188 protein-coding genes and 23 pseudogenes (1 of these 211 cut by a window edge) are annotated in these 230,686 nt (G+C 55.0%); 104 read left to right on the forward strand and 107 right to left on the reverse strand.

Annotation, left to right across the window (positions count from 1 at the left end):
• A partial coding sequence (locus ASB65_RS22775) for a transposase (protein WP_245301400.1) occupies positions 1–198 on the reverse strand: 198 nt, incomplete at its 3' end.
• A gap of 100 nt (positions 199–298) precedes the next feature.
• On the opposite strand from ASB65_RS22775, the gene tnpA (ASB65_RS27720) reads away from it, so the two are divergent.
• From tnpA (ASB65_RS27720) to ASB65_RS22790, 4 genes and pseudogenes are all read left to right on the forward strand, one after another.
• Positions 299–706 carry an IS66-like element accessory protein TnpA gene (tnpA, locus tag ASB65_RS27720; RefSeq protein WP_081088465.1) on the forward strand — a complete coding sequence of 136 codons (408 nt, stop codon included), beginning with the start codon at positions 299–301 and terminating at the stop codon, positions 704–706.
• Entirely contained in the window at positions 703–1,050 is a 348-nt protein-coding gene (tnpB, locus tag ASB65_RS22780) for an IS66 family insertion sequence element accessory protein TnpB (RefSeq protein ID WP_040132297.1), read from the forward strand. The genes tnpA (ASB65_RS27720) and tnpB (ASB65_RS22780) overlap by 4 nt, the downstream gene beginning before the upstream one ends.
• A gap of 45 nt (positions 1,051–1,095) precedes the next feature.
• The gene (locus tag ASB65_RS22785) at positions 1,096–2,751 is read left to right on the forward strand and encodes an IS66-like element IS66 family transposase (protein WP_046205714.1); all 1,656 of its coding nucleotides are present in this window, start codon (positions 1,096–1,098) and stop codon (positions 2,749–2,751) included.
• Positions 2,752–2,778: 27 nt separating this feature from the next.
• Positions 2,779–3,078, forward strand: a pseudogene (locus ASB65_RS22790) (transposase domain-containing protein); the annotation flags it as partial.
• Positions 3,079–3,133: 55 nt separating this feature from the next.
• On the opposite strand, the gene ASB65_RS28365 reads toward ASB65_RS22790, so the two are convergent.
• From ASB65_RS28365 to ASB65_RS22905, 26 genes and pseudogenes are all read right to left on the reverse strand, one after another.
• Positions 3,134–3,517 (reverse strand): hypothetical protein, encoded by a 384-nt coding sequence (locus ASB65_RS28365; RefSeq protein WP_153463909.1) that lies wholly within the window; start codon positions 3,515–3,517, stop codon positions 3,134–3,136.
• A gap of 58 nt (positions 3,518–3,575) precedes the next feature.
• Positions 3,576–4,379 (reverse strand): response regulator, encoded by an 804-nt coding sequence (locus ASB65_RS22800; protein WP_032488325.1) that lies wholly within the window; start codon positions 4,377–4,379, stop codon positions 3,576–3,578.
• A gap of 131 nt (positions 4,380–4,510) precedes the next feature.
• On the reverse strand, positions 4,511–5,542 hold the full coding sequence (gene virB11 / locus ASB65_RS22805; RefSeq protein WP_010892497.1) for a P-type DNA transfer ATPase VirB11: 1,032 nt from the start codon (positions 5,540–5,542) through the stop codon (positions 4,511–4,513).
• Positions 5,543–5,581: 39 nt separating this feature from the next.
• Positions 5,582–6,715, reverse strand: coding sequence for a type IV secretion system protein VirB10 (virB10, locus tag ASB65_RS22810; protein WP_010892496.1), 1,134 nt, complete (start codon positions 6,713–6,715; stop codon positions 5,582–5,584).
• Positions 6,712–7,593 carry a P-type conjugative transfer protein VirB9 gene (virB9, locus tag ASB65_RS22815; protein ID WP_010892495.1) on the reverse strand — a complete coding sequence of 294 codons (882 nt, stop codon included), beginning with the start codon at positions 7,591–7,593 and terminating at the stop codon, positions 6,712–6,714. The genes virB10 and virB9 overlap by 4 nt, the downstream gene beginning before the upstream one ends.
• The gene (locus tag ASB65_RS22820) at positions 7,590–8,303 is read right to left on the reverse strand and encodes a type IV secretion system protein VirB8 (protein ID WP_032489857.1); all 714 of its coding nucleotides are present in this window, start codon (positions 8,301–8,303) and stop codon (positions 7,590–7,592) included. The genes virB9 and ASB65_RS22820 overlap by 4 nt, the downstream gene beginning before the upstream one ends.
• Positions 8,290–8,469: a type IV secretion system lipoprotein VirB7 gene (locus ASB65_RS27725; RefSeq protein WP_414896165.1), complete on the reverse strand. Its 180-nt coding sequence runs from the start codon at positions 8,467–8,469 to the stop codon at positions 8,290–8,292. The genes ASB65_RS22820 and ASB65_RS27725 overlap by 14 nt, the downstream gene beginning before the upstream one ends.
• A 21-nt stretch (positions 8,470–8,490) precedes the next feature.
• Entirely contained in the window at positions 8,491–9,378 is an 888-nt protein-coding gene (locus ASB65_RS22825; protein WP_010892492.1) for a type IV secretion system protein, read from the reverse strand.
• Positions 9,379–9,474: 96 nt separating this feature from the next.
• Positions 9,475–10,137 (reverse strand): pilin minor subunit VirB5, encoded by a 663-nt coding sequence (gene virB5 / locus ASB65_RS22830; protein ID WP_010892491.1) that lies wholly within the window; start codon positions 10,135–10,137, stop codon positions 9,475–9,477.
• Between the two features lie 14 nt (positions 10,138–10,151).
• Positions 10,152–12,521, reverse strand: a complete 2,370-nt coding sequence (locus ASB65_RS22835; RefSeq protein ID WP_010892490.1) for a VirB4 family type IV secretion/conjugal transfer ATPase — start codon at positions 12,519–12,521, stop codon at positions 10,152–10,154.
• Entirely contained in the window at positions 12,521–12,847 is a 327-nt protein-coding gene (locus ASB65_RS22840) for a type IV secretion system protein VirB3 (RefSeq protein WP_010892489.1), read from the reverse strand. The genes ASB65_RS22835 and ASB65_RS22840 overlap by 1 nt, the downstream gene beginning before the upstream one ends.
• Complete coding sequence (virB2, locus tag ASB65_RS22845; RefSeq protein WP_010892488.1) at positions 12,847–13,212, reverse strand: pilin major subunit VirB2; 366 nt, start codon at positions 13,210–13,212, stop codon at positions 12,847–12,849. Before virB2 ends, ASB65_RS22840 begins: the two co-directional genes overlap by 1 nt.
• Before the next feature lie 14 nt (positions 13,213–13,226).
• A complete protein-coding gene (locus tag ASB65_RS22850; RefSeq protein ID WP_010892487.1) occupies positions 13,227–13,946 on the reverse strand; it encodes a type IV secretion system lytic transglycosylase VirB1 in 720 nt (239 codons plus the stop codon).
• A 376-nt stretch (positions 13,947–14,322) separates the two neighbouring features.
• Positions 14,323–15,087, reverse strand: a pseudogene (locus ASB65_RS27730) (IS5 family transposase).
• A gap of 561 nt (positions 15,088–15,648) precedes the next feature.
• A complete protein-coding gene (locus ASB65_RS22855) occupies positions 15,649–16,416 on the reverse strand; it encodes an AcvB/VirJ family lysyl-phosphatidylglycerol hydrolase (RefSeq protein WP_010892486.1) in 768 nt (255 codons plus the stop codon).
• Between the two features lie 578 nt (positions 16,417–16,994).
• Entirely contained in the window at positions 16,995–19,484 is a 2,490-nt protein-coding gene (locus tag ASB65_RS22860) for a two-component system VirA-like sensor kinase (protein ID WP_010892485.1), read from the reverse strand.
• Positions 19,485–19,837: 353 nt separating this feature from the next.
• Positions 19,838–20,008: pseudogene (locus tag ASB65_RS29005) on the reverse strand (IS66 family transposase); the annotation flags it as partial.
• A 790-nt stretch (positions 20,009–20,798) separates the two neighbouring features.
• A complete protein-coding gene (locus tag ASB65_RS22865) occupies positions 20,799–21,236 on the reverse strand; it encodes a VirK family protein (protein ID WP_010892484.1) in 438 nt (145 codons plus the stop codon).
• 271 nt (positions 21,237–21,507) lie between these two features.
• Positions 21,508–22,683 (reverse strand): cytochrome P450, encoded by a 1,176-nt coding sequence (locus ASB65_RS22870; protein ID WP_040132288.1) that lies wholly within the window; start codon positions 22,681–22,683, stop codon positions 21,508–21,510.
• Positions 22,684–22,751: 68 nt separating this feature from the next.
• A complete protein-coding gene (locus ASB65_RS22875; RefSeq protein WP_010892482.1) occupies positions 22,752–24,020 on the reverse strand; it encodes a cytochrome P450 in 1,269 nt (422 codons plus the stop codon).
• 227 nt (positions 24,021–24,247) lie between these two features.
• Positions 24,248–25,857: pseudogene (locus ASB65_RS22880) on the reverse strand (IS66-like element IS692 family transposase).
• A gap of 41 nt (positions 25,858–25,898) precedes the next feature.
• Positions 25,899–26,252: an IS66 family insertion sequence element accessory protein TnpB gene (gene tnpB / locus ASB65_RS22885; RefSeq protein WP_010892481.1), complete on the reverse strand. Its 354-nt coding sequence runs from the start codon at positions 26,250–26,252 to the stop codon at positions 25,899–25,901.
• Positions 26,236–26,715, reverse strand: coding sequence for an IS66-like element accessory protein TnpA (gene tnpA, locus ASB65_RS22890; RefSeq protein ID WP_010892480.1), 480 nt, complete (start codon positions 26,713–26,715; stop codon positions 26,236–26,238). Before tnpA (ASB65_RS22890) ends, tnpB (ASB65_RS22885) begins: the two co-directional genes overlap by 17 nt.
• Positions 26,716–26,955: 240 nt before the next feature.
• Entirely contained in the window at positions 26,956–28,821 is a 1,866-nt protein-coding gene (locus tag ASB65_RS22895) for a zeta toxin family protein (protein WP_040132285.1), read from the reverse strand.
• Positions 28,811–29,155 (reverse strand): hypothetical protein, encoded by a 345-nt coding sequence (locus ASB65_RS22900; RefSeq protein WP_040132284.1) that lies wholly within the window; start codon positions 29,153–29,155, stop codon positions 28,811–28,813. The genes ASB65_RS22895 and ASB65_RS22900 overlap by 11 nt, the downstream gene beginning before the upstream one ends.
• A gap of 557 nt (positions 29,156–29,712) precedes the next feature.
• Positions 29,713–30,135: a hypothetical protein gene (locus ASB65_RS22905; protein WP_040132282.1), complete on the reverse strand. Its 423-nt coding sequence runs from the start codon at positions 30,133–30,135 to the stop codon at positions 29,713–29,715.
• A gap of 731 nt (positions 30,136–30,866) precedes the next feature.
• Here ASB65_RS22905 and ASB65_RS22910 point away from each other — a divergent pair.
• From ASB65_RS22910 to ASB65_RS22945, 8 genes are all read left to right on the forward strand, one after another.
• Entirely contained in the window at positions 30,867–31,712 is an 846-nt protein-coding gene (locus ASB65_RS22910) for a type IV toxin-antitoxin system AbiEi family antitoxin domain-containing protein (RefSeq protein WP_040132280.1), read from the forward strand.
• Entirely contained in the window at positions 31,702–32,637 is a 936-nt protein-coding gene (locus tag ASB65_RS22915) for a nucleotidyl transferase AbiEii/AbiGii toxin family protein (protein WP_010892473.1), read from the forward strand. The genes ASB65_RS22910 and ASB65_RS22915 overlap by 11 nt, the downstream gene beginning before the upstream one ends.
• Positions 32,638–32,852: 215 nt before the next feature.
• Positions 32,853–33,491: a hypothetical protein gene (locus tag ASB65_RS22920; protein WP_010892472.1), complete on the forward strand. Its 639-nt coding sequence runs from the start codon at positions 32,853–32,855 to the stop codon at positions 33,489–33,491.
• Positions 33,492–33,499: 8 nt separating this feature from the next.
• Positions 33,500–35,836, forward strand: a complete 2,337-nt coding sequence (locus tag ASB65_RS22925) for a type I restriction endonuclease (protein ID WP_040132279.1) — start codon at positions 33,500–33,502, stop codon at positions 35,834–35,836.
• Positions 35,833–36,633, forward strand: coding sequence for a TIGR02391 family protein (locus tag ASB65_RS22930; RefSeq protein WP_040132276.1), 801 nt, complete (start codon positions 35,833–35,835; stop codon positions 36,631–36,633). Before ASB65_RS22925 ends, ASB65_RS22930 begins: the two co-directional genes overlap by 4 nt.
• 214 nt (positions 36,634–36,847) lie before the next feature.
• Entirely contained in the window at positions 36,848–38,014 is a 1,167-nt protein-coding gene (locus ASB65_RS22935) for an ABC-three component system protein (protein WP_010892467.1), read from the forward strand.
• The gene (locus tag ASB65_RS22940) at positions 38,011–38,517 is read left to right on the forward strand and encodes a three component ABC system middle component (protein ID WP_010892466.1); all 507 of its coding nucleotides are present in this window, start codon (positions 38,011–38,013) and stop codon (positions 38,515–38,517) included. Before ASB65_RS22935 ends, ASB65_RS22940 begins: the two co-directional genes overlap by 4 nt.
• Complete coding sequence (locus ASB65_RS22945) at positions 38,517–40,496, forward strand: DUF3732 domain-containing protein (RefSeq protein WP_040132274.1); 1,980 nt, start codon at positions 38,517–38,519, stop codon at positions 40,494–40,496. Before ASB65_RS22940 ends, ASB65_RS22945 begins: the two co-directional genes overlap by 1 nt.
• Positions 40,497–40,576: 80 nt before the next feature.
• On the opposite strand, the gene ASB65_RS22950 is transcribed toward ASB65_RS22945, so the two are convergent.
• The 8 genes from ASB65_RS22950 to ASB65_RS22985 form a co-directional block, all read right to left on the reverse strand.
• Entirely contained in the window at positions 40,577–41,914 is a 1,338-nt protein-coding gene (locus ASB65_RS22950; protein WP_010892464.1) for a hypothetical protein, read from the reverse strand.
• A complete protein-coding gene (locus ASB65_RS22955) occupies positions 41,911–43,026 on the reverse strand; it encodes a toll/interleukin-1 receptor domain-containing protein (RefSeq protein ID WP_010892463.1) in 1,116 nt (371 codons plus the stop codon). Before ASB65_RS22955 ends, ASB65_RS22950 begins: the two co-directional genes overlap by 4 nt.
• Positions 43,027–43,202: 176 nt before the next feature.
• Complete coding sequence (locus ASB65_RS22960) at positions 43,203–43,787, reverse strand: trypsin-like peptidase domain-containing protein (protein WP_040132272.1); 585 nt, start codon at positions 43,785–43,787, stop codon at positions 43,203–43,205.
• Positions 43,788–43,876: 89 nt separating this feature from the next.
• Positions 43,877–44,671 (reverse strand): hypothetical protein, encoded by a 795-nt coding sequence (locus ASB65_RS22965; protein WP_139322530.1) that lies wholly within the window; start codon positions 44,669–44,671, stop codon positions 43,877–43,879.
• A gap of 190 nt (positions 44,672–44,861) precedes the next feature.
• Positions 44,862–46,004 (reverse strand): PIN domain-containing protein, encoded by a 1,143-nt coding sequence (locus ASB65_RS22970; protein WP_010892460.1) that lies wholly within the window; start codon positions 46,002–46,004, stop codon positions 44,862–44,864.
• 124 nt (positions 46,005–46,128) lie between these two features.
• Complete coding sequence (locus ASB65_RS22975) at positions 46,129–48,231, reverse strand: ATP-binding protein (RefSeq protein WP_051489785.1); 2,103 nt, start codon at positions 48,229–48,231, stop codon at positions 46,129–46,131.
• A gap of 89 nt (positions 48,232–48,320) precedes the next feature.
• A complete protein-coding gene (scpB, locus tag ASB65_RS22980) occupies positions 48,321–49,001 on the reverse strand; it encodes an SMC-Scp complex subunit ScpB (protein ID WP_010892458.1) in 681 nt (226 codons plus the stop codon).
• 2 nt (positions 49,002–49,003) lie between these two features.
• Complete coding sequence (locus tag ASB65_RS22985; protein WP_060725475.1) at positions 49,004–49,957, reverse strand: DUF1403 family protein; 954 nt, start codon at positions 49,955–49,957, stop codon at positions 49,004–49,006.
• Between the two features lie 234 nt (positions 49,958–50,191).
• Between ASB65_RS22985 and ASB65_RS22990 the strand changes: the two genes are divergently transcribed.
• The 6 genes and pseudogenes from ASB65_RS22990 (at position 50,192) to ASB65_RS23010 (ending at position 54,058) form a co-directional block, all read left to right on the forward strand.
• Positions 50,192–50,446 carry a type II toxin-antitoxin system Phd/YefM family antitoxin gene (locus ASB65_RS22990; protein WP_040132270.1) on the forward strand — a complete coding sequence of 85 codons (255 nt, stop codon included), beginning with the start codon at positions 50,192–50,194 and terminating at the stop codon, positions 50,444–50,446.
• Positions 50,446–50,847 carry a type II toxin-antitoxin system VapC family toxin gene (locus tag ASB65_RS22995; protein WP_010892456.1) on the forward strand — a complete coding sequence of 134 codons (402 nt, stop codon included), beginning with the start codon at positions 50,446–50,448 and terminating at the stop codon, positions 50,845–50,847. The genes ASB65_RS22990 and ASB65_RS22995 overlap by 1 nt, the downstream gene beginning before the upstream one ends.
• A 46-nt stretch (positions 50,848–50,893) precedes the next feature.
• On the forward strand, positions 50,894–51,931 hold the full coding sequence (locus ASB65_RS23000) for a site-specific integrase (RefSeq protein ID WP_060725530.1): 1,038 nt from the start codon (positions 50,894–50,896) through the stop codon (positions 51,929–51,931).
• Positions 51,932–52,081: 150 nt separating this feature from the next.
• Positions 52,082–52,357, forward strand: a pseudogene (locus ASB65_RS29010) (EAL domain-containing protein); the annotation flags it as partial.
• A gap of 431 nt (positions 52,358–52,788) precedes the next feature.
• A pseudogene (locus ASB65_RS29015) lies at positions 52,789–53,099 on the forward strand (integrase); the annotation flags it as partial.
• Positions 53,090–54,058, forward strand: a pseudogene (locus tag ASB65_RS23010) (recombinase family protein). The pseudogenes ASB65_RS29015 and ASB65_RS23010, both read left to right, overlap by 10 nt.
• On the opposite strand, the gene repC reads toward ASB65_RS23010, so the two are convergent.
• The 3 genes from repC to repA all read right to left on the reverse strand — a co-directional run bounded on the left by repC (position 53,999) and on the right by repA (position 57,982).
• On the reverse strand, positions 53,999–55,318 hold the full coding sequence (gene repC, locus ASB65_RS23015; RefSeq protein ID WP_010892452.1) for a plasmid replication protein RepC: 1,320 nt from the start codon (positions 55,316–55,318) through the stop codon (positions 53,999–54,001). The pseudogene ASB65_RS23010 and the gene repC overlap by 60 nt on opposite strands.
• A 206-nt stretch (positions 55,319–55,524) precedes the next feature.
• A complete protein-coding gene (gene repB / locus ASB65_RS23020; protein ID WP_040132353.1) occupies positions 55,525–56,535 on the reverse strand; it encodes a plasmid partitioning protein RepB in 1,011 nt (336 codons plus the stop codon).
• A 229-nt stretch (positions 56,536–56,764) separates the two neighbouring features.
• Entirely contained in the window at positions 56,765–57,982 is a 1,218-nt protein-coding gene (gene repA, locus ASB65_RS23025) for a plasmid partitioning protein RepA (protein WP_010892450.1), read from the reverse strand.
• A gap of 360 nt (positions 57,983–58,342) precedes the next feature.
• Between repA and ASB65_RS23030 the strand changes: the two genes are divergently transcribed.
• The 12 genes from ASB65_RS23030 to trbI are packed head-to-tail and all read left to right on the forward strand — an operon-like array spanning position 58,343 to position 68,629.
• Positions 58,343–58,981, forward strand: a complete 639-nt coding sequence (locus ASB65_RS23030) for an acyl-homoserine-lactone synthase (RefSeq protein ID WP_040132351.1) — start codon at positions 58,343–58,345, stop codon at positions 58,979–58,981.
• The gene (gene trbB, locus ASB65_RS23035) at positions 58,978–59,949 is read left to right on the forward strand and encodes a P-type conjugative transfer ATPase TrbB (protein ID WP_060725476.1); all 972 of its coding nucleotides are present in this window, start codon (positions 58,978–58,980) and stop codon (positions 59,947–59,949) included. Before ASB65_RS23030 ends, trbB begins: the two co-directional genes overlap by 4 nt.
• The gene (gene trbC / locus ASB65_RS23040; protein ID WP_060725477.1) at positions 59,939–60,343 is read left to right on the forward strand and encodes a conjugal transfer pilin TrbC; all 405 of its coding nucleotides are present in this window, start codon (positions 59,939–59,941) and stop codon (positions 60,341–60,343) included. The genes trbB and trbC overlap by 11 nt, the downstream gene beginning before the upstream one ends.
• Positions 60,336–60,635: a conjugal transfer protein TrbD gene (locus tag ASB65_RS23045; protein WP_010892446.1), complete on the forward strand. Its 300-nt coding sequence runs from the start codon at positions 60,336–60,338 to the stop codon at positions 60,633–60,635. Before trbC ends, ASB65_RS23045 begins: the two co-directional genes overlap by 8 nt.
• Positions 60,636–60,645: 10 nt before the next feature.
• The gene (locus ASB65_RS23050) at positions 60,646–63,108 is read left to right on the forward strand and encodes a conjugal transfer protein TrbE (protein WP_040132267.1); all 2,463 of its coding nucleotides are present in this window, start codon (positions 60,646–60,648) and stop codon (positions 63,106–63,108) included.
• Positions 63,080–63,889 (forward strand): P-type conjugative transfer protein TrbJ, encoded by an 810-nt coding sequence (gene trbJ / locus ASB65_RS23055; protein ID WP_010892444.1) that lies wholly within the window; start codon positions 63,080–63,082, stop codon positions 63,887–63,889. The genes ASB65_RS23050 and trbJ overlap by 29 nt, the downstream gene beginning before the upstream one ends.
• Complete coding sequence (gene trbK, locus ASB65_RS23060) at positions 63,886–64,113, forward strand: entry exclusion protein TrbK (RefSeq protein WP_010892443.1); 228 nt, start codon at positions 63,886–63,888, stop codon at positions 64,111–64,113. Before trbJ ends, trbK begins: the two co-directional genes overlap by 4 nt.
• The gene (gene trbL, locus ASB65_RS23065) at positions 64,107–65,294 is read left to right on the forward strand and encodes a P-type conjugative transfer protein TrbL (RefSeq protein ID WP_010892442.1); all 1,188 of its coding nucleotides are present in this window, start codon (positions 64,107–64,109) and stop codon (positions 65,292–65,294) included. The genes trbK and trbL overlap by 7 nt, the downstream gene beginning before the upstream one ends.
• 14 nt (positions 65,295–65,308) lie before the next feature.
• Complete coding sequence (locus ASB65_RS23070; protein ID WP_010892441.1) at positions 65,309–65,971, forward strand: conjugal transfer protein TrbF; 663 nt, start codon at positions 65,309–65,311, stop codon at positions 65,969–65,971.
• A gap of 16 nt (positions 65,972–65,987) precedes the next feature.
• Positions 65,988–66,842, forward strand: coding sequence for a P-type conjugative transfer protein TrbG (trbG, locus tag ASB65_RS23075; RefSeq protein WP_040132265.1), 855 nt, complete (start codon positions 65,988–65,990; stop codon positions 66,840–66,842).
• Positions 66,842–67,318, forward strand: coding sequence for a conjugal transfer protein TrbH (trbH, locus tag ASB65_RS23080; protein WP_060725531.1), 477 nt, complete (start codon positions 66,842–66,844; stop codon positions 67,316–67,318). The genes trbG and trbH overlap by 1 nt, the downstream gene beginning before the upstream one ends.
• Positions 67,319–67,327: 9 nt before the next feature.
• Entirely contained in the window at positions 67,328–68,629 is a 1,302-nt protein-coding gene (gene trbI, locus ASB65_RS23085; protein WP_060725478.1) for an IncP-type conjugal transfer protein TrbI, read from the forward strand.
• Positions 68,630–68,861: 232 nt separating this feature from the next.
• Here the strand turns inward: trbI and ASB65_RS23090 are convergent, their stop codons facing one another.
• The 4 genes from ASB65_RS23090 to ASB65_RS23105 form a co-directional block, all read right to left on the reverse strand.
• On the reverse strand, positions 68,862–70,430 hold the full coding sequence (locus tag ASB65_RS23090) for an ABC transporter substrate-binding protein (protein WP_010892437.1): 1,569 nt from the start codon (positions 70,428–70,430) through the stop codon (positions 68,862–68,864).
• A gap of 115 nt (positions 70,431–70,545) precedes the next feature.
• Positions 70,546–72,312 (reverse strand): ABC transporter ATP-binding protein, encoded by a 1,767-nt coding sequence (locus tag ASB65_RS23095; RefSeq protein ID WP_010892436.1) that lies wholly within the window; start codon positions 72,310–72,312, stop codon positions 70,546–70,548.
• Complete coding sequence (locus ASB65_RS23100) at positions 72,312–73,133, reverse strand: ABC transporter permease (RefSeq protein WP_374189981.1); 822 nt, start codon at positions 73,131–73,133, stop codon at positions 72,312–72,314. Before ASB65_RS23100 ends, ASB65_RS23095 begins: the two co-directional genes overlap by 1 nt.
• Positions 73,134–73,189: 56 nt before the next feature.
• The gene (locus ASB65_RS23105) at positions 73,190–74,131 is read right to left on the reverse strand and encodes an ABC transporter permease (RefSeq protein WP_010892434.1); all 942 of its coding nucleotides are present in this window, start codon (positions 74,129–74,131) and stop codon (positions 73,190–73,192) included.
• Positions 74,132–74,520: 389 nt separating this feature from the next.
• On the opposite strand from ASB65_RS23105, the gene ASB65_RS23110 reads away from it, so the two are divergent.
• The 3 genes and pseudogenes from ASB65_RS23110 to ASB65_RS29020 all read left to right on the forward strand — a co-directional run.
• Positions 74,521–74,943 (forward strand): RidA family protein, encoded by a 423-nt coding sequence (locus tag ASB65_RS23110; RefSeq protein ID WP_010892433.1) that lies wholly within the window; start codon positions 74,521–74,523, stop codon positions 74,941–74,943.
• Between the two features lie 83 nt (positions 74,944–75,026).
• Complete coding sequence (locus ASB65_RS23115; RefSeq protein ID WP_051489787.1) at positions 75,027–75,887, forward strand: DeoR/GlpR family DNA-binding transcription regulator; 861 nt, start codon at positions 75,027–75,029, stop codon at positions 75,885–75,887.
• A gap of 201 nt (positions 75,888–76,088) precedes the next feature.
• Positions 76,089–76,226 (forward strand): annotated as a pseudogene (locus tag ASB65_RS29020) (AGE family epimerase/isomerase); the annotation flags it as partial.
• 364 nt (positions 76,227–76,590) lie between these two features.
• On the opposite strand, the gene ASB65_RS28370 reads toward ASB65_RS29020, so the two are convergent.
• The 5 genes from ASB65_RS28370 to ASB65_RS23140 all read right to left on the reverse strand — a co-directional run bounded on the left by ASB65_RS28370 (position 76,591) and on the right by ASB65_RS23140 (position 82,647).
• Positions 76,591–77,175 carry a hypothetical protein gene (locus tag ASB65_RS28370; protein ID WP_010892431.1) on the reverse strand — a complete coding sequence of 195 codons (585 nt, stop codon included), beginning with the start codon at positions 77,173–77,175 and terminating at the stop codon, positions 76,591–76,593.
• Between the two features lie 206 nt (positions 77,176–77,381).
• Positions 77,382–79,034, reverse strand: coding sequence for a hydantoinase B/oxoprolinase family protein (locus tag ASB65_RS23125; RefSeq protein ID WP_010892430.1), 1,653 nt, complete (start codon positions 79,032–79,034; stop codon positions 77,382–77,384).
• Entirely contained in the window at positions 79,031–81,085 is a 2,055-nt protein-coding gene (locus tag ASB65_RS23130) for a hydantoinase/oxoprolinase family protein (protein ID WP_010892429.1), read from the reverse strand. Before ASB65_RS23130 ends, ASB65_RS23125 begins: the two co-directional genes overlap by 4 nt.
• 40 nt (positions 81,086–81,125) lie before the next feature.
• Complete coding sequence (locus ASB65_RS23135; RefSeq protein ID WP_010892428.1) at positions 81,126–82,439, reverse strand: NAD(P)/FAD-dependent oxidoreductase; 1,314 nt, start codon at positions 82,437–82,439, stop codon at positions 81,126–81,128.
• Between the two features lies 1 nt (position 82,440).
• Complete coding sequence (locus tag ASB65_RS23140) at positions 82,441–82,647, reverse strand: hypothetical protein (protein WP_040132263.1); 207 nt, start codon at positions 82,645–82,647, stop codon at positions 82,441–82,443.
• 274 nt (positions 82,648–82,921) lie between these two features.
• On the opposite strand from ASB65_RS23140, the gene ASB65_RS23145 reads away from it, so the two are divergent.
• Genes ASB65_RS23145 through ASB65_RS23160 form a run of 4 tightly spaced genes read left to right on the forward strand, consistent with a single transcriptional unit; the run spans position 82,922 to position 87,982 of the window.
• Positions 82,922–84,631 (forward strand): ABC transporter ATP-binding protein, encoded by a 1,710-nt coding sequence (locus ASB65_RS23145; RefSeq protein WP_010892427.1) that lies wholly within the window; start codon positions 82,922–82,924, stop codon positions 84,629–84,631.
• Entirely contained in the window at positions 84,631–85,602 is a 972-nt protein-coding gene (locus tag ASB65_RS23150; protein WP_010892426.1) for an ABC transporter permease, read from the forward strand. Before ASB65_RS23145 ends, ASB65_RS23150 begins: the two co-directional genes overlap by 1 nt.
• The gene (locus tag ASB65_RS23155; protein WP_010892425.1) at positions 85,599–86,426 is read left to right on the forward strand and encodes an ABC transporter permease; all 828 of its coding nucleotides are present in this window, start codon (positions 85,599–85,601) and stop codon (positions 86,424–86,426) included. The genes ASB65_RS23150 and ASB65_RS23155 overlap by 4 nt, the downstream gene beginning before the upstream one ends.
• Positions 86,427–86,470: 44 nt before the next feature.
• Complete coding sequence (locus tag ASB65_RS23160; RefSeq protein WP_233282727.1) at positions 86,471–87,982, forward strand: ABC transporter substrate-binding protein; 1,512 nt, start codon at positions 86,471–86,473, stop codon at positions 87,980–87,982.
• A gap of 92 nt (positions 87,983–88,074) precedes the next feature.
• On the opposite strand, the gene ASB65_RS23165 is transcribed toward ASB65_RS23160, so the two are convergent.
• The 6 genes from ASB65_RS23165 to ASB65_RS23190 form a co-directional block, all read right to left on the reverse strand.
• Positions 88,075–88,851, reverse strand: coding sequence for an SDR family NAD(P)-dependent oxidoreductase (locus ASB65_RS23165; RefSeq protein ID WP_010892423.1), 777 nt, complete (start codon positions 88,849–88,851; stop codon positions 88,075–88,077).
• A gap of 54 nt (positions 88,852–88,905) precedes the next feature.
• Entirely contained in the window at positions 88,906–90,072 is a 1,167-nt protein-coding gene (locus ASB65_RS23170) for a LacI family DNA-binding transcriptional regulator (RefSeq protein WP_051489783.1), read from the reverse strand.
• Between the two features lie 116 nt (positions 90,073–90,188).
• Complete coding sequence (locus ASB65_RS23175; protein WP_040132261.1) at positions 90,189–91,253, reverse strand: aldo/keto reductase; 1,065 nt, start codon at positions 91,251–91,253, stop codon at positions 90,189–90,191.
• A gap of 23 nt (positions 91,254–91,276) precedes the next feature.
• Positions 91,277–93,097: a phosphogluconate dehydratase gene (gene edd, locus ASB65_RS23180; protein WP_040132259.1), complete on the reverse strand. Its 1,821-nt coding sequence runs from the start codon at positions 93,095–93,097 to the stop codon at positions 91,277–91,279.
• A gap of 26 nt (positions 93,098–93,123) precedes the next feature.
• Positions 93,124–93,870: an SDR family oxidoreductase gene (locus ASB65_RS23185; RefSeq protein ID WP_046205712.1), complete on the reverse strand. Its 747-nt coding sequence runs from the start codon at positions 93,868–93,870 to the stop codon at positions 93,124–93,126.
• Positions 93,871–94,127: 257 nt separating this feature from the next.
• Positions 94,128–95,177 carry a LacI family DNA-binding transcriptional regulator gene (locus tag ASB65_RS23190; RefSeq protein ID WP_060725480.1) on the reverse strand — a complete coding sequence of 350 codons (1,050 nt, stop codon included), beginning with the start codon at positions 95,175–95,177 and terminating at the stop codon, positions 94,128–94,130.
• Positions 95,178–95,357: 180 nt separating this feature from the next.
• Between ASB65_RS23190 and ASB65_RS23195 the strand changes: the two genes are divergently transcribed.
• From ASB65_RS23195 to ASB65_RS23255, 13 genes and pseudogenes are all read left to right on the forward strand, one after another.
• The gene (locus ASB65_RS23195; RefSeq protein WP_040132255.1) at positions 95,358–96,380 is read left to right on the forward strand and encodes an SIS domain-containing protein; all 1,023 of its coding nucleotides are present in this window, start codon (positions 95,358–95,360) and stop codon (positions 96,378–96,380) included.
• Positions 96,381–96,389: 9 nt separating this feature from the next.
• Positions 96,390–97,208, forward strand: a complete 819-nt coding sequence (locus tag ASB65_RS23200) for a fructoselysine 6-kinase (RefSeq protein ID WP_010892416.1) — start codon at positions 96,390–96,392, stop codon at positions 97,206–97,208.
• A 48-nt stretch (positions 97,209–97,256) separates the two neighbouring features.
• Positions 97,257–98,465 (forward strand): M24 family metallopeptidase, encoded by a 1,209-nt coding sequence (locus ASB65_RS23205; RefSeq protein WP_010892415.1) that lies wholly within the window; start codon positions 97,257–97,259, stop codon positions 98,463–98,465.
• On the forward strand, positions 98,465–99,544 hold the full coding sequence (locus ASB65_RS23210; protein WP_010892414.1) for an ABC transporter ATP-binding protein: 1,080 nt from the start codon (positions 98,465–98,467) through the stop codon (positions 99,542–99,544). Before ASB65_RS23205 ends, ASB65_RS23210 begins: the two co-directional genes overlap by 1 nt.
• 57 nt (positions 99,545–99,601) lie before the next feature.
• Positions 99,602–100,630: an ABC transporter substrate-binding protein gene (locus ASB65_RS23215; protein ID WP_040132253.1), complete on the forward strand. Its 1,029-nt coding sequence runs from the start codon at positions 99,602–99,604 to the stop codon at positions 100,628–100,630.
• 26 nt (positions 100,631–100,656) lie between these two features.
• Positions 100,657–102,438 carry an ABC transporter permease subunit gene (locus tag ASB65_RS23220; protein ID WP_040132252.1) on the forward strand — a complete coding sequence of 594 codons (1,782 nt, stop codon included), beginning with the start codon at positions 100,657–100,659 and terminating at the stop codon, positions 102,436–102,438.
• Between the two features lie 777 nt (positions 102,439–103,215).
• Positions 103,216–105,234 (forward strand): methyl-accepting chemotaxis protein, encoded by a 2,019-nt coding sequence (locus ASB65_RS23225; RefSeq protein ID WP_410118220.1) that lies wholly within the window; start codon positions 103,216–103,218, stop codon positions 105,232–105,234.
• A gap of 27 nt (positions 105,235–105,261) precedes the next feature.
• The gene (locus ASB65_RS23230) at positions 105,262–106,395 is read left to right on the forward strand and encodes an ABC transporter substrate-binding protein (RefSeq protein WP_051489781.1); all 1,134 of its coding nucleotides are present in this window, start codon (positions 105,262–105,264) and stop codon (positions 106,393–106,395) included.
• 52 nt (positions 106,396–106,447) lie between these two features.
• Positions 106,448–107,632 (forward strand): polyamine ABC transporter ATP-binding protein, encoded by a 1,185-nt coding sequence (gene potA, locus ASB65_RS23235; RefSeq protein ID WP_010892408.1) that lies wholly within the window; start codon positions 106,448–106,450, stop codon positions 107,630–107,632.
• A 4-nt stretch (positions 107,633–107,636) separates the two neighbouring features.
• Complete coding sequence (locus tag ASB65_RS23240; RefSeq protein WP_010892407.1) at positions 107,637–108,521, forward strand: ABC transporter permease; 885 nt, start codon at positions 107,637–107,639, stop codon at positions 108,519–108,521.
• On the forward strand, positions 108,518–109,339 hold the full coding sequence (locus tag ASB65_RS23245) for an ABC transporter permease (RefSeq protein ID WP_010892406.1): 822 nt from the start codon (positions 108,518–108,520) through the stop codon (positions 109,337–109,339). The genes ASB65_RS23240 and ASB65_RS23245 overlap by 4 nt, the downstream gene beginning before the upstream one ends.
• Positions 109,340–109,468: 129 nt before the next feature.
• Positions 109,469–110,172 (forward strand): annotated as a pseudogene (gene traR, locus ASB65_RS23250) (autoinducer-binding transcriptional regulator TraR).
• A gap of 12 nt (positions 110,173–110,184) precedes the next feature.
• A pseudogene (locus ASB65_RS23255) lies at positions 110,185–110,781 on the forward strand (methyl-accepting chemotaxis protein); the annotation flags it as partial.
• A gap of 145 nt (positions 110,782–110,926) precedes the next feature.
• On the opposite strand, the gene occR reads toward ASB65_RS23255, so the two are convergent.
• A complete protein-coding gene (occR, locus tag ASB65_RS23260; protein WP_010892403.1) occupies positions 110,927–111,823 on the reverse strand; it encodes an otopine catabolism/uptake operon transcriptional regulator OccR in 897 nt (298 codons plus the stop codon).
• A gap of 149 nt (positions 111,824–111,972) precedes the next feature.
• Between occR and occQ the strand changes: the two genes are divergently transcribed.
• From occQ to traR (ASB65_RS23335), 15 genes are all read left to right on the forward strand, one after another.
• The gene (gene occQ, locus ASB65_RS23265) at positions 111,973–112,686 is read left to right on the forward strand and encodes an octopine ABC transporter permease OccQ (RefSeq protein ID WP_010892402.1); all 714 of its coding nucleotides are present in this window, start codon (positions 111,973–111,975) and stop codon (positions 112,684–112,686) included.
• Positions 112,686–113,423, forward strand: a complete 738-nt coding sequence (gene occM / locus ASB65_RS23270; protein WP_010892401.1) for an octopine ABC transporter permease OccM — start codon at positions 112,686–112,688, stop codon at positions 113,421–113,423. Before occQ ends, occM begins: the two co-directional genes overlap by 1 nt.
• Positions 113,416–114,204, forward strand: coding sequence for an octopine ABC transporter ATP-binding protein OccP (gene occP / locus ASB65_RS23275; RefSeq protein ID WP_010892400.1), 789 nt, complete (start codon positions 113,416–113,418; stop codon positions 114,202–114,204). The genes occM and occP overlap by 8 nt, the downstream gene beginning before the upstream one ends.
• Before the next feature lie 55 nt (positions 114,205–114,259).
• The gene (gene occT / locus ASB65_RS23280) at positions 114,260–115,090 is read left to right on the forward strand and encodes an octopine ABC transporter substrate-binding protein OccT (RefSeq protein ID WP_010892399.1); all 831 of its coding nucleotides are present in this window, start codon (positions 114,260–114,262) and stop codon (positions 115,088–115,090) included.
• A gap of 72 nt (positions 115,091–115,162) precedes the next feature.
• Positions 115,163–116,278, forward strand: a complete 1,116-nt coding sequence (gene ooxB, locus ASB65_RS23285; protein WP_010892398.1) for an opine oxidase subunit OoxB — start codon at positions 115,163–115,165, stop codon at positions 116,276–116,278.
• Positions 116,259–116,582, forward strand: a complete 324-nt coding sequence (locus ASB65_RS23290; protein WP_040132246.1) for a (2Fe-2S)-binding protein — start codon at positions 116,259–116,261, stop codon at positions 116,580–116,582. The genes ooxB and ASB65_RS23290 overlap by 20 nt, the downstream gene beginning before the upstream one ends.
• On the forward strand, positions 116,579–118,087 hold the full coding sequence (ooxA, locus tag ASB65_RS23295) for an opine oxidase subunit OoxA (RefSeq protein WP_060725481.1): 1,509 nt from the start codon (positions 116,579–116,581) through the stop codon (positions 118,085–118,087). The genes ASB65_RS23290 and ooxA overlap by 4 nt, the downstream gene beginning before the upstream one ends.
• Positions 118,084–118,428, forward strand: coding sequence for a RidA family protein (locus ASB65_RS23300; protein WP_040132245.1), 345 nt, complete (start codon positions 118,084–118,086; stop codon positions 118,426–118,428). The genes ooxA and ASB65_RS23300 overlap by 4 nt, the downstream gene beginning before the upstream one ends.
• A 292-nt stretch (positions 118,429–118,720) precedes the next feature.
• The gene (ocd, locus tag ASB65_RS23305; protein WP_010892396.1) at positions 118,721–119,791 is read left to right on the forward strand and encodes an ornithine cyclodeaminase; all 1,071 of its coding nucleotides are present in this window, start codon (positions 118,721–118,723) and stop codon (positions 119,789–119,791) included.
• Between the two features lie 330 nt (positions 119,792–120,121).
• Complete coding sequence (locus tag ASB65_RS23310; protein ID WP_040132242.1) at positions 120,122–121,066, forward strand: homocysteine S-methyltransferase family protein; 945 nt, start codon at positions 120,122–120,124, stop codon at positions 121,064–121,066.
• 113 nt (positions 121,067–121,179) lie between these two features.
• Positions 121,180–122,649 (forward strand): ABC transporter substrate-binding protein, encoded by a 1,470-nt coding sequence (locus ASB65_RS23315; protein WP_198927596.1) that lies wholly within the window; start codon positions 121,180–121,182, stop codon positions 122,647–122,649.
• A 53-nt stretch (positions 122,650–122,702) separates the two neighbouring features.
• Positions 122,703–123,707 carry an ABC transporter permease gene (locus ASB65_RS23320; protein WP_032491617.1) on the forward strand — a complete coding sequence of 335 codons (1,005 nt, stop codon included), beginning with the start codon at positions 122,703–122,705 and terminating at the stop codon, positions 123,705–123,707.
• Entirely contained in the window at positions 123,704–124,519 is an 816-nt protein-coding gene (locus ASB65_RS23325; RefSeq protein ID WP_032491616.1) for an ABC transporter permease, read from the forward strand. Before ASB65_RS23320 ends, ASB65_RS23325 begins: the two co-directional genes overlap by 4 nt.
• Positions 124,516–126,099 carry an ABC transporter ATP-binding protein gene (locus ASB65_RS23330; protein WP_060725482.1) on the forward strand — a complete coding sequence of 528 codons (1,584 nt, stop codon included), beginning with the start codon at positions 124,516–124,518 and terminating at the stop codon, positions 126,097–126,099. Before ASB65_RS23325 ends, ASB65_RS23330 begins: the two co-directional genes overlap by 4 nt.
• Positions 126,100–126,137: 38 nt before the next feature.
• Entirely contained in the window at positions 126,138–126,842 is a 705-nt protein-coding gene (gene traR, locus ASB65_RS23335; RefSeq protein ID WP_010892389.1) for an autoinducer-binding transcriptional regulator TraR, read from the forward strand.
• Between the two features lie 478 nt (positions 126,843–127,320).
• On the opposite strand, the gene ASB65_RS23340 is transcribed toward traR (ASB65_RS23335), so the two are convergent.
• The 7 genes from ASB65_RS23340 to traA form a co-directional block, all read right to left on the reverse strand.
• A complete protein-coding gene (locus ASB65_RS23340) occupies positions 127,321–127,629 on the reverse strand; it encodes a transcriptional repressor TraM (RefSeq protein ID WP_040132240.1) in 309 nt (102 codons plus the stop codon).
• A gap of 337 nt (positions 127,630–127,966) precedes the next feature.
• On the reverse strand, positions 127,967–128,299 hold the full coding sequence (locus tag ASB65_RS23345) for a ProQ/FinO family protein (protein ID WP_051489779.1): 333 nt from the start codon (positions 128,297–128,299) through the stop codon (positions 127,967–127,969).
• 134 nt (positions 128,300–128,433) lie between these two features.
• Entirely contained in the window at positions 128,434–128,613 is a 180-nt protein-coding gene (locus ASB65_RS23350; protein WP_040132238.1) for a hypothetical protein, read from the reverse strand.
• 161 nt (positions 128,614–128,774) lie between these two features.
• Positions 128,775–129,404, reverse strand: a complete 630-nt coding sequence (locus ASB65_RS23355) for a TraH family protein (RefSeq protein ID WP_010892386.1) — start codon at positions 129,402–129,404, stop codon at positions 128,775–128,777.
• Between the two features lie 16 nt (positions 129,405–129,420).
• A complete protein-coding gene (locus ASB65_RS23360) occupies positions 129,421–130,716 on the reverse strand; it encodes a conjugal transfer protein TraB (RefSeq protein WP_080864000.1) in 1,296 nt (431 codons plus the stop codon).
• A complete protein-coding gene (gene traF, locus ASB65_RS23365; protein ID WP_032491612.1) occupies positions 130,637–131,167 on the reverse strand; it encodes a conjugative transfer signal peptidase TraF in 531 nt (176 codons plus the stop codon). Before traF (ASB65_RS23365) ends, ASB65_RS23360 begins: the two co-directional genes overlap by 80 nt.
• Positions 131,164–134,466, reverse strand: a complete 3,303-nt coding sequence (gene traA, locus ASB65_RS23370; RefSeq protein ID WP_060725483.1) for a Ti-type conjugative transfer relaxase TraA — start codon at positions 134,464–134,466, stop codon at positions 131,164–131,166. Before traA ends, traF (ASB65_RS23365) begins: the two co-directional genes overlap by 4 nt.
• A gap of 253 nt (positions 134,467–134,719) precedes the next feature.
• Here traA and traC point away from each other — a divergent pair, with 253 nt between their 5' ends.
• The 6 genes from traC (at position 134,720) to ASB65_RS23400 (ending at position 138,550) form a co-directional block, all read left to right on the forward strand.
• Positions 134,720–135,016 carry a conjugal transfer protein TraC gene (gene traC, locus ASB65_RS23375; protein WP_010892382.1) on the forward strand — a complete coding sequence of 99 codons (297 nt, stop codon included), beginning with the start codon at positions 134,720–134,722 and terminating at the stop codon, positions 135,014–135,016.
• 4 nt (positions 135,017–135,020) lie between these two features.
• Positions 135,021–135,236, forward strand: a complete 216-nt coding sequence (gene traD, locus ASB65_RS23380) for a type IV conjugative transfer system coupling protein TraD (protein ID WP_040132235.1) — start codon at positions 135,021–135,023, stop codon at positions 135,234–135,236.
• Positions 135,223–137,145 (forward strand): Ti-type conjugative transfer system protein TraG, encoded by a 1,923-nt coding sequence (gene traG / locus ASB65_RS23385; RefSeq protein WP_010892380.1) that lies wholly within the window; start codon positions 135,223–135,225, stop codon positions 137,143–137,145. Before traD ends, traG begins: the two co-directional genes overlap by 14 nt.
• A complete protein-coding gene (locus ASB65_RS23390) occupies positions 137,142–137,600 on the forward strand; it encodes a thermonuclease family protein (protein ID WP_046205709.1) in 459 nt (152 codons plus the stop codon). The genes traG and ASB65_RS23390 overlap by 4 nt, the downstream gene beginning before the upstream one ends.
• Positions 137,601–137,876: 276 nt before the next feature.
• Positions 137,877–138,134 carry a WGR domain-containing protein gene (locus ASB65_RS23395; RefSeq protein ID WP_010892378.1) on the forward strand — a complete coding sequence of 86 codons (258 nt, stop codon included), beginning with the start codon at positions 137,877–137,879 and terminating at the stop codon, positions 138,132–138,134.
• A gap of 137 nt (positions 138,135–138,271) precedes the next feature.
• Entirely contained in the window at positions 138,272–138,550 is a 279-nt protein-coding gene (locus ASB65_RS23400; RefSeq protein WP_010892377.1) for an HU family DNA-binding protein, read from the forward strand.
• A gap of 39 nt (positions 138,551–138,589) precedes the next feature.
• Here ASB65_RS23400 and ASB65_RS28775 read toward each other — a convergent pair whose 3' ends face one another.
• Together ASB65_RS28775 and ASB65_RS29165 are read right to left on the reverse strand one after the other, a co-directional pair.
• A complete protein-coding gene (locus ASB65_RS28775; protein ID WP_162993593.1) occupies positions 138,590–138,760 on the reverse strand; it encodes a hypothetical protein in 171 nt (56 codons plus the stop codon).
• 317 nt (positions 138,761–139,077) lie between these two features.
• Positions 139,078–139,197, reverse strand: a pseudogene (locus tag ASB65_RS29165) (DUF736 family protein); the annotation flags it as partial.
• 81 nt (positions 139,198–139,278) lie between these two features.
• Between ASB65_RS29165 and ASB65_RS23405 the strand changes: the two are divergent.
• The 3 genes from ASB65_RS23405 (at position 139,279) to ASB65_RS23420 (ending at position 144,004) form a co-directional block, all read left to right on the forward strand.
• Positions 139,279–140,127, forward strand: coding sequence for a hypothetical protein (locus tag ASB65_RS23405; RefSeq protein WP_010892375.1), 849 nt, complete (start codon positions 139,279–139,281; stop codon positions 140,125–140,127).
• Positions 140,128–140,202: 75 nt separating this feature from the next.
• Complete coding sequence (locus tag ASB65_RS23410) at positions 140,203–141,606, forward strand: HEPN domain-containing protein (RefSeq protein WP_010892374.1); 1,404 nt, start codon at positions 140,203–140,205, stop codon at positions 141,604–141,606.
• A gap of 1,210 nt (positions 141,607–142,816) precedes the next feature.
• Positions 142,817–144,004 (forward strand): M24 family metallopeptidase, encoded by a 1,188-nt coding sequence (locus ASB65_RS23420; RefSeq protein WP_080864006.1) that lies wholly within the window; start codon positions 142,817–142,819, stop codon positions 144,002–144,004.
• 293 nt (positions 144,005–144,297) lie between these two features.
• Here ASB65_RS23420 and ASB65_RS23425 read toward each other — a convergent pair whose 3' ends face one another.
• Positions 144,298–145,590, reverse strand: a complete 1,293-nt coding sequence (locus ASB65_RS23425; protein WP_010892372.1) for an SDR family NAD(P)-dependent oxidoreductase — start codon at positions 145,588–145,590, stop codon at positions 144,298–144,300.
• A 483-nt stretch (positions 145,591–146,073) separates the two neighbouring features.
• On the opposite strand from ASB65_RS23425, the gene ASB65_RS23430 reads away from it, so the two are divergent.
• On the forward strand, positions 146,074–147,156 hold the full coding sequence (locus ASB65_RS23430; RefSeq protein WP_040132232.1) for an SIS domain-containing protein: 1,083 nt from the start codon (positions 146,074–146,076) through the stop codon (positions 147,154–147,156).
• Positions 147,157–147,657: 501 nt separating this feature from the next.
• On the opposite strand, the gene ASB65_RS29250 is transcribed toward ASB65_RS23430, so the two are convergent.
• The 3 genes and pseudogenes from ASB65_RS29250 to ASB65_RS23440 all read right to left on the reverse strand — a co-directional run.
• A complete protein-coding gene (locus ASB65_RS29250) occupies positions 147,658–148,353 on the reverse strand; it encodes a RolB family protein (RefSeq protein ID WP_010892370.1) in 696 nt (231 codons plus the stop codon).
• A gap of 741 nt (positions 148,354–149,094) precedes the next feature.
• Complete coding sequence (locus ASB65_RS23435) at positions 149,095–149,508, reverse strand: hypothetical protein (protein ID WP_010892369.1); 414 nt, start codon at positions 149,506–149,508, stop codon at positions 149,095–149,097.
• A 1,126-nt stretch (positions 149,509–150,634) separates the two neighbouring features.
• Positions 150,635–151,119, reverse strand: a pseudogene (locus tag ASB65_RS23440) (IS3 family transposase); the annotation flags it as partial.
• Positions 151,120–151,155: 36 nt separating this feature from the next.
• Here ASB65_RS23440 and ASB65_RS29255 point away from each other — a divergent pair.
• The 4 genes and pseudogenes from ASB65_RS29255 (at position 151,156) to ASB65_RS23455 (ending at position 155,151) form a co-directional block, all read left to right on the forward strand.
• A complete protein-coding gene (locus ASB65_RS29255) occupies positions 151,156–151,260 on the forward strand; it encodes a hypothetical protein (protein ID WP_158006585.1) in 105 nt (34 codons plus the stop codon).
• Positions 151,238–151,639: pseudogene (locus ASB65_RS23445) on the forward strand (IS66 family transposase); the annotation flags it as partial. The gene ASB65_RS29255 and the pseudogene ASB65_RS23445, both read left to right, overlap by 23 nt.
• A 933-nt stretch (positions 151,640–152,572) precedes the next feature.
• Positions 152,573–153,649, forward strand: a complete 1,077-nt coding sequence (gene ocs / locus ASB65_RS23450) for a lysopine/octopine dehydrogenase (protein WP_010892368.1) — start codon at positions 152,573–152,575, stop codon at positions 153,647–153,649.
• An 878-nt stretch (positions 153,650–154,527) separates the two neighbouring features.
• Positions 154,528–155,151: a RolB family protein gene (locus ASB65_RS23455; protein WP_010892367.1), complete on the forward strand. Its 624-nt coding sequence runs from the start codon at positions 154,528–154,530 to the stop codon at positions 155,149–155,151.
• Positions 155,152–155,635: 484 nt separating this feature from the next.
• On the opposite strand, the gene ASB65_RS23460 is transcribed toward ASB65_RS23455, so the two are convergent.
• The 3 genes from ASB65_RS23460 to iaaM all read right to left on the reverse strand — a co-directional run bounded on the left by ASB65_RS23460 (position 155,636) and on the right by iaaM (position 160,346).
• Positions 155,636–156,202: a RolB family protein gene (locus ASB65_RS23460; RefSeq protein ID WP_233285024.1), complete on the reverse strand. Its 567-nt coding sequence runs from the start codon at positions 156,200–156,202 to the stop codon at positions 155,636–155,638.
• A gap of 510 nt (positions 156,203–156,712) precedes the next feature.
• Positions 156,713–157,435, reverse strand: a complete 723-nt coding sequence (gene ipt, locus ASB65_RS23465; protein WP_010892365.1) for an adenylate dimethylallyltransferase Ipt — start codon at positions 157,433–157,435, stop codon at positions 156,713–156,715.
• 694 nt (positions 157,436–158,129) lie between these two features.
• A complete protein-coding gene (iaaM, locus tag ASB65_RS23470; RefSeq protein WP_162163087.1) occupies positions 158,130–160,346 on the reverse strand; it encodes a tryptophan 2-monooxygenase in 2,217 nt (738 codons plus the stop codon).
• Between the two features lie 396 nt (positions 160,347–160,742).
• On the opposite strand from iaaM, the gene iaaH reads away from it, so the two are divergent.
• Complete coding sequence (iaaH, locus tag ASB65_RS23475; protein WP_010892363.1) at positions 160,743–162,146, forward strand: indoleacetamide hydrolase; 1,404 nt, start codon at positions 160,743–160,745, stop codon at positions 162,144–162,146.
• A 1,719-nt stretch (positions 162,147–163,865) separates the two neighbouring features.
• On the opposite strand, the gene ASB65_RS23480 is transcribed toward iaaH, so the two are convergent.
• Complete coding sequence (locus tag ASB65_RS23480; RefSeq protein WP_046205707.1) at positions 163,866–164,546, reverse strand: RolB family protein; 681 nt, start codon at positions 164,544–164,546, stop codon at positions 163,866–163,868.
• A gap of 897 nt (positions 164,547–165,443) precedes the next feature.
• Between ASB65_RS23480 and istA the strand changes: the two are divergent.
• Positions 165,444–166,028 (forward strand): annotated as a pseudogene (gene istA, locus ASB65_RS23485) (IS21 family transposase); the annotation flags it as partial.
• A gap of 232 nt (positions 166,029–166,260) precedes the next feature.
• On the opposite strand, the pseudogene ASB65_RS23490 reads toward istA, so the two are convergent.
• Positions 166,261–167,232: pseudogene (locus ASB65_RS23490) on the reverse strand (IS110-like element ISAtu1 family transposase).
• 121 nt (positions 167,233–167,353) lie between these two features.
• On the opposite strand from ASB65_RS23490, the pseudogene ASB65_RS23495 reads away from it, so the two are divergent.
• The 4 pseudogenes from ASB65_RS23495 to ASB65_RS23510 form a co-directional block, all read left to right on the forward strand.
• Positions 167,354–168,292 (forward strand): annotated as a pseudogene (locus ASB65_RS23495) (Mu transposase domain-containing protein); the annotation flags it as partial.
• Positions 168,282–169,083, forward strand: a pseudogene (gene istB / locus ASB65_RS23500) (IS21-like element helper ATPase IstB). The pseudogenes ASB65_RS23495 and istB, both read left to right, overlap by 11 nt.
• A 124-nt stretch (positions 169,084–169,207) precedes the next feature.
• Positions 169,208–169,405, forward strand: a pseudogene (locus tag ASB65_RS23505) (transposase); the annotation flags it as partial.
• A 228-nt stretch (positions 169,406–169,633) separates the two neighbouring features.
• Positions 169,634–170,579: pseudogene (locus tag ASB65_RS23510) on the forward strand (IS110 family transposase).
• Between the two features lie 83 nt (positions 170,580–170,662).
• Here ASB65_RS23510 and tsaA read toward each other — a convergent pair.
• The 17 genes and pseudogenes from tsaA to virD1 form a co-directional block, all read right to left on the reverse strand.
• The gene (tsaA, locus tag ASB65_RS27765) at positions 170,663–171,190 is read right to left on the reverse strand and encodes a tRNA (N6-threonylcarbamoyladenosine(37)-N6)-methyltransferase TrmO (protein ID WP_010892516.1); all 528 of its coding nucleotides are present in this window, start codon (positions 171,188–171,190) and stop codon (positions 170,663–170,665) included.
• Positions 171,191–171,854: 664 nt separating this feature from the next.
• Positions 171,855–172,487 carry an HAD family hydrolase gene (locus ASB65_RS23520; RefSeq protein WP_010892515.1) on the reverse strand — a complete coding sequence of 211 codons (633 nt, stop codon included), beginning with the start codon at positions 172,485–172,487 and terminating at the stop codon, positions 171,855–171,857.
• 1,582 nt (positions 172,488–174,069) lie between these two features.
• Entirely contained in the window at positions 174,070–174,678 is a 609-nt protein-coding gene (locus ASB65_RS23535; RefSeq protein WP_010892512.1) for a protein VirF, read from the reverse strand.
• Between the two features lie 518 nt (positions 174,679–175,196).
• On the reverse strand, positions 175,197–175,727 hold the full coding sequence (gene traF / locus ASB65_RS23545; protein ID WP_060725485.1) for a conjugative transfer signal peptidase TraF: 531 nt from the start codon (positions 175,725–175,727) through the stop codon (positions 175,197–175,199).
• Positions 175,724–177,183: pseudogene (locus ASB65_RS29170) on the reverse strand (BID domain-containing protein). The gene traF (ASB65_RS23545) and the pseudogene ASB65_RS29170 overlap by 4 nt, the downstream one beginning before the upstream one ends.
• Positions 177,184–177,414: 231 nt before the next feature.
• The gene (locus ASB65_RS23560; RefSeq protein WP_198927595.1) at positions 177,415–177,915 is read right to left on the reverse strand and encodes an amino acid transporter; all 501 of its coding nucleotides are present in this window, start codon (positions 177,913–177,915) and stop codon (positions 177,415–177,417) included.
• A gap of 322 nt (positions 177,916–178,237) precedes the next feature.
• Positions 178,238–178,540, reverse strand: coding sequence for a cold-shock protein (locus tag ASB65_RS23565; RefSeq protein ID WP_010892510.1), 303 nt, complete (start codon positions 178,538–178,540; stop codon positions 178,238–178,240).
• Positions 178,541–178,553: 13 nt separating this feature from the next.
• Positions 178,554–178,973, reverse strand: a complete 420-nt coding sequence (locus ASB65_RS23570) for a hypothetical protein (protein WP_040132303.1) — start codon at positions 178,971–178,973, stop codon at positions 178,554–178,556.
• Complete coding sequence (locus ASB65_RS23575; protein WP_010892509.1) at positions 178,970–179,278, reverse strand: integration host factor subunit beta; 309 nt, start codon at positions 179,276–179,278, stop codon at positions 178,970–178,972. The genes ASB65_RS23570 and ASB65_RS23575 overlap by 4 nt, the downstream gene beginning before the upstream one ends.
• A gap of 169 nt (positions 179,279–179,447) precedes the next feature.
• Positions 179,448–179,606: a hypothetical protein gene (locus tag ASB65_RS28400; protein ID WP_153463892.1), complete on the reverse strand. Its 159-nt coding sequence runs from the start codon at positions 179,604–179,606 to the stop codon at positions 179,448–179,450.
• A gap of 283 nt (positions 179,607–179,889) precedes the next feature.
• The gene (locus tag ASB65_RS23580; RefSeq protein WP_010892508.1) at positions 179,890–181,908 is read right to left on the reverse strand and encodes a hypothetical protein; all 2,019 of its coding nucleotides are present in this window, start codon (positions 181,906–181,908) and stop codon (positions 179,890–179,892) included.
• A 65-nt stretch (positions 181,909–181,973) separates the two neighbouring features.
• A complete protein-coding gene (locus tag ASB65_RS23585; RefSeq protein WP_010892507.1) occupies positions 181,974–183,575 on the reverse strand; it encodes a type IV secretion system single-stranded DNA binding effector VirE2 in 1,602 nt (533 codons plus the stop codon).
• Positions 183,576–183,579: 4 nt separating this feature from the next.
• On the reverse strand, positions 183,580–183,777 hold the full coding sequence (virE1, locus tag ASB65_RS23590) for a type IV secretion system effector chaperone VirE1 (protein WP_010892506.1): 198 nt from the start codon (positions 183,775–183,777) through the stop codon (positions 183,580–183,582).
• Between the two features lie 452 nt (positions 183,778–184,229).
• The gene (locus tag ASB65_RS23595; RefSeq protein WP_010892505.1) at positions 184,230–186,731 is read right to left on the reverse strand and encodes a hypothetical protein; all 2,502 of its coding nucleotides are present in this window, start codon (positions 186,729–186,731) and stop codon (positions 184,230–184,232) included.
• A gap of 91 nt (positions 186,732–186,822) precedes the next feature.
• Positions 186,823–188,793: a type IV secretion system ATPase VirD4 gene (gene virD4 / locus ASB65_RS23600; RefSeq protein ID WP_010892504.1), complete on the reverse strand. Its 1,971-nt coding sequence runs from the start codon at positions 188,791–188,793 to the stop codon at positions 186,823–186,825.
• A gap of 653 nt (positions 188,794–189,446) precedes the next feature.
• The gene (locus tag ASB65_RS23605) at positions 189,447–190,721 is read right to left on the reverse strand and encodes a T-DNA border endonuclease VirD2 (protein WP_010892502.1); all 1,275 of its coding nucleotides are present in this window, start codon (positions 190,719–190,721) and stop codon (positions 189,447–189,449) included.
• Positions 190,722–190,754: 33 nt separating this feature from the next.
• Positions 190,755–191,198, reverse strand: coding sequence for a T-DNA border endonuclease subunit VirD1 (gene virD1, locus ASB65_RS23610; RefSeq protein WP_010892501.1), 444 nt, complete (start codon positions 191,196–191,198; stop codon positions 190,755–190,757).
• 268 nt (positions 191,199–191,466) lie between these two features.
• Here virD1 and ASB65_RS23615 point away from each other — a divergent pair, with 268 nt between their 5' ends.
• The 8 genes and pseudogenes from ASB65_RS23615 (at position 191,467) to ASB65_RS23650 (ending at position 197,014) form a co-directional block, all read left to right on the forward strand.
• Positions 191,467–192,162 (forward strand): conjugal transfer ATPase VirC1, encoded by a 696-nt coding sequence (locus ASB65_RS23615; RefSeq protein WP_010892500.1) that lies wholly within the window; start codon positions 191,467–191,469, stop codon positions 192,160–192,162.
• Positions 192,163–192,164: 2 nt separating this feature from the next.
• Complete coding sequence (locus ASB65_RS23620) at positions 192,165–192,773, forward strand: conjugal transfer protein VirC2 (protein WP_010892499.1); 609 nt, start codon at positions 192,165–192,167, stop codon at positions 192,771–192,773.
• A 125-nt stretch (positions 192,774–192,898) separates the two neighbouring features.
• Entirely contained in the window at positions 192,899–193,291 is a 393-nt protein-coding gene (locus tag ASB65_RS28405) for a transposase (protein WP_060725486.1), read from the forward strand.
• A gap of 26 nt (positions 193,292–193,317) precedes the next feature.
• Complete coding sequence (gene tnpB, locus ASB65_RS28410) at positions 193,318–193,566, forward strand: IS66 family insertion sequence element accessory protein TnpB (RefSeq protein ID WP_172690849.1); 249 nt, start codon at positions 193,318–193,320, stop codon at positions 193,564–193,566.
• Positions 193,554–194,486, forward strand: a pseudogene (tnpC, locus tag ASB65_RS23635) (IS66 family transposase); the annotation flags it as partial. The gene tnpB (ASB65_RS28410) and the pseudogene tnpC, both read left to right, overlap by 13 nt.
• A gap of 75 nt (positions 194,487–194,561) precedes the next feature.
• On the forward strand, positions 194,562–194,969 hold the full coding sequence (tnpA, locus tag ASB65_RS23640; protein WP_040132299.1) for an IS66-like element accessory protein TnpA: 408 nt from the start codon (positions 194,562–194,564) through the stop codon (positions 194,967–194,969).
• A complete protein-coding gene (gene tnpB, locus ASB65_RS23645; RefSeq protein ID WP_040132297.1) occupies positions 194,966–195,313 on the forward strand; it encodes an IS66 family insertion sequence element accessory protein TnpB in 348 nt (115 codons plus the stop codon). Before tnpA (ASB65_RS23640) ends, tnpB (ASB65_RS23645) begins: the two co-directional genes overlap by 4 nt.
• A gap of 45 nt (positions 195,314–195,358) precedes the next feature.
• Positions 195,359–197,014, forward strand: a complete 1,656-nt coding sequence (locus ASB65_RS23650) for an IS66-like element IS66 family transposase (protein ID WP_060725487.1) — start codon at positions 195,359–195,361, stop codon at positions 197,012–197,014.
• A 437-nt stretch (positions 197,015–197,451) separates the two neighbouring features.
• Here ASB65_RS23650 and ASB65_RS23655 read toward each other — a convergent pair whose 3' ends face one another.
• The 8 genes from ASB65_RS23655 to ASB65_RS23690 form a co-directional block, all read right to left on the reverse strand.
• Positions 197,452–198,672, reverse strand: a complete 1,221-nt coding sequence (locus ASB65_RS23655; RefSeq protein WP_060725488.1) for a glycosyltransferase family 4 protein — start codon at positions 198,670–198,672, stop codon at positions 197,452–197,454.
• 160 nt (positions 198,673–198,832) lie between these two features.
• Entirely contained in the window at positions 198,833–200,266 is a 1,434-nt protein-coding gene (locus ASB65_RS23660) for a mannose-1-phosphate guanylyltransferase/mannose-6-phosphate isomerase (protein ID WP_060725489.1), read from the reverse strand.
• Positions 200,267–200,397: 131 nt separating this feature from the next.
• Positions 200,398–200,778 (reverse strand): hypothetical protein, encoded by a 381-nt coding sequence (locus ASB65_RS23665; RefSeq protein ID WP_060725490.1) that lies wholly within the window; start codon positions 200,776–200,778, stop codon positions 200,398–200,400.
• Entirely contained in the window at positions 200,775–202,316 is a 1,542-nt protein-coding gene (locus tag ASB65_RS23670) for an NTP transferase domain-containing protein (protein ID WP_080868640.1), read from the reverse strand. The genes ASB65_RS23665 and ASB65_RS23670 overlap by 4 nt, the downstream gene beginning before the upstream one ends.
• Positions 202,317–202,318: 2 nt before the next feature.
• Complete coding sequence (locus ASB65_RS23675; RefSeq protein ID WP_060725492.1) at positions 202,319–203,275, reverse strand: SIS domain-containing protein; 957 nt, start codon at positions 203,273–203,275, stop codon at positions 202,319–202,321.
• 3 nt (positions 203,276–203,278) lie between these two features.
• The gene (locus ASB65_RS23680) at positions 203,279–204,535 is read right to left on the reverse strand and encodes a glycosyltransferase (RefSeq protein ID WP_080868639.1); all 1,257 of its coding nucleotides are present in this window, start codon (positions 204,533–204,535) and stop codon (positions 203,279–203,281) included.
• Between the two features lie 87 nt (positions 204,536–204,622).
• A complete protein-coding gene (locus tag ASB65_RS23685; RefSeq protein ID WP_060725494.1) occupies positions 204,623–205,627 on the reverse strand; it encodes a TylF/MycF/NovP-related O-methyltransferase in 1,005 nt (334 codons plus the stop codon).
• The gene (locus ASB65_RS23690) at positions 205,624–206,556 is read right to left on the reverse strand and encodes a hypothetical protein (RefSeq protein WP_060725495.1); all 933 of its coding nucleotides are present in this window, start codon (positions 206,554–206,556) and stop codon (positions 205,624–205,626) included. The genes ASB65_RS23685 and ASB65_RS23690 overlap by 4 nt, the downstream gene beginning before the upstream one ends.
• 1,369 nt (positions 206,557–207,925) lie before the next feature.
• On the opposite strand from ASB65_RS23690, the gene gmd reads away from it, so the two are divergent.
• Both gmd and fcl read left to right on the forward strand, forming a co-directional pair.
• Positions 207,926–209,044 (forward strand): GDP-mannose 4,6-dehydratase, encoded by a 1,119-nt coding sequence (gene gmd / locus ASB65_RS23700; RefSeq protein WP_060725497.1) that lies wholly within the window; start codon positions 207,926–207,928, stop codon positions 209,042–209,044.
• Positions 209,045–209,051: 7 nt separating this feature from the next.
• A complete protein-coding gene (gene fcl, locus ASB65_RS23705) occupies positions 209,052–210,008 on the forward strand; it encodes a GDP-L-fucose synthase (protein WP_060725498.1) in 957 nt (318 codons plus the stop codon).
• Between the two features lie 262 nt (positions 210,009–210,270).
• On the opposite strand, the gene ASB65_RS23710 is transcribed toward fcl, so the two are convergent.
• A complete protein-coding gene (locus ASB65_RS23710) occupies positions 210,271–211,551 on the reverse strand; it encodes a glycosyltransferase family 4 protein (RefSeq protein ID WP_060725499.1) in 1,281 nt (426 codons plus the stop codon).
• Positions 211,552–211,962: 411 nt separating this feature from the next.
• Here ASB65_RS23710 and ASB65_RS23715 point away from each other — a divergent pair, with 411 nt between their 5' ends.
• A complete protein-coding gene (locus tag ASB65_RS23715) occupies positions 211,963–213,726 on the forward strand; it encodes an ABC transporter ATP-binding protein (RefSeq protein WP_060725532.1) in 1,764 nt (587 codons plus the stop codon).
• A gap of 103 nt (positions 213,727–213,829) precedes the next feature.
• Here ASB65_RS23715 and ASB65_RS23720 read toward each other — a convergent pair whose 3' ends face one another.
• Positions 213,830–215,014 (reverse strand): AGE family epimerase/isomerase, encoded by a 1,185-nt coding sequence (locus ASB65_RS23720; RefSeq protein WP_060725500.1) that lies wholly within the window; start codon positions 215,012–215,014, stop codon positions 213,830–213,832.
• 192 nt (positions 215,015–215,206) lie between these two features.
• On the opposite strand from ASB65_RS23720, the gene ASB65_RS23725 reads away from it, so the two are divergent.
• Positions 215,207–215,992: a hypothetical protein gene (locus tag ASB65_RS23725; protein ID WP_060725501.1), complete on the forward strand. Its 786-nt coding sequence runs from the start codon at positions 215,207–215,209 to the stop codon at positions 215,990–215,992.
• 79 nt (positions 215,993–216,071) lie between these two features.
• Here the strand turns inward: ASB65_RS23725 and ASB65_RS23730 are convergent, their stop codons facing one another.
• Positions 216,072–216,977 (reverse strand): LysR family transcriptional regulator, encoded by a 906-nt coding sequence (locus ASB65_RS23730; protein ID WP_060725502.1) that lies wholly within the window; start codon positions 216,975–216,977, stop codon positions 216,072–216,074.
• Between the two features lie 184 nt (positions 216,978–217,161).
• On the opposite strand from ASB65_RS23730, the gene ASB65_RS23735 reads away from it, so the two are divergent.
• Positions 217,162–218,193 (forward strand): aldo/keto reductase, encoded by a 1,032-nt coding sequence (locus ASB65_RS23735; RefSeq protein ID WP_060725533.1) that lies wholly within the window; start codon positions 217,162–217,164, stop codon positions 218,191–218,193.
• A 70-nt stretch (positions 218,194–218,263) separates the two neighbouring features.
• On the opposite strand, the gene ASB65_RS23740 is transcribed toward ASB65_RS23735, so the two are convergent.
• On the reverse strand, positions 218,264–219,214 hold the full coding sequence (locus ASB65_RS23740; RefSeq protein WP_060725503.1) for a bile acid:sodium symporter family protein: 951 nt from the start codon (positions 219,212–219,214) through the stop codon (positions 218,264–218,266).
• Positions 219,215–219,457: 243 nt separating this feature from the next.
• Positions 219,458–219,718, reverse strand: a pseudogene (locus ASB65_RS23745) (type IV secretory system conjugative DNA transfer family protein); the annotation flags it as partial.
• Between the two features lie 16 nt (positions 219,719–219,734).
• Here ASB65_RS23745 and ASB65_RS23750 point away from each other — a divergent pair.
• The 4 genes from ASB65_RS23750 (at position 219,735) to ASB65_RS23765 (ending at position 222,833) form a co-directional block, all read left to right on the forward strand.
• Positions 219,735–221,024 (forward strand): autotransporter outer membrane beta-barrel domain-containing protein, encoded by a 1,290-nt coding sequence (locus ASB65_RS23750; RefSeq protein ID WP_236734556.1) that lies wholly within the window; start codon positions 219,735–219,737, stop codon positions 221,022–221,024.
• Positions 221,025–221,218: 194 nt separating this feature from the next.
• A complete protein-coding gene (locus tag ASB65_RS23755) occupies positions 221,219–221,818 on the forward strand; it encodes a superoxide dismutase (protein WP_060725506.1) in 600 nt (199 codons plus the stop codon).
• A 104-nt stretch (positions 221,819–221,922) separates the two neighbouring features.
• Positions 221,923–222,258, forward strand: coding sequence for a ferredoxin FdxA (gene fdxA, locus ASB65_RS23760; RefSeq protein ID WP_060725507.1), 336 nt, complete (start codon positions 221,923–221,925; stop codon positions 222,256–222,258).
• 11 nt (positions 222,259–222,269) lie between these two features.
• Positions 222,270–222,833, forward strand: a complete 564-nt coding sequence (locus ASB65_RS23765) for a flavin reductase family protein (RefSeq protein WP_060725508.1) — start codon at positions 222,270–222,272, stop codon at positions 222,831–222,833.
• Between the two features lie 184 nt (positions 222,834–223,017).
• Here the strand turns inward: ASB65_RS23765 and ASB65_RS23770 are convergent, their stop codons facing one another.
• The 4 genes from ASB65_RS23770 to ASB65_RS23785 form a co-directional block, all read right to left on the reverse strand.
• The gene (locus ASB65_RS23770; protein WP_060725509.1) at positions 223,018–223,974 is read right to left on the reverse strand and encodes a hypothetical protein; all 957 of its coding nucleotides are present in this window, start codon (positions 223,972–223,974) and stop codon (positions 223,018–223,020) included.
• An 81-nt stretch (positions 223,975–224,055) separates the two neighbouring features.
• Positions 224,056–225,741: an ABC transporter permease gene (locus ASB65_RS23775; protein WP_060725510.1), complete on the reverse strand. Its 1,686-nt coding sequence runs from the start codon at positions 225,739–225,741 to the stop codon at positions 224,056–224,058.
• On the reverse strand, positions 225,738–226,823 hold the full coding sequence (locus ASB65_RS23780) for an ABC transporter ATP-binding protein (protein WP_060725511.1): 1,086 nt from the start codon (positions 226,821–226,823) through the stop codon (positions 225,738–225,740). Before ASB65_RS23780 ends, ASB65_RS23775 begins: the two co-directional genes overlap by 4 nt.
• Positions 226,824–226,939: 116 nt before the next feature.
• A complete protein-coding gene (locus tag ASB65_RS23785) occupies positions 226,940–227,932 on the reverse strand; it encodes an ABC transporter substrate-binding protein (RefSeq protein WP_060725512.1) in 993 nt (330 codons plus the stop codon).
• A 291-nt stretch (positions 227,933–228,223) separates the two neighbouring features.
• Here ASB65_RS23785 and ASB65_RS23790 point away from each other — a divergent pair, with 291 nt between their 5' ends.
• A complete protein-coding gene (locus ASB65_RS23790) occupies positions 228,224–229,357 on the forward strand; it encodes an ROK family transcriptional regulator (protein WP_060725513.1) in 1,134 nt (377 codons plus the stop codon).
• A 131-nt stretch (positions 229,358–229,488) separates the two neighbouring features.
• Positions 229,489–229,992 (forward strand): annotated as a pseudogene (locus ASB65_RS23795) (flavin reductase family protein).
• Positions 229,993–230,027: 35 nt separating this feature from the next.
• Here ASB65_RS23795 and ASB65_RS23800 read toward each other — a convergent pair.
• A protein-coding gene (locus ASB65_RS23800) for an AraC family transcriptional regulator (protein WP_080868699.1) crosses the window boundary here: on the reverse strand, positions 230,028–230,686 show its 3' portion. Its footprint extends 271 nt past the window's final position; only the last 659 of its 930 coding nucleotides appear in the window; its start codon lies beyond the right edge, outside the window — the gene reads right to left on this strand; it ends in the stop codon at positions 230,028–230,030.

The raw sequence follows: 230,686 nt of genomic DNA on the forward strand, positions 1-230,686 counted from the left end.
AGACTCATCACTGCCCAACAGTTCTCTACGCCAGCGGTAGAGTTGAGACGGCAAAATCCCGATCTGCCGCGCCACTGCCGACATGTTTACACCGGGCTGACATGCCTGCTCAACCGCTGTGGCCTTGAATTCGTCGGACCAGAACCGCCGCAACTGTCGCGGCGACCCGTCAAGGCGATCGGGCACCGCCTCGATCATTCGCATCAACCCAAGGCTAGCCGTAAGCCCACGGTGAAGGCCGTCTTGCGATGACGGCCTGCTGACTGCCAGTCCTAGTGGTAACACCAGGAGTAGTCATATGGCGAAGCATCCAATTGAGGTGATCACGTCTGTGGAGCGCCGTCGGCGTTGGTCACGCGAAGATAAAGAGCGGCTCGTCGCTGCGTGCTTTGAGCCAGACGCGGTCATCTCGGAGATTGCCCGCGCGGCCGGCATCCATGTCAGCCAGTTGTTCCGTTGGCGCAAAGAGCTTTGTCGGATCGAGGAGCCAAGATCTGACACTGCGGCTTTGGTGCCGGTAATCGTGTCCGAGGCCGCTTCGACAGTCTCCCCCGCTCAGCCGGAACCACCCACCAAATGCCATCCTCGTCGGAAGCGCAGTGATGTAACAATCGAACTAGGTCGGGGCCGACGCGTCCGCGTGGAAAGCGACATCGCCACGGACGCGCTTGGCCGGATTCTCGATTGCGTGCTGGGGCTGCGATGATCCCGGTTCCTGTTGGCGTGAAGGTCTGGCTGGCGACGGGCCATACCGATATGCGCAAAGGCTTCCCCGGTCTGTCGTTGATGGTGCAGGAGGCGCTGAAGCGCGACCCGATGTGCGGTCACCTGTTCGTATTCCGCGGCCGAGGCGGTGGCCTGATCAAGGTGATCTGGCATGACGGCCAGGGAGCTTGCCTGTTCACGAAGAAGCTTGAGCGAGGACGCTTCATCTGGCCGTCAGCGGCCGATCGCACGGTGGTGATCACGCCTGCGCAGCTCGGTTATCTGCTGGAGGGCATCGACTGGCGGATGCCGCAAAAGACCTGGCGGCCGACGTCGGCCGGATGAGCAAAAACACTGGAATGATGGGGTCAAATATGATTCCATCCTGTCATGAGCGACGCGACCGAAGAGCTTCCGGACGACCTTGCCAGTGCCCTCGCATTGCTGGCCCAGGAACGCGCTCGACGTGTTGCAGCCGAAGCAGAAGCGGCAACCGCCAAGGCAGAAGCCGCCAGTGCAAAGGCACTCGTATCGCATTCCGAAGCGCTGATCGCTCGGCTGAAGGTGGAGATCGACAAGGTCCGCCGTGAACTCTACGGCAGCCGGTCCGAGCGTAAGGCGCGGCTCCTGGAGCAGATGGAACTGCAACTCGAGGAATTGGAAGCGGACGCCGGTGAAGATGAACTGGCCGCGGAGATCGCAGCCAAAGCTTCAACCGTCAAAGCCTTCGAGCGCAGGCGTCCGTCACGCAAGCCCTTTCCCGAACATCTGCCACGCGAGCGCATCGTCATCGCCGCTCCCGCCAATTGCGCCTGCTGCGGATCGGCCAAATTGTCGAAGCTTGGCGAGGACATCACCGAGACCCTGGAGGTCATCCCGCGCCAGTGGAAGGTCATCCAGACGGTACGGGAGAAGTTTACCTGTCGCGAGTGCGAGAAGATCACGCAGCCACCAGCACCCTTCCATGTAACGCCACGCGGCTTTGCCGGGCCAAACCTGCTGGCGATGATCCTGTTCGAGAAGTTCGCCCAGCACCAGCCGCTCAATCGTCAGAGCGAACGCTATGCTCGCGAGGGCGTCGACCTTAGTTTATCGACGCTTGCAGATCAGGTCGGAGCTTGCGCCGCGACGTTGAAGCCACTTCATTCTCTGATCGAAGCGCATGTCCTTTCTGCCGAACGTCTGCACGGCGACGACACGACCGTGCCAATCCTGGCCAAGGGAAAGACAGATACGGGCCGCATTTGGACCTATGTCCGGGATGATCGGCCGTTCGGAGGCCTCTCACCGCCGGCAGCCCTTTACTATGCCTCGCGCGATCGACGGCAGGAGCATCCGGAACGCCACCTGAAGACCTTCACCGGTATTCTGCAGGCGGACGCCTATGGCGGCTACAATCCGCTGTTCAAGGGTGATCGCGATCCAAATCCGCTAAGACAGGCGTTTTGTTGGGCACACGCGCGTCGCAAGTTCTTCGTGCTCGCAGACATTAATGCGAACGCCAAGCGCGGAAAGAACGCCGCGCCGATCTCGCCTATGGCGCTCGAAGCTGTCAAACGGATCGACGGCCTGTTCGATATCGAGCGGGAGATCAACGGGCTTACGGCCGATCAACGCCTGGAACGTCGCCGCAAGGAAAGCCTGCCGCTCGTCGACAGTCTGCAGGTCTGGCTTCAAACCGAGCGTGCAAAACTGTCGCGCAGTTCTCCGGTCGCCGAGGCGATCGATTACATGCTCAAGCGTTGGGATGGCTTCACATCATTCCTGGAGGATGGCCGGATTTGCCTCACGAACAACGCCGCGGAGCGAGCCCTGCGAGGCTTCGCACTCGGTAGGAAGTCCTGGCTCTTCGCCGGATCAGACCGCGGCGCGGATCGTGCAGCCTTCATGGCCACGTTGATCATGACGGCAAAGCTCAACGACATCGATCCGCAGGCGTGGCTGGCCGACGTTCTTGCCCGCATCGCCGACACGCCGATTATCAGGCTGGAGCAGTTGCTTCCGTGGAATTGGACGCCGCCGACCGTCAACGCTCAAGCTGCCTGACCTGTGGCCTTCACCGGAGGCTTACGGGATGGCCTGAAGCTCTTCCTGAGCGACGGTCGCGTCGAGATCGATAGCAACAGTGTCGAGTGCACCATTCGGCCGATTGCCCTCAATCGCAAGAATGCACTCTTTGCCGGACACGATGCCGGGGCCGAGAACTGGGCGACCATTGCCTCGCTTGTCGAGACCTGCAAACTCAATGCCGTCGATCCGCTGGCCTATCTGACAGCGACGCTCACCGCCATCGTCAACGGTCACAAGCAGAGTCGCGTCGATGAGCTTTTGCCGTGGAATTATCCGTGCATGGCAAGCAACTGCCGCACGTAGTAGCCCCTGCGTCCGACCGCCTCTTTCGGAAGGATGGTTCGTGAAGTAAAACACTTCAATGAAAAACGAACCCGTCCACGAAATCTGGCTCGATCCCGAGCCAGACGATCAACTGCTCCCCGGCCTTTGTCTTGCTGGCCCAATGGGAGACGGCTTCAGAGCGCTCTTTAATAAGGGAGCTGTTAAGGCTGGCGAGATAACTGGGCATAGCCATTTCGATGTCATGACGAAATACTGGAAGCTGCAGGGCTGGGGCGAGCACCAGACGGAGCACCGCCAGGATCACGAGCCATATCCTGACGAATGGGTTCTCGTCCAACGCCCCTTTATCGACAGTATGTGAATTTGCAGTGTGGCCGCGATCAACGCACACTGGCCTTGGGTCTGAAGGGTGATCTTCAAAACGAACCCCCGTCTTGGTGGTCAGTGTGATGGGCACATCGCTTACTCCTCAGTCACCCTTTGAGCCAGATAATTAAGAGGCAAATGCAATTGGCTCAGGCTGCCATCGTCCCCCCGTGCGAAACCTGCACGTCCGCGTCAAAGAAATAACCGGCACCTCTTGCTGTTTTTATCAGTTGAGGGCTTGACGGATCCGCCTCAAGTTTGCGGCGCAGCCTCAAAATGAGAACATCTATACTCCTGTCATAAACCTCCTCGTCGCGTACTCGACTGGCAATGAGAAGTTGCTCGCGCGATAGAACGTCGCGGGGTTTCTCTAAAAACGCGAGGAGAAGATTGAACTCACCTGCCGTAAGTTTCACCTCACCGCCAGCTTCGGACATCAAGCGACGTTGCCTGAGATTAAGTGTCCAGTCAGTAAAACAAAAAGACCGTCGGTCTTTGGAGCGGACAACGTTGGGGCGCACGCGCAAGGCAACCCGAATGCGTGCTAGAAACTCTCTGATACTGAACGGCTTAGCGATAAAATCACTTGCTCCTAGCTCGAGTGCAACAACTTTATCCGTCTCCTCAAGGCGGTCGCCACTGATAATTATGATTGGAATATCAGACTTTGCCGCCAGATTACGAACGATCTCGAGCCCATCTTCACGACCTAAATTTAGATCAACAACCACGACATCGACCGTCGCGGAAGAGAGTACTCTTGTGAACTGGGTGCTGTCGGCTACCGCGGTCACTTTGAAGGCGTGGATCGTAAGGTATTCAATAATAAGATGCCGCATAGCGACGTCGTCATCGACAAGAAGAACGTGTTTCAACGGCTCACCTTTCAATCTAAAATCTGAACCCTTGTTCACAGCGCTTGAGAAATTTTCACGTGAAGGATGTACAATCATCTCCAGCTAAATGGGCAGTTCGTCAGAATTGCGGCTGACCGCGGATGACAAAAATGCGAACCAAGTATTTCAATTTTATGACAAAAATTCTCAATCGTTGTTACAAGTGAAACGCTTCGAGGTTACAGCTACTATTGATTTAGGAGATCGCCTATGGTCTCGCCCCGGCGTCGTGCGTCCGCCGCGAGCCAGATCTCGCCTACTTCATAAACGTCCTCATAGGCACGGAATGGAATAATAACATCGATCGCCGTAGAGAGCATGTCAATCAGTGTGCGATCTTCCAAGCTAGCACCTTGGACGCTACTTTTCACAAGGGAAAACAGCTTCTTGAATCCTTGGATGGGATTCGCGCCGTGTATTGTTGAAATCGATCCCGGATGTCCCGAGACGACTTCACTCAGATAAGCCCATGCTGCATCGTCGCGCATCTCGCCCAGCAATATCCGGTCCGGTCGCATACGTAGACTTGCTTGGAGCAAGTGCTCGGCGCTCACGGCACCCAGCCCAGCACCGTTCTTTGAGTAGAGTAGTCTAACATGATTATCATGTGGAATGACGAGTTCGAGCGTATCTTCTATGGTGATTAGCCTTTCCTGGGGTGGGATGGCGCTGATCAAGGTCTTGCTCATTGTTGTCTTGCCGCTTCCGGTAGGGCCACATAGCAACATCGTCAGTCGGCTGACGACGCATGCGTGCAGAAACGCTTCCAAATCCCCGTTGTCAAAATGCTGAAGGATAGCTTCATCATCCTGATTTTGGCGTTTCCTTCGTGTCTGCCACTGGTTCCACCTCGAAGCATCATAACGGGAGGAGACTTCTTTAAGACCAGAAACACGGGAGCTTGGCCGTCGAATGGTCAAGCTGACGGTGCCCGAGGGAACGGTCGGCGGCAGACAGATTTGTAGCCGTTCACCACCAGGAAGTTCAGTGGCGCAGAGGGGGTTACGTGGTCCGACATCCTGCTTTCTCAGCGCGCCCGCTAAAATAGCGATATCTTCAAGATCATCATAAGAGACGGGTAAAGGCATCTTGGTAAAAATGCCGGCTTGGCGCACAAATGCCTCTCCAGGTCGATTGATCGCAATTTCTTCAGTCTTCGGGTCATCGAGCCATTCCAAAATCGGCTTCAGAAGAAAGCGTAGTTGCGGATCCACTTCCATTTACAATGTATCCTATCTCTAAGCGGAAATTTGAATTCATTAAGAGCGGCGGTTCCTCCCCCGCGCGGCGCCGCCAGTCAGGCGGAGCTGGTAAACACCAAAGAAATCGAGGTCCCGTGCCACGAAAATGGAAACCGTGTCACCCTGATTCTTCTTCAGGGTTGGCGGTATGTTGATGGTCGCCTTAAGGGCTGTCTCAGTTGTTTGTTCACCGTTATTTTGAAAGCTGTTGAAGCTCATCCCGCCACCCGAGCTGCCAGCGTAGGTGCTAGCTGCCTGGAAGGCGCCTTGAACAGCACTCAAGAGCATGGCTCCGCTAAAACGCTGCCAGAAGTGGCTGTCGACCGAGCCCGGCAATCCTGGGCGACCGAGTTCGTCCGCGCTTGGCGATGTTAACGAGATCATCGCATGGTCAGGGGTCTCGGCGCGATCCCACAACACAAAAACGCGCTCATCTCCCTGTTGCAAGCCACGCTGTATTTCGCCAACAACGGTGGTGCCACGATCAAGAAGCACGATATTGTTCGTTGTTCCACGAATATCCTGAGGCAAGACACACTTTACATAGCCTGCCAAATTTGTGTCGATTGCGGTTTGCAGGATGCACGGAATTATTGTCCCTTGCGTTACCATAAAATCGGGGTGCGGCAAGAGCGTGGCCCTGCTGGGCTGCAGCTCGGTGGGTTTCATACGTATCGACAAATCGTTCTCGCCGGACACTTCGCCATTCGGCAAGGAGTTGTCGTCACGCTTGTCTTCTTGTCTTCGGCCCATGTCGCCCTGACTGGCGCGCTTGCTGACCCCTTGATCGCCACTGCTATATGCAAAAATCGGTGTTTCTTCCGGCCGTGGCTCATGCCGCTCCGGCTCGCCCCTTGGCGGTTGAGGAACAGTAGGCTGAACAGCCTCTTGAACCGCTGGAGTATCCGGCGGCACCTCAATCGGAGCTGGATGAAATGGCTTAGTGTTTGCTGCGATCAAAGTTGACGGCGATGCGTTGTCATTCACCTTCTTTTGACGCCCACCTAGCCAAATGAGGCTTAACGATAACGCGAGAACGACACCTCCGACGATCAATTTCTGAGACCCCGAAAGACGCCGGCGATGTTTGTCGGAGACCAGGGATCCAGATGCATCAACCTCATGTGCCGCTTGCTGACTATCGTTATTCATCCCTTTGCCCCCTTCAGGACGCGTTTCACATCGGGCCTCACGGTGCCCGTTTGCGGCCTTTGGCCAACGGGATCGTAAGCGGCATTCCAGATACATAGTACTGTGTGGCCATCCCTCAGACGCCAACCTCGTGAAACCGAAGAAATCTCGACGTCGCTCCCTTTGACTGAATAGTTGGCGACAGCTTCCTTGCCGTCAGGATTGATGGTGTAGATGGAGGGTATGCGTACATTGCCCGGAAAGTGGAATACCGTCGTAAATCCGTTGTCGAAGACTTCGAGTGGCAACAGCGAACGATCGCCTTGGGCGACGTAGTGCCAATTACTGTCCGTCGCACCAAGGGCTGTGACAGGCTGATCCAATAAATCCTCAGCTTTCCGTTGATATTGTGCTTCCGCGTGCAGTCTGTCCACAACAGCCCTCTGTTGTGCCTCCCTTCGCCGAGCCGCCGCATCGTCGGCGGGGTAGGCGAATTGGACGCTGTAATAGAGATCGGGCTGCTCTTTATCGAGGTGTGACAGCGTCTTGGAACTTATACTGAAAACATAACGGCGCATCCCGGAGTCGCTTGCGGTTAGCACGATTACTGGCTGAGGCGTGAGGACCTGGCTTGCCTTGAAGAATAGATAATTTCCCCGCGGTAGGGCTGCTAGATCTTTGCTATTTGAAACGGCAACCGATGTCACCGTTTCGTTCGTGGCGAATGTGACGACCAAAGTAGCTCCAACCGCCGTCGAGAGGCGCACGACTTGATCGGGATTGTAAGCCAAATAACGCATGCGTGGATCTAGCTTGCCGGCCATTGGAGTGTCTTCAGCCTCCGCACCAGTCGCAGCGGCAAATAAACATGCTAAAATGAAAAGTGCTTTTCTCGTCATGGTGCGCCCTGGCCTACGTTTGAAACGGTATCTTCCGAGGTCTGATAGGAGGTGACAACCAGACCTGCCGGGTTGGTCAATCTCAATCTGCCGGGCAAGCTGGTCACCTTTTCGTAGCGAACTGTCGCGGTCCACGTACTCACCACAGGCATTTTGCCGTCAACGACGAGGGTCCTTTTATAGCGAATTTGCTGCGTGCTTGGAGTTACATCATTTGAAGCGATGTGCTCGACCTCCACCCTGCCGCGTTTGCCAAGAATGACTTGAGGCGAACTGGGATTGGGATAGTTGAAGAATTGCTGGTAATCCTGGCGCACTGTTGGGGCACTGAAGTTCGATACTAGGTCGTAGGCGTACTGAGCGGTATCGGCATCATAACTCTCACGCAGGCGAACGTACTCCCACAATGAAGCGTTAACGACGGCCTCCTCTTGAGTTGCAGGCAATCGCGAGATAGACACCTCGCTGTCAACGGTGCCGTCCGGCCGTATCCATAGATATACGGGCACAAGCCTGCTCAACGGCACCATGGTAGCTATAGCGAACGCTTGAGCAACATTCCCCAAAATCGCGATAGCCGCGACAGCTGCAATGATTTTGGAGAGACGTCGCGCCGATTTCGCTCGCGCGGTTTGAAAGGCTTCTACTTCCTTATAGTGCTCGGCCAGGCTTTCGCGCGCCACTAGCATGGCATATTCAGGCCCCGTCATAGCGTCCACCCGAATTGCGGAGCTGAAGATCTGACGGAGTAGGCTGCCATCGCCCCACATTCAGCGGGAAAATCGGGCCTTTGCAGCTCGCTATTGTGTCATTTGTCTGGCAGCCGCTCAAAGCGACAACTAGGCACAGCAGGCAATATTTCATAGAATTCTCCATTGAGGCGAATTTTTGCGCGACCTAGCCCCGTTCAACCTGAGCGAAGCGACGGTACAAGCTGCTGGCAGATTGGGTTGCGCCGCTCCAGTAACTGCCTCCAATGTTGCCGGCGATTGCCGGCAAAGCGACAATGAGCGCATCCCCTGTCAGAAAAAACATATCGAGTTCGTAAAGACCAATGATCTTGGCCGCGGTCGTACCGGCAAAGGTGATTACACCAAGCATGAGGGTGAGCGCAGTCGCTTCGGTTAGGATGACGATCGTTGCCACGAGGTTTAAGAGGAGAAGCAAGAGACCGTAGGTGATAAGTTGCCCGATCCACTTCGCTGCGATGTCCCGCGTGCGATCAAAAATATATCCGACAAGAATCAGAGGCCCGATCGCGAGAAGCACTTTCGTGAGAATTCCAACGGCGTCGTAGACTCCGAAGGCAGACCAGAGCGTGCCGTAAAGGACCCACTGTGCCCCTTGGAAAGCAAGGATGTCCTGGTCGTTCATCGGACCGATTTCGGATGCGATTTTCTGAAAAACGGCCTGGGTCACGGCGAAAATTGTATCCAACTGTGCCGGAACAGTCTGCAGAGGCAAGCCTGTTACACTAAACTGCTGAACAAAGATTGGGACCGTCTTTTCGAAGATGGAAACCACATAGTCTTGGTAGTTAGCCTGCCCAACAATTAGAGCAACAACGATGGTGACCGTGATCACCCGAGTGATACCGCTGCGGGTATCGACTTCGCCGCGTATGACTAAAATACCCTGAACAATAATCCAAAGAGTGACACAGGCGATCAATGGCGCACTCACCGCCTCCTGGATAGTCTCAAGCATCGAGTCCAAGCCTGTCGTGAAGGCTACATCGAAGATCGTATGAATGGCCGTAAACGGCGCCGGAATCGTGAAATTCATCGATTGGACCTGAACTTGGCTGGCTTGTCGCAGAATGTCGGATACAATGAGCTCGCATTCGGTGAGGATATGGGCGGATGAACAAATCGCCCAGCCTTAGGGGAGGGCACCAAAGATGACAGCGGTCTTCTGATGCTCCTTACGTTGAGCGGCCGCCTCTTCCGCCTCGTGAAGGCCGGCCTGCGCGGTAGCCATCGTTAATAGGTTTGTCGCCTGTACGTTTTGAATCATTGCGTCATGGATCTGCTTGAGAAGCAAACCATTGGTCACGGTTGCCTGCATGATATTGCGAGATCGGGAAAGCTGTGCAGACGTATCAGCATTCGCCGTCAAGCGTTTGTCCATCGTTTCCAGGTTGTCAGCCGCAATGCCAGCGCTGTTTGCGGAACCGGTGATCTGCGATCGCAACAGATCCGCTTCAGCGTCGCTACCCACGACGGCACGATCTGTATCGCTGGTGATCGCACGTGCCGTGGTCGACATTGGCATTCGCGGCGAAAACATTTCATTGTCTAGGTCCTTCGTTGAAGGATACTGATTTTTCTGGTTGAGCGAAGTCAGTAGTCCAGTAACGCCGTAGGCCGACGTCAACATCGTAACCATCGCTATAGTCTGAGTGAGATTCTCCGCAGTCGCGAGCGCCGTCGCGAGCGTCTCAGCCTCCGTTGCCGGGTCGCTAACAACAAACTGCGCCCGCGCGGGCTGAATATATAGAAAGCTGCAGGTCAAAACCGTTGCAATAAGTTGCGTCGTCTTCATCGTTTCCTACCTTATCAATCTTCTGCCTCGTGGTGACGGGCCATGAATTCGCTGAGCCAGCCAGATGAGTTGCCTTCTTGTGCCTCGCGTAGTCGAGCTGCAAAGCGCACCGTGTTGGCACGCCCCGAAAGTACGGCGACATATTCACGCATATCCCGCAGATCAAATTCGCAGATGACGCTTCCACTTTCTCGTTTAAGAAGAAACTTACGGCTGCCGACCGTCATGTCTTCACGGATCGCCTGAAATTCCTTTTCGGTGCATTTCAGTCCATCGATATAAGCTGATCGATCTGCGGTTGGTGATGGATAGAAAATCTTCGTCATACATTGCGCAACCAAGCTGGCTCCTAGTGGCGATTCCAGAACATGCTCTGGTTGCTGCGTTGCCAGTATTAGCATCCCGTTGTTTTTTCGAACGGTCAGGAGGAATTTGTCGACGACGGCCGAAAATTTAGGGTTTAACAAATAGGCGCGAAACTCATCGCAGCTCATCACAAAACGGCGGCCGTCGATCATGGCGCCAATCCGATGCAGGAGATATGCTGCAGCGGGAGCGCATACTTCCTCGTATTCGAGAAGATGCGTCATGTCGAAGCCGGTAATCGACGGATCTAACTTTACTTCGTCAACTTCGCCGTCAAATGCCCAACCAAGCGCATGGCCCCGGCACCAGCGTTGGAGCCGCGCTCCTGCGCCTTCGGCAGGGCCATGCAACAAAAATTCACGTAACCCCGCGATTGAACGCATTTGTGGATCAAACGAGAGCTGACGATGGATACCCCGGACCAGACGGCGGTTCTCTTCTGGAGAAATCCCACCCCGACCATCACTCTCTATGAGAGCCACGATCCATTCGCGCAGAAAATCGTGTGAGGCTGCTGTGTTTTCTAGGCCACGCAACGGCGCCAACCCGCTGGGTGTGCCTCTGCGAAGTGCCAAATATGTTCCTCCTGTGGCGCGAACCAGCAATTCGCCACCCCGGTCCTTGTCGAAGAACACGACCGTACCTGCACGGTCGACCATGCTCTGTTCGAGCATGGCTAAAACAAACATCATGAGCGTTGTCTTACCCCTCCCGATAGGCCCGAATATTGCCGTCATGCCAACATCGTGCTCATGCGGGATATAGTCGAAAGGCGTTCCGCCATTGGTACGAAATCGGGCAATCGCGGTGCCCCAGTGGCCTGAGCTGGCGCCCTCTGGAAAGTTTTCGAAAGAGACAAACCCCGCGAAATTGCGTGAAGTGATTGCGCCAGGGCGTGTGCGCCACTTAAAATTCCCCGGCAATTGGGACCAATAGGCTGCTTCCATACCAATACCTTCTTGGACAACCACGGCACCTGCATCCGCCATTCGTGTCCGAGCCCGCGCGCCCCTGTCCCCAAGACTGTTGAGATCGTCTGCATAGACGCAAAGGCTCAAATGATGTGAGCCCATAACGAATTCGTTGCTCGCAAGTGCGTCCTCAGCCTCGGATAATTTGCCGATTTGAGTCACGGCTTTATCACCGGAACTCAGCATCTGGCTCGATTTGAGACTAAGTTTCGCGTGCGCTTGAGGGCGAGTCAGGAACGAAAAACTCTGCGTGAGAACAAGTGGAAAATCGAGGGATAGTAGCGCGTTGAGCATGCCCGGTCGCGTTTTTGCAGGGTATTCGCGAAACGAATAGATGGATCCAACGTAACTGTCTTTTGGCGTTCTGATTTCAAGTCCTCGCTTGCCGCAAATGACTCTGTCGGTATAAATCGAAGCGCCGAGTGAGCCGCTGACGACCGGAACCGGTGTGAACCGACCAGTCATTATCAACCGTAGCGCTTCGCCAATCTCGGTAAAAAGCACACCCTGCTTCTCGCGGATGCCAAGACGATGCAGGCCATACGCTTTAAGAGAGCCAGCGACAACATGCCAAAGATCTTCCATGTTCCTGATCTGGCCCGCGAGATCGTTTTCCCTTTTTCCGCTTAGCTTGGTAAACCTCCTCTTTACCTTCCCTAGAGCCGCCTGTGGGTAGACAATCAACGTAAGGAAGTGGTCATTGCGGAGGAGTTGGCCGGAGAGCACGCGCTGTTCAAAAGCTTCGTTCAAGCTAGCGGCGAAAACACTACGGAAGTGTCGCGGCGCCGATGATGGCACGTCGGCATGACGTACGAGGTGAGCATATATTGACACATGATCATCAGCGATATTGCGCAACAGCGTGTTGAACGCACGACAACGCGCATTGCGCATTTCAATTTCCTCAAGCTCGAATGCAACCCCATCAATTCTCGCAATGCTCATGATCGATCCATCTTCAAGAAGGACGATATGGTCGCTGAGGTGGCCAATATAAGGGAGATAGATCTCACCGGATCTTTCGGTCGTTCCACTCGCGCCGAGCATTACACCATTCCTCTCCCTCGCGGGGGCACCCTGATTGGATTTGGGCTAACAGTAGCGCCCCCCCAAACTGCACTATCAATGCTTCTTCCTGCTGTCCGCAAAAATAGCAGGACGACGCTCGCCGCGTTGTAGTCTCGCTCCACGATGAGCCGGGCTCCAAACCATAGGGGCGCGAGAACGACTTCGTAGAGCGGGTTCTGAACGATAACGATGACAAAGCCGGCGAACATCATGAATAACCCTGCCAATGTCAGTGGCACCCCAAGAAACAATGCGGGTCGTGTGGCTGCGAGGTAAAGGGTCGCTTCTTCCAAACGATCATTCATCAACTACCGCCAGTGAGCGTTTGGCCGAGGAAGCTCGCCCCAAACATGATAACAATGCCGCCGACGACGCCGGCAACCAGCCCAAGCGAAGCCCGCCCGAACATCCAGGAGATCCCGATAGCGACAATGCCGAGAACGGCGAGTGACTGGCCGAACGGACCAAGGATAAACGTGCATATATTGTTAACCATTGTGGCGGGGTCGGTGCCGCCACCCGCAGATTGCGCTGCGGCGGGTCCGCATGAGGAAATGCTCCATGCCATTGCACCGCCCAAGCTTGGGGCGCAGCTCGATATCACGCGCATCATCGCATTCGAGAGCGAGAGGCGATTTAGATGTAAACGATATCTCTCAAAGCATCGCATCAATGCGGACCTCCTTAGTATAAGTCGAATAAGACTTGATTGTCGTCTGCGGATTTGCCGTTGTCCTGGTCTGGCGGTTGCGGAGCGATTGAACCACCAACCCCATCCTCTTGCGAGCGGCGCTGATAAGACCCCCAAACGTCCCACGTATCTTCCGATTTTAGTGCCTTGTGATCGTCTTGCGGAGGCTCGATTAACGCGGGCACCAGCGATTGAGCAGCTGTTTCAACTTTTCGCACGTAGCCGTTTGCAAAACCGCGGATGAAATTACCGGTGTTGTAAGCGGAGATCGCCCGACGAAGTGCAATTTGCTTCTCGTCAATCGTTTCGCCGCCTGCATAACGACTTTTCAACATGTTTGCAGCGGCAGATAATGATGGGCACGCCTTGAGCGCACCGTCAGGTGTCAGACCGAGCATGGAAAAATTCCGAGAGTTTATTTGCATGAGGCCAACATCCAGCGAATGCCGTGCATCGAGACGGTGCCTGACGACTTGGGTTGCTTGGGTGTGATCTTGCCAGTGAAGCGTTTCGCCGGTGGTGTTGTCATGAATCGCTAAAGGATCAAAGCGACTCTCCACCTTAGCTATCGCCGCAAGTGTAGATGTCGCAACTGATGGGGCACACTTGCGAGCAACATGGTCGAACTCAGCAGATGAGAGTGGCGTGGCAAGGCTCGACGAACAGAAGGAGGACATCAAGGCAAGAGAAAGCGACCCCGATCTCTTAAACATACCTTATCTCCTTAGCTCGCAACTAACACCGCCTCTCCCGTTGGAAGAAGTGCGTTGTTTTATGTTGACGATTATCGGGAGGGTCGGTTACTCGAAAATTTTCAATTGCTTCTTTATGATTTCAATTGAAGCGAAAACCTTCGCTCGGCGTCTTGGAACAAAACATGGACCGAGAACCGCGCATCCCTGACAAAGCAACCGGATTGACAGACCGCAGTTGGTCAGGTCGGCCTCAGAACGAAAATGCTCGCGATCAAACTTTTTGGCTGTCCGCTGGATGCTTTTTAACATTCGATGCGTCACCGTGGAATCTCCCCCGGTCAGCAGGCTCCACGGTACGGTTTGACACGCGGCGGTTCAAGCGAAATTGGTTCTTCTAGGCCATAGATAATGATCTGATCCAAATTCTTGCTGCTGCCAATTTGACTGCGGCGAGAAAGTTCATCGGGTTTCTGTCATAGCGCGTAGCTACCCCTGTTAACTGTCTGATTTCGCAGAAAAACGCTCGACGAGATTACGCTGTCTGTAAACCCATTCGCTGAACGGGAAGCTTTCCTTCCGATTACTCTTGGCAGGAATATTGGCCCATGCCTGCTTGCGCTTTGCAAACGCTCTTATCGTGTTGGTATCATATGCCTTGTCCGCCAGCAGGAACGCACTCTTAGCGATTGTTTGTAAAAATGTTTCGCCATGCGGCGGTCATGGGCTTGACACGCTGTCAGCGCAAGACGGATCGGTCGACCGTCGGCATCGACAACAGCGTGAATCTTGGTGGTCAAACCGCCACGGGAACGCCCCATACAGCCATCGTCTTGATCCCACTGTTCCCGTCGCCGCATGTTGGTGGACGCGGACAAAGGAACTGTCAATCATGACGACATCCCATCGAAAGCTTTGGAAATCTCACTCAGAATATGATCCCAGGCGTCTGCCTAACGCCATCGTACAAAGCGATTGTAGCAGGTTGTATAAGGACCATATCGATCAGGAACGTCTGTCCAGGGCGAGCCCGTCCGGAAGCGCAACAAGATGCCATTGATCACCCGCTTCACCGCGCGGCACGCCACGCGGTTTATTTGGGAACAAAGGACTGAACAACAGTCCATTCTAAATCGGTGACATCAAAGCACCGACGGATTATCAGGGGCCTCCAAATCAAGCCTCAATGAATCAAAATCAGACCGATTTGCAAACCTTATTTATGAGTGTGCGGCCTAAATGAAGAAATCGTTCTTCTAGATCGCCTCCGTGGTGTAGCAACACCTCGCAATATCGTCGTGCTGACCCTGGCCGGGCAATTTACTGGCAAGAGTGCTTTCACATGGCCGCTCTCTTGGCCGCGATAGATGATTTCGTTGCTGCTTTGGGCGCGTAGAAGGAGAGAAGTCATATCGGAGAAATTCCTCTGCCGCGAGAGCCTGCTCTATCGCGAAGGCTTCCCAACGTTGGGAACAGACCGGATCATTCACGAGGCGAAAGTCGTCAAGACATGCGTCATAGGCATATTCCCTTGAAGGATGATCTTGTTGCTGCCAATCTGGAGGCGCGGCAGCCGCGGGCCCATGCGATCTCAACGCAACTTCCGGCAAAAAATCTCACTCACCTAAAAACCACTAGCGAATCTGGCGATCAGATGAAGGCCTTATACTTAACGACACAATATCCGATGTCTGCATCACCGGCGTCGCTATCCCAGTCAATATTAAAGCGGTGCAGGACCTGAAGAATACTGATGACTTAGGCGTGCCACGAGGCCTGAGACGACGCGCGTAGACAGTTTTTTGAAATCATTACCAAAGTGATGGCCTCCGCTGAAGCCTATCACCTCTGCGCCGGTCTGTCGGAGAGATGGGCAAGCATTATTACGGTCTTCGCGCCCGTACATGCATTGGACGATTGCAGGGTCAATGAATCTGAGATCATCCAGAGGATTGCCGCCCTTACCTTCGGTTTCGAGTTGGAGCCAGCCCCTAAATGAGACGACATAGTCGACTTGATGTGACAATGCCAAGAGAGAGATTTGCTTAACCCGATTTTTTTGCTCAAGCGTAAGCCTATTGAAGCTTGCCGGCATGACGTCAGCGCCGAAAGAATATCCTATAAGTAAAACATTCTGCACACCGAAATGCTTGGTGTAGACATCGATTATGTGACCAAGATCCTTAGCAGTTTCGCTTGGAGACCGCTCCGACCAGAAATACCGAAGTGAACTGACGCCAATGACAGGAATCCCTTCCGTCTGCAGATAGGTACCAATCACCTCATCGATATTTTGCCATCCAGCGTCTCCGGAATAAATGATCGCCACCGTGTTCTTGGCTGGCTTGGCATTGAAAACCCGAAGAGGAAGTCTCACTCCAGCTTCGCCCCCGTTTGACCACATGACACCATTGGCGCGGTCATTCGCATAGGCAGCGTCTGCCGCGAGAAACAGTGTAAATACGAGTATCAATACCAATTTTATCGCCATTTCGATACCTTGTCAGCGGAACATCTCGATAATTTCCGACTAATGTTTCAAGCGGATATCAACTGCGTCGCAATTTGTTACAAAAGACACCTAAGCCCGCAGTGAAGGTTTGCGGAGAACTTTTGCTGAGATCTCGAATCGAAAGAAGAACATCCATGCTGGGACTTCAAGAAGTCGACCAGAAGAAGAACCAGAAAGGCTGCAGCGGAAAATATGGGTCCCTTTGGAGAGCGCCTCATGGACGTGAACAAATCGCCTGAACCAGGGATGCCACGGATACAAAAGCTCGCGAAGCTCGGTCCCGTGGGTGTTCTGTCGTCTCTTTGTACAACAGCCGTCGTCCACACCGATTTTTGACCGCACCGGTTCCGGCCTACTTCAATCTGCTGGCACCAATGATGGTGGTGTCATAGCTGGTGCGTAAACCCTTTCAAGCAAACGACCGGACCTGATCGGACAAATCAAGCCGCGTCGCCCGGCTTGATCCACTGAACCTATGCCGTTCGATCTTTCATGTAGTTCCCCCGTCGCGCTCCACCGAACCGAAATCTGATTGCCAGTCCTGACACGTCGCAACTCTACGTCTTGATTTTGGTTAGGATTGCATGCGCCATAGTTCTGGACGATATCGGCTTCGGAAGATAAAGGTCCCTGGTCACATCCTCCCTTGAAAGGGTCATTTTGAGATCATTTCCGCCAATGATGATGGAGGCGGTCTTGAGCACTAAATCCACGGAATTAGGACTTTGATCTTCAGGAAGAGACGCTTGGTCGACCATGACCAGATCGGCTTCATTGCCTTTTGAAATCCAATCGCGAATTTCATTAAAGGTACGAAAACCGACCGGCTCATATCCTAGAGCGGCGATCTTGTCTTCATACGCCTCCCGCAGGAGGTCATCGGGCTCAACAAGTGCCACAATCTCCCCGTTTCCACGCGGTGCCTTATTGCGGCCGAAAAAACTGTCTGGATTTACGGGTTCCTTAGAAGACGGAGGGAGATAAATGTCAAAGCGCGTCCCATGCCCAACAGTTGAACTAACGTCGATGTAACCCGCAAACGCGCTGATATGACCATGCACAGAAGCAAGGCCGAGACCCGTTCCACCGTTGCGAGCTCGTGTCGTAAAGAAGGGTTCAAAAATGTGGGGTAACACAGCCTCGGGAATGCCTCCACCATTGTCGCTAATAGATAGGAGAACATAGTCGCCAGGTGGCATAACACCATGCGCCAGAATTTTCTTAACTGGTAAAAAAGCTTGGCTGATGATGATGTCGATTTGACCATTTGCAGTCATGGCTTGGGAAGCATTCTTGCAGATGTTAATTAGTACCTGTTGAAGTTCAAGCGGGCTTCCTTCGATCACGCTCTGCATTTGATCAAATCTGAAACTAAGCTCGATGTTTGGCGGAAGAGCCATACGTAGCAAGGGAGCGATTTCGGTCACAAGCTCTGAGACACTAAATGGCTTGATCATGCGCTCCTGTTTTCGGCTCAGCGTCAAGATCTGATCGATAATGAGCATGGCTCTGTCGCCTGACGAAATGATATAGTCAATATATCTTCGGGTGACAGATGTTCGAGACACCGAGTTTTGTGCTAATTCTGCGTGCCCGAGGATTGAGCCCAAAATGTTATTAAATTCATGTGCTATTCCGCCGGCAAGTGTACCAACTGCCTCAAGGCGTTGCGCATGCTCCAATCGTCTGGCCAAAACGTCGCATTCGGTCTGCTTACGCCGAACATCGATATAGTGACAGAGGCAGGCGGTGGCGAGTTCAAGAAGCTGAATTTCGCCTTGGCAAGGTCGAGGGCGATAGCTTTGGTAACCCAGTGAACAAACCGCAATTAGTTTATCTGTGGATTTGTGAGCCAGTAGTATCGAGAGACCTGGAATTTCGAGAGGCAAATGTACGATTTTTTTCGACGATATGATGCGGAATACCGTCGCCCGTTCGTCCGCTTTGGTACGAGAGACTATTTCGCGTAGCACGCTGTCGTCCCACACAGGTTTTGGGTGTTTCGCACCGAATGTTTCGACAGCCCATCTACGGTCATGGTCCACTAGAGCTAACGCGCACGTATCGGCATCAAAGAAGCGCTGAATAATACGAAGTGCAGCTTGCGCGGACGACGTGGTGGCCGCCTCACCTTCAAAACATACTCCGATCTCTTTGATTAGCTCTTCGTAATCTAAACGCCGCGCTAACCAATCGGTTTTTTTGCGTAGCCTATAGACTAAGGTGATGATGTAGAGGCAAAGACCCACTGAAGCGGACCCAAGAAAGATACGTGCGCTCCGCTCCTCTACATTTTTCAAGCTATAGACCTCCAAACACTCGCGCTGCAGCATCTCCGCAATTTCTGCGGTGTCAGACGTCTGAATCATGTTCACCAGATCTTTCACCTGTGGCAAAAGCGATAAGATAATGGGACCTTCACGTGCAAGTATGCGCACGGGAGCTTCATCAAGACCGCGTTGTTTTTGGAGCCTCTCTAGTTCAAGGCTGATCTCGAATGAAATAGCCGGGCTTGGTTGCCGAAGAAATTGGAGCATCATGCTAGCCAATTCTGTTGGTTTTTCTAAAGTCTGATCGGTTGAGGCTTTTCCTGGAAGACTGCTCAAAGCACGAGTGAAACTGGCCAGCGAATCTTGCAGGCGTACATTTTGCGCACCAAAGGCGGCGACCGCCGCGTCAGCCGAATTTAGAGACACTTCTAGCTGGCGTAGCAGTTGAGCAGCATTGCTCTCACTTACAATATGAGATTGTCTAAATAATTGCTTCAAATCTTCCAGATTCTTCCGCAGAGCTCCCAGCCTGGAGATAATGGGGCGGTAGTTCGCCACGGTGCCCGTGTGAGCGCGGAGTACATCGCGCTGCAGTGAGGCGCTGTCGGCGTTAATCGATCGTAGTTGGCTGAGGATTGCCTGGGTAGTCGCATTGTCCTGCCAGGACGCAACCGCCATGAACGCGAAAATCATTGCAGCAACGATAAGGGCCAATATAGACCAAGGCTTCGCGCCTGTCTTAAAATCCTGCCGCGTCGGTGAATATCTTCCGTTCATCGCACTTACTTCCTCGTGCCAACGCTTTGATCCACGCCAACTGCGTTAGGCTGCACGAGAGGATTTGTAAATGGCTTTGAAAGCGGGAATATATATTCAGTTTGTTTCAAGTGAAACAGAGAAGAATTGAACACACAAGCGGCTGATGGGACGTCGATGAAACGCGACGTTGTATCTGTGCCGTAAGGGGATGGAGTCGGCTTCGCCAGGTCAGGCAAAGATCCGGCCGTAAATGGGGCGTCAGAGGTGCGGCTAAAGAACTTTCGGGCGTGAGCTTGTTCACGAACGCGATACTTGTCTGTGGCTGAAAAACCGGGCTCATAACGCATTTTGCAGAGGTTGCCGCCGCCAAATCGTCGGGTGACTTTCCGGGTCTCGATACCATCCTCGCCAAGCTTTGACAGTTTGGCCGATTCGCAGCAGGCACAGTTCGTATGGGTGGCGATAACGACACGCTGATGCGGCCGATGTACCGGGAAGCGTTTGCGTGATGGGCGCTTGCGCTCGAAAGCTTTGACGGCTGTAGGAGATCGTCGCGAAACGAGATCCGTATGAAGTATGCCGGTCTTTGGCCGCCACGACCGCATAATACGAACAGTGCCCCCACATCGGGTCAGGCTTCAGTACTTTCTGCACGATCAACGGCAGACCGGGGAAGCCTTTGCGCATGTCGGTGTAGCACGTTGCCTGCCAGACCTTCACACCAGCAGGAACCATGATCATAGCAGCCCCAGCACGCAATCGAGAATACGGCTAAGTGCTTCCGTGTCGATGTTGCTATCTACGCGGACACGTCGGTCCCGACCCAGCTTGATTATTACATCGCTGTGCTTCCGACTGGCTGACATTGATACCGTCCGCGCAGGCAATCTCAGAGATAACCGCGTCCGGCTCAAAGCAGGCAGCGACGGGGCGCTCTTTGTCTTCGCGTGGCCAGCGGCGGCGGCATTTGACAGCCGTGATGACTTAAATCCTATGCCTCGTCGTAGGACTGTCCCTGATGCTACCACTAGGACAAATCGACATTCATCGCAGCCATATCACTGCGGCAACGAGATATACGAAGCCTTCGAAGTAAATGGTTCTGCGGTCGTGCTTCGTTGCGAATCGCTAAACTTCTGTCTCACCAAACTCGCTCGTTTGGGTGGCAACCGTGCTAGAACTTCAGATCCTCCTCCGGGAAATACGGTCGTCTGGCGTGGACTCAGCCGGCTGACAGATATTTGTCTCAGAACCGAAATGGCAGCGACGCTCAAATGTGGGTAATTGCAAGCGTTACCTTGGGCTTACATCGGACTGGACTGGACGCAAAAATCACTGTGGAGCACGAAAACTCAACCCATGGTCGATCGCGCACTTGTAGGCCAAGCTGGTACCTTTTCGCTCATATGTTGGCATGTTGAATGTAACCATCGTGAAATCGGCCTCACCGTTTGACCGGATCTGATAACGAATAAATTGAGTTATGGGTTTACCGTCACGGTCAATGGTGAAGTGCTGATCTGCAAACGCAAGGGTGCCGTCAGCTGTTATTCGATACGCATCTATACGCATGCCTCCTCGGGTTTTTGTCGCCGGAGTATCGGCCACCCCGGGGTTACACAAACTTAAATCAACCGTGACATTCACCGGCTTTCCGGCAGTCAGCGCTAGTTCAATTTCAGACAACGTCCCTAATGTATGAATATTGTCGGCTGCATAAACCGGCGTCGCCAAAAATACACCGACAAGGATTGTACTGATCCGTTTCATAAGCGACTCCTTTTTGAGTGAATCCGAAAACACCGCATTCCGCAACTCTTGAACCGCAGCGGTATCGGTCGGCAGCAAAAAGCAAAATACGGGAGATATACGCGCGACGTAGACAATGGGCTTCAACCGAGGTTCGACAATTGATTTGAGATATAGGAAGGGTGCGCATCAAGTAATCGGTGACGCATTTTTATGAGTTGCACCTTAACGTGATAACTCCCGAGCAAATCGAAGCACTGGCATGCGGACACCTAAGCGAAAGTCGCTTCGATCATCTTAGTGTCACAGGTAGATTAATCGGCCCGCGAAAGCCGAAGCCGCGCCATTGCACTAATTCAGGGTGGGGCAATATCATATCCGGAAATCGATCGAACAGTATGGGCAGCATGATCGCGCCGACGGTTTGCCGCGAGATTTGCGCGCCTGGGCAGTGATGCGGGCCGGAGCCAAAGGACTGATGCGCACTCTTCGGCCGAAAGACATTGAAGCTTTCTCCATCCTCAAAGACATCTTCATCACGATTGGCGGAGGCCTGAATAGTCATCACAATATCGCCCTTCGGAACGATAAAGCCCCGAATTTCGGTGTCCTCCCGCACGAGACGCGAACTAGCTTGAATGGGAGCAACCCAGCGCAGCCCCTCCTCAAAGGCCTGCCCCCAGCATTGCTGTCTCTTGACCTCCTCGAGTTGCTCCGGATTGGTCAGCAATCCATAGAGGATCGTGCCGAGAGCGTCGCGAGGCTCGTTAACCCCTCCCCCAATGGCGATCTTGATGTTGGCATAGATCTGGCTTAAGGGTATGGGATCAGGCGCGTTCAACATGGTCGCAAAAGCCGAGGGGTTGGGCGCGGATCGGTGTTTTTTGACCAGGTCGTTGAAGAGGCAGTTCATCTCCGCATTGGCCTCGTCCGATCGCTCAAAGAGCTCGGATCGCCATCCGAAGTTACCGGCTCCGTCAATAAGCCGTTGCGACCAGCGGATAATCTCGACATCTGATGCCTCACAAATTCCGAGAATATGTGCCAGTATGCGAGCAGCAACCGGACCACAGATCTCTGCAAAAAGATCTACTGTGTCGCCGCGCGGAAGGCGATCTAGATACTCGTTCACGATGTCACGATAGATCGGCGCCCAATGATCCGCGATCGCTTTCGGTGCGAATGCTCTGGCCATGGCCATTCGTTCCCGAGCGTGTTCAGTTCCATCCTTTCGCATCAAAGTATGAGCCTGAAACGCCGGCTTCATCGGCGTGCTGGGATCATCAGAACTAAAGCGTGAAGGATCATCCTTCACCATCTTAGTATCGAAGGCCTTCGTTAGAAACGTCCGTCTGACCGAGGCGACGTGTACCACCGGGTTTTGCACGCGCATTCTGCGATAAATCGGATAGGGATCGAGTGTTAGGTCATCGATGGTCGTCACGTCGTCCACTGGCGCGAATAGCATTGGAAATCTCCAAGTGATGCTTGATATCGATACACGCCTCTCTTCCATCCGAGCGGCGCAGATTGACTTCACAGGTCGAAGCTCAATTTTACCATCATGTCGGTGGCGCGCCGGATGCCTCCGTGACCCATCATCCGTGGCCAGTCACCCACCACCGCAAGATTCGGCGCGCGGCGCAAAAGTGTTCTAAGTCCTTCTTGCAATTCAATTCGCGCCAACGTCTCGCCGAGGCATCGATGAACACCCGCGCCAAACCCGAGGTGCCAACGCATCTGTTGACGCCCAACATCAAAAAGCTGAGGATGCTCGTAGTGTTTCTCGTCTCGCAGGCCAGACATGACACTGAGCGCGAGGAGGCTTCCCTTTGGCAACACGTATCCATCCAGATCGATATCCTTGAGGGCCAACCGCGGAAATGAGCCAACTGGCGGCTCGAATCGGAGCCCTTCCTCCACGGCGGCTGCGACATAGGATTGATTGCCACGTAAAGAAGACCAGAGCGCGGGATTTTGGAGCGCAAGAGCCGTCACCATCACCATCGCAGTGCGCGTTGTATCGCTCCCAGCGAGTATGATAAGCATGAGTTGCATGATCTCCTCAATTGGCGAAAGCGTTCCGGCTTCCCGTACCGCCTTCAAGTAGCGCGAGAGAAAATCATCCCTCATCCGACGACCGCTATCCGCGATCACGCTCCGAACGTAATCCTGAAGCTCGATAGCGGAAGCTTCAATCTCCTCGAATTCCTCATCGCGCCATGACGGGCTCAAGCAGCGGGAAACCTTATAAACTAGTCGTGTGAAAAACGGCGTGTCCTCAGACGGCAAGCCAAGGACACTTGCGATCGTCAGCGCAGGTAATTGCGACGCGTACATTTCAGTAAAATTGAAATCGTCAACTTTCTGTAGATCGTCCCACAGACATTCCGTTATCTTCGCAATCTCCGGGCGCAACGCTTCAACCATGCGGAATGAGAACGCCTTTGAAAGGCCTGAGCGACGTTTCCCATGCGTTTCACCGTTCGAAAACAACATGCTGTGATCTATAAAGTCAAAAACGGCACCAGCTTTGACGCCTCGATTCAGCATGAGCTCAGTTTCTATTTGCCGGGTACGTGGATCGGTGCCCAGCAGAAAGATATGGTCTGCGCGGAGAACGAGAAAGATGCCATCTTCTCTCCGAAGAAACGGACGCTTCGGTCGCCATTCTGCGAAAATACTGTGACCTTCAGAATCAAGTCTGCTTATAGGAACGGCGTCGGGATCGATTTGATTTGACTTCGCGACATTTAGAAACTTCTGGTCGGCCACAGAGACATCGGTAGAGCTGTTCGCAATCATTGTAATATACCTTACCAAAGACGACGCGAGAGACGACGTAAATGGCAATAAGACTTAAAGGCTTAGCCCATGCGACTGCTCTCGCCCTACGGTAGCAACAAAAAATAGTCTTACACATTAGAATCGGGTTTCATCTGTAACGAACAAATCAGATCGTCATTGCAGAGCTATCGTAAGCGCTCAATTCGCTGCGCGTTGACGCGTTAGATTATGGCGCCCTTGTCCGATTATACGGGAGTTGATTTGGCGAAGTTAAACGGGAGCAGATCGTCGATATCGGCGCCATCAGGGCGCTGCGGCAGCTCGGTGAAGATGTGCCTCAACCAAGCGAAGGGCTCGACACCACAGGCACGGCAGGTCAACATCAAGCTATAGACGACGGCGCTTGCGTTCGCCCCACTGACGGTGTCGCAAAATAGCCAGCTCTTTCTGCCCGTGGCAAATACTCTGATATCGCGTTCCAATAAATTGTTGTCGATCGGCATCCTGCCGTCTTCGATGTAGCGCGTCAGATATTCCCATTGGTTTCGCGTATAGGAGATTGCATCGCCGAGCTTGGTGTCGGGCACGACCCTGGGGGCCATGTTGTCTAGCCACTCCTTCAAGGCTTTGAGAACGGGGAGGCTGTGCTTCTGGCGCATGCGCCGGATACAATCGGCCTGCGTTTCGCCTTCAACCCGCTTTTCTTCCCGAGCTTGCCTTTCAATCCGATAGAGTTGGTCGAAGAACTTCAAAGCCTGTGCGGGTGGGCAGCTTTGTTTTTTTTCCCGGCCTTCAAGGCGTTGACGAAGCGTCGCCTGGCGTGAGCCATACATCCGACATGCGTCGCACCTTGTAGAGTTCGCCATGCCTGATAGCCGTCACTCATCAGGATACCGCGATAGTCGCCAAGGAAAGCCTGCGGATGGACCTGCCCGCGACCGGGCTGGTATTCGAGCAGCACAACCGGCTCGGCGCTGTCCTGACCGCTGCGATACGCCCAGATGTAGGACGCGTCTGTCGCCTTCCTGTCCTTTTCCTTCAGCACCTGGACCGTGGTCTCGTCACCGTGAATGACGCTCTGCGACAGGAGACGCTGCTTCAGCGCATCATAGATGCGAACCAGGTGCTTCTCACTCGACCCGATCACCCAGTGGCCAAGGGCGCCACGGCTCACGGGGACGCCGGCGCGCTCGAACGCCTGTGCCAGACGATAGAGCGGTGTGCCGTCGACAAATTTATGAACGAGCGCAAAAGCCAGTGTCGAGGCCGTGGCAATACTGCCCGGCAAGGGCTGTTTGGGCATGGGCGCGATGATGACGGGCGTGCTGATATCGGTGCGTTCGCAGTTTCGGCAAGCGTATTTGGCCCGCGCGTTCTGCAGGACCGTGGCCTTCACCTCGATATGCAACTGCTCGGTGATCAGTTCGCCCATGCGATGCAGCAGATGTCGGCAGCATGGGCAGGTCTTCTGATCTTCTGCAAGGTCATATTCAACGCGGTGGCGTGGCAAATTCGCCGGAAGCGGCTTGCGCCCACGCTTGCGGCCTTCGGGTATCTCTATCTCTGGCAACCCCGTGTCGGGAAGCCCATTGGAGCCTACTTCATCCTGGTCGGCCAATCCTTCATCAGCACCGGCCTCGAGAGCGGCGCTCTCCGCTTCGTTGAAGACGCGATCCATATGCTTTTCGCTACGCGGCGCAAAACGATGAAGCTGGGCAAGTGCAAGCTCTTCCTCGAGCTTGACAACACGCTGTTCAAGGGCGTCTCTCTCAGCCCGCAGCGCAGCGTTCTCGGCAGCATTTGCCGCCAAAAGCGCCATCAATTCTGCAACGGTCGGGGTGCCGGCTCGTGTCATTGTAGCTTTGAATCTGAGCCGCCCCGCTCCGTCAACAGCTTTCAGCCGACAAGCTCATATTGCCGAGCAGGGTGGCGAACCATTTCATCGAGATCGATGCCGTCAAGCAACCAGCGCAACTGCTCGGTATCGAGCGTCACCACCGGCACGTCGCGACGAGGCCAACGAAACCGGTCTTGCGACAACGCTTTCAATACAAGCACGAACCCTGACCGCTCGAAGAACAGCAGCTTCACCCGCGTCCGCCGACGATTGCAGAAGACAAAGACGGCACGCTCGAACGGGTTCAGTCCCATCGACTGCTCGACCAGGATCGCCAGGCTGTTGATCCCTGCGCGAAAGTCGATCGGATCCCGGTGAAGGTAAACACGAAGATCATCAGCCAGCCGGAACATCGCAACGCCCCAAAGCCTCAATCAGAATGGAAACAGCCTGCTTATCCGCGTCCTCAAGCTCAAGCCGCACACCATTCGGCAGAACAGCCGTCAGGCGCATACCTGCCGATGGTGGCCGAGCCGGCATGTCGGGCAGGTGCACAATCGGCGACGCTGTAGCCACGGCAACAAAGGCCGATGCTTCATGCCCCGCAAGAGCCGGCATATCGTCCTGCATCTGCCGATCTCGGCGAAGCTTCACCCAATTGCGTAACAGGTTGGCATTTATTCCATGCGCCAGTGCCAGGCTCGCAACTGATACGCCAGGCTTCATCGCACTGTCGATTAGCCGGGCTTTGTCCGCGGGATCGAAGCGCCGCTTCCCATTCGAAATAACCTTCACAGCACGAAGGCCGCATGAACCGCTAAAACTATCCGAGGTCATTGTGTCCACAAACTCCTTTGTGGACACAGAATCAGACATTCGATCTTCTATGAACAGGTGCCGCAAATTGAGCGCTTACGAGCTATCGGTGACGCGTCACCATCGCGCACCTCATTGGCGGTATTTACTACGGTGATCAAAAATTTTCCGCAACGGGCATAGATCGGCGGAAGCACGACGTCGACTTGTCGGACGTATCGCACTGAACACTGATAACTTTCATGATCGGCGCCCCGAATCCGGAGTTGCATCTGACAAAACCCGCCGGTGCACTTTTAATTAAACTCTTCCAGAGGAATGTTCGCGAGTTCGTTGCTCCAACTCCGATGCTTCTCCGGCACGAGCTCGATTGACAGCTTGTTGACGCTGCAGTCCCAGTTGAACTATCGCTTCTGGTGGAAGCAATAGTTCGGTGTTTCCGGCCAAACGCTGACAAAGCTCGCTGAAAGTCCCATTTTCATTTCTGACTAAAATTCTATCAGCAGAAATAGTCGTGGGTATCCTGCGTCCGTTGTCCGACAAAGAAAATTTCTCGCCGGCGATAAAGGTTGCACCATTTCCCGCGTCAACCAAAACTATAGGCAGTTCACTAGTCTCCCTGGACGCGAGACTATGGGGTAGCTGACCCTCGTTCATTATCTTGGTAAAGATATTATGCTGGTCCGATCCCAGGCGCTTTTTTAACGAGCTAGGTGTTTCGTAGCCAGTGCCGTCTTCCATGCGGATCAATACATTCAACTTACGCCGGTCACGAGTGATGTTTGGAAATCTGACTCGATCGAAGACCATCCGATTATACTGTTCGATTGGTCTATAGACATTCTTTGAGACCTCAACGAGAAACTTAGGACGCCGATGCTTGACAGACTGTGCCTGCTGTTCAGAGATATTGACGACGTCAGCACTCGGCACCATGCCTCGTGGGTTTGTGCTGATGTTCAATCGCCTGGCTGTAGAACTCTCCCCAGAAGTGCGAGCATAAAAGGTCGAAACATCGCGAGAACGTACATCGCCTTCGTCATTCCATTTGCCGATGGCGGATTCAAACTGCGCCGTGATCGCCTCTTGAAGAGAATGATGGACAGCCGTTATCTTTTCGCAAAACAACTCTTCAAAAGCATCTTCTCGGAATTCACCGCCCTTACTCTTGCGATTAACCACAAAGGAAATGTCGCGCTTTAAATTCCATGAAAACTTGTTCGAAAACTCGCGCATATATTCGGGACGTGTTTCGAACGAACTGAGATCACTGTGCTCTCTCAGCCTTGTTGCGATGGCACTTTGATACGAAGCGATTGGCAGGCGGGCGGAATCTGGATGTTGGGCGAATGCGAAGCTTCGACGGAGCCTCTCCCAAACGCTGTTAACCCAGTGCTGCTGTCTCTCGTCCAACGGGCGATTTCGATGATCCATCAATGCCCTTAACGCGCCTGGCTCCCGGCCCCAAGTCGATTTTCCGTCACTTGCTAGAGCTTGTTCATTGTCGTAACACGTTTCACCGTCCCTGCGTACAATTGCAATTCTATCAAATGTTTTGTAATTTTCGACCTCGAGCGCTACACGTGGCCAAATTGAATAATAATGATCGTGAGTTTCGACATCTGGCAATACGGTTGAGGCAATAAACGAGTTCGCCAGCGCCCTTTCAAAGCGATCGTGAATAGCTGTAAAGCTCGTTATCCTGTCCGTCGCGATAATATTTAGTTCTGTTCTATATCCGTTGGAGCGCGCCTTATCTAAGAGCGACGCGTAATGATTTGGCGGATAGCACGACTCCAGTATAATATTATATCTATTAGTGATACTGCGATCAAATAATTGATGATACCATTCTGTCGCTGCCGACGAATTTGCTCGCTCTAACGCATGCGAGCCCTGCAGAAGGGCTGCATTGTTACCAGGAATGTATGCATTGAGATCATCAGCTATTATTCGCTGGGTGCTTTCACCGCCCGTTCTACTCTTGATTTGGCGAACTAAGGTGCTCTTTCCGGCACCCTGCTGGCCACATACAACTGTGAAAGTTGGCTTTGCAACAGACGCCCCCCGCGCACCGATTGCCGGAATGATCTGGGTCTCGAAGATGTCGCGCTTAGCTTGTAACGAGAGGGTAAGCGCTCGATCAACTCCTAGATCATCTCTCATTGACGCGTAGATCCTCAAATTTGACGAGCCACGGATCAACAAACATTCTTACGAAGTGATTTAGCTCATCAATCAGGTTCACTGCCTCTATTGCGTTACCATCAAGTCGTTCCAATCGCTGTGAAAATTCGATGCGTTTCGTATCCGCTAAGGCGTATTGTGCCACGAGCTCCTCAAAACGCTCATAGCCGCTATATCTGAAGGTGATCAGCCGTGAAGTGAGTGCGCCCACGAGATCATGAGCGTCGTTTATGATCTCAAACGCTGGCTTATCCCGGTAGCGTTTTGGAAGCCCTAGTTCTACGCCTAGTTGGCAGTCAAGATCCGGAAACATGATTTCTTCCTCGTTAAAAGGCGATCGGCGAAAGATACGGCCGCAATGAGAACCTTTTATTGCGACCAAGATTTTTACGTTACGTTTGCAATATACGCTGCTATTCTGCATCATACTGCAGGCTATTCCCAGTACGACGGACGGCAATCTCGCGGGTGCTCGCCCCGTTTCCGGCAAACCGAAGCATTTGTCTTAATTGTCTCATGGTCAGCCCTCTCTTTGCAGGCATCAAAATGTCCTCGTTCATCCCGAGGTAATTGATGCCAAGTTGCTGACCAAGGGGTATCTTCGGTGCCGAAAATTGGCCGGACTTTGACTTGAATGATGGCCGGCTTCACGTCGGAATCCGCAGTCGAGCGGATTTTATCTCATGGAGAGGTTGTTCACTATCCTATGCCGTGACTGCTTTTCCATGGTCAGCGATAAAGCGCTGGAGACCGCCGGTCGATAACCAGACCATATAATGGATAGGGCTGTCCGAAATCATTGCGCCATAGCCAATCAGGATGTGCGTTTATCAAATAACCGATGGCGGGATTGATCCGTCGAAGCGGCCATTATGTTTTCTCGGCCAAACTGGGTGAATCATGCTCCGGATTTGCCAACATCAGCTTTGCAAGCTCGACGGCATCTGCATCCGTATTCCACCCCATCACCTGAGCATCGAATGTCTCAAAGAGAAGCTGCGTCGCTCGAATACTTCTTGATTCAATAATATCACGCTCATTTATGAAACCGTTGATCACTAGATCGGAAATGGTGGCATACATTTCCTCAGCAGATATAGCAGGTATGTATTCTGCAAGGTCTTCAATATCGAGGAGTTCATTACCAAGACTATCTTGGTCGGCATACGCAATCGCCACGAGGATATGCAACTCCGCATTTGTAAAAGCTTTCGATTGCGGGGTTAAGATCGTGTCATGCTCGTCCACACGTACAGAATACTCGTTTGTGCGTCCGGTGGTATCGTGTTCCATGCTGCTCGACTTTGCGCCCCCTTCGAGGGGTGCGTGTTCTGATAAGGACAGCTCAGAGCATCTTTCGCGGGATTGCTGCTGGCAATGCGCACGAACAAGATCGCGTTTTAGGTAGGATTCCCGAGCGACGATTGGCTCCAGTTGTCGATAATTGAGAATGCTACCCGCGTTAATTTGGATGCGTCAAGAATTAGGTGCCGGCAACTGATTAGATTCAAATGGCCCAGCACAAATGCAAACGCATAATGGGGTCAGAACAAGATTAGTGCGAAATCGTACGCCAAGCGCATTTGTCCATAATCTCAGCAGTTTGCCGTCTGTGATAAATAGGAAGCTTAAGGGTGAAAAGCATCCTAGGACCCATTTTTAGAACGAAAATCGATCTCAAGCATCACTTTCTCGGCTAAACGTACAATTTCGCACTAATCTTGTTCTGACCCCTATTACCCACACCATTCTTCCAAAAGATCTTCAGACCCAACTAGCCCGGCTCTATTTTACCTAAGGTTCAGAATTGCCGCTCGTCTTGGCGATGAGCCGGCGGAAATAGGCCCAGTCGGCCCGAAGCTGCGGTCCGCAGCCGCAACGAACCGTTCAATGCAGCTGCGCTGTGTCAGGAGCATCTAATTCGTAACCCGCTTTGCAGGGATCTGGAAAAGTCAATTTCTAATTGACATATTCGGTATCGTGTAAAGTTGCGTATGCTTTGATCTTGCGGCATAATGTCAAACATGAATGGACAATCAGAGAGCAAGCTAAAGCACCTTCTGCAGCATATCCCCCCCGGCTTCCTGGTGGACTCGAGGTGGATGGCCCGCCATGCTATCTCGCGACAATCCGTGTCAGGCTATCTCAAGCATGGCTGGCTCGAGCCAGTCACGTCAGGCGTGTACCGTCGCCCATTCTCCTCAGATACCAATCCAGAAGCTGTCGGAGGCTGGAAGATACCTCTGCTCTCAGCCGCCTGGCTCATGCGGCACGAGTTCCATGTCGGCGGGGCGAGTTCCCTCAACTTACGGGGACATACTCATTACCTCTCGTTCGGCAGCGAATTTGCCCTCTATCTCTATGGATCCGATGTCCCGACATGGCTGTCGAAGTTGCGGACGGACGCCGATGTCAAGACCAGGAGCAACGTCCTGTTCGGCGAAGGGGCGACGGGCGTCGAAAACGCTGATTTCGACCTTTCCAACGACGAGGATCCAGAGCTGGTACAAAGCCCATGGCGCTGGCCAATTCCGCTGTCCTCACCCGAGCGCGCGATCCTCGAAATGCTAGACGAAGTCCCAAAGGGCGAAAGCTTCCACAAGGTGGACGTGGCGTTCGAGAGCCTTGCGAATCTGCGCCCGAGATTATTGACGACACTCCTTACCCTATGCCGAAGCGTAAAAACCAAGCGCCTCTTCTTCGTGTTTGCTGACAAGCACAATCACGCCTGGCGCCGGCACATCGACGTCTCCTCCGTCGATATCGGCAAGGGCGACCGGGCGCTGACCCCGGGGGGCAGGCTGCACCCCATCTATCGCATCACAGTCCCAAATGACTTGATGCCAAAGGAGGCCCCATATGGCCCGTGACCGATACATGCGCCAGGTCGACCTCCTGGTGCGGATCCTTCCATTCATCGCCCGCCACGAGGCCTTCGCCCTGAAGGGTGGAACGGCGATCAACCTCTTCTATCGCGATATGCCGCGGCTCTCTGTCGATATCGACCTGACCTATCTGCCGATTGAGGATCGCGAAACGACGCTGAAAAATATCGACACGACACTGGAGCACATCCGCGAAGACTTGATGGGCAACCTGCGCGGCTTGAACGTCCAGAGGATCGCCGGCGGCGGCAACAATGATACCCGCCTCCTGGTCCGGCAGGGCAACGTTGAAATAAAAGTGGAGACTTCTCCTGTCGCGAGAGGCACCGTTCATACGTCGGAACGACGCCGGGTGAGCGAGAAAGTCGAGGACGTCTTCGGGTTCGCTGAGATGCAGGTCGTCTCGTTTGAGGACCTGTTTGGTGGGAAGCTGCATGCGGCGGTTGACCGACAGCACCCACGCGACCTGTTCGACGTCAAGCTGCTCTATGAAAACGAGGGATTGACCGACGGGCTGTTTCGGACCTTCCTGATTTATGTCGCAAGTTCCGGGCGGCCGCCCCATGAGCTGGTTAGGCCCTCGCTTGCAGCGCTGGAAGAGGCATTCGTCAAAGAGTTCGAGGGAATGACGACGCAGCCCATCAGCCTAGATGAGCTGAAAGCCGCAAGAGAGCAACTGACGACGGATCTTCGTGCACGGCTCGACGACGACGCCATGCGCTTTCTGCTTTCACTCCACAACGGCAAACCAGATTTCGACGCCATCGGGTTGCCGCAAGCGGCTGATCTGCCGGCCGTCCGCTGGAAGATTCTCAACCTCGAGAAGCTGAAGGCGCAGAACCCAGAAAAACATGCCGAGCAACGGCGAGAGATCGAGGGGCTTCGGTCAACGACCAGGGGACAATCCTGATGCTCCAGTTCGACGGTAATTGGCGTTTTGACAGTCCCGGGCCAATAGAGCCAGCAGTTCAACAGGCTTTTCGCGATCTCATCAACCGCATTTGTTGACAGGGACAGCGGAAGCCCATCCTCGAACATTTCAAAGCTCGCTTTTGCGCAGCCGGCGGTGCGGAGTATTGGCCTAGCACCAATGAGCGGTTCGCCTCAGAGGATCTCGACCGAGACATGACACGCGCCGGAGATAATGCCGCGATTTTCATCGAAACATTCTGGGGCGCTTGCCAAGAACTTCGCGCACGCAATCCCACAATGGTGATACCGGATGCCGGGCGGATCAATCAAATCCTTGCGGACGCCGACGCCGGCTATCAGCTCGATCCTCCCATACTGACCGCCACGCGCGTCCACATTCCCATCAACGTTCCGAATGCGCCTCCTTCACTTGACGTCCAGGCGCAGGCGCTCATCAACGAATCCCTTGACGCGTCCCAGCGCGCACTTAGCGACGGCAACGGCCGCCAGGCTGTCCAGGAGGTCCTTTGGCTGCTGGAAACGATCTCCACGGCATTTCGAAGTCAAGAGATTTTGGACGGTTCCATCCAGGGCCGATACTTCAACAAGATCATTGGGGAATTGCGCCAGCGCGGCCGGGGGCACCAGGACCAGATCTTTCAGTGGATGATGACCCTGCACGGATATCTATCATCGCCGACCGGTGGTGGCGTTCGTCACGGGGTCGACCTTAAAGAGGGCCTTGCGCTCGAGATTGATGAGGCACGGCTCTACTGCAACCTAATCCGCAGCTACTTGACGTTCCTGATCGCTGAACATGAACGCCTTAGCCGCCGCGAAGCGCAGATATAGGAGGCTCCGTGAGCGACGATTCCGATAAAAAACAGACTGAATACGATCTCGAAACAGCGATTTCCGCAGCGATCGAGAAGGCATTTCCACGCCTCAACGCCGCGGGCATCCAGCATCAGATCGAATTCACAATTCGCCTAGGGCATGCGACGATCACCGCCAACGGGCGGGAAAGCTGGATCAAACGGGGACGGGCCGACATCCTCTTGGTGCTGGATGATAAGCCTGTGGCAATTCTGGAGCTGAAGAGACCCGATATCTCTGTGACCGACGACGATGGCAAGCAGGGCCTGTCTTATGCTCGTTTGTTGCCCGTCATGGCGCCTTTCGTCGTCGCGACCAATGGCGATCAACTGCAGATCATCGAAACTTTCTCTGGTCAGCCCTTCAAAGCAGAAAGTCCTGACGAGAAGGCGTTCGAAGCTTTGATGAAGTCCGCGGGAAAGGTCGCGGCGGGCGACCGCGACGACGCGATTTCTACCCTGATGGGAAGTGACCCGCAAATTTGGACGAAGGCTGTTGCTGTTGCTTCGGCGACGGCTATGAGCGAATTGACCGCAACGTCCGACCATCCTCGCCGCCCCTTTGGCCCGTTGAAGATTTTTCGACTAGCTACGCAGCGCCTCGTAAATCAGCTAGGGAGATCCCGGCTGGTGCTGGTTTCCGGACCACCCCTCGTCGGCAAAACCAACGTTCTCGAACAACTTATCCGCCTAACGGATACGCTTGATGCTGGCGGTTTATTCCTCGAGTGCGGTGCAAGCGAGATCTTCCGCAAGATTGCCGACCTTCTCTCGGACACGCTCGACTGGCACGTCGATCCGGAAGCGGCACGAAACTGGGTGCGTCAAATTTCTCGGACCGATGGACCAAGTTTGATACTCGCCATAGATCGTCTCGACCCCGACGACCGTGATGATGTTCGAATGATCGAAGACCTGATGTCGAGCAGGTTCGGCCTTGGCCTGCGGATTGTTGTAGGTCTGGATGAGGATGCAATTCGACGGGTGGTGGCCAGTTCGGATGGCCGTCGTGAGTCTGTCGTTGGTCGACACGCGACGATTGTTGAAGTCACTGATCTTGCAGATCGCGAGTATGTCGCGGCGCTGGAAGCCCTCGCAAAACTCGGCATGGGTATAATGGATGGAGGAGAGCACAGTCCAGACCTGCGTCGCGCTTGGCTCCTCCAAGCTATGGTGACACACGTCCTGGGGGTGAAACGGAAGCGAGAGGGTATAGCCGTATTTCCGGCAGTGCCCGGACTGGAAGTCATAGCTCAGGCGCGAGCGGATTTTAAGGACCCAGAACTCAGGCGCCGATTTCGTGGCGTTGCTCAAGCTATTGTTCTGGATGCCCAGGATCAAACAAAGCCATATTCGATGGCTCTTCAGCTCATGGGTCGTTACTTCGTTCGACGGGAAACACTCGAAGGCCGTTTGTCCACGTCTGATACCGAATGGTTAATCCGGAGCGGTTACCTCAATCCATCGATATCGGCTGAGAACACGCCGATGCTGAACGTGACCCTCCCCGAGCTGCTGGCAAGCGAATTGGCCCGACTTTTGGCGATCGAATTACGAGAGCGTGCCGACGATGATCCGGTCGATGCGGCCGAGTGGCTTGCCGGCGCTGCAAGTAATTTTCTGTTTGGTGACATAGTTGCCGCTCAGGCTTTTTTGGATCTCGGCGCTGTGAATCGTGACCTGCCGTATCCGTTGTTTCGAGCACTTGCGGACATGACGCCGTTTAGAGAGCAGATACATCCCGGCCAGCACCTGCAAGGCTGGGTCGAAGGTGTTGGCGATTTGGAGCTTCTCCCCCAGGAAGACGGCTCTGTGGTCCTGACGATCGACGGTGAAGAACACACCATCGACACCGAAGACGATCCCGGCGAAACCATTGGAAACGTCTTCGGATGGCAAATCCTCTCACAATTGGCATCGCGCCGCTTAACGGTCCAGACCGAAAGCGGCCAACACCGGCTTGATCCTCAAGCTTTGTTGCTTGTCGGCACTGCGGATTTCGTGTTGCGGCAATCGCGCAACGATATGCTCGCCGAATCCCTGCCGGTTCATGACGGTAAAGGCGGAGGCCAATTTATATGTCATGACGCCGGCGTCGTAGAGGCTATTACCCAATCGATGCTGAGATATCTGTCGACCGAGCCATTGGAAGCTCGCGATTCCTTCCTCACCGCGGCGATGGAAGTCGACAGCATCTATCTCACAGCCCGTCTCGACATCGCATTGCAAATGGTCGCGCGCTCGACCGATGCAGATCTCTCGACCTGGGCGAAGGAGGTGCTTGTCAAGCGCGTCCGCCCCGCGTTCTTGGGGTGCAAATGAAAACCTTCACGCAATCTCAACTTCAGGCGATCGCCGATGCATTGGGTGATACAGACTACGGCCTCACCGGCTCCGAAATCGGTCACCTGCTGGCAACGGTCAAGATAGTTGATACTGATCCACAGATGACAAAGCGTCATAGGCTGTACAATGCCTTCGCCTCTGACCAGAACAGTCGTAAGCAGCGAACCCATATCATCGCTTTTATACGCAAGGCGATGAAGCCTGAACGCTTCGCCAGAGATTCGGAACGCTTCGAACCGATGAGGCTCAATCTTAACCGCGCTTTGGCATTTGCCGGGCTGGCTGTAAAGGCGTCAGGTGAACTCGCCGCCGTCGATGCCGCGGAAACACTTTCGCAAGCAACCCGCCGTGCCTTAGAGTTGAGAGCCGATCTTACAAGCCGCGGCGTTCACCCTGATGTGCTGCGGTTTTGCCGCGAAGAGCTTCTTGTGGATAATTATTTCCACGCAGTTCTCGAGGCCGTGAAAAGTGTCGCCGACAAGATACGGCAACGTACGGGACTAACGGACGATGGCGCCGTTCTTGTCGATCGCGCCTTTAGCGGGGACGCACCAATGCTGGCGATAAACGAACTCCAGAGCGAAAGCGAAAAAGGCGAGCAACGTGGGTTCTCCAACCTTGTAAAAGGGACATTCAGCATGTTTCGCAACACGACGGCCCACGCGCCAAGGATCCATTGGCAGATGTCGAAAGAGGATGCGGAGGACCTGTTTTCAATGGTCTCTCTAATGCACCGGCGCATCGACGCGGCAATCATGCCGCCCCGGGTTTGAAGGTGGCCCCTGTGCTTGGGTCGGTTTCTCGACACGTGCATCTTTCTCACTGACGGCGGAGATACAACTTCTGGGTGGTGGAAACATTAAGCAATGACACGAGCGACGTGTTAATGTCAGACCGCGCGACGCAATCTGAGCTTGAAAGATTAGCGATCGTCTATCACTATAGATACGCCTTCTAAGCTTTTGATTTAGTAGGTGCGGGGGTGTCATGGGAGTACGCAGCCAAATTTCGAAACACACAGCGGCGGGGCAGTATCTGGGATACTCGCTTCAGCCGGTGCGACTTTGCTATTATCTCATGAAATGCCCGGATGGAGCGACGGTATCGCTTGAAGTGCTGGACGATGTTGCCGTTCATCAGGCGGACGGCAGGATCATAGTGGAGCAATGTAAAAGTGCAACGAAGCATAATCCTCTCACCGACTGGGCAGAGGATCTCTGGAAAACCCTCTGCAACTGGCTCGACTTTCTCGCGGCAGGCGAGCTCGACACGAAGACGATCCAGTATCGGCTCTATGTGACCCCAGCTAAGTTCGGTGAGATTGCAAAACTATTACATGAAGCCAAAACTGGCGATCAGGTCGATATTGCTGTCGATTCCATCAAAACACGCCTCGCCGGGATGAAGAAGAAGCCGGCCTGTAAGCAACTTGTCGCGCGTTTCTTAGAAGCCGATCCAGAACATCGGCAAATGCTTGTGAGCCGCCTGCGTATCATTAGTGAGGATGACGATCCTGTTGACCCCCTCCGCGAGATCTTCAAGCCGACGGTTTCGCCGTTGATCGTCGATTTGATATGCGAGCGCGCCATTGGAGCTGCGAAAGAAGCGGCAGACCGGATGATCCGCGCCGGACTCCCGGCGAAGATAGATGCGGATCGATTTCGCGCAGAGCTCCGAGCATTCATACAAAAGAACAATCTTCCAGGGTTTCTGTCGTCACTGACGGACCACCCATCGAGCGAAGCGGTAACGGAGGTGTTGCAGTCGAGGCCGACCTTTGTCCGCCAACTCGAGCTCATCGAAATTCCGGCTGAAGGTCGTGTTAGGGCTGTGAGCGATTATCTTCGAACAGCAGCAGACATTTCCAAGTGGGGCGAAAGTGGGCTGATTTTTGAGGCCAATCTCCGCGATTGGGACGAAGACCTGATCGGGCGCTATCAATTCATTGCCGGCGAGATCTCAGACACCCACGCGGCCCACGATGGCCAGACGCGCGGGCGAATTGTCTACCGGCGATGCGCCTCACTCCAACCTCCGTTTGAAGGCCGCGCTGTTCCAGGGCATTTCGTGCATGGGTCATTTAACGCGCTTTCAGAGAGCCGTCGCCTCGGCTGGCACCCGGACTTTTCCGTACTTCTAGAGGACGACGAATGACGGCTCCCCCTAACAGCGCAATGACCGACCTTAAGATCGTCCAAAATCCGGGCCTTGGTGCCTACTCGATCTGGCGGTTCGGCCTGGGCCATCAACTAACTGACGAGAGGCCCGTTTCGTTTGCATTGGCCTTCCTTGTTCTTCCAATTGTCCTGCATAGAGAGACGCTTCAAACCCTGATCGCGACGCAGAAAAGCTCTGGCTTGGCCCTTTTTGGATCGAAGCTTGGAAAAGAGCGGGAAAAGATCTTGGCCATTCACGACCGCACGCTGCTGCTTCGCAATCTGAGCCTCCAATCAGTCAGTCTTGGCGTCGGGACCAAACTTTTATCGATCGACTACGCCGAGGCGAAGCTACGCGCCAATGATCTCAATACCAAACCACGTCGGCCAGTCGTCCCAGAGCGGATCAAGGACATCGGAAATGGAGCTGAAAAGCTGGGGCTCTGGTTTTCCCAGCTGACCGCAGGGCAGATCGTGAGCACATTGCAGGTAGAATTCTAATGTATTTTCAGATCATCAAGCTCATTCTTTGGCCCCGCCGGGGTGGTGAGCCCCGCGTTGTCGATTTCAAACCTGGTATTGTGAACGTCATCAGTGGAGCTTCTAAAACGGGCAAATCGGCGGTTGTTCCGATCATCGACTACTGCCTCGGCTCGGATAAATGCACCATCCCCGTTGGCGTGATTAGGGAAAACTGCAGCTGGTTTGGCGTTCTCGTCGACACAATCGAAGGCCAGAAGCTTCTTGCTCGTCGCGAGCCAGGCGATCAGCAATCGACGGGGGACATGGTGTTCCTCGAGGGATCAGCGATCGCTGTTCCAGCAGAAATTACCGACAAAACCACGAACGTCGAGACCGTCAAGAGAGCCCTGAACAGATTGTCGGGCCTAACTGATCTAGAGTTCGAGCCGAATGCCGAGGGCGGCTACAAGTCGAGGCCGAGCTTCCGTGATCTGATGGCGTTCTCTTTCCAGCCACAAAACATCGTCGCGAACCCCGACGTGATGTTTTTTAAGGCCGACACAACCGAGCATCGAGAAAAGCTCAAAACGATTTTTCCTTATGTTCTAGGCGCCGTAACGGCAACCGTTCTACAAGCCCGCTTTGAACTAGATCGCCTGCAGCGATCTTTGCGTCGCAAAGAAACTGAACTTAAGACAATCGACTCTGCCAACAACGCTTGGAAGGCTGAAGCATTAGGCTGGTTACGTCAGGCGATTGAGCTTGGTATCCTTGCGTCTGACACGCAGCTTCCAAAGGAATGGCCTGACATAATCGACCTTCTCCGTCTGGTCGCAGGATCCAATTGGAGATCAGCGCGCCCCAACTTGCCAGGCATCGACGTCACATTGGCTCGTCTTGCCGACCTGCGCACGGCAGAGACCGAAATAGCTGGAGAGCTCACTGAGCACCGCCAGAGGCTGAATGAGTTGCGGCGCTTGGTGGAAAGTAGTGAAGCCTACGGCGATGCTATGCGGATTCAAAGGGATAGGATCGGACTAGCGGACTGGCTGAGGGGTCTTTCGGCTGATGTCACAGATCCAATCGTGTCACTTGGCGAAGGGGGTCGGGAGAAGATCCTGGCGCTCTGCGACAATCTCGATGGCCTTGAAATCCGATTGAGGACGCATCCAACACTCTCAAATACGCTTGATAAGGAAATCTTCCGGCTTCGTACCGCAGCCGAAACAACCTTGGAACAGCTGAACGGCGTTCGCACTGAAATTTCAAACCTGGAAAAAGACTCAGAAAGGACGCAAGCGGAGGCAAACCGCTTTGACCAGATCGAACGGTTCCTGGGTCGCCTACAGCAGGCCTTGCACCTCTACGACAGAGCGGATCAGTCGTCGGATCTCAGGCAAGAGGTTGAAGACTTAAGGACGCAGATATCTGTCCTTCAACAGACCGTGTCAGAAGCAGATATCCGGCGAAAGCTAGGCAACGCACTCGACCGCGTTGCAAATTTTGCGAATCGCATGGTTCCCCGACTTGATGCCGAGTGGCCAGACGCGCCTCTACGGCTGATAATTGAAGACCTAACGGTGAAGGTTCTGCGGGGGACGCGTGAGGATTATCTGTGGGAAATCGGGAGCGGCGCAAACTGGCTTGCCTATCACGTCGCCTTGATGCTCGCGTTGCAACGGTTCTTTTTAGGTGAGCCACATCATGCCGTTCCAAGCATGCTCGTGTTCGATCAGCCCAGTCAGGTCTACTTCCCTAAAAGGACCGCCGAGGAAACTATCGAACTAGTGCCATGGCGAGACCAGGACGTTGCTGCGGTCAGAAAGGTGTTCTCTCTGCTAGGTTCTGAGGCGGTCTCCTCGCAGGGTAGACTGCAAGTCATTGTTCTTGACCATGCAGATGAAGACGTATGGGGCGATATTGACGGGGTCGAACTCATCGAAGAATGGCGCGGTGGCCGAGCACTTGTCCCGCTTGAATGGTTAGCCGGTGACCTCAATGCCAACACCCTCAGCTAAAAGCCAGATGGGCACCCCGGTGTGGTTTGCATCTAGCCTGTCAGTAGCTCCACGTGAGCCGGTGAACACATTGCTAACGGCTAGATCAGCGTTGCTCCTACATCAAGTAGACCATCTAAGAAGTCGTCGCGCGAGATGACGGGGGCAGTTTTAGAAGCGAGGATCAATTCTTCGACGACTTGTCGTGCCAGCGAGCGGGCCATTACCTGCTCCTGCGTAGAAATGTCCCTCATGGTTCGGCCATGCAGAAACGCGCTCCTTATGTCGAAGAGCTGTCCGTACTGGTCCGCGTGATGACGATCTCCAAGCAGGCCGGCAACGCGTCCTCGCATACGGTCCGTTGGGCGCATTCGCTTGTGCCTATCAGGGCCATTTCTGAAGCTCTTTTGATAGTCGGCCCGGAGGCCGAGCGCCGCCTCGATTGTCGTGATATGTGCCAGGAACTCGTCGATGCCCTCGGCGAGGAACGCCCGGACAAGAAAATGTACGATCGGTGTCTCGAACAGTTCGCATTTCTTCGCTGCCTCGACGATTGCCCAACGACCTTGGTCCCATATGGGCAGCTCAGTTTTTACAGCGTCGTCTAAGGGAAATTCGACCGGCCGCTCCTCTTCCACTGTCCCGCCGTAGCCGTCATCGTAGGTGTACTCATTCCAGCTGAGGGTGTAAGGGGACGGCGGCGCTGTTAGCCGTACGAAAAGATCGCTATCAACAGTATGGACCCAAGGCAGACGAAAGCCTCGCCAGTCTCCCTCGGGGAGGGTCGTCCAGTGCTCCCAAGGAGCCAGCAAGAGAAAAAACAGGGCCTCCTCAAACTTGGGGGGAAACCGCCCCTTGTGCGGCTCGATCCGTCCCAGGTCCTTGCTGAAGTCCAGCACAAACATGGGAACTGCTCTTCCCTCCGGCTCATGCTCAAATGTTGACGTTTCTTGGACCACGAGCCAGTGAAACTGCGCAAATCGATCAGCATCGAACTGGTATCGCGGGTAGAGGCGCTTTAGCCGAGGTTCGTCGAACAATGTGCGAAGTTCGGATGGCTTTAGGCGGCAAACTGAGGCCGATCCAAACGCGAGCCGCGGTAGGTCTGCAGCCAGATCGAGCGGTGCGAGATAAGTCCGGGTTGATTGGGTGGCGCGGAAGGCTGCATCCAGGTCAGCCGCCGCCGCCTCCACAGGCACCGCCAGTTCCGGCGTGGCACTTGGGTGGTGACATGGCAAACCCAGCGATCTTAGCGCCGTAGAAAGGGCAAAGTTCGGCCCCGCCTTTCCTCCGCCGGAGTAATCATTTCGGCAGACGTCTCGAAGGCGCACAAACGCCGGGTGCTTAAGAATGTTGTCAGGCGCAGGTGGACGGAGTCGCCATAGCTCGCCCATCGCATCGAGCATTTCGGCGCTTGGACCGATCATTTCCTCGCTCATGATGTGATGCGAAGCCGCCGCAGAAGCTTGCGCAGGACGGCCTCATAATCTTCTTCCCTGGAGAAATCGGCATAGAGCTTGCCCTTCAAGAATTCCGGCAGCTCACAAGCCTCGTAGAGCAGTGGCAGCACCACAACTTCACCGCTGGCGATTTCCCTGTTCATCGCTACGTCCAGTTCCTTCTTAACCCAGGGTGCCCCGATAGACTTCTTCGACAACACGACCGCGATATATCGGCTGAGCTTGATGCCCTCCTCAATTTTCGCGATAAGTGAATCGCCAATGTCGATCTCGGCTTCGTCCAGCCACACTTTCTGAACGCCGTGTGCGATTAGATCATTCCGAAGCCTACGGACGAAGGGTTTATCGACGCCGGTATGGCTCAGAAAGATGCCATGATATTTGTCTTGGGCGGGGTCATTCTTTTCCACCGCTAAGCTGTCACGAACAAGCTGATTTACAGCTTCCTGCGAAGTCGGAGGGGTAAGTAACCAACCGTTTGTTGCTCCAAGTGTCACCTTACCGCCTAGACTATAGCCTTCAGGGGTCGTGGCGATCGTGGTGAATCCGTCGGTCGGATCGGACAGGCAGAGAGTCCAGCCATCTGAACTGGTTAACTTATCGAAGTATCTCACAAAGGGGCTGTCTGGATCTAGGCTACCCATTCTCCGTCCCTTCTTCACAAGGAGATCCGACCGCTTCACCAGGCTGGAGACCTTCGGCGCAAGGTAGCCTAGATGGGTTTCTCGATAGCCAAAAAAATTGATCTTTTTCGGTTCCGAAAGGCACCAAACCACGGTTGCACCGTCGGAGATCGCGACCTCCATTTCTTTCTCTCGATCGTCTTGATCGAAGGCTGTATCGATATCGTATCGCTCATTCTCGCGTTTGAGATTGCCGAGTTCATTTTGCTCGTTTGAAAATTTCCCTGCCCTACCGAACAGAAAATGACTGTAACTCTCTGGGTTGATGATGATAGTGTCATATTCATAAAGTGGATACGCCGCACGTTCGCGATCCACCCCGGGCCGGCATAGGCCTAAATTGTCGATTTCCACCCCCGCGATAGGGGCGTCGGTGTACATCACTCCAACCGTCAACACTCTCTTCATCAGAAATTCCTTTGCCGTTCACAGCTCCGCAATATTAATACGACTCTTCGGGACGAGTAGTCCTTTATGGCTTCGTGTTGAGGCTTGTTGAAGCTGGAAGTTGTGCGGCCGCTCCAGAGGATGACTTCGAAGCTGACGCTGCGCCTGATACGCTGCTCGGCTGCTCTAAGCAGCGGTTACAGTGATTCCAAAATCCATTCACGAACATCTTCAATACGTCGTGCGACTAAGCTTTCGGTCGTCATATCCCAACTTGTCACCAATCCGGCCGGCGCGTCTCTGTTGATTTGAGTACAATAGCCCGTTGCTGTTCCCTCAATGCTCTCAAAAGCGAAGCGCGAGTTTTCGCCGGCGAAGCCCATCAGGAAGAACAATTCGTTGTCTACGCGGTCGTGGCTGGCCCCCAATGACTCCATCGGAATGGCGACCGCATTCGCAGCGTTGTCGCGCCAAACCTCAAACGGGACCTCGATCAATGCGACGTCAATTCTTGACGACTGGACGACACTGCCCTTTCCTGAGAACATCCGGGTCGATCCGTAAAAGCCATAATCCGTACCACCGCAGTTGGTCACGTGCGCGCATGTCAGGACGATGAGCCGATCCGCAACGCTGATGAAGGTCCCAGACCCCCCAAGCCGCACATCATCGTCATTCTCGCTGACAAGTGCTGTCGCCGATGGCCTCACGGCTTCTATCATCAAATCCGTTACGATCTTGAAAAGCGTTTGCTCCTCCTCGGCAGTTAGGAATGCGCTCAAAAGTACCCCTCTCGCTGACAAAAGCTATGGACATTGGAAGAACAACAAAGTCCACGGAGGCCGATGCGGTTCGGTAGCCACTCCAGGCACTATTCGACCGAACCGCTGAGCAGGTCTCGGGGCAACGATCGAGCGAAAAGTCCTATCTTAGTAATGAGTTCATCAACCCAGTCCGGAAGCCCGTCGACTGTGCTGTCGGTCAGGTAAAAAATCCATGGCTCATTGCCATGACGGGAACTTGTGAAAAATGTCTCCCACCGGTTTTGGTTTACCAGCTTCTCGAACTTCTGGCGATCCTCGAGAGGCCATTCAAAACCCATGTGGAACATGCGGTTCCTGTAGTTCAGTAGAGCATTCACCAACCGGAAGTCGCTCTTCGTTATAAACTTGGAAAGCCCCACCGCGTGAGACAGCTGTTTGATACCTGCCGGTAAATCTGTCCGAGCAGCTTCGACGTCGACGTAGATATTGGCAGACCAGCGGTCAATCATTTCCTCCGGTAGCCGCGTCCATCTCTCATGCGCAGGAAACGGTGTTTCGCTTGAACGGTACATGCGATGGAGCGCACGAAACGTATGCGTGAAAATGCTCTCGATGAGTGGGGCAAACATGCCGAGTGCGGCCATACTAGCCGCCGCGTCGGAGTAGACCGATGCGTGCATCTCGTCGACCCAAAGATCTGTCGCGTGATCGCTCACCCTTCCTTTCGATTGCCGAGCCCATTCCGCCATTTTATCTATCTGATCTGAGGCATCTTTGGCTGCAGCAGCATTCCGAGCAATGATCGCTCTGATCGCAATTAGCTGCGCTTCGAGGTCCAAGTCTGCGATCAGATAATGGGCGTAGTCACGATCATCGAGGTGAAAACCCAAACCGTCTACCATGCCTACCTCGTGAGTTCGCAATTCGTCAGCCTGTGCGCCGGTCGGCCGCATCGGTGTCCGGGTTTTGGCGCGGTACCTAGGGTCAACCGCCTCATATTTGATGGGTCGAGTGAGCGCGACATCGATCTGACACCATCGGCGATTTACCAGCGTTATAACAGGAGGTCGAGCTCAAGCACGTGCTCGACGTTCAATCAGGCTCGTGTTCGTAGAACGGTTGAACATGACCAAAATCCACAGCGCGCAAGCTCGTCGCCGGATTAACGCTGGCGTCTTCGATTGTGATCTCCTCGCTCCCTTTCCCATCTATCGTCAGCGTGACTTCGAAACGATGTTCGATTGTGACCTCCTCAATCGAGCCGCCGAGAGAAACGTAGTCGTTGTCGATGCTGTCGTGAATGGAAAAGTGAAAGCCAGCTTGGATCTTAAGCTTCGCGTTTACCGGGATCAGAAAAGTTACCGTATGACCGTCGGAAGCGACAATCCGTTGCTCAGGGCCTCCAGCATATACAACGGACTCTACGGCCGCTTCCTCGAGCTCTGCCTCCCACTCCATATAAGCTGATGCCTCGACTTGAAAGTCGAGGTCGTCAAGGTCGCGCTGGATAGCGTTCGCGATCTCATGGGCAAGCGCGCCTTCGGGCTCCTCAGCTAAATGGGTAAGGCACTTCGCGACGATCGCTTCGTCCTCATGAAACAAAGCAAGAGCCTTGCCCAGATCGGTTGCGCAATAGAGATATTCACTCTCCTCACAATAGCTGATCCAACCCCTATCCCTGCTGACGCACAGAAGATACCCGTGGTCTTGCGACCACTTATCGACGCCAGCGAGCGCTACAGCATCCGGGAATTCGTATTTTTTGTCGGCGCCTGCGAATGGCGGCTGGTTCGTGAAGTACCGCTCCATCAGTTCCGCAACGCCAATGGCTTCAGCAGAAGAGATGATTGAGACGCCGACTTTTTCGCAAAAAGTCTTGAGGAGTGCGGCTGAATGGTCCTTGATTACCTCCGTCGGTAGCAGTTTGGCTGCGAGCTCGCCTGCGATAAATGCATAATCCTTCCAAATCTTGTTGTATGTTTTCAGAGCCGTAGCGAGCTGTTCGTGCGCTCCTTGGTGCGCTTTCGCCATGTGAGCCAGCACTTCGTTTGCCACCACGTCCGACAAGACAACGGTGATCTTTTTCGTCTTCAGATTTTCGATACTCAGTAAGATGCGATTGTCGAGATTGCCGTTGGCGTTCAAGCCATCGATAATATTCGTGTCGAGAGTAAAGCCAACGACCTCGCCTCCGGCGATCAACGCCCTGATCTCGTCCGCATCATACGCTGGCACCTGCTCCTCCCCGACTTGTAAATCGTTTTATTCATCTCGCCATAGTAGTCTAGAGGACACAATGCACCGCATCGATGCCACTTATGTCGTTACTCGACTCAACGTCTCAGCAGCTGCTCTACGATTAAACCGATGCTGCCTCGTAACTTAAGGTGGTCTCGGCAGCTTTGTCGTCAGCAGCTCGAAGGCGCTGATGCGCTGCGTCCTGCGCTTCGACGAAGAAGCTTTTGCCTGAAATCCCAGCCCGATCGAAGAAGGCCTGATTTCGCTCGCGGGCATCGCTGAGTAGCGTGTCCCACGCGATCAGTTCGATAGAGCCTTTGAAGCCTGACCGCGGCTGATAAAGACGTCCCCTGCCGTCCGCGGTCCGGTCCCATGAATAGGTCCACTCATCCAATTTGCCGACAATATCCGCAACAATGAAGCAGTAGAAAACGGTATCATCCTTCAGCTTTATGGGTCTCCCTTTGACGTCAAGCTTGCCGCCTTCGAGCAATCGTCGCACGTAGCGCTCGACTTGATGCTGGGGGTTTTCCTCTGAGGCGTAGCTTGTTCGCCCGGGGCGCTTGAACTCGACAAGTAGCACCCTTGACGGATCCTCTGTCTGACGGAGCCCATGCACATGATCGAAGATCAGAACATCCGGACGCTCTTCGCTGGCGACGGCGTCGGAAAGGTTTTGGAATTCCGCATCGGAGCTAAAATACTGAGCGAACGTCAAGCGCTCGTCGATGATCCAAAGGTCGTGTGAGGATGCCGGAACGACCTTTCTGCTGCCATTGGTCAAGGTGTTCACCCGCAGCGGGCAGATGAAGGAATGCAAGATGTCTTCGCGCTGATAGCTGCTGTCGCGCGTGTCGTCACGAACTTTCTCGAGGAGGATTTCGATAAAATCGAGCACGACCTTTCGGCGGACGATATATTCAGTGAGGCTCTTTTGCTCCGCCTCTTCGATCGCCTTACCGGCAGCCTCGATGGCGCCGGCGAACGTGTTGACGTCGACTGATGGCTCCTTCAGGCGTTCGAGCACGGTACGAATTTTTTCTGCCTGTCGTTGGTCCCTTCGATACCGTTCACGCGAAAGGTGGCCGAAGATGGCGTCATCGTTCAGTTCGCCAGAGGGGAGTTTCTCCTGTAGTTCATCGACATCACCGAAGGCGACTGACGGATAGGATTCGGTAATCGCCTTGACCCTTGTTCGCTGATCCTGTCGTAATGACTGCAATGGCTCGGCCAGAAACTTCTCGATGTGAGGAGTACAAACGTCATTTACGATGCGATCGAGGATGGCATCTTCGAACTGGAACTTGGTTCGCTCCTGGTTGACATTGTCGTCTAGGTATTTACCTGTCAGTACCGCATGAAACACCCGGTCCTCGTTCGGTCCGAAATATTTCAGCCCAAGCTTACCGTCGATCTTCTGGGAATGGACGGTGCGGTCGTGGGCAATAAAATGAACGAAGTGCGACCCCTGCAAATCCGCGCTCGCGATCTTGTCGCACTCCATCAGTGTTAAGGTGAGCGGCCCGTAGTCGACGGTCGCAATGTTCTCGATGGTCTCACGGCGATGGATAATTGAGTTGATCTCTTCAGGGTAGTGACGAGTCTCGTCTCCACAATGGACTGTGATTTGAGGCGAACGGCTTCCGATAAACGTCGGCAGGAAATGAGATGTGAAGTGCTGGAACACATACGCGGGTCTGCCAGGGAACTTCGCGCGGTAGCCGTTGTCGCGAAGCCCGCTGAACTCGACCATCACGCCGGTTTCGGGCGCTACACCGTCAATACTGCTTTCTTCATAGTCCTGAATCTGCTCGGACCGCGATAGAACGAAGCGGAATTTCCGACGCGTGCCTCGACCATTCTCCTGCGATTTACTTGAGACGCTGATCGCCTCAAAAGAGTCTAGCCAGAGAAGTCTTCCAACACCTTTGCCGCCACGGGCAATCTTGTTGTCGGTATCGGTTGTGGTGAACGCCTCGTAGTTCTTCGAATCGAGCCCGATACCATTGTCTTCGACGATGATCTTGGCAGGCGCCTGCCGACGAGCCATCGTCAGAGTGACGACGATCTTGCCGTTGGTTGCGACGTTCTCCTTGAAGCGATCTTGAGTGCTATGGATTGAATTGCTCACCGCCTCAAAAAGAGGCTGCATAGCATCAGCCGCGTTGCCGGGTTTGGGAAGGCGATCGATTCTTTTGACGAGATTTGATTTCAATGACGGCATTTTATTTCCCCCGAGCATCTACAACTTTATGCAGCAATCGATTTTTCTCGTCTATCGCCAAAGAAGAGCCACCAGTAACTCACTGAAACCTATTCTTCTTCTGAATCGCCTTCGGCCTGAGCTTCTACGGCGACTTCCGTTTTGCTCAGCAAACCCGCATCTTCGAGCGCTTCGATGTTCGGCAGGTCGCGCAGCGTCTCCATGTCGAAGGTGGAAAGAAAGTGCGTTGTCGTCACATAGGTATAGGGTGCACCCGGCGTCGGGCTGCGTGGCCCGGAGCGGATGAACCCTGCGCCACGCAGATTACCCATGACGTCGCGACTGACTTCCTTGCCAAAAATCTTCGACAGTTCGCCTCGGGTGATCGGCTGAAAATATCCCACCGCCATCAGCACCATCGCCTCGAACTCCGACAACATTGTTGCCGTGCCGCGTGTTGGAGCAGCTGACGCTTGGATGGTGTCGGCGAACCGCGGCCGGGTTCGATGCTGCCAACCGCCGGCGACCGACACCAGTTCATAGGGCCGGCCTTGCAAATCCTCCCTGAGATCATCGATCAGCAGATCGATGCTGCACTCCTTCCCCACCACCCGCGCCAGCGTCTCTCGGCTGACGGGCTCGGCCGAAGCAAAGATCACCGCCTCGACCCGCATCATCCATTCCCGCCAGCGCATCTCCGCCGGGAACTGATCCAGTTCACGATCATAAAGAAGTTCGTCTGCGGCGTTCGCCTTTCGACGAGATGGTTCGAGTGCAGGAGATCCGGCCATGATCACAATCCAAAAATTCGGAAGGCGGAGCGGCCGGAGAGCTCGCGCACCGCCTCGAAACTTTCCAGACGCTCGAACAGCCGGTGGGCTGCCCAGCGCGACAGTTTTGAGCCCGGCGCCGACGCCGGCACGGCATCTTCGGTCAACAACCTGCGGATCACCGGCTCAGCGCCCTTGGTCCGCACCTTTGGCGCCACGGCCAACAGCCGCGCGGCCCGCCGATCAATCTCGACGGCGGAGCGGAGTGCGTCCTCGACGCCATTGACCAGCGCCAGGCAGATCGCTTTCGGATAGGCTGGCTCCCCCGGCCGGACGCGACCGCGGCCACCGATGGTGCGGAAGGCGGGGCCAAAGCGCTCAGGCAATAGTATGGGCACCGGTTTTGGCCAGTTCAGCTGGCGGGCCAGGACGACGTCGGCCAGCCCAAGGGAGAGCACCTCGGCGTCCGGACGAAGGGTCGAAATCGCCGATACAAGCTCGGCAACTGCGAGGGGTGCCGCCCGCCCGGACTGGATCGCGGTATCGATCAACTCCGAAACCTGGACAAGGCTATCGTCCCACCTCATCCCCAGCAGCGCGGCAAGCTCCTTAACAAAGGGGGTGGTGATCGTCCCGGTTCGACGCACCAGCATTCGCGTGGCCAAAAACATGTTGCCGGCCGGTCCGGGATCGTCGCCGGGCTGGGTGAGCAAAGCCGCATCGCGGATCAGAATTTCGTCCTCACTGCGGCCGAACATCCGGGCAGCGCCAGCAGCGGATTTGAGCGCAAGGCGATCGCGCCAGCAGCCGAGCCATGGCGGGTCGGTGCGGGTCAGATCGTCGAGCGATTTCAGAGCGATACCGGCGGCGAAGGCCGCATCGGATTCGCTGGTGTCGTGAGTTCGTTGTCGCGCCCAGCCTGGCAGACGAGGCGTCCAACTATGGATGATTGGAACGGGAGGCGCGAGCGAATCCATAAGCGAAGCATAGAGTACGTGCGCGGTTTATACCACCATTATCTCAATTAACCGCACGCCCTGTCGGCAAGACAAAACGTCCGATAATCTTGCATTATCGGACGTATTCCTCATTATAAGGAAATGCGGCCAAATTCCCGCAATATGACTCAGCAAGCTTGGTCTCTAGTCTTTCCAGCGTACGAAAAAAATGATAATTACGGCTAGACAGCCTAGCTAGATTGGAGTGAATGGATGGAATGGCAGCTACAGGACGCCAAAAACCAATTCTCTAAAGTGGTACAAAAAGCGCGATTTGAAGGGCCGCAGGAGATCACCGTGCGTGGGGAGCGCACAGCGGTCGTCTTGTCCGCTGAAGACTATGACGACTTGCGCGCAGGACGGCCGACTTTGGTCGACGATCTGCTGACAGGCCCCGCTTGGGATGAGACCTTCACTGACGCGGTCGACGCGCGAGCCAAGGTCTCAAGCCGCGACGTGGCCTTCTGATGTATCTGGTGGACACGAATATCGTCTCGGAGGCAAGACGGGGCACACCCCAAGCAGTATCGTGGCTGCGCTCGGTCAATCCGCTCAGCGTCCACTTGAGTGCGCTTACACTTGGTGAGATCATGCGCGGCATTGCCCTGAAACAAAAAACGGATCTTAGGGCTGCAGCTCATCTTGCCGAATGGCTGCGAAAGTTGCGCCACGATCATGCTGATCGCATCCTGACGGTGACCGACGAGATCGCAGTCGAATGGGGCCGCATTTCCGCGATCCGTCCCCGCGGCGACATCGACGGGCTGATCGCAGCCACTGCTATAGTCCATGATCTGATCCTCGTCACTCGCAACGTCAAGGACTTTGAGGACACAGACGCCACTGTGATCAATCCATGGGATGTTTGAGATGAAAGAAACAGTCGAGGAACAGCGCGTGGCGGACGGTTCTCCTATTTCGCGAACCGAAATCCCCTCCCCTGCCCCTCACCCAGGGGCCGGCCTGCCGGCCCACCTCCAGAATCTCACCGATCGGGCGCGCGGCTATGTCGAGGCGGCCAGTTCTATCAATACACGCAAGGCCTATTCATCGGACTGGAAGCATTTCTCCGCCTGGTGTCGGCGCTCCAATCTTTCCCCGCTCCCCCCGCAGCCGCAAACGGTCGGTCTCTACATCACGGCATGTGCCTCGGGATCCGTGGACCGTGGAGCCAAGCCAAATTCCGTTTCGACGATCGAGCGCCGCCTGTCTTCGATTTCCTGGAACTATTCCCAACGCGGCCTGGCTCTCGACCGCAAGGATCGGCACATCGCAACTGTCATGGCCGGTACCCGCACCAGCCCCGCCAAACCGCCGGTGCAGAAGGAAGCGGTCATGGCAACCGATATCATCGCCATGATCGAAACGCTCGATCGCGGCACCCTGCGCGGCCTGCGCGACCGGGCCATGCTGCTGATCGGCTACGCCGGTGGATTTCGGCGCTCGGAGATCGTTGGTCTCGATCTTAAAGCGGATCAGACCGAAGATGGTCGCGGCTGGATCGAGATCCTCGACAAGGGCATGCTGGTGACGCTTCGCGGCAAGACCGGTTGGCGTGAAGTCGAGATCGGTCGTGGCTCGTCCGACGCCACCTGCCCTGTCGCCAACGTCGAAACGTGGATCAAGTTCGCCAAACTTGCGCATGGCCCGCTCTTTCGTCGGGTTACCGGACAGGGGAAGTCCGTTGGGTCGGAGCGCTTGAACGACAAGGAAATCGCCCGTTTGGTCAAGCGCACAGCCATGGCTGCCGGCATTCGAGGCGACCTGGCCGAGATCGAGAGACAATTCAAATTCTCAGGGCACTCCCTACGCGCGGGTCTTGCCTCGTCTGCCGAAGTCGATGAACGATATGTGCAGAAGCATTTAGGCCACGCTTCAGCGGAGATGACCCGCAGATATCAGCGGCGGCGGGATCGCTTTCTGATCAACCTGACCAAAGCTGCTGGTCTATAAAGGCCATCCGGCGGGTCGCAAAATTACCAACTTCGTGACCTGGCAAACGTCGAACGCAGAATTGAAACAAAATCGCTACCTCCGCGAAACGCAGCCTGATACAAGGAGGGTACATGTTGTCGGTTTGTGCGCTTCGCTATTCTAAAGCGTAGCGTACTGGTCGAAACGGGTCTGCCGCCGGAGCGGCTGGAAATCGAACTGACGGAATCGACCATCTTCGCTGATCGTGAACGCGCACTGCACTCGTTGCGCCAGATAAAAGGACTCGGCGTGAGTGTTGCGCTCGATGACTTTGGGACGGGCTATTCATCGCCCGACACACTGCGCGCTTTCCCCTTTGATAAGATCAAACTCGATCGCTCATTTATGAGTGAAAGCACTCCACAAATTAGAGCTATCATCCGTGCGGTACTAGCGATCGGCAAGGTTACCTGCTCGGCCGACCGGGCCCTCTGCAGGAAATCCTTGATTCCGGCCAAATCGCGCTTTCAGGCTCGCGGGCATTTAACGAAAAGCCCACCATTTCGACCGGACAGTCGGGATAAGCAGCAAGGCAATCCTTCACGAAGCGCGCCGTTGACCTCTCATGCGGTCAAGACCGCTTCAGAACGCGGAAACGATCGGCAACTAATGGTGTGCGGAGTTCTCGGACGGATCTGTGAAGATATGGGCACCAGACGTTAACGCGGCGCTATCCGCTGCGTATTTGAAAATTTCCTCTCGAAGGCATTATTGGACATTTGCTCTTTATATTGATAACGACCCAAATCATCGAGCAAAACAGCGAATATCACGTCGAGGACCCACTAGCGCCGTCTCTCGACACGGCGGCTGGGCAAGATGTTTCGGCACCGGCGGTGTTGCATGACGGCCCCCTCCCCTCTCTTACCGTCTAGGACCCTACGCCTGTCCATCTAGCCGACCTCACTGAGCGCGCACGCGGCTACGTCGAGGCGGCGAGTTCGGCGAATACCCGCAAGGCTTATGCCGCAGACTGGAAGCATTTTGCCGCTTGGTGTCGGCGGTCCAATCTGTCTCACCTCTCCCGCACCCGAAAACCGTTGGGCTCTACATCACGGCCTGCGCTTCCGGCACGGCTGAACGGGGTGCAAAAGCGAACTCTGTCTCGACCATCGAACGCCGCCTTTCCTCACCCTCTTGGAACTATACTTGATCGGTTACGCGCGTGTGTCAACGGACGAACAAACCACGCAAGCGCAGGAGATGGAACTTCGTTCTGCCGGCTGTGCCTCGATCGTTCAAGAATACGGGTCTGGCGCTTCCCGCAACCGACCGGCTCTTGCTAAACTCGTCCTGGAAATCGTCGCGGGCGACACCCTCGTCGTGGTCAGGCTCGACCGCCTGGCGCGTTCCGTCAGTCATTTGCTAGAGGTAATCGACGCTCTGACGGCAAAAGGCGCGCATTTCCGGTCGTTGAGAGATCCGATCGACACTTCGACGCCGCAAGGCATGTTTTCGCTCCAAGTCCTCGGCGCCGTGGCTCAACTCGAACGCGCGCTGATATCCGAGCGCACGAAGGCAGGTATCAGCGCCGCGAAGGCAAAGGGTAAGAAGCCGGGCAACCCTGGGATCCGAGAATGCCTCCCGGATGCACTGGCGAGGATGATCGCCACTCGGAAGGCAGCCTACGGTGATCGCGTCCAGGCGACGGACAATCAATGGATTCCAACCTTACTACGCATGCGTCCCGACCACAGCTGGGACGATATCGCGTGCGTCCTGAAGCAGCGCGGGTTCGACTGGACGCCAGAACGTCTTCGCCGCGCCGTGAAATGAATGGTGGCCGAAGGCATGGCGGATATCGCGTGGCTGAAAAAATCGCCGCCGCGCCTCCCGGAAGACCGGCTTATGACGCTGGTCGCAGGGATTCATCCCTCCCACTCTGAACGCACTTTGCGTGAGATCGCAAGCCAGTTGGAACGGCTTCATGAGCGTACGCGGCGTGGTGGCACCAAATGGTCTCCTTCGTCGGTCAAGAACCTGATCAATCGCGCGCGAAGATCCAGCACCGCTCCCGGTGCAGCCCGAACAAGCCTAACCGGATATTCATTTCGGCCTCGACTTGCCGAGAGTTCTCAGCAGCGCATCGGATGCCCGCAGCCCTGATCCATTGTCGGCCGTCTCGTTCAACGCGGGCAGCCGATCGTCAGCCTTCACCTTCTGCGCATCAAGTTTAGCCCGCAGCAGTGCCATGATCATCGGCCACGTTGAGAATTTACCATCACGGGCTCGATCTGTCAGGTTACGCAAGTATCCGCCTGCCGATCCAATCTGGTCGGCCTTCTGATAGATCGCCGCAAGCGTGATTGCCGCATGCTGCTCGCCCAGCTCATCGAGTGCTTCCCGCCAGGCGCTCTGGCTGATACCCAGCATCGGCCGAGCAAGTTCGACAGTCGCCAGAAAATCGCGCCAATGGCGGATTTCGCCACCCTGAGCCAGTTCCAGCACGCTCGGGCAGGCATTCAGCACGATTCCTAATGGCAATTCCCGCTTCGGCAGGCTTCGCACGTTGTCGAATTCCTCAACCGTGCCGCCCGCTTCTGGTTTATTTCCAAAGCCGTATTCAGATTCAGGTATAGAGTCTGGTTTTGAATTCTGTATGTGACGACCAAAATGGGACTCATTGGCGTCCTGAATCTGTGTTTTTGCGAAAGATTCCAAGACGTCACGGATTTCTATGTACAGCGCATGAAGACCGATGCAGATCTCCTCCACAAGCTGTCTTGGTGCGGAGCGTGGTAGCCTGCCGATAATCGCTTGATACACCTGCTGCACTCCGCACCAGTTGCCGGGAACGCCCTCTTCGATACCCGCATCGATCAACTTCACGATATCACGGCGTAACAGCGTCAGCCGCTCCTTCGCGACACGGAAGGCTTTCTTCTCAGCCTGGATCGCTTCGGCCATATCTCTGAATTCTTTGGCGCGCGCCACGATCGGAGACAGATCGAAGCCGTAGGCCTGCTCGATTTCGCCACCCCTGCCCTTACGCGCGAAGCGTTTACCGTTCGGGCTATCGCGCCTGATGACCAGGCCGCACTCCACGAGAACTGCAAGATGCCGACGCAACGTCGTCGCCGGCATGCCATTGGCGCGTGCCGCTAGCTGTTCGTTGGATGGCCATACAATGATTTCACCATCGCCGGTAAGCGTTGTCTCGGGATGAAAGGTCAGCAAGGCATTGAGGATCGCAAGCGAGCGATCCGTTGCGCCGAGCAGTTCCCTCGCCTCCCGGATATTCTGGAACACATGCCATTTATTTGCGGTAGCGTCAGGCGCCACGGCCTTTGCTGACATCTGACTTGAAATCTGGCCGAGAGTCATCGGCCGCCGCCCAAAGGGCGTCGTTGATAAATGCGTCTGCATTTCCTTGTACCTTTGTTAGGCAAAAGAAATCAGCTCGTCGAAACGATACTTTCCCTCACGGGACTCTTGACTGGGATTCCTGAAAATGCGATTCTCTTAGCTGCGAGACTATAGAGAAGGTCTTCCGGAACGCCGTTTCGGGGGCCTTTTTCTTTTGCGGTTCATTTCATCTCATCTGAGTGAACCTCGGATCGATGGAAATTGGGTTATTGGTCGAGCTTCTCCCCATCCGTTGTTTCTATGAATTGGGCATACAGACGGTCCAACTGGTCAGCAACGAATTCGCCAAATGCAGGCACCAGTTTTTCGTCAAAAATCAAAGCCGTTCGTCCGGTATCTTTTTGGATTACAGCCGCCTTTTTACCTTTGGGCATGCTCCAAGCTTTCACGCTCTTTGAAGGTTTTACCGCAGGTTTCAAAACAGCCTTGAGAACAAGAGAAAAGCGGGTGTCGCTATCGGACGTCCGGAATAGCTCAGATTCAAGCACCCCACCAATTGCGTCCGCCGCTTTGGAGTTCGCGAGACCTTCTGCAAGTGCAACCCAACGCGACCGGCCAGCTTTTGACGCGGGACCTATTTGTGTAGCGAGATCCAGCGGTATAGCTTTGGCCACAGCTATATAGCGGCTAAGGTCGGCTTTGTCGGTCGATAGTGCCGCAATGACCGTTGGCCGATCAAACCCGGCCTCTTCAAGGCGCAGGGCAAAGAACGCCTTCTCAATGAAGGAGAGGTCGGCACGATCAAGATTCTCACGCCCCTGTGCCACGACCAGTTCGCGGTCCGTGAGATTTCGGACAATTGCGGAAACCTCTCTTCGTAGATTGGCGGCTGCGCGCAACCGCCGTCTGCCATACACGATTTGATATCGACCGGTGGTCTCAGGATGCGGGCGAACAAGGATTGGTACTTGCTGCCCATCCTGTGAAATGCTCGCTTCAAGTTGATCGAACTTCGGATCGACGTCAACGGGGAGGCGGTCCGTGATCTGCGACCCGTCAATCATGGACGGATCCAAAGACACGACGGTTTCACCCGCAGCCAATTGATCCTGCAACCGAGATGCGGCTTTTGCTCCCTCGGCCATCACTTGCAGCGAAGAACCCATCGCAGAGATCGCACCAGTCCGAACGCGAACGGCCGACTTATCGATGGATGGCCTTTCCGTCGAAGGTTGCTTCTTGAGAAACAGCGAGTCAATTGCGTCTTTACGGCTCATGATAAAAGTCTCTTCGGTTTGGCGTTCTGCCATGGCCCCTCTGAAGCAAGCGCCGATCCGTTGGGAGCTCCCAACAGGACAATGTGACCGCGAACCGGCCAGCCAGCGTGGCCTTCCTCAAGTGAGTTCATATCTTCGCGGCATATCACCAGAGTGCTTCCCGACTGGTCACTGAATAAACTTTGGTTGGGAGCTCCCAACAGCCGCACGATGGGAGAGATAGGTGTCATCAGGCCCTTCCCCACGCCGCCTTGATCAACGCTTCGATCTCTGCGTTCACCGCATCGAGCGACTCCATGGCCCGGTCGTAAGTTGAACGGGTCAGGTTTTCTCTCCCGATCTCGTACAGAGTCTGCTTAGTTAAACCCGCATCAGACACGGCGGCGGACTTGACCATAGGATTTGTGAGAACATGGTCCTCAAACATGTTTCGAAGGAGCGCAGCGACTTTCGTTTGCGGAGCATCTTGAGGCTCATAGCGCGTCAAAAGATAACGTATAAAGTCGTATTGAAGATTCCCTCCCGCCTCTCTCACCACGCCAAGAAGGTCACGGGTCATGAGCAGAAACTGACTCATTGACGCAATATCCAGCATTTGCGGGTGCACCGTAACCACCATTGCTGTCGCAGCACATAACCCGCTGAGAGTCAGAAACCCGAGCTGAGGAGGGCAGTCGATAACCACGACATCGTAATCGTCGCCTACCTCGTCAAAGGCTTGAGCCACGCGTGTGAAGAACAAACCGTCGCGGCCGCCTCGATCACTCAAGGCCTTTGGTGTCGTGTGCTCAAACTCCATGAGCTCGAGATTTCCGGGTACAAGATGCAGGCCATCAAAATATGTCGGACGGATCACGTCTCGCAACGGACGTCGAGTATCGTCATAACGAATAGCGGCGTAAAGCGTCTCATTCGCGCCTACATCCGTTTCCGGCAGAACGCCGAGGAGTGCTGACAAACTGGCCTGCGGATCGAGGTCAACGGCTAGGACCCTATATCCTTGCAACGCAAGATACTGTGCAAGGTGAGCCGAAGTCGTCGTCTTCCCAGATCCACCTTTGAAGTTGGTCACTGCGATGACTTGCAAATGCTCAGAACCTCTACGATGAGGTACAAACTCGATGCTTTCACGTCCCCGCGTCGAACGGGCAAGCATGCCGCGGATCTCATTTATCTGGCCGAGCGTGTAAAAGCGCCTTCCGTTACTGGCGAGCTCAGGCTGCGGCCCTTCGCCCGCCAACGTCATTTTCCGAAGAGTCGAGTCGGATATCTTCATGAGGCGTGCGGCCTCACCTGACGTAAATTTGCGAAGCGTTTTGTGCGAAGTGGGCGGGAACAGCGCCTCACTCATCGCTTGAAGCTGCGAACTTAGCTGTTCTGCATGCTCGCCGATGGTTACATCGACCGACGGGCGATCATTCCTGGATATGGCAGCGGCTTTGCTCACGATAGATTCTCTTGTCACGGTTAATTAGCGCATACGGCAATTTTTCCGTGACGATTACCGAATGTTGGTCTGGTTGCAAGCCGTTTTTGGTTAATGGAAGGTTAACCGAGCTACAACCGAAATTACCTCAAAAAAGGATTCTTGATGTCTTATCTGCTGGTTAGGCCAATTTTATTCGTCAATAATAAGTAACGCGAAGTGCAGATTTGCACATGAAATCAACGCTGCACGAGATCGATTGCACGCGCAAATCGCTTTTTGAAGACTGACTCAGTAGAATCACTACGTGCAGATCTGCACATAGCCACACCCTGAATGAGATGTTTTCTCTCCGCATCGTTTCTTGTTGCGGAGATCAACATGCTGATTCTGACCGTCTCGCCCGACCAATACCAACACCAGAACAGTTACCTCAAGCAAATGCACCGGCTTCGAGCCGAAGTGTTTGGAAACCGTCTGAAATGGGATGTCGCAATAGAGGACGGCGGCGAACGGGATCAATACGACGAGCTCAGCCCGACCTACATTCTCGCGACGTTCGGTGGGCAGAGGGTGGTCGGCTGCGCACGGCTTCTTCCCGCATCAGGACCGACCATGCTGGAGCGGACGTTTCCGCAATTGCTGGCAACCGGCTCCCTCAGCGCAACCACGGCAATGATCGAAAGCTCACGCTTCTGCGTCGACACGACATTGCCGACCGGGAGGGCAGGGAGGCAACTGCATCTCGCGACGCTCACCATGTTCGCCGGCATCATCGAATGGTCGATGGCAAACGGCTACGACGAAATTGTCACGGCAACCGATCTTCGCTTCGAACGCATCTTGAAGCGCGCCGGTTGGCCGATGACGCGACTGGGCGAACCCGTCGCGATTGGCAACACCGTCGCCGTCGCCGGACATTTGCCCGCCGACCGAAAAAGCTTCGAACGGGTCTGCCCGCCGGGATACCGTTCGATTATCGCTGACGATAACGGCCGCCCGTTGAGGAGTGCGGCGTGACCCAGCTTCGCTCCCATCCGCGCCTTGTCCGCAAACTCCAGGACTCACTCGGCGACCAGCTCTGTGTCGCCCTTGACGATGCGACGGTGGTCGAGATCATGCTCAATCCCGATGGTAGACTGTTTATCGAGCGGCTCGGGCACGGCGTAGTAGCCGCTGGCGCAATGACGCCCGCCGCCGCCGAAGTCGTGATCGGCAGCGTCGCCCACGCCCTGCAGTCCGAGGCTGACGACGAGCGGCCCATCATATCCGGCGAATTGCCGATCGGCGGCCACCGTTTCGAAGGTCTGTTGCCGCCGATTGTATCCGGGCCGGCATTTACGATTCGGCGCAGGGCATCGCGCCTCATACCTCTCGACGATTATGTGACATCGAAAGTGATGACCGAAGCGCAAGCCTCCGCCATCCGCAGCGCAATCGATTCCCGCATGAACATAGTCATCTCCGGTGGAACCGGTTCGGGCAAGACGACGCTTGCCAATGCCATCATTGCCGAGATCGTCACGGCAGCTCCGGACGATCGCTTGGTCATTCTGGAAGACACCGCCGAAATCCAGTGCGCCGCCGAGAACGCCGTCTCACTGCATACCAGCGATACGGTCGACATGGCTCGCCTCCTCAAGAGTACGATGCGCCTGCGTCCCGACCGCATCATTGTCGGGGAGGGCCGGGACGGCGCCGCACTGACCCTGCTGAAGGCCTGGAACACCGGCCATCCCGGCGGTGTCACCACGATCCATTCCAACACCGCGTTGTCGGCGCTGCGTCGGCTGGAGCAACTGACGGCGGAAGCCAGCCAGCAGCTGATGCAGGAGGTGATCGGCGAAGCCGTCGATCTCATCGTCTCCATCGAACGCTCGGGGAAGGGGAGGCGGGTCCGCGAGGTCATCCATATCGAAGGATACCGCAACAACCACTACCAGACCGAACATTACGCCCAGATCGAAGAGGACAGCCATGTCGCTTAAAACCCATCATACCCCGATATTCACGGCACTGGCCCTCGTCGCGCTCGGCTCCCTGGATGGGGCACTGGCATCTTCCGGTGGCGGCAGCCTTCCCTGGGAATCGCCACTGCAGCAAATCCAACAGTCGATCACCGGTCCCGTCGCCGGCTTCATCGCGCTTGCCGCCGTCGCCATCGCTGGTGCGATGCTGATCTTCGGCGGGGGGCTGAACGGCTTTGCCCGACGGCTTTGCTACGTCGCGCTGGTTGGTGGCGTCCTGCTCGGCGCCACCCAGATCGTCGCCCTATTCGGTGCGACAGGGGCGTCGATCGGTGAGCTTCATTCGCAGGTTGACCCGTTTGGGTACTCCCCCTCCCCCAAGCTGATTGAAAGAGGGGAGGGGGCTCATGGCTGAATCTGGCTCGGCTCTCGTGAGGTCGCGGGTTCACAGGGCGCTATCACGTCCGAACCTGCTGATGGGTGCCGATCGTGAGCTGGTACTATTGACGGCGCTGGCCGCCATCATCCTGATCTTCGTGGTGCTGACCTGGTACGCCGCGCTATTCGGGATCGCGATCTGGCTGATCGTGGTTGGGGCGCTTCGCACGATGGCGAAAGCCGACCCGTTGATGCGGCGGGTCTATATCAGGCACATCTCCTACAAAAACTTCTACCGGGCGACATCGTCGCCATGGCGCAAATTCTGAAGGGGTCGAGATGGTTGCCCTCAAATCCTTCCGTCATTCCGGACCATCCTTCGCCGATCTCGTGCCCTATGCCGGCCTGGTCGATAACGGCGTCATCCTGCTGAAGGACGGCTCGCTGATGGCCGGCTGGTATTTTGCCGGCCCTGACAGCGAAAGCTCGACGGACGCCGAGCGCAACGATGTCTCCCGCCAGATCAATGCGATCCTGTCACGACTCGGCTCCGGCTGGATGATTCAGGTCGAGGCCGTCAGGGTGCCGACAGCAGATTACCCCAAAGAATCCGACTGCCATTTTCCTGATCTCGTCACCCGCGCTATCGATGCGGAACGACGGGCACATTTTCAGAAGGAAAGAGGGCATTTCGAGAGCCGGCATGCGCTGATCCTGACCTGGCGGCCGCCGGAGCCTCGCCGCTCCGGCCTGACCCGCTATATCTATTCGGACACCGCCAGCCGCTCCGCCACCTATGCCGATAAGGCGCTGGAGAGCTTTTCGACATCGATCCGTGAGGTCGAGCAGTATCTCGCCAATGTCGTGTCCATCCGCCGAATGATGACACGCGAGACGTCGGAGCGCGGCGGCTTTCGTGTTGCCCGCTATGACGAGCTCTTCCAGTTCATCCGCTTTTGCGTCACCGGCGAGAACCATCCGGTGCGCCTGCCGGAAATTCCCATGTATCTCGACTGGCTGGTGACTGCGGAACTCCAGCACGGGCTGACGCCGCTCATCGAGAATCGCTTTCTTGGCGTCGTCGCGATCGACGGGCTGCCGGCGGAAAGCTGGCCCGGCATTCTCAACGCGCTCGACCTCATGCCGCTGACCTATCGATGGTCGTCGCGTTTCGTCTTTCTGGACGCGGAGGAAGCGCGGGCAAATCTCGAACGCACCCGAAAGAAATGGCAACAAAAGGTGCGGCCCTTCTTCGACCAGCTGTTCCAGACGCAATCGCGATCGCTCGATCAGGACGCCATGATGATGGTGGCCGAGACCGAGGACGCAATCGCAGAGGCCTCTTCGCAACTCGTGGCCTACGGCTATTACACGCCGGTCATCGTCCTGTTCGAGGAAGATCAGGCACGCCTGCAGGAGAAGTGCGAGGCGGTCCGCCGTCTGATCCAGGCGGAAGGCTTTGGCGCCCGCATCGAGACACTCAATGCGACCGACGCCTTCCTCGGCAGTCTTCCAGGCGTTTCCTATGCCAATATCCGCGAGCCGCTGATCAATACACGCAATCTCGCTGATCTCATTCCCCTCAATTCGGTCTGGTCCGGAAGCGCGGTCGCACCGTGCCCCTTTTATCCGCCAGCCTCACCGCCACTGATGCAGGTGGCGTCGGGTTCGACCCCATTTCGGCTGAACCTGCATGTCGACGATGTTGGTCATACGCTGATCTTCGGTCCGACCGGATCCGGCAAATCCACCTTGTTGTCGCTGATCGCTGCGCAGTTCCGCCGTTATTCCGGTGCGCAAATCTTCGCATTCGATAAGGGCGGCTCGATGTTACCGCTGACGCTTGGGATCGATGGCGATCATTACCAGATCGGCGGAGATGCGACCGAAGGAGGGGACGGGAAGGCACTGTCGTTCTGCCCGCTCGCAGACCTCACGACCGACGGCGACCGCGCCTTCGCGGCCGAATGGATCGAGATGCTCGTTGCGCTGCAGGGCGTGACGATCACGCCCGACTATCGCAACGCCATCTCCCGACAGGTCGGGCTGATGGCGGAATCACGCGGGAGGTCGCTATCGGACTTCGTGTCGGGCGTGCAGATGCGCGAGATCAAGGATGCGCTGCATCACTACACTGTCGACGGGCCGATGGGCCAGCTTCTCGACGCCGAGGAAGACGGTCTGGCGCTGGGCAGCTTCCAGTGCTTCGAAATCGAGGAGCTTATGAACATGGGCGAGCGCAATCTCGTGCCCGTGCTCACCTATCTGTTCCGCCGCATCGAAAAGCGCCTGACCGGCGCACCCAGCCTGATCATTCTGGACGAAGCCTGGCTAATGCTCGGCCATCCAGTTTTCCGCGACAAGATCCGCGAATGGTTGAAGGTGCTGCGCAAGGCCAACTGCGCCGTCGTTCTTGCCACGCAGTCGATCTCGGACGCCGAACGCTCCGGCATCATCGACGTCCTGAAGGAGAGCTGCCCGACCAAAATTTGCCTGCCGAACGGGGCGGCCCGAGAGCCGGGCACGAGGGAATTCTACGAGCGCATCGGCTTCAACGAGCGCCAGATCGAGATCGTCGCGACCGCCATTCCGAAGCGAGATTATTACGTCGTCTCGCCGGAGGGCCGTCGTCTCTTCGACATGGCGCTAGGACCAGTAGCGCTCTCCTTCGTCGGAGCGTCCGGCAAGGAAGATCTGAAGCGCATCCGCGCGCTTCATTCAGAACACGGGGCCGCATGGCCTCTTCAATGGCTCCAGCAAAGGGGGATCGCCCATGCCGATACACTCTTCCCGGCCGACTAGACTAGCCCGCCACGCGATGATTGCGGCCATCCTTCTCTCAAGTACCTCACCGATGCCAGCTGTGGCGGGCGGCGTGACCGGTCAGGCGACCGAATGGACGCAGCTCGCCAACAACACCGAACTCATCTCTTTGGTCGGCAAATCGGCGGAGCAGGTCAACAACCAGATCACCCAGATCTCACAGCTGGCCGAGCAGATCCAGAACCAGCTCAATATCTACAGGAACATGCTTCAAAACACCGCGCAGCTGCCGAACCATATCTGGGGGCAGGTCGAGAACGACCTCAAAAACCTGCAGAACGTCGTCAACGAGGGGCAGGGTGTCGCCTTCTCAATGGGCAATGTCGAAGATGTCATGAAGCAGCGTTTCCAGAGTTTTGCCGAGATGAAAAGCAATCTGCCTGATGGTGCGAGCTTTTCCACGACCTACCAGAACTGGTCCGGCACAAATCGCGATACGATCGCCGGCACACTGAAGGCCGCGAACCTGACGTCGGAACAATTCTCCAGCGAGGAAAGTACCATGTCGTCGTTGCGCTCCATGTCGGAATCATCCGACGGCCAGATGAAGGCCCTGCAGGTCGGGCATCAGATCGCCGCCCAGCAGGTGGCGCAGATGCAGAAGCTGCGTGGTCTCGTCTCGCAACAGATGACGATGATGGGCACCTGGTATCAGTCGGAGCAGGCACAAAAGGATCTGGCTCAAGCAAGGCGTGAACAGTTCTTCAGCGGGACCGAACACGACATCCGCGGCGGCCAGACGATGGAGCCACGCTGGTGAGCTCGCGTCTGATCGTCATTCTCGCGCTCTTGGCCGTCGTCGCCGCAGCAAGTGCAGGCATCGGCACCTGGATTACTGTCCAGCCGGAGCCGGCCTCCGGATCTGGCGCGGCCGCGACCGATACTCCTTCGAGTGAAGAACGGCGCCGGCATCGTGATCAGTTCTTCGGCGGCGATTCGAATCGTGAAATCCGCGGCGGCCAGGAAATGAAACCGAGATGGTAGTTCACCCTTCCCCCAAGCTCGAACTGGCTTTCGTCACGATCGGCTTCGTCCTGCTGGCAAGTTCGCCGGCGCTGGCGCAGCAGGGACAGGTTCTGACAACGCTGGAAAACTCCGTCGTCACCGCCGCCAAGGGCTGGGAAACGACGGTCATGAACGCCGCACGATCGTTGTTCTGGATCCTCGCCGGCATCGAGGTCGGTATCGCCGCCGTATGGCTGGCGATCAACGCCGCCTCGCTCGACAGCTGGTTTGCCGAACTCGTCAAACGCATCATGTTCATCGGCCTGTTCGCCTTCATCCTCGACAGGGGCCTGGAGTTCGCCAAGGCCGTGGTCGACAGCCTCTATCAGATCGGTGCGGGCGGCGGTTCGGCCTCGCCTGCCAATATCTTCGACGCTGGTATTCGCGTTGCGACTAAAATGTCGGAACAGGCGAAGTTCGGGCTCTGGGAGGATAACGCACTGGCCATCGCTGCCGTCTTCGCCATGGTCGTGGTTGTCGTGTCCTTCTCGCTGGTCGCGGCGATCTTCGTCGCCGTGATGGTCGAGATGTATGTCGGTCTGCTTGCCGGCATGATCATGCTCGGGCTTGGCGGCTCGTCCTACACCAAGGACTTTGCCGTCAAATATCTGGTCTATGCTTTCTCAGTCGGCATGAAGTTGATGGCGCTGGTGATGATCGCCAGGATCGGCTCCGATATCCTGCTCGGTTTGGCCGAAGCGCCGACGGCGACATCTGAACAGTTCATCACCACCTTGGCGATCGCCGGCATCTCGGTCGTGGTCTTCGTCATCGCCATGTATGTACCGCCGATACTGCAGGGTTTGGTCCAGGGGGCATCAGTCGGCGGCGGTATGGAGGCCATTCGTCACGGTGGGCAAGCTGCCTCTGCCGCACTCGGCGCCGGGTTCCTCACGATCGGCGCGGCCAACCGGGGCTTTGCGGCAGCAAGTGCAGCGAGGGCAGGGGGAGCGTCACTGGCAGGTGCCGCCATGCGCGGGCTGGAAGCCGGCGTTGGCGGAGCGGCCGGCGCAGTTGGCTCGGCTGCCAAGGACAAGGCCATCGGCTCACCGGGCGCCTATGCCGGTTCGATGCTCGGCCTCGCCAACGCCAAGCTCGACCAGCAATCCGGCCGGCCCGGTACACCGCCACCCCCACCGCCGATCAATGACAAGAAATAAGAGGCTGACAGCGCATGGCTGGAACCACTCCACCAGATAACCCCTATATCGCTGCGCGCAACGAATGGAACGAACGTTACGGCTCATACGTGAAAGCGGCCGCCGCCTGGCGCATTGTCGGCATCACCGGTATGACAATGGCGGTGATCGGTTTCGGCTATGCCCTCTATCAGAGCACGCAGGTGAAGCTCATCCCCTACATCGTTGAGGTCGACAAACTCGGGACGGCCGTCAATGCCGGCTTTCCGCAACAGATCGAATACGCCGATCCGCGCGTGGTGCGTGCCACGCTCGGCAGTTTCGTCTCAAACTTCCGCTCCGTCACGCCCGACGCCGTCGTCCAGAAACAATATATCGACCGGACCTACGGGCTGCTGCGGACATCCGATCCGGCGACCGAAAAGGTCAATGCCTGGTTCCGCTCGAACTCGCCGTTCGAGAAGGCGAAGACCGCAACGGTCGCGATCGAGGTCAACAACATCGTCGCGCTATCGAACCAGAGTTATCAGGTCGACTGGACCGAATTCGAGCGCGATCGGCGAGGCAAGGAAACGGCGACACGCCGCTTCCGCGGCATTGCCACTGTGACGCTGACGCCACCCCAGGACGAAGGCGTCATCCGTCTTAATCCAATCGGTCTCTATCTCCGCGACTTCGACTGGACTGCACAGCTTTGAAAGGCATGGCCCGAGCATGAATATCAGACACAGAAGACAACGGGCTACGCTGGCCATCGGCCTCTTGGTTTTTGCGATCGTCCCCTTGACCGTACTCGACCCCCGGACTGCGCTCGCCGCTGATGGTGTCACGGCCAATGAGGCGAAAGGCATGGGGCTCTCGACCCAATGGCGCGGGTCGAAAGGCCTAGTCACCAAGGGCGCGGACGGTAAGGTGATTTTTCTCTATGGCGAGGTTCAGCCATCGGTCGTCTGCTCACCGCTGCAGGTCTGCGATATCGAACTTCAGGGCGGCGAGGTGGTGCGCGATGTGCTGGTCGGCGATACGGTCCGCTGGAAAGTAGAGCCGGCGACATCGGGCGCGGCCGGGGGCCAGGCCATCCATCTTATCGTCAAGCCATCCGAACCGGGACTTGTCACCTCGATGGTGGTGACCACATCTCGGCGGACATATCATATCCAGCTCAAGTCGCATCCCACGCAATACATGGCCCGCGTCGGCTTCGAATACCCCGAGGATGTGTCCACGAAACTCGCCGACGTCAACGCGCGGCTTGAAGCCAGTACGATCCCCGGCACCGGGGTGCCGGCGGAGCAGCTAAGCTTTTCCTATTCCATATCAGGCAGTGCCGGCTGGCGGCCGACACGGGTCTATTCCGATGGCCTGAAAACCTACATCCAGTTCCCGCGGTCGATCTCGGGTCAAGATGCGCCGGTTCTCTTCGTCGTCTCCGGTGGCCAGAACCGTATCGTCAACTACCGCATGAAGAGCAATATGATGGTGGTCGATTACAACATCGATCGCGCCGTGCTCGTCTCAGGCGTCGGCTGGAAACAACAAAAGGTGACGATTAGCAGGGGAGGGCGATGATGAAGACTCTTGCCTTCATTCGACGCCCCCTGAGCCATATGCCCGGCCTTGCTGCCGCCTGCATCCTCACCGTCCTCCTTTCCGGGTGCCAATCGATCGACACAGAAGGTCTTGTCGCCAGCAACGCGCCGCCCGAAATCTCAGGACCGGCGGCGAGCGCGATTGCCGGCGACATGGTCAGCCGCCTTGCCGAACAGATCGGGCCGGGCAAAGCAACCGTTGCACTAAAGGTCGATACTTCACCCTTCGGTCAGGCACTGGAGGCGGCGCTGAAGGGATGGGGCTATGCGGTCGTCACCGACCAGAAGACCGATAGCGGAATGACCATCGTCACGCTCGCCTATGTCATCATATCATTCGACGGGCAGGTACTTGCGCGCCTTTCGACCAACAGCGTCGAACTCGGCCGCGCCTACACGGTGACTTCGACCGGTGCCACGGCGACGAGCGCGGTTTCGCTGATGCGGCGCGGGTAGGAGGATATCATGGTGCAGTCCCTCAACCTCGGCGGCGCGCAGAACAGTCAGGCGGCATCAGGCATCCGCCGGATCAATCGCCTGCCGATCGTCGTCGTCATCGTGCTGGCGGTGGCCTTCCTCGGCATCATCTTCTATGGGCTCGCCTCGCGCGGGCTTTATTTCGGGGGGGGTAAAGGCCCGGAGGCCAGTTCCGGCGAACCCGCCTCAACTTTTGCCGATCAGATCAAGCGCGGTGTCACCGACGGTATTATCGGCGAACCGCAACAGCAGACGACGTTTCAGCCGACACCTGTCGAGACGAAGCAGGTGGACGAAAAGGCGAGCAATCCGTTCACCCCGACGCCGGAACAGCGTCGCGGACAGGAACTGGAGCCGGAGGCGGTCTGGCGGGCGCGTCTCGAGCGCGAGCAACAGGAGCAATATCTCCGGGAGAGACAGCGCCAGCGCATGGCAAGGCTCCAGGCAAACGATGCCGCCTATGATGCGCCGCTCGCAATCGATCGCGGCAAGCTGGAGGCACGCACGGCAACAGACGATACTTCGGCCGCCAATACATCGACTGCGATCTCGCCGACGGCAGGCGCTTCCGATCTCTATGCCGCCGCCTTGCGTGCCGGTCTCGGCGGCCAGAACATCGATCCCAATGGGCAGAAGAGCAAGGAAGACTTCTTCAACACGGATCTCAAGGACCTCGGCTACCTGCCAAACCGTGTTGTCCCACAACAGTCACTCTACGAACTGAAACGGGGCTCGGTGATCCCGGCGACCTTGATCACTGGCATTAATTCCGATCTGCCCGGCCGCATAACTGCCCAGGTCAGCCAGAACGTTTACGACAGTGCGACCGGCCATCGCCTGCTGATCCCGCAAGGAACGAAACTCTTCGGCCGTTACGACAGCAAGGTCTCGTTCGGCCAGAGCCGCGTGCTCGTCGTTTGGTCCGATATTATCTTCCCGAACGGCTCAACGCTGCAGATCGTCGGCATGGCAGGAACCGATGCTGAGGGCTACGGAGGCTTTAAGGACAAGGTGAACAACCATTATTTCAAAACCTTCGGCTCGGCGGTGATGATTGCGCTGATTGGCACCGGGATCGACATGTCAGTGCCGCAGAGTTCGACGCTCGCAACGCAGGACACGGCGTCAGATGCAGCGAGGCGTAACTTCGCGGAGACCTTCGGACGGGTCGCTGATCGGACCATCCAACGCAATATGGATGTCCAGCCCACACTGGAGATCCGGCCTGGCTACAAGTTTAATGTGCTGGTCGATCAAGACATCATATTCAACGGGATCTATCGGAATTGATGGCCGCACGCACCTCCGCCTTCTCACGCAAATGCTGAGTGAGAAGGCTGGGCTTGATGGAAATATGAATTGATCAAGTTCTGGAATGCGGGCGGAAATCAAGTGATCCGCACACCAAGGTGGCCGTTGACCTTCCAGTCGTATCGACAGCTGATGGCCAACGGCTCTCCCGGGAGGACTGGCTGGCACGGCGCGCCAGCCAGCAGATATCAGCCGGAGCCCCGGTATTCCGTTAGTCCTTGAAATACGTCTGTTCCGTAATCAGGGGAGCCGACGGCATAGATCCTTTAAGCTCAAATCCCCAGCCAAGCTTATTTTTCCGCGCCCAGGTGCCGAGATTTTCAGTAAGCGGTATTGCACAGACGTTGCTCACGATCAGCTTCTGGGCTTCTTTCCAAAGCTCAATCTGCTTGTTCGGGTCCGTTTCCGTGCGCGCCGCTTCGATCTGCTTGTCTGCAACATTGCAGTGACTGAAGTTGACCACCTGAGTTGGCTTGCCGATCTCGCTGGCGGAATGATAAAACTGGGTGAGGTAGTAGTCCGCGATCGGAAAGCGCGCCGCTCCGTAAAGCACGATCGGGCTCAAATCCTTTCGGATCATTTGATGCCATGCCGCGTGTTCGACGGGTTGCAGATTAAGCGTGAAGCCGCCCTCGGCTACTTGCGCCTGAATCAATTGCGCCAGACTTTCGAGACCGGGCAGTTGGCTCGCTACCATTGTGACGGTCACACCGTTCGGAAATCCGGCTTCGGCAAGCAGTTTCTTGGATTGCGCCGGATCGTAGTTGAGGACACCGGCATCCGGATCGAAGCCGAGATTATTCGATGGGATAACGGAAGGCACAGCGCGGTTCACACGTTCGCCTCTGTATTTCGCGATCTGAGCTGCGTTGACCGTATGTGCGAGTGCCTGTCGAACACGAATGTCGTTGAACGGCGGCTTGGTAATATTGATATGCAGAAGGTTCAGTTCGGCGGGCTCGATGGTGTCGACGACGTTTTCAGGATTAGCCGTCAGGCGCTGGAGCCAACGCTGATCCTGATTGCCTTGTTCGACATCGAGTTCACCAGACTCGAATGCCAGATCGCGCGCGGCCTCGTTGTTGAGGAACCTGTAACTGATCTTCGAAAGTTTCGGCTTGCCCCTGAAGTATTCGGCATTCGCCGTGAGCGTTACAGATTGACCAGGCTGAATAGACTCAACCTGGAAAGGGCCAAAGCCTACGGGCCGGCGTTTGAAATCATCGCCGCGCTCTTTGAACGCCTTCTTCGGAATAATGAAGCCACCGGAAAAATTCGAAAGCAGCGCCAGAAGGCTCGGCACGCGTCGTGTAAGGGTAATGCGAACCGTCTTTGCGTCAACTGCCTCGACTTTCTGGATCGCTGCATAGTCGCCAGAGAATGCGGAACGCTTTGGATCGCGCGCCTTATCCAGACTGAACACGACGTCGTCTGCCGTCACGTTGCCGTATCCGCCCTGCCATTTCACGTCTGGGCGCAGCTTGAAGGTCCACACCAGTTGATCGGCATTGGATTCCCAGCTCTCAGCCAGATCTGCTTCAATGGACGATGGATTTGCCGATCCCGGAGCGAAGCGGACAAGGGCTCCATAGATGTATGAAACCAGCGTTCGGTCTGATGTCGTTGTCGCGAAATGCGGATCGAGTGTTGTCACATCCTCAGAGGCAACACCCATAGATAGTTCGGTCTTTGCAGCGAATGCCTGGCTTGGGATCGAAACGGCTGTGCTTAACACTCCGGCCACAATGGCAGCGCTTGTCCAGTATGCTCTATGTCTCATGCGAACTCCCCTTTTCACTGATATTAGTCTCACTGCCTCTGGACCATCCTCGGCAATTTCCGTCGAGTGATGCTGAACGATTGGCTCGCGTAGCCCTCCGGCACGCGGCAGGCCGTCAAACACGCACGAAATGCTTGTCGTTCATCGCCGCCCAGTTTTGCGTCGGCGGAATGAACCCGACCGGCTTAATCGGGCTCACCGGTTGCGGCACCTGCAAAGCCGCGGTCGAACGTGCCGATCGCTGGCTCGGATGTGTGATCGGGACCGCCGAGAGAAGACGTTTGGTGTAGCTGTGTCCCGGGCGCCCGATAACATTGTCGCGGCCACCTATCTCGACCAGTTCGCCGAAGTACATAACGGCCACCCTGGTGCAGATCTTCTCCACAGCGGCCATGTCGTGGCTGATGAAGAGGTAGGACACACCGAACTCGGACTGCAGGTCCATCATCAGCTCGATGATCTGGCCTTTGATCGCTACATCAAGTGCGGATACTGCCTCGTCGGCAATGATGAGCTTGGGCGACATAGACAGTGCCCGCGCAATGCAAATCCTTTGCCGCTGGCCGCCGGAGAATTCGTGCGGCAGGCTGCTAGCCCGAGCCGGATCAAGCCCGACTTTTTCTAGCAACCACTCCATCTTTTCACGCAACTCGCGGCCCGACGCGATGCCATGAACGTACATGGGCTCGACAATGGCCGATCCTATTGTCTGACGGCTGTCCAGAGAACCGAAAGGATCCTGGAAGATCATCTGAACATCGCGGCGCAACACAGCAAGGCTCTTTTCGTCGGCGTAGTCGATCGTGCGCCCGTCCACGACAATGGAGCCGCCGAAGCGCGGCGCAAGATCGATGATAGCTTTGCCGATGGTTGACTTACCTGAGCCGGACTCCCCGACAAGTCCCAGAGTTTCGCCCTTTCCTATAGCAAAGGAGGCTTTCTCCACGGCGTGAACGTTGCCCTGAACGTTTCCAAGGAGACCTCCGCGAAGCGGGAAGCGGACAGTAAGATCGCGGACCTCGAGAATTGGCCGTTCACCCTCAAAGGACAGCGGCAGCGCATCGATTGCGGTCGTGGGCTGTCCCGTCGTTGCCAGTTTCCCGGCAACCGACGGGGCAGCCTCGATAAGTACCTTCGTGTAAGGGCTTTCAGGACGCGTGAACACGCTATCCACTGGACCGGACTCGACCACCTGGCCCCCGCGCATCACAAGAACCCGATCAGCGATCTCCGCGACAACGCCCATATCGTGAGTAATGAATAGAAGCGCAACATTGGTTTCGCGCTGCAGTTGCTTCAACAGCTCAAGGATTTGCGCCTGAACCGTCACATCGAGGGCGGTAGTCGGCTCGTCCGCAATGATCAGGGCCGGATTGCAAGCGAGTGCCATAGCGATCATTACGCGCTGACGCATGCCACCCGAGAATGTGTGAGGATAATTGTCAATCCGCCGCTCGGCATCTGGAATGCCGACTTTCTTCAGCATTTCGAGAACGGCGTTCCTGAGCTCTTTTCCACGCAAACCGCGATGAATGCGGATCGCCTCTCCGATCTGAAAGCCAACCTTTTGCACAGGATTGAGGGAAGTCATGGGCTCCTGGAAGATCATGCTGATCTTTCCGCCACGAATTCCGCACATTTCCGACTCGCTGAGCGAAAGCAACTCCCGCCCATTCAGTTGGATCGAGCCGGAGGCTTTCGCGACGCCTACTGGCAGCAACCCCATGATAGCGAGCGAGGTGACGCTCTTTCCGGAGCCAGACTCGCCCACGACGGCAAGGGTCGAACCAGGCGCGATATCAAAGCTCAGATCTTGGACGACCTGCTTCTTCCCGAATGCGACGTTGAGGTTCTTGACTGAGAGTACCGATTGTTGGGTCATCAGTTCAGATCCTTCATGCGCGGGTCGATCAGGTCACGCAGACCGTCGCCTATAAGGTTGAAGGCGAGCACGAGAAGCAAAATCGCCAGGCTAGGAAAAATCGCGAGGTAGGGCGAACTCAAAATGACCGTGAACCCGTCTCGGACCATCCCGCCCCAAGTTGGCGCCGGCGGCGCAATCCCGAGGCCGACGAAGGCAAGCGAGGCCTCAGTGCGAACCGCATTGGCCATCCATAGCGACGCCAGCACCATAACCTCTGGCAGGATTGCTGGAAGGATATGCCTGAAAAGCGTCCTGGAGCCCGAAAAGCCCATCGCGCTACATGCCTGAACATACTCGCGGTCGCGTTGAGTAAGCACCGCCGCCCTAGCGACGCGAGCGAAAGCCGGAACGGAAGTAAAGGCGATCGCGGCGATGATGTTCGTCATGGTCGCGCCCATCAGCGCCACAAGCGCGATACCCAGGATGAGTGAAGGAAATGCGAGGATGACATCCATGATCTGCATCAGAACGATGTCAATCTTGCCACCTCTGAAGCCGGCCATCATGCCGATCAATGTGCCGATGACCATCGCGATGACAACTGCGAGGGAGCCAATAAGAAGCGAGTAGCGCGCGCCGTAGAGCAAACGCGTCAATATATCCCGACCGTACTGGTCTGCGCCGAGAAGATAGTCAGCGCTCGGTGGAGAGAGCTGATCGAAGAGATTTTGCTTCGCCGGAGGATAAAAGGAAAGCTGAGGCGCAAGGACAGCAGCGACCAACAACACCGCAATGATTATCACGCCGATCCACATCGAAGGATTCATTCGCAGCAGCATGTTGCGAGCCTTGTTTGGCTTTTGCTCGGCCGAAACTGTGAGAGTGACTGAATTTTTCATTTGTATTGCACCCTCGGATCAAACAGGCCGTAAGTGAGGTCGGTCGCGAGGTTCACGATCACGACGATCAGTGTGTAGACAACCACCATGCCCTGAAGGAGCGTGTAATCGCGTTGGCTCAGCGCTGTAAGAATGAGCTTGCCAAGCCCTGGCCGGGAGAAAACGATCTCAGTGAGAACCGAGTTTCCAATCAGAATGCCAAGATAAAGGCCAACCACCGTGCTGATTGGGATCAGGCAGTTACCAAGAGCATGACGCCAGATTACTACGGAGGGTCGGGCACCCTTGGCGCGGGCGGTGCGGACAAAGTCTTGATTGAGGACTTCGAGCATCGCGGATCGCGTGACACGGGTGATGTAGGCCATCATGATCAGCGCGAGGGAAATTACAGGTAGTGTCATCTGCCAAACGCGGTTCACGATCCCATCGCCCGTTCCGGCACTAATGACCGGAAACCAGCGCAGATTGATCGCAAAAACAATCAACAGGACGATGGCCGAAACGAAACCAGGAAGAGAAAGGCCAATGAGCGAGATCAGGCGCAGAATGTAGTCAGGAAGCTTGCTGCGTTTCACTGCCGCCCAGACGCCCGTAGGCACTCCGAGGATAAGTCCCACGACCAACGAAGCGAAGGTCAGCTCCAACGTGTATGGCAGTACGCTCATGACCTCCTCGGTGACCGGTCTTCCGGTGACCATCGAGTTCCCGAGATCGCCCTTCACTGCACTTCCCAGAAACTGGACATACTGCAGACCGATTGGTTGGTCGAGGCCAAGCCGTTGGCGCAACGCCGCAACACTTTCTGGGCTCGCCTGATCGCCGAGGATCATGAGCACTGGATCGCCTGGAAGGACCCTAACCATAAGAAATATGAGCGTGAGAACGCTCAGGAGTGTCACGACAGCAAAGCAAAGTCGCTTCGCCAGATACAGTAACATGATTTTGCTCCCCAAGGCGCACGTTGATCCGCGTCGCTCCTATTTGTTCAAATTCCGTCAAGGATCGCTCGATGCGGCGACCCCAAGGCAACACGCACTACCAAAGTGGAGCTAATTGCCACTTCTTAAACGTCATAACTGCGACATAATGGCGTTAGATCACAAAACGTCAAGTATGCGCACGAATTCACGAACGTTTTTTCGCTTTTCAGTGAATTTAATGACGCTTTTTGATGTTTTTCTTGCGAAGTGCGCACGATCGCAATACGTCAGTGATCGCTCACCGCATCCGCGCGGTGCGCGAGTGCTGACGCCCCTTGGCGATCACGCTGGTTTTTGGCGCCGTCTGACAAGTTGGTGCTTATCTATCGAACTCAAAGAGGAACCAAATGGTCGAGGTCATCAAAGTTAAATCCGGAAGCCTGTACGAAACGAAGGAAAGCTATTCGCGCATCGTGGCCGTAGATAACTGGATCTACGTTTCCAACACCGCAGGTCGCAATTATAAGACCCGCGAAATGTCCACGGATCCCGTCGAGCAGGCTACGCAGTGCTTCAACAATATCGAGCGCGCCCTCGCGTCGGTTGGCGCATCCCTAAAGGACGTCATCAACTCGACCATCTACATCCCGAACGTCGCTGACGCGCCGACCGTGATGGCTTACGTCGGTGAACGCTTCCGCGGCATCGATCCGGCACGCACGGTTCTTTGCACGCCGCTCGGCAACGACGAATTCAAGGTCGAGATCGAAGTGCAGGCCTATAAGGGTGCCGGCGCCGTCGAAGCGAAGCTCATCGACATCAGCCAGTGAGTTTCGGTGGGAGGTCGGTGCAGGGCGACCTCCCAAATGAAAGAAACCTTCCATCATTCCGATTTCTCGCATAAGAAATGGTCATGAAGTTGAGAACAGCGAGAAAGCCTTTGAACGACAAAAATATTGCTCAAGACGAGGATTTCCTGCCGGCAGAGCGGCGCGCAAAGATAATGGATTGGTTTTCCACCAACTCGGTTGCGTCGACACAGGATCTCGCTCGACGTCTAAATGCTTCAATTTCAACCATCCGACGTGATCTGGATCTGCTCGCTGCGGATGGGATGCTGAAAAGAACGCATGGGGGTGCCGTCCGAATACGGCAGAACACCACCTACGAGCAGCGCATGGAGGAGGCCCGCAACACCTCGGTTGAGGAAAAGCGCGCTATTGCGAGAGCGGCTGCGAGCATATTGCAGCCGGGCCAGAGCGTACTGATCGATTCAAAATCAACATCGCATCTTCTCGCTCAGGCGATCGCGGATCTTGGTATCCCGCTGACAGTCATTACCAATGACGTGCAGGTCGCGGCCATCCTTGCTAACAAAGATCCTATTTCTCTAGTGGTTCCAGGCGGAACCTGCAGGCATGGTGCCTATGTGCTTCTGGGGGAGATGAGCACGAAGTTCGTGCGAGAGCTGAATTGCGACCACTATTTCCTCTGTACTCACGCTGTGGATGCGAGCGGACCGACAGACACGTTTCTGGACCTGGTTCAGCTCCAGCGCGCCATGGTTGGCGCGGCTATGGAAACCACGCTGATCATCGACAGCAGCAAGTTCGGCAGCAGAAAGATCTATAGTGTCGTCCCGATGAAACAGATCAAACGAATTATAACCGATGAGGGTTTGTCCCCGGAAGATCGCGATAAGTATTCGAGCCTGGTCGACGAACTAGTCATCGCGCCGTTCCTGGAGGACACTCCCTCCGAACAGGAAGAATAGTTTTTCCGTTCCATTGCCTTGGCGGTGCAGCGCTTGAGAGAACTTAGTGCCGACACTTCGCTGCCGAGCATCGGAATTTAGACGCTCAAAACGAGAAGCGCCAGCTACAGCCATTCATCGTCAATAGACGCAATCCCATTTTCCGGGCATGCGAGAAGGTGCCCGTGCGCCCGATGCATCCAACTTCCTCGGGAGAAACTAATGAACCACGAACAGAATGCCTCCAAATGGGCTTCCCTGCCCTATCATCGTCACTGGCTTCTACAACAGGCAAACAGCCTGTTCGATTTCTTCCAGTATCGCGCCATGAACTCTAAGGGCGGTTTCTTCGATCTCGACGATCAGCCTCCCTCGCGAGCGGGGACGTTTCTTTCGTCCCGACGATCCTCTCTGCAAGTTTCTCAGAGACGTACATGTTCATATCTTTCAGGTTACGGTTGATTATTCTCGCTGATTGAGAAAAGCGGGATCGAACGGCAGTCGTGTATCTCCCTCACTGTTTGATATGACGAGATGATCGTCTTCGCAGACGACCGCACCGACCGTAAGGTCCTTCCAAGCCTGGTGGGCGCTCCGATAACAGACTTGATTTCAATATCCGCGGCGAGATCGATTGCGGTCGCAATGCCCTCGCGGGATAAGGCGTTTTCGGCGAGCGATGCCGCATGACCGTATCCAAAATAGCTGCAGCATTCCTCCACACCTAGGACACCGGTGTGCCTGCCGTCCCACGGTCCGTAAAACCGGCCACCGTTGGAATACCAAAGGAGCGTCGATGGCAAGGCGATTTGAGAATGATGGCCATATCCTCCTCTGCCAGACGGACGACCACGGACCAGCCAAGAGAGTTCTTTGGGTGCTCGATCAGCATCGCCAGATCCTCGTTCGTTTCAGCGAGCGGATAGCTGAGAAGATCGACCTGCCCGCCATCCTTCAGCGGAAACACGTGCGGGTCTGAAGAGCGGGCCGGATAGGCCAGCACTGACCTGCCCCGATGCGGATCGGGCTCAAGAGCAGTAGACATCGTCTCGGCCCAGAGCTTCGCTGAAATAGATACTTTGCCACCGGACGGGAGGCTGACCATCGTATGGTACGCGACTGGGATCTTGCCTGAAGCACCAACGAACCTGTGCGACTGATAAAGGAAGGGGTGGTGATCCCGTACGACGAATGTTTTTATAATCTCGCCGCCCAATCCAGGGAACGGTGTGGAAAAGCGATAACCTGCGGCCGCCCAAGGTGACCTTGAATTTGGCAATCTGGCCCAGCGCGAGATCCAGCTCGACATCAACTCCAGTTGCTGAGAGCTTATAGATCTTCGGAAAGTTAGTCGTGTGAGATTACCTCTGTGAGATATCTTGCCGAGGCGCCAGGAGAATTGACAACAGGAGGGCCGGCGAGATCGCCTTGCTCACCAGCCACGTTCAGCCGAAAGGGACGCTCATTAAAAACTGCCTTGACCGCATCGATTCAACTCGAGGCGGCCAATGGGTTTTAAGCGATGGCCGAACGGCCAGCGTCTGGTGAGGCTCGGTATCCGTAAACGCGTTCAGCGTAATCGGTGGTGATCCGCTCTTCTTTGATATCCCGGCTGATCGCGTCCAATGAACGGCCACTGGGCGAACCGTACCCACCGCCTCCCGGAGTTACGATCTCGATAATCTGGCCGGCCCGCAACTGCACTATGCCTGGCAGGTTGTGCTGACCATTACCGAAATTGAAATCGGAACCCGTAGCCTCAAGTCCTCCCTGGAGCCCCCATGGATAAATGGAGAAGCGCGCGCCGTCGATCGCGCAACGGCAGTCGGCTTCGATGCGGTATACACGTCGTAAACCCATCCCACCCCGCCATGTGCCAGCTCCCGCGGAATCGTTCGCCAGTTCGTAACGCAGCAGCGTAAGTGGGTACTCGAGTTCAAGGGCTTCTACCGGAAGGTTCGAGGTGTTCGTCATATGGACGTGAATTCCGCTCAAACCGTCTGCAGTCGGCCGTGCACCGCCGCCGCCGCCAATGGTTTCGAGATAGACCCATAGCGAGCCGTCGTCCCGAGTGCCGGTAAAGGTCGCGCCGGTACAGGCACCATTTCCAGCGGCTGTTACCTTCTCCGGCCAAGCCTTCGCGAGCGCGCCCTGGACAAGATCGGCGACTCGCTGGCATGCGCTGATCCGTCCATCGACGGCTGCAGGGTGCTTGCAGTTGAGCAGGGAGCCATGTGGCGCTTCCACGGTTATTGGCCGCGACAGGCCTGCGTTCGGCAGGATCGTCGGGTCTATGACCGCTTTGACCGCATAGTAGCAAGTGGCAAGCAGGGCCGTATAGATCACGTTCAGGCCGGCTGGCACCTGAGGTGGTGCGTTAAAGGCGATGTGCATCGCATCGCCCTTGATTGTGATGTCAACGTTCAGCTCCATGATTTCAGAGAACTGATTACTGTCGAAATAGTCAGTGAAACTGTAGACCCCGTCGGGGATTGCCGCGATGCCTGCACGCATCTTGCGCTCCGCGTAGTCCTGCAGCGCATCACCGGCCGCCAACACCTTGTCAGCTCCGTACTTCGAGCAAAGGTCCTGCATACGCTGGACGCAAAGTCTGTTCGCCGACATCTGAGCGCGAAGGTCGGACAAGCGTTCGTGCGGAACCTGGCAGTTCAGCAAGAACACGTCCTGCAGATCCTGCTGCAACTCGCCTTTACGATAGAGGCGCACAGGCGGAAGGCGAATTCCCTCCTGGTAGATGTGCGCATGGCCGCGATCGGCGAAGTCTGCGTGATGGGCGGTGTTGACCGCCCAACCGACCATGGTTTCGCCATGAAAGATCGGTTCGGCAAGAACAATATCAGGAAGATGGGTCGCGCCGCCTTCATATGCGTCATTTCCGATGAAAACATCGCCGGGCTTGATATCTTCTGCCGCATATCGCTTGTTGATATGCGGAATTATGCCGATGAAGCTTCCGAGATGCATCGGTATATGCTCGGCCTGGCAAAGCGTGTTTCCACGCCAGTCGAACAACGCGGTCGAGCAATCCCGACGTTCCTTGATGTTGGTTGAATAGCTAGCACGCACCAATGCCTCGCCCATCTCCTCCACAATCGAAGTGAGAGCACTGCCAATGACTTCAACGGTAATCGGGTCGATCTTGGTCATGCCCGCATCTCCAAAATGAGGTTGAGGTAAGGATCAACGTTAGCGTTCATATCCGGAAGGATAACGGTTGTCGTATCCATCTGCTCGACAATGGCGGGACCAACGATACGGTTGCCGGGCTTCAGCTTTTCACGCGCATACACAGGGCACGAAACAAAATCCTTCGCTTCGTCCATATAGACCTGGCGCGAGCCAACAACGGCATTCCCGCAGTCCAGGCCAGCTTCGGGATGGGGTGCGAATTCAGCCTTGTTCACGACGCCGGCCGCTTCAAGGCGCAAGGTCACGATCTGGATCTGCTCGCCCTCCGCGATGAACCCGAAACGCTGCTGATGAGCTTGCTCGAACCCATTTACCAAAGTCTGCAGCGTGTCAGCACCCAACTCGCCCGCAGGGACTGAAACTTGAAGCTCATAGTTCTGACCGACGTAGCGCATGTCAGCAGTGCGATTGACAACGCGACGTTCGGTTTCGATACCTTCCTGTTCGAACCAAGAAGCAGCTTGCGCCTCGAGCGAGGCGAAACCAGTTATCATCGGCTCGACAGCGTTCTGATCGACCTTCATCAATCGAGAGATCGCAAAGTCCGATCGCAGGTCCGTCAAAAGTAGGCCAAGCGCACACAGCGTGCCCGGCGTGAGCGGCACAATGATGCGGCTCATGTCGAGTTCCTTGGCAAGCCTAGCTGCATGAAGCGGACCCGCCCCGCCAAAGGCCATCATCGCGTAGTCGCGCGGATCGTGGCCTCGTTGAACACTGATCAGGCGAATGGCTTTGGCCATGCTGGCGGTAACGACCGAGATGATGCCTTGCGCGGTCTCCATCAAACCCAAACCGAGCTGATCGGCCAGCCTTTGTACGGCTTCGACTGCGAGATCGCGACGTACCTTCATGCGACCACCGAGGATCTCAACAGGGTTGAGTGTCTGCAGTACGATGTTCGCGTCCGTGACCGTGGCTTCCGTGTTCCCCCGGCCATAGCATACGGGCCCAGGGTCGGCGCCTGCGGAACGCGGTCCGACTTTAAGCAGCCCACCGCTATCCACAAAAGCGATGGATCCGCCGCCCGCGCCGACCGTATGAATGTCCAGCATGGGAGCTTTGATCGGATAGCCGTGCACATTTGCTTCTCCGGTGAGCTTACAGATGCCACCTTGAAGAAGTGCCACGTCGCTTGAGGTTCCGCCAACATCGAACGTGATGATGTTTTCAAAACCTGCCATGCGGCCAACTGCCTGCGCTGCCACGACGCCAGTGCTCGGCCCGGATAACACTGTACGAACTGGAAGTTGTGCGGCCACATCGAAACCGATGACACCACCGTTTGACTGCGTCAGTTGCGGAGCGACTGGCACTCCAAGATCGGTTAGGCGCTGTTTCAGCCTATCAATATAGCGCTGCATGACTGGGCCGAGATAGGCGTTAACGACGGTCGTCGACATGCGCTCAAACTCGCGAAACTCCGGCGCAACGTCATGCGAAGCACTCACAAAGACGTCCGGCATTTCATCCCTGAGAATCTCCACCACACGCTGCTCATGTGCGCTATTTAAGAATCCGTATATGAAGCAAATCGCAACGGCTTTGACCTCTTCCTCGCCAAGTTTGCGAACCGCTGCGCGCAGTTTCACCTCATCGAGCGCCAGGTCACTGGATCCGTCCGACTTCAAACGTTCAGGAACCTCCTGTCGGCGGTCTCGGCTGACGAGAGTTTCAGGCTTTTCGACATTCATGTCATAGAGGCTGGGGCGCTTCTGGCGGCCGATTTCCAGAAGATCGCGGAATCCGTCGGTCGTGATCAGGCCCGTAGGGACGCCCTTCAGCTCGATCAGAGCGTTGGTAGCAACGGTTGTCCCGTGACCGAGGAATGCTACGTGCGCAGCAGTGCTGCCCACCGTTGCCAGCCCCTCGGAGACGCCATCGGATATACCCCGTGACGGATCGTCCGGGGTGGACGGCACCTTCCAGATATTTAGCTTACCGGTTTCATCGTCGAACAGGCACACGTCCGTAAACGTGCCACCGGAGTCGACGCCAATTCTTAATGCCATGTTTTCACCCTCTTAAGCCAAGGTTAGAAGTGCGAGCGGATCAGGCTGCCTTGGTCTTTTTGAAACGATCGAATCTGAACGGAGCAGGATCAACGCTCGGCTGAGCGTTGGTGACGAGATCCGCCATCAGCTTTCCGGATCCGGGCCCAATACCGAACCCATGTCCGGAGAAGCCGCTGGCGATGAAGAAACCGGGAATTCCGCCGGCTGGTCCGATGACGGGTATTGCGTCCGGCGTAACATCGATCAGCCCGGCCCAGCTCTGAGTGATCCGGCTATCCGCAAATGCTGGAAATGCTTTCACCAGGTGGGCCAAGCCCTCCCGGTTGAACCTTTCGAAGGGTTTTGGATCCAGAATTCTGACCTGCTCAAAGGGAGATATCGCATCTGCCGCCCAGGAGCGGGGTGTTCGCCACTCTTCTATAAAGCGGCTCCCAACGCGGAGCGTCAGCTCGTCCCAGCCCTTGATAAGGGTCGGCATAAAATCGGTGAAAAGACGGAAGCTGTCGGGCACAATTGGGGCGACATTGGCATTGCGCATTGCGATATTGAAGCTACCGTCCTGGCGACGGCGAAACGAGAAATTGTCAGCTCCGACCGGCATGTCTGGCACACCTTCTACCGACGTAGCTCTGGCGACCGTGGCTAGAATTTTGAGCTGAGGGAAATCGATTCCCATATTTCCGCTAAACAGCCGCGACCATGCACCCCCCGCCAGCACGACGGACGAACAAGCTATACGACCCCGTTCGGTGACAACGCCGCTGACAGCGCCTCCAGATCGCTCAATAGACCGGACCGCGCAGCCAGTGATGATATGCGCGCCTGCGCGGATGGCGCCGCGTGCGATAGCCGGGGCAGCCTTAGAAGGTTCAGCGCGACCATCGGTCGAAGTGTGCAACGCGGCAGTAAAACCGTCAGCCATACCTGGGAGGTGCTGACGCAACTCCTCCTTCTTTAACAAGCGAGAGTCGAGGCCATGTTTCCGGGCGTGCACGAGCCAAGCCTCATACTCGGCTTCCTGGCGAGTATTGCGGCACAAATAGGCAATGCCCGTCTGTCGAAAACCTGTTTCCTCCCCTATTCGAGCATTCAGCCCCTTCCACAAGTTGAGACTTTCGACAGCGAGCGGAATTTCGCTGGCATCACGCCCCATTTGGCGCACCCAGCCCCAGTTTCGGCCAGACTGTTCTCCTGCGATTAGGCCCTTTTCGCAGAGCGCGACAGAAATACCGCGCTCTGCCAGCTCAAGAGCTGTCGAAACTCCAACGATGCCACCACCAATTACGACAACATCGACCTTTTCAGGCAAGATTTGCGCCGACGGAACTGCGTCGGGAATAATACGAGACATTTTAATACCGGCCTTTTTTTAGTTTGCGATCAACCTGGCGCTCCGCCGGCATCGCAGCCTTTTCAGGGTTATTGGAAGGTTTGCACTCGGTATCGACGAGATAGAGCAACACTACCGGCTGAATGGTCTCGCCAGGCTGCAGAGAAATGAGCCGTAAACCTTGCAATGCGTCAGATATGAGCATCATTCGGGCGTGAGTGGTTGCCATTGTCGATCCCCCGGGGGACGGCCCTACCGGCCTCCACCCGTTTTATGGTGACGTTAGGCGGCGTTTTGAATTCTGACAAGTCAATATTTGAAAGATGTCGGGCTAAAAACGTCAATTGCGACCATCAAGGCCTATCCAAATGACATTTATGACGCGCGCTATTGACGATCTTTGGCGATTTGTGTCTTACTTTGGAAAAATAGCGCAGAAGCGTTCAACAATAACGGGAACACACTTTTCCATCTGAAGAGTGAGATCTAGAACGGATCGCAATATGCCGAGTAGGGAAGTCCTGAAGATCGACAATCTCACCGTTGCTTTCAAAACGGGCGACGGGTTGCGCACAGCAGTGAATTCAGTGTCTTTGTCACTGCATTCAGGGGAAATCTTGGGCCTTGTGGGAGAAAGTGGAAGCGGGAAGACGATCCTTTCACTCGCTGCAATGGGACTTCTTCCGCCCAACGCGGTTGTCGCGGGCGGAACCGTTAAATTCTTCGGTGAAGACCTTCTGACCGCGCGGCCTGACGTTTTGCGGAAATTGCGCGGAAAGCGCATTGCCATGATCTTTCAGGATCCTATGGCATCGCTCGATCCCGTGTTTACCTGTGGCAGCCAGATTGTTGAATCAATTTTGCTGCACGAGCGGGTTCCCCGCCGCAACGCGCATCAGCGTGCTTTGGATCTGCTGACAAAAGTGGGAATCGTCGATCCGGAGAGATGCATGGGCTCCTACCCGCATGAACTCTCCGGAGGACAGTGCCAACGCGTGATGATCGCAATGGCAGTCGCTTGCAAGCCGGATGTCATCATTGCCGACGAACCGACAACCGCACTTGACGTCACAGTGCAAAAACAGGTGCTCAACTTGCTCCAAAACCTCAATCAGGAAATCGGAGCCGCTATCCTTCTCATCACCCACGATCTTGGTGTGATCTACGAAGTCGCGGACCGTGTGGCGGTCATTTATCGCGGCGATATGATGGAGGAGGCCAAAACAACAGACCTCTTTGCAGCCCCGAAAAGCGCTTACACCAAGGCTTTGATTGCTTCCATGCCATCGGTGTCGACACCGAAAACCCGCCTTCCTGTTATCGGTAAGGACGAGAGCGGAGCGATTGCAAGTATCGTTGATACCCGACCGACTTCGGCGAACGAAATAGCGCCCGAGCGCAGCAGACAGACGCTCCTCACAATCAGGAACCTTACCAAAACATTCTGGCTGCGAGAAAGCCCGCTTGCGCCTCCCAAGGAGTTCCGTGCCGTCGATGATGTCAGTCTGGATATACCTGCTCGCTCGACGGTCGGGCTCGTTGGGGAGTCCGGATGCGGGAAATCAACTCTTTCGCGTCTCGTCATGCGTTTGATGGAGCCCAACAGTGGCACGATCGAATTCGATGGCATCGACCTTACAAGTCTCGATCGCGAGCGCCTTCGTCATGCCAGACAGAATTTCGCATTGGTTTTCCAAAACCCTTATGGGTCGCTCAACCCCAGACAGACTGTTACCGACCTGATCGCCGCTCCCGTCGATATCCATGCCAAAGGGCGGGATCGAGAAGCAATCGTTGCGAAACTGCTTGATGCGGTCGGCTTACCGCGAGACGCGATGCGTCGGTATCCGCACGAGTTCTCCGGGGGCCAGCGTCAACGAATCGTCATCGCACGGGCACTGGCTTTGAGACCGAAACTTCTAATCTGCGACGAAGCGGTTTCGGCACTCGACGTCTCCGTCCAGGCTCAAGTGCTCAATCTTTTGCAGGATCTGCAGGATGAGTTCGACCTTACTTACCTCTTCATCACACACGACATGTCCGTTGTCCGACACATAAGCGATACGATCGCGGTGATGCAGAAAGGGCGGATCGTCGAGACAGGTACAGCGGAAGAGGTCTTCGACCATCCTAAGGATGAATATACCCGCACATTGTTGAGAGCTGTCCCCAAGATCGGTACCGCCCAGCCGTCCAAGCTTGAGGTGCACTGATGGAGACCCTGTCGACGTTCGTGATCACACTGGGTTCAAGGCTCATTACCGCGCTGGTCCAGTTATGGGTTATCGCCACCCTCGTGTTCTCGATCATGTATATCATGCCCGGCGACCCCGTCTTGTTATTGCTGGGGCCCGAGAGCAACCCGTCGCCTGAGGCGGTCGCGGCAATGCGCCATCAGCTCGGTCTCGACCAACCTGTCATGTCACAGTACCTCAAATGGTTGGGGAACGCTGCTTCGGGCGACCTTGGCAACTCGGTCGACGGCGTGTCTGTCGTTGAGTACATCACCGCGAGCATCCCTAAAACAATGGAGCTTGCGACCGCCGCGATTATCCTGGCGTCGATCATTGGTGTCCCGATCGGTATTGCCGCTGCCCTTCGTCGTGGACGTTTTCTCGATAGCCTTCTGACATCGCTCTCGACACTGGGCATTTCGCTGCCCGTTTATATTCTCGGTTCCCTTCTAATTTTGATGTTCAGCCTCAAGCTCGGATGGCTTCCGTCGAGTGGCTACACCGACATTTCTCGAAGCGTCTTCCTCCACTTTCAGAAGTTGACCTTGCCGGCCGTCACCCTCGGTCTCGGCCTCGCAGCATCCATAGCCCGGATGACACGTTCGTCGATGCTGGAAATCCTCGGCCGCGATTTTGTTCGGTCGCTGCGCGCCAGGGGGATGCGCGAACGTCGGGTCATCTGGGTCCATGTACTTCGTAACGCAGCGATTCCGATTGTTACGATTATCGGATTGCAACTCGGCAATCTGATGGGAGGAACCGTCCTTGTTGAGGCTCTTTACAATTGGCCAGGCCTGAGCACGCTTCTAGTCACCGCCGTTTCCAATCGGAATTATCCGCTTGTCCAGGGAAGTATCCTGACGATCGCGGCACTTTTCATCCTGATCAATCTGTGCGTCGACATCCTTTACAGCCTTCTCGATCCACGTATTCGCCGGAAACGCGCATGAAGAACTTTGTCCTTTCTCGTCGCCCGCTCATAGCTGCCAGCCTGATTGTGGTGCTCGCAGTCCTCACTGTTGCGATTTTAGGTCCACTCATCGCGCCAAACGACCCTCTCGCAATCAACCAGAATGCCGTTCACCAACCAAGCTCTGCACAGCATTGGCTTGGAACCGACGAATTTGGCCGCGACATTCTCTCGCGCCTTCTCATAGGCATCCGCCCGACCATGCTGGTGGCGGTCATATCAACAATTATTGCGGCTGTAGGCGGTACCGCGTGCGGCATCATCGGAGCGTACAGCCGGCCGACCATCTCATTTTTTGTCATGCGAGCGGTCGACATCATGCTCAGCTTCCCAGCGATCCTGCTCGCTCTTCTCGCCGTTGGTTTCTGGCGAAGCGGCGTCGCTAGCCTCAGTGTCGTGATCGGTATCATCTTCATTCCGCAATTCGCACGTGTCGCCCAATCCGCTGCGTTGCAAGTCATCAGTCAGGAATTTGTCGAAGCCGAGCACGCCATGGGCGCTCGATATCTTCGGGTCGTGATGCGTGCCATCCTGCCAAATATCCTGTCGCCACTCGTTGTTCAGGCCACGCTGACCATCGCAGCAGCGATCCTTCTTGAGTCCGGATTGAGCTTTCTCGGTCTGGGTATCGTGCCGCCGGAGCCCTCGTGGGGGCAAATGATTGGAACGGCACGCGGCTATCTTGGCCAAAATCCCATGTACGTCGTCTGGCCTTCGTTGTGTCTGGCACTCACCGTTCTCGCCATCAACGTCCTTGGAGATGCTCTTCGCGACCACCTCGATCCGAGACTCCGCGAAAACTGACAACTGCAGCAACGAAAGGGAACATCATGAAGAGAATTCTCCAAATGGCCCTTGTCGCGGGCCTTACCGGCCTCACTACGACAAGCGCGCTCGCAGGCGGCACTCTCTATTTTGGACTATCGGGAGAGCCCTCGACCCTGGATACAGTGGTTCAGCCAGGTACATCCGGCCGGACCGTAAAACTTGCTATCCACCGCGGACTCGTCAACTACGGGATCGATGGCAAAATCTCGCCTGAATTGGCTGAAAGCTACGAAGTGAGCCCTGACGCAAAGGAATTCACGTTCCACCTGCGGCAGGCAAAGTTCCATGATGGCACGACCGTCACATCGGCCGACGTCAAAGCTTCTCTCGAGAGAATTCTCGACCCGAAGGGCAAGGCTTCCTTCCGTAACGAACTTTCCAGCATCTCAAAAATAGAAACGCCGGATGAGAAAACCGTCAAACTGACACTCTCAACCCCGTCCGTCGCTATGATCGACTATCTCGCCCTTCCTGAATCCGTTATCGTGCCCGCCGCCTGGCTGGCAAAAAACGCCGATAACCCGAACGCTGCGCCAGTCGGGGCCGGTCCCTTCAAGTTTGCGGGCTGGACCCGCGGTCGCGAGATCACGGTCAAAAAATTTGACGACTATTACAAGAAGGGCAAGCCCGACTTGGACGAGGTCCATTATGTCTTCTACAGTGACGAGAACACGCGCGTAAATGCGTTGAAATCCGGCGACGTGGATATCATTGACTACGTTCCAGCCAAGGACGCCGCTGATATCGCCAAAGGTCCTGAAACGCAGCTTTTACGTAATACTGGTCCCTTTATGGGCTTGCAGTTCAATACGAAGTTCGAGCCCTTCTCCAAGCCTGAGGTTCGCCAGGCAATCGCCTATGCGGTTGATCGCAGCGCTATCATCAACACCGCCTTCAACGGTCTCGGCAGCCCTATCTTCGGAATTGCGATCCCGAAAGGCTACATGGGCTATTCAGACGCCAAGGCGAACTATTTCTCGCATCACGTCGAAAAGGCAAAGGCACTGCTTGCCAAGGCAGGCTATCCGAACGGGTTCGAGGTGCGGCTGCTCGCTACCTCGCAATACAGCTTTCAACAAAACACCGCGATTGCCATTCAGTCAGAGCTCGCCAAAATCGGAATCAAGGTGAAGCTCGATCTCCCGGATTGGGCAAGCCGCATGGCGAAGGCCTCGACAGGTGACTACGATTTCACTGTCATGGGCAGCCTCGGCGAAATCACCGACGCCGACTGGCTCAGCAACTACTATTATGGCGGCGACAAGCTGGTCCGCACTAACAATTCGCCGTACTTCAACGATCAGCAGATCAACGACCTTCTCGACAAGGGGCGAGCCACGGTTGACAAGGCTGAACGGGTGAAAATCTACGACGCATTTGTCGACCGCGCACTCGAACTGTCACCACTGGTCTACTTCATGTGGCGCGAACAGAACTATGCGGTGAAAAAGGGCGTGACCGGCTTCACTAACATGCCCGGCTTCCTGACTTTCCAGTCTGGGCTTAGTATCGAAAACACGAAAATTGAATAAATTCAAGGGCTGTCGAATGCTGGATGCATTCGGCAGCCCCTTTGACAAAGGCTGCCGAACGAATGAAGATCCAACCGTCTACATGTCACAGATCAACGGGTCGTGTAGCCGCCATCAACGACAAGAATATCTCCTGTGACGTAGCTCGACGCTTCTGACGCTAGGAAAAGTATTGCTGTTGCGATTTCATCCGGGCGGCCAAATCGCTTCATAGGCGTCATCTCAAGCCAGATTGGTCCCCTGACAGGATGTACCATCCCGCCTCGCGACATATCGGTGTCGATGTAGCCGGGTGCGACAGCGTTGACCCTGATATTGTCGAGGGCCAACTCGCTAGCAAGGCTCTTGGTCATCATATGGACCGCTGCCTTGGAACTGTTATACGCGACCTGGTTCTGCGGAATATTCGATACAATACCCGACATTGATCCGACATTCACAATCGCGCCTCGACCACCCTCGCGCATCACCGGGATGGCGGCCTGCGAGCACCAGAAAACAGTCTCAACGTTGGTTGCTATGACGTCTCGCCATTGTTGTTCGGTAAAGAGCGGAGTGTCGCCACCATTGGCGATACCCGCATTGTTGATGAGAATATCAAGTCGCCCCGCGTCGTCGGCGACCCTCTTCACGAGGGCGCACGCTGCCTCGCGCGTTTTCAAGTCCGCCGGATAGAAGGTCACATCATAGCCGGCTGTGAGTATGGCACCGGCGTCCTCATATTCTTCACGGCGAGCACTCAGGTAGAGCTTCGCACCTGCCTCCCCGAATGCATAGGCGGTCGCGAGACCGATCCCGCGCGTTCCGCCGGTGATCAAAGCAACTTTTCCATCGAGCCTGAACTTATTCAGCAAGCTTCCATACTTCACTCTGCTACTCCTCGCTACGGATGGCTTGCCGCCTGTCCATCTCAGTCCTGGAAATCAGGTCCAGATTTTTCGTCCTTTCGGTGCGTATATCTGGGGTTGCGGAGCAACACTCACCGAGGCACGGCTTATGAGGGTCGCCGGCAGGAGCATTTCACTTCCAGGGCCGGAAGCCTCACCTTTCAAACGGGCGATAAGGTGTTCTGTCGCGGCTGCGGCAAGATCTCTGATGGGCTGCGATATCACTGTTAATGCCGGTGTCGTCGCGGCCGTCCAGTCGGGATCGTCAAAACAAATGAGTGAGACCTCGTCAGGAATCGAAAGATTCATGTCCTTCAAAACAGCAAGAAGGACGAGGGCGACGGAACTATCCGTCGCTAAGAACGCAGTGGGCCTGTTTGCAGACATGCACAACGCACGAACGTGCAGCGCCAGTCTCTGGGGGTCCCAGCCGCCGAACACAATGAAATCGGAAGAAACCGGGATCTCGGTGTCGTGCAGAGCTGCGCGATAACCATCGACACGCTCTCGAACGGACGAGATCAGATGTCGTTGCTCCCCGTGGTCAGGAGCATTCGAGACCAACGCAACATTGCGATGTCCCTGACCAATCAGGGATTTCACTGCCTCGTAGGCCGCACCAAAATTGTCAACGGCAAACGTATCGGCGCGCAGAACAGGAACCCGTCTATCGAGAAGGACCACGGGGCAGTCTCTCTCCGACGCGCTAATGAGATGGTCTACCTCACTGCTCGATGTGGGCGAGATGATCAATCCATCAACGCGCTTTGCAAGAAGAACTCGTACAGCGTCACGCTCGAGCGCGATGTCTTCGTCTGACGTGGCCAAAATCACCATAAAACCGTGCGCGGAGGCTGTGTCAGTGATCGCTCGGATCGCGCGCGCAAAATACAGGTTTTCAATATCGGCTACGATAACTCCGATCGTTTTGCTGCGGCCGGTCGCCATGCTTCTTGCGAGTTGATTTGGCTGGTACGCCATTTCCTTCGCGGCATTCAGGACGACTTCACGCGTCTGTTCTTTGACATAGCCATAATCGCCTAACACCCTGGCAGCCGTCGCTCGAGATACACCCGCGGCGCGCGCAACATCAGCTATAGTGGGAACGATACCGCTACGGCTGGCGTCTCTCACCGGCTGCTCATACGCGGAGGCACTGTCGAGGCCAGCCAGGCCGTCCTGGCGTTCCTTGTCATCTTTCACGAAACAGCCATCTCCGTTTTCGTTAATATTCAATTCGATTAATTGCCTTGGGAAGAACCCGCCGCGGTGCTACATCTTTGCTCCGTTTATTATGCTGCGCGTCCGTCGCCCAACTCTCACCCTTTTTTCGAAAGGTGCGGAGCCAGCAATTCCAGATCGGCTTCGCTCAGCCTATCGCTGGCATTATTGCGCTGATGCCAATACGGATAGAGCAGCGGCAGGAGGCTGACATCATCGAGACGCTTTCGCTCCTCGGCCGAAAGCTGCAGGTCTGCGGCAGCAAGATTGTCCTTGAACTGTGCCTCGGTCCGCCCACCAATGATGATGGATGTGACGGCCTTGCGTCCAATAAGCCAAGCAAGCGCTACCTGTGCAGCCGATACACCCCGGCCATCGGCAACCGATAAGAGCGTGTCAACGATGTTCCAGAGCCGCTCTTCATCACGAACCGGGGGTTCGGTCCAGCCTGCAAACTGACGGCTCCCTTCCGGTGCAGACTGGTTGCGGCGGTGCTTTCCGGAGAGCAGCCCGCCTGCCAGTGGACTCCAGATGAGAACGCCCAAGCCCTGGTCCACCGAAATTGGCAGCAGTTCATATTCCGCATCACGCGCTTCGAGCGTGTAATGTATCTGCTGGCTGACAAAGCGCTGCCGCTTGTCTTTTTCACTGATGCCGAGAGCTTTCATAATCTGCCAGCCGGTGAAGTTTGAACAGCCGATGTAACGGACCTTGCCCTGTCGAACGAGAGTGTCGAGCGCCTCCATCGTTTCTTCGAGGGGCGTCTGACCGTCCCATTCGTGAAGCTGGTAGAGGTCGATCACGTCGGTCTTTAGCCGCTTTAGGCTGGCCTCGCAGGCGGCAATCAAATACTGACGCGATAGACCACCATCGTTCGGGCCTGGTCCCATATTGAAGCGCGCTTTGGTCGCGACCAATGCACCACCTTTCCGCTTCCCGCCCAAGATCTCGCCGAGGATTTCTTCAGACTTTCCGTCGGAGTAGACGTCGGCTGTATCGATCAGGTTGATGCCGGCGTCCAGACAAAGATCGACAAGTCGTTTTGCCTCCGTGACGCCGAGGTCTCCAACTGTTTTGGCCCAGCCAACACCACCGAACGTCATTGTTCCAACGGTCAGGGTTGACACCTTGAGGCCCGAACGTCCAAGCAGGCGATATTCCATAATTTTCCTCCTCGAAAAACGGATTAGAAGCGTCCAAGAATGCTGGCACCAAGGTCAGCTGGACTAACCAAGGACCGACAGCGGGCAAAGAGCTCGCGGCCAGTGCCATAATGCTGTGGGCGATGATCGTGGGTCGCAGGGACGCGAGAGTTGAATTCCTCGTCATCGCCAAGGTAGGTCAACGTTCCCTCAATCGCATCCAACCTGATAAGGTCTCCATCGCGGATCCTGGAAATGGCACCGCCGTCCGACGCTTCAGGCGTAATATGGATTGCAGCAGGGACCTTCCCCGATGCGCCAGACATCCGGCCATCTGTAAGTAGCGCAACCTTGAAGCCTCGATCCTGCAACACACCGAGCATGGGCGTGAGCTTATGAAGTTCCGGCATCCCGATTGATCTTGGCCCCTGGAAGCGGACAACGGCAATCATGTCGCGCTCAAGCTCGCCATCCCTAAACGCCTTCTGGAGCTCCTCCTGGGCATGAAAGACGCGTGCTGGAGCCTCCACGACCCGGTTTTCCGGCTTGACGGCAGAGACTTTAATGACCGATTTGCCGATGTTACCTGATAACAACTTCAGACCTCCATTCGGCGAGAAGGCTCCGCTAACAGGTGCAAGCACTTTGGGATTGCGCGAGCCCGCCGGTGTGGGTTCAAAAACCAACTCGTCGCCGGCTAGTCTTGCCTCGACTGCGTAGCTCTCAAGGCCGGTTCCCCAGATAGTTTTGACGTCTTCATGCAAGAAGCCGCCATCGATCAGCTCGCGGATAAGAAAGCCCATTCCTCCTGCGGCGTGAAAATGGTTCACGTCTGCAGAGCCATTCGGGTAAACGCGGGTCAGCAGCGGCACGACGTCGCTGAGGTCACTCATATCTTCCCACGTAACGTTCAGCCCGGCTGCCTGTGCGATGGCGACGATATGCAGCGTATGATTGGTCGAGCCACCAGTCGCGAGCAATCCCACAATACCATTGACGACCGCCCTTTCATCGATGATGTGGCCGATTGGCGTGTAATTGTTACCGCCTGCGGTGAGCGAAAGCGCCCGGCGCGTCGCCTCCCGAGTGAGCGCGTCGCGAAGGGGTGTATTGGCGTTTACGAAGCTCGAACCAGGAATGTGCAGGCCCATGATTTCCATGAGCATCTGGTTGGAATTCGCAGTGCCATAGAAGGTGCATGTCCCGGGGGAGTGATAGGATTTCGCTTCAGCATCGAGCAATTGCGGACGATCAATCTTTCCTTCCGATGACAGCTGGCGTATGCGCGCCTTCTCGTCATTTGAAAGACCCGATGTCATCGGACCTGCTGGCACAAAAACCGCAGGGAGGTGGCCGAAGGAAAGTGCTCCGATCAAAAGACCTGGAACGATTTTGTCGCAAACACCGAGGTAGACAGCGGCATCGAACATGTTGTGACTGAGTGCAATCGCAGTGGACATTGCGATCACATCGCGGCTGAACAGCGACAGATCCATCCCCGGCTGACCCTGGGTTACACCATCGCACATAGCCGGCACGCCGCCCGCAACCTGTGCGGTCGCGCCGACCGAGCGCGCCGCAGATTTGATGGCGTCTGGATAGTTGCCGTAGGGCTGATGAGCGCTCAACATGTCATTGTAAGACGTAACAATGCCCAGGTTCAGAGCTGTCGATCCTGACAGCATCGCTTTCTCGGATGAGGAGCAGGCGGCAAAACCATGAGCAAGGTTCCCACAGGACAGAGCGGCGCGGTGTACGCCTTGCTGTCTCTGTGCCTCGACAAGGTCGAGATACTCTCGACGCGACTGCGCGCTCCGTGCTGCAATGCGCTCGGTGACAGCCTGAATTGTTGGAAGAACGGACATCTGAATTCCCTACGGCGCTGAAACGATTAAATACCGGGCTTCAGCCAGCCGCTGCCCGGCAGAGGCTTCAGTTGTTGCGCAATCGGGGAGACTTCGCCGATGTAGACGCGATCGTGTCTGGTGACAATGAATGCAATGTACTCAGCAACGTCCTCGGGCTGCAGCAACTGCGACCGGTCATCGACGTGGTTGTCGGACCGCTGCTGGGTATCAACGGCGCCGGGGCAAACTGCCGTGGCCTTCACACCGAATTCAATACCTTCCTGGTCGGTCGTCTGAGTAAACCCAAGCATCCCGAACTTCGATGCGGCGTATGCGCCGAACTTTGCAGAAGCAACCTTGCCCGCACGCGAAACGACGTTGATGATATGGCCGTGTCGACGATCGCACATATGCTGGAAAAAGGCCTGCGTGCACAGGAAAGTGCCCTTCAAGTTGATGGCCATCATCCAGTCCCAATCCGCTTCCTTGATGTTTGGAATGGTATTGTGGATCGCGACACCGGCATTATTCACAAGAATATCAACGGCTCCAAAACGCTCGAATGCCGCCTTCGCCAACGCATCAACCTCGGACTTGTGCTGAACGTCAGTCCGAAGTGCAAGCGCCTCGGAACCTATCGCTCGAACCTCTTCAGCGACCGCTTCGACTTCGTTTAGTTCGATCGCTGCCAAGACGACATTGCAGCCTTCTTTTGCCAGCTCCAGAGCGGTCGCACGTCCAATACCGCGGCCAGCGCCCGTGATAACGGCGGTTTTGCCTTGCAGTTTCATTTATATCACCTTCGGATTGATGTCCCGTTCTGGGTTAAGTGCAGCCGGGATAGTTGAAGTTCGGTCCACTTATGCAGCGCACACCGGGCCGCAACATGATACCGCTCTCATATGGGACCGCTCTCACTGAATTGTCAATAGCGCCGTCTGTGCTGAGACAGAAACAAAATAGAAAGGAGCGGGAGATCTCAAACGCGCATGCAATCGGTGTTCGACTGAGCACCAGCAGGAAACTGGCGTCCGGCGGATACAGAATGCTAGGCGGACCGGCGATCGGGACTTAAATCGGACGACAGATCTTTGACCGAGCCACGGTTTATGAGCGTAGCCGAAAGCAGTGTTTCTTCGGGCGACAGGGATGAACCTCCGTTCAGGCGAGCAATGAGGCGCTCGGTGACGGCTGAAGCTAACTCTTTTATCGGTTGAGCGATGACGGTGAGAGGCGGCGTCACAGCAACTGTCCAGGCAGCGTTTTCGAAGCAAATCAGCGACACGTCCTCGGGAACAGACAGCCCGTCTTCCCTCAAGACACTCAGGACGACGAGGGCGACTGCACTCGTGACGGCGAGAAAAGCGGTGGGACGGTTATCATCCTGACAAAGCTTGCGTACTTTTCGGGCAAGATTTTCATTGTCTCCGCCGCCAAAGACGGTCAGCTTCGGATCGATCCGTATTCCGGCCTCGTGTAGGGCAGCCTTATATCCTTCGAGGCGCTCGCGAACCGGAGATGTGAGATATTTCTGGCCGCCCTCTATTCGCGAGTTCGAAATAAGCGCTATGCGCCGGTGCCCCTGCCTGGTGAACGACGAAACCGCATTACGAGCCGCGGGGAAATTGTCAATCGCGACAGTATCCGCCTCGAGAGCAGGCACCCGCCGGTCGAGGAGCACGAATGGGCATCCCATGTTGCGGGCTTCAATGAGGTGATCCACTTCAAAGCTTGAAGCCGGCGACACGATCAAACCATCAACACGTTTGGCCAGCATCACGCGCAGCGCTGCGCGTTCCATCTCAATGTCCTCGTCAGTATTAGCGAGAACAACATCGAAGCCATTTGCATTCGCCGTATCCGTAATGGCTCGAATGGCTCTCGCAAAATATAGGTTTTCGATGTCTGCGACGACCACACCGATCGTCTTGCTGCGTCCTGTCGCCATGCTGCGGGCAAGCTGGTTCGGCTGGTAGGCGAGACGCTTGGCCGCCTCAAGAACCTGTTCGCGGGCTTCTGAGCCGGCATACCCATAACCTCCGAGAACGCGCGCAGCCGTAGCCCGCGACACCCCTGCAGCGCGCGCAACGTCAGCCACTGTGGGCTGAGGACCCGAGCGTCCACTTGTTTTCATCTAATTGCTCGCATCTGTGTTTGTTCTTTCCGTCAATAGCAGACAATCGAGCCCAAACAAACCGCTTGACACAGGACCTAATAATGTGAGACCGGTGTCACATGAGAGCGCGCTCACAAATTCAACCTCAGAAAGCGAAGCACTATGACGAACTACCCCAATCTCGTTTCCCCTGATGTCGACTTTCGTCGCGTAATTGAGGCGGCACTGGCCCAGCACGAGAGGGTCGCTGAAGTTGCAAAGGCAGCCGCAAGCGGAGCCCGTAATCTTTTTCTGATCGGCTGCGGCGGCTCGTATAACGACTTCTCCGCAGTTGCTTACAGATGCGACCGCAGTGCAAAAATTCCGACTTTCCACTTCAACAGTGAAGAGTTCAACCGTCGCTCTCCAGCTCTTCTGGACAAGGACTCCGTCGTTCTCGTCGCGTCTCACAATGGCACGACGAAAGAAACGATCGAGGCAGCTCGCCATTGCCGATCGGTCGGCGCCCGCGTCATCGGCTTTACCAAGAATGAGACAACACCACTCGCCGCGGAATGTGATGAGGTGTTCACTTACAACAGCGACCGGACCATTCTGGCGCCGAAGCAGTTGCTGATCGGCATGATGGTGACGGCTCTGCTCAAGGAAACGGGCGCCGATCTCGATTACGCGGCCATTGATCAGGCATATGCAGCCGTGCCGGCCGCTTTCGAAAAGGCGATCGAAGAAGCGGAAGCCAATCTCCATGAGACTGCTGCCGCCTTCGGCGGTGAAGCCTTGACCTATGTTCTTTCCGCCGGCCCCAACCAGGGAGCAGGCTACGGCTTCGCCATGTGTTACCTCATGGAAATGCAGTGGAAGCATGCCTCTTGGTTCAATGCGAACGAATTCCTGCATGGTGCATTTGAAGTCGTTCAGCCGGACACCGCTGTCCTTCTTTTCAAGGGCGAGGACGATACAAGGGCGATTATCGATCGGGTCGAAACGTTCCTCAACAAGAACACCCAACGCTGCCGCGTCGTTGACTCCAGAGACTATAGCCTCCCTGGCGTCCCCGCCTCGATGCGCGGTGAAATCACACCGCTTCTTCTCTCGACATTGTCAAGGCGCCTGGCCGAACACTATCAGGCTGTCACCGGTCATGACCTGACCGATCGCCGTTACATGTTCAAAACAACGTACTGAGGGCGACAAATGCGTGTTTGTGGCGTCGGTGACAATGTAGTCGACCGGTATTTTAATCAGAAGCTCATGTTCCCGGGCGGCAATGCGGTCAACTTCGCCGTTCACGCCCAACGGAGTGGAATGGATGCCGCCTATATCGGCGTCATTGGCACCGACGCTGACGGCGATCTCATCCGCTCCAGCTTGCAGGCGGAGGGCGTTGAGCTCAAGCACCTCCGCGTGAAGGAAGGTCCAAACGCGTTCGCCACGGTTCACATGGATGAGGACGGCAATAACCGTGTTTGGGGCCTTTGCGAGAAAGGCGTGTCGATGTTTCAACTCGACACCGCCGATCTTGAGTACCTTGGTAAGTTCGACCTGGCTCACACCGGTGAAACCAGCCAGTTGGACAGCCAGCTTCCTGCAATGCGGGAGCGAGTTGCAATTTCTTTCGACTTCTCTGATCGCAGTCTGGATTACGCTGCTTCCGTGCTGCCCTACATCAAAATCGCCGCGTTCTCGAGATCCGATGCAAGCGATGATGAGGTAAAACGCGTTTTGGACACCGCAGTCTCAGCAGGTGTCGAGCTCGTGACGGTAACGCAGGGCGCGAGAGGCGCCACTGTTTGCCACAGGGGTAACGTCTTGTTTGCTCCGGCAGTGCCGGTGGATGCCGTCGACACGCTTGGTGCGGGCGACGCGTTTCTCAGTCGGCTCGCGTGCCGCGTGCTGGCTGGAGTAACGTTAAATGAAGCAGCACGCGACGGGGCGCAGTATGCGGCTCACATCTGCGGCACACGCGGCGCATTCGGGCATGCTCGCCCTATTACACGAGAGATTCCGGCATAGCAGGTGATGTCCCGGCGTCTTCCTTATCAAAAAGAATTGGGGAACCCTATGAACCAATATTCTAAGACACCGAAAATGACACTGGCGTCCGATGCAGATTACCGCAATCGCATCGAGCGCGCACAGGCCGCGATGAAGAGTGCCGATGTCGACGTCCTCGCCATCTCCGGCTTCGACTATTTGCGCTTTTTCACCGGTCTAAACGGTCTTCCGGTCGGCAGGCCGATCTGGCTGGTGTTGCAAAAGCGGGGAACAGCGTCATTTGTGTCTCCTCGCAGTGAGGCCAAAGAGATCAGAGCGAGATGCGCGACGCCGGTTGCGGCAGAATGGGTGGAGTGGGAAGAACCGATCCCCGCACCCATGTCGCATCAGGACGCCCTTGCAAAATATATCGCGGAAATCGCGCCCGATGCTCGGACGATCGGCGTCGATTTTAACTCGACCTGGGCCTCGAACATCGAACTGGTCAGGCAAGTTCTCGGCCACGAGCGCATCGTTGATGCGACGTCTATCCTGCGAGATCTACTCGCACTCAAGAATGACGCAGTTGTCGAAGGAATTCGTCGTGCAACCGACGTCGTCGCGCAACAATACGCGGCAGCCCGTCAGGCGATCGTTCCTGGTGCGGCAGAGTGGCAGGTCACGCTTGCCTCGCTTACCGCCGCGATTAAGCGCAGCGCTGATTTCCTGGGCGAAGATGTCGAGCAACCACGTTTCTGGCCCCATCAGATGAATATGGTCGGAAGCGGTCCTGAGCGCACTGCGCGCTGCCATTGCTCCGGCGGGGGCCGGATCATGAACGACGGTGAGCATGTGCAGATTTGCCTGTGCGGCCAAGTGTACTGCGGATACGGGATTTGCTTCGACCGGCCGATCCCGGTGGGCTCTAAAGAGCTGCCGTTGGAGCTCCGCAAAGTTGTGAACTTCGCCCGTCAAGCGCAGGAAGCAGCTTTGGCTCGGATCAAGCCAGGGGCGACCGCTGGGGAAGTCCACGCAGCCGCAGTGGATGTGATCGAGAGTGGGGGCTGGGATCGACCATTTCTGCATCGAACCGGCCGCGGGATTGGATATTCCGACTGGGACGGCATCGAGTTGAAGGCGAATTCCCCGGTTCGTCTTGAGGCCGGCATGGTGCTGAGTGTTGAGCCGGGAATTTATGTGGATGGCGTTGGTGGCGCCCGTTTTGGTGATACCGTCCTCGTGACAGATACCGGCTATGAAGTCCTGACGCCCTTTGAGCTTGGAAGGGATGTCTGATGATCGATCAGCCGCTTCCCGCCGTATCGTTTCAGGGTGTCACGCGGCGCTTCGGCCCTGTCACCGCCGTTGACAACGTCAGCCTCGATATCTCGCAGGGTGAGTTCTTCGCCCTGCTGGGTTCGAGCGGCTCTGGCAAAACAACACTTCTCACGTTGCTTGCCGGGTTCGACAATCCGAACGAAGGCCAGGTGTTGATGTCGGGTGTGTCCGTTTCGGATGTCCCACCTCACAAGCGGCAGATAGGTGTGGTGTTCCAGAATTATGCTCTCTTCCCGCATCTGACAGCTGCCGAGAATGTGGCCTATCCCTTGAGGATGCGTGGAGTGGCTCGTCACGAGCGCGAAGAACGCGTCAAAGCCGCACTCGCGCTGGTCAATCTTTCCGATCGGCTCGGTGCTTATCCGATCCAGCTTTCGGGTGGTCAGCAACAGCGGGTAGCGCTCGCACGAGCGCTTGTCTTCAGTCCCGCCATCTTGCTGATGGACGAACCGCTGGGCGCGCTCGACCGGCGCCTCCGCGACCAGATGCAACAGGAATTGAAACGCATCCAGCATGAGTTGGGCATCACGGTTATCTATGTGACTCATGATCAGTCCGAAGCAATGGCTATGGCGGACCGCATCGGGATCATGTCTGCCGGGCGTCTCCTTCAGGTCGCCGATCCCGAGGCAATCTATGCAGCGCCATCCAGTCACTTCGTTGCACGCTTCATCGGAGAGTGTTCGATCCTGCGGGTCAGTGGCACCAATGAAGGCAGGGGTTACGAAATCGCAGGAGCGCGCCAGTCACTGCCCTCCCCCGCCAATGGGCCATTCGATATCGTCGTTAGACCGGAAGACGTCGCGATCCGGTCCCCATCGACAGCATCCATCGACTCTTTCGGTGTTTCCGCCACGATCCGGGAGGTGACTTACCTCGGCGCCGGATGGCGCGTGGCGTTGCAACTATCCGACGGGCAGTCGTTGCTCGCCAATGTCATGCGAGGAGACGATCTAGCTGGAAGCCTCGCTCCCGGCTCGTCGGTGAACGCAACTTGGCAGCCGGCATCTGCCGCTGTTCTTCCGACTGAAGGATGACCCTGAAGCGGAGTATGTGAGGTGGGAAAGACCCATGAAATCCAGAGGAGAAAAAAAATGAAATCGAATCCATTCTTCAAGCGTATCTCTACCGCCTTGCTTGCAGCAACGGGCGTGATCATGCTGTCGGGCGTGGCATCTGCCGCCGACCTCGTTATCTCGTCTTATGGCGGGTCTTTCCAAGACGCCCAGACAAAAGCCTATTTCGATCCTTATGCGAAGGCGAGCGGCGTGAAAGTGACCGGGACGACGGGTACCGGCTACGCCAAGGTCAAGGCCATGGTCGAAAGTGGCAACGTGACCTGGGATGTGATCTCCGCCGAAAGCCCGGCTTTTGCAAGCGAGGTCAAGGACGGCCTGCTGGAACCGATCGACTACTCAGTCGTCAAAGCAGACAACGTGCCGGAAAATTTCCGCACGAAGTACGGTGTCGGTTACATGGTCTTCGGCACCAATCTTGCCTGGAACAAAGACAAGTTCCCTAACGGTGTGACCCCGGCTCAATTCTTCGACCCCAACGTAAAGGGCCGACGCGTTTTGCCATCTGATGCCACGTATTCCCTCGAATTCGCTCTAATGGGTGACGGCGTCAAGCCGGCAGATCTCTACCCTCTCGACGTCAAGCGCGCCTTGAAGGTGATCGACCGCGTGAAAGACCAGGTCATCGGCTACAAGGGCGCTTCCGATATCCAGGCTTTGATGCAGCAGGGTGAAGCGGATATCGTATATGCCGGAACCGGCCGCATCAAGAACGCTATCAAGGCTGGCGCAAACTGGTCTTATAGCTGGGAAGGAGCATTGGCCGACACGGAATATTGGGCTGTGCCAAAGGGCGCGCCGCATGCCGCCGAGGCCATGAAGTTCATAAACTTCGCCGTCCAGGCCGAACCACAGGCCGAACTGACCCGCGTGATCGCTTATGGCCCAACCAATGTCGATGCGCTGAGACTTCTTGACCCGGCCGTTGCCAAGGACCTCCCAAGCTACCCTGCAAATGCAAAGCTCGGCGCCGTCCTCAACTCGAAATGGTGGAACGACAACTACGACGCCGTAAAGGCCGAGTGGACGACGTACATCATGCAGTAACGCGTGAAAGTTGAGGAGGATAGAAGATGAGCCAGAAAAAACTTGTAAATTGGGGGCAAACCTTTCTGCTCCTGCCCGTATTCGTCGTCCTCCTCCTCGCTTTCTTCGTGCCGCTGCTCGCCATCCTGCCGCAGGCATTCGGAGGCGATGCGGTCGCACGGTTTCTCAAGATATTCGCAGGGCCTGTTTATCTCAAGATTATCTGGACCACGGTTCGAATGAGCCTTGAGGCGACAGCTATCACCCTCATTGTATCTTTCCCGCTCGCCTGGCTGCTCAGTCGGGCAACGGGGATCAAGGCATTGCTTCTTGGACTATTGGTTCTTGTTCCATTCCTCACGAGTGTGCTTGTGCGTACATTCGCCTGGATCGCGATCCTTGGACAGCGCGGACTCGTCAACGGAACCCTGCTGAGTCTTGGGTTGATTTCCGAGCCACTTCCGCTGCTGTTCAGTGAGCCAGCTGTCGTTCTAGCGCTCGTGCACTCTTCCATACCGATGATGGTGTTTTCGCTCGTCACGGTGCTCCGTCGTATCGACGGCCGGATCTTACTCGCCGCAAACACCCTTGGTGCAAACCCACTGCGTGCCTGGTTGGGCGTTGTCATCCCGCTCTCCATCCGCGGCATCCAGTCCGGCGTAATCATCACCTTCCTGTTCACGATCGCGAGCTTTATCGCTCCGGCACTTTTGGGCAACCAGCGCCAGCAAATGCTTGCTCAGGTGATCCAGTCGGAGATCGAAACCGGGGCTGATTGGGCCCTTGCCGCAGCGCTCGGCATCACGCTTGCAGTTGTTGCCACGATCGTCGTTGTAGGGTTGAGCATGGTGGCACGCCTTTTATCTCGTTGGCAGCGCCCGGGGCCGCTATCTCTCAATTCTCAAGGACAGAATGGAGTAAAGGTCGATACCAGCCTGCTCCGCCGCCAGATATCAGTACCGAACGCAAGTCGAACTTCTTCCGTGATATGGCGCTTGGCCACTCGCGCTGTTCCCCCAACCTACCTTTTGCTGATATCGACATTCATTCTGCTTCCGTTGCTCATACTTTTCCCAGTTTCGTTCAGCTCTGCAGATGTCCTAATTTTCCCGCCACCAGGCTATTCGTTGCGCTGGTTTGAAACGATCCTCGGTAGTCCTGAATGGATGGGTGCTGCGCTCACAAGCCTTCGCATCGGCGTTGCAACCTGTGCACTCAGCCTTCTTCTCGCAACCCTTGCTGTAATTGGCTTTGGGCGTGGCCGTTTCTTGTTTCGGGAAGCACTGGAGGCTGTGGTACAATTTCCCCTGAGCGTGCCTGCGGTGGTTTTTGCGCTTGGAGCGTATTTGACGTTCTCCAAGGTGGGGCTGGTCGATACGGAGGCCGGCATTGTTATCGCGCACACCGTTCTGATTTTCCCTGTCGTCTTCCTTGTTGCATCGGCCACATATAGCTCTATCGATCCTTCACTTTCCCTCGCCGCTTCCAGTCTTGGGGCGAACGCTTGGCAGACCTTCCGCACCATCGTCTTTCCGCTACTGCTGCCAGGTCTGGCCATCGGTGGTCTCCTCGCGATGCTGCTTTCATTCGATGAATCGGTCGCGTCAATTTTTCTCAGCGACCTTTCGGTCAAAACCCTGCCGAGAAAGTTGTGGGAGGGCATACGCTTCAACACCAGTCCGGAATCAGCGGCAGTTTCGGCTCTGCTTCTTGGTGTGACATGCACAGTGATCATGGTCGGCATGGCCTTCATTCTGGGGCGTAGGAAAGTTGCCGGAGCGCCAGGAGCGATTGCCGTCCTCACACCACCGGCGACAGACGCTGAATAAGCGATCCGATCTCATCCGTGCCTCCCAAGGCAAAATGGCTGCCGTCGGAATTCGCCGACGGCAGCCGGCAAAAGCATAATTTCAACAGTCAGCAACCATGGACGTTTCAGACCACCAGACGAAAACAGCGAGGGATACGCAGTGACGAAAGCGAACAAAGACAGGCGCGAGGAAACTCCAAACCTCATCGCTCACTACCGGCCCCTTCGTCTGAAAGCAGTAGTGGCCGCAACGACAGTGCGAGGAAACTGCCCGGACAAATTGAATGACGCGAAGGGCCAGGAAATGTGCGGGTGGGGCCGGGATTCTCCTGAACCATACTTCTCCGACTGATCTTGGTTGATCTCGCTGTGCTTAAGCAGGTGCCTTCTCTCTCAGACCTGCAGCGGACCTAAAGCCCGGCACAGATCAACCAAGGCCCCTGAAATTCGACGCTTCACTGAATGTGGCGAGGCGTTCAGCTGCGAAGCAGGAACAGCTTTGCGGTTTTAGCCGAAGGGTGACGTCCACCCGACGGGTTGGTTCTTGGCAAAGGGCGGGCAGATGGCGATCCCATCTGCCGGAAGGGGGATCTAAATGAGAAATCTGGGACTGGTTCTAACGACCGCACTACGATCGCTGATGACGCTAACGGCGCGGGTCGGCTTTCTGATCGATAGGATGTTGTCGCGCTACACGATCCGCACAAAAGTACTTTTGTTTGTATTTCCCTTTGTTCTCAGCATTTCGGCCGTGGGTTTTGTCGGACTGTTCGCATCCGGGCTACTACAAGGGCGGATGGAGATATCCAACAGCGTTTTGCAGTCGCTGTCCGGGTTCAAGAATCTTAGCGCTTCAATGGATGGGTTTTTGCGCGCCCCAAGCGAGGGCGCGCGGGACACCCTCTTATCTCAAATTAAATCACAAGCGTCCGATTTGATTAGCCTATCGCAGGAGATCGGAAGCGGAAACGAGAGCCACGCCGACCTCCAAAAAGCGGCAAAAGCGACCGCGGATGTTGCCGCTATCGTTGAAGATCTCTGGACGCTGTATGACCTGGAAACGAAATATCGTGCCGCGATCAAATCTGCTCAGAGCGGCATTATCTCTGTTCGCTTCAACTTAAGCGCAGTTACCCAGGAAATGCAGGATTCTCTGCTTGGTTGGAACAACGATGCCACAGCAGTTCTTCCCATGCTCCAGCAAACGCGGAATTTGGAAGAATCGATCTCTTCCTTGCAACTGATCCTGGGTGAGTTCACGTCCAAGGCCGATGGTGAGAATTTAGTTCGTTTGCGTCAAGAGATAGCCAGACTTAGTAAAAGCATCACGGCGCTCAAGCAAAAATCACAAGAAAACGATGTGGCTACCGATATCGAAGCCGCAATGGAGGGGCCAGTTGCAGACTTGGAGGTGAACGGCTCCAAGCTGGTCGAGACCCTTGATAAGCGTGATCTCTCTTATATTGAAGCCCGCACTCAGCTTGATGAGATTTGGAATCAGCTCAGCACTTTTGCAGAGGGTGAGAAACATCGAGCCAGTGGCGAACGTGGTCAGGCAAATTCAATCTCGATCATTGCAATCATTTTTGGAGTTGCCTTCTCTGTCATCGGGGGTATCGCATTGACCCTCACGTTGCAGCGGCCAATCGGCGAGATTACCGCGGCCATGCGGCGTATCGCCGACGGTGCCCTTGACACTAGCATTTCCAGCCAAAAGCGCTCCGACGAAATCGGCGATATGGCCCGAGCCCTCGGCATCTTCAAGGAAAATGCAATCTCCAAGATCCGTATCGAGGAGCAGAGCGAGGAAGAGCGGAGAGCCGCAGATCAGGAGCGGCAGCGCAACGACGCCGAAAAGCACGAATTGGATCGCCAGATTGAATTTGCGGTCAACGAACTTGCGGGCGGTCTAGGGCGCATGGCGCGAGGCGATATTTCCTCGACAATTGACACACCCTTTATCGGTCGCCTCGAGCAACTTCGAGAAGACTTCAATCGATCGATGCTCCGCCTTCAGGCGACCATGAGGGATATCCGTAACAATGTTGAAATGATCCAGTCTAACGGCAGCGAGATGGCGCAGTCCGCAGGAGATCTCGCCAAACGCACAGAGCAGCAAGCGGCGTCCCTCGAAGAAACGGCCGCAGCCGTCGACCAGATTACGGTAACCGTCCGATCTTCAGCTGAACGCGCCAAAGATGTTGCTCTCATCGTCCGACAGGCCAAAGTTAGCGCCGACGAATCCGCGGTAGTCGTCACCAATGCTACTGACGCAATGAGCCGCATAGAAGACGCCTCGCGTCATATCGAGCAGATTATCGGCGTTATCGACGAAATCGCGTTTCAGACCAACTTGCTCGCGCTCAACGCCGGTATCGAAGCCGCTCGGGCGGGTGAGTCAGGCAAGGGATTTGCGGTTGTAGCCATGGAGGTCCGCGAGTTGGCACAGCGCTCCGCTGCAGCTGCGGGTGAGATAAAGGGCCTGATCAACAAATCGACCAGCGAGGTCACCACAGGTTCTCTATTGGTCCAGGAAGCCGGCAAAGCACTCGCCAACATCAGCAGCCAAATCGTCGTTATCAGTCAGCATGTCGAGATGATTGCTCGCGCAAGCCACGACCAGTCCAGCGCCCTGCAGGAAGTCAATTCCACTATCACTCAGATCGACCAGATGACCCACCAGAATGCTGCAATGGTTGAGGAGACGACAGCTGCAAGCATGGCCTTGGCCGCCGAAGCAGACACGCTCACGACGCTGATTTCGCACTTCCAACTCAAGGGAAATGCAAAATCTGTCGCCGACCGCGCTGCATAGGCACTGGAGGATCCCGGCAGAACGAACTTGTCTTCGATCAGTGCCCCGAAGACAGAATTCGAAGTCCTTGCGGCGCTGATCAGAGAGAAAAGGGGAATGAAAATGCGACAACTGAAAATGATCCAAATCGCGGCGGCTGTTTCTGCAGTTTTGATCGCAGGCCAGGTTTCGGTTGCTTATGCAGCCGATGTGGTTATTGCCTCTTCAGGCGGCGGATGGCAGGAGGCGCAGGACAAGGCCCTATGGGCGCCTGCGGCGAAGGCTTTGAACATCACCTACACCCAGGACACTTTCCAGAACTGGGCCGAAGCGCGAGCGCAGGTAGAATCGGGCTCGGTAACGTGGGACATTATTCAGATCGGCATCGCCGATGAGCCTCAGGCCAAGGCTGCGGGCGTTCTTGAGAAGCTTGATCCCGACATCGTCAATAAGGCTGACTTTCCCCCTGGCTCTGTCACCGACAGTTTCGTTGCCAACAGCAATTACTCGACCCTTATCGCCTGGAACAAAAAGACTTACGGCGACAATGGCCCCAAATCGATGGCTGACTTCTTCGACGTTAAGAAATTTCCGGGAAAAAGGGCACTTTGGAACCAGCCGATCGGCATGATCGAAGCCGCCGCACTGGCACTGGGCACGCCTCGTGACAAGGTTTACGAGTTTCTTTCTACAGAGGAAGGACGCAAGGCTGCGATAGCCAAGCTGACCGAGCTTGCACCGAGTGTATCGGTGTGGTGGGAAAGTGGCGCACAGGCAGCACAGCTCATCAAGGATGGTGAAGTCGACATGATCATCACCTGGGGCGGTCGCGTCCAGGGAGCGATCAACGATGGTGCGAACTTCGCCTACACCTTCAACGATGCGCAGCTCGGAACAGATGGCTATGCCATCGTGAAGGGCGCTCCGCATCGCGATGCCGCAATGCGCTTCCTAAAGGAGATGTCCAAGGCCGAGTACCAGAAGGATCTCCCGAACTCGTTTGCCACCGCGCCAGCAAACATGAAGGCTTATGATCTGGCGAAATACACGCCCGAGAAGATGGCGACGATGGCCTCAGCCCCAGAGAACGTTGCCGTTCAGTATTCGGTCGATCCCAACTTCTGGGCGAAGCATGCCAAGTGGGCCTCCGAGGCATACGACAACGTGCGCCTATCTCGCTAACTGCCAAAACAGGCCCAGCTCTCTGATCCTAGGGAGCTGGGATTCTCTCTTCATGATCCGAATTAAGGGGGAGCTTGTCTCCCTCGCCGGGATGAAGATGCGCAGTCGATCCGACAGAGGACCCAACATGCAAAACCAACCAGAACCGGCCATCAATAAATTACAACCGTCCTCCCTGCCGATCTCGATCGCGGGCGTCACTAAATCCTACGGTCCCGTGAAGGTTCTGTCGGATATCAATCTTCACATCAGAAGCGGCGAGTTCATGACCCTGCTAGGGCCATCGGGATCTGGCAAAACGACGCTGCTTATGACGCTCGCGGGATTCATACGGCCAGACTTCGGCTCGTTGAAGTTTGGAGAGGAGGAAGTGATTTTGAGGGCGCCACACCTTCGGGGCGTCGGCATGATGTTTCAAAATTACGCTCTTTTCCCGCACATGAGCGTCGAAGCCAACATAGCCTATCCCCTGAAGATCCGTGGTGAGGATCGTGAGACGATCAAAGCGAGGGTTCGAGATGTACTTGAGACCGTCCAGCTTGGCGGTTACGGGAGCCGTCGGATATCCGAACTATCCGGCGGACAGAGGCAGCGCATTGCTCTCGCCCGAGCAATTGTGTTCAAGCCAAAGATCCTTCTCATGGATGAGCCGCTCTCGGCGCTCGACAAGAATCTCCGGGAGCTTATGCAGTTGGAATTGCGCACTATGCATGAACAGCTGGGTATGACGACAGTTCTGGTCACGCACGATCAGCGAGAGGCATTGACGATGTCGGATCGCATTGCTGTGCTGCGCAACGGCAAGATTGCGCAGATCGATACATCCGAGACGCTGTACTCGGAACCAAATTCCGAGTTTGTTGCAGCGTTTATGGGCGAATCTTCCTTCCTCACCGTGGAGCACGACGGCGCGTCGTTCTGCTTTCATGGCAGGAAGTTGGCGACCGAAAGTGTTACTGTGGAAGGTGCTCGACGCCATCTCCTCGTGCTTCGCCCTGAAAAGCTTGATTTTATCACGGAGCGAGAACGCTCATCCTACAATTCCTTCGACGGGATTGTTGAGAAGTTTCTCTTCCAGGGGGAGAGCTGCCTCGTACACGTCAGACTGACGACCGGTGAATTGGTTCAGGTGCGCCGAAACCTGCGGGAAAGCAATAAATCCGTTCTCCCTAAGGTCAACGATCAAGTCCTTCTTGGTCTACACCCGAACGAGACCCGAATCGTGACAGGGGAATGAGACGATGGCTGCCGCCCTTCTCCGCGAGCTCAACCGTAACGGCTTGATCCATGAGCATCGAAAGGAAACCAGGCGCCTTTTTGGCCTGACGGTTCCGGGAATGATCGTGTTGGTCATCGCTCTTGTTCTTCCACTTGGCGTCATGACTTATCTGTCTTTCATCGGCGAAGACGGAACCTTCAGTTTCGAGAATTACACCCGAATATGGGAAAGTGACATTTATGGCAGGATTTTTGGTGTCACGTTTCTGGTAGCGGTTCTGACGACGGCAATTGTTGTCTTTATCGGTTATCCGCTCGCCTATTTGCTGTCCCAACTTCCGGCGAAGATTGCAGGCATTGCAATGCTCGGTGTCCTCATGCCGCTTTGGACGCCGGTCCTCGTACGTACCTACGCGTGGCTCGCCCTTCTGCAGGGTCAGGGCATTATAAACAACACGCTCATTCATCTTGGCGCGATTAGCCAGCCGCTACCTTTGGCAAACAATCTGACTGGAACGCTCATTGGCATGGTCCAGGTGATGTTGCCCTTTTTGATTTTGCCGCTATACGGCTCGATGAAAGCCGTGGATCCAAACCTCATGTGTGCGGCGTCCAACCTCGGAGCCAGGCCTTCAAGGGCATTTTGGGACGTGTTCTTCCCCCTTTCGTTGCCTGGCCTTTTGTCGGGCGCCTTAATGGTCTTCGTACTTTGCCTTGGCTTCTATGTAACTCCGGCCGTTCTTGGCGGTGGGCGTGTCATCATGGTCGCGATGCGGATCGACGCAAATGTCCGGATATACTCAAGCTGGGGCGCGGCGAGCGCACTCGGTGTTGTCCTCATCGTTGTGACGGCCGTGCTTCTATTGGTTGCCTACTGGATGAAGAATAATCTTGGGAGATCGAGATGAGCTGGTTCACACAAACCGTTTCGCTGACACAAATAAAAAACGCAGATCGCATCTGGCTTTATGCCTTCGGCTTTATTGCCCTCCTCTATCTCCTGATACCCACGCTCATTGTGATCCCAATGTCATTTTCGGATTCGCAATACCTTGAGTTCCCCCCAAAGGCTTACTCATTGAAGTGGTTCGAGACCTATTTCGGATCCGCCGAGTGGATGCGTGCCACTTTCGTTTCTGTCAGAGCCGCATTTTTCACATCGATATTTGCGACGATTTTCGGCACGGCTGCCGCCTACGGGACGTGGATAGGCAGCGCCCAGCTCAGGACACCTCTTTCCGGCTTCTTCATCCTGCCGCTGTCGGTTCCTAGCATCCTGATCGCAATCGGTTCACTGTTCGTGTTTTCGCGCTTTGGCTTGGTTAACACAACAGCTGGCTTAGTCATCGCTCACACGATGCTGGCAATCCCGTTTGTCTTCATCGTAATCACTGCAGGATTGACATCATACGATATGAACCAGGAGATGGCGGCCCGGAGCCTTGGCGCATCAAGAGCCCGCGCGTTCTTCACCGTTACCCTGCCGCAGATCAAGTTTTCGGTTATCACGTCAGCGCTGTTTGCGTTCTACGTGTCGCTGGATGAGGTCATCGTGGCGATGTTCATCTCGACCGGTACCGGAGGCACCTTGAACCGCAAGATGTTCAATGCGCTACGCGACCAAGTCGACCCGACGATTGCGGCGATATCGACTTGCATGGTGGCAGTATCAATCACCCTTTTGGTGATGGCGCAGATATTCAGGCCGAAAAGCGAGCAAAGATGACCCGAGGAAGGCCTGAACGAAGGGGAGCATGAGAAAGATGAGAGCGTACTCAGTTCGTAGGAGGTTAATCGGCTGTCGGCGCCCCTAGAGGGGAAAACGACTTGGACAACGGTTAGACGGAGATGAAAAATGCAGACTTGGCTGGAGAAGCTGACCGATCTCGCCGCTATCGAGGGCGATGAATGCATCCTGAAGACCGGGCTGGCGGACATCGCCGACCACTTCGGCTTCACAGGGTATGCCTACCTCCATATCCAGCACAGGCACATCACGGCCGTGACCAACTATCATCGCGAGTGGCAGTCGGTCTATTTCGACAAGAAGTTCGACACACTCGATCCGGTCATCAAACGCGCAAGGTCCAGGAAGCACATCTTCACCTGGTCGGGCGAGCAGGAAGGGCCGTCGCTGTCGAAAGACGAGCGTACTTTCTACGCCCTCGCAGCCGATTTCGGCATCCGCTCCGGCATTAGCATACCCATCAAGACCGCCAACGGCTCGATGTCGATGTTCACGCTGGCATCGGAGAAGCCGGTCATCGATCTCGATCGGGAGATCGATGCTGTCGCAGCTGCGGCAACCATCGGGCAGATTCATTCCCGCATCTCATTCCTTCGCACCACACCAACGGCAGAAGATGCCGCGTGGCTCGATCCGAAGGAGGCGACCTACTCAGATGGATTGCCGTCGGCAAGACGATGGAGGAGATCGCTGACGTCGAAGGAGTTAAGTACAACAGCGTCCGCGTCAAGCTTCGCGAAGCCATGAAGCGCTTCGACGTCCGCAGCAAGGCCCATCTTACCGCGCTCGCCATCCGGCGGAAACTCATCTGAGAGTTCGGCGGGAAAGATGCCGACCAGATCGTTCGCTTGGCCAAACGAAGTGCCGACGACTCTGCCGTGGTGGTTCGCAATGCAGTCTACGCTATGGCTCGTATAGAAGCCGCGTCACGGCAGATTGAACAGATTATCGGCGTTATCGATGAGATTGCGTTCCAGACGAACCTCTTGGCGCTCAACGCTGGCGTTGAGGCCGCCCGAGCCGGCGACGCCGGGAAGGGTTTCGCAGTTGTCGCCCGGGAGGTGCGGGAGCTTGCTCAACGATCCGCCAAGGCGGCGCAGGAGATCAAAGGCCTCATCAACAGGTCGACCAGTGAGGTAAATGTCAGGTCCCAATTCGTCCAGGAGACGGGCACGGTTCTCGCAAAGATCAGCGCGCAGATCGTCACGATCAACCAGCATGTTGAAATGATCGCGCGCGCAAGCCACGATCAGTCTGGAGCGCTGCAGGAAGTCAATTCCACCGTGAACCAGATGGATCAGATGACCCAACAAAACGCCGCAATGGTGGAGGAGACGACTGCGGCGAGCCGCGAGCTCGCTTCCCAGGCTAATGATCTGCTGGCGTTGGTTCAGCAGTTCAAGATTGATCCAGTATCCTGAGGCGCTCAGTATCGCAGCGCTGCTTGAAACGTCGATCGCCCGCGCGGAACTATTAACTCGAAATCGGTGCGGGCCTCGCTTGCCGACGGCATTTTCTCATTGTGACGTCTAATCGACCCACCTACACAAGATGCCGAAATATGCATTACTCCATTAGGCCGTTCTGCTTCATCAAGTCATCATGAAACCTCCAGAATTCGGTTGTGAAACGATCGACGATGGTTGAGGGAGCGCCAATTGCTGACCGGACTTCGAGGAATCCGGCGTCAATGAAGATCGAGAACGGTCGCAGTACGATCCTGTCCGTGAACTCGATCGCCGCGGCTGGATCGATAATTGCGATCCCGGCGCCTTCGCGGACGAGACTTAGCGCAGTATGCGACAGGCTCACTTCAATTGACGGCCGGCGTTGAATACCACCAATCGCCACCTCTACCCGCATGGCGAAGAGAGTGCCAGTCTCCTGTTTTATAATACGCTCACCGGCAAGGTCCTGTGGCGTGACACGGTCAAGGCCAGCAAGTCGATGTCCCATCGGGACAGCGACAACAGCGGGAAGCGACCGGGTTTCGATTAGAAAACCTTGGCGCTCCTGTGGGCCATCGGCATAACCGATGTCGGCCCTGCCGGACGCAACGGCTTCCATGACCATGCTTGAGGGCAGTCCCATTAGGGAGACCTGGAGATTTGGTCTGTCACGGATGAACTGAGCAAGAAACCGCGGCAAGAGGCCGTTTGCCAGAGCAGGCATTGCAGCAATGCGGAGCGTCCCCGCTGCCTGCCTGCCGATGTCGGCAGCCAGGTTGCCTATATGATTAAGCCCGACGAACGCCCGATCGACCTCTTTCCACAGCGTCTTTGCCTCCTGTGTCGGGATAATATGGTTCCCACGCCTCTCGAAGAGCTGCAGTTTTGTCGCCTGTTCAAAGTCCTTGATTAGGCGACTGATGGCCGGCTGAGTCACCAGCATTAGTTCAGCCGCCGCCGTCATTTGCCCCGTCAGCATGACTGCCCGGAACGCCTCGACCTGCCTGAGATTCATAAACGCACCATAACATCTGCTTATTCTTGCCCGGTCATTATGAATTTGACCGAATGCATATCGAATGTAAAGCTCACCCTATAAATCACAACTCTTCCGGGCCAACCGGGATCAGACGTGCGGCGAAACGGTCGCGCGCAGGGAACGCTATGGATTATTCTCAACTCATGGGCTTCGGCCCTGATGGCTGGGGCTATGATATGCTCAGGGCGACCGCGATGACGATGGCTGTGGCTTTCAGCGGCTTCACAATCGGCCTTGTCTTCGGCTGTCTTGGAGCCGCCGCAAGCTTGTCAAGCTCTGGAGCGCTTCAGGCAGCGGCATCTGGATACACGACCGCGCTTCGTGGCATCCCCGACCTACTTGTCATCTATCTATTCTACTTCGGGTCGAGTTCTGTCATTTCCAATGTCGCTTCACTCTTCGGAAGTAGTGGGTTCGTTGGCGCTTCGACGTTTCTGATAGGTGCCCTCGCCATCGGCGTGGTTTCGGGTGCCTACCAAACGCAGGTCCTGCGCGGTGCGGTTCTGGCTCTCAACAAGGGCGAGATCGAGGCTGGTCGAGCGTATGGCATGGGCGCCTTGCTGTTGTTCCGGCGGATCGTCCTGCCTCAGGCGGCGCGGTACGCCCTGCCCGGTGTCGGCAATGTCTGGCAACTGGTCCTGAAAGAATCCGCCCTGATCTCGGTGATTGGCCTCGTCGAACTGATGCGCCAGGCCCAGGTTGGCTCGGGCTCGACCCGCCAACCGTTTAGTTTCTACCTGACTGCCGCGGCGCTCTACCTGCTTATAACCTTCGTCTCGGGGCAGGTCTTCCGTCTGGCAGAGACGCGCTCTATGCGCGGACTGCAGAGGGGCGTGTGATGCCGTTCGATCCCGCATTTCTCTGGCAGACCTTCGTCGCTTTGCTTTCCGGCATTCCGCTTGCACTGCAACTCGCTGTGTTCTCGGTGGCGCTCGGAACGGTTCTCGCTTTCGGCCTGGCGCTGATGCGCGTGTCTCGCCTCTGGTGGCTTGATCTGCCGGCACGCTTCTACATTTTCGCGTTTCGTGGCACGCCGCTTCTGGTTCAGATCTACATCATTTACTACGGGCTGAGCCAATTTCCCGATGTTCGGCATAGCTTCATCTGGCCATTCCTGCGCGATGCTTACTGGTGCGCGATGGCGGCACTGGCATTGAATACCGCTGCTTACACAGCAGAGATCATGCGTGGAGGTTTGCTTTCGGTGCCCGCGGGACAGATCGAGGCTGCGAAAGCGTGCGGTATGGGCAGGGTAAAGCTGTTTCGCCGGATCGTTATTCCGCAGGCGATACGACAGATGCTGCCGGGCTACAGCAATGAAGTAATCTTGATGGTCAAGTCGACATCGCTCGCTTCCACCATCACCATCATGGAAATTACCGGGATCGCAGCCAAACTGATCTCGGAAAGCTACCGGACAGTCGAAGTCTTCTCCTGTGCCGGGGCTATCTACCTTATCCTCAACTTCATCGTCGCGCGTCTTTTCACGTTGCTTGAATGGGCTCTCTGGCCCGAACGGCGAAACAATAGACTTACAACAGATCCTGTCGACCGAAAGGGCGAACTCCATGCCTAACCCAGTTCGCCCAGCTGTTCAGCTGAAGGACATCAGGAAGAATTTCGGTAACCTGGAGGTTCTCCACGGCGTATCGCTGAGCGCCAATGAGGGAGAAGTGATCTCCATTCTCGGCTCGTCCGGCTCCGGCAAGTCGACGCTTCTGCGATGTGTCAACATGCTCGAGGTCCCAAATGCCGGAAGCGTTGCGATCATGGGCGAAGAGATCGCTCTCGAGCATCGGGCCGGCCGGCTCGCTCGCCCGAAGGATTTGAAGCAGGTCAACAGACTCCGCGAGCGGGCGGCAATGGTCTTCCAAGGCTTTAATCTCTGGTCACATCAGACGATCCTGCAAAATGTCATGGAGGCGCCGGTCCACGTCCAGGGGCGGGATCGTAAGGCGTGCCGCGACGAAGCTGAGGCGCTGCTTGAACGCGTAGGCATTGCCTCCAAACGCGATGCGTATCCGTCCGAGCTATCTGGCGGCCAGCAACAACGCGCTGCGATTGCCCGTGCCCTGGCGATGCGGCCGGACGTCATGCTCTTTGACGAGCCCACATCGGCCCTCGATCCGGAATTGGTCGGGGAAGTTCTCAAGGTGATGCGTGACCTGGCGGCTGAGGGGCGCACCATGCTGATAGTCACGCACGAAATGGATTTTGCCCGAGATGTCTCATCGCGAACGGTCTTCTTGCACCAGGGCGTGATTGCCGAAGAAGGCCCCTCCTCCGAAATGTTCGCCCACCCCCGCACGGATCGCTTCCGGCAATTCCTGCGGCGCGACGGCGGTACATCCCACTGACGACGAACTCGTCACGGCTCGCGTGTCCAGAAAACAACTGAACAGAGGTGAACTTATGAAACTCAAAACTATTCTGTGCGCAGCGCTTCTCCTTGTTGCCGGGCAGGCGGCAGCTCAGGAAAAGTCGATTACGATCGCGACGGAGGGCGGCTATGCGCCCTGGAACTTCTCCGGGCCGGGCGGCAAACTCGACGGTTTCGAGATCGATCTGGCCAACGCTCTCTGCGAAAAGATGAAGGCGAAATGCCAGATCGTCGCTCAGAACTGGGATGGCATCATGCCTTCCCTGACAGGCAAAAAATACGATGCGATCATGGCCGCGATGAGCGTCACGCCAAAACGGCAAGAGGTGATCGGCTTCTCTATCCCCTACGCTGCTGGCATCAATGGGTTTGCCGTGATGGGTGACAGCAAGTTGGCCGAAATGCCAGGCTTGGGTGAAACCTATTCTCTCGATAGCCAGGCGGACGCTGCCAAGAAGGCTATTGCCGATATTTCGAGCTTCCTCAACGGGACAACTGTTGGCGTGCAGGGCTCTACCACGGCGTCGACCTTCTTGGACAAGTATTTCAAGGGGTCGGTCGACATCAAGGAATACAAATCAGTCGAAGAGCACAACCTCGACCTGACGAGTGGTCGGCTGGATGCTGTTCTGGCGAACGCGACCGTGCTTGCCGCAGCAATCGAGAAGCCGGAAATGAAGGGCGCGAAGCTCGTCGGGCCGCTGTTCTCCGGTGGCGAGTTCGGCGTAGTCGCCGTTGGTCTTCGCAAGGAAGATACCGCCCTCAAGGCTGATTTCGACGCGGCCATCAAGGCGGCAAGCGAAGACGGCACGATCAAAACACTGTCGCTGAAGTGGTTCAAGGTGGATGTCACCCCCCAATGATCGATCGCTTTTAGGGATACGACGTTCGCGCCGTATCCCGGCCCGATAAATACCAAACAAGTCCAAGATGCAATGTACGAAGTTGATATGACCATTATCGGAGGCGGGCTCGTTGGCGCGTCCATTGCCTGGGGTCTCGCACGCTCAGGAACGAAGCCTCTCGTCCTCGACGGCGCGGATCTGGATCTGCGCGCATCTCGCGCCAATTTCGCGCTGGTCTGGGTTCAGGGTAAAGGACTGCATGCGCCTCATTACGCTCTCTGGTCCGACGCGTCCGCCAGGAGATGGCCGACGATGGCAAACACCCTGCTGGACGACAGCGGCATCGACGTGGGTCTTCAGCAAGACGGAGCATTTACATTCGCTCTTTCTGAAGAGGAACTCGAGGCAAATCGCCAAGATATGGAAAGCATTGAGCTCGAAACAAATGGTCGAGCTCCACAATTTGAAGTTTTGGATCGCCAGCAGACGCTTGACCGCGTGCTGGGTATCGGCCCCGAAGTTGTAGGCTCAATCTATTGCGCTGCGGACGGGCACGTGAATGCGCTCCGCCTGTTTCATGCGCTGCATGCCGCGATGGAAAGGCAAGGAGCGACTTATCGTCCGAACCATCCCGTGCAGTCCATCGAGCCAACGACTGGAGGCTTCATTCTCAAGGGCGAGGCGTTTTCTATCCTGTCACGCCGTATCGTCCTTGCTGCCGGCCTCGACAATAAAAGGCTCGCGCCCATGGTCGGCCTGTCATGCCCACTCAAGCGCAGCAAGGGTCAGATCCTCGTAACCGAGAAGACCCAGACCGCTCTACCTTGCCTCTCGGCAGGAATGCGGCAGGCCGATGAGGGCGGGATCATGATCGGCGACAGCGAAGAAACCGACAACACCAGAATTTCATCGTCACCAGACATTAGCGCCGTCCTCGCCAGCCGCGCCTTGAGGATATTCCCTGCCCTTTCGGATCTGAATGTCGTGCGTAGCTGGACCGGCTTCAGGGTCAAGACGGCCGACGGAGTACCTATCTACGATCATTCCGAGCGCTATCCGGGTGCCTTTCTTGTCGCTTGCCATTCAGGAGTCACCCTGGCCGCCAATCACGCTTTGATCGTGGCTCAGCAGATCGCGGCAGGGCAGCTCGAAGACGAGCTTTCCGTTTTTTCCGCCCGGAGGTTCCATGCTCAACAGGCTGTATAGGATAGAACACCCCATTCAATTCAGCTTCGATGGCACGGTCATCCAGGCCGAACGCGGCGACATGCTCGCAACCGCGTTGCTCGCAGCAGGGGTTGATCGCGTTCGCCAGTCCATCGTCAGCGGTAGCCCTCGCGCACCCTACTGCCTAATGGGCGTCTGCTTCGAGTGTCTGGTCACCGTGGATGGCGTTCAAAACCGCCAGGCTTGTTTGACCGAGGTTGAAAACGGCATGACGGTTCTGAGCCAGAAGGGCGCCACCACGATCCCCGGACTTGCGAGAAGCGATGAGGGAACGGCGCTATGACCCTTCGCGAAGTTTCGGTAGCAACGGATCTGTCGGATTTCTACGACCTGCTCGTGATCGGCGCAGGACCTGCAGGTATGGCTGCCGCAGTCGAAGCATCTGCGAGTGGCGCCCGGGTAGCGGTACTGGATGAAAACCCTCGTCCGGGCGGACAGATTTATCGCGAGATCACACGAAACAGTCCCGACAGACGAACCTATCTCGGCCCCGACTATTGGAAGGGACAGCCACTCGCAGAGGCGTTCTGTCTCAGCAACGTCGACTACGCATCACGCGCTACGGTGTGGAGCCTGGAGACCCGGGACAAGACGGCGGGGCAGGCGCGCAATGTCGTCGGCGTGACCGTGGCCGGCTCGGCGCGAATGGTAGAAACCAACGCCGTCGTGCTTGCAACCGGCGCGCAGGAGCGTCCCATGCCTGTCCCCGGCTGGACGCTGCCAGGCGTGATGACCGCCGGCGCTGCCCAGATTGCGCTCAAGGCAGCCGGAGCGATGCCAGCGGGGCCTGTTGTCCTGATCGGCTGCGGGCCGCTTCTCTATCTCCTGGCAAGTCAGCTCGTTGATGCAGGTGTGCCCGATCTCACCGCCCTCGATACCGCTCAATCTCCTTTCCGGGGCGCGGTGCTCCGGCACATGCCTGAATTCCTGCTTTCGCCTTACGTCCTGAAAGGCATCGGCCTGCTATTGAAGGTCAGGCGTCATGCACAAGTTGTTTACGGCGTCAGATCGATCGCGATTATCGGAAGCCAGCACGCGGAAAGCGTCCGCTACGCCGTCGGACAAGGCGAGCGTTCAATACCAGCCAAGTCGGTGCTTCTGCATCAAGGCGTGATCCCTTCGACAAGCTTGTCCAATGCGGCCGGATGCGAGTTGCAATGGAATGACGAACAGCGTGCGTTTCAGCCAGTCACAGATCATGACGGTCGGACCACAAAGGCTGGCATTTATGTCGCCGGCGACGGCGCGGGGATCGCAGGCGCACAAGCCGCCGAGGTCAGTGGGCGACTTGCTGCACTCGCCGCACTTGCTGACTTGAAGCTGGTAAGCACTCAGACATCGTCAACGTCGATCAAATCCGCGCCCGCGCAGGCCCGCCGGTTCCTGCGCGGAAGAGCGTTTCTGGACGCACTCTATACGCCGCGGCAAAGCTTTCTCGCGCCATCGGCACCCGAAACGATCGTCTGCCGCTGTGAAGAAATCACAGTGCGCAAGCTTCGCGAGGCAATAGCGCTTGGACCGCCCGGCCCGAACCAGTTGAAAACCTTCGTTCGTTGCGGGATGGGGCAGTGCCAGGGGCGCCTTTGTGCTGCAACCGTCACCGAAATCATGGCGGAAGAACGAAAAGTCAGTCCCGCGGATGTGGGAACATATCGGCTTCGTTCACCGGTCAAACCCGTTCGCCTTGCTGAACTTGCACACCTCCCGCACACGGCCCGCGCGCTGAAAGCAGTAACCGGCAGGGATCCTGTCGATCACGACACTACCGAAACAGGACATATCTTATGACAGAACGCCTTATCCGGATGCCGACATTGCATCGCGTCGTCAAGCACAACGGCATTGCCTATATCGGCGGTATCGTTGCTGACGATGAAAGCCTCGATATGGAGGGCCAGACCCGCCAGGTGCTGACCAAGCTCGACGCATATCTTAAGGAGGCTGGTTCGGCGCGTGCCAACCTCCTGTCCGCCACGATCTTTATCACCGACATGAACGTGAAGCCGCAAATGGATGCGGTGTGGAAGGAATGGTTGGCACCGGAGCAGTTGCCTGCCCGCGCGACTATCGGCGTTGCCGACCTTGGTGACACGACGCTGATCGAGCTTGTTGCCACGGCCCATTACTGAAAACCGGCAGCCTGTTGGAAGACTGCGGAACGCGGTCGTTATTGGAGATCTCCATGGAATGCACCCTGGTCGGAGCGCCGCTGCAAGTTGGAGCCGGGCATCTCGGATGTGAGATGGCCCCCGCAGCGTTCAGGATCGCTGGCCTTGCCACGGCGCTTGAAGAGCTGGGCACAGGGCACGGGATGTCGGCAAACTGGGTCCGAAGTTTGTTCCGGCGAATGCCCATCCGGATCCTTCCGTCCATCGCCCCACGCGTGCCGCCTGAATTGGCCCTCAGAAAATTGGAGGAAGAATGCCAATCGACCCTAAACTGAACGTAGTCCCTTTCATCAGTGTCGACCACATGATGAAACTGGTGCTGAAGGTAGGCATCGACACCTTCCTGACTGAACTCGCCGCCGAGATCGAGAAGGATTTCCGCCGGTGGCCAATCTTCGATAAAAAACCACGCGTTGGCAGCCACTCACAAGACGGCGTTATCGAACTGATGCCGACCAGCGACGGTTCGCTCTACGGCTTCAAATATGTGAACGGTCATCCGAAGAACACACATCAGGGGCGTCAAACCGTGACGGCCTTCGGCGTCCTTTCGGATGTTGGTAACGGCTATCCCCTGCTGCTTTCGGAAATGACGATCCTGACAGCACTTCGCACGGCGGCCACATCTGCTCTCGCCGCCAAATATCTGGCTCGTCCCAACTCGAAGACGATGGCCATTATCGGCAATGGCGCCCAGAGCGAGTTTCAGGCTCGTGCCTTCAGGGCAATTCTCGGAATTCAGAAGCTCAGGCTTTTCGACATCGACACGTCGGCCACCAGAAAATGCGCTCGAAACCTGACCGGGCCGGGATTTGACATCGTCGAATGCGGCTCCGTCGCCGAGGCTGTCGAAGGAGCCGATGTCATCACAACCGTCACGGCCGACAAGCAGTTCGCAACAATCCTTTCCGATAATCATGTCGGGCCGGGCGTCCATATCAATGCGGTCGGCGGGGACTGCCCGGGAAAGACCGAAATCAGTATGGAAGTGCTGCTGCGCTCCGACATTTTCGTAGAATATCCGCCGCAGACCTGGATCGAAGGCGATATTCAGCAGCTTCCACGGACCCATCCCGTCACCGAGCTTTGGCAGGTCATGACCGGTGAAAAAACAGGACGCGTCGGTGACCGGCAGATCACAATGTTCGACAGCGTCGGATTTGCGATCGAGGATTTTTCGGCGCTTCGTTACGTCCGCGCGAAGATAACCGATTTCGAAATGTTTACCGAACTCGACCTCCTGGCCGATCCCGACGAGCCGCGAGACCTCTATGGCATGCTGCTTCGCTGCGAGAAAAAGCTGGAGCCGACAGCCGTCGGATAAGTGTTGCACCGCCTGTCGAAAGACAGCCGGTATACGTAATATAACGGTCAATTTGCGTAGAAGAACGAAGGAAATCTTCTCGCACATAGACGGCGACGACACCGTCACTTTGATGGGCGTTGTCGCTCGTCTAATATTATTATGTACTGTGCAAAGCATATACTTTTTTTATGGTCGCCATGTTTTCAAAAGGCTGAACAAATCGACCGATTTGAATATATTTTTCATATTTTTCGAAAACTATAGAATATATAAACTTACTGTATCTGCCGATCTAAATTATCAAACGCCGGCAAGGATAACTCTCAACGGACGTAAGCTGGAGGCCGCATGTCATCGAAAGTCACCATCCTGGATGGGGGAATGGGGAGGGAACTGCTGAGAAATGGCGCTCCCTTCCGGCAACCCGAGTGGTCTGCGCTGTCGCTGATTGAAGCGCCCGAATTCGTCAAAATGGCCCATGACGCCTTCGTTGCAGCGGGGGCCGAAGTTATTACCACCAACAGCTACGCGCTGGTCCCATTTCATATCGGCGATCAGCGCTTTGCCACACATGGGTTTGCTCTCGCCGATCTATCCGGGCGGCTCGCTCGTGCCGCCGCGCAGAAGGCACAACGGTATGTACGGGTTGCAGGCTCTCTGCCCCCCGTCTTCGGCTCCTACCGGCCAGATTTGTTCGATGCAGACAAGGCGCCTGCCATTCTCGATATCCTCGTCAAAGCCCTCGCTCCTCACGTCGATTTCTGGCTCGCCGAGACCCAGAGCTCCGTCCAGGAGGTCGAAACGATCAGGACGATATTGGGCTCCGACACGCGACCGCTGTGGGTTTCCTTTACGCTCGACGACACCAAGTCCGTCGCCGACGTCATTGCAGGCCGCTCCGTGCCGACGCTTCGATCCGGTGAGGCTGTGGCCCACGCCGCAGTCAAAGCAGCGCGGCTCGGCGCAGGCGCCTTGCTATTCAATTGCAGCCAAGCCGAAATCATGGAGGCAGGGGTCAAGTCGGCCAATCAGGCGCTGAAGGCGGATAATCTCGACATTCCGATCGGCGTTTACGCCAACGCCTTCGTTCCGAAGCCTGAAACGGAAGAGAGTCTGGCTGCAAATGACGGACTGAGTGGACTGCGGGACGACCTCAATCCGTCGGGTTATCTGCAATTCGCCCAACGCTGGGTGAGCGCGGGGGCCACCATCATCGGCGGGTGTTGCGGTATCGGCCCCGAACATATCGCTGAGCTGAAAGACACGTTCGACCCGCAGCCAGCCGCAGCCTGAACCCGCCTTCTGCAAGGAACACGATCATGACACGACACCCCAAACCCGACTCGTCTCTCGAACTCGACAGGCGTCTGTTTCTCAAAGCCAGCGCCGCTGTTGCCGCAAGCGCGTTGCTGCTGCCGGCCATGGCAAATGCTGCCACGCCGAAAAGAGGCGGGCATCTCGTGCTCGGCATCGACAATGCTTCAACGTCGGACCGGCTCGATCCAGCATTCTACTTTGAAGACTACGCGTATAATGTTGGCCTGCAGCTTTTCGACACACTCACTGACCTCAACGACGATGGCACTCTCCGTGCTGGCCTTGCAGAAAGCTGGGAACCAGCGAATGGCGGAAGCGAATGGATTTTCCGGCTTCGCAAAGGCGTTCAATTCCACAACGGCAAAGAACTGACGCCCGAGGACGTCATCTATTCGATAAATCACCATCGCGGCGACAAATCGGAGTCCGCGGGCAAAGGCTATCTGCTGACAGTCACCGATATCGTGAAGTCAGCACCGGGCGAGGTCACGTTCAAGCTCTCGGGTCCGAACGCCGACTTCCCGTATCTGCTCGGTGACGTGCATTTTGGCATCACGCCAGATGGCGAGAACTTCGACAAGGGTATTGGCACCGGAGCCTTCATCCTTGAAGACTTCCAGCCGGGCGTTCGTACGCTTGCAAAGCGCAATCCGAGCTACTGGGACCCCGAGAGAGGACATGTCGATTCCGTCGAGACTGTCGCCTACAATGACAAATCGGCGCGCGTCGCCGCCTTGCTCAGCAAGTCGGTCCATCTCGTTAACAACGTCGAGTCCCGTGTTGCCCAGCGCCTGTCGAACCGGCAAGGCGTCACGCCGCACACGGAAGCGGACTCCTCGATCATCCTTTTTGTTGGACGCGCGGACGCCGATCCGTTCAAGAACCACGATGTCCAGTTGGCGCTTAAATATGCCATCGACCGGGGGCAGATCGTCAATTCGATCCTCAATGACGCCGGAACAGTTTCCAACGACAATCCCATCTTCCCTTCCAACCGCTACTTTACGAACGACGTGCCAAAGCATGGCTACGATCCGGAGAAGGCGTCCTACCATTGGAAGAAGGCCGGATATGGCGGAAAGATCGTTCTGTCGGCAGCCGATGGCGCGACCTTCTCGGGAGCGCTCGATGCCGCTCAACTCTATCAGCAGTCCGCTGAAAAAGTCGGTATCCCCTTCGAGGTCAATCGCGTACCGGCCGATGGCTATTGGAACGACGTATGGTTGAAACATCCGTTTGTCGCATCCGGATGGGCCGCGCGCCCGACCGCCGACGCGATGCTGTCGCTGATCTATCTCTCCAATGCGCCTTGGAACGAGTCGGGATGGAAAAACAAGGCCTTCGACGAACTGGTGCTGGCCGCGCGCGGCGAACTCGATGAGACCAGGCGCAAAACGCTCTATCATGACGCCCAGGTCCTGATCGTGGAGCAGAACAGTTCGGTCATTCCCGCCTATGCAGCAAAAATCAGCGCCTCCGTTTCCAACCTGCAGGGTTTCAAGTCAATTCCGGGTCAGGTCGGGCCTCGGACTGCTGAAAAGGTTTGGTTCGACACCTGAGCGGACTGACAGCCGGTCTTTGTCGGACCGGCCATATTTTTAGGGATAAAAGAATGGCTACTGCCGCATCGGACATATCCGCGTCAGGTCACCCGAGCAGATGGCGCGGTCTCGCGCTCCATCTGCTCAAACGGGTGGCGGCTGGTCTCGGCCTGTTGCTCGTATTGTCGAGCCTGATTTTTATCGGGAGTACACTTCTGCCTGGCGACGCTGCGACCGCGATCCTGGGACGTTCGGCAACGCCGGCAGCACTCGCTGAACTGCGTGAGCGGCTGGGTCTCAACGAGCCGCTGATCGTCCGGTATATGTCCTGGTTGAACGCCTTCGTTCATGGTGATCTCGGCTCCAGTCTCATAAACGGAAGAAGTGTCGCGGACAGTATTGGCGCAAGGCTCGGGAACACGCTGTTCCTCGCGGCCTCGGTGGCTCTCGTTGCCGTACCTCTCGCAGTGTTCCTGGGCGTTCTTTCCGTACGATATCGCGGCCGGGTCCTCGACCGGACGATTGCTCTTGTCACAAGAACCTTCGTGGCGCTACCTGAGTTTTTTATCGGTTATCTCCTGATCTACATATTGTCCGTGTCGCTCGGCTGGTTTGCCAGCAGCAGCACAGTCTTTGCGCGCATGGGTTTCGCGGACAGGGTTGTAGCGATCGCTCTGCCGTGCCTGACCCTCGTTTTTGTCGTAACGGGCCACATCACCACCATGGTGCGCGCATCGGTGCTCGACGTCATGGAGAGACCATTCATCGAGATGGCTGCTCTCAAGGGCGTGTCGCACGGCGCAGTCGTCTGGCGCCACGCCCTGCCGAACGCGCTTTCACCGATCATCAACGTCGTTCTCGTCAATCTCGCCTACCTCGTTGCCGGGGTCGTCGTCGTTGAGGTCATCTTCGTCTACCCGGGAATTGGACAGTACATGGTCGACAGCGTGGTCAACCGCGACGTTCCCGTCGTGCAGGCTACAGCTCTGCTGTTTGCTGGGGTCTATATAGGATTGAACCTGTGCGCCGATGTTCTGTCCGTGCTTGCCAATCCCCGTTTGCGGCTCGAAACATGAGAAGTGCTAGACCTCCGCTTTCTGTCATGCTTGCGATCCTGGCAGTGTTCCTTTGCTTCATATGCGTCGTCTTCGCGCCGCTGATCGCACCTTACGGGCTCAATGAGATCGTTGGCACCAGCTGGGACCCGCCATCTGCGTCCAACCTGCTTGGCACCGACATGATTGGCCGCGATCTCTTTTCGCGTTTCGTCTGGGGTGCACGCATCACCATTCTCGTCGCAAGCCTGGCCGTTCTGATCGCTTTCCTGATCGGTTCAGGTCTCGGACTTCTGGCCGGTCTGCGCAAGGGATGGCTGGATATGGCGCTATCGCGGTTCGTCGACCTTGTCATGTCGATGCCAACCCTCATTCTGGCGATGATGCTCCTTACAATCTTGCCACGCTCCGTTGCGTTCATCGTGGCGATCATCGCGCTGGTGGAGGCGACCCGCTTCTTTCGGCTGGCACGATTGCTCGCCGCCGACATTGCCGCGCTCGACTACGTCGAGGCGGCTTTTCTGCGCGGCGAAACGACGCAATGGATCATCCGCCACGAGATCCTGCCCAATGCCATCACGCCGCTGCTTGCCGAACTCGGCCTTCGTTTCATCTTCTCGGTTCTGTTTCTATCCACCCTCTCCTTTCTCGGACTCGGCCTGCAGCCGCCGATGACCGATTGGGGGAGCCTGATCAAGGAAAATAAGGACGGTCTGCTGTTCGGGATCACCGCAGCCCTGCTTCCAGGGGCGGCCATCGCAGTGCTAGCACTGGCGGTCACGACCCTGACCGATTGGATTTCCGGCAGGCGGCAAGGAATACCGAGCCCATGACCGCCTCCACCCTGCTCGACATCCGCAACCTGCGTATCGACGCAGCAAGCCGCACAAATCCGACATTGATTGTGGACGACGTCTCCCTTGAAGTTTGCCGCGGCAAAGTTCTTGGGCTGATTGGAGAATCTGGCGCGGGCAAGTCGACCATCGGTCTTGCCGCGCTTGGATATTTGCGGCCCGGCACCAGGCTCCTCAGCGGGTCGGTGACCTTCGACGGCGTCGACCTGTTTACCCGAACGGAGGCTCAGCGCCGCTTGTTCCGTGGTCGGCGGATTGCCTACGTCGCGCAATCGGCTGCCGCTGCTTTCAATCCCGCTTTTCGGCTTATCGATCAGCCCGTCGAAGCGAGTTTGCGCGCGCGTCGGCCGAACAAGGCTGCCGCCATCGAGCGGGCAATGGGCTTGCTCGCTCTTCTCGACCTGAACGCGAAGACAATTGCGACGCGCTATCCTCACGAAGTGTCGGGCGGACAGTTGCAGCGCGCCATGACCGTAATGGCGCTCTGCGGCCGACCCGATCTCATAATATTCGACGAGCCTACGACCGCTCTCGATATTGCCACCCAGCGCGACGTGTTTACCGCGATCCGCAAGGCAATCGCAGTAGAGGCTACCGCGGCGATCTACATCAGCCACGACCTGCCGCTTGTCGCGGATATCGCAGACGACATTCACGTCTTACGGAATGGCCGCAGTGTTGAACGAGGTCCGGCGGTGACCATCATGCGCGATCCCGCCCAGCCCTATACGAAAGCCCTGACATCCGCAGGGAATCTGGATTTTGCGCGTCCGCGTGGGGCTGGGGACACTGTCCTCGAGCTTCGGGAAGTTACGGCTGGATATCAAGGCATGTCAGCGGTCATACGCAATGTTTCCCTCACCATTGGGCGCGGCGAGACGGTAGCTCTCGTCGGCAAGTCCGGCTCGGGGAAGTCCACGCTTGGACGGGTCGTCAACGGGTTGCAACGGCCAACCAGCGGAAGCATTGTCTTCGATGGCCGGCCGCTGGCAGCGTCCATTCACAATCGCCCCCTCAACGACCGTCGTGCGATTCAGACAATACATCAAACGCCCGATACAGCGCTCAATCCCAGACAGAAAATTTCAGAGATCCTCGGTCGCCCGCTCGTCCTTTACGAGAAGCTTGGTGGCCGAAACCGTGTGAGCCGCGTAGAGGAAATGCTCGAACAGGTGGAGCTCGGTCGCGAGCTCGCCAATCGCTTTCCCGGCGAGCTATCCGGCGGCCAAAAGCAGCGGGTCGTCATTGCACGCGCTTTGGCTGCGCGACCGCGTATTCTGATTTGCGACGAGCCGACCTCATCGCTAGACGCGCTAGTGGCGCGCGACGTTCTCTCGCTACTCATGCGCCTCCAAGTGAGCGACGGGATCGCGTGCCTGTTCATCACGCACGATCTAAATGTCGTGGGTGCCGTTGCCACGCGGGTGATCGAGCTGGCTCAAGGTGAAGTAGTTGAACGCAACTGCGAGACATCAACTCGTTCAGTTGTCTGCTCCAACGCGAAACCTCAAGAATTCCTGTCACCAAGCGGGTCAACCATCGACTGCTGCAGAGACTAGCAACGAAGAGGCTACTGACACCGCATAGGAGGTATGGAATGCAGCACTGGCTGGACAAGCTGACTGATCTTGCCGCGATCGAAGGCGATGAGTGCATCCTGAAGACCGGGCTGGCGGACATCGCCGACCATTTCGGCTTCACCGGCTATGCCTACCTTCATATCCAGCACAGGCACATCACCGCCGTTACCAACTATCACCGCCAATGGCAATCAACCTACTTCGACAAGAAGTTCGAAGCGCTCGATCCGGTCGTCAAACGCGCGAGGTCCCGGAAGCACATCTTCACCTGGTCGGGCGAGCACGAGCGGCCGACGCTGTCGAAGGACGAGCGTGCCTTCTATGACCACGCATCCGATTTCGGCATCCGCTCCGGCATCACAATACCCATCAAGACCGCCAACGGCTTTATGTCGATGTTCACGATGGCATCGGACAAGCCGGTGATCGATCTCGATCGGGAGATCGATGCAGTCGCAGCCGCTGCAACCATCGGGCAGATCCATGCCCGCATCTCATTCCTTCGCACCACCCCTACCGCGGAAGATGCCGCATGGCTCGATCCGAAGGAGGCCACCTATCTGAGATGGATTGCCGTCGGCAAGACGATGGAGGAGATCGCCGACGTCGAAGGGGTCAAGTACAACAGCGTCCGCGTCAAGCTACGCGAAGCCATGAAGCGCTTCGACGTCCGCAGCAAGGCCCATCTTACCGCGCTCGCCATCCGGCGGAAACTCATCTGAGAGTTCGAAGTTCAAGTTTCGAAACTGCGATCCGGGAGGTCTGCTAGTGTCAATTGCGTTGCCCTACACGTTGTACAGTCATTTGCACGCCTCCACCTTACGTACGCCACGCTGGGATGAGGACGGAGTTCGACACTACTTCTACAAGAGTGCGGATGCCGCCCGTGAGGCAGTTCACCAGCTTTTGAGTGAGGTGGCCAAGGATCCTGAAATATGTGGAAACGAATTCAACTTGTTAGAATTGAGATCAGCGCATTGTCGACGGATGCTGTGCTTGTGTTGCTGAATGAGGGCGTTTCGAGGCTCATCAAAAGCTACGAAATCATCGAAACGATCGACGACAAAGAATAAGCTCGCACCCGCCGGGGAGGACAATGGGCAACGCCACCAATAGATCGCGCAGCTTAAGCACGGAAACCAACATATACCGGCCATAGTCGCCTCACACGATGATCGCCGCCTCTGACTTTGACGACCGTCAGTTGACGACCACCTTGGGTATGAAGCCAAGAATGCTGATCAAGGTGTTCAGGGCGCTCATTTGCGCGTGCATCTCTATGCTCGCCTCTATGTAACGAATATGCTGCGGACCACCGCACGCCTGTCCAGTCTTGTAGGTTTCGGGAAGTGCCTGAAACAGCTCATCGGCTTTCTCCACCAACCGACGGTGTGTCCGAATAGCGTCGATCGTGATGGTTTCCAGATCCGTCGGAGGCAGCCCACGTGTTAGCCCAATCAGCGGCCGAAGCTCGACCTTTTTCGTCACGTTTGCATCTTCCAGTTCCATTCCTGACCTAACCCTGGTTGGTCCGCGGTACGCCCCCGCTGACGTTGAACCCTGTGAACCCTTGCCGGGGGTTAGAATCCGAGATGAATCGGCCCTGCGACCTTTAGCCGGAGCCTGGACATACGCCGCAGGCCCCCGGACACAAGGTCAGAGGGTTCCTGGCGCCATTCCGGTCAGCGCCAACCGTTCATCTGCGGATTCTAAGCCGCAACGCAGCGCGTACTGCGTCACCTCTCTTATAAGAGTCATTCCAGGGAGAAGCCAGTCTGGATGAAGATCGCGTACGTGCAATTTTTCACGAAACCGCGGCCAGAGATGATTTCACGCTTCTGTCTGCTCAGTTTTGAGCTGAATTTTCGCTTTGACGTTGCTGGCGGCGCTGCTTGCGTCGTTCCTGGACGAGCAGGAAGGATTGCCGGGCGTTGAGCCGATCGTCTTCACTGACGGGCTCGCAAGGTTTGCCAACGATATCATGGCGCAGGGCTTCCGGTTGGGCGGTCGCGTAGAGATATGCCGCACTATGCGTGTAACGGCGCAGCGCTTTACGCAAATCCGACAGTCCCGCATCCAGCCTCAATCTTTTCTCAATGTCGGTATCGATCCCAATTCTGAACGGAAGCACCGTTTCCTCTTCGTCGGAGGGAAGAACCGCGGTTGCCTCATTCAGCAAGGCGCAAGGCGTTTACCGCCTTGGCCGCGTCAAGCGAGTACCGATCGACCTTGATCTGACCGCGGGACGCTTTCCAGGGGCTTAGGGGCTTCGTGGTCGTATCGTTCGTCTATCCTGCCTGAAACGACGGAGAATTAACTGAAATTGGCCGGATCGTTGAAGAAGGCTTCGCATTTCGCCTGGAGAATGTCGGCAGCCTCCTTGGCAAGGCCGCTCCTGAAAAAGTCGTCCTGCTCCATCGCCCAGGAGAAATAGTTAGGATCCGTCAGCAACAGCTGCGGCAGCGTTTTGCCCTTATACTTGCCGATTGGCATCTCTGACCAACTGATCCCCTCCGCGTGCGCCGTGCGGAAGATATGGTTGGACTTAGGGTTCCCTTCAATGATCTTGCCGCGTTTAACCCTTCAAGCAGCGGCAAGCCTGCCGGGCATCTCGGGTGCGCAATTCCGATTTCACCGAACTCCGGCGGTAGGACCTACCGCTCGCGAGCTCCTATCCCGGACAGGTCGATCCTGATGCCAGCCTTGTTTGGATCGGACGAGATAGCTTTGGATGGCGGATTTTCGTCTCCTGCATTTTCTCGAGAGCCGGTTTTTGTTTCGGCTTCATCACTCTGGATCGTAGCTGGTTGGGAAACTTCGCCCTCGCCAGGATCTTCTGCCCGAAACACCGCCGTCCCCTCGAAGTATCCCGTCTGCCAGGCGATGATCGCATCATCCATTACTTGCGGCAGCACGGCAGCAGCAGTCGGATTGCCATACCATTTCATGACGATTCGCCAGACCTTGGCGAAGAGCGCCGTACCCATGCGAATGTTCTCGCAGGCATCGACCAGATCCGGCTTCAACTGACCGGCGTCGAGGATACCGAGACCGGCGGGATATTGAGTGATGCCAACGCGAATGGTGTTGCGGCCGATGTTCTGGCGGATCAGGTCCATGGCTTCGTCCGACGTTGTCGGTTTCGGCACGAGCACGACCCGGTTACCGGAGCGCACGGTGATCGCTAGAGAATCCTGCGATCCGGCGCGCGCGATGAACTGCTCGACAATTGCGGGCTTCAGGGCCGGATCGGCGCATTGTTTTATAAGGGCGGCATCGACCATCCCGGGTTCTCCTGTTTCAGAGGTTGAAGGCGATGACGACAGGTAGACCGAACAGCTTTGCCCAGGCAGTCACACTCGCTCTTTGGATGGCGACGATCGACGTGCCCTCGGTCCACCAGCCATTCCCAACGGCAACAATCACCTCGGGTGAGTACAGCATCGATTGCAGGACCGGCCAGAGGATGAGTTGCTCGTAACAGATCAGTGGCGCGTTCCTGATACCTGCAACCTCGGCAAAGGGATTGGCAAAGAAGTGAGCGCTGGCACCGCCGCCCTGCCCTGTCCATTCGAGCCATGGCTGCCACATCGACACAGGGACCGGCATACGCTCGCGATAGACAATCTTCGCCTCGTCTGCCGTGATCGATACCATGATATTGTCGTAGCCTTGGCGGCCGATGACAGCCGCGCCGGCGAGGACGGTGACATCAGCCCCCCGCAAGCCATCGCGCCAGACATTTTCAACTGTCGGCGTCCAGAAGCCGAGCGCACTTTCTGGCAGGACTACGACTTGGGCTTCCGGATGTTCCGCAATCGTCCGATGTACCGTTGCGATCAGATTTCGCTGATAGGCCAGCGATCCGTCCCGGCCGAGCTTTTGGTCCTGATGAAGTTCCACACCCCGCCATCCGTCCGGCAGATTCGGTGGTGTCCACGTGGCAGTGGACCAGAGCCAGAATGCTGCAAGCATGATGGTCGCGGCCGGCCAAAGCCTTGTCGTCATGACGGTGAGGCCGGCCGCAGTAACGAACAGTCCCCACCATCCCCAAGCGGGAAACAGCACGCCGGCCGCCGTCAACGGATGCGCCCATCCCGTGATTCCGAAAGGCGGTAGCCCGGTCAGCAGCAGGGCCGCCTGGTAACGCACCGCCCCTGCCGCATCCGCTCTCTTTTTCCCGGAGGCACCCTGGCTCCGATGCTTTTTCCAGAGTGCTACATGCACAAACACAAAGGATGTCGAAGCCGCCACCCAGAGCAAAAACCCGGGCCAGAAACTGGCGGCATAGAAGTTCGCCGCGCCCTGCGGCAGACCTCGTGACGCTGCGAGGAAATACCCAGCCGAGACAAGCGCGGCGGTCAGCCGCGACAGCGCCGTTGCCCAGAGTGCCGGGAAGATCATAGCGAGCGGGAGAAGAAGTACCTCGCCGCTCCAGCCGATCCGCCCGCAACCGATGGAAGCTGCAATGAGCAGAATGGATTTGCAGCTATCAGCGACAGGTTGGCTACCACGGCTACGGATCAAAGGTGAAGACTGGTCGCGCCAGACCGAGAAGACCGGAATCCGGAACCGGGCCAAAATATCGGCTATCATAGGAGCTCGCAAAGGATGAGTGGAGAAACAGATGATGCGGCGGCACGACACCGCCGGGATCGGGCAAGAGCACCCTGCCCTCGCCGTCAGTTTTCCGAACGACGGATGACGGCAGAGACCGGCCATCAATAACAATGTGATCGGTGATTTCGACATTCTGAGCTGCCAGCGCCGCGACGGTCTTGATAAGCGGCGCGACACCGCCGGCACACAATCCGCGGCGCACATATCCTCGCCGGCGCGCCTCGTCGAAGACGGCTGTCATCGGCGGGCAGAAAAACACCAGATCGCCGATCGAGACCGGACGGTGCAACGCCTCGATGCGCCAGAGCCCGAGTGGTTCGCTCGGCGTTAGGTTCAGCCGGTACCCGCCTATGAGCGCTATCGACACCAGTCCTGACATGACGACGCTGGCGCCCGTCAGAAACAGAAGAACTTCCCGCCGCCTCATTGCTTCAGCACCGGCGTCTGGCGCTGGGTGAGACGATGCTCCTCCGCCAGTTTCAGCGAGTGGACGGTACGCTCATGGGCGACAAGCTGTTGCGCTGTTCGCATGACCGGCCAGGCTTGTTTGAGCTGCCCCTTCTGCTCCGGTTTCATGGACTCGGAGAGCTTTTCGTACAGCTTTCCCGACGGCTCACGGGCAGAGTTGCTCAACAGCGTCCGTTCCCCGAACCGCTCGGTAACCGCCCGGTTGAACCCGTCGATTTCGAGCTTTGTTTCGCGATTGCTGATCGCGTAGGCCATCGCTGCTGGTAGATCGTTGCGGTCGATGGCGTCACGCACCCTCTCCAGCACGACACGGGCTGCCGGCGACAGCGCCGGAATGTCGATCGAGACCCGCTGACGCAGGGACTGCTCGTCCGTTTGCAGCCTCTGAGTAACCGTCTCGCGCATCCGAAGATATTGCTCAAGATCGCGCTTGAGAGCGGGCACGTTCACCTCGGCAACACGACGCGCCTCCCGCTCTGGCTTGCTGGCGAGAATGCCGGTCTTGCCCTTCAGTGGACCGATAGATCCCGGCTCAGCCTCCAGCTTCTGCAAGATCTGCTTTGCCACCTCCTTGTCTGCCAGAAGCGCATCGAAGTTCATCGCGCGGAAGGCGGTTTCAGGATCGGCGAAGACATACGCAAAACGTGCCGAGACTTCTTCCCATTGCCGTTTCAGGGAGGGATCTGTTCCGAGCCTGTCACCGACGATATCGGAAACCGAGCCGGAGAATGTCTTGATGCCTGCGACCATCGGTGCGGTCTCCTTCATCGTTTGGGTTTTCGGGGATTGGGTGATGCCGAGGTGCGCGGCGAAGGCAGCAAGACGCCGGCTGAGATCGACAAGTTTGGCTTTCTGGCGGAGCGTCCAGTCGAGCCGATCGCGTACCATCGTGCGTGCGACCTGGACGACGTGCAGGCCACGAGTCTCGGCGAAGCGCAGCGCCTCGCGATAGAACTGCCCATGCTCGTAATCGAGCGTCGTCTCCTTGGCTTGTCTTCGGGAGAGAACCTTGGCCAGGCCGCCATTGAAGGAGAAGGACCGCGTTCCGTAATAGAGTTGCAGATCCTCACGATGGCGGGTCATCGCCACATAGGTCAGATGCCGATCCAGAGACAGGGAAGCGAGCACCTTGACCCTATCGACGGTGGCGCCCTGGGACTTGTGAATCGTCGTGGCGTAGCCGTGATCGAGATTGTTGTAGAACCGCTGTTCGACGATCACCTGACGACGCTGATCGCCCTCGCCCACCGTTGCGACAATGCGGTTTGCTGCGGCCACTACGACATGACCGATCATTCCATTCTTGAGCCCAAGCGATCCCTCGTTCTTCAGGAAGACGATCTGGTCGCCGGCGTCGAAACGGCGTTCGCCGTCGGCGGTCCGGAACAGATGACCTTCACCTACCATGCCGCGTTCGACCAGCTTTTCGCGGGCCATGACATTGAGCATGCGAACATCGCGGCGCAGATGGGCAAGGATCAGAATCGTCTTCGTCTGATCGTAGTCGTGGTTCCAGTCGGCGATCAGACGCTCGACAGCTTCGGCCTTCAGGCGCTCGCCCGTAATCCTGACGTTGGCACGATAGGCACTCAATGCGTTTTCGACATTGCCGCGCGCGAGATCGAGCGACGCCTTGCGCATCCATTCCTCGCGCTGGCGATAGATGGTTTCGAGTTCGGCGTAACCAATGCGATCGGCAATGGCGCGGAAAGCAGCGCCCGCCTCGATCGGCTGAAGCTGTTCGGGATCGCCGACCAGCACTATTTTCGCCCCCCCCCGACCCGCCGTATCGACGAAGCCGGCCATTTGTTTCGAGGCGACCATGCCGGCCTCGTCCATGATGAAGATCGTCTTGTCGTCCAGAAGGTCACGGCCGCGTTTCCAGCGCAGCTCCCATGACGCAAGCGTCCGGCTCTGGATCCCCGCTTCCTTTTCCAATCCTTCGGCCGCTTTGCCTGCAAGCGCACCACCGACCACATGATATCCAGCCAATTCCCAGGCTTCACGGGCTGCCTTCATCATCGTGGTCTTGCCGGCCCCGGCACGTCCGACGACCGCGGCGATACGGGCAGGTCCTGCAACGTGCTCGATTGCCGCTTTCTGCTCGTCGGACAGCCGCTCATGGCGCCGAAAGGTGGCGTCGAGAGCGGTGGGGGAAACGCCCCTTCCCTCCCGGTTCGACAGCCATGTTGCCTGCCGTGCCATCGTCGCTTCCAGCCGGATCATCGCCCGCGTCGAATAGCGCGCCGGCAGCTTTTCTCCGGTGGAGAAATCGATCGTCTCGCGCTGCAGCCGCAACACTTGCCTGTTCAGTATGATCTTGATCATCAACTGTTGAAAGAGCGCGGGGTCGTCGATGTAGCGATGCAGGACCTTGGCTACATCGCGTTCGTCGAAGACGCTCTTCTCTCGCGTGATCAAGTCGAGCACGATGGCTGGATTGTTCAGAATACGGCGGGTGTTTTCCGAGCGTCGTTGCTCGTTCAGCTCGACCCGTTCCAGTTCCGGGCGAACACCCCTTTGCTCCGCCTTGCGCTCGATCGCCTTGGCCCCAACGCCAAGGTGAATGGTGGGCTCAAGGTTGATACCCTGCTTCTCATAGGAACGGCCGTCGATCTTGAGATCGATGCCGCCGAGCGCGAGATGATGGTTCAACCGCTCGAACCATCCGTCGCGCAACACGTTGAAGTCATCGGTCGAACCGGCCCAGAGTTCGTATAGGATCTTCCCGGACTTCGTGCGTACCGGCTGGCCGTCCTCGCCGATGACGGCAACCTTCTTCGACCCGAAGCTCTCATCAGAAAGCGGCCGCAACGTGGTCATCAGATGGATATGCGGATTGCCGGGATTTTCGTGATAAACCCAATCGGCGACCATACCTTTCGCCAGGATGTGATTCTCGACAAAATCCCGGACCAGGGCGATGTTCTGCTCGGCCGAAAGTTCCAGGGGCAAGGCAATGGTCAGGTCGCGGGCAAGCTGCGCATCGGCACGTTTCTCGAACGCTTCCACCTTGTTCCAGAAGGCTTCCGACGCTCCGGAAACCGAACGGTCGGCGATCAGCGAACGGACCCATTTCGGAGCGTCGGCGGGCAGCACGAACTCCTCGTGGAGCAGGCCCTGCTTGCGGGTGTAATCGATGGTGCGGGCCTCACGCTCGTATTCCATCTTCGCGCAGTGCCGGTAGGCCGCAGACAACACCACGCTGCGGCCCGAGCCGCGGCTGACGATGCTGGCTGAGAAATGGGCGATGGCCACGGCGAAGTGCGCTCCCGGTTGGAACCAAGTTCGTCGGGAGTGGCAGTAGAGCCCGGTCTCACCGGGCCGAGAAGCAACGCGTCGTATCACGACGTATAATTGCGCCCTTGGAGCCATTCCTTCGGAACGGCGGGATGATGCTCCAAAGCATCGGCGTTGCCGATGTGCAGATCTGCACATTCCCTTTCAGGTCATCCGAAGGGATTCTGGCGTCGCGAATGCAACGCCAGAATCCCAAGGAGAACCTACCGGAATGAAAAAACCCTCATCGAAAATCCGGGAAGAAATCGCCCGATTGCAGGACCAGCTGAAACAGGCCGAGACGCGCGAGGCCGAACGCATCGGACGGATTGCACTCAAGGCTGGGCTTGGGGACATCGAGATTGACGAGGCCGAGCTTCAGGCGGCCTTCGAGGACGTCGCCAAACGGTTTCGCGGAGGCAAGGGCTCGGCGACCGGAAAGAGACAAGCCGGAGACAGCCGGACCGGTAGCGAGCCGTACGCGACGCAGCCGACTGGCGCGGATGCGGGCGGGCTTAGTGAGGCTTGAGCGCATGTCGAAGGCGATGACATCAGATGCGCGGAAAAAAGACACCCGCGAAAAAATCGAACTCGGCGGGCTGATCGTGAAAGCCGGGCTGCGCTACGAGAAGCGGGCGCTACTGCTCGGGCTGTTGATCGACGGCGAGCGCAGGCTCAAAGGCGACGAAGACGAGCGGTCACGTTTGACCGCCATCGGCGTGGAGGCGTTTGGCCATGACGGTGAATAGGCTTTTGCTGTTGATCCTGCCCGCGGCAATCATGGTTGCAGCCATGATCCTGACGTCAGGCATGGAACATCGGCTGGCGGCGCTCGGAACAACAGTGCAGGCGAAGCTTATGCTGGGACGCGCCGGGCTCGCCCTGCCCTATATTGTTGCCGCCGCGATAGGCGTGATCGCGCTGTTCGCAACGAACGGATCGGCCAATATCAAGGCGGCCGGCCTGAGCGTACTGGGAGGAGGTGCTGCGGTCATCATCGTCGCCATCGCACGCGAGATAATCCGCCTGAACGGCATCTCCAGCCACGTGCCGGCGGGACAATCCGTTCTCGCCTATTGCGACCCGGCGACGATGGTGGGTGCTGCCGCAGCACTCTTCAGTGGTATCTTCGGCTTGCGCGTCGCGCTGAAAGGCAATGCAGCCTTCGCGACCGGCGGGCCTCGCCGGATCGGCGGAAAGCGCGCGGTCCATGGCGAGACTGACTGGATGAAGATGCAGGAGGCGGCAAAGCTGTTTCCCGACACCGGTGGCATCGTGATTGGCGAACGGTATCGCGTCGATCGTGACAGCGTTGCCGCGATGCCGTTTCGCGCTGATGAAAAACAGAGCTGGGGTGCTGGTGGGAAAGTACCGCTGCTCTGCTTCAACGGATCATTTGGTTCGTCGCATGGAATCGTTTTTGCCGGTTCCGGTGGTTTCAAGACGACCTCGGTGACACTCCCGACCGCGCTCAAATGGAGCAGTGGTCTCGTGGTGCTGGATCCGTCGAGCGAGGTTGCGCCGATGATCAGCGAGCATCGCCGTCAGGCCGGCCGCAAGGTGATCGTGCTCGATCCGACCGCGTCTGGTGTCGGTTTCAATGCGCTGGACTGGATCGGCCGTCATGGCAATACCAAGGAAGAGGATATCGTCGCAGTCGCCACCTGGATCATGACCGACAATCCTCGCACGGCATCCGCCCGTGACGACTTCTTCCGGGCATCGGCGATGCAACTCCTGACGGCCCTGATCGCCGACGTCTGCCTGTCAGGGCATACGGAAGGAGAAGACCAGACATTGCGTCAGGTCCGCGCCAACCTCTCCGAACCTGAGCCGAAGCTTCGGGCGCGTCTGACGAAGATCTATGAAGGGTCCGAATCCGACTTCGTCAAAGAGAACGTCGCGGTCTTCGTCAATATGACGCCGGAGACATTTTCCGGTGTCTACGCCAATGCAGTCAAGGAAACGCACTGGCTGTCCTATCCGAACTATGCCGGTCTCGTCTCCGGCGATAGCTTCTCGACCGGCGATCTCGCCGACGGTCGCACCGACATCTTCATCGCGCTCGATCTGAAGGTGCTGGAAGCTCATCCAGGACTGGCACGTGTTGTCATCGGCTCGCTGCTCAACGCGATCTATAACCGCAATGGTAACGTGAAGGGTCGCACCCTCTTCCTGCTCGACGAGGTGGCGCGTCTTGGATACCTGCGCATCCTAGAAACCGCCCGCGACGCCGGTCGCAAATACGGCATCACGCTGACCATGATCTTTCAGTCACTCGGCCAGATGCGCGAGGCCTATGGCGGTCGTGATGCGACAAGCAAATGGTTCGAATCGGCATCGTGGATTTCGTTTTCGGCAATAAACGACCCCGATACAGCCGACTACATTTCCAAGCGCTGCGGCGACACTACCGTTGAGGTGGATCAAACCAACCGTTCCACCGGAATGAAGGGATCGTCGCGATCGCGGTCGAAGCAGCTCAGCCGCCGCCCGCTTATCCTGCCACACGAGGTGCTGCGCATGCGGGGCGACGAGCAGATCGTCTTCACCTCGGGCAACCCGCCGCTCCGGTGTGGCCGCGCCATCTGGTTCCGGCGTGACGATATGAGTGCCAGTGTCGGCGAGAACAGGTTTCAGCCGGAGAACAAGGCGTGACCTTACACCGCTTGGCTCTCATCATCTTGGCCACGGCGTTCGTCGTCGTGCTGGTGATTGGCCGCTTGCCGTACAAACCAGGGGCGCCAGAGCTATCGAACGGCTTCCTGACAAGTTCCTACCCGTCGTTTCAGCCGACAATGGCAGATGCGTTAGCTGAACGGTTTGCTCTCTGCGATGAAACGATCCGCGTTAATTGTGTTGTCGACGGCGATACGATCTGGTTTCGGAGTGAAAAGATCAGGATCGCCGATATCGATGCGCCGGAAATCTTCTCCCCTCACTGCCGCGACGAAAGGTCTATCGGCGAAGCCTCCCGCGACAGATTGCTGGAACTGCTGAATGGGGGAAGCTTCACGCTCGTTGCCGGCTGGCGCGATACGGATCGCTTTGGTCGGAAACTCAGGGCAGTGACGCGGCATGGAAGATCGCTGGGTGAAATGCTTGTAGAATAGGGATTGGCCCGTCGCTGGAATGCGCCACGGCGCAACTGGTGCGCGCCTTATTGATGATGAAACCGGAAAATGCCAGCCGAGTTGCCCCGCGGGAGGATCGTAACCGGGATCGGACGAAACCACGTCGCGGGTTCGGCGCGCCCGCGCATAGAGCCGTGCTGCGAAGCCGCCTCGCCCGGTCTTTCATTTGAAATCATCACCACGATGAATCAGTGACACCGGATCGATTCAGATAAGTCGTTGGACGCCGCCGGCCGGGACGGCGACAATGAGAGCATGGAAAACAAGGAGACATGCGAGGTTCATCTTCACCGTATCGATGCGGCGCAAAACATGCGGCGTTTCTACGGGATTGCGATACAGCCGACGCTGTTCGGCGGGGCTTCGGTCATCCGCAACTGGGGCCGTATCGGAGCGGGTGGCCAGACGATGATGGAGACCTTCGATCATCCGGACGGTGCGCACATAGCACTCTCCCGTCTCGAACGAACGAAGAGACGACGCGGTTATCGCGACGCGAGCAGTGTCGAATAAGGTGTCTCAATCGGCCGAACTCCTGCATTTGCTGTGGTCTTCGCGTCAACGCGGGATTATCTGCCTTTCGGCCCCTTTCTTCGCCACAACTTCATCGTCAAAGCTGAAGGACCGAAAACAGAAAGAGGCCCTACCATATGACCACGACCAACGAAATCGCCGACAAGATCGCAGCCGAACAGAACCTGACAAAGGCGCAGGCCAAGACGATTGTCGAAAGCGTCTTCAAGCAGATCACCGACGCGGCGCTTGCCGGCGCAGAAACGTCGATCCCCTCGTTCGGAAAGTTCAAGTTGAAGGACACGCCGGAACGTGAAGGCCGTAACCCGGCAACAGGCGCAACGATCAAGATCGCCGCTTCGAAAAAGCTGACGTTCACGCTTGGCAAGGCGGTCAAGGACGCACTGAACGGCTGAGGCAAGAGAGCCGCACGGGGGACGCAGAAATAGAGCCTCCTAGAAAGGAGGCTCCGCGCTGATGCGCCCGTCCTGCTCGGCCTCGATGGTTGCAAGCTCCGCCTGCACCAACTCCAGCTCCGCTGCAATCTGGCGGCGCTCCGCCGGATCGCAGGCGTTCCTGATTTCGGCCCGGAGTTCTTCGCGTTGCATTTCGAGAGAAATCGTCATCGTCGTCTCCTTGACGTTTGTGAAAGACGACGCCGCGCGCCATGGCGAACGGAGGGGTCAAGCAGCGCGGAGCGACCGCCGGAGGCGGCGAGTGGAGGAACCGATTTGCGGAAGCCGCCAAAGGTGGCAGGAGCAAATTGGAGGCGCCGCTCGTGCTGGACGCCTTCGGTTCGCCATGGCACGCTTGGACGAACTGAGCAGATCACATTCTCACCGTATGGCACCAAGAAAGCCGGAGGCGGGCTCGATGCCCGCCTCCGGCGTCATGATCGGACAAGAAGAAGAGCCCCGCCTTGCAGCGGAGCTCGTTGCGATGATCAGGCCTCCCGCTTCGGGCGATTCCAGATGAGGGCGTATTCGCCTTCCTTCTCGCTTGGCTAAAGGGCTGCGGTGATCGTGGCGTTGAAGCTCGGATCGTCCAGCTTGACCGAGAACCATTCAAATTTTGGGGATAAACATTCGGGTTGCGATCATCTATAGCACCCGCAACCAATAGTTTCCCGTTGTTTGGAGCAGCAATGATCCTCTTTCACCATACAGCCGTATCCTTCGCAGAAGCTATACTGGTTTCTCAACTTAACCGGGGTCACGTTACAAGAAGAGCGGGAGAGCCCTTGCGAGATGTGGTGTGGCTCACGACCGATGGAAACCACAGGGATCACGGTCTTACGGAGGGCGAGCAGCTCGATCAGGTTCATCGACCTTATGTCGAGAAGGTCGAGCAAACAAAACTTCGGCGTGGACGCGTTTGGACGGCTGACAAAACCCGCATCAGGATTCAGGTCAAGATCCCGACGCGTGACCGAAAACTGGCGAACTACACGACGTGGTCGAAGAAACACGATGGCCCGAAGTTTGCCAAGATGATGGGTATTTCGTGTGTCACAGATATACGCAACGTGAGCGCGGTCGAATTGGACCGCCTGATGTCGACGACCGCAACGAAGGAGGAAACATGGTTCCTGTCTTTCCGTCCGATTGATCCCCAAGAGTTCGAGGAAGTTCTCTACCGGACGGATGACGGCTATATTCAATATGACTTTGAGCAGCACGGCCGAGCCGAACTGGAGAAGGTCGGGATTTATGCCGCCGATCAGAAATCGCTCGATGAACTAAGCGTGGTCTTACGCCCGAGGCATAGGTTCGATCGCCCGGGAGCAGTCGTAACATGTGCCGATTTGTCCATGCCTGCGAATGTCGTGCTCCGTGGCGGAGGGGTCAATGTGGCGTTTGATCTGGCTACGCGTCGGGTCTTGGAGGGAGAGCCTGGTCAGCACGGACAGGAACTGGCCGCCTGGGTTGATCGCCATCATCACAGCCTGAACGATGCCTGGGAGAAAAGTCGGGCGCAGCTTGCAAGTTACTAGAGTGGCAAGCCAGAAATCCAACGGTATTCCCTGCTCGGCCGATTGGCGCGCAGAAATCTACATCTAAGGTGATAAGTGCGTAGTCCGACAATTTCCGGGATCGTTGCTCCACAATCGAAGGCCGTCAAACAATCCGATGCTTTCTTGGCCAGCAAGCACAACCAACTCAATCTGTTCAGTTCGATTGATCACCTCGTGACAGACGAGAAAAATCTCACTGACGCGGAGCGGGACGCGCTCCAGCATCATATTCTCAACGTCCGTGCTGCGATTGCGCGGTCGCTTTGGTCCCGGGAGATATATGTCGGGCGCTCGCTGCTTGACGAGCATGTACTCGCATGTGCCAAACAGGGTGGCGGGGGAATCCCGGCAAAGATCTTGAGCGATCTTGCCTCGGCCGGGGTCGAACGTCCCGGGTTCGTTCTTTATCCACTGACGAGTTTCGGGATGAAGATGCAAACTCTACCGTGGATGAACACCGGGTTGAAAAACTACATCGTTTTCCGCGCTGCCGGATTCGCTGTCAGCGCTCAAACGAACTCTGTCGAGCGTGCCTATGACCGCGTGGTCGAAATGGCGCGAGGCCTTGGAATACGTCAGAAAATCGACCGCCACGATGTTGAGCATTTTTCCCACGCAGCTCACTGGCTGAAGACCAATCCGCTTATGCTGGTAAAATTGACCTCGCATACGGGGGATATGTACGAGAACCAGTTCGTCTACACGTTGAAGATCAGATCGGCCGCCGCTGCCCTGTTGATGCTGCACGCGCTCTCGGTCGAGCGCGACGGCACAACCGACAAATTCAACTCGTCGGCTCACGTCAACAACTGGGAAACACTGGATATCCGCCACTACCTGATCGGCGAAGGGCGGCGTTCGGGAAAGATTTCGACAAGGCGCGTTCCCATGAACGTCTCGCCGCTCGATCTCGCGCGATTGTCAGACGTCGCGGCGGTCGTTTCGACAGAGGCGATGGCGACCAACGCGATGAAGCGCTTAGAAAGAAGGATCGTCAGCGCCCTGAAGACGGTCGAGCAAGGCTACTTTCGACACGTAAACTTGACGACCGGTTCGAAAACCGAAGCACGCTTTTACAAGCGGATGGTCACTGCGCTCGACTGGTTTCGACAGTCATTCGGCTCGCATGCAAACGAATCGGAAGCGATTGTCGCGCTGGCTGTTGCTTTCGAGACCTTGCTGACGGATCACTATCAGAACGGTGTCGCGGACCGCATCAAGCGGCGGGTTGGTATTTGTCTGAAAGGTGTTCCTGGCAACGCAGCCTACCAGCAGAGCGTGATCGAAATCTATTATGCTCGCGGAAGCATCGTTCATACCGGGGAACTCGGACAAGCGGCCAATATTGAACGAGCCCAAGCAGCATTTACGCGCTGCTTCTGCAGCCTTGTTTCCCGGATCTCAACGTCCAGGCTCGCTGCCAACGAAACCGTCAGGCATCTGCTCGGCGACGTCTGAATTCATATGATGCTAGCCCCGCGCGCCTGCGCCGCGTCACGAGAAGAGCCCCGCCTTTCTACTGGATTTTCCGTCACTACCAGTCAGGTGACCAGCGCGGTTACGATCTCATTAGACCGTACTTTGCCCGATATGGCGTCGGGCCAGTTTCCGGTCTGCGCTGTCATGTCACGCCGGTTTTCGGTGATCACGTCAGCGCTGTTTGCGTTCTATGTGTCGCTCGATGAGGTCATCGTGGCGATATTCATCTCGACCGGTACCGGGGGCACCTTGAGCCGAAAGATGGTCAGTGCGCTTCGCGACCAAGTCGATCCGACAATCGCCGCTATATCGACTTATATGGTCACTCTATCGATCCTCTTCTTGGTCTTGGGTCAAGTACTCAAGCCATGAGTTGTGTAATCTCTGCCTTCTCGCCCTTGCCGTCTATGCCACGCCCGATCTCCACGTTTGATCGAGGCACTGAATTTGCCAAGGCTTGGGAGGAGATCGGCGCCGGCAGCTGGTCCTGCGATCCGAGCGCGCCATGGTAAAAACGCGGTGTTGAAATCGCCAACAAGCGTATACCACGTTTCATGCCTGGAGACACCGACCTCGTTGGCTATCGCAACGTTCCCTCAACCGCCTGACACGCGATCTCAATGTGTAGCTCAAAAAGAGCCTCGGATACCCTACGCCAGCAAAAGCATTCCCCGTCAATTTGCAGGCTGCCCCCTTCCCTTCAAGCTGGCTATGATGAACTTGGATAGGGCTTCCAAAAAAATTTACAACCGAACAAACAAACAAATACAGAAATTTAGACAATAAAAATGAATTACAACCGCATATATCCTGCCATCAGTCATCACAAAATCAACAATTAATGAGTTTTAATTAAGTACAGAAACAGACGATAATTTTAAGTCGGTTGATTGTCTACACGATAAAGAAATCGCGGACTACAGCTCCTCGAAACATTGCACTGGGTCAGTAATGCAGCTTTCTCCTAATTTATTAATCATGACGCATCGAATGACGCGAGTGTCATTTAAGTCAAAAATGGCCGACAACGAAACGTATTCCGCACCAAAATCAAGGGGCTCGACGTGGACATGATTTGGTATCGCTTACTACACGGTGTAAATAGCTCAAACTCCTATCTCAAACCTACATTCAACAGCCAACGCAAAAACAGTCTACGCTCCCTGTGAAGTAGTTTCAGCATTCAAAAATGGACCTGTCCAAGCTAAACTCGCCATCACAAGAGCAATATCACCATCGAGTGCGACGCGCGCAGAATGCGATGATGCAATCCGGTGTCGACGTAATCGTCTTGTCTGGTCCGGACTTCCATAATTATTTTACCGGGCTATGGGGTCTGCCGGTAGGCAGGGCAGTCTGGTTAGTGATGCATCAATCTGGAAAACCAATTTTTGTCGCGCCCCGTAGTGAGGCGTTAGAAATAAAGGCGCGATGCGAGATCGAGGTGGCCGCGGAGTGGTTTGAATGGGAACGGAAAATAGCTGGTCCTATGACACATCAGGATGCGCTCTCTGCGTGTATCAGCCTGACCACCGGCTCGATCGGTTTGGACTATAACTATACGTCTGGTTCAAACCTCGAATTGATTAAGCGGACGTTTGGAGCGGAGCGGGTCAGGGATGTGACATTGCTCTTGCAAGATCTCTGGGCCTGCAAGGATGCAGAAGGAATTGCAGCTATCAAGCAGAGCTGCGACATTGTGGGTCACCAATTCATGGAGTGCCGTCAAGTTATTTCACCAGGGACTTGTGAATGGCGTGTCACCCTTGCTAGCGTCCAGACTGCCATTGAAAGAAACAGTCAATTGCTGGGTGAAAATGAGGAGCTACCACGTTTCTGGCCTCATCAACTAAATATGGTTGGTAGTGGTGCCAATCGAACAGCAAGATGCCACACTTCCGGTGGCGGCCGGATAATGCAAGACGGCGAACATGTACAAGTTTGCTTATGCGGTCAGCTGTTCCGTGGGCACGCAGTCTGTTTCGACCGCCCTCTCCCTGTTGGTTCAAAACCCTTGTCGGGTGATATTCTCAAGGTTATAAAAACAGCGCGTGACGCGCAGTTGGCTGCTTTGTCGGCGATACGTCCGGGAGTGATGGCACGTGAGGTCCATGCGGCTGCAGTGGCTGTAGTCAACAGAGGTGGATGGACAGACCCGTTCTTACACCGGACTGGGCGCGGGATAGGATATTCAGATTGGGATGGGATTGAGCTTAAAGCCGGCGCTGAGACCATGCTCAAGGTAGGCAATGTCCTCAGCGTCGAGCCCGGCATCTATGTCGAGGGCATTGGTGGAGCGCGCTTCGGGGATACCGTGCTTGTAACTGAGACCGGATATGAGGCCCTCACTCCGCTTGATCTTGGCAAAGATATTTGACGCATTTATTAGTATGTGTTAATTTTCATTTGCAGTGCAGTATTTTCTATTCGATCTTTATGTAATTCGTTACAATTAATAAATATTCAAATCAGATTATTGACTGTCATTTGTATCAAATCGTGTTTAATGGATATTTTTATTATAATATTGATGATATCTCAATCAAAACGTAGATAATAATAATATTTATTTAATATTTTTGCGTCGCACAGTGAAAATCTATATGAGATTACAAAATACCGACAACATTATTTAAGATACATAGACATTAACCCTGAGACTGTTGGACATCAACGGGTAGATTCCTTCATGCATAGCACCTCATTCTTGGGGACAAAAGCACGGTTTGGCCGTTCCATTGCTGCACGAACGAGCTTTGCTATATCCTCGGGTTGGATCATCTCATCAGGTCCAATCAAATTTGTCCAAGAACTCATGTTAGTCGCAACGAAACCGGGGCATATGTCAACGGCCCGCACGCCATGGTCCCATCCCACATGTTGAGTTGTTTTCGTGAGGCCTGCCAGCCCATGCTTGGTCATATTGTAGCCAACCAAAGAATTCGCTACACGCTGGCCAGACATTGAGTTGAGATTAACGATGCGGCCAGAACCAGATTCAATCAGATATGGCATGCATAGCTTTGTCATGATCAGAGGGGCCACGCAGTTGATATCCCATTGCTTTTGAAGCAGCTCAACATTGATCTCTTTCTCGAGGTCAACATGATCGCCACAGCCAGCATTGTTTACTAAGCCATCGATCCTGTTAAATTTCGCGATGGTCGTGTCCACCCAATCTTTCATCGAGCTATGATCCAGTGCATCAAAACGTGCGTAGTGAAGAGCTTCGTTCTCGTCGCCAAAAGCTGCTACTAGGTCTTGTATGTTACGCGCACCCAGACTTACTCGATAGCCGTGCCTGATAAGGTCTTCTGCGATGGCCTTGCCTATGCCGCGAGTTACGCCACTGACCATAACCACAGGACTTTGGATTACACGCACAGACCAATTGTCAGCAACCACACTGAAATGTAGAACACGCCCGTTGGCGGTATGCTCGTCAGTTATAGCAACCCCTAGTAGTGCCGCAACAACCCTGAGCACACCGCCATGGGCGACGAGAAGCACGTTTTCTCTACATGCGTGCTTGAGAGCCTTGGCGACATGGATTGAGAAGATTTCAGTAGATTCACAATCGGGATAGTCGTCCTCAAACATCTGAAGCGGGCCGAAGCCCCCTTCGTGTGTACCAAAATCCCGCTCCTGAAGATCATTTGCAATCTGGAAGCTGGGGCAGCCCGGATTAGCGATGAAGGCAGTCTGAAGTGCACGTAAAAGCGGTGAACAGACAACACCGCTTATTGGAAGCGACCGAAGAACATTGCCGGCCAACAGAGCCTGGCGTTCCCCTTTTGCATTGAGACCGATGTTCGTTCCGGAACCTTGCACGCCCCAGAGCTTCTCACCGTTCACGACAATTTCCTTCTCGTTGAGGTCGGTCGCGCCATGTCGGATGAAATAAAAACTTTTGATACCAGCGGGGGCCTTCGCAGAGCCGAGGTAGGTCTGAGAAATTGGCATTTTCACGTGTGGAAGATATGAATTTTTTTGAGAAACTAGATAAGATTAATGAATATCGGTGTTTTGGTTTTTTCTTGTGGCCGTCTTTGTTTATATTGAGATTTTTCAAATCAGTGCGCAAGACGTGACGTAAGTATCCGAGTCAGTTTTTATTTTTCTACTAATTTGGTCGTTTATTTCGGCGTGTAGGACATGGCAACCGGGCCTGAATTTCGCGGGTATTCTGTTTCTATTCCAACTTTTTCTTGATCCGCAGCCATTAACGACTTTTGAATAGATACGCTGACACGCCAAGCCTCGCTAGTCAAAAGTGTACCAAACAACGCTTTACAGCAAGAACGGAATGCGCGTGACGCTCGCGGTGACGCCATTTCGCCTTTTCAGAAATGGATAAATAGCCTTGCTTCCTATTATATCTTCCCAAATTACCAATACATTACACTAGCATCTGAATTTCATAACCAATCTCGATACACCAAATCGATGGACATGCTGTATGCACCCCTCTCAACCGGATCATCCGAGATCGCTCAACAACTCGACTCTACAATCAGGCAGCTTGAAAATGTCGCAGAAGCCGGGCGCCGTGTAGCCGCCACTGGACTGAGGCAGGTGTTCTTCGTATCTGCTGGTGCTGGGTTGGCAATTGGAAAAAGCTTGAATGCGTATACTGACGAGGTTGCGCAAAACCTCCGTTTCATTAGCTACGCCGCTTCGAGATTCGTGGACCTAATGAAAGCCAAACCATCAATCGCTGATGCTCCAGACACATTGATTGTCCTGTCTTCAAAGTCTGGGAAAACTCCAGAAACTGTAGAAGCAGCGAAGCGCCTGAAAAACAAGCCTTGTAAAACAGTCGTCTTTACGAAGTCCCAAGACACTCCGCTCGCCTCATATGGTCACAGTGCGTTTTTCACCGGGGAAACAACCCAGGCTTTCCATGCTACCCACATGCTAATGGCGTCATTTACTGGCGGTATTTTGGAAATCAAAGAAAGTTGGAGCTTTATGCCAGCCCTGGCATCATCCCTGAAAGCGCTACCGGTGGCGTTGTTCCATGCTGCAAGGAAGTGTGTGTTGGCTGGAGAGGCATTTGCTGAAGACTTCAAGAGTGATACCCCCCTTTATTTCATAGCCTCAGGATCTGGCCTGCTCGTCCCGCACGCTTACGGGCTTTGCGTTCTCCAGGAAAGGTTCGGGTTCGACGTGCATGTTGTTGACGCCACTGACTTTTTCCACAGTGTCGTGGAGACAGTGCGTCCTGGTACGAAGGCGCGCTTTATTCTCACCGTCCCAGGAGATGGGAGCCGGGGTAGCATGCTGGATATAAAGACTTTTTTTGAACAAACCGTCAAAAACTATCCGGTAAGCTTTCACGTGCTTGATACCAAGGATTTCGACACTTCGGGCATAGACCCAGAAGTCCTTAAAATCGTCGGCGCCCTCATTTGCGAAGCTTCCCTGAAACCTTGGACTCCCATGTTGGCAAAGGCAACCAAACAAACAATGAATGATCCGCTCCTGCATATGGGGCGGTTTGAGTATTTCAACTGCCATTTGGGCTGAATTGAAGACATGCTCCTGTCAGAAATTCCGTGATCTTACTCAATATTCAGTAATCTCGGCCAATATCCTAAATGTGCGTGGCTTTATCTGTCTTTGTATTGTTTCATCAATTCATGTAACGTTTGCTTTTCTTATGAATTTTCAAATAAATTATCGATAGTACTACGAATATTTCGTATCGCTGATCTTCTCAATCACAATGATGCGTAGTGACCCGACAAATAATTTAAGCGTCCTTAATACCAATCCTAAAATAATTGAGGCAAATAAAATTTTTTTGTAATTTTTATGATAGCAGATCGATTCTCCAGCAAGCCTGCAACAAAATATTGTGTATTTCTAAATAGATTTTGATATTAAAATCCCGAGAAAGCAAAATTGCATTTAACAAAACAGTAATTTAGTACATTAATAAAAATTATGCTCAAACATTTCCATGAAATTAAAACATAATTACATTTTACAACACAATATTTTGCGATATTATTGCCTTTCGCCAATTTAACACTGGAAGCAATTAAAGTAGGCCCACACAGAGCGCTTTGCAACACTGACAACGCTTGCGGTTGGTCGGAGCTCAGGCCGCGGAGGAAAGGCGGCTCCAAACGCGACAACTTCACCTCTAAACCATGAACCTGCTGCCGGAGCAAGAAACTTGCGGACATGTGTACCATGGATTTCGACAACGGTGTGTACCGTACTCAAAAAGGATACACTCGGAAGAAAGGCGAAGAACGCCCCCACATCATTCAACGAAAGTCGAGAACAAGGCGAAATCATGTTATACCAGTTGCGTATGGTTTGGGCCGTCACTCCCTCCGTGTAAGGCGATTCAGTACATGCCACAAATCTTGAGGCGTGTGTGCACAAAAAGTTTCCGCACTCCACAAATTGTTGAACTTCGTGTGACGTACCGTAAAAATACAATAGGTCATAGTCAGGAAGAACGACATCTAGACTGTCGAAATCAGGACCGTGCAAACATGGCACTTCGGAAAAACACTCTAAGTTCTCGTCGGATATCATCAGCCCAGCTTTTATAATAGATTTCGCCCACGATTTCTGAGCGCTCGCGAGGGTTGAATTTAGATACGTTAAATACGCTTCCTTTGATCCAGCAAGAATGGAGTTTCCCACCTGAGAAGCGGATAAGAAATTGACATAAGTCGGTTGGAAATGTGGACGATTATACTCCATTTCTGGGTTTCCAGTTGAGGTCTGAAAACATCAATTGATTTATAATGTGTTAGTTTTCTACAAGATCCCAAAATTACAGCTACGACCTTCTTAACCATACAAAAAGTCGAGGCGGTAGCGACCCACAAAAAAAGTCTGGCACAAAATGTCAAAAGCGAGCCGAAAGCCTTCACGCCTGTCGGATAGTGGGCCTCCGAATCTTGTCATAAATTCGATTTGAAATTTTCAGTTAATTATAAATGGGGTGCGCATGCTACACCACCCTGGCAAATTACGCTAAAGTGTATGATAATAGCGAACGTAAAGTGTAAGATGAAGGGGAGGATACTGGACATTATCAGATCAATTTTCAGTTCCACATTTTTATCAGTTATACTGTTCTCGTGTTTGAATTTTACCAATTCTTTTTTCAATGTCGAAAAGCGGGAAGGCCCTCTTTCGCAATTCTTGCAATTTAACAGTTAAAATCTTTAATCATTTACAATGGAATACGATTTATGCATTTTTAGAATTTGGCAATAAAGAGACAACATTTTTGTAAAATATTTCAGTAGGAATTTCGATTAATTTCATCTGTAAATATTAAAAATCACACGATCAATTATTATTAAGGAGGCAACATTACAACATTTAAGTAGAAACGGTACAGTCACGAAATGGTGTAAATAAACTAGATAACAAGAGATTTAAGGCGCCTCGCTTGATAGTACTGCGACCTAGCTCTGATTTTGTCATCGCGTGTTACGGGAGCGACCCGACGGCGACGACAGGATAGTTGACCTTAACCGCGCAGCGCGAGCATTTGACAAAGTCGTGCTTCTCAGCCTTGAACAGGTTGCTCTTGAACAGCGCAATGTAGGTTGTGAAGAGGTTTGCATTCACGAAGCCTAACGGCAACTGCCAGGGGCCTAAGTCAGACACCCCCCACGTCGCTTTTTCATCCATCAGGAGAGAACCAGTTTGCTCATTGAAATCTTTGAGCAATTCGCTCGTCCCGTATAGAAAGTATAGCTTGCTTGTCTCAACAACTTCGCTGGTATCCGGAATTTGAAATTTGCTACTCCAAGTGCGCTTAATCAAATTTTGCTGGTCATCTATTAAATTTTTTACGCTTCCGGCGGGCTTGCGCCTTAAGTCTATCCAATAATAACTCATTGCTCGATGTTTCGATGGCGAGTGCAAGGGCAGAGGTTCTAATATTTATAGGAGTCCGCTCACAATGCCAAAAGATTGAATTGAGAAATTCGGAGGCAATTTCCATATATTGAGGCGTTACCTACTCAACAGGGGAATTAGTGGACCTAAAGCACATTTTTACCCTTCAAAAGATCATGAGTACTTCAGTGGATGCGACTTTGGACCGGCTATATCGGTGGTTGGCGTCTTTTTCAAATTTGTTAGGTAGTGTTTTACATCATCCGTGGGCCAGTCGCGAAATGAGCGCCTAAAGTTCCGTCTGAATCTCCTTTAATTATTCACGGCGATAAAGTCATATAGCATAAATTTCCATTTTCAAAGATTAGAATTTCATTTTAGAAACGGCTTTAAAAAAGTCGAAAGGAGTGAAGCGTTGATTTTTCAATCCGTGATTAGCGGGTCGAAAGGAAAAACTTTACAAGACAATCAAAACAAAATGGATTGGCACGAATTCTCAATTACTGGATTATCTCTTAAGAGAACAATATCTTTAATAATTCGGAAACAGGCCAATCTTACATAAATTAAGCGAAAATTCCAAATTTGCTAGTTTCTTGTGCCGCGTCCCTAGAAGTCCAAGTAGGGTATGCGAATTTCTCAGATTTGGGCTCGGATTAATTATTGTAAAACTTCACGGCACCCATTCTAGCGGGTGCGAATAACTGAAACAAAACCGAGTAGCGGAAAAAATAAAACATCAACTAACCCATTATGATCAATGCCCAAATGATATTTTACACCTCGATATATCCTGCCACCTTTTCTCAAAGTTCTAGCAAAAAAGCGCTAGATTTGGGCAGACTTTTTCGGACCCTCGGTCGCTATTCCCGCTAACTGCGGACCGGCGACTGGCGTCGTGGTCTCGCGGTGCTTGCAGCAATGGCCTGTTACCTGTTTCTCGTATCCAATTTCCGATTGTAAGTAGCGCTACTTGAGTAGATGAAGGAGAGAGGCGGACAATTGCAAATGCTAAGGCCACATCGATATGGCTATTACGAAGAAGGCTCGTGCGCGGAGCCCCGTGAACTTTCCCACGCAACAAGTGAACCGCACCGGGTTTGCCGGAGGCCATTTCGTTAAAATGCGCAGCCATGGCTGCTTCGTCCAGCATGGCGTAATACTGATCCTCGTCTTCGGCTGGCGGTATATTGCCGATGGGCTTCAAAAGCCGCCGTGGTTGAACCAGTCTATCCATTCCAAGGTAGCGAACTCGACCGCTTCGAAGCTCCTCCATGGTCCACGCCGATGAATGACCTCGGCCTTGTAAAGACCGTTGATCGCTTCTGCGAGGGCGTTGTCGTAGCTGTCGCCGACGCTTCCGATAGATGGCTCGATACCTGCTTCTGCCAACCGCTCGGAATAGCGAAAGGACACGTATTGAACACCGCGATCCGAGTGATGCACTAGGCCGCCATGAGCGGGACGCCGATCATGATGAGCCTCCTCGAGGGCATCGAGGACAAAGCCTGCATGTGCTGTCCGGCTCGCCCGCCATCCGACAATGCGACGGGCGAAGACGTCGATCACGAAGGCCACGTAGACGAAGCCCTCCCAAGTGGCGACATAAGTACGGACATGCGCAAAGGCTTTCCCGGTTTGTCGCTGATGGTGCAAGAGACGCTGAAGCGCGATCCGATGTGCAGGCATCTGTTCGTCTTCCGCGGTCGTGGCGGTGGCCTGATCAAGGTCACTCGCCGAAGAGCTGCATGATTGGCTCGAAACCGAGCGGGGGAAATTGTCGCGCAGTTCTCCCGTCGCCGAGGCGATAAATTACATGCTCAAGCGATGGGATGGCATTACGTCATTCCTCGATGACGGCCCGATTTGCCTGACGAACAATGCTGCCGAACGAGCGCTCAGAGGCTATGCACTCGGCAGGAAGTCATGGCTGTTTGCCGGATCGGATCGTTGTGCTGAACGTGCGGCGTTCATGGCGACACTGATCATGAGCGCCAAGCTCAATAACATCGATCCGCAGGCCTGGCTTGCCGACGTCCGCGCCGACCTTGCGGACGCTCCGATCAGCAGGCTTGAGCAACTGCTGCCGTGGAACTGGACATCCAAGACACTGAGTGCTCAGGCGGCCTGACCTGCGGCCTTCACCGGATACTTACCCCATTATCGCAGATTGCGATGAAGCATCAGCGTCATTCAGCAATCTTGCCAAAGTATGCAGGCTCGCGAGATCGACGTGCGGAACCGGCTGGTTGCGCCAAGATCCGCTTGCGGAGCGGTCGAACATCCATGCTGGGACTTCAAGAAGTCGAGCAGAAGAAGAACCAGAAAGGCTGCACCGGAAAATATGCGTCCCTTTGGAGAGCGCCTCATGGACGTGAACAAATCGCCCGGACCAGGGATGCCACGGATACAAAAGCTCGCGAAGCTCGGTCCCGTGGGTGTTCTGTCGTCTCGTTGTACAACGAAATCCATTCCCATTCCGCGCTCAAGATGGCTTCCCCTCGGCAGTTCATCAGGGCTAAATCAATCTAGCCGACTTGTCCGGTGAAATGGGCTGCACTCCAACAGAAACAATCAAACAAACATACACAGCGACTTATTCACACGAGCTCAAATTACAACGGTATATATCCTGCCAGTCAGCATCATCACACCAAAAGTTAGGCCCGAATAGTTTGAAATTAGAAAGCTCGCAATTGAGGTCTACAGGCCAAATTCGCTCTTAGCCGTACAATATTACTCACCGGTGCGATGCCCCCCATCGTAGGTGAAGGTGGAAATTAATGATCCATCTTGAGACCACAGGCCCACAACAGCTACCAGTTTCCTCAAGGGTCCACCAAAAACGTAAGCGCTTACGTACATGGTCGATAAGAAAAGGCAATTTGTAGATGTTAACATCCAACGTCGCTTTCAGGGATCCTTTTTACCGACAACTCATCCACATTGATGGTAGGCAGAAAGTTAAAGGATTATCGCAAGTCAATACTTGCCCATTCATTGATCTATTTAAAGGTGTGGCCTCAAGGATAATCGCCAAACCATTATATTTGCAATCTACCAAATGGCTAAAGTGGCAATTTTGGGTGCGGGAAACGTGGCTCTTACTCTTGCAGGTGATCTCGCCCGGAGGCTCGGCCAGGTGTCCTCAATCTGGGCGCCAATCTCCAACAGGAACAGCTTCAACTCTGTGAGGTCCCTTGGCTCCTTGGAGCTAGTAGGGCCGGACTATGGAGGCGACTTTCAGCCGCAATTGGAGGATGATCTTGAAACAGCGATTTCAGGCGCGGCGTTCATTTTTCTTACGGTCCCGACCATGGGCCAGCAAGGAATTCTTTGCGAGTTGGCGAACTTCAATCTGAGCAGCTCGGTCCTCGTAGCATTGCCCGGTAGCGCAACGTCTCTGGCATGCAAGCAGACTTTAACTCCAGCTTTTGCACCTATCGCCGTCATCGAAGCAACGACATCTCCCTATGCATGCCGCCGTGTCAATGCACAGGTGCTAATGCTAAGTGTGAAGAGAACGTTCGAAGTTGCGTCAACTCAGGCTTTGAGCGAAGAGGTTAGGGGGGGCTTCGAGATTCTCTTTCCAAATCGGCTTCAGTGGTATCAAAATCCCGCGTCGATATTTTTTTCAAATACCAACCCTGTTGCTCACCCTGCTGGAATTCTCGCTGCAAAAGATACCATCGAGCAAGGGATATCGCCGATCCCAAAATTCTACCGGAAGTTTGTCCCACAAGCCATCACGCGTGTTACCGCAATAGACGAGGAACGCCTTACGATTGTTAATGCGCTTGGACTTGAGTCCGAGACGGATTTCGCATACTGCAAAAAATGGTATGGTGGGCACGCCAGCAACGCAAGAGAATTCTATGAGACCTTTGAGGGCTACGCTGATATCGAAACTCCAAGAAACATGAACCATCGCTACCTTAGTGAGGACGTGAAGCACATTTTGGTGCTCTGGGTTGAGATAGCTGAAGTGATCGGCGTGCAAGTTCCAGAAATGAAATCTGTAGTGCAGGAGGCAAGCGACGTGCTGAACGAGGACCTCTCTCATACTGGTAGGGGGCTATCGTCTCTCAACCTGGAAGGTTCAAACGCGAATGCCATAGTCAGGGCTCTCAATGGAGTTTGAATCAAATCTTCCAGCTGCTTTAATGAGATATGCGAGACGCCTATGATCGCATGATATTTGCTTTCAATTCTGTTGTGCACGTTGTAAAAAACCTGAGCATGTGTAGCTCAGATCCTTACCGCCGGTTTCGGTTCATTCTAATGAATATATCACCCGTTACTATCGTATTTTTATGAATAATATTCTCCGTTCAATTTACTGATTGTACCCTACTACTTATATGTACAATATTAAAATGAAAACAATATATTGTGCTGAATAGGTTTATAGCGACATCTATGATAGAGCGCCACAATAACAAACAATTGCGTTTTATTATTACAAATCCAATTTTAAAAAAAGCGGCAGAACCGGTCAAACCTAAAAGACTGATTACATAAATCTTATTCAAATTTCAAAAGTGCCCCAGGGGCTAGTATCTACGACACACCGAGCGGCGAACTAATAACGCTCACTGAAGGGAACTCCGGTTCCCCGCCGGCGCGCATGGGTGAGATTCCTTGAAGTTGAGTATTGGCCGTCCGCTCTACCGAAAGTTACGGGCACCATTCAACCCGGTCCAGCACGGCGGCCGGGTAACCGACTTGCTGCCCCGAGAATTATGCAGCATTTTTTTGGTGTATGTGGGCCCCAAATGAAGTGCAGGTCAAACCTTGACAGTGACGACAAATCGTTGGGCGGGTCCAGGGCGAATTTTGCGACAACATGTCGAGGCTCAGCAGCTGAAAATTCAAACGCGCTAGTCAATGCTATCAATCTGTCGTGTTCACACGGCATCAAACGGTCACCAATGACGTCAATGGGCTTCCTTAGTCAATATAAAAACCAACGGCTCAGACTTACCAGCGGCAGGTATTTGTAGTACATCCAACACTGCGATGACGGTAGCTAATTGGCAGGTTCGAGATTTGACGCTTATCCTGCGCACCGGCGAGATGAAGAGTCGCTTGGAACAGGCGAGAACGGATTTCGGAGCGTTACTGTCCGAAACTGTATACTTTCAGCCTTCCGCGATTAGACTTGGTGAGTTTGATGACGAGTACATCCACTCTCGACAAGAGCTGGTCTATGTATACCTTCGTGAAGATATTGCACGCCAATGCGCCTTGCGTCGAAACCTACCGTCCAACTCCTCTAACTTCGGAACAATGGCAACTGCAATACCGCCGTGGCTGATGAATGCACGCAGCCTGAATCGAGTTATGCAGGAAAGGTGCGATCAAGGTGGCCTCGTCAACTACTATCAAGGCCCACATACAAATCAGTTCTTTTTGGCGATTATGCCAAGCAACTGCTTTGTTCGGTTCGGGACCGACATAATCAACAATGAAAACTACGGTTTTTATGCCCGGGGAGGAAATTACACTGAGGAAGGAGAAGATGACGACGATGAGATGGACGATGAAGGGGAGGCTGGTGGAGCGGAACCAAGAGAGTGTCAGATCGGAAACCTTATCAATTATCCGATCATTGCTTTAGGGTCATGCGATCTTTCCGCATAATTCCCGTCGCCGACACCTAATAAAGTCGGCTAATCTATGTGATTGAGTGTGTCTTGACTTTGTTATTTTGCATGTTTCCAATGTCATTTAGTAACGAAATAAACGTTATCCTCTTCTAAAAGCAGGCTGTGTTTTCGGCAAACATCGCCACCCATCGCTAGTTTTTCTAAAAGTGTTCTAAGCTAGCCTGGTAATAATCTATACGAGCTTATATTTCTAATCATTGCCGAAAAATCCTGTTTCGAAATAATTTTGTAACTCTCTTTAATATCACCACGATCACACAAGAAGAAGAATTAAATATAACATTTATCAGCCCACGATGAACATGGCGAAAATTACAAGCGAACACAATTGTCTTATTCATTAATAATTAATTCAACAAAGTTCTCAGACACTCCTTGATTTAACAGAAGATTTTATAAGCACCTCTATGATGCAACAACCAAAACGACATAGACTTCGAAATCCCGCCCCATAAAAACTAGATAGCACCATCTAACTCCACGTCTTCAAGAGCAGCCTCCGGGAGGAAAGCTGAACAGCCCACAGCGATCAAAAGATAATCCAATGGTTGGCCGGCGCTTGGCATTTTCCTTTTCCAAACGTCCTTGCTTTGACCAAAAGTGTTCCGGACGACTCCTATGCGTTCGAACTCGTTGCTGGCCTGAATTGCTAGAAAGTACGAGGATGAATATTCATTTTTGCTGTAGTTGATCCGACCACCGTCTCCGCTTAAGGCTTGCAGTTGCGCCCTCACCTGCCGGAATGTATAACCATCAGAATAGGGTTCCAGTGTCGTGGCAAGCAATCCATCTGAAGCATTTGAAACTAGAACCATTCTTTGCCGACATAACCGATAATTCTCTTTATCGAGATAAATGTACAGAAATTCCCCGCCAGGATTGATGATGTCGCCAGACTTAGTGTGTAGATCGGTTTGAAACTTTTCCCGATAAACTTTTGAAAGCTCCGAGAGTTCACCCTGCAGTTGATCATCTTTGCCATGAGAAAGACATGGTACAAGCCAACCTTGCCGAGCCATGCTCATTCGATCCATCGTTTCAAGAAAAGAAACAGCTGAGCTTGGCCGCAATGATAGCAACTGGTGTCAAACTAAATATTAATAGGAAAACTGAAGGCACTGCCCGCAAATTTCGCAGTTTTTGTCGTTTTCACGAATATCCGTGACTTGTTGCGCAAAATAATGGAAAAGGTACCCGAAATATAAACAACTTGTAATGATGTATTTATATTTCATAAAAGCGCTATATTTAATATTTATTGCGTTCTATGATATATATTAAACATTTAGACAAATTATACATAACACGCACACTTACGATAGTTTATTTTTACAATTATAGCCACATTATACATCGAAATTTTAAAATTTAACATAATACTTTCGTGGAAACTAAGACTTGTTCACCAGCATAAAGTTTGAAGACACGATGGATTGTCGGAAGTATTTGCCGCCCTGCCACAACAGGACAAAGCCAAAAACAATTACGAACATCTTATCCAGATGAAGACAGGTGCGACGCAGGGCTGGCGTAACCTAATACATTCCGAACGGATGACCTTCGAATCCGTCGAAAGCGGCTGCGTTAACTTGGGGGAATTTCTGTTCCTGTTGGCGCGCATGGATGAAATACTCCTGAGCGATCCCATTAATCAACTTACCTTCCATATTTGCGTCAAGCTGCAATAGCATATCTGCCGTGATCTGGTTCTGGCTAGCAAACAACATGGCATATCGATATCCATCGATCTCTTTCAGAATGGGCCTCAGCCGAGGTTCATTCCAAAGATAAACCAACTCTTGAATAATAGAATGGCCTGCAGCGGGGTGCAACATCTGCTTAACTCTGGCCTTGGCCGCTTTCATGAAGGTCTCTTGGTCGGGTAACTTGTGGCGAATAATATGCCAACGAAAATCTGCACTCCAATAGCTGTTTCGCGCCATGCAGTTGAGCAACGAGGTGGATCCTCCCTCAAGAATAAGCCCGCCGTTGGCCTCATGATTATACACCTCCTCGATCAGCCTATGATGAGCTTGCTTGGCTGCGATGATACCCTCCACCAGAGGCCGATCATCAAGGTAGAGACGCGTCGTTCCTTTCAGTTCTTCCACTGTTGGTCGTCCGCTTCCGGTTGATAGTTGAGGACAGCATTGGACCCGATCAAGCGAAAGGACTGGAAGCCCTGTCTGCTGGGCAAGAGCTATCGCGGTCGTCGTCTTTCCTGTGCAAGTTGGACCGAAAATTAGATGCAGGTCCATAAGTTTTTTGCAGTATATTGAATACAAACTGATTTTTATATTAGAGAATTGTGTTATCAGAGGCGGTTATATTGTCTCCTTGAAATTCATTATTGAAGTGCAACTGGCTTTACCGTATCCCAAAAGGCAACTTGTTTTTCAACAAAGTGTGGGGCATGGCTGTCTCCTTGAAAGCAATTTGTCACTAACGAAGGCACACCTAAGTCAAATAAAGCTGAATAAATTGGCAATGCAGAGGAATATAATCATGCCACTCTATGACGTTTTTCCACGTTTTACTTGTACTATTCAGTTCTGATTACATCATTACTGACGAAAAGTGAGATATTTTGTAATACTTGATTAGGTGAGTCGTTAAAATAAGGGAGACTATTACAATTGACTTAATTGTCCCTATAGTTAGGCACATATGATTGCAATTTTTTAACAACGGCGTCTATTATTTACTTCCTGCAATTATTGTTATTGTAAAAAAATCAACAAAATTTCATGGTTGAAATAACAGTGCCATCTCAGTCAATGTGACAGTAAATATTTTTTAATTATAAATCATCATATTATGGCGCACTCCAATATAATTAAATATAAATAATATAACATACATTTTTTACGCCATTACGTTCGTTGTTAAAAATCAAGATTGCATTAATATGCAATTTATAAAACTTGCAATACTTGTAACAGGATCCATAGACTAATTTCTAGTGCGGTAGTTATATCTCTTCCAAGAGTGTTCGAGAGGATTGCCCTTTGCCAAAATGCCTCCACAATTGTGGATAATTGCACAGACGGCGTTACACGCGGTCTGAATAGCACCCTCCACCCATCCACCTGTGAAGGAACAACTGCAACCCGCCAAGTAAACTCCGGTATCATTAGCCGTGTCCAGTGCTTGAAAGAAAAGTTCTTCAGAATAAAAATCCTCACCACGCCGGTTGAGTTTGAAAGCTCCCCCGGCATTCTCGTCTGTAAGCCAATCATGTTGAATAACATTTTGGTCGTAATCAGCGCAGGCAGGAAATAGGTGCTGGGCAAACGCCGGGAAAGATCTCGAAATTGCGTCCCGCAGCAGACATAATCGCTCTTTTTTGTCGGGGACCGCCAACAGCTTGTGGGAGTCGTCCTCCCATGTATAACTGATGAGCACTAGACCTTTACCATTCGGATCCTGCGGCTCATAGTCCAGGCAATACACTGCTTTTGCGATCCCGTCCATGAGGACACAAGACGGGAGGATATGGTCTAACCAGAATTTTCGTTCAGTCATCAGGAAGAGTTTTGACGATCCTGTCATATGGCTGTTATCAACCGCTTGGTTCACTGGTGCCTGAAAAATATTGGTATCGCATGTCAGGCAATGCCTGAGTTGGATATTTGCGAGTCCAGATGTGACCACCACCTTATCATAAAGTTCAGATATCCCGCTCTTAAGCCTTATCTTTATTTTTGTCTTTTCCTTCTGAATCGCCCTGACTTGAACATGGCATATGCGCTGGCTCACAGACACACCGTTAACCACTTCAGATGCGATCCGACGTGGAAGTTCTGAGATTCCTTCAGGGCACATCCGCTGATTTTCTTCATATCCGTTGATGACCAAGCGGAGGATCTCAATAAACCCGCTTTCAAAAACTGGACCAAACCCGCCAGATCCTATTCCCATTAGCTTGAATAGGTCCCAATCATGAGGAAAACTCCATGTTTCACCACCAGGAGGATGTGTGCCCAGAAAGATCCTCTCTATCCCTGAAGAGAAGGACTCCCTCCCGAAACGGTTCAGCCAAATTTGCCAGGAGTCATGAGCCCACCTAATGTCTCCTGATTTCAAGGCCTGAGTAATAGCGACAGGCGAAGCCAACACAATATCTCGCTCATAGAAACCGTCCTTCAAGAACGCACGCCAACCGTTGTAAACGCGATGGAACAGCTTCGGTGGCAGCTGCCCGGCTTTCCACATGTATTGGACGCCTTGGTAGACCAAGTAAGTGTCGACTGTGCCGGGATTTGGGAACGGCCTCATCGAAGACAGGCCGTAACGCTCGAGGAAGAAAAACAAGCAGAATGCAGCAGGAGGAAATCGCATCGCCCCCATTTCGGCCACGACACTAGGAGCGTCCCTGAAAGCATGTGACCAAAGCTTGCCTCCAACACGATCACTTGCTTCATATATTGTAACATCGTCTACCCCAGCATGAAGCAGTTCGTTTGCCACCACGAGTCCGGAAATGCCAGCGCCAATGACCGCCACTTTCGGCTTAGGAACATCCTCCGGAAAGAAGCCGATCCGTCCACTATCGGAACATTGGTCAAAAAACGGTCTGTAGTCGTAGAGCAAGTCGATTGTTGGAAAGGAACCTGCCGAACCCTTCAGCATCAGGTTTCGACCATAAGCTACCATGTCAAATGGCACGGCCCCTTCAAGGGTTATGGTAAACCCGGTAACGCATTTCATCGTGCCATTCTCGTACAGCGGCATTGGCAGGGTTCGAAAGCCGGCAGTCTTAGAGATTGAAATGGCCACGAAATGACTAAGATCAATCGGTGCACATCTTTTACCGCTCAGCAAAAACAGGGCTTGGATTAGTTGTGCTTCGGAGAAATCCATGCAAAATGGTGCCAAGTCGATGGCAACGAGACCACTCACTGTTGCCCGCGCCCAAGGTTTCGATTCAAGTATCCGCCCCAGAATTTCTTTGCCAATATAGATATAAGCGGAGAGAACTGCTACCTTTCCACCAGCTGAGATCTCGGGGAAGCGACCATCGGCCAGCCTTTTGCAAGCTAACCCAGCGCTGCACTCGGTGGAGATTTGAGTAATCCTCCTTCCCCTAGAAGCTTCTCGTTCTAAGAAGGCATCGGAAACCCTGCGGTCCAATTCATCCGCCTTATCGACCATTGTCAGATCCACCATTTTGGTTGGGAGATGATCGCACTGGTTATCAAGGAGAGGTGAAGCTGACATTGTTAGAAAAGATTCGTTTTTGTGTAGATAAATAACCACATCAACCGTTTCTATTTAAGTTGAGAATCGGGGAACATACTGTTCGTTGACATGCCAATGGAAAGCGACAATTTGGGCTTTCTTTAATATGATGTTCATGCGGGTCCACCTCGCCGCTCAATCAAGTTGAATATTGATTGATAATTGATACAATACTGTTTGCGTTTGAAAAAGCGACCCTAGTGCCTACAGTCATTCGTATCACACGGCGTGATTGCTGAATTCCCACCAATAATGGCGCAAGCTGGGTTCAAGCTTGGTATATTTATTTGGTCTGAATGGGTTTGAAATTTCCAACTCAGAGAGATGGTGGCCATTACCTCGTTAGCCCAAAGCCTAGAACACCTGAAACGGAAAGACTACTCCTGCTTAGAACTAGTAGAAACTCTGATAGCGCGTTGTGAAGCTGCAAAATCATTAAACGCCCTTCTGGCTACAGACTGGGATGGTTTGCGGCGAAGCGCCAAAAAAATTGATCGCCATGGAAACGCCGGAGTAGGTCTTTGCGGCATTCCACTCTGTTTTAAGGCGAACATCGCTACCGGCGTATTTCCCACAAGCGCCGCTACGCCGGCGCTGATAAACCACTTGCCAAAGATACCATCCCGCGTCGCAGAAAGACTTTTTTCAGCTGGAGCACTGCCGGGTGCCTCGGGAAATATGCATGAGTTATCGTTTGGAATTACAAGCAACAACTATGCCACCGGGGCGGTGCGAAACCCGTGGAATCCAGATCTGATACCAGGGGGCTCAAGCGGTGGTGTGGCTGCTGCGGTAGCAAGCCGATTGATGTTAGGCGGCATAGGCACCGATACCGGTGCATCTGTTCGCCTACCCGCAGCCCTGTGTGGCGTAGTAGGATTTCGACCGACGCTTGGTAGATATCCGGGAGATCGGATAATACCGGTTAGCCCTACCCGGGACACTCCCGGAATCATAGCGCAGTGCGTAGCCGATGTTGTAATCCTCGACCGGATAATTTCCGGCACACCGGAGAGAATACCACCCGTGCCGCTGAAGGGGCTAAGGATCGGCCTCCCTACAACCTACTTTTATGATGACCTTGATGCTGATGTGGCCCTAGCAGCTGAAACAACGATTCGCCTGCTAGCAAACAAAGGCGTAACTTTTGTTGAAGCTAACATTCCCCACCTTGACGAACTGAATAAAGGGGCCAGCTTCCCAGTTGCACTCTATGAATTTCCACACGCTCTAAAACAGTATCTCGACGACTTTGTAAAAACTGTTTCTTTTTCTGACGTCATCAAAGGAATTCGTAGCCCTGATGTAGCCAACATTGCCAATGCGCAAATTGATGGACATCAAATTTCCAAAGCTGAATATGAACTGGCCCGCCACTCCTTCAGACCAAGACTTCAAGCCACCTATCGCAACTACTTCAAACTGAATAGATTAGATGCTATTCTCTTCCCAACAGCACCCTTGGTGGCCAGACCCATAGGTCAGGATTCCTCAGTTATCCACAATGGCACGATGCTGGACACATTCAAGATCTACGTGCGAAATGTGGACCCAAGCAGCAACGCAGGCCTACCTGGCTTGAGCATTCCTGTTTGCCTGACACCTGATCGCTTGCCTGTTGGAATGGAGATCGATGGATTAGCGGATTCAGACCAACGTCTGTTAGCAATCGGGGGGGCATTGGAAGAAGCCATTGGATTCCGATATTTTGCCGGTTTACCCAATTAAACTTTCTACCATGTTCGTTTTTACAATTTTTCAGATTGATGACAATCAATCCTTGTATTGCGTCTATGAACAACAGTGCCTTATGTTATAAATCGAATAATAACTTGCGATGGAGATTTTGAACAAACTTTAATTTATGATTTAACCAATAAAAGTCTTTGCAATAATCATGTTCGATAAATAATTTTATTATCAGTGATAAACTTTAGATATTTCTTGGAATAGGCATCTTCATATAACAATAATTCTTTTTCGAATTTAAATTATATATCTTAAGCAAATTACATTTTTCCTAAATTATAGGGAAATATAATTAAAGTTCAAGCAATCCTATTTAGGCATAAAGTAGTTAATACAATTTATATAATATATAATTTGCCGTCCACTATCCTTTACAAATTTGTCAAATCTGCATTATGAAATTAATGACTTTTTTGAATTGTCTCGCCGTGTGAGGACAGACGTGAAGGCACCCACCTTTTAATTTGGATGCACCTCTCACCTGCTACAACATCATCATTGTCAGCCATTGACGTTACGCTGTCGGCGGCCCACTTGGCACACAGATAAACGCAGACTTACAAAAAGTCAGCAATTGCAGCCAGCGCAAAATCCGCCAAGCGTGACGAGCATTTTATGGATTTTCTTCAGATGAGACTAGTTCAAGCTTGAAAATTAAGCCCCCCCCCGAAATCATCGCCACAGGTCGTCCCAGCCCGGCATCTATATATAGCGCCAATATAGTTTGTCTTACACAAACACACCTCACATCATGAATTTCGCAGATACTCCCTTGGCCTCCCTCGACCTAGACTGGGCATGCGAAGAGTTTATCAAAACTTATGGTGCATCTCCACAATTGGAAACAGGAGAGGTAATCCAAACAAACAATGGGCTGCTGTATTTGTATGGCAAAGGTTCACTCTCACAGCGGATTCATGACACACACCTCAAATTTAAGGAGAAGGAAGAATTATCCTTCACTACCATAAAGCCAGCTGAGATGAAGGCGCAACAAAGTGATTTAACTTATTATGTCGCCATTTTTCAAAGCAACTATTTCCTGTGCGTTTCAAATCCAGAGAAAGGCTTTCTGAGATGCCATAATCGCCCATTTCTGTACCCCATAGTAGCCCATGGATCGATGAGCTAAGCTAGCTATATCATCAATTTATGTATTACACATAATATCGCACTCAGTCTTTCATCTACGGCAATGTACCAGCTGATATAATCAGTTATTGAAATATTTCTGAATTTAAACTTGCATCAATAAATTTATGTTTTTGCTTGGACTATAATACCTGACTTGTTATTTTATCAATAAATATTTAAACTATATTTCTTTCAAGATATCATTCTTTACAAGTATACGTGTTTAAATTGAATACCATAAATTTTTATTTTTCAAATACATGTAAAATTATGAAATGGGAGTGGTGGCGACCGAGCTCAAGCACACTTCAATTCCTATAACGGACCAAATCGCAAAAATTATAATAACATATTATTTCATCCTGGATTAAAAGAAAGTCACCGGGGATTATTTTGTGACGCCGATTACATACGGCGACAATAAAGACATTGGAAATCGTAGTACATATTGGAATACACTGATTATATTAATGATGAATACATACTTTAATATCCTTACGTAGGATCAACATATCTTGTTACAATCGGACACTTTTGCTTCATCCCCGCTAACACCTCTGCACCTTAGACCAAGCGCTTCCACAAGGAACTGAGAGCCATAGCCCACCTCACCTTGGGTTCCTTTGGCCGCCTGTCTTTCTGAAAGAGAGCCTTGCCCACCGCAACTATTTCAACACAGATAGGATCAACCCGGGATGGCGCTAAGAAGCTATTGCCGCCGATCTTCATATGTGAGAAATTTGGATTTTGAAGCGAAGCGTTCGGAAGAAGAGCAATGTAAGCATCCAAATCATGTGTTTCTTTGCTTGTATTTTGCCAAACTTTTTTCTGCCACAACCTCATAGTTTGTTTTGTTATTCCTTCGGCATAGGGTGGGACGGTGGAGATAACTGCGCCTCCGTCGGAAACGCCGTCATAGAATCGCTGTTGTGCATACCTTCGCATTTCTTGAAACGAGCAATAAACGTACAGCAAAGATACATTGAGTATATCAAAGGGTATATCTGTTGGGTCTGGGCAGCACGCAACTTTGCGAGAGCACTTGACCACTTCGTCTTTAGCTGGATCAATGGGAACATCAGTATTAATGATGAAATTTATCCACGAGCGTTGAGAAGCTATGAGACTTCTTTGTGCAGAACTGCGATAAGCATTCTCTGTGTGAATTAGGACGAGTTTAAGTTCACGCCGGTCCTGTAGATTCGAGCTGTCGATAATGTTGAATATCGGCTGACCGTCATACATATCGAATTAGTGACTGATTTTTGAATATAAACTCTGTTAGATCTTATAATTAAATGGCCTTCGCTGCCCATATTATTGGTAACTCAACAGCATCAATCACGGGATTTTTCTCGAATTAATTGCGTCGAATCTCAGCATCGAAATATTCGCCTTTTTCGTCCATTAGACTATCTATTGTGATGGTGGATTTATCACAAATGGGACCCGCCGCCGACAGAGGTGTGATGTTAGGCCAGGACTTTGAAAATTTGCGCAACTATCGTATAGTGGCCGACAAATTGACGCCGAGTTGACAGACTGCCTAGCATTTGAGTGAATTATGTAAGGTAATGGGCTACACTGAATTGGTAGCTCAAACTGTCAGTATTTATGTATATGAGTGTATATTTTCGCATAATCTCAGACCAATCTGAAGATGAAATGGGTATCTGGGAATGGCGAAATCAAGGCATCGATCGTGAAGTTTCTCATCTAAGCCCCCATTTGGACGTGAATGTAGACACGTCGAAATAAAGATTTCCGAATTAGAATAATTTGTTTATTGCTTTCGCCTATAAATACGACGGATCGTAATTTGTCGTTTTATCAAAATGTACTTTCATTTTATAATAACGCTGCGGACATCTACATTTTTGAATTGAAAAAAAATTGGTAATTACTCTTTCTTTTTCTCCATATTGACCATCATACTCATTGCTGATCCATGTAGATTTCCCGGACATGAAGCCATTTACAATTGAATATATCCTGCCGCCGCTGCCGCTTTGCACCCGGTGGAGCTTGCATGTTGGTTTCTACGCAGAACTGAGCCGGTTAGGCAGATAATTTCCATTGAGAACTGAGCCATGTGCACCTTCCCCCCAACACGGTGAGCGACGGGGCAACGGAGTGATCCACATGGGACTTTTAAACATCATCCGTCGGATGGCGTTGCGAGAGAAGCAGTCGATCCGTGAGATCAGCCGACGCACCGGGCAGGCGCGCAACACGATCGCAAAGTATTTGAACGCAGGTACAATCGAGCCGACGTTCACGGTACCGGAACGACCAAGCAAGCTTGATCCCTTTTCCAACAAACTGGCGGCTTGGCTGAAGACAAAGACCGGAAAGTCGCGCAAGCAGCGCCGGACCTTGAAGCACCTTCATGCCGGCCTGATGGCTCTCGGTTTTACTGGCTCGTATGATCGGGTGGCCGCCTTCGCCCGCGCGTGGCGAGCTGATCGGCTACGTGAGCAGCAGACGACCGGCCGTGGCGTATTTGTTCCGCTGTCTTTCCGGCCTGGTGAGGCATTCCAGTTCGATTGGAGTGAGGACTACGCCGTGATCGGCGGCGATCGCACGAAGCTCCAGGTCGCACATATCAAACTATCTCACAGTCGGGCTTCTCTGGTCAGGGCCTACTTGTTGCAAACACACGAGATGCTCTTTGACGCGCACTGGCACGGCTTCCGTGTCTTCGGCGGCGTGCCTAGTCGTGGCATTACGATAATCTATAAACGCCTCCCGGGCGAGAAGAACATTTGGCGGCAACTCGGCATTGGATGTGTGAATCTATCCGGCCTATCGCTGGAGCGATCACGCTCGTGGCCTTGATGGGAGTCCGCTACCTCTGTCCTCATAACATGATCGACCTGAGTGGCCTTGTCGTAAATCAGGATCCGAAGCGCGGTCGGTGCCGTTACGCCATCAATTCTTACCTCGCATTCACCATCGCCTAATAGGCAACGATTGGTAAATGGCTATTGTGCGGCATAGCGCTCCTGTCGGGTAAGCAGAGCCCATGCTATCCGCGCGGTCTTGTTGGCAAGTGCCACAATCGCTTTATTAAATCCCCTGCGAACGACGAGCTCTTCCAGCCACTGAGATCGGCGATCATGGTGACTAGCAAGTCGGCTGATAACTGCGCGGGCGCCATGAATCATCTGTCGACGGAGATAGTGGTTCGCTCGGCGGCCAATTCCACCGAGGCGTGGTTTGCCGCCGGTCGTATATTGTCGCGGGACCAGCCCGATCCGTGCTGCCAGTTCTCGCCCTGATTTAAAATGGCGCCCATCTTCGACACTCGCCACCAATGCAGTCGCAATGATCGGGCCAATGCCTGGCAACTCGGAGAGACGACGGCAATCGTCTCGTTCGCGGCAAATCTCACTGATCTTCCTATCGATCCTGATACGCGGCCATTCACATCGGTAAGTTGATCAAGAAGTTCCAGGAATAGCTCACGCCCAAGATCCGACTGAGGTGCATTCTCGACCGCCGAGGGTGCCTGGGCTGCGAAGTTCCACGGTCCTTGTGGCAGTACGATCCCATATTCGGCGAGAAGGCCACGCGCATGATTGAAAAGCGATGTGCGCTGGATAATGAGACGCTCTCTAATTCTATGTAGCGACTGAAGATCTTGCTGCGCGGTAGACTTAACCGGTACGAACCGCATGGTTGGCCGTGTCGCAGCTTCATATATCGCCGCTGCGTCGACCGCATCGTTCTTGGAGCCGCGTACAAATGGCTTCACGAAGCGTGGATTGATGAGAAGGACTTCTCGTCCTGCTTGCCTGAACTGTCTTCCCCAATGATGAGCGCTGGCGCAGGCTTCCATTGCTATTGTCTTCGGAGAAATCGCTTTTATAGTCTCGGCCAACTTCGACCGGCTGACTTTGCGGGAAAGAACGGCTCCATCTGCAGCGATGCTGTGCTATGCAGGTGAAAGGACAACTTTCCAAGATCGATTGCGAGCAATTCATACGTCATGACTTCCTCCTTTGGTTGGCCCTTTACTCTGCCAGTTCGGAGGGAGGCGTCCATCCCATAGCATGAAGACAGCGGTTGATCGTGTGGGTCGCGGCAAGGAGCGACAGGTCAACATGCGCTTCCTCGCGATGACAAACCATTACGTCTTTGCACCTGAGTTCTGCAATCCAGCGGCCGGTTGGGAAAAGGGTCAGGTCGAGAAGAACGTCCAGGATGCCCGACCACGCTTGTGGCAACAGATGCCAGGCTTTCCAAATCTGATGGCGTTGAATGACTGGCTGGAGCAACATTGCCAGGAGCTGTGGCGGGACACGGCGCATGGCACCTTGCCCGGTTCTATCGCAGATGTTTGGGCTGATGAGCGAGCAGCATTGATGGCATTGCCGACTGCATTTGACGGGTTCGTCGAGCAGAGCAAGCGCGTCTCACCAACATGCCTGATTACCTTCGAGCGGAACCGCTACAGCGTGCCTGCATCATTTGCAAACCGGCCCGTCAGCCTGCGGATATATCCCGAGCGCCTGGTCGTCGCAGCCGAGGGAAACATTCTATGTGAACACGCGCGGGTCATCGAGCGCAGCCACAGGCTACCCCGGACAATCTATGACTGGCGGCATTACCTTGCCGTCATCCAGCGCAAACCCGGAGCCCTGCGCAATGGCGCACCTTTCCTGGAATTGCCGCTGGCCTTTCGACGACTGCAGGACCAGATGCTGCGCCGCCCTGGCGGTGATCGCGAGATGGCCGATATCCTCGCTCTCGTCCTCCATCACGACGAACAGGTCGTCGTTAGAGCTGTGGAACTGGCTCTGGATCAAGGCGTAGCAACCAAAACGCATGTGCTGAATCTGTTGCATATGCTGATTGATGGCAAGACGACAGACGGTCCCGACATCGATACGCCACAGGCACTGACCTTGCTGCGGGAGCCCAAGGCCAATGTCGAACGTTACGATGGCCTGCGTGTCCGGATCGTGGGAGGTCGCAATGCGTCATGATCCCGCCAGCGCCGCCGTCGTCATCATGCTGCGTAGCCTGAAGATGTATGGCATGTCTCAAGCCGTCACGGACCTGATCGAGCAAGGTGCTCCGGCTTTTGACGCGGCCGTGCCGATCCTGTCCCAGTTGCTGAAAGCCGAGATGGCCGAGCGTGAGGTCCGGTCCATCGCCTATCACATGAAGGCTGCCCGCTTCCCGGCCTACAAGGACATCTCCGGATACGACTTCGCCGCCAGCGAAATCAACGAAGCGACGGTGCGCCAATTGCACAGATGCGAGTTCATCGACGGGGCGCAGAATATAGTGCTTGTCGGCGGACCGGGCACAGGAAAAACACATGTCGCGACCGCCCTCGGTGTCCAGGCGATCGAGCATCATCGCCGCAAGGTCCGCTTCTTCTCGACCATCGAACTGGTCAACGCGCTCGAGCAGGAGAAGGCTAAAGGCAAGGCAGGCCAGATCGCTGAGACGCTGGTTCGCCTCGATCTGCTGATCCTCGATGAGCTCGGATACCTTCCATTCAGTGCCTCAGGCGGAGCGATGCTCTTCCACCTGCTGAGCAAGCTTTATGAGCGCACCAGCGTCATCATCACCACCAACCTCAGCTTCAGCGAATGGGCAACGGTCTTCGGCGACGCCAAGATGACGACGGCATTTGCTCGATCCTTTGACCCATCCCTGCCATATCCTGGAAACAGGTAATGACAGCTTCCGCTTCAAAGCCAGTTCGGCAGCCGCAGCAAACAAGAGAGGAGAAAAAGCCAATCCCTTGACCAAAATCCAATCATAAAACCATAGTCAGAGGTGGCTCACTTCCCGGAGGAAAAACCGGCTCAGTTCCACATGGAAATCAACACTTTATGTCTCATGCATTGCTCGGTGGGCTCTTAAGCCCAGTCTGACAGCTCAAACTCAAACTCATGTTCCTGCCACCCTATAGTCCCGACTTTAATCCCATCGAAAACGCATTCTCGAAATTGAAAGCTATGCTACGGGCTCGGGCGGAGCGAAAGATCGACGCCCTATGGGATGTCGTCGGCACATTGATCCCCCGATTCACATCGGAGGAATGCGCAAATTACTTCAGGGCTGCAGGCTATGACCCGGATTGAACAGGATCTGCTTGTCTTATAAACTTCTTGCTTCTTCGTGAGATAAAGAAGCGCCGGAGAGGACGGCCATCCTCTTCCGGCGATGGGGGACGGGTCGTGAAATGCGAGGCCGCCATTCTGACGAATGCCGGGCCGAACTAGAGTTTGATCGCCCCCATCTTTTCCAATCGTCCTGAACGGATACCCGAGTTTTAAGGCTCGGATGACAAGCATGGGAGATGAGAAAAGATGACGGATATTACCATCGGCGCGGACATCTCGAAAGACCATATCGATCTGCACAGCCTGCCTGATGGAAGAAGCTTGACGGTTGCCAATGACCGCAAGGGATTTGCCGCAATTGTCCGATGGATCGGCACAAAGGGCGTGGAGCGGATTGTCTATGAACCCACAGGCGCCTGTCACAAGGCCTTCGAGCGCTTCATGATGGTCCAAAGGCTGCGGCTCTCCAAGGTCAATCCGCGCCTTGCCCGACGTTTTGCTGAAGCCACGGGCAGACTGGCCAAGACCGACAGGATCGATGCCGGACTGCTGGCCCGTTACGGCGCACTTCTGGCACCGCGCATCCTGCGAGCCAACACGCAAATCCACAACGACTTGAAGGAATTACATGTCGCGCGCCTGGCCCTGATCAAGGACAGGACTGCCGCAAAGAACAGGGCGAAGAACGTCTCCAACCTGCTATTGAAGAGACAAAATGTCGATAGGCTCAGGCAGATCGAGCGGCAGATGAAGGCTGTGGACGAGGCCATCATGTCGCTGATCGGCGCTGATGTCTCCCTCAAAGCCAGGTTCGATATACTCGTTTCGATTCCTGGCGTCTCGCAGATCACGGCCTTTACGCTCCTAATCGAGATGCCCGAACTGGGCGAGCTGGATGAGAAGGCTGTAGCCGCATTATCCGGACTGGCGCCCATGAGCCGCCAGTCCGGACGATGGACCGGACGCGCTTTCATTGCTGGCGGAAGGGCCATCGTCCGCCACGCGCTCTATATGCCAGCTCTTGTCGCATGCCGCTTCAACCCGCAACTCAAGACGAAGTACGAAGTACGAAGAACTCACTAAAGCCGGAAAGCCACCAAAAGTCGCCATAACAGCCGTCATGCGAACGCTCATTGTGCTCGCAAACGCATTGCTGCGGAAAAATCAAAAATGGCAGCCAAAACCCGCTTGATCAAAACGGATACTCTAGTTCACCGGAAAGCCCTATCTCGACCCGCGGCTTTTTCTGCGGACCGAAGAGGTGCATCATGCGAGTCAGGCGGCGGGAATCGAGAAACTTTTCCTCACTGGGGCTAGCGGCTTTGATAGCGAGCGGTCCGGTTTTATATCCAACAGCGGTGTTCCATCCAGGCAATCAAGACCACGTACAACAATCGAGTTCCCAGATACCCTTTCCACTTTCACAATCGATGTTCCGATCGGATTAGGCCTCACAGGCGCTCGCAGAGAGAAAGCACCGTGAATCTCTCCATCGTCAGCGGGACTTAGTAGGACGATATCGCGTGGTGACTCGTGCAGCCAATAAAGAATCTCAAGTCGCGAATACGCCTCGACCCCCTTTAGCGCCACGGCCCACGGTTCCGAAATTTCAAGTGTGCATAGTGGCCCCAATTCACTCCCCTGCCTGGGAGTGTCACTTCGACTTTTCCAGGGCGTCCGGATCTTTCCCACAAAAAAAAGCGATGCGTCGCCTTCTTCGGGTAGCGCAACCGCGACCTCGTTTGTTCGCAATCTGGTTGAGTGCATGACAGCTCCTGCCGAGTTTAGCGCGCCAGCAGACATCGCTTAGCTTGAAAAGCTTGTAAGAGATGAGTTAATGGGTCATGTCAGATTCGCCGCATTTCATTTCAATTGTCATATGCTTGTGCCGACCCAACCTGCGCGGCGTTCCTGTACTCAAAACCGCACCGCCCACCAATGATTACCCCAGATAATCCCGTCTCGCGCAGTCGAACAGGTGCTGTGGCTGCCGCGCGTGTCAATCCAGATCACAATATGCGGCTGTCGTTTGAGGGCTTTCGATCCGTTGGCTTGAAAGATGCGCCGTTCGACCGATGAGGTGACGTCATTTAACTCTTGAGACCATCACGCCGAACGCCCTTGAAGGGAACGCCCGGTGAAGCTTTTAAAATTTTCGCGGGCGGAGTGGGTGAAACTAACGCTTCGCTTTAAGCATAATCGACAAAGCAAAAAGCAGTAATCCCATCATCCAAAGGAACGTAAAATCCGTATAAAACTGAAAAAAATATGTAGGCCCACCATCTTCTCTGTAAATCTTTAGTAATATTTCATATACAGGAAAATATATTAATCCTGGCCCGAATATTATCGCGACGTAGAAAAGAATTTTTTTGATCGATGCTTTCATTTTCTTCTCATTTAACTACAAGTCGCGATAAGCATTTGTCGACTGCAAGAGGTTTTTTGTAAGTGTAGCGCTTCTGCTCTAAAGAGGTTTTAAGTCTATTAAATCTTCAATGTCTTCGAGAATGTGGGTGGGATTGCTGTACGCCAAAGCTTCTCTTTTGGCATAACCCCAGGTTACTCCTGCCGAGGCAATGTTTTGGCTCTTCGCTGCCTCAATATCACGCACCTCATCTCCGACAAGAAGGACTTCATTACGGGACTTTTTACATCGACGAAGTATCTTATTAATCCTTTTGCCCTTCCCAAACAGCGGTGAGCTACCCTCTATATAAGTAAAGTAACTATCCAATGGCCCGAGCACGCGCCGAATATTTTCAGTGCTGTTCGAACTTAGGATTGCAAGCTCCACCCCCTGATCCTCGAGGTGAAGTAGGACTTTTTCTGTCCTAGGAAATATGTCGAACGTGGCTTCACGAGCCAGTTTACGCAAATCTTTGACGATCAGAGGAATGCGCCAAACCGGTACTCTTAGCCATCTCAAAACCTGGCAAATTGAAAGGCCGCGCAGATATTCAATCTGAGTGTCGCTAGGCGTCACAAATCTGTGACGTTCGGACATTTCCCTCAGAGCACTTAATATCCACGCACCACTGTCTGCCAACGTACCATCAAAATCAAATATTATTAGCTTATAACCTTCAATTTCATTCATTCATGCAGACCTTATTTCGCGTAAATACTTGATTAATGCTCGAAGAAGATCATTTTCATGATTATTTATTTTTGTTTATTATTGCGTTATATTTTTTCATGAGTTTTATATTCGTTAATTCTGGATTTATTTAAAATAACATTCGGGGATATATATAGCGTTCCAGTTGCCCGGTCTGGCATCAGGACTATCATCCCCCGACAGCTGGTTAAACAGAAACTGTGTTTCAACAGTAACATCCGCGATCGGTTTGCTGCCGGGAATGCTGGCAAGAACGTCCAGTCGTTACTCAACGCTCCCAATTCAATTACAACGCCTAAGCAGTATTGGTAAATCAACGCATACGACCCGATGCGGTAAGCTATGTCGCGTGGCTTGTTGTTTCCGCCGGACCCTGCCACAAAAACTTGCGTGTTACAGGTGAAACCAAGTTTTTTCCAACATGGATTGCTTGGACAGCGCAACGCACCAATATGTCGTCCCAGAAAGAGGGCCGGAAATTGATGTGCAATTTTTTAGAATTAGCAAAAGGCATGTTGCAGAGACCGTGGCGCGTGTCGATTAAACGGGAAAACCAGCCAAATTCATTTTTGAGCACGATTGTTTATATTTGTCACTCAGAGCTGGAGGTAAGAGATTGCGTGCAATTATGTATTGATCGGAAAGTCGGCTATTTGACAGTCGACAAATTCAGCCACCATCGGTTTGATAGGAATTCTGTTCCCGTCAGCAAATATCGCGATCTTTGCATAGAGCTCGAATTTGCTGATCGTCTTGTTATTGTTCGTGACTTTTATGACAATGGAATTGACGTCTAAGGCGGCTGATTCAGGTGCACCACTAGATCGCGTTCCGTGCAGCGGAGATCGATCAACATAGAGCGCGATCATCGCGGTGTTAGTCCTTGCGCTGCTACGATGGGCCGAACCCGGCGGAGGGTGAATATACCCGTCATCAGGTCCACCACCGCAATCTGCGCATCTTGTGCCGAATGTAGGGCGAATCGAATCATATGCGCGATCGAGGCAAATCTGTCGTCCTGATTTGCTCGCGCACCGCCGACTACTGTCATCTCCAACATTACTACGTTCATGACGGGGCTTATTGCATGGTGCTCGGCGAGCGCGTCATGGTGTGAGCATGATTGAGGATATGTGGTCAGCTTTATCGATGGCAGCGTCATTGCGGTCAACCTGTTGCTGCTGTGATCACACCGGAGACTGTAAAACAAAGCTCTCTGGGATGGCGCTATCAACGTTTCATCACAACTTCCGCGACCCCACCGGGACCAGCACACTTAGATACCAAAGGTCCTATGGTTTTATGCCCCAAGAAATTTGATGCTGACAGGAAGCTTAAACACCAATAGCGCCGCGGCGAGCGTTGGATCTATTAGGGTCAAGCAATTTCAGTCGCGAGTACTTGCATATGTTCGTCGGCCCACGTATGCGGAACATAGAAAGCGTCAGACGAGACGCACCGTAAGTGCGTGCTACATTGTCCTCGGCCGCACCTAAAGACCGGGGCAGTTGAAATCCGATTGTGATGGCAACTATAAGCGGGTGACGAACAGCACGGATAGTCATAGACCGCGCGTTGATCGAGGTCTGTCCGCCGACATTAATTCCGCTCGCGCATCGTCGTGAGCCGTTTTAATGGATCGGGCTATGGGCCGAACTTCTGCCATAACCTCGAGAGCGGAGATTTCATTGAACATAATCGGTTCCGCAACGTTGAAGACCAAGTTAGGGATATTGTTGATTTTATGGTCCAAGTGGTTCCCTGACAACCTCTCTTCTGGTTGACCGTCTTGATGGGTATACGCTACGCCCAGGACTGGGCGAGTAGCGACTTCACTTCGCATTTGCGACAGTTGCGCTTCACTTAATTGTTCTCCATCTGGAAGTGTTGCTGCGTGCCGCACGGCATGAGACAACAATTTCGCGTTTCGCGAGAGGATTTTGAGGCGTGAAGAGAATTTTTCTAAAGGTTCTGTTCGAACCGCGTCCCTTGTGAAACGATGGGATTTGCTAAAATTAGCTATATTCTCAGCCGACTCGACAGGATTGTTAGTCGCTAGACGTTTGGCGACTTCCGTCAGCACGTGGTCTGGCAAATTTAGTAATTCTGTTTTGTGGGGAACCTGTGCATCATTGCTTCCAGATGCATCACGCAAACTCGAATTTCTCATGATATCGCTCCTGTGCTTTTGAAAGGATGATATGCTACGCGGGTGCAGATTATTAAGAAGTTTTCAGTTTCATTTGTAGTTGTGTGGCAAAATAGATCAGCTTCGGCATCGGCAAAGCGTTTTGCTGGCAATCTTTCGGCGCAGCCGAGAAAAAGGTTACTGGTTGCGAATACTCAAAAGGAAAAACCTACCTGCATTAGTCAGTGCCGCTTTTATTCTCTTACGATCAGTCATTAACGGACACCGAAGCCACCGCCCAAAGCACCAGCCTGGGCCAAAGATCGGTGGCATAGAAGTTGGCCACGCCCTGTGGCAAACCGCGGCAGGCCGCCAGGAAATAGCCCACCGCAACAAGTGTGGCGATCGTACGTGACGGCGCCATTGCCCAGAGCAAAGGAAAGAACATGGCGGGGGGGAGAAGAAGCACCTCCCCCCCCCAGCCGATCCACCCACAGGCGGAGGATGCGGTGATCAGGAGCACGGGTTTCCAGCGATCAGCCAGATGATCGTCACCGCGATCACGGGGGGAAGGGGAACACGGGCCGCGCCAGGCTGAGAAGACCGGAATCCGGAACCGGACCAAAATATCGACTATCATAGGAGCTCGCAAAGGAGGAGTGAAGGAACAGATGATGCGGCGGAACCACGCCGCCGGAATCAGGCAGGAGCACCTTGCCATCGCCGTCCGTGCCGCTCACCGACGATGCGGGGACCGAACGGCCGTCGATGTGCACGTGATCGGTGATTTCGACACGCTGCCCAGGGAGCGCCGCAACAGTCTTGATCAGCGGCGCAACTCCACCGGCACAAAGACCTCGCCGAAGATATCCGCGAACTCGTGCCTCTGCGAAGACGGCTGTCGAGGGCGGACATAAAAACACAAGATCGCCGATAGCGACCGGACGCTGAAGCTGTTCGATACGCCAGAGGCCGAGCGGCTCGCTTGGGGTCAGGTTCAGCCGATAACCACCCGTGATCGCGGCCGCAGTCAGTGCGGACACGAAGACGGCGGCGCCTGTCAGAAACAGGAGAGCCCGCCTGTGCCTCATTGCTTCATCACCGGCGTCTGCCGTTGTGTGAGCCGCTGTTCCTCGGCTTTTCTTAGCGAGTGGACAGTGCGCTCGTGGGTCGCGAGCTGTTGCCCTGTCCGCATGAGCGGCCATGCATGTTTGAGCTGCTCCTTCTGCTCCGGCTTCATACCCTCGGAAAGCTTTTCGTACAGCTTTCCGGAGGGCTCGCGTGCGGCGTTGCTCAACAGCGTCCGTTCTCCAAACCGCTCGGTGACCGCCTGATTGAACCCGTCAATTTCGAGCTTTGTTTCGCGATTGCTGAGCGCGTAGGCTATCGCCGCTGGCAGGTCGTTTCGATCGATGGCGTCACGCACCCGCTCCAGCACGACGCGCGCTACCGGCGACAGCGCCGGAATGTCGATCGAGACCCGCTGACGCAGAGCCTGCTCGTCCGTCTGCAGCCTTTGCGCGGCGGTCTCGCGCATCCGAAGATATTGCTCAAGATCGCGCTTGAGAGCGGGCACGTTGACCTCGGCAACACGACGCGCCTTCCCGCTCTGGCTTGCTGGCGAGAACGCCGGTCTACCCTTCAGTGGACCGATAGATCCCGGCTCAGCCTCCAGCTTCTGCAAGATCTGCTTTGCCATCTCCTTGTCTGCCGAAGCGCATCGAAGTTCATCGCGCGGAAGGCGGTTTCAGGATCGGCGAAGACATACGCAAAACGTGCCGAGACTTCTTCCCATTGCCGTTTCAGGGAGGGATCTGTTCTGAGCCTGTCACCGACGATATCGGAAACCGAGCCGGAGAATGTCTTGATACCTGCGACCATGGGTGCAGCCTCCTTCATCATTTGAGTGGTCGGGGATTGAGTCATGCCGAGCCGCGCGGCGAAGGCAGCCAGACGCTTGCCGAGATCGACGAGCTTCGCCTTCTGGCGCAGCGTCCAGTCGAGCCGGTCGCGTACCAGCGTGCGTGCAACCTGAACGATGTTCAGGCCGCAGGTCTCGGAGAAGCGCAGCGCGTCGCGATAGAGCTGGCCGCGCTCGTAACGCAGCATGGCGCCGGCGAGCATCAGCAGCCCTGCGAGGGCAACGACCCATCCTGTGCCAATGCGCCTATACGGGAGGAGAACCAGCAAAGGCAGGACGAGATAGAATTGCTCTTCGACGGTAAGCGTCCATGCCTGAGAGAGCGCGTTGCCCACCCTCGGATCGAATCCGAGATTCACCATGAAGGTGGCGAATTTCCAGAGGGGCTGCATCGCCGGATTGTCGCGAAGGACCGGAACCAAGGCGTAAAGGCCAAGAACCACGAAGAACGCCGGAAAGATGTGGAAGGCACGCCGAAGGTAAAACGATTTGAAATCGACTGCGCCAGTCCGCGAAATTTCCTTGAACAGTTGCGTGCCGATGAGGTAGCCGCTGAGCACAAAGAAGATATCGACGCCGAGCCAGCCATATTCGTGCACGGTCACCAGTAGGCCGGGGGGTGGCATTCAGTAGAAGGTGGACAAGCATCACCAGCAGGACTGCCAGCGAGCGCAGGATGTCGGGACCAATCATCCGCGTGCCCGTGGCTGCGACGCTCGTATGCGAGAGCGAGGATAAATTGCCTGCATGCGCATTTTTCGTGGTGGCAAGCATAGTCATGCGCGACGCTCCGGGAGTTCGATGGCAAAGGCTGATGCCAGTAAGCTTATCGACGGGACCGGCAGCTAAGCGGACGGTTAGCAGGATTGGAGTTCTTGAATCCAGGCATGCCACGGATGCAGCACCTCCAGCCATCGACGAAGGGCGGCCTTCTCGCTGCATTCCAAGCGAGGTAAGGCATTGCGGAAGTCCCATTGGTCTTTCTCGCGGACGTGCCTGGCATTGAAGAGCAGGACGATATGCCGCGCCAGATATCGGATGCCGCCAGCTGTTGCGCGTATGGCTTTGGCTCGAGGCAAAGTGAAAGATGGATCGCGCTTGTAGATCCACATATCCGGCGATCCCCGATCAACCATCATGTCGACGCGCCAGCGTCCAAAACCAATATCCGCACCCCACTGCTGCCAAACATCCATGGGCTGCGGTTCTATCAGGGGGAGATGGTCAAGTTTGCCATCCCTCACGCTGAAGAACTCCAGATCCGACAGGATGCCGCGATAGCGTTGAGCCTGGCAGGCAAGGACCGAGAATTTCAGGTCTTCATGCACACAGGTCGGCTCACCGTGCCAAAGGTCCAAGGCCCAACCGCCTACCACATACCAGTCGGTGCCAGCTCCGCCGAACGGGCAAACAATTCATCCGGGGACCATGGGTCCTAAGCGTAATCTGGTGGTGGTTGCATTGAAGCGTTGCTCCTGATCGGACGGAAAACGCGTGATACCCGAACTGCCCCCCGCATTCAATGCTGGCTTTGGGCTCAAACGGACGGTCGCGAAAGCCCGAAGTTTTCTCGATAGTAATCTGACCTCTGCAACCTCGAAAAATCAGGATTTGTACGAAATAGTCCGCCACATCAAAGCATTTATAAAAAGCTCCGATGGCAAGCGTGACATGGTGGGGCTATCCCCGTCGCAGGCCCCACTCCCGCTCAAACGCGTCGCTAAACTCCTCCTCGCCTTGAGGCGGTGTAACGGGAGCGCGGTGCACAGCCTGTTCGACCGGCGCGGGGCGCACATCGCTGGCGGTGACCTTGCCGCCCCTCTGCTCGACACCATAGTGAAGCCGAAAACCGGGATGAAGCGTGGGACATGCCGGATCTGTTATGCTGCTCAAATGCAGAAAAACGTCGGGACCTCCGTCGTCCGGCGTAATGAAACCAAACCGTTTGGTGGCATCGAACCACTTGACCTTGCCTGTCGCCATATCGTTCTCCCTCCTAGTTGGGCTTTTCCAGCAATAGTTTCCCTGCCCACATCTCACAATCGCGGATGAGATCTTCGGCGATCGACCATTGCGGATATTCGCGCCGCAGGAATTCGTTCTGCCGCTCCACGTCCGGCGACTGTTGAATTGCGCTTTTCCGGAAACGGTCAAGCGCACTGTGACGCAACAGGGCCAGGCATTCCGGCGACTCCAGATCACGTGGCAGGTTTTCCAGCAGTCCGCTGACGATGATCACCCAACCGTTGACCACATAAGGTCGTTGGACCTCTTCGGCCTTGCCTGCCATCTCCTCCAACATCGAGAGCAACGCGACAAGCCGGACGGGCCAGGTCTCGAGCAGAAATTCCAGCGCCATCATCTCGACCGTCTCACGAATGTCCTCGCAGGACCCGTGTCTTGAATATTCGATCAAAGGTTACCCCTGCCCTGCGATTTTTCCGCTGTATTAAGACGATCCCTGATCTCCTTGCCGGCACGAAAGAACGGCACCCATTTCTCCTCGATGAAAACGGCGTTGCCGTTGAGGGGATTGCGCCCCGAACGCGCCGGGCGATGCCGCACTACAAAGGTGCCGAAACTGCGGATATCAACGCGTTCTCCCCTTTCGAGAGCACCGGTGATTTCATCGAGGACGGCGTCGACGGCATTCTCCGCATCGCGACGGTGGAGGTATGGGTTTTTCGCGGCAACGAAATCAACAAGCTCTGATTTAATCATGACACGCTTTTTAGCGGAAATGCGGCATTTGGGAAGCTTCTGCAGTCTTCTCGACGATGAACGGTGTGCCGCCGGTCCGCATATGTCTCATTGCAGTGTGGTTCACCGCACGGTCTGCAATCTCCTCCCGGAAAAGATCCGCTGTGCGGCCAACCAGTCCGCGTAGCCATCATCGCGGGCCGACTTTTGCAAGCGCCTCCTCAACCTCCCGCAGCGCTTGGCGCTTCTCCGCGAGTTCATCCGCAAACGCAAAGGAGCCACCCTGCCGTGACTTGTAGGAGGCCAGCCGCGGCGCGCCCTCGAAACGTTCCGGAAAGGCCTCGATCATATGAAAGTTTCTAGTTCCAGAGATAGGCGCAGACATTAAAGCTCACAGCTGATGAATAGTCATTACGCAACAACTGAGCCCGTGCTACTAACGCCAGACGGGGTCAGCTTGCCGCTTACATTTCAGCCAGGCAGGCTAAATCTGAAATTCGGAGAGGCCCGTGGGGGCAAGTCACGAGGAACTAGCACCCCGTAAATTAGCTACCATTCCTCAACGTCGTTTGCGGATGGCAACATTTTAGGATGTCGGCAGCCCCGATTTGTATAGATAGACGCGTTCCACCTTAGAAACCTCTGGAGGTGGAACGCTCTCTTGGACGTGAACCTTCGAAAATCATAGACCTCGCGGATTTGGGCTTCGGTGAAGGAATCGGCAGTGGCACACTAAGCAATTGATTCAGCAAATTTTCCTGTTCCGAAGCTGACAAATGGTAATCTTCCGATGGAATTTCTGGCCCCGATTTTGGACCTCTCGATAAGTCCGGTCCACCGAACAACGATTGCGGGTCAATAAACCCGTTAGTGGGATTGATCGAATAATCCCGTACCAAATGCGATTGTACATCTTCGTCGAAGATACTCTCCGACATTGAACTCGTTCGCCCTGAGCTACCTCTGAAAGAACCGCCGGGCGCCTCCCCCGCAAGTCGTTCTTGTTCATCATGTATTGCCACAGAAACTGGCGCTGGCGCATTATGAAGGAGACTCAAGAGTTCTTGCTGTCCTGGAGCTGGCTGATGATTGTCAAGGGATGAAGACATCACCGGTGCTTCGCAAGCCGTTTCTCCAACCGCCGTGTGCAGAGTTCCACTCGGGTGTAACGGCTCTCCCCGCGAGCCAAACACCTTTGTTATTTCCGGCGACCCGGGATGCGGTAATACCAACGGCTCTGGCTGCAAGAAATGTCGCAGCCGCTGATCATTCTCCTTGTGCCCGTCAGATTCATTATCGCGCCGGAGGGTGAGTTCAGCTAACCCTTCGTATGGGCGAGGTCCGTCCGCTCGAAGGTCTGGATCTGACAACAACATGTTTGCTGGCTTGTATCGTGATTGAGAATCTAACCGTTCTTCCAAGTTCCGTTGGCGAGACGATGATGTTTGTCCAGCAACATCAATATGTTGATCTGTCACACGCATGACGTCAGCTTCGACGTGGTCAGAGTTGGCTTTGGCTAGGTGCGACTGTTGTGCGAAATGAATGTCATCACTCTCCGAGGGGGGCGAACCGGGAGTCGCTGCCCGCTCCTGCCAGATCTGGCGATGCGCACCGGATTCAAAACTACGCAGTCTTTCAGCCTCGGATTCTCGCTCGCTGAGCGCCGCAAATTTCCGGTAGACCGTCACCCCAAGTATCTTTTTTGAAACCTTCTTGAGGCCCGCGCTGAGATAGTCGGTTTCGCTCCTGTAGATCTTGCCGAAGGTATGCTTGGCACTCTTCAATTGTCCGGTAGCTTCATCGTAGACAGCAGACCGCTTGTTATAGAGCCGTCGATGGCTCAAAATATCGCGGCCGAGTTCGTTGCCCTCCTTGTCCAGGAGGGACCTAAAAGATTTGTTGAAAGCGCCACCAAGTTTTTGAATCTTCGTCTGGGAGGTTTGACGATTGGCTGCCTTCACTGAAATCTTGGAAAAGCCGACATGGTTGCTGCCGATACGCTCGAGGTTTCCTTGATCGTCCCGTTCAAAGGTTTCCCGTCTGAAACCGTTTTGACGGGTTAGATCGCGATAGAGCCGGTTGTCAGGGCCGCTCCGATACGGCGCGCCCATCTTCTCGGATACAGGTTGAAAGAGCCTGCCACGGTTGGCGTACCGTGTGCGGATCAGGTCGCCATTTTCGTCGCGCTCCCATCTTTCCTCAAAACGTCCATCTTTGTACTTCACGTGCTTCATGCGGAGTGTGCCGTCCGCAGCATACAAATGGCTGCTGACACTTAACCAGGACTTCCTTTCATGTAAACCCAAATAGACCTCCTGCGTCACCGGGTTACGCTTCAGAACCGTCTTGGTTTTGCGAAGTCTACCGTGCTCACGCGTTAATTCTTTTGGGTTGTCTACTCGAAGCCGTTTATTTCCCAGAATTTTATAGCCTATTTCGCCACGAAACCCTACGTCGAGCTTGTCGACTATCGCCATATCAGCAGCATACTTTCGCTTCCTATCGGGGCTCTCCAGTCTGGTTTGCCGCTTGAGCGCCTCTTCTTCGGTAATCAATGCTTTTCGCATTTGCTCGACAACGCGCTGAGCAGAACGGCGCATATCTGCCGTCAGCGACTTTGCAAAACTTTTCTTCGTAGTGCTCACCATGATTGAGCCCTTTCATTGGCAAACCCGGGTCAACGAGCTTCCTCATTGACGCGGCAGAAGGAACGTCAAAAGCTGTTGACGCTTTGGCTACGCGGTCGACTTTCGTATATCCTGCGGCTGTCACTGATTGGACGCGACGCCGGCTCTGGCCGAACGAAATCACGTGAGTATTTGTCAGCTGCTTCACCAAGCACCCCCGCTGCATCGGCTGGCAGCCTTAACTGCAAGCGCTCATATTCCGCGACGCTGGTGTACGTGCCAGTTCTCTGACCATTCTCATTGCGATCGGCGACGATGACATCTTTGGTGGACACATTTTGCAGGTTTTCAGGAGACAAGTCATGGATGTCACGCAACTCCGGGCCATTTATGACAATAACCGCTGCCTGCGCGTCAAACTTTTCGAATTTGATACTAGCCGCATGGCTTTGCCGACCCATCGATGCGGGCAAACCAACCCGGTTCATCAACTCGGTGAAATGTTCAGGGTCAGAATATTCTAATCTGTGAGGCGACAGATAGCGGTTGCCGTCGCGAGCAAGCAACTGAACGCGATCCCACAGTTCTCCCTTTTTCAAAGCTTGCGCCCAAGGCGAATTCGGTGCGCTTTGCATTAGGAATTCAACGCTCACATGACGGTCGCGGGTCAAACCGCCCTGCCCGTCTGGCTGCTGTCCCATATTTACGGTCGCAGTTGGAAACTGCCGATTGTGAGCTCTATTTTCGCCAACAAATTCCGCGAAGCGAATATCCGCACTGCCCCGTTCCCAGGATTCCAGATATTTCGAGTCATGCATAATGCCTGACTTTGACTTCAATTTGATCTCAGTCTCGCCGCCATACCTGCGCTTGACGGTGTGTTCAAACTCGCTGAATTGTTTGTTGGCGTAATTGTCGCCGGCAAACCTGTACACGAAGTGGATGTCATTTTTGGGAGTTTTGATCATAATATCGGGCAGCAGCGAACCAGCCTGGAGTTCGTGCTGATATCGCTTTTGAATTTCCCGGCGCCCGTATCTCTCTGTTTGTACGTATCGGTCTTCAGGTCTTAGTTTATAATTCCGGTCGAGCTTTATGTTCTTATCTGTTTGATAAAAGATCTCTGTGCCAGTGATCCCCATATCAGCGTGCGCATGATTCCATACGTCCAACTTGTACTGAAACCGTAGTTTGTTACGTTCCTTCGCCTCCATCATCCCCCATGTTTCCTCCAGTTGGGCTGGAACGCTAATCTTGTCGAACGCGAGAGGTGGCGGATAGTAATTACCGGCTCCGTCCCTGTAGAGACGGCAGCACGCGTTAAATTCCGCCTTGGTGGGCATGTGGTCGAGGTTGCCTTTGGCAATACCAGTAAAAGCATCTTGTCCCGTTTGACGCACGAGAATGTATTCGTCCGGGCGCCGATCGTTGCCTGGCAAAGACATGTTCGAGAACAAGGCGGACAGCTCTTTTTGAATCTCAGCTTGATTTCCGTGCTCGCTGCCAGAATAAAGGCTGGAGGAGGAATCGACCGATCCATCATCCAGACGTGGGCTTAAAACTTCCGTTCGGGTAGGGCTCCCTGATTCAAGGTTTTCGCCATTCGTCATCTGAATATCGGAGATGGTGCTGGAACTGACATTCGCCTTCTTCCAAGGCCTGGATTTCTCATTGCCAGAAAGATCCATCGTCTCACTCCTTCTGACCAGCAAGATTGTCTCCTGGGAGCGGGCACCGATGGACAAAGTCCTCCAGCTCGATCATAGCGAGATCCAGACTTGTAAAACCAATCGGCGGATTACTGCCACTCATTTCCTCTATGAGAGACTCCGGTCTCTCTATCGGCGAGGTTGTCCTATTTTTGTTCGCATGCGGCTTGATGATGGCCATATGTTCTCTCCTGCAAAATTGCGGTTTTCCAGAAAATCCTCTGCAACCCGAGATAAAGCTGCTTTGCTACTTTGAGCAAAGCCGGGGGCGGAACTGTTTTGATCAGTGCGACCACTAGACGACCCACTTATAAGGTCCGTCGTCAGTAACCTCTTATCGGAATTTTTAAGTCTCCGACCGGGAAGTCTGGCAAGTGCTCATATCTCCAAAGTACCATCCATACTCGGGTCTTGAAACGGATATCGCGTTTCAACTGCAATGAGCAGGCAATAAATGATGCCACAATCGACCTGAAAGGGAGGAACTGGAAAGACTGGACGCACGCGGCCTGACTGTCGAGGCCATCGTATCCCTGTGAGCATTGTTGGTGACGAGCAGCCGGTCGACCAGCGGCAGAATATCAACCAGCGATCGATGCGAATACTGCAAATGATCACTATATTGGCGACTTATCAGCGTTTAAACGCTTTGTCTTGAGCTCGATCACGCGGATCATAAACTCGTCGATCATCGAGCTCGTCAATGGCTTTTTCAGTCTCTGCTTCGGATCGAGCTTTCGAAGGCGACGTGATTATCAAGCGCGCAGTTCGGTCTAAGGCAGAACTAACTTCTTTTTTTTTCTGTCTTACGCCGACGGATTTGGCCTCAAGATCCTTTTTGACGTCATATAAGGCCAAAAACTCGCGATACACTTGCTGCTCACGCTCGAGAGTCGGCCATTTTCCAGTCAATGCTGTTTCGCGGGCAAGAACAGCTTCGGTTTGCCCACGGGGACCAAGATGCAGCAATTGAGGGGCTTCGTTTTTATCCGGCGGAACAAGGACAGGATCGCGGCTCACTGTATAGTTGTAGCTCGTTGTTGCCACTTGAATTGGCAAGGCAACACCATCGGGCGATTCACTTTGCAGACCATCGCTAGCAAGTTGGTGCGCGTAACCCAATTGGTTCAATTGATACCCATTTGACGCCGTCGCGCCTTCCGAGCGCGCAACGGGGTCCGACAGAGTTGCCCTTTGATCCGAGCGATAGCTTGTGTCATCCGGCCATCCGCGCCCGACAAGTTTGGTCCGTCCTCTCCCGGTGCCAACATGTTGGCGATGAAGCCCCTTATACTCAAGGTAGGCGGGCATGGGCCTTTCGAGACGCCGGCCCTCTTTTGTCGCTCTCGCGGTATCGTGGACAGCCTTGAACCCGAAAATATGCTCCGACTCGTACGCACCGGTTTCGGTCGCGAGCCGCATTCGTTCATTTCTCCGGCTCCCATAGGTGCCAATATTGTCGCTTCTTAAGCGAACAGTCTTTTCTGGCGAAGGGCGCGGAGCCTCCAATCCAAATTCGTTAAGCAACAGTCGCTTCGTGCTGGAATTCACGTCATGGATAGAAGCTGTAACGGTTCTGTCGCTTTTGGAGCCTAACCGCTTAACTCCCCCCGTGCCATCGACGGGATCGCTGGCGGCGATATTTTCCGTATTGTTTGCATCTAACCCAGAAGCAGTAAACCATGACACAGGAATCGTTTCAGATTCTGAACATGCTGCGAATTGCTTTTGAGACGATTCTGACACCTGCTCCCTTACTAGGTCGGAACGATGATAGATTGATTGATCGTCTAAAGGGACGTCTGATCTATCCGTCAAGCTTGTGTACGACGGGCGACCAAGCGCGTCGCCATCATCAAGCGGATCGCGCTCATCGGCAATCCAGACTGAGGGATCCAACTCTGCCAGACGAGCGTTCACTACAAGATTTTGCCATCGCGGTTGAGCTGGCTGCCGCCATTTTTCGTAAGCCTCTCGTTCCCTGCATCCGAGCGACTTTCCTTCATATAAGAAAACCAGTGAGGACGACTGACCAATCGCTTGGGTCGTAACAGCATCACTTTCAATCCTGGCCTGGTGTGCATCCAAGATGAGATCTTCCCAGGTCGGGCGTTCCCTCTTACTCCAGCGTTCATAAGCAGTTCGCTCAGGGGCTCCGAGCCTTCTGCCGTCATACAAAAAAGAATCGGAGGAATCTGTCCGTTGAACAATGGGGCGTTGCGAGCCGCGTTCCGACGCGTGCAGAGCCTCCCCGCGCTTTTCAAAGCAACCTTTCTGACCTTCAATCCAACCAGCATGGCAAAGTTCTGCCATACGCGCGTTAACAACGAGATCTTCCCAGGTAGGCTGAGCGTCTCCTTGCCATTGTCTGAGAGCCTGCCGTTCCGGCTCGCCTAAGGGAACACCGTTGTATTCAAATGATGATGAAGATGTTTGTGAATCAAAAAGCCACGCAGAGTCATTGATCGAGGAAACGCGTGCCCTCAATACCAAATCTTTCCAAGTCGGTGGCTCCGCCTCGGCCCAGTCACCATATGCAGAACGCTCGGCTTCCCCGAGCTTCATCCCGTCATATGAAAACGATCCGGATGAATTCTCATCATCAATTAAGTTGCTCCGCTTTCGCTTCAATGAAATTGAACTTGTATTCTTCGACCCTGCGAGGGAGGTATACTCGCCGGTAATCCCGTGTGGACGGCCAAGTTCCGTCATGCGTGCGCTGACAACAAGGTCTTCCCATGTCGGCTGAGCGTCCTCTTGCCAATTTTCGTAGGCCTTTCGTTCCCCGAGGCCCAAAGGCATCCCTTCGTATCTGAAGGTTGAGGGGGTGTCCTCTTCTAAATCTCGGAGCCAGATCACATCGTCAATTGGATCGACACGTGCCTTGATTATAAGGTCTTTCCACGTGGGCCGGCCCGGTTCGCACCAGTTTTCGTAAGCCGCACGCTCGGCAGGACCAAGTTTAACACCATCATAGGTAAACGACACGGAAGTAGACTGGCTGTAGTCGGTTTGGGCCTCAAACGAGGCATCAGCCTGATCCCCAGAAAGTCCGGTTGAAAAAGGGGCGGTAATACTTCCGTCAGGAAGCGTGTCAGCCGAACTCCTTATGTGAACTTTCGACTTTCCTGTCATACCGACACCTCGTAAAGGGACAATTGGGATCTGGCGTACACTTTGTCGAACCGCAACATGCCGCCTGAAACGAATTGCACCCAGTTTAATTTCATTTCGCAGGCTGTGCCGGTGCGGACCTCGATCTTTGCTGAAGTGCAATAATCTGGTCCAACAATTGCTGTTGAGCGGCCAGAGCCAGCGTCAATTCGGGAGGCACAACCGATTCCGGCGGTATCTCACGCGCATCGGCTTGGTCCTCGTCACCATTTATTCCCATCACGCGTTCAGGGATATCAGCACCGACTTTAACACTTCCATGGTCCTCGGCCACAGTTCTGTTTCGCGGTGCAGCATCCTCATTGAAATTTGCTATCTCAGCCAAGTGGGATTGAACTTGATCGTTGCTATAGTCGGAAAGCATCAAGGGTGCGGGCTCAGGCAGAGAGCCCATCTGGCGTTCAAAAAGCCGTTTCAGCGTACGATCGGAATAATATTGTACCTTTCGTAATTTGAGTGGAGGTCGCCCTTTGATGAGAACGATTTCACTCTGATCGTCTAGCAGGCGCACTTGTTCGGGGCGCAAAAGGGCTGCACCTTGATCAGAAATCTGGATGTTGTGGTCGAACATGCTGGCTTGACTGTAAGAGGTCGAACGCGCTTTAAACGTATATTCGCCGATAGCTTTTGAGATGTAGGTTGGGGTCTCGTCGTCAGCCGTGGCCATAAATACTTGCACGCCAGTATTGCTCAGAAAGTTTTGTTTTCCTGCGTCATCGTATGTGCCCGTCAAGGCCGAAAGACTTTGAATAATAAACATAAAGCGGCCTTTGTAACCGGCGATGGTTGTGATCGCGGTCTCTATGGCCTCAAGCTTGCCCAGGTGCTTGAATTCGTCGAGGAGAAATAAAACTTCATGGCACTCGTCTTTACCTGGCAGCGATCTCTGCAAGATTGACACGAGCTGCTGAAACAGCAGGCGCATAAGTGGTGCCAGGACCTCCAGATCGTTGGGACTGACACAAAGATAAATGCAGGTCTTCTTCCTCCGGAGATCGTAAACGGAAAAATCTGACCGGCTTGTCGCTGCTTTGATAAGCGGATCAGCCCAGAGGTTCAGTCCACCGTCGCCCAGCACAGAGGTGTACGATGTCAGAATTTTCGTGTCGTTGCCCGCCATGTTATCGAAGATACGCTGAGCCTCTTTGTTTAGGCTTTCCTCCGCGAGTTGCGCAAAAAGCTTATACTTTTCGCCAGGCTGCGCAAATAGGTCATATACCGCGCCAATAGTTGGTGTGCCACGCTCAATGCAAGTAAGGATTCCCGCAACGAACAGGTCACGTGCGCCGTCAATAAAGCCTTCTGCTCCCTTTCCCTTAGCCGTAATAAGGTTCGCAGCAAGACGGCGTGTTTCAGTGAACTGGCGTTCGGGCGGAAGTGTGGCAATATCCAGGACCGGATTGTAACAATGAGTCTTCCGCTCAGAATCTAGGGGGGAAAACTTGAAAACTGCGTCGCCGCTCGCTTTGCGTGCTCTGGATGTCAGTTCAAACAATTCTCCCTTGACGTCGAGGGCGATTACCGAGCCCTTGAAGGTCAAAAGCGTTGGAATGACGATGCCGACGCCTTTGCCAGCACGCGTTGGCGCGACGACAAGACTGTGTGGCTGTTCGCCATTGGTCAAATAACTGCCGAACCAAAGAGGACCACATGTCTTTCCAAAGATCGGCCCCTTGATGCGACTGTAACGCTGCAGATAACCAGCATGCTGCATTTCGCCAATTTCTGCCCAACGAGCCGTCCCGTGATGCTTCTGATTGCGCAGCGATATGATGAGCTGACTTGAAAGAACAGCCAGCGAGGTAAAGATGACAACAGATAAACCACGCCAGAAGACGGTGCTGGCATAACCCAAGTAAAGCGGGGTCTCATACCAAAAAGCGAAAACGTCAAACGTCATGATCGCTTCGCCATTGAAGCCCCGGCGAAACGTTACATAGCAGCTGGCCGCACAAAAACCGGCTGCCAGCGAACATACGATGCTCAGGGTCATTCGCTGGGGCGAAGTCTTGCTGGAATTCATGACTTCACCGAAATCCTTTCACCCATCATCAACGCGCTCCGAGTCTGGCAGCAACTGCAAACAATACAGTACGTATCTTTCGCAACCTTCGAACAAACGCGGTTCCAATCTTCTCATGTAAGGCTGGCGTCACACCATGACTGCCACGTCCTTTCCGGGGGTCGCGCGTTTCAGGGTGGTTTTCTGCGTCAGTGGGCAGTCTTCGGTCGGAATTGACCCTTGATATACGTGTACTAAGGGGTACGGATGCGAGCATTTTCCCGAGCCTGCCTTGCTTGGGAACAGGGACTGCCCTGCCGACTTTGGCAGTCACATTTCCTGCGTCATTTCGCGTCTCAAAGTCATAAGCGGCCGGAGCCAGGTCATTTTTATTTATTAACGATAATGGCGCGATCTCAGACCAATGAAGAGTAGCCGCCACGTACCGCAGACCAGTCGACGCTATTTCCGAAGAATCACGCAATATGGCTGCATTTGGTAATCTTGATGAGCTAGTTGGAATCGGCCTATCCCTGACATCTCCTTGAACATTGGACAGTGCAGAGCTAGAGGCGGATGCGGCTCCACGGCGTTCGCCCGTCAGTCCGACGGAGGCCGGGCCAGCAGAGCGTATCGTGAACTGACCATTTGCCATTATTCGGTCCTTCCTGTCTCTAGGTCCCCCCGCGCCCATCGTCGCGACGATTACCTCTTGCACGTTTGCGTCCACCCAATTCTCCATCGTGACGGTCACGCGGACGCTTTGGAGAAGCTTCCGGTTGCTCGGTACCGATGGAAGCAGACACCGGATCAGCCGCCTTGTTGCTGTCATCGCGAGTGTCTTGCTCACCGACATTTGCCTCGGAATCAACTTGCGCAGCCTTCAATCCTTTACGGTTTGCTCCGCTCGGACCTGCCTCCTCGTCATTACGTCGTTTTGATCGCTGCTGGCGCTTGACTGTGTGCATGGCAACGTCAGTCACCGGGCGAGAAGTACCGAAAATGCCGCTTCGTTTGCGCACGCTGGCTTCAGCGACATAGGAAGTCTCAATCCCGAAATGCCCAATTACAGGGATTTTGGACGCGGATGGTTGGGCACTCCGCTCGCTCTCCAATGATACGCGGATCCGTGCGTCGGCTTTGATGCTGGAGCCGGCGGACTCCTGGAAACGGGCGTGCTGTTCAAGCGGTTGTTTGTCATGTCGGGTTGCACGGTCCGGTTCGCCGGTAGATGGGTCCGATCGAAATGGATCGAACGATTGACTGAGGTCCCGACGATCTTCCTCAGGCGAGGTCTCATCAAAATCTGTATCTTCGAATTGAATCTTTTGAGCCTGCATCCGCTCAAGGCGGCGATGTTCAGCATATGTGATTGGTCGCTCTGCTATTCCCCTTTCTGCTCGCGAAGTCGCATCCAGGACTATGCCGTGACGAAGTGAAATCTCTGCCATCTTTTTCCGTAAGCCGTCATAATTCAGCTGGGGATGGCGCCTGGATATTTTCAGCCACCCGTGCCCCAGAAGTTCCCGACGATTGACCACGACATGTAAATGTGGATGATCGCGGTCGACGTGGTAGGCTGTCAGATAGTTATAGCGGCCACCCCCGTATCCTGACCCAAACATCTCGGCTGCCCATTCCCGGCTGGCTTCATAAGCTGCGGTTTGGTCGGTACCTGCGGGGAAGCTTACAATAATGTGTGTTGTTAAGTCTTGTTGCCTATCATCGTCTGACTGACTTTCGTCATAAATCCCGGCCTCCGTAACCCAGCTTTGGGCAAGCTCACGGATTTGATCCGGCGGAACGGGAATATCGAGATGCCGGGCTGAACGCTGCAGTTCCAGCTTTCCCTTACGGGACAGGTACTCCAACTGATTGATTATCTGCTGAAGGGTCTTGGTTCCACCTCCTGGCACAATGCGAATGATTACTTGAGCGCGATCGGGCATCCAATTTTCTCCCGTCAGGTGCGTGGTCAAGTGCTACAAGGCACCTTTCAATAGCGAGCAACCGTCGATCCGTCGCCGGGATACGGACAAAATGGAGCGGAGTAGGCCATCGAGGGCGGCGAAAGCCTCACCAAAAGCAATACGTTCATCTCGCACAGCCTCCAGATCCGATCGAGGGTCTTCGGCGTAGGCAGATAGAAGCATGGATACATTACTTGAGAGTATTCCGATGGACTGAAGTATGGCTTCCATCTTTTCTCGGGTGTGTGCATCTATTTCGAGAAAGCCCCCGATGCGACGCACCGCAACGCGAATTGCCATACTATCCGAAAGTCCCAGCAGGCGCGCTTGATAGGAAAAGGTTTCATACTCGGCCGATCGCAGACGGGCACTCACGACCTTAAACCCTTCAACGTTCAGGGATCGATGCTGGTTGATGGCAGTCTCACTCGACGTGACTCTGGTGTGTTTTGACATAGCTTCCTCCAAAAAAAGCGGAAGGTCTGAATACTCCAGCACGAAATGTGCCCGGGTAGACAGATTAAAGTCTAGCCCTACTCGATATGAAATCAACAGTATATTTACAGGAAAAACCGAATATAATTGCTACAATTGCAATTTAATTATAACGAATTTGAAATAAAAAATAGTGTAACAACGCTTTTACTCATCGATAATCACAAAAACATTTATACGAACAAAAATACAAATGCACTCCGTTTCACAGGACAGGCGGGATCAGAATATGCAACTTTTGACGTTTTGCTCTTTCAAAGGGGGTGCTGGCAAAACCACCGCACTCATGGGCCTTTGCGCTGCTTTGGCAAATGACGGTAAACGAGTGGCCCTCTTCGATGCCGACGAAAACCGGCCTCTGACGCGATGGAGAGAAAACGCCTTACAAAGCAGTACCTGGGATCCTCGCTGTGAAGTCTATTCCGCCGACGAAATGCCCCTTCTTGAGGCAGCCTATGAAAATGCCGAGCTCGAAGGATTTGATTATGCGTTGGCCGATACGCGTGGCGGCTCTAGCGAGCTCAACAACACAATCATCGCTAGCTCAAACCTGCTTCTGATCCCCACCATGCTAACGCCGCTCGACATCGATGAGGCACTATCTACCTACCGCTACGTCATCGAGCTGATGTTGAGTGAAAATTTGGCAATTCCTACAGCGGTTTTGCGCCAACGCGTCCCGGTCGGCCGATTGACAACATCGCAACGCAGGATGTCAGAGATGCTAGAGAGCCTTCCAGTTGTACCATCTCCCATGCATGAAAGAGATGCATTTTCCGCGATGAAAGAACGCGGCATGTTGCATCTTACATTACTAAACATGGGAACTGATCCGACGATGCGCCTCATAGAGAGGAATCTTCGGATTGCGATGGAGGAAGTCGTGGTCATTTCGAAACTGATCAGCAAAATCTTGGAGGCTTGAAGATGGCAATTCGCAAGCCCGCGTTGTCGGTTAGCGAAGCACGGCGGCTTGCTGTTGCTCGATCCGAGATCCACCATCCCAACCCGACACTTGTTCCCCAGGAGCTGGACCTCCAGCACCTGCCTGAAAAAGCCGACGAAAAAGACCAGCAACGTGAGCCTCCCGTCGCTGAGCACATTTACAGTCCCGATCGACAACTTAAGCTAACTGTGGATGCCCTTAGCCCACCTCCGTCGCCGAAAAAGCTCCAGGTTTTTCTTTCAGCGCGACCGCCCGCGCCTCAAGTGTCGAAAACATATGACAACCTCGTTCGGCAATACAGTCCCTCGAAGTCGCTACAAATGATTTTAAGGCGCGCGTTGGACGATTTCGAAAGCATGCTGGCAGATGGATCGTTTCGCGTGGCCCTTAAAAGTTATCCGATCCCTTTAACTACAGAAAAATCCGTTCTCGTTCAGACCTCACGCATGTTTCCGGTTGCGTTGCTCGAGGTCGCTCGAAGTCATTTTGATCCGTTGGGGTTGGAGACCACCCGAGCTTTCGGCCACAAGCTGGCCACCGCCGCGCTTGCGTCCTTCTTTGCTAGAGAGAAGCCATCGAGGAATTGGTGAAGAGGAACCTATCGGAACCCCTCACCGAATACTGAGTAGATTTGAGGCCGCTGGCCGCGTCCTCAGTGTAACCGGTGTTCTGCCCCCGCATTGTGCGCCGTCGCCTGATCTGTGATCGACGTCACATGGATGAAGAACGGGAGTTTCTCACAACCAGGAAGGCTGTACATGAGGCTCATCGCCAATGGCCGGACGAGGTCAAAGCGAAGATCGTTCCGGAAAGCTTGAGGCCTGGCACGACGGTCAATGAAGTTGCCCAGCGCTATGGATTGCGAGCCAACAGCCTTTCCACCTGGCGGACGATGGCGCGGCAGGGCAAGCCGGTCCTGCCCGCACCGGGGGGTGTGGGAGAGTTCGCGGCGTTGATCGTCGATCCGCCAGTTTCGGTTTCGGAACCTTCTCCTAAAACGGTTAGCCACCCTGAGATCGTCCTCCGTCCCGTCATAATCCGTCTTGAGGAAGGGGCATATGTGGACCGGATTGCTGCTATCGCTCGTTGCCTGGCGGCTGCGACATGATCTTTCCATCGAACCGCGTGCGGATCATGGTAGCGACCAAACCTGTGGACTTCCGCAAGGGGCATGATGGATTGACGGCACTGGTGAAGAACGAACTGCACAAGGACCCGTTTACCGGAACAGTCTTCGTGTTCCGGTCCCGCAAGGCGGACCGGTTGAAGCTGATCTACTGGGATGGCTCCGGGATCGTCATGGCCTACAAACGGCTGGAAGAGCACACGTTCACATGGCCCGGTATCAAGGATGGATTGATGACGTTGATCCATGCCGCCTGATCTGCGCCTGCGGCGGTTGCCGGCATTGCATTGGCGAGGATGTCTCCGAGCGGCTGGACTTGATCCCGGCGCAATTGCGCGTCATGGTCACTCGCCGCCCCAAATATGCGTGCCGTGCCTGCACCAACGGCGTTGTCCAGGCCCCAGCTCCCGCTCGGTTGATCCAGGCAGGACTGCCGACGGAAGCGACCGTCGCGCATGTGCTGGTCTCCAAATATGCCGATCATCTCCCGCTCTATCGGCAGGCCCAGATCATGAGCCGTCAGGGCATTGATTTCGACCGTTCCACGCTCGCCGACTGGGTTGGTCGGGCAGCCTATGAACTGCGGCCTGTGTTCGATGTACTAATTGCCGACCTGAAGCGCTCAACCAAGCTGTTCATGGACGAGACCCGTGCTCCGGTCCTCGATCCCGGCTCGCGCAAGACCAAGACCGGATACTTCTGGGCACTGGCGCGGGATGACCGACCGTGGGGCGGCGGTGCTCCGCCGGGTGTGGCCTTCACCTACACTCCTGGTCGAGGAGGCATCCATGCGGAACGGATACTGCAGGGCTTCTCTGGCATCCTGCAGGTCGATGGCTATGCCGGATACAACAGGCTGATCGCTCCTGACCGTGTCGGCCCGGACATTCGGCTTGCCTATTGTTGGGCACACGCCCGTCGCAAGCTGGTCGAGATCACCCGCAACGGATCAGCACCCATTGCGGAGGACGGCGTCAAACGTATCGGAGCGCTGTATCGCATCGAGGCTGAGCTGCGCGGCCTTGATCCTGAGGCTCGCCTTGCAGGTCGGCAGGCACGATCAGCGCCACTCGTCGCAGACACGCAGGCGTGGCTCATCCATCACCGTGCCCGTGTTGTGTCAAAGTCCCCACTTGGCGAGGCTTTGGCCTACATCGCCAAATACTGGGATGGCGTAAGCCCACGGTGAAGGCCGTCTTGCGATGACGGCCTGCTGACTGCCAGTCCTAGTGGTAACACCAGGAGTAGTCATATGGCGAAGCATCCAATTGAGGTGATCACGTCTGTGGAGCGCCGTCGGCGTTGGTCACGCGAAGATAAAGAGCGGCTCGTCGCTGCGTGCTTTGAGCCAGACGCGGTCATCTCGGAGATTGCCCGCGCGGCCGGCATCCATGTCAGCCAGTTGTTCCGTTGGCGCAAAGAGCTTTGTCGGATCGAGGAGCCAAGATCTGACACTGCGGCTTTGGTGCCGGTAATCGTGTCCGAGGCCGCTTCGACAGTCTCCCCCGCTCAGCCGGAACCACCCACCAAATTCCATCCTCGTCGGAAGCGCAGTGATGTAACAATCGAACTAGGTCGGGGCCGACGCGTCCGCGTGGAAAGCGACATCGACACGGACGCGCTTGGCCGGATTCTCGATTGCGTGCTGGGGCTGCGATGATCCCGGTTCCTGTTGGCGTGAAGGTCTGGCTGGCGACGGGCCATACCGATATGCGCAAAGGCTTCCCCGGTCTGTCGTTGATGGTGCAGGAGGCGCTGAAGCGCGACCCGATGTGCGGTCACCTGTTCGTATTCCGCGGCCGAGGCGGTGGCCTGATCAAGGTGATCTGGCATGACGGCCAGGGAGCTTGCCTGTTCACGAAGAAGCTTGAGCGAGGACGCTTCATCTGGCCGTCAGCGGCCGATCGCACGGTGGTGATCACGCCTGCGCAGCTCGGTTATCTGCTGGAGGGCATCGACTGGCGGATGCCGCAAAAGACCTGGCGGCCGACGTCGGCCGGATGAGCAAAAACACTGGAATGATGGGGTCAAATATGATTCCATCCTGTCATGAGCGACGCGACCGAAGAGCTTCCGGACGACCTTGCCAGTGCCCTCGCATTGCTGGCCCAGGAACGCGCTCGACGTGTTGCAGCCGAAGCAGAAGCGGCAACCGCCAAGGCAGAAGCCGCCAGTGCAAAGGCACTCGTATCGCATTCCGAAGCGCTGATCGCTCGGCTGAAGGTGGAGATCGACAAGGTCCGCCGTGAACTCTACGGCAGCCGGTCCGAGCGTAAGGCGCGGCTCCTGGAGCAGATGGAACTGCAACTCGAGGAATTGGAAGCGGACGCCGGTGAAGATGAACTGGCCGCGGAGATCGCAGCCAAAGCTTCAACCGTCAAAGCCTTCGAGCGCAGGCGTCCGTCACGCAAGCCCTTTCCCGAACATCTGCCACGCGAGCGCATCGTCATCGCCGCTCCCGCCAATTGCGCCTGCTGCGGATCGGCCAAATTGTCGAAGCTTGGCGAGGACATCACCGAGACCCTGGAGGTCATCCCGCGCCAGTGGAAGGTCATCCAGACGGTACGGGAGAAGTTTACCTGTCGCGAGTGCGAGAAGATCACGCAGCCACCAGCACCCTTCCATGTAACGCCACGCGGCTTTGCCGGGCCAAACCTGCTGGCGATGATCCTGTTCGAGAAGTTCGCCCAGCACCAGCCGCTCAATCGTCAGAGCGAACGCTATGCTCGCGAGGGCGTCGACCTTAGTTTATCGACGCTTGCAGATCAGGTCGGAGCTTGCGCCGCGACGTTGAAGCCACTTCATTCTCTGATCGAAGCGCATGTCCTTTCTGCCGAACGTCTGCACGGCGACGACACGACCGTGCCAATCCTGGCCAAGGGAAAGACAGATACGGGCCGCATTTGGACCTATGTCCGGGATGATCGGCCGTTCGGAGGCCTCTCACCGCCGGCAGCCCTTTACTATGCCTCGCGCGATCGACGGCAGGAGCATCCGGAACGCCACCTGAAGACCTTCACCGGTATTCTGCAGGCGGACGCCTATGGCGGCTACAATCCGCTGTTCAAGGGTGATCGCGATCCAAATCCGCTAAGACAGTCGTTTTGTTTGGCACACGCGCGCCGCAAGTTCTTCGTGCTCGCAGACATTAATGCGAACGCCAAGCGCGGAAAGCACGCCGCGCCGATCTCGCCTATGGCGCTCGAAGCTGTCAAACGGATCGACGGCCTGTTCGATATCGAGCGGGAGATCAACGGGCTTACGGCCGATCAACGCCTGGAACGTTGCCGCAAGGAAAGCCTGCCGCTCGTCGACAGTCTGCAGGTCTGGCTTCAAACCGAGCGTGCAAAACTGTCGCGCAGTTCTCCGGTCGCCGAGGCGATCGATTACATGCTCAAGCGTTGGGATGGCTTCACATCATTCCTGGAGGATGGCCGGATTTGCCTCACGAACAACGCCGCGGAGCGAGCCCTGCGAGGCTTCGCACTCGGTAGGAAGTCCTGGCTCTTCGCCGGATCAGACCGCGGCGCGGATCGTGCAGCCTTCATGGCCACGTTGATCATGACGGCAAAGCTCAACGACATCGATCCGCAGGCGTGGCTGGCCGACGTTCTTGCCCGCATCGCCGACACGCCGATTATCAGGCTGGAGCAGTTGCTTCCGTGGAATTGGACGCCGCCGACCGTCAACGCTCAAGCTGCCTGACCTGTGGCCTTCACCGGAGGCTTACGGCTAGCCGCAGGTCTAGACATAAATCCTCACATTCAGAGAACTCGTATGCCCGACATACCCTACTCAGCATCAGCCGCGCCAGATGGGGTCTCCTTGCCGCTTACGAATGCCCTCACCCCAGCGAATTGAATTAGGAACCTAAAATCGAGGGTGGATCGCACCCAAGGTAGCGCCACCTGATGAAAGAGTTATGAGCGTGTAGGACGGCCCACAATCTTTGGCGCAGTCTGGATCACAAGATATGCTTGATGAGATGGACAAGGCCTGACCGCCCGCCTATCATCCACCTGTGCAGACAGCCGAAAAGGCTGCTAGATCTAAGCCATCTGGTGTTCGCTTAGCAGAAACAAAATCACTCATCACTGCCACCTTCCTGAGACTGTGAAACACATCGCAAACCAGACCGGGGCCTAGGCAAAAATTCGCGCCATGGCTTCTGATACGAGGAGGCCATACCGCTCTTGCGCAGCGGCAACCTTGTCCCGCCGTTGTTGCCAAGGCAAGTCGCACAGTGTCACCACAGAGTGAGCAAATTCTTCGTCAGTCTCTGCGGTGATCCCGTTGCCGACGATCTCAGCAATGCCTGCGATCCCAGTTCCCTTCGGGACGACGCACAGATGGCCGTAGGCCAGTGCCTCCTGGAACACAGCCGAGCCCCGCAGCTTGTAGGTTTCCCGTGAGTAAGGAAGAATTGAAAAGCTGCTCCGCCTGTAGAGATCTCTCATTTCGTTATCCGTCAGATCGGCAGACATCACTTCAATTGACGGGTTTAAATGCAGGAGATCTTGATACCCCGGCGAATAGTGCCGGTCCGTAGTTCTCATGGAGTGGACGATCCAGCGGACATCCCTGCCGAGCTCCTTTACGAGGGCCGCAATGTTGCATATTCGGTCGTAGCCCTTGTCAACGCGCCCCTGACCGGGCAGCGCGAACGTCGGCAGTTCCAACCCTTCCGGCCCCGGGCTAACTGCGTGCATCGGGTATGGGAACAGGAACGCGTCTGGGATGTGCCTCTTTAGAACGTCAAGGTAGGCAGGGGTCTCGCACGATACTTGGATATACAGACCCTTGTCCCGGCCGCGCCTGACACTAGCCACGATTTCCTCCAGCGGAGACCGATATGAGTAGGAGTGATGCTCCATTACCCCGATCAGCCGGAAATGCAGCCGCGGCCTTCGCTCGGGTGGACATTTCTCGAAATGCTCTACTAGACAGCGCACCCCGTACATGTCGGCACTCGGCAGAACGAGTATATCCGACGAGGAAAAGTCGAGAGCATGATCCACTTCGGCCACGTTTCGCAACGCATCAATCTCGGCTATTTCGCGTCCTGTGAGCCGACGTGCCAGCCTGTTACTGATCTTGATAGCCGCCCGGTGGAAGTTTTCCGTGCTGACCCGGAACCCTGCAAATTTGATGGAGCGGTCGAACCTGAAGAAGCCTTGCAGGGGGGACGCAAGGATCTTATCGAACTCCGCAATGTTTCCTCGGAACGTGATCGGCACCAGAGTTGTAATAGGTGCAAATTCTGAAAAATATGTGCCAAAGATATGCAAGCTCGGCACGTTGTGCCCGAAAGGCTGCACGCATGTGTAATCGAGAAGAAAAATTCTTTCTGGTGCGAATGCCATAGAGATAATATTTCCAAAATTGCACAGACAAGGCCCTGGTGGCGTACTTGGCCGTCAGGACAGCCAACAGTTTAGACGTTTCACGTACGTAAGCAAATTGGTGGAAATGACAGATCCGTTAGGGCGGACAAGATACCGACACCTAGCGCAAAGGCGGACCCTACACCTTGGCGGCCTGTCCCCGCGAATAAACGTCCTCATAGCGTATGATGTCGTCCTCGCCAAGATAGCTACCCGTCTGCACCTCGATCAGCACCATTGGCATCTTACCCGGGTTCTCCATCCGGTGCATCGCGCCCACAGGGATGTAGACCGATTGGTTCTCGGTCACCAGTTTCACCGTATCGTTCACAGTCACCCGAGCCGTGCCCTGTACGACGATCCAGTGCTCAGCCCGGTGATGGTGGCTTTGCAGGCTGAGCACTGCGCCAGGATGCACCACAATCCGCTTTACCTGAAACCGGTCGGCTAAAACGAGTGTCTCGAACCAGCCCCAAGGGCGATGGTCCTTGGGAAAGCTCTCGGCCTGCGCCGCGCCCTTTTCCTTTAGAGCCGACACCGCAAGCTTCACATCCTGAGCGCGAGACTTGTGAGCCACCAGTACCGCGTCTGGGGTCGCCACCGCGACAATACCATCGAGGCCGATGCCGACCAGCTCCAGCCCTTCAACCTCGGAGCGCAGGAGCGTATCGCGGCAGTCGATATTTGTCACCGGGCCTGAGACGGCGGTACCGTCACCGGTATTTTCCATTTCGCGCGCGACTGCGTCCCAGTCGCCGAGATCCGACCAAGCGCCGCTGTATGGCACAACCGACAGGTTCTCGGCGTGTTCCATCACTGCGTAGTCGATAGACTGCGCCTCGGCCTCGGCCCAAGGACCTGGCGCGAGACGGAGGAAGCCGAGGTCCATCTGCGCCTCACAGAGCGCACGGCGCACCGGCTCCGCGATCTGCGGCGCGTGGGTGTCGAAGGCAACGACCATATCCTTGGCCGCAAATAGAAATATCCCGGCGTTCCACAGAAAGGTACCGGCGGCCAGCATTTTCTCCGCTGTCGCGTGGTCGGGCTTCTCGACAAAACGCTTCAGCGCCACCGGCGCCCCATCGTCCTTTATGGCATCGGCAAGCTCAAGATAACCATAGCCAGTCTCGGGCCGGTCGGGAGTAATGCCGAAAGTGACGATGCGGCCCTCAGCCACCGCCGAAAGGCCTTTAACGACCGCAGCGCGGAACGATTCCAGTTCGGCGATGACGTGGTCCGAGGGCGCCACTAGCAGCACAGCCTCAGGGTCGGCCTCCAGGGCGTGCAGCGCCGCAGCCATCACCGCCGGCCCCGTGTTACGACCCTCTGGCTCAATCAGAATCGCCCCGGAGTCGATCCTCGCTTCGGCCAGTTGCTCAGTGACGATGAAGCGAAAATCCGACCCGGTTATCGCAATTGGCTTACCGTAGCCTGGCCCGGACAGCCGCATGGCCGCCTGCTGAAACAACGTCCGCTCGCCCATCAACGGCACGAACTGCTTGGGGTAGCTCTTGCGCGACAACGGCCATAGCCGCGTACCCGAACCGCCGCACATCAGGATCGGGATGATCATTCTATATATCCTTTCTTACGTGCTGCACAACGGCAGCCTCAAATCTGTGCCCAATCTGGAGACCAATCTCCCCACCGGCTCACAATCCGGGCCACGGAGGGCTCGCCCCAGGACAATCCAGCTTTCAGAGCCTAGAGATTTGGATCACGGATGACTAGGCACTCACCGAGACCAGCGTTACGGGGGACGTTAATGGCAAAAGCGGTGCGCATGCCGGAGGGTTTCGTGTCGTTCACCAAAATACGCTCACCGTGCGGCGCGTCCATAATGAGGGTCGAATAACGCAGACCGAAGCCACGCAACGCAGCTTCCGTGACGCCCCTATATTTCTCAGAACGCGCAGTGATGATGACCACCATATCGTTGTCACGAAGCGCACCCCAAAATTCCCGCACCCCCGGCAGGAGTTGGTCGCCCACCCCGCTCAAATGTCCGTTGTGTGCAAAGACGGTCCCGTCCAGATCGATGAACCAAGTGGAACCAAGCTCGCTGATACGAACAGGTCCGCTCATTTCAAAGCCTTGTTGAGATAGTAGATGCCGAGGCAGTAGGACCCGATCGCACTGTCGAAGTCATCCTTCGCGTAGCCCGAAAGAGACGCCCAAATCATCGCATTGATAACCTTGATATCAGCAAGCTTCGGGCCGAATGCTTCCTTGAAGACACTCTCGGAAACCGACTTGAAAAGGCTTTTATCCGTCAGGACTTCGGATATACCGGCATCCGCGTCAAGATAGAGCTTGAATTTCCGGCGGTTGAACCCGTCGTAATTCGAATAGCTGGAATAATAGAGCTTGGCGAAATCGTAACGCGGATCACCAAAGACCTTATGCTTGTCGAAGGAGCCCCGGGGATCGATCAGGTAGATCCGGCCGTCGTCGGAGAGCAGCGAATTGGAAAAGGTACAATCCCCGTGGATTACGGAGAACTTCTCGACCTCACAGATATCCGAAACGATCTTCTCGAGCTCAGGAAGATAGTCGTCATGGAGGTAATTCTTGCACTTCAGGCCGTTGATAACTAGGCTTTTGCGCGATGCGAACGGATTTATGGACTCGATTTCTCTCGTGCGCGAAACGGTCTTGCGAAAATAGACTGAGTGGCAAGCCTCAAAATCAGCCGGCGTGCTGTCCAGCGCGTGCAATTCTCCCAGGACATCCAAGTAGTCCTCGATCAGCTTCCTCCGCGAGGCAGATTCCATTTCCTCGAGTTCGAAGAGGTGCTTGCCCCGGATGCGCTGCATCTCGAGGGGTGAGTAGGAATGAATCTGGGGAATGTGCCTGAACTCGCGAGCGGAAACTTCCTTGTACCAGTTCACCTCGTCCTGGGCGACATTGCGATACCGCTCATCGGTGAGAGTTTTCTTAACAACTTCATCCTTGATGACGATGTTGTTAAAGAACCGGCAATAGCTGCTGCTTTCGTTAAGTCCCTGGATCGTGTCGAAATCACCGACTTCGCGCATGGCGTTGAAGGTGAAGCTGTCGAACCCCGAAATGTTTCGGGACACCCATTTGACGAACTCTCCTCCGGCCGGCACCTCCGCGAGGGCGCTCTTGTTTTTCATGTAGAAAATCCCGGCGACACCATTCGTCGTGGAAGGATTTTCAGCCAACGCGCCTTCTTCAGTCATCGACCAGCGGCAGACAAAGTTATCCGTCAGTACAACTCCAAAATCTGTATCGCGGATTCTCCGATTCAACTCATCATTGAGTTCAGTACCGTCGACAAGGATATCGGACCAAATGACAACGATGGAACTTGCGTCATCGATCTCACGGATGGCCTCATAAATCCCGGAGGCAGTCCCTGTCTCCTTGGTGTTAACAAGCGAGTAGTCGCAAGGCGGAGGCTCCATCTGAAGGTAACTGCGCAGCTCATCGAACTTGTAGTCACCTATGACGATGAATTTCGCCTCGGGAAATTTGTCGAATATTCGGTACAAGATTGGTCGCCCCTCGACAGAGACAAGGCATTTCGGCTTGTTCCATGTAAGGTGCCTCAGCCTGCTTCCGCGACCTCCGGCTTGGACGACAACGTAATCGGGCATGTTCAGTCCTCCGCTTTCTCAGGTTGCAGCTCTGTCAGATGACGAATGTGCACGATCCCGATTGGCTTATTTTCCCGGCAAACGAATGCAGACGGGATCTTGCGATCACGAAACACACTGACCACGTCGGACAGAACCATTTCCGCCTCAAGGACGGTCATGTTCGCGTTGGAAATAGAGTCAATGGGTGCCGACAAATCAAGGTGTTCAACCCCGCGACGTAAATCCCCGTCGGTGAAGATGCCGACCAGTGTCCCGTCTTTGTCAATAATACCCACACATCCCACCATGCCTGTCGTCATCATGACGATGGAATCACGAATGCTCATTCCTTGCCGCACGAGGGGCAGCGGCTTCGTCTGCATCACGTCCTCAACAGAACGTCCGAGTTGACCAAGAGCACCGCCGGGGTGGTGACGCATGAACGCGCCAGCATCCAGCCCGAGGCCGGCGACCGTGGCGACGAAGATCGCATCGAGCGCCACCAGGGCGGAAAGCGTGGAGTACGTCGGTGCGAGCCGGTGCGGCACGGCCTCGTCGGTTTTCGGAATTACAATTGCGAATTCCGACTCGCGCACCAAGGCGCTCGTGGCATTTGAAGAAATGGCCACAGTTGAGATTCCTGCACCTCCGCAAAAATTCACGACCGGAAAAAGTTCCGTCGAAGCACCGGAACGCGACACGAGGATAACCACATCGTTACTGTCCAGTGCGCCAAGGTCGCCGTGCGCACATTCCGACGCGTGCAGGAAAAGCGATGTCACGCCATAACTGTTGAAGGAGCCGCAGACCTTGCGGCAGATATGGCCAGACTTTCCGATCCCGACCAGCACTACCTTTCCGCCGCATCCAATCGCCTCGACTAGTCGCGCGACTACTGTCTCTATCTGGTCCTTGGCACTCTCGACGACAGTTACAGCCTCGGCGGCTCCGTTGAAATAAGCGTCGAAATCAAACACCTGTCATCTCCATATTGCACTGACCTTCCTGTTCTGATCCGCGGAAAGCACACTCGACGCACCACCGCTCAGGTTGCATGTATCAAGATGCTTATATCCGTTCATGCAAAGACGGGGCATCGCGTTCATGTAGCGTGCGGCACCCTCTACTAGTCGCCGAGTCAGTTTCACCTCGTATGCTGTCAGTTTCGTCTCATCATATTCCTGGATGCGGTCCAGAATTTGCAGAACAGCGATATGAACATTCCCGACGTCCGCCACCTCTGACGGCGCAACGCGGTTCACGAGTTCGGCAAAGAACTTCGCGAGTGTCCAGAATTCGAGATCGTTCAGGTCCCTGGAGTATTCCAAAAACATCCGGGACATCCGGTCCAAAGCGGCAGCTTGGTCGGAATCATTGTCCAGCATCCCTACTATCCGCATCACGAGGCCGAATGCATGCCGCCTCTTCTGTTGTTCCCGTTGCAGCAGCGCCAGATTCAAGGTGCCGCGGAAAGCGTGTCTAAAAGGCTTAAGGACCGACTTTGGTGACGTCGGTGTCGTGGTATCAGAATATTTCGCCTGAACCTGAAGCCAATCAAAATAACAATTCGCCGGATGCCGAAATGAAAAACCACCCGCGAAATAGATGCAAAGCGGCTTGTCTATGTAAGAAAACTGATAGCCCTTACTGTAAAGGTCGAAGAAATAATCGTGATCAGCGGATACACGGAATGTCAACGACATCGGGTTCTTGCGAAGGACCGAAGTGCGATAGACGATCGCCTGCTGGCAAACCATGTTATCCAGGTAGGGTTGCGAGCCTTCTCCGAAACCTTCAACAAGATCCTTTGCTGGCATCCCTGTTTTCAGTTTTACCGTGCCGTCGCTCTCGATGTAAATCTCGTCCCCGTGAAGCACATCGACATTGTCCGCGAGGGCCCCCTGGATCAGGTCCATGGTCCTCTTATCCACGAACATGTCGCCGCAGTTGAGAAAGATCACAAATTCGCCTTCGCACAGCGTGACGGCGTTGTTCATAGCCTCGTATATGCCGTTGTCGAAACGATGAACCATCCTGACGCGTGGTACGCCGGCGGCTGCTATCCCGTCTTTTATGCTTTCTATCTTCAGCCGTTCGTCTTCCTGGTCGCTACCATCATAGACTAGCCACTCGAAGTTCCTGTTCAGTTGTTCCCGGATCGACTTAGCTGTAGCGATCAGGTCTTGAGAGTTGTTGCGCGTGGCCGTGACAACAGTCAACTTGCAGTCATTTTCCACCGTTTTACCTCCATGCTTTGATGGTGCGTAGCACTCTAAGGTTTACCAGCCAAGGGAGCTAAGTCACAAAGCTTGAATTTCCCTAAGTCAGAGCCGGATGAGAAACACTTGGCCGGATTCCATGAAGACGGGCAAGAAATCGCGGCCGAGGTCCGAGTCCATGAACCTTTGAAGCGCGAGGCGCGCGCCGATGAGTGCGGGGGTATGGCCGGCATCCTCACAGATCAGCAACCCACCCTTGACAATCTTCGGCGCGAGCTTGCGGAGCCCAACATCGACGGCCTCGTAGAGGTCCACGTCCAGGTTGGCCATCGCGATCTTGTCGATACCTTCGAGGAAATCGTCGGTAATTATATTCTGCTTCTTCACGGTGACCGAATTGATACCGCACTTCCGTTCGAGACGCTGACGCACGATATCATAGCCAGCGCTCTGGTGGCTGTCGGCCCAACGGGTGTCGGTGGAGGTATAGGCGGCATCATAGTCGAAGCCTGAAAACACATCAAAGAAATAGAAATTTCTCCTTGGATACCCCTTTCGGTTGTAGTAGTCGAGAATGACCCCGCCGCTCGACCCGTTGAAACATCCACATTCAACGATATCACCCTCAAGGTGCTGGATGATCGAAAGTGCCTGGCAGAGGTTGACAAAATCCCCAAGTGTACCCGGGTCGTCAATCTTCAGGAAATTCTCTTGCTGTTGCTCGTGAAACGACTCTCGCAGGCTGAAATTGACCATGGGATCGTCGAAACGATAGCCCCCAGTGCCATGTCCGCCTAGCGCGACCCACCTGATTTGATAATCAACGCAGAAGCCGACCATCGGAAGCATGGTTTGCGCGATTTCTTCGATGAACACGACGAGCATTTCGTCTCGTCCATGATCTGCCAGCGCCACCTCAAGCTCCGGCAAGGCTTCTTCGAAGCTCACGATCGGAAAAGGCAAATTCGCAAGGTAGTCCGCGCCCAGATGCTCCGCAATGGGTTCCCGGGCCCCAACCACCATGACCTTACGCGCCATTGGCACTTCAGTCGACAGCTTGTCCAGGTTGTTGCGGACCTCATTCCAGTCGAGCTTCGAAGTCAGAATCATCCTACTTTCTCCTGGCTGTGTATCAGTGCCGTGCAGACGCCACCGCCTCCCAGTTCCTCCAGCACGACCTCGCGGCGTGACATCCGGTAGTTCTTATAGATTTCCATCGAGGGGTAATAGGTCAACAGCGATCGACCAGTGAAATACGCAAGGTCCGTCAATCCGGACCGTACGGTCAGCACCAGATCGCTCTGTTCAATTTCCGAATGCAGCGCCACCAAATCTCCCCCAACTATCCGTGTGTCGATGCCCTGACGGGTAAGTGCCTCCGCAAATTTCTCGCTCAAGGGGGATTCATCACTTTTCGACTTGATATCCAGCCGGCGTGAATTGCCTGCGTTCGAGTGCACCTTCACCACGTTCCACGTCGGATCGTCCAGGACAGTGATCAATTCGCTGATCTGCGTCATGTCGATTGGCACGCTATTCGCGTTCGGCGAGGCGAAAACAGACCTCGCGCCAGAGATCATAGCCATCGCAACGTCACGTGCGTAGATTTGGGTATAATTTCGATCGAGACTCGAAGCAATCCGCGCTTCAGAATACATCTCGTAGAGGTTGACCCAGCTTTCTGACGCGCCGAATAGTGCACCAAGATCGTTTGACAGATCGGGCCAGAGACAAGTGACCAACCCAACTTCGGGCGCGTAGGCCGTAAACCCTCCAGTCAGATCCCCCTCCTTCTTGTGGACCTGACAGAAGTCGAGAAGTTCCGCGACGCTATCGTCCTCGAGGACCTTGAACTTGCCAAGGTCGAAGACATTTTGCATCCCATCCCGCTTGTTGATGAGCTTGGCAAGATATAAGGCTTTTGCCTCGTCGCGCCGAGACACGCAAATCCTGGGCTCGATCCCGTTTGCCAAGCTGGCGATGCAGAGAAGCTGGTAAAGCTGATCTCCGACACCGCCTACTACGAGAAAAGATCTCATTGCTGCCCTCCCAGCTTCCGGAACTTATTGGTCAGCCGGCGCATGCGTTTTTCGATCGAACGCCGAAAGGATGCGCGTCTGCGTCTCATATAAACGCGGAAGGAGAACACGAGGGCTTCGGCAGATGTATAGCCATACGGACCCAACCCTTGGATGTGCCGCTGTTGCCTGCGCTTCTCCAGTATGTCGGTAAACTGGTCGAGCGGATCCGCTCCAGTATCGTGGTTGTTCATAACGTGCGTACCCAACTGTTAAATAGAGGCTATTGATGCTCCTACGATCATATGATCAGATGCCTCGGCTGCGAACATCTCGCGGCTTCAACACAACGGTGAACTGAGCGATCCCTCCCAGTGCAGCCGACTCCGAGATAGATACCAGGCGCAGCGCGGCACCCAGATCAGGCGATGTCTTGTTCGTCGGCGCTGGGGCAAATCGAAGCGACCTGAACGATCGTTTCGACCGTGATGCTCTGGAGCGTCGCCACGACTCGGCAAGGCAGCGTTGGCCATCGCGACCCTCGACCGTCAAGGCGCATAGAACAGTCAATGGATCGATTCGGGCTAATCGCGCAGGGATTGCAGAAGCCTTTGTCAGCATGGACCGAGATTGTTCCGACTTGTCAACGCTCGCCATCGCAGGCTGTAGCAAGGCAGGATGTAACAGCATCAGCAACGGCTCCATTAGGATGTCAGGAACCTTCGTAGAGAAACCATGGTCCTTTCGGGTTCCCTATAGAGAAGTTACCGAAACGGCACAAGAGGCGCTACAACGTATCATAGAAGCTTGCCTGAACTTCGCAGTTGCGACCTGACGCGTCGTGTTTTCGTGCGCCTCGAGCAGGTCGAGGATTGTTCCGATACAAGCACCCATTGGAGCGATGCGTTATCCTTTATCCTTTCAACTTTGGAGAACCAATTTGCCGGCCGTCATGGACAATATCGGGAGGATGCTAGCTTTCGGTAGGTGATAGCGTGTAGTGACAGACGCTTTTGCCTCTGCGATTGAAGTATTGCGCGATCTTTATCTCGACGATACGACATTGCCTGATAATAGGTACAACATCATACTGAGGATGCGGCTCACAAGACGGCTGCACTTCGCTGAGCGGTGTGAGCCCCGAACGACCGCCGGCAATCATTCGGACAGCGCCATACCTACCACCTTCCTGCCTGCTCGCAGGGTCTGTGGTCGGCCCCAAGCACTTCGTTAAAGTCTGACCTGAATTTGCCGCGCAGGAAGGAAATACTGGCCGCTGAGAGCTACACGCGAGAATTTTCGCTTGCTTGCGCCGGTTTTTATGGTAGTCGGCGCCCTTAGTGCGTATCAGGGTCCACCCTGGACGCTTAACAATTTGTAAGGATTTCAGATGAAGAAGGCACTGATCACCGGCATCACGGGCCAGGACGGCTCCTACCTGACCGAATTCCTGCTCGCTAAAGGCTACGAGGTTCACGGGATTAAGCGCCGGGCGTCGCTGTTTAATACACAACGCGTCGATCATCTCTACGAAGATCCGCACACCCCTGAGCAGCGCCTGAAGCTACATTATGGCGACCTAACCGACACCTCGAACCTGACCCGAATTATAAGCGACATCAAACCTGACGAGATCTACAATCTAGGCGCACAAAGCCACGTGGCGGTGAGCTTCGAGGCGCCTGAGTACACTGCAGACACCGATGCAGTCGGCGCGCTGCGTCTATTAGAAGCGATCCGCTTCCTCGGACTTGAGAGGAAGACGCGCTTCTATCAGGCGTCGACCTCCGAGCTTTACGGCCTAGTGCAGGAAATTCCACAGTCCGAAACGACACCGTTCCACCCAAGGTCACCTTATGCTGTCGCTAAGCTCTATGCCTACTGGATCACGGTGAACTACCGCGAAGCCTACGGAATGTATGCTTGCAACGGTATTCTCTTTAATCATGAGAGCCCACGGCGCGGCGAAACCTTCGTCACTCGCAAAATCACCCGTGGGTTGTGCCATATCGCCCTCGGATTGGAGCCTTGCCTTTACATGGGCAACATAGACGCGCTACGCGATTGGGGTCACGCGAAGGACTACGTTCGCATGCAGTGGATGATGCTTCAGCAGGACACGCCTGAGGATTTCGTCATCGCAACCGGCAAGCAGTACTCGGTACGTGAGTTCATCGTTTGGTCGGCAGCGGACCTCGGAATCACGCTGCGGTTCCATGGGCAAGGCACGGAGGAGGTTGGCATCGTCGAGGCCGTGGAAGGCACCCTCGCGCCGTCGGTTCGTCCTGGCGACGTAATCGTCCGCATCGATCCGCGCTACTTCCGCCCCGCCGAGGTTGAGACCCTGCTAGGCGACCCCACCAAGGCCAAGGAAAAGCTCGGCTGGGAGCCTGAAATCACTACCCGCGAGTTGTGCCGCGAAATGGTGGAGGAGGACTACAAGGCCGCACGCCGCCATGCGCTGCTACGCGAGCATGGCCTCGAACTTCCTGTATCGATCGAAACCTGAGGTAGCCATGAAATATTATGTTGCAGGCCATCGGGGCATGGTTGGGAGTGCGATCTTACGCCAGCTACAGGCGCAGGGAGCTGAAATCATCAGCCGCACGCACGCAGAACTGAACCTCGTGGACCAGGCGGCGGTGCGGGCGTTTTTCGAGGCAGAACGCCCCGATGCGGTGATACTCGCGGCCGCCAAGGTGGGCGGTATTCACGCAAACAACACCTACCCAGCCGAGTTCATCTACGAAAACCTGATGATGGAGGCAAACGTCATCAACTCGGCTTACCGGGCGGGAATCCAGCGCCTTCTGTTCCTCGGGTCGTCCTGCATCTATCCGCGCCTTGCGCCGCAACCCATGCGCGAAGATGCTCTACTGACCGGAACACTCGAGGCCACGAACGAACCCTATGCCGTCGCTAAGATTGCTGGCATCAAGCTTTGCGAGAGCTACAATCGACAGTACGGCACCGACTACCGTAGCGTGATGCCAACAAACCTTTACGGCACAGGTGACAACTTTCACCCCGAAAACAGCCACGTCCTGCCCGCTCTGATGCGACGCTTCCATGAAGCGGCCCGGACCCGCGCGGAAGAGGTCGTGGTATGGGGTAGCGGCACCCCCCGGCGCGAATTCCTGCATGTCGACGATATGGCGGAAGCATCACTGTTCGTATTGCACCTCGACGCGGAGGTCTACGCAGCAAATACGCAACCTACTTTGAGCCACATCAACGTCGGCACCGGCACGGATGTCAGCATCAACGAACTGGCGCATATGCTCGCTGCGGTGACCGGTTATACTGGACGGATTACCTTCGACACTTCCAAGCCCGATGGTACCCCACGCAAGCTAATGGATGTCTCACGGCTAACCTCAATGGGATGGACCGCGAACATACCGCTGGAGCGAGGTATCGAGGATACGTACCGTTGGTTTCACGACCACGCGGCGGATTTACGTCAGGTATGAGGCGCGGAGCTGATCGTAGTAACTCTTGCCCCCGGCGCGGTGCGCCTCAGCGCGAGACGAGTCCGCTATGATCCGGTAGGTAAGCGCAACGCGCCTTATTCCCAAGGATTAATTTGCAGAAAGGTGAGGTGTGGTCTGCATTGTCAGGTGGTCCGTCGAAACGTCAGCCTCTTATTCGAGCGGACGATACCGCCCATCAAGACCCTAACCGTGGCACGACAGTGCACACAAGAGATTTGCACCAATCACGTAAACGAAAAACTTAGCTCTTCGGCGTTCGAACTGAACCAATTGCGTCAATAATTTCCTCTGCAACATTTCTCCAAGTGCGCATTTGCTCTCGGGAGGCTGCAATTTTTCTTCTCAAGTTTCCGTATTCGGTAGGATTTTCAAGAAGTACCTGAAGTAGGTCCGCGAGCTCCTCGGGTTTTTCCGGATCGAAATAACGCGCCAGGTCACCTCCGGCCTCCCTCAAGGCAGGCACATCAGCCGCGAGGGCGGGAGTTCCGCACCACAGTGCCTCGCTTACCGGTAATCCCCATCCTTCCATTCGACTTGGCAACAAAAGCGCACAAGCCTTTTCATATAAGAGACGCAACTCCGCCTGGTTCGGATTTAAAACAAATCGGAACTTCTCGGTAAGCGGTGAATATTTCTTCTTTTTCAGGAATTTTTCGACTCTCTTCCGACGAGCGCCCGCCAGCACGAGTTCAGGTACCTCCACCCCTTTTTTATGGAGATGAAGCATAGCGTCCACTACGCATTCAAGATTCTTTCGCCCATTGTATATTCCAACACAAAGAAGGTAAGCGGTTTCGGGCCCTCGTTTCTTAACAACTTCATTGGTAGGGCGTAGCTCATGACTGAGTGGAATAGCGATAACCTGCGGAACCTTAGGCAAGACTCCAACATCTGAAAAATGATTAACCTCTGACGCGGTGAACTCAGAATTCGTTAAAATTAAAGACGCCGCGGTAATCGTCACTGAATTGTCGTAGAGAAAGTTTCGCGGAAAAGTAAATTGATTTCGATGAGTGAAATCATGCAACGGAATCATATCGTGCAGGAGCGGAACGAAAATCGGTTTAGTCCCACTCTCGGCCAGAGCCATCAGATAGTCCGACATTATCTTTGGGCGACCTAAAGATACGAGAATATGATCATTGAGATCAACGTCTCTTACGGCGCCTTCCGGAATATTAGACCAGCGCTTCGTATTTCGATATCTAACTATTTGATGCAGCAGTCCGTAGACCGCTTTTTTCAAGGGGCTCTGATCATACAGATTTTGACGAAGACGTAATGGCGTCGCCGATGGAGGTATATTGGGATCAAGAACACCAGTTGGTGAAGCATCACCCGTCCTAGGGAATACCTCAAAAAAACGGCGATGCAATGGAGAGTAAATTACGAACCGGATTGACCCATCAAGCTTCGTAAGCTCATACGCAACCTCCATAACGGTTCTGGCGATTCCGTAATACTTAAACCTCACACTCGAGTTCAGAAACAATTCTGATAAATCGTAAAATACATCTGGCATTCGCTGATCTACCTGCCTTGAAATGGCCTGATGAACGCCATCGAGAGCCTACTTATGATTTCGCGCCTACCCAGCAAGTGCATACGTTCAGACGAAAGCCACATTGCGCCGATATAGATTTCGACCGGGGAGCTTGTCAATCGTGTACCCCGTCAAAGCATCGGAACAAAACTTTGACGCCATTGCAGGTGCATTGCGTCCAAGGGAGTACGGAAATGTTGACACTCCTAAGCCCGAGGATTATTGCCTTGCCCAGCTAAGCTATCAGAGCCTCGCTCACACGCTAACCGAAAGTGCGCCGTAGAACTTTGTATTCGGCACCACATAAGAATGCGAAAATTCCGTATGGTGGCAAATGCAAAGTTCAGAGAAGAGTCTGGGTAGGCGTCGATGTTGAATAAGGGTTTTTCTGTGATCGGATCGTTTTTGTCGCCAAACGACAAAAAGTTGCTGACGCGACTTTTCAAAGAGAATTTCAAAAAGCACGTAGGGTGGTACTCCGCGGCGATTGTTGCAATGCTTGTCGTCGCAGGAATGACATCGTTGAGCGCCTGGATCATGCGCGACATCGTAAACAGCGTTTATTTGAAACAAGGTTTCAATGTTGTTCTCAATATCGCTTTTGCGGTAGCGGCAATTTTTATTATCAAGGGAGCCGCGACTTTTGTACAGAGCTTTTACTTAAGCAAAGCGGGGAACAGTATTGTCGCCGAGCAGCAAAGAAAAATCTATGATCGGCTCTTGAAACAAGGCGTCTCCTTCTTTCAGAATCTGCCGTCATCTGAGTTGCTCGTTCGTGTTACCTATAACGCTCAAGCGGCGCGCAACGTTATAGACACAATCGTTACCTCTTTTGTCCGCGATCTCTTTTCCCTTCTCGGTCTAATCGTAGTGATGTTTGCGCAAAATTTTCTTTTGAGCGCGATTTCCATGATCATAGGCCCTCTCGCAATTTTTAGCGTTCGCCTCGTTCTGCGCCGGGTCCGCAAGATCATGGAAGCGGAACTCGCTTCCCTCGGTGAAATCGTCAATGTTGTTCAGGAAACCAGCATCGGCGTTCGCGTCATCAAGGCTTTCTCACTCGAAAAGCTGATGCGCCAACGCATGAACAAGGCAGTGTCAGACGTTGAACAGCGCGCCAACGGCATCGCTAGGCTTGAAGCAGCAACCAGCCCGATCATGGAGACCTTGTCCGGTCTCGCAATCGCTGTGGTTATCGCAGTCTCAGGCTATACCGTACTCGAAAAGGGCGGATCGCCAGGTGACTTGATGGCCTTCATCACTGCGCTTCTGCTAGCTTATGAACCTGCAAAGCGCCTGGCGCGCATGCGTGTACAAATTGAAAGCGGCATGATCGGCGTACGTATGATGTTCGAGGTGTTGGATGCACCGCTGACTCTCACCGAAAAGAAAGATGCCGTTGCACTTCCCAAGGCAAGCGGCGACGTCGAACTCAAGAATGTCAGCTTTGAATACGTTTCCGGGCAGCCAGTTCTCAAGGATGTCAGCATCCTTTTCGAAGGTGGCAAGATGACAGCGTTGGTCGGTCCCTCTGGAAGTGGAAAATCGACCATCATTAACCTTATGATGCGCCTTTATGATCCGCAGAACGGCTCCGTTGAAATCAACGGGACGAATCTGCGCGATGTTTCCTTTGCCAGCCTGCGCCAGCATGTTTCGTACGTCGGGCAGGAAACTTTCCTGTTCTCCGGTACCATCCGGCACAATATCTCCGTTGGCCGCGACAATGCGACGGACCAAGAAATCGTTGCCGCTGCGAAGGCCGCGAATGCCCATGATTTCATCATGAAGATGCAGGATGGATACGACACAAAGCTTGGAGAGAACGGTTCGGGCCTATCGGGCGGTCAGCGGCAGCGCGTAGCGATTGCGCGTGCCATGCTTAGAGATGCTGATATTCTCATTCTAGACGAAGCAACGAGCGCACTGGATTCGGAGTCTGAGTCGCTCGTTCGTGATGCTCTAGAGCGCCTAACGCTGAACAAGACTTCAATAGTCATCGCCCATCGCCTCTCCACCATCAATCGCGCCGACAAGATTGTCGTTATGGACAATGGCGAAGTGGTCGAGCAGGGAAGCCGCCGTGAATTGCTGGCGAATGATGGTCTCTACAAGCGGCTTCACAGCATCCAGTTCGATGCGGATGTCGCGTGATCACCAAACCCAAGTGACAACTGCGACGCCACTAGCGGCGTCGGCAGATCGCTTGATTGCGGCACAGTGACGGGTGATTATCTGGTTGCTCAATGGTCCAGTATTAGTTTGCCGTCGCCAGCACGGCCTCTGCCTCATAGATGGCGCAGACGATGTGATAAAACGTGCTTGCCGGCGCCGGTTCGTCGAGCATCGGCCGGTCCGCCGGCCATTTGTCGAACCACAGGCCTTTGACCGGCGTGTCGAGGAAAGGCTGCAGCGCGCCGATGGCGCTCAGGCCAGAGGCAAGGTAACGCTGCCGCTCCTCACCATCAGTCACACTGGCAAGCCGCACCGCCGCCTTCAGCCATTCCGTCTGCGGCCATAGTCGCGCAAGCCCGTCACGCATCGAAAAATCGTCGTAAAGGCTCATCACCGCCACCTTGCGGCGCGGGCAGATACCGTGCTCCTCGCCGATCTCGAACAGGCGTTTTGCCTTCCTGATCGCTTCTTCGTTTCCACGCAGGCTGCCCCAGCGCACCAGAAGCCAGGCCCATTCGAACTGGTGGCCCGGCTCCATGATCCGGCCCTTCTCACCCTCGCAAGGCGTCCAGTCATGGGCGAAGAATTCGCGCAGGCCGCCATTGCCGTCATCGATGAAGCGGGAAAGTGCGAGGCCGGCAATCTCGTCCGCCAGCGCCGACCACGGGCCGTCACGATCCTGTTCTTCCCAGGCCAGCATCGCTTCGAAAAGATGCATATGCGGATTGGAGCAAAGCGGTGTGCGCGGCGGGTTCGCCTCCTCGAAGCCGGCGATGGGATGTCTGTAGTCGCGCTCGAGAATGGCAAGGATTTCGAGCGCGTGGCTGCGCATCTCATTCCTCCGCTCGGGAAGGATCGCAGCTGTCTGTGCTGCGGCGAAAAGCGCAAAAGCCTGGTTGTAGAGATCGAAGGAGGGGTCGATCAGTTTTCCGGTCTGGTCGGCCAGGTTGCCGTAAAGGCCGTTTTCAAGGCGATAGACCTTCTCGAACCAGGACAGCCCGTGCAACACTGCGTCTTTCCAGGGTCCATGCCAGCCATGCTGGCCGGCGGCGGCATAACAATAAGCCTGGCGCGGCTGGACGCGGGCGCGGCGGTCATCGGAAAAAACCGGTTTCGCATCCTGACCGAGACGCTCGTAAAAGCCGCCATCCGGCCGGGCTGACCCCGCCTCCCACCACAATGGCAGGGCGTCCTCATCCAGCCATTTGCGTAATGTTCCGATCTCCTCGGCAAGTGTCTGCGCGATACTCGGAAATTGCACGGTCATGCGGTAACTCTCTCTTGGGGTGTATCCGTGGCACCCATACGACAAGAAAGACTGAAAACAAAGGCTAAAACCGTCGTTTTGGAGCAGCATCACTATCCCTCAGTCCAAGCGCGGTCATCTGCGCGAACTGCTGGCGAACAGCTACAGATCGTGCCACCATTAGCGACGCAGACCGAAGGGACATATCAGACAATGACGTCAATCGAAAAACTAGCACGGCGCTTCGCGGAAGCAGTTCATGAAGGCGCGAGAATTCCTCTGGCAGAGCTTGAGGCCGAGGGTCTCGTTCCCGGCACCCTTTCAGAAGCCATGGCGGTTCAGCGGGCTTTTGCTGGAAACTGGGCAAAGCCGGTCGCCGGCTGGAAACTGGCGATCCGGCCGGATGGCGGGGCTGTTGGGGCACCGATTTTCGATTGTGTTAGGGTCACCGACGCCAATCTCGCTTCTTTTCCTGAAGATGACACCGAAGGTGTCGAAGTCGAGATTTGCTTCACGCTTTCCGCCGACATCCCTGCTTCAACCGCTGGGCTGATGACAAGGGCCTATCTGATGAGATTTATTGACAAGGTCCATCTTGGCGCTGAACTTCTCCGCTACAGGCTGGTGGAGAAAAACCAGGTGCCGTTTCCGCTCTTTCTGGCGGATCGCCTCGCCAACCACGGCTTCGTCATCGGCCCGGAACTGGACGAAGGCATCGTGGAGGTCTTTACCGGGAACGGCGAGAACCTGCTGCAGCTCACCGTTACAGAGGGAACGGTGTCGCTGTTCGATGCCAAGGTCAAGCATCCGAATGGTGATCCGCTTGCGCCGCTTGTCGCCTTCGCCAATTCGGCATTCAACACCGGCGACATGCTGAAGGCTGGCAATGTCGTGACGACGGGTAGCCTTTGCGGTGCGATACCAAGCGCACTTGCTGGCGACATGCGCGTAAGGCTGGAATCGGCTGGTGCCTTCACGCTCTCAGGGCCGAAACGATGAGCCTTTTCTCCTTCGGCCTTTACCGTTTTCCAGCGGCCTGAGGGTCCTGATCCCACTCACCATTTGAGCCCAGGGAAGGTCATTTTACCCGCCCATACTCGCCGAGAAAATCGAGCAGCGCCCGAATACGTGCCGGAAGCGGTCCCCGTTGGCCGACATAGACGGCATGAAACATCTCCGTTTCACCCGTATCGAGATGATCGAGGACCGGTATGAGATGACCGGCGGCGATATCCTCCCGCACGGTAAAAGCCGCAAGGCGAACCAGACCGACACCGGCAAGGGCAAGACGGCGAAGCCCTTCGCCATCGCTCACCTGCACGCGTCCCGTCGCCGGAATGACGACGGTCTTTCCGGTGTCCCGTAACGGCCAGCCGTCGATCGACCGGGCGTAGCCGAATCCGAGGCGGTTGTGACCTTCGAGATCGGTTATTGTCTGCGGCGTGCCATAACGCTCCAGATAATCCGGGGAGGCCGCGATGATCATTCTCGTCTCACCGAGCTTGCGGGCGACAAGCGTTGAGCTTTTCAGTGGTCCCGCGCGCACGGCCACATCCGTGCGTTCCGCAAGCAGGTCAATCACCAGATCCGTCTGGACGATATCAAGCGTAATGCCTGGATGGAGCGCCAGAAACCGTGGCAGGATGGGTGCAAGAATATGCGCTGCATAGGATGCGCTGGTGTTGATCCGCACGCGGCCGAGAGGCCGTTCACCTTCCCCGGCGGCGCGTTCGGCCTCTTCAAGATCGGCGAGGATACGGGTGGCCCGTTCATAGAAGGCGCAGCCCTCCGGAGTAATCTGAAGCTGACGGGTGGAACGGTTGAGCAGGCGCGCACCAAGGCGGCTTTCCAGCCGCGCGATCAGCTTGCTCACCGCGGAAGGCGTCATATTAGCGGCAGCCGCCGCGCGGGAAAAACCACCAAGCTCAACGACCCGTACGAAGATCTCCATCTCCCCTGCCCGGTTGATCTCCAATCGCGCCATGATGACTTCATCTCACAAGTGATAATAGTTTCGGCATTCTATTTCATTGAAGAGCAGGCGTCTATCTTAAGATAGCGATTGCAACACAGCGCAGTCTTCACCCGTCAGATCACGAATGGACGAGCAGAAGGCCACGCCGCGACGTGCCGCCTACGACCATTTTGAAACAACAAAGGAACGACCCATGGAATATCGCCAGCTTGGCAAATCTGGTCTGAAAGTGCCGGTCTTGAGTTTCGGCACCGGAACCTTCGGCGGCTCCGGCCCGCTCTTCAGCAACTGGGGCAACTCAGATGCCGCAGAAGCCCGACGCCTGATCGATATTTGCATGGAGGCAGGCGTCAACCTGTTCGATACCGCCGATGTCTATTCCAATGGCGCGTCGGAGGAAGTACTCGGCGAAGCTGTCAAGGGGAGGCGCGACAGCGTTCTCATCTCAACCAAGACCAGCCTGCCGATGGGTGACGGACCAAACGACGCCGGGTCATCCCGTTTCCGGCTGCTTCGCGCGGTGGATGACGCTTTACGCCGCCTTAAGACCGATTATATCGATATCCTTCAGCTCCACGCCTACGACGCCTTCACGCCGGTTGAGGAAGTGCTCTCGACGCTCGATACGCTCGTCCGCTCCGGCAAAGTGCGATATACCGGCGTCTCGAATTTTTCCGGCTGGCAGATCATGAAATCGCTTGCCGTCGCGGACCGATATGGCTGGCCGCATTATGTGGCCAATCAGGTCTATTACTCCCTGATAGGGCGGGATTACGAGTGGGATCTGATGCCGCTCGGCGCGGATCAGGGTCTTGGCGCAATGGTCTGGAGCCCGCTTGGCTGGGGACGATTGACCGGAAAAATCCGCCGCGGCACGCCGCTGCCCGAAGGTAGCCGCCTACATGAGACCGCCAGCTTCGGCCCGCCGGTTAATGATGAACATCTCTACCGCGTGATCGATGCGCTCGACGTTGTCGCGCAAGAAACCGGCAGGACGGTGCCGCAGGCCGCCCTCAACTGGCTGCTCAGACGCCCGACTGTTTCCACGGTCATCATCGGCGCGCGCAATGAGGAGCAGCTTCGCCAGAACCTGGATGCCGTAGGGTGGGAGCTGACATCGGCACAGGCAGCGACGCTGGACAGGGCCAGCGAGACGACAGCGCCCTACCCGCACTTCCCGTATCAGCGACAAGCCGGCTTTGCCCGGCTTAATCCACCGACTTAATCGTTAGGCTTTATCGTTCCAAGTCGGATCAGGCCGCCTGTACCGCAGGCGACCTGACCTGTGAGACGCTTCACGCGGCCTTATTTGCGGAGTTTGTATCCACCTTGCCCGAAAACCAGTTCGCCAGGATTGCGCCGGATATATTGTGCCAAACGCTGAAAATGGCGCTCGGAACGGCAGCGAGAGGCGAGAAATAGGCCGTGGCAAGTGCTGCGCCAAGGCCCGAATTCTGCATACCCACCTCAATTGCAATGGCCTTGCGCTTGGCAAGCGACAGGCCCGTTGCCTTTGCCGCGAGGTAACCGAGGAGATAGCCAAGCCCGTTATGCAGAATGACGACGGCAAAAATCATCAGTCCGGACTGGGCGATGGACGCCTTGGATCCTCCCACAACCGCCGAAACGATGAGGACGATGCCGATGACGCTCACCAGCGGCAATGCCGGAACGGCGGTCTTGACGAGACCGGGCAGCAGCTTCTGCAGGGCGGCGCCGAGAGCGAGCGGAACCAGAACGACCTTGACGATGCTGAGGAACATGGCCCAGCCATCAACCGGCAGGAACTGGCTCGCAAACAGCCAGACGAGGAACGGCGTCACCAGCGGCGCGGCAAGCGTGGTGACCGAGGTGCAAGCAACGGACAAGGCGACATCGCCCTTGGAGAGATAGGTCATGACATTGGAAGATGTGCCGCCAGGGCAGCAGCCGACCAGGATGACGCCCGCCGCGACTTCCGGCGGCATGGGAATGATGCGGGTGAGCAGCACCGCCAGAAGCGGCATGATGAGAAACTGGCCAAGTACGCCGATCGTCACATCGAATGGTCTTTTTACGACCTCCCTGAAGTCGTCGACCGAAAGTGTGAGCCCCATGCCGAACATGATGATTGACAGAAGCGTGACGATCCAGGGCGCGATTTGCTTGAAAGTGTCCGGAAAGAAAAAGCCGAGTACGGCAAACAGGATAACCCACACGGCAAAGGACTTGCCCACGAAAGCCGAAACGGCTGCCAGCGTTTTCATTTTCATACTCCCAAGATGATCATGAAACCCCGTCTAGACTCCTATGGTGCCCTGTCAAGGTCATTACTCCATTGCTAGACCTCGCGGTCGAAAACGATCCCTCGGCCGCGATGCCGCCGTCGCCGCAGGGCTGCAATTTGGACGAAGGCTCATCTATCCGCTTCTCGTTGCGCCGAAGATGTCCAAGGGCCTGCGATACAAGGTCCGACGCAGATGCCGGACTGCCTTTTCGTCACGCTTCCGTCAAGCTGGATCGAACATCCCCCTGAACTCCGGATCGGCGAAGTAGGCAAGTTTTTGCGCAAAAACCGGTCGTCGCCCGGCAAGGAACAGCAGTTGTCCGTTCGCCGGCAGATTGCGCACCTCGTCCGGCGTGAGTATCGGCCGGCCGGTATGCTGTTGGCTATAGGAGATCCCCGTCTTATCGGAATCGAGCGCTCTCGCCATTGTCTGGAACACGACCGTTTCCTGCCCGAGCAAATCAGAAATGAGGCGGGCGCTGTCCCCGCGCGAGGTGAATGTGGCAGACAGGGAAATTTCGGTCGCCCCCGGCGCGGCGCCGCCCAATGTCAATCTTGCCGCAGGCGCAACCGGCGGCCCGTTTACCGCAGCGGACCTGACCTTCGTAAGTCCGCCAAATGCGGGCAGGGCAAGCATCGTCAATGGTGAGTTCGCACAGGCAAGCGGCCCGCAGGCAACCGGCTTTTATCTGAAATTCATTCCGAACCCGGCATTTTCCGGCCAGGCCCGGGTTGGTTTTCGCCTCACCAGCGCCCTTGGTTCATCCAATCAAGGCACCATCACCTACAAGCTGGGTTATGACGCCGCTCAGGTAGCAAATGAGATCAACGACCTGGTGCATGGTTTCGTCAGCACGAGACAGAACCTCATCGCATCAACCGTCAAGATACCCGGCCTTCTGGAGCGCCGGCAGATGGCTAATGCAACGGAGGCCGTGACCTCCAGTGCGACACCGTCCGGTGACGGAATGGTGTTTGGGTTCTCGACCAGCCTCGCCCAGATCGAAGCTGCGCGCAACAAGGCCGACGGCGTGACGGAGAGCGAACTGCCGGAATTCAATATCTGGCTCGACGGTACGTTCCTCGTCCACAATCGCGAGGAATCCGGCAGCAAGTGGCGCAGTTTCGCCATGATTTCGGCCGGCGCGGACTACCTGATTTCCGACAAAGCCCTGCTTGGTTTCTCCTTCCATTTCGACCGGATGACCGACCCCACCGATGGCGACAACGAACTGTCCGGCAACGGATGGCTCGTCGGACCCAATGCGTCACTGGAAATCGCAAAAGGAATCTTCTGGAACAGCAGCCTTCTCTACGGTGGCTCCGCGAATGACATTGATACGCCCTTCTGGGACGGCTCTTTCGACACCACGCGCTGGCTGTTCGATACATCGGTTTCCGGACGCTGGGATATCGATGACGTCACGACCTTCACGCCAAAGCTTCGCGGTGTCTATTTTTCCGAGACCGCTGACGATTACGCCGTGGCGAATGGCGCCGGCGACAGGATAGATCTCGAGGGTTTCCGGGAAGAACAGCTGCGCGTTAGCCTCGGTGCGGAGGTCGCCCGTCAGGTGGCGCTTGAGAACGGCTCGATCGTCACGCCGAAATTCGGCGGTACGGTCGGTGTTTCAGGTCTCGACGGAACCGGCGCGTTTGGCTCCATCACAACCGGTGTTTCCATGGAGACAGTGGAAAACTGGTCGGTTGATGCAGCACTGCTTCTCAACTTCGAGGGTAATGGGGAAACATCAGCCGGCGCGAAACTTGGCATCAGCAAAAAGTTCTAGAGCGCGAAACCCAAGGCAAACCAAGGCCGCCGCCCGCGGGCTGGAATGACGAAACCTGCCCGAGGGCGCACCTCTCTCAACCACGCCAAAAAACCGCTTGACCTCAACCATGGTTGAAGTTCTAGACATATTGTCACCTTGTTTTCGCAAGGCTTTCTACATGCTCTTGAGCAAACAGTGACAAAGGAACACCCATGGCTTTCCAGCTTCCCGACCTCCCCTACGCCCATGATGCACTTGCCCACTCGGGCATGTCCGAGGAGACGCTGAAGTTCCATCACGATCTTCACCACAAGGCTTATGTCGATAATCTCAATAAGGCAATATCAGGCACCGAATGGGAAAACAGCAGCCTCGAAGAGATCGTCCGTGGCACCTATGAGAAGGGTGCGGTGGCGCAATCCGGCATATTCAACAATGCCTCCCAGCACTGGAACCACAACCTGTTCTGGGAAATCATAGGCCCGGAAAATCATGCGATCCCCAAGGTGCTGGAAGAGGCCTTGACGCAGTCCTTCGGCTCGGTCGCGCTGTTCAAGCAGAATTTCGCCCTTGCCGGCGCCTCGCAATTCGGTTCGGGCTGGGCGTGGCTGGTGGTGGATACCGATGGTTCACTGAAGATCACCCGTACAGAAAACGGCGTCAACCCGCTGTGCTTCGGCCAGAAGGCGCTTCTCGGCTGCGATGTGTGGGAACACAGCTATTACATCGATTTCCGCAACAAGCGTCCGGCCTATGTCGACAACTTCCTCGACAATCTGGTGAACTGGCAGGTAGTGGCCGCCCGTCTTTAATTTGAGCCCCACCGATCCGGCCGGTCCCGCTGCCCTGGGCGGCTGGCCGGATCAGGCGCAGCCGGACAGCCGCCGTCCGGCTGCAACTCCATTCGAGCATCCCCATGCCCTATGTCGTCACCGAAAACTGCATCGCCTGCAAATACATGGACTGTGTGGAGGTCTGCCCGGTCGAATGTTTCTACGAGGGCGAGAACATGCTCGTCATTCACCCGGATCAATGTATCGATTGCGGCATCTGCGAGCGCGAATGTCCGGCCGCGGCAATCCGGCCGGATACCGAGGCGGGTCTGCATGTCTGGCTCGACCTCAACCGCCACTATTCCGGCATCTGGCCGCGCGTGCACCAGAAAGGGACGCCGCCCAACAATGCCGACATCATGAATGGCGCTGCGGCCAAGTTTTCCATTTTTTCGAAGAACCCGGGAGCGGGCGGTTAGCCCGGCACTGCATGTCACATAATTTCAGGCTGATCGATGGCGGTGTGATCAATCACGCGCATGTCCCGCTGAAAGCCTCCCCCTCTCCGACAATCTCGCCGCGTGAATTCAAGGACGCTATGGCGAGCCTCGTCTTCACCGTGGCCGTTGCCACGGCCTCTTATGCGGGCGAGCGGATCGGACGTACGATCACATCCTTCATGCCGCTCAGCGCCGAACCGCCGCTTCTGATGATCTCTATCGATGCCAGCAGCCGTATGGTCGATCTTGTCGCAGCAAGCCGGCGCTTTTCCGTCACGGTGCTGTCCAGAGGGCAGGAGGAGATCGCCGATGTGTTCGCCGGAAAAGGAAACCTGCCGGACCGGTTTTCCGTCGGCCACTGGGATGTCTGGCCGTCGGGAAGCTCAAGGCTTGCCGACGCGCTGCTGTCAATGGATTGCGAACTCGTCGGCTCCATCGATGCGGCCGACCACATCCTGTTTGTTGGATCGATCATAGAAGCGAGCTTCGATCCGCTGCGCAAAGCCTTGCTATGGAGTGAACGCAACTATATAGGCGCGGAGGTAAGTCATTAGCTAAACTAAAGACTTACCTCCCCATGATCTCTTGGGCGCAGTGTCCTTTTTCGCCTTCAAAGGGCAAGGCCTTTCGAATGGGGGCGATAGCGGACGACAAACACTGCCAATGAGCGGTGGAATTTCGCGGTCGTCGCTTCGAAAGACGAAGAGGTTCGAAATATTTTTCGGCGCGGATATCTCTTCACCGCGCCTTCATGCACACCACGGTCCTGTCATCGCTGAATTCGCTCGATGTTGACCCCTTCACCGACGGGTACTCGTTGAGCTTGTGAAAATCTGCTGTTTCGACGCGGGCGAATTCGGCTTCCCAGTCGGTAATGTTGATTCCGCTCGGCAGTGACAGATAACCGTCGGTAAAGATTTCCAGGCTGTTGACCGTGTCCTTGGCGAGCGACAGGTCAACCGTCCCCTCCTCCATCACCGTCCCGCCATTGATCGAGGCGTAGCCCAAAACATGGCCTTGTCTGTTTGCATAATGTGGTTGAACGCGAATTCCGCCCATCAGAAATTCTTCGACGGCTTCGATCTCGGCTTGAAGGCCGCTTGCGGCAGCGGCTGTTGTGATCACTTTTTCCGCGTCCGTCGCGCTCATGATCCCGGCTTTAACCGCGGCACGAAGGCCGGAAAATATGGTGGCGCGGGTTTTGGCCTCCGCTGCATCACCATCCGCAAGTGACGCGAAAAGTTGTTTGAAGACGTGGATACGCGCCGACGTGCTGACCCGGTCTATGAGCTTGGCATGCTGCAGCAGCCTGCTCCCATTGATGCGAACACCGGAATCGCCTGCCAAAAGCAGCCGAAAGCTGTCACCCATATCGGCAACGATGGCGAGCGTGGTCGATGGTGGGTGGCTGGCATTGATGCGTTCGGCTTCCTTTTTCAGGATATCGCTGATGGTTTGGAACAGCGTGGTTGCCTCGCAATTTTGCAAAGTACCCTGGATGCTCATTTCCGCCACTGCATTTGCGGCCGCAAGGGCTGCAATGCGGCCGGAACTCAGCCCTCCATAATTCACGCCGGTCGGGTCAGTCGCACCGTCGAAAACGGCGAGAACCCGTCCTGGAAGAAGAATTGCCACATCGTCCCCCGGCATTGCGGCATTCTTGTATTTCGATTGCGAAAAGCTCGCGATATTCATCGTATTGTTTCCTTGCAGAGAGGAGCAGGCGGCGACACCCCGGTCGCCGCTGCTTTAGTCTTTCATGAGGGTTTCAAGCGATCAGACGAAGGAGGCTTTCTTGTCTTCCGACAGACGGAAGACCACGAAGACGCAGACCCCGGTACTGACCAGAAGCAGGGTGGACAGCGCCGCCGCCGTGCCGAATTCACCATCGATCACCTGAATATAGATCAGCACCGGCATGGTGATCGTTCGTGCAGTGTAGAGGATCAGCGTCGAGGATAGTTCGTTGATGGCGGTGATGAAGCTCATCAGCGAACCGATGATGAGACCGGGCAGCATCAGCGGCACTGTCACCGACACGAAGGTCTTTGCCGGCGAAGCCCCGAGATTGACCGCGGCCTCCTCAATGGAAGGCTTGATCTGCCTGAGGATCGATGTCGTCGAGCGGACGCCATAGGGCAGCCGGCGGATAAACACCAGAAGGATGATGATGAGCGCCGTCCCGGTGATATCAAAGGGCGGATAACGGAACGTCGTGACATAACCGATCGCCATGACGACGCCGGGAATGAGATAGGGCACCATCAAAAGCAGATCCAGAGAGCCGGAGATGGCATTGTCGCGTCGAACGACGATGAAGGAGAGCAGGCCGGAAACGATGGCAATCAGAACAACGGCAGCCAGAGCAAAGGTGAAACTGTTGGCAATCGCCTGCGGTGAATCGCGAAGGATGCGGGCGTAGCTGTCCAATCCGAAACCTCCGGTAAAGACGGGACCACTGGTTGCAAGGAACGACGTATAGATGACCGTGAGCGACGGCAGCATGGCGATGAACACTACAAAATAACAGAAGCCGTGCACGATGAAGGATTTAAGCGGGCGCATGGCCTGCTTGACCGGCCGGTTGGTCAGCGAACTGGCGTAACGACGCTTGGCAAGAATGTGCCGCTGCAACAGAAGTGCCGCCATGGAGATCGCAATCATCACCATGGAAATAGTCACCGCCATAGTCGGCGTACCGGCCATTTCGGAGGTGTATTGCGCATAGGCGATGGTCGAAAGCGTTCGGATGCCCTTGCCGAGGATTGCCGGTGTTCCAAAGTCGGCGATGGACAGCACGAAGCAGATGATCGCCCCGGTGCTGACGGCCGGAAAGACCAGCGGCAGGGTGATCTTGCGGAAACGCTGGAACGCCGTGCAGCCGAGGTTTTCCGCCGCATCCTCATAGGACTTGTTGATGGTGTTCAGCGCATTTTCCGTCATCAGATAGATGTAGGGGAAGAACTTCAGGCTGAAGACCATCACGATGCCCGGGATCCCGTAGATCGTCGGCAAGGAAATGCCGGCGAAGGACAGGAGGTTGGTGACAGCACCATTGGCACCGAACAGCATGATCCAGGCATAGGCACCGATGAACGGCGGCGCACAGAGCACCAGCACCGCAAATGTAGCGATGAACGTGCGCCCCTTGATGCGATAGCGGGAGGTACAAAAGGCTAGCGGAATGCCGAGAAGGCAGGCACCCAGCATGCCCAGCACACCGATGAGAAGCGTATTCCAGAGTGCGACGGTATAAAAACGCCGTGTGAATACTTCCGCATAGTTGCTGAAACCGAACGCACCGGTTTTGGCATCGAAGAAACTGATGAAAAACACGCTGAAAATCGGCAGAATCAGAAAGATCGCCAGCAGGATGACGGCGAACACCGTCACGCTTGTCCAAAAACCCGGCAGTCGCGCGCGGAAACCGCCCGTCGTTGCAGTCGCAGTCATATCCGTCATGACAGGCGCTCCCCGGTTACACCGTCACCAAACAATTGCGTATCGCCCGCAAACCAGGAGAAAGTCGTTTTCTGGTTTGGCTGAAGCGCGATGATCTCCGGCGATGGCTTGGTGATCGCCTCGATTTCCTCACCCGACGAGAGCACGGCAGCGACGTTCATCTCACGACCGGTGAAGCTGACCTGCCTTATCGTCACGGGCAGTTCGATGCGCTCATCACCATTGCCTTTGGAAGGACCAACAGAAATCGCCTCCGGGCGGATCGCAGCGACGATCTTCCGGTCCCTGGAAATCGCATCCGCCTGCGGCAGCGTCACCTTGAGGCCGGAAATGGATGTCTGCCCGCCCGAACGGTCAAGCGTCAGGAAATTGTTGGCCCCCACGAAGGAAGCGACAAAGCGGTTGGCGGGATTGTTATAGACCTCCCACGGCGGTGCAGCCTGCTGAATGACGCCGCCATACATCACGCAAACCAGATCGGACATGGCAAGCGCCTCTTCCTGATCATGGGTGACATAAACGGTGGTGATGTTCATGGCCTGCTGGATTTCGCGCAGTTCGCGCCGCAGGTCCACGCGGAGTTTGGCGTCGAGGTTGGACAGCGGCTCATCCATCAAAAGCACTTTGGGATTGATGACGAGCGCGCGCGCCAGGCCCACACGCTGCTGCTGGCCGCCGGAAAGTTCGTGCGGCATACGCTTGGCATAGGGAGCAAGCTGGACGATATCGAGAATCCTGCCGACCCGTTCGCGGATCTCGGCGGAAGACGCCTTGCGTTGCTTCAGCCCGAAGGCGACATTGTCAAATACGGAAATATGCGGAAAGACCGCATAATCCTGAAAGACCATGCCAACATCTCGCTTATGGGCGGGCACATGTTCGATCGCCTGTCTTTCAATGCTGATGCTGCCGCTGTCCTGCTGGTGAAAACCGGCAATCGTGCGCAGAAGCGTGGTCTTGCCACAACCGCTCGGTCCAAGAAGCGTGAAAAACGATCCTGACGGGATGGAGATATTGATGTCGGAGAGAGCAACGACATCCCGGTAACTTTTCTTGATGCTGGTAATTTCTACGGCGGCCATGTGCTGCTCCATGACATATCCTACGCGGCACACGACCACGGCGAACTGAACGACGATGCGGATGTGAACGAGATCAGCGGGGACGGTGTCCTGACGTACCGCCCCCTGCAATGTTCTTACTGGACGTCGAGAAGGATCTCGTTCCATTTTTCCATCAGGCGCGAGCGGTTGTCCGCAGCCCATTTGAAATCGTACTTCGCATCCGGAACATCTGACAGCGGAACCAGTGCCGCGTTCGCCGGAACATCGGTTCGGACCGAGCGACGGCCGGCTTTCACTACGATTTCCTGTGCTTCCTTGGAGATGATGAAATCGATAAAGGCTTTGCCGTTTTCAGCGTTCGGGGCACCCTTGACTAGTGCCATGCCGTCAGGCGCAATTGCCGTGCCTTCTTTCGGGTAGACAATCTCGACCGGAGCGCTGCCGAGCTTGTAGCGCAGGGCGGCATCTTCAAGCGTGATACCGACGGCCTGCTCCCCATCATTGACAAAACGCGGTACGGCGCCTGAAGAGGTCGATAGGACAGAGTTGCCAAGGATGCCGGTATAGATCTCCCAGCCCTTCTCCTCACTGTCGAAGTCCTGCAAAACCGTTGCCATCTGGATATAGGCGGAACCGGACTGATCGGCACGGGCCGAGGAGATCAGGCCCTTGTATTCAGGCTTGGCAAGATCGGCCCAGGATGTCGGAACCGGTGCACCTTTCAGAGCCTCCTTGTTGACTATGAAGGCCGTCACGACAGCTGTGAAAGGCACCCAGTTCGCACTTGGCGAGAAGGCGGAGTTTATCGAGGCGGCTTCGACAGGCTTGTAAGGTTCGAAAAGATCTGCAGAGAAATCGATCACCGTTCCGTCGACACTCCAGATCACGTCGCCTGCCGCCTTGCCGCTTTCAGCTTTGATGCGGTTCATCAGCTCACCGGATCCGGCTTTGACAAGCTCGACCTTGGTGCCGGTCTTCTTTTCAAACAGGGGCAGCAACTCGTCCATAAGCTGCTGCGGCGCTGCCGAATAGACCACGACAGTACCTTCCGCCTGGGCAAGAGTGGCACTGGCCATGAATGCCGCGCCAGCAAAAAGGCGCGCAAAAATAGTGTGTGATTGACGCATAAGGAGGCTCCGTTTTTTTTGTTCCCTGACAGACGAGACGCTGCGACATGATTTTTTGCTGTTTTCCCGTCGCGGCTCGTTGCCTAATATTTATTTTCTTTACGTAAATTAATAAGTCAAGCGTGAATTTTCTACCGAATTCGGAATGCGCTAGATCGCTGATAAACAACGGTATTATAACGAACGTCAGACTTCGTCCCGAGCACTTGCTTCCGCTTAGGCTGGGAAATTTGCTGTACAATCACGCAGTTTGCGCTATTCATCCGGCGTAACGTCTCCCGGGAGAATGGTTTGATCGACCTCGGCTACAATGAGCGACGCCTGCTTGAAATCTTGCGTGGCAAGGGAGGCATGTCGCGCATTGAACTCGCGCGCGAGATGGACGTCTCCGCGCCAACCCTCACCCGCCTGACCGCCAATCTTCTGGAATCCGGCCTGATCCTAGAAGCAGAAGAAGCGCGCAGTGACGGCAAACGGGGAAAACCGTCCACTGCTATCGAAATCAATCCAAACGGGCTTTTCACGCTCGGGGTCTATTTCAATCCAGACGATCTGCGTGTCTGTATCGCCGATCTCAACGGCACGATCAGGCAGGAAATTCGGTCCGAGCTTGAAGGGTACAGTTTCGAGCACATTATGGAGATGGCCGAGACGGCTGCCCGCCAAGTGCTGGAAAAGGCTAAAATCAGAAAGAAGGATGTCCTCGGCTGCGGCATCAGCTTTCCGGGCCACTTCAAGCGCGATCGAGGCCATGTCTTTCGCATCAAACAGTTCGAGAACTGGCGCGACATCGACGTCGACAAGGACTTCCAGCCCTATTTCGATTTCCCGGTCTTTCATGAAAACGACGGCAACACCGTCATTCTCTCCGAGCTTTATTACGGAGCGGGCCGCAGTATCCGTAACTTTGCGATGATCTGGCTGACATATGGCATCGGCGGCGCCGTCGTGGTGCAGCGTCATCTCTATCGCGGCACGAACGGCAATGCTGGCGAGTTTGGTGGCCTGTTTCCAAAATCACATCCGCGTCCCTCCGGACAGGATCTTTGCGACACGCTTTCCGCCCACGGGTTGGATATCCGGCGTTTGAAGGATATCGATGAAAGCTATTGCGACCATCCCGCCGTGGTTACCTGGCTGGAAAGGGCAACGGACCAGCTTCGGTTGCTGGCTCTGACCGTCGCCCGAACGATGGATCCCGGCGCCATCATTTTTGGCGGATCATTGCCCGACTGGATTCTTGACCATATCGTACAGCGCATCGGGTCGCTGGAAATGCTTGGTGAGGATTTCTTCGTAGAGCCCCCGGAAATACGCAAATCGATGATGAGTGACCTGCCGCATCTCGGTGCCGCCAGCATACCGATCTACCGTGCCACGACGCCCAGCTATTATTCAGGCAGGGCGCTGAAGGGATGGGCTTAGCCGCGGTTAGTCGGTAGCCTTCCCGCCCGATAACGGATTAAGTTGCCGGGTGTCGGCACCCCTGACCCGACAACAATTTTTATGGGAGTTTTATCCAGGCTGAACCGGTGCAGGTCCCGTGACTTCTTCCGCTGAAAGCCTGCGCGTCTCCGATAATCTCCCCGCGTGAATTCAAGGGTTCGATGGGCCGGCCTTGCCTTCACCGTGGCTGTGGCCACGGCCGCCCACGCCGGAGAGCAGGTCGGGCGAACAATCACCTCCTTCATGCCGCTCAGCGCTGAGCCGCCGCTGCTGATGATCTCCATCGACGCCAGCAGCCGCATGGTCGACCTCATCGCCGCGAGCAGGCGATTTTCCGTTGCAGCATTGGCCAAAGGACAGGAGGAGATTGCCGATGCCTTTGCGGGAAAGGCAAATCATCCGGACCGGTTCAGCATCGGAGACTGGGATACCTGGCCATCAGGAAGCCCTAAACTTGCCGATGCGCTGCTATCCATGGATTGCGAACTTGTCGGTTCCATCGATGCCGCAGACCACATCCTGTTCCTGGGCGGCATCATCGAAGCCGTCAAAATCCGCTGAGCAAAGCCCTGCTGTGGAGCGAACGCGCCTATTCCGCCCCTCCCTCGCGATAAACCGGGACGACCCTTATCGCCATGACCGGCAACTGCTAGAGAAAAATTGCCTGCTGTCGGCGTCTGTCGCCATTTGCGCGGGCAAAGATGCCAGGAGCGACACCGTTTCTTTTGCGGAAAGCGGTGCTGAATGCGCTGGCGGATTCATAACCGATCTCCTCCGCGATATGATCGAGGGACTTTATCCCGCGCATCAGCGCGTCTCTGGCAAGCGCCATCCGCCAGCGGGCCAGATATTCGATCGGCGCGCAGCCGAGCATTTCATTAAAACGCGCTGCGAAAGCCGAGCGCGACATGCCGGCGATCCCGGCCAGTTCGGCCACGGTCCAGTTCGCACGGATATTGGCGTGCATGGCGGACAATGCGCGGGCAAGCCCGGGCAAACGCATCCCCTTCACCAGCCCCGCCGGAATTGCCTCGCTGCCCGCGTTCGGCCGACGCAGCACTTCAACCAGCAGAACCTCCAGAATGCGCCGGATGATCAGCTCCTTGCCAGCATCCTCGCGCGCGCATTCTTCCGACAGCAATTCGATCAGGCGCGCCAGCCGGGATGCTCCGCCCTCACCCGCCGGCACATGGATCAGGTCCGGCATCAGCGACAGCAGAAGCGCCGCATTGACCCGCTCGAACATGAAGCTTCCGCCCAGCGCGACAAAATCAGGCTCCCCTTCCTGTTCACCATGCCGCACCGCCC

The organism is Agrobacterium tumefaciens str. B6, assembly GCF_001541315.1.
In the GTDB taxonomy this organism is placed as follows: Bacteria; Pseudomonadota; Alphaproteobacteria; order Rhizobiales; family Rhizobiaceae; genus Agrobacterium; species Agrobacterium radiobacter.

Coding starts and splice junctions, on each gene's coding strand:
- trbJ (WP_010892444.1), top strand. CDS start 63,080: ATGCCGATACACTCTTCCCGGCCGACTAGACTAGCCCGCCACGCGATG.
- ASB65_RS22985 (WP_060725475.1), bottom strand. CDS start 49,957: ATGGATTCGCTCGCGCCTCCCGTTCCAATCATCCATAGTTGGACGCCT.
- tnpA (WP_040132299.1), top strand. CDS start 194,562: ATGGCGAAGCATCCAATTGAGGTGATCACGTCTGTGGAGCGCCGTCGG.
- tsaA (WP_010892516.1), bottom strand. CDS start 171,190: ATGTCTGCTGGCGCGCTAAACTCGGCAGGAGCTGTCATGCACTCAACC.
- ASB65_RS22955 (WP_010892463.1), bottom strand. CDS start 43,026: ATGAAGAGAGTGTTGACGGTTGGAGTGATGTACACCGACGCCCCTATC.
- scpB (WP_010892458.1), bottom strand. CDS start 49,001: ATGGCCGGATCTCCTGCACTCGAACCATCTCGTCGAAAGGCGAACGCC.
- ASB65_RS22920 (WP_010892472.1), top strand. CDS start 32,853: ATGACACGCGCCGGAGATAATGCCGCGATTTTCATCGAAACATTCTGG.
- ASB65_RS29250 (WP_010892370.1), bottom strand. CDS start 148,353: ATGGAGTATAATCGTCCACATTTCCAACCGACTTATGTCAATTTCTTA.
- tnpB (WP_172690849.1), top strand. CDS start 193,318: ATGGTAGCGACCAAACCTGTGGACTTCCGCAAGGGGCATGATGGATTG.
- tnpB (WP_040132297.1), top strand. CDS start 194,966: ATGATCCCGGTTCCTGTTGGCGTGAAGGTCTGGCTGGCGACGGGCCAT.
- virB11 (WP_010892497.1), bottom strand. CDS start 5,542: ATGGAAGTGGATCCGCAACTACGCTTTCTTCTGAAGCCGATTTTGGAA.
- iaaM (WP_162163087.1), bottom strand. CDS start 160,346: ATGGTGGATCTGACAATGGTCGATAAGGCGGATGAATTGGACCGCAGG.
- virB10 (WP_010892496.1), bottom strand. CDS start 6,715: ATGAATAACGATAGTCAGCAAGCGGCACATGAGGTTGATGCATCTGGA.
- ASB65_RS23565 (WP_010892510.1), bottom strand. CDS start 178,540: ATGGCGACAGGCAAGGTCAAGTGGTTCGATGCCACCAAACGGTTTGGT.
- ASB65_RS23605 (WP_010892502.1), bottom strand. CDS start 190,721: ATGCCCGATCGCGCTCAAGTAATCATTCGCATTGTGCCAGGAGGTGGA.
- ASB65_RS23210 (WP_010892414.1), top strand. CDS start 98,465: ATGATCGATCAGCCGCTTCCCGCCGTATCGTTTCAGGGTGTCACGCGG.
- ASB65_RS22905 (WP_040132282.1), bottom strand. CDS start 30,135: ATGGAACACGATACCACCGGACGCACAAACGAGTATTCTGTACGTGTG.
- ASB65_RS22870 (WP_040132288.1), bottom strand. CDS start 22,683: ATGCTATTCGCGCCAGTGGACGACGTGACGACCATCGATGACCTAACA.
- tnpB (WP_010892481.1), bottom strand. CDS start 26,252: ATGTTCCGGCTGGCTGATGATCTTCGTGTTTACCTTCACCGGGATCCG.
- ASB65_RS23775 (WP_060725510.1), bottom strand. CDS start 225,741: ATGACGGATATGACTGCGACTGCAACGACGGGCGGTTTCCGCGCGCGA.
- ASB65_RS23595 (WP_010892505.1), bottom strand. CDS start 186,731: ATGACAGGAAAGTCGAAAGTTCACATAAGGAGTTCGGCTGACACGCTT.
- ASB65_RS22860 (WP_010892485.1), bottom strand. CDS start 19,484: ATGAACGGAAGATATTCACCGACGCGGCAGGATTTTAAGACAGGCGCG.
- traG (WP_010892380.1), top strand. CDS start 135,223: ATGACGGTGAATAGGCTTTTGCTGTTGATCCTGCCCGCGGCAATCATG.
- ASB65_RS28370 (WP_010892431.1), bottom strand. CDS start 77,175: ATGTCGAGCTGGATCTCGCGCTGGGCCAGATTGCCAAATTCAAGGTCA.
- virE1 (WP_010892506.1), bottom strand. CDS start 183,777: ATGGCCATCATCAAGCCGCATGCGAACAAAAATAGGACAACCTCGCCG.
- ASB65_RS23220 (WP_040132252.1), top strand. CDS start 100,657: ATGAGCCAGAAAAAACTTGTAAATTGGGGGCAAACCTTTCTGCTCCTG.
- ocd (WP_010892396.1), top strand. CDS start 118,721: ATGCCAATCGACCCTAAACTGAACGTAGTCCCTTTCATCAGTGTCGAC.
- ASB65_RS23240 (WP_010892407.1), top strand. CDS start 107,637: ATGGCTGCCGCCCTTCTCCGCGAGCTCAACCGTAACGGCTTGATCCAT.
- ASB65_RS22935 (WP_010892467.1), top strand. CDS start 36,848: ATGGGAGTACGCAGCCAAATTTCGAAACACACAGCGGCGGGGCAGTAT.
- ASB65_RS23300 (WP_040132245.1), top strand. CDS start 118,084: ATGACAGAACGCCTTATCCGGATGCCGACATTGCATCGCGTCGTCAAG.
- ASB65_RS23435 (WP_010892369.1), bottom strand. CDS start 149,508: ATGAGTTATTATTGGATAGACTTAAGGCGCAAGCCCGCCGGAAGCGTA.
- ASB65_RS23520 (WP_010892515.1), bottom strand. CDS start 172,487: ATGAATGAAATTGAAGGTTATAAGCTAATAATATTTGATTTTGATGGT.
- virB2 (WP_010892488.1), bottom strand. CDS start 13,212: ATGCGATGCTTTGAGAGATATCGTTTACATCTAAATCGCCTCTCGCTC.
- ASB65_RS23420 (WP_080864006.1), top strand. CDS start 142,817: ATGGACCTGTCCAAGCTAAACTCGCCATCACAAGAGCAATATCACCAT.
- ASB65_RS22900 (WP_040132284.1), bottom strand. CDS start 29,155: ATGTTTCCGGATCTTGACTGCCAACTAGGCGTAGAACTAGGGCTTCCA.
- ASB65_RS22995 (WP_010892456.1), top strand. CDS start 50,446: ATGTATCTGGTGGACACGAATATCGTCTCGGAGGCAAGACGGGGCACA.
- ASB65_RS23690 (WP_060725495.1), bottom strand. CDS start 206,556: ATGAGATCTTTTCTCGTAGTAGGCGGTGTCGGAGATCAGCTTTACCAG.
- ASB65_RS23455 (WP_010892367.1), top strand. CDS start 154,528: ATGACGGTAGCTAATTGGCAGGTTCGAGATTTGACGCTTATCCTGCGC.
- virB9 (WP_010892495.1), bottom strand. CDS start 7,593: ATGACGAGAAAAGCACTTTTCATTTTAGCATGTTTATTTGCCGCTGCG.
- ASB65_RS22895 (WP_040132285.1), bottom strand. CDS start 28,821: ATGAGAGATGATCTAGGAGTTGATCGAGCGCTTACCCTCTCGTTACAA.
- ASB65_RS23125 (WP_010892430.1), bottom strand. CDS start 79,034: ATGACCAAGATCGACCCGATTACCGTTGAAGTCATTGGCAGTGCTCTC.
- ASB65_RS23140 (WP_040132263.1), bottom strand. CDS start 82,647: ATGGCAACCACTCACGCCCGAATGATGCTCATATCTGACGCATTGCAA.
- ASB65_RS23460 (WP_233285024.1), bottom strand. CDS start 156,202: ATGAGCATGGCTCGGCAAGGTTGGCTTGTACCATGTCTTTCTCATGGC.
- ASB65_RS23290 (WP_040132246.1), top strand. CDS start 116,259: ATGCTCAACAGGCTGTATAGGATAGAACACCCCATTCAATTCAGCTTC.
- edd (WP_040132259.1), bottom strand. CDS start 93,097: ATGTCCGTTCTTCCAACAATTCAGGCTGTCACCGAGCGCATTGCAGCA.
- ASB65_RS23200 (WP_010892416.1), top strand. CDS start 96,390: ATGCGTGTTTGTGGCGTCGGTGACAATGTAGTCGACCGGTATTTTAAT.
- traC (WP_010892382.1), top strand. CDS start 134,720: ATGAAAAAACCCTCATCGAAAATCCGGGAAGAAATCGCCCGATTGCAG.
- ipt (WP_010892365.1), bottom strand. CDS start 157,435: ATGGACCTGCATCTAATTTTCGGTCCAACTTGCACAGGAAAGACGACG.
- ocs (WP_010892368.1), top strand. CDS start 152,573: ATGGCTAAAGTGGCAATTTTGGGTGCGGGAAACGTGGCTCTTACTCTT.
- ASB65_RS22990 (WP_040132270.1), top strand. CDS start 50,192: ATGGAATGGCAGCTACAGGACGCCAAAAACCAATTCTCTAAAGTGGTA.
- repB (WP_040132353.1), bottom strand. CDS start 56,535: ATGAGCCGTAAAGACGCAATTGACTCGCTGTTTCTCAAGAAGCAACCT.
- tnpB (WP_040132297.1), top strand. CDS start 703: ATGATCCCGGTTCCTGTTGGCGTGAAGGTCTGGCTGGCGACGGGCCAT.
- ASB65_RS23735 (WP_060725533.1), top strand. CDS start 217,162: ATGGAATATCGCCAGCTTGGCAAATCTGGTCTGAAAGTGCCGGTCTTG.
- ASB65_RS23615 (WP_010892500.1), top strand. CDS start 191,467: ATGCAACTTTTGACGTTTTGCTCTTTCAAAGGGGGTGCTGGCAAAACC.
- ASB65_RS28775 (WP_162993593.1), bottom strand. CDS start 138,760: ATGACGATTTCTCTCGAAATGCAACGCGAAGAACTCCGGGCCGAAATC.
- ASB65_RS22840 (WP_010892489.1), bottom strand. CDS start 12,847: ATGAATGATCGTTTGGAAGAAGCGACCCTTTACCTCGCAGCCACACGA.
- ASB65_RS23325 (WP_032491616.1), top strand. CDS start 123,704: ATGAGAAGTGCTAGACCTCCGCTTTCTGTCATGCTTGCGATCCTGGCA.
- trbI (WP_060725478.1), top strand. CDS start 67,328: ATGGTGCAGTCCCTCAACCTCGGCGGCGCGCAGAACAGTCAGGCGGCA.
- ASB65_RS22850 (WP_010892487.1), bottom strand. CDS start 13,946: ATGTTTAAGAGATCGGGGTCGCTTTCTCTTGCCTTGATGTCCTCCTTC.
- ASB65_RS27725 (WP_414896165.1), bottom strand. CDS start 8,469: ATGGAGAATTCTATGAAATATTGCCTGCTGTGCCTAGTTGTCGCTTTG.
- occP (WP_010892400.1), top strand. CDS start 113,416: ATGCCTAACCCAGTTCGCCCAGCTGTTCAGCTGAAGGACATCAGGAAG.
- trbG (WP_040132265.1), top strand. CDS start 65,988: ATGAATATCAGACACAGAAGACAACGGGCTACGCTGGCCATCGGCCTC.
- ASB65_RS23130 (WP_010892429.1), bottom strand. CDS start 81,085: ATGGCATTAAGAATTGGCGTCGACTCCGGTGGCACGTTTACGGACGTG.
- ASB65_RS23685 (WP_060725494.1), bottom strand. CDS start 205,627: ATGATTCTGACTTCGAAGCTCGACTGGAATGAGGTCCGCAACAACCTG.
- ASB65_RS23215 (WP_040132253.1), top strand. CDS start 99,602: ATGAAATCGAATCCATTCTTCAAGCGTATCTCTACCGCCTTGCTTGCA.
- ASB65_RS23105 (WP_010892434.1), bottom strand. CDS start 74,131: ATGTTACTGTATCTGGCGAAGCGACTTTGCTTTGCTGTCGTGACACTC.
- trbH (WP_060725531.1), top strand. CDS start 66,842: ATGAAGACTCTTGCCTTCATTCGACGCCCCCTGAGCCATATGCCCGGC.
- ASB65_RS23195 (WP_040132255.1), top strand. CDS start 95,358: ATGACGAACTACCCCAATCTCGTTTCCCCTGATGTCGACTTTCGTCGC.
- ASB65_RS23225 (WP_410118220.1), top strand. CDS start 103,216: ATGGAGATATCCAACAGCGTTTTGCAGTCGCTGTCCGGGTTCAAGAAT.
- occR (WP_010892403.1), bottom strand. CDS start 111,823: ATGAATCTCAGGCAGGTCGAGGCGTTCCGGGCAGTCATGCTGACGGGG.
- ASB65_RS22825 (WP_010892492.1), bottom strand. CDS start 9,378: ATGAATTTCACGATTCCGGCGCCGTTTACGGCCATTCATACGATCTTC.
- ASB65_RS23205 (WP_010892415.1), top strand. CDS start 97,257: ATGAACCAATATTCTAAGACACCGAAAATGACACTGGCGTCCGATGCA.
- ASB65_RS23100 (WP_374189981.1), bottom strand. CDS start 73,133: ATGCTGCTGCGAATGAATCCTTCGATGTGGATCGGCGTGATAATCATT.
- ASB65_RS22950 (WP_010892464.1), bottom strand. CDS start 41,914: ATGAGCGAGGAAATGATCGGTCCAAGCGCCGAAATGCTCGATGCGATG.
- ASB65_RS23665 (WP_060725490.1), bottom strand. CDS start 200,778: ATGAGCGGACCTGTTCGTATCAGCGAGCTTGGTTCCACTTGGTTCATC.
- ASB65_RS22965 (WP_139322530.1), bottom strand. CDS start 44,671: ATGGTAGACGGTTTGGGTTTTCACCTCGATGATCGTGACTACGCCCAT.
- ASB65_RS22785 (WP_046205714.1), top strand. CDS start 1,096: ATGAGCGACGCGACCGAAGAGCTTCCGGACGACCTTGCCAGTGCCCTC.
- ASB65_RS23770 (WP_060725509.1), bottom strand. CDS start 223,974: ATGAATATCGCGAGCTTTTCGCAATCGAAATACAAGAATGCCGCAATG.
- traD (WP_040132235.1), top strand. CDS start 135,021: ATGTCGAAGGCGATGACATCAGATGCGCGGAAAAAAGACACCCGCGAA.
- ASB65_RS23350 (WP_040132238.1), bottom strand. CDS start 128,613: ATGCCAATCGGCAAGTATAAGGGCAAAACGCTGCCGCAGCTGTTGCTG.
- ASB65_RS23730 (WP_060725502.1), bottom strand. CDS start 216,977: ATGGCGCGATTGGAGATCAACCGGGCAGGGGAGATGGAGATCTTCGTA.
- ASB65_RS23655 (WP_060725488.1), bottom strand. CDS start 198,672: ATGGCATTCGCACCAGAAAGAATTTTTCTTCTCGATTACACATGCGTG.
- ASB65_RS22835 (WP_010892490.1), bottom strand. CDS start 12,521: ATGCTCGGCGCGAGTGGAACGACCGAAAGATCCGGTGAGATCTATCTC.
- ASB65_RS22910 (WP_040132280.1), top strand. CDS start 30,867: ATGAATGGACAATCAGAGAGCAAGCTAAAGCACCTTCTGCAGCATATC.
- tnpA (WP_010892480.1), bottom strand. CDS start 26,715: ATGTCTGATTCTGTGTCCACAAAGGAGTTTGTGGACACAATGACCTCG.
- ASB65_RS28400 (WP_153463892.1), bottom strand. CDS start 179,606: ATGATCGAGGCCTTTCCGGAACGTTTCGAGGGCGCGCCGCGGCTGGCC.
- ASB65_RS23575 (WP_010892509.1), bottom strand. CDS start 179,278: ATGATTAAATCAGAGCTTGTTGATTTCGTTGCCGCGAAAAACCCATAC.
- ASB65_RS23185 (WP_046205712.1), bottom strand. CDS start 93,870: ATGAAACTGCAAGGCAAAACCGCCGTTATCACGGGCGCTGGCCGCGGT.
- ASB65_RS23050 (WP_040132267.1), top strand. CDS start 60,646: ATGGTTGCCCTCAAATCCTTCCGTCATTCCGGACCATCCTTCGCCGAT.
- ASB65_RS23425 (WP_010892372.1), bottom strand. CDS start 145,590: ATGCCAATTTCTCAGACCTACCTCGGCTCTGCGAAGGCCCCCGCTGGT.
- occQ (WP_010892402.1), top strand. CDS start 111,973: ATGGATTATTCTCAACTCATGGGCTTCGGCCCTGATGGCTGGGGCTAT.
- ASB65_RS23620 (WP_010892499.1), top strand. CDS start 192,165: ATGGCAATTCGCAAGCCCGCGTTGTCGGTTAGCGAAGCACGGCGGCTT.
- ASB65_RS23245 (WP_010892406.1), top strand. CDS start 108,518: ATGAGCTGGTTCACACAAACCGTTTCGCTGACACAAATAAAAAACGCA.
- ASB65_RS23765 (WP_060725508.1), top strand. CDS start 222,270: ATGTCACATAATTTCAGGCTGATCGATGGCGGTGTGATCAATCACGCG.
- ASB65_RS22930 (WP_040132276.1), top strand. CDS start 35,833: ATGAAAACCTTCACGCAATCTCAACTTCAGGCGATCGCCGATGCATTG.
- fcl (WP_060725498.1), top strand. CDS start 209,052: ATGAAATATTATGTTGCAGGCCATCGGGGCATGGTTGGGAGTGCGATC.
- ASB65_RS23480 (WP_046205707.1), bottom strand. CDS start 164,546: ATGTATGACGGTCAGCCGATATTCAACATTATCGACAGCTCGAATCTA.
- ASB65_RS23740 (WP_060725503.1), bottom strand. CDS start 219,214: ATGAAAACGCTGGCAGCCGTTTCGGCTTTCGTGGGCAAGTCCTTTGCC.
- virD1 (WP_010892501.1), bottom strand. CDS start 191,198: ATGTCAAAACACACCAGAGTCACGTCGAGTGAGACTGCCATCAACCAG.
- ASB65_RS22800 (WP_032488325.1), bottom strand. CDS start 4,379: ATGATTGTACATCCTTCACGTGAAAATTTCTCAAGCGCTGTGAACAAG.
- traF (WP_060725485.1), bottom strand. CDS start 175,727: ATGAGGCACAGGCGGGCTCTCCTGTTTCTGACAGGCGCCGCCGTCTTC.
- ASB65_RS23175 (WP_040132261.1), bottom strand. CDS start 91,253: ATGGAATATCGCCTGCTTGGACGTTCGGGCCTCAAGGTGTCAACCCTG.
- trbC (WP_060725477.1), top strand. CDS start 59,939: ATGTCGCTTAAAACCCATCATACCCCGATATTCACGGCACTGGCCCTC.
- ASB65_RS23585 (WP_010892507.1), bottom strand. CDS start 183,575: ATGGATCTTTCTGGCAATGAGAAATCCAGGCCTTGGAAGAAGGCGAAT.
- ASB65_RS29255 (WP_158006585.1), top strand. CDS start 151,156: ATGGTGCAAGAGACGCTGAAGCGCGATCCGATGTGCAGGCATCTGTTC.
- ASB65_RS28405 (WP_060725486.1), top strand. CDS start 192,899: ATGGATGAAGAACGGGAGTTTCTCACAACCAGGAAGGCTGTACATGAG.
- ASB65_RS23720 (WP_060725500.1), bottom strand. CDS start 215,014: ATGACCGTGCAATTTCCGAGTATCGCGCAGACACTTGCCGAGGAGATC.
- virD4 (WP_010892504.1), bottom strand. CDS start 188,793: ATGAATTCCAGCAAGACTTCGCCCCAGCGAATGACCCTGAGCATCGTA.
- ASB65_RS22820 (WP_032489857.1), bottom strand. CDS start 8,303: ATGACGGGGCCTGAATATGCCATGCTAGTGGCGCGCGAAAGCCTGGCC.
- traR (WP_010892389.1), top strand. CDS start 126,138: ATGCAGCACTGGCTGGACAAGCTGACTGATCTTGCCGCGATCGAAGGC.
- ASB65_RS23320 (WP_032491617.1), top strand. CDS start 122,703: ATGGCTACTGCCGCATCGGACATATCCGCGTCAGGTCACCCGAGCAGA.
- potA (WP_010892408.1), top strand. CDS start 106,448: ATGATCCGAATTAAGGGGGAGCTTGTCTCCCTCGCCGGGATGAAGATG.
- fdxA (WP_060725507.1), top strand. CDS start 221,923: ATGCCCTATGTCGTCACCGAAAACTGCATCGCCTGCAAATACATGGAC.
- ASB65_RS23110 (WP_010892433.1), top strand. CDS start 74,521: ATGGTCGAGGTCATCAAAGTTAAATCCGGAAGCCTGTACGAAACGAAG.
- traF (WP_032491612.1), bottom strand. CDS start 131,167: ATGAGGCGGCGGGAAGTTCTTCTGTTTCTGACGGGCGCCAGCGTCGTC.
- ASB65_RS23400 (WP_010892377.1), top strand. CDS start 138,272: ATGACCACGACCAACGAAATCGCCGACAAGATCGCAGCCGAACAGAAC.
- ASB65_RS23090 (WP_010892437.1), bottom strand. CDS start 70,430: ATGAGACATAGAGCATACTGGACAAGCGCTGCCATTGTGGCCGGAGTG.
- ASB65_RS22855 (WP_010892486.1), bottom strand. CDS start 16,416: ATGGCGATAAAATTGGTATTGATACTCGTATTTACACTGTTTCTCGCG.
- ASB65_RS23710 (WP_060725499.1), bottom strand. CDS start 211,551: ATGCCAGATGTATTTTACGATTTATCAGAATTGTTTCTGAACTCGAGT.
- ASB65_RS23670 (WP_080868640.1), bottom strand. CDS start 202,316: ATGCCCGATTACGTTGTCGTCCAAGCCGGAGGTCGCGGAAGCAGGCTG.
- ASB65_RS23030 (WP_040132351.1), top strand. CDS start 58,343: ATGCTGATTCTGACCGTCTCGCCCGACCAATACCAACACCAGAACAGT.
- trbL (WP_010892442.1), top strand. CDS start 64,107: ATGGTAGTTCACCCTTCCCCCAAGCTCGAACTGGCTTTCGTCACGATC.
- ASB65_RS23330 (WP_060725482.1), top strand. CDS start 124,516: ATGACCGCCTCCACCCTGCTCGACATCCGCAACCTGCGTATCGACGCA.
- ASB65_RS23580 (WP_010892508.1), bottom strand. CDS start 181,908: ATGGTGAGCACTACGAAGAAAAGTTTTGCAAAGTCGCTGACGGCAGAT.
- ASB65_RS22975 (WP_051489785.1), bottom strand. CDS start 48,231: ATGCCGTCATTGAAATCAAATCTCGTCAAAAGAATCGATCGCCTTCCC.
- occT (WP_010892399.1), top strand. CDS start 114,260: ATGAAACTCAAAACTATTCTGTGCGCAGCGCTTCTCCTTGTTGCCGGG.
- ASB65_RS23160 (WP_233282727.1), top strand. CDS start 86,471: ATGGCCCTTGTCGCGGGCCTTACCGGCCTCACTACGACAAGCGCGCTC.
- ooxA (WP_060725481.1), top strand. CDS start 116,579: ATGACCCTTCGCGAAGTTTCGGTAGCAACGGATCTGTCGGATTTCTAC.
- ASB65_RS23155 (WP_010892425.1), top strand. CDS start 85,599: ATGAAGAACTTTGTCCTTTCTCGTCGCCCGCTCATAGCTGCCAGCCTG.
- ASB65_RS23340 (WP_040132240.1), bottom strand. CDS start 127,629: ATGGAACTGGAAGATGCAAACGTGACGAAAAAGGTCGAGCTTCGGCCG.
- ooxB (WP_010892398.1), top strand. CDS start 115,163: ATGTACGAAGTTGATATGACCATTATCGGAGGCGGGCTCGTTGGCGCG.
- ASB65_RS23355 (WP_010892386.1), bottom strand. CDS start 129,404: ATGGTCGATGCCGCCCTTATAAAACAATGCGCCGATCCGGCCCTGAAG.
- virB5 (WP_010892491.1), bottom strand. CDS start 10,137: ATGAAGACGACGCAACTTATTGCAACGGTTTTGACCTGCAGCTTTCTA.
- ASB65_RS23150 (WP_010892426.1), top strand. CDS start 84,631: ATGGAGACCCTGTCGACGTTCGTGATCACACTGGGTTCAAGGCTCATT.
- ASB65_RS22875 (WP_010892482.1), bottom strand. CDS start 24,020: ATGATTGCGAACAGCTCTACCGATGTCTCTGTGGCCGACCAGAAGTTT.
- occM (WP_010892401.1), top strand. CDS start 112,686: ATGCCGTTCGATCCCGCATTTCTCTGGCAGACCTTCGTCGCTTTGCTT.
- ASB65_RS23430 (WP_040132232.1), top strand. CDS start 146,074: ATGGACATGCTGTATGCACCCCTCTCAACCGGATCATCCGAGATCGCT.
- gmd (WP_060725497.1), top strand. CDS start 207,926: ATGAAGAAGGCACTGATCACCGGCATCACGGGCCAGGACGGCTCCTAC.
- ASB65_RS22940 (WP_010892466.1), top strand. CDS start 38,011: ATGACGGCTCCCCCTAACAGCGCAATGACCGACCTTAAGATCGTCCAA.
- ASB65_RS23780 (WP_060725511.1), bottom strand. CDS start 226,823: ATGGCCGCCGTAGAAATTACCAGCATCAAGAAAAGTTACCGGGATGTC.
- ASB65_RS22945 (WP_040132274.1), top strand. CDS start 38,517: ATGTATTTTCAGATCATCAAGCTCATTCTTTGGCCCCGCCGGGGTGGT.
- ASB65_RS23660 (WP_060725489.1), bottom strand. CDS start 200,266: ATGATCATCCCGATCCTGATGTGCGGCGGTTCGGGTACGCGGCTATGG.
- ASB65_RS23145 (WP_010892427.1), top strand. CDS start 82,922: ATGCCGAGTAGGGAAGTCCTGAAGATCGACAATCTCACCGTTGCTTTC.
- ASB65_RS23070 (WP_010892441.1), top strand. CDS start 65,309: ATGGCTGGAACCACTCCACCAGATAACCCCTATATCGCTGCGCGCAAC.
- iaaH (WP_010892363.1), top strand. CDS start 160,743: ATGGTGGCCATTACCTCGTTAGCCCAAAGCCTAGAACACCTGAAACGG.
- ASB65_RS23650 (WP_060725487.1), top strand. CDS start 195,359: ATGAGCGACGCGACCGAAGAGCTTCCGGACGACCTTGCCAGTGCCCTC.
- ASB65_RS23535 (WP_010892512.1), bottom strand. CDS start 174,678: ATGAGAAATTCGAGTTTGCGTGATGCATCTGGAAGCAATGATGCACAG.
- ASB65_RS22865 (WP_010892484.1), bottom strand. CDS start 21,236: ATGAAACGGATCAGTACAATCCTTGTCGGTGTATTTTTGGCGACGCCG.
- ASB65_RS23785 (WP_060725512.1), bottom strand. CDS start 227,932: ATGCGTCAATCACACACTATTTTTGCGCGCCTTTTTGCTGGCGCGGCA.
- ASB65_RS23135 (WP_010892428.1), bottom strand. CDS start 82,439: ATGTCTCGTATTATTCCCGACGCAGTTCCGTCGGCGCAAATCTTGCCT.
- ASB65_RS23755 (WP_060725506.1), top strand. CDS start 221,219: ATGGCTTTCCAGCTTCCCGACCTCCCCTACGCCCATGATGCACTTGCC.
- ASB65_RS23395 (WP_010892378.1), top strand. CDS start 137,877: ATGGAAAACAAGGAGACATGCGAGGTTCATCTTCACCGTATCGATGCG.
- tnpA (WP_081088465.1), top strand. CDS start 299: ATGGCGAAGCATCCAATTGAGGTGATCACGTCTGTGGAGCGCCGTCGG.
- ASB65_RS22915 (WP_010892473.1), top strand. CDS start 31,702: ATGGCCCGTGACCGATACATGCGCCAGGTCGACCTCCTGGTGCGGATC.
- ASB65_RS23095 (WP_010892436.1), bottom strand. CDS start 72,312: ATGACCCAACAATCGGTACTCTCAGTCAAGAACCTCAACGTCGCATTC.
- ASB65_RS23310 (WP_040132242.1), top strand. CDS start 120,122: ATGTCATCGAAAGTCACCATCCTGGATGGGGGAATGGGGAGGGAACTG.
- ASB65_RS23405 (WP_010892375.1), top strand. CDS start 139,279: ATGATCCTCTTTCACCATACAGCCGTATCCTTCGCAGAAGCTATACTG.
- ASB65_RS23725 (WP_060725501.1), top strand. CDS start 215,207: ATGACGTCAATCGAAAAACTAGCACGGCGCTTCGCGGAAGCAGTTCAT.
- ASB65_RS23045 (WP_010892446.1), top strand. CDS start 60,336: ATGGCTGAATCTGGCTCGGCTCTCGTGAGGTCGCGGGTTCACAGGGCG.
- ASB65_RS23360 (WP_080864000.1), bottom strand. CDS start 130,716: ATGATAGCCGATATTTTGGCCCGGTTCCGGATTCCGGTCTTCTCGGTC.
- ASB65_RS23115 (WP_051489787.1), top strand. CDS start 75,027: ATGAAGTTGAGAACAGCGAGAAAGCCTTTGAACGACAAAAATATTGCT.
- repC (WP_010892452.1), bottom strand. CDS start 55,318: ATGCAGACGCATTTATCAACGACGCCCTTTGGGCGGCGGCCGATGACT.